The following is a 198260-nucleotide window of genomic DNA, read 5'->3' as shown; positions in this document are numbered from 1 at the left end:
CAGCTGTCGAGTCCAAGGATTGTAACTATAGATTGAAAACCCAGCCTCCAGAAGACACTGAGCACTTGGTTCACTGCGGTCTTCACAGAGAATCGCGGCAGGGGGAGCATCGCGAAGCGTCTCTTGAGCGCCAGCAAGCAGGGCATGCTCGTGGCCCTCCACATCAAGCTTCCAGCAAACCGAATGGCGGAGGGCTGGCAGCTGATCCACAGCCAATACCGGCAGCTCCTTCGAAAGACCAGGGTAATCAGCTGCCACCACCTGATTCATCGAATCGCGGTCGATGCTGAAAAACAAGCTGCCTTCTTTTGCTCCTACAGCAGCCTGGTGAGGATGCACTAGATGGCTAATTTCATTGAGCTCAATGTGAGCAAGAAGGCGCTGATAAGTAGCAGGAACCGGCTCAAAAGCTTCAGTATGGCAACCAACAGCCCCTGAAGCCAGTACGGTATAGCTTCCAACATTAGCGCCAATATCTGCAAAAGAATCTTCAGGGCGAAGGAGATGCAATATAAAAGCCATATCTGGCCATTCATGCAAACCACAATAATAATTGCCAGTAATTCCAGCCATGCGTGGCTCCAACGCAAGGCGGGTATTATTTACCCAAGGCAATACAAAAGATTTTGAATTAAAGCGATACCGCAGCTGCCAAAATAAATAACGGCCATAAGCCGCCGGTCGATTTCGGCAGCCAAGTGGATGATTCCATATCCAAGGGAGGGTGAGTCTAAGCATTGATTCAAACTAGCTGAAGATCAAGATGCTCCCGCAACCAATGGTGCATGACCATCAGCCCCCAGCGCCGTGCCCAGCTGGAAAGGTCGAGCGAAGCGGGAATAGGCGGCAGTGGGAAGGCATTGGAACCGGGGCGAAGCGGTGACGACGAGGCATCGAACCACTGCTGGAACGGGAAGGAGAAACCCTGCTTCGGGGCTGGCGCCAGCGCTGCCATCAGCTCTGGAAGAGCTCTGCGCAGGAGCTGCTTATCTGGCATGGTGCGGATGCTGGAAGGAATATCGGCAACCGAACGGAAAAACCCTTCATCCACAAAGGGAAGCCGAAGCTCTAGGCCATGGGCCATCGAAAAGCAGTCGCTATCTCGCAGCAGCTGCTGCCCCATATAGGAGCTGGTTTCGATGCAAGAGATGGCATCAGCCAGATCAGCTGGCGTTGAACGCTCCTTTTGTTCAGAGGTGGCAAAGCTTTGTAGGCCCCAATGGCGCAGCAATAGCTCCACTTCAGCAGGTGCAAATAAGCCTCGCAGGCAGCGATGGGCAGCAAAAACCGTGCCAGGCCCAGATAAAAAAGCTGCCAGCCGCTGACGCTTGTGCTGGCTTGATCGAGACAAGGCGTAGGCCAGCAAAGGCCGCAACACACCCAGGCACTGATGCCACTTCAGCAACTTTGGAATGGTGGTAAAACTCGGATAGCCTCCAAAAAGCTCATCGCCTCCGAGGCCACTCAGCACTACCTTCAAGCCTTGGTCAGCAGCCAATTTAGCTACACAAAAGGTATTGAAACCGTCAACACTAGGCTGGTCTACGGCAGCCAGAAATTGGGGCAACATTTCAGCCGCCTGATAGGCATCAAGCTGAAGTGCAACATGCTTACTGCCAAAGTGCCTGGCAACAGCAGCAGCCCGTGGAGATTCGTCGAAGCCTTGCTCACAGAAGCCAATCGAAAGGGTGGTGAGATCAGCATGAGCTGCCAAGGCGAGCAGAGCTGAGCTGTCAAGCCCACCCGAGAGAAATATACCCACTGGCACATCGCTGAGCAGATGGGCTTTTACCGAGGCTTCAAGCGCTTGCCGCGTGGCCAGGGCAGCCTCCTGCATTCCCAGTGGAAAACTTGACCCGTAGCTGGGCTGGAAGTGGGGCTGGATCTGCCAGTGGCCGCGATGCCATGTGCCAATTGCCCCTGGTGGCAGGCTAGAGATACCAGCGACCAGGGTGCGTGGCTCTACCAGGCTGCCGGCGCCGAGAAAATCGGCCAAAGCCTCCACATCAAGGCGCTTTGGAATCAGACCGGTGGCAAGCAGGGCTCGCACCTCTGAAGCAAAAAGCAGCTGCCCCGTCTCTCCCCGCCATAGGTAGAGCGGCTTAATGCCGAAGGGATCGCGGGCAAGCAGGGCTTTCTGCTCTTGCCGATCCCAAACGCAGAAGGCATACATCCCCCGCAGCTTTTGGAAAGCAGCCAAGCCAAAGCGAGCGAGAAGCTCCAGCAGCACTTCTGTATCGCTGCGGGAATGGAAGTGATGCCCCAAGCCCTCTAGCTCTTGGCGCAGCTCGTGCTGGTTATAAATCTCACCGTTGAATACCAGCACATAGCGCCCGCAGGCGGATTGCATCGGCTGAAGACCCGCCGGTGTGAGGTCTTGAATTGCCAAGCGGCGATGCAGCAAGCAGGCCTGATCAGTGGCAGGATCTCGCCATACTCCCTGGCCATCGGGACCGCGATGATCTAAGGCCTTGCCCAGCTGGAGCAAGACTTGATCTGGCAAGCCGGGATACCCAAGCGCTCCCGCAAGGCCACACATCAGGCCAATAGCCGGGGCATATTTAGAATAGCAATATCAATTCTAGTTGTCAAGCTGGATTAGTTTTTTTTTCGCCAGCACTCGGCGCTGTTCCTCGGCGGCGAGTATTTGCTCTAAGCGGCTACAGAAGGCTGGAAATCCAAAGGCTCCAGCTACCGCTAGTGAAAGGCCAACTGGATCAAACCAAAGCGGCCGGCCATAGCGGCCAAGCAAGGCTTCTAAAGGTGGCGCAAGCGGCAAACGAGGATCCACCAGCAGGCCAAACTCCCCATCGGCAAGGGGATCGCAAGAGCCATCGCGATTGCCAGCCAGGGTGGGCAAGCCACAGCCCATTGCTTCTAGAAACACAATGCCAAATCCTTCCTTCTCGCTGGGCAACACTTAGGCAGCCTGGTAACAGCACTGCAGGATGGATATCGAGCTGATGCACGAGCTGGTGCAGTCTGGGGGAGTCTGGGGGAGTCGTCGCCGTCGCCGGGGTATGGCTGCGGCGCAAGTCCGCCATGGAGACGATCACGCGATCGAGTTGGTTTTGGCGATCGCTAACGCTGAGGAGTGCGAGGGCGAAGAACAGCCGCAGCTCGGTGCTGAGGCCGTAGCGCTTCAGGTCAGCGGCGGGTCTGGGGCCGGACCGAAAATGCTCGGCGTCGTAGATATTGAGCGACATGGCCGAGGGGCAGATCATGAAGCAGGCCGGGGCTATCGCTATTGGCGATAAGAAATAGCCTCGATCCCGAAGTGCCTCAGGGCTGCTGGATTAGACAGCACAGCCTGGCGGGAGCACCACAGTGGGGTCAAATTAGTCGAATGACGTCAAGGACGCGCGAGGGTCAACATTGACTTTGGGGTGGGATGATCCAAGACCCGTCAGGATGTACGTAGGTCAAGATGAGAAGACATGCCAAGAGGGAGATACCACTCCATGGAGCTCGCGAAAAACGATGGCGAAACCTCCCAGTTTGCTAGGACGAGCTGACACCGAAATGAAGAGATGGTGATTCACTGGCAAGTGATGGCTGATTTGTCCACGACACTGACAAATCGTCTCAGGCTGGCATGACCTGGCCACTGTGGAGAAGCTTCAAACGCTCCTCAAGGATAAGATCCATGGCCCCAAAGGCATCATAATGGCTCGTCCAGGATAATTTCTCAGTCGCGTATGAGGGCGCACCGTAGATATCTTCAATTTCTGCGGGTCTGTAAAGAGAGGCATCAATATGCAGCCTATCTGTAGAAACATTCATACGCATGAATACATGATTAACAATATCCCGAAGGGAAACGGACTTACCGGTGCAGATCAGTTGATCCTCGGGCTGACCCTGATGCAGCATCAACCACATGGCCTCGACATAATCTGGTGCATATCCAAAATCGCGACGAACATCAAGATTGCCAAATGAGAGAGAGGAGACACTGCCAGTAGAAAGATCCAATGCCCCATCCATGAGCTTGCGAGTGAAGAATCCCTTTTTGCGAAGCATGGATTCGTGGTTGAACAGGATTCCAGACACAGCAAAAATGTTGTAGGCCGTGCGATAGGATCTAACTAACTGATGCGCCGCCACCTTAGAAACGGCGTAAGGGCTTATAGGGTTAAACAGTGTTGTTGGCTCCACGCAGGCATTGGTGACATTGCCGTACATTTCGCTACTGGATGCGTGGTATAGACGAACATCTGGAGACAGCATTCTGATCGCCTCCAGCCAATTCATCACAGCTTCCAAATTAGCCTTAATTGTGACTGCCGGCTCCTGAAATGATTTTGAGACGCTACTCTGAGCCGCCAGGCTGTAAACCTCTGAAGGCCTTACCTCCAGCAGAACTCGTTGCACCTCAATATAGTCGAGTAACTTTACCCTAAGAAGTCTTACCATTGGCAAGATACCTAGATAAGAAAGATTCCAAAGACTGGAATAGCGTGAATCGTCGAGGATACCTACAACCTCATACCCTCGATCCAAAAGAAGCCGCGCTAGGTAGCAGCCATCTTGTCCAGTGATACCTGTAATCAGGGCGCGCCGCATCATGGTTTAACGTTTTTATTAATGATAGACTGGTAGATTTTCAAATACTGTATTGCAATCGCATCTGGAGTGAATCGCCTGCAGTTCAGCTTCCCAAGCTCAATCAACCTATTCCGATAGGCTTGATCTTCGATCACCTGTAGCACGCCTTTACGAATTGAGGCCACCGAGAAAGGATCAACAAGGGCAGCGCCATCACCAGCGACTTCAGGCATTGAAGTGCAATTACTTGTGACCACGGCACGCCCGACTGTTTGTGATTCCAAAATCGGCATTCCGAATCCTTCGAGAGTGGAAGCAAAGACGACAAGGTCTGCCTTGTGAAATTCATCTACAATTTCGGACTCACTCAAGCCACTATAGTTCTCGTACGAAACATGATGTTCTTCCAGAATCTGCCTGAGATCAGGGCTGAGGAGGCCAATCAGCACAAGAGTACAATTCACTCCTCGCAATGCTTGCACTAATCGGGGAATGTTCTTGTTTGGTTTAGTGCCGATCTGCAAGATACGGGGTTTTTCACGGTTGAAGGTTTTGGATGAGGGGTGGAAGGAGGGAGAGATCGATACTGGTACAACATGAATGCGGCTCGGTTCAAGGTCAGGTACCCAGGTCAGCAGGTCATCCTTGACCGCTTGAGAAATCACGGTCAGCGCGGCTGCACGTTTGAGTGGATGTTGAAACCAGAATTGGCGCAAAATTTCGCGTTTGATGCCCTTGAGCTGATGCAGTCGGCCGCAGTCGGCGACCGTGACGACCGTGCGCGCAGGGTCTGTCCCAAGAGCAGCGAAATGGATATCACCTGCAATATGCAACAGATCGGCGTTTATGCGACTCGCATATCTGAGAATCCTCAGTCTTTGTAATAGCCCTTTGCTGGGATATGGAGAGATGCAAACCTCCACGTTGACCGACATCCGAGAGAGGGAATCACGAACTCTCTCGAAGTAGCCTTCAAGGCTGTAGCAATCTTCAAATGGACGCCTACAAATTAGGGCTATATTCATAGCGGATGGCGGACGACTGACTAAAGAATAAGTTCCAAAAGAGAATAACAACTTCAGGCAAGCATTCGTCTTGATTTACTACTTGAATGAGGAAGCATGGCTAAATGTTTTATTACAGGATGATGCCAGTGCCCCGTGACAGGCTCAATCATCGCTGTAGCAGGGTGAGAGCCTGCATTAGACCTGCGGTGGCCTGGTGGTAGCTGTAGCTATCAATATGTTTACGCGAGGCCATTCCCATCTGGAGAAGCAGATCGGGGTCGGAGAACGCAACCTCTAGGGCAGCCGTAAGGGCCATTCGATCCCCGGAGGGAAAGATCCAGCCGGTTTGGCCCGGGATCACCAGATCGGGGCCGCAGCCCACATGGCTGCTCACAATCACGGTCTTGGCCAGGTTCATCGCTTCGTTGATGCAGAGGCCCCAGGTTTCGCCCGGGCCATAGGAGGGAAGCACCACCAGATCGGCCAGGGCGTAGGTGCGGGGCATGGCGGTTTGGTTCTGGAAGCCCTGGAAAATTACCTGCCCTAAACCAAGAAAGGTCGCCCGGCGTTTCAATTCAGCCTCCAGGGGCCCGGCCCCCACAAAAACCAGCACCGCGGTGGGGTGGTGGAGAGCCGCAAAAGCCTCGAGCAAATCAAGCGGCCGTTTCTTGGCTTCAAACTTGCCGGCGAAGAGCACCACCGGTGCAGCGGCAGGAATCCCCAGCTGCTGACGCCAGGCACGGGCGGCCCGCTCTGCCTCAGGGGCGGCAGCCTGAAAGCGGGCATTGTCTACCGCGTGGGGAGCCAGGAACAGGCGCCGGATACCGTTGCGCGCCATCCAGGCGGCATTGGCCTGGCCCACGGGCAGGCCGGCGGCGAAGCGGCGAAACAGCAGGCGGCGCAGGAGCAGGGCCAGCAGGGGCTTGAGGCCAGCACGGGGGGCGAGTTGGTGAGAATCCCCGCGCAGCAGCAGGGGCACATGCCAAAGGCGGGGATCGAGCAGCAAGCCCAGATGGCTGCGGTAGGCGTAGCCAAACAGCAGCACGGCATCCGGCCGCCAGCGCAACAGCTCACCGGCCAGAGAGGGGTTGTGCAGCCCAGCAAAGTGATGGGTGCCGGGCTCGCTGGAGCAATTAGCCACGAAAGTGTGGGTATAACCCTCCAGCAACGGCACATCCCACTGCAGCTCCTGACCAAAGCCACGGTCGAGCTGAGGCGACACGCCGAAATCCCAGAGATAGAACACCTGCAGAAGCAGGCCCTGCTGCTGAGCTAGCTGGCGAAACCAGGGGGCGTAGTACTGAATCGGGTGGCTAAGCACTACCGCGAGGCGGATCATGCGAGCTGGCTACGGCGCGGGGATTGGCGGCCAAACCACCAGCCGACGAGCATCACCACCACCACGATCTGAAAAACTGCGGCTGCAAATGTGGAAGCAGCCATTTCATAGGTGGTGAGCCAGAACACCGTGAGCGCCAAGCTGAGCAGCCCCGGGGTAGAAAGAATTAACTGACCGCGGCCAAGATTCTCGGTGATGCGCAGCAAACAGCCTGTGGAAATGCCCATCAACAAGGGTCCGAAGCTGCTGCCGAAATTGCCCACGCCTTCTGCAAGAAATCCCCAAGCGATGTAAACCTTCTCGGTGTCTTCCACCGAGCGCTGGCGGCCGAAGTGGAGGTTGAGTAGCACCTGGCCTTCCTGGCTGCGACCCTTATTGGGGTTGAGGAAGCGTGGCACCAACGCTTGAGGAATTGCGCTGAGGCTTCCACCGCCTAGGGTGGGGGTACCGGCTAAAAGACCCTGCTGGACATAAAGCAGATTTTGCAGATTGTTGAAGCGATCGGTGAAGATGTTGCCGGGGCCGTCTTCTCCGGCCTTGCTCACCGAAGCGAGGCTGACCTCCACCCATTCCTGGAGGAGCACAATAGGATTGCTGGGCATGGAGGCTCCCTGGCTCCAATAAATCCCTCGAATCGCAGCTTTGCCGGTATTGAGAAAACCGATCAGAAAAAGGCCGGCAAGGGTGATCGCCAGAGCTTGGCGAGAGCGCCCCAGCCATAAGCCCAGCAAGGCAGAAAAAATTATGCCCTGCAGGCTGGAGAGCAGCAGACTGCCAAGGGAGACAGCGAGGGGCACAACCAGCAGCACCAGCCAAACAGCGCGACTAGGCAAGCGACCCTGGGGCCAGGCATAGGCGCCGGTGAAAGCACCTGCGATACCGGCTAAGCCAACAAGGGTGCGCAGCGGGGTAAGCAAGCCCTGGGCCAGGGCGCCTGGAAGCTGCCAGTAGAGCGGAGAATTGAGCAGCAGCTGGAGACCAGATGCGATCGCCAGGCTCCAGTGGGGCAGGAAACCCGGGTTGCGCAGGGCATCGGTGAGGGGTCGCCGGGGTCGCATGCGGCCCAGCTGTAAGGGTGTGAGGATCCAGCCAAGCCAGAGGGCCAGGAACCAAAGCAGCAAAGGCAGCACACAGCTAGCCAGCAGCTCCCCAGTGATCAGCACACGCCAATCCGCCACGATCTCGCGAGCGAATAGGGGGCTAGCAAAAGACAATGCCTGGAGCAGCACGTAAAGCGGGAATACGGGCAACACAGCTGTGGAGCGAGCTGAGCTGACAGCCATGATCGCGAAACCTGCCCCCACCGCAACGAGATAAACAGGCAGGCGCTCTGGATTGGTAAAAAGCAGCAGCAGGGCCAGCCCGGCCGCTAAGGCGGCTAGAAGGGGCAAAAAGCGCCTGAACAGGAGGCTCCAGGCAAGAGCCAGGGAGGCAATTGAGTCGCTGGGTACGGAAGCAACCGTCATCGGCATTGACGCAGGAAAGCCACCAGCTGTTCAGCCTGGCCTGCTGCAGTGTGGGGGCGCAGGGCCTGCCTGTCGAGCGGCAATAGCTGGGCATGGCGATCGCTCGCGAGCCAGGCACCAGCAATGCGGCTGGCCAGCAAATCGGTTGTGGTGTCGCTGGAAAAGGACACCAGCTGACCGCCGCCACAGCGCTGCAACAGCTCACACACCAGGCTTTGCTCGTGCATAACTGCCAGCAGGGGCCGGCGGGCCAGCAAGTAAGGCACGAGCTTGGAGGCGGTGTAGCCGGGGTCGTTTGACCCCAGCACCAACAGGGCATCGGCGGCTTTCAAAGTGGCCAAGGCGCGTGAGAGGGGCAGGCGATCGGTGCGCTCCTCCACGATTGCGCTTAAGCCGAAGCGGGCCGCCAGGGGTGCAATGGAGGGGATGCCGCGGCCGGCGGGGGCATAGGAGGTGCCGAGGAAGTGGAGGCGCAGGCGCTGACGCAGCTCGGCGGGGGCGTAGCGGGCGATGGCCTCAAACAGTCCGCTCAAGGCGGTGTGCAGATCGGCGCCACCGCGACCAATAGACACCCAGTGGATAAGGCCGTCGCGGGGATCGAAAGGCAGTTTGCTGGTGGGGATGGCATCGAGGTGCTGGAAATCCGCTTCGCTGCCGGGGAAGGGCAGCACCATCGAGGGAATGGGGGAAGCAAAGGGATATCGGGCTTGGAGCTGGGCGGGATAGGCGGCGCTCACGGCGGTGTAGCCGGCGGCGTGGCGCAACACGCAAGGCTCCTGAATGCGATGGAGACGGTCCACCACTGCGTATTTGAGCTGCCCACCTGGTGGGATGATCTCGGGGTGGAGGCGGTAGTGGTCGTTCACCCAGGGGTCCTGGTAGTCGAGCACGAAGGGCACACCGTGGCGGTGCTTCCAGAGGGGGCCGAGGCGGAAGCAGCCGAATTCGGTGGTGGAGAAGTAAACAAGATCAAAACGGCGCTGGCGCAGCAGCCGGCTACCGGCGCGGGCGAGGGCTCGGTGGCAGCGGGCATCGATGCTGCCCAGGCCAGGCAGCCGGGCCAAGTGCCGCGAGAGGCCGCGAACACGGTGGATGGGCACATCGGAGGGAAGATGGGTTGCCTGCCAGGAATCGCATTCGCTTGCGCAGCAGATGGGATCCACAGTTAGGAGCTCAGCGTTGCAACCCTGGGATGCCAGGTGCGGCAGCACCATGCGCAGCCTCTGACTGTCAGCGGCGCTGGTGGGCGGAAAGCGCGGGGAAACCAGCAAGAGATTCAAGATATTTTCACCTGGAGAAGTGAACCCTGAGAAGATGAATATTCTTTAACTATCCGACATGAAGGACCTGAACCGGAAGCGATAGCTACACAAAAGCCGCTTCAAAGACATGGGGAAAAAATAAAAAATATACCATAAATTCTTAACCCAATGCGGCGGCTCAAATTCTTGATTTAACAAATACCAAGTTGAGCTCTACAATTTCCGAGGTTTCTGCGTTTCTTGAAACAGGCGATATTGACGAAATAGAATAGCCCGCTTTGCACATAAAGTCATATAAATCCTGAAAAGTAGCTTGCTCCTCGTAAATCGGTATCAAAGGTGCCTCAACGCATACAATTGGGCATAATGCCAAGGCTGCAGGGGAACTTTGAATAATCTGATAGTCGAGCCCCTGAGCATCGATCTTGAGCACAAATGACAAAGCATCGTCGACGACAGGAGCAATTAATGAATCAAGAGTGGAAGTAGAAATATTCTTAGTTTCCTTAAGAATTCTGAGTTCTTGAAAAATTTTAAGACCCTCTGGAGAGGGCTTTAAAAGACTCGAAAAGTCAGGAGATCCGTAAATATACAGTGGTGAAATACCACAAGACTTTGCTACAGCTGCATTAAAGACATGAACATTACGAGAAGGGAATTCTCTTGCAAGCATACTTGCCATCGCAGCCTGGGGCTCAATAAGCAGAACTTGCTTAAAGTCACAAAAGGGTTTAAGAGATCTATAGAATGCTCCGCTGCAGGCCCCAACATCGATAAGCCCATTAACGGGATAATGCTTTGAAGCAGAAATAACCTGCGGTTCTAACCGCTCAAGCCCATGAGGCCAAGTGATGAGGTCAAGGTTAAAACGCCGAAAGATAGAACGAATGGCCTCCTTCATGAAAAAAAGCGTCAAAGAACAAGAAAAAGACTTTTATTTATTAGCCTGATCGACATATTGTAAACATTCATAGACTCGGCGCGCAGTTGAATCTACGTTCATTGTTAGGCCGGAATATTCGATGGCCTTTTCTTTGTGTAGCTTAAGAAGTTCTGGGTGTAAAAATAAATAATTTATTTTATCCGCCAAAGAAACTGGGTCACCCGCTTGATAGACCAGTCCTGCTCCTGACTCTACAACTATAGAAGCTAGCGAAGGCAGCGATGGCACTACAACAGCAAGACCAGAAGATAAATAATCAAATAACTTATTAGAAACCGTAAGATTGTGATTCGCACAGGATGGCCTTTCCAGGCAAAGGCCAATGTCGTATGGCGAGGCGGCTGAGACAGCGTCATCAGGGTCGTAAGGGCCAAGGAAAGTAACACGCGAAGCAATATTTAAATCATGAACACGACGCGTTATTAGTTTTAAATCAGAAGAACGAATCCTCCCTTGCACGCATAGCTTAATCGGATAAGGCAATAATGTTAGCGCCAAGAGCGCATCATCCAAGCCTCTTTGACTGAAAGCAATCCAGGAATTTCTCCAATACAATGATAATTCATTGCTATTTTTGCTAATTTCTCTGCTGGAACGGGGCCGATTCTCGGCGATAAACCAAGGCTGATTGTATAAAACTTTAACCTCGCGAGGATTATACAAATTCATTGTAACTTCCGCCAATTGATTGCTAGTAGTCGTAACTAGGGAAGCGTATCTTAATGATGCTTTTAGCAAGAAAGTAATTGATGCACTCGAGACGTCGGGGGAAGCATCTCCCATGTCGGGATAGTACTCCATCATATCAAAGCAGAAAGGTATATTTTTAGATCTAGAGTAGCTAAAGGCACTTTGTAAAACTTGGATGCCAAAACCATAGACCAAATCATAATCAGCAGAATTAAGAAGTGCATCAATCTGGTCTGTATATTCCCAAAAATATCGCGATGGCTTGGAACTACTGTTTTTATAAAAATAGCGCGCAAGGAATCGACAAAATTTCCGAAAAAACTTGGTCCAGAGAAAATCTGATGGAACAATAGAAATAATATTGATCTTGGCGTTATTGCGTAAGTACTTGGGAATATGGTCTGGTACTACATGTCCAAAACAAATGAAATCAATATCCCAAGACGGGAAAATACGATTGATAAAACAAGCTGCTCTAGGCGCTCGTGGTTCAGAGCGAATTGAATTTGAAGTTACTAATGCTATCCTCATCAGCCCTTACGAGATTGTACAGGGTAAGGCTTAATACTTGCATAAGCGAGAAAGTCTCGCACCAAAAGTTCACAAAAACGCCTTAGGGCGCATAATGATAAACGGAAATACACAAATGTCCTGTAGGGGGGGGGCACGTCAAACCCAAAAGTGCCAAGCTTAGGTATAAATATACGGAGGCCATCGCGCTTCACTGATGTAAGAACCATTGATGAAGAAATATCACGGCCATGAATTATGGAAACGGTGCTCATCACAACAGCAGGGAAAAAAGAGATAAGCTGATATCTATCGAGCAATGGTGCAATTCGTGCATTCGAATGAAAAAGGGCTTCACGTAAAGATCGTTGGTCCCATGCACCTTCGGGGCCCCATCGTCGGATCGAACATGCATAGAACTCCTCCCATAGCTCGAATAATTGTTGAGTGCTTTTGTTTTTAGCCCATGCAATTACTCCAGCAGATGGCTCCGGAAAACTATCAGGAATTTCCGGCAGATTATAATGCGAGCCTCCTTTGCCAAAGTTTAGGGCTACATCAAATTTCTCAAGGAGCAAGAATATATCGTCAAGCGATGCTAAAACCAATGTATCCGTATCGAGATGTATTGTATACTTATAGGGGGAAAGCCTTATTAGAGTCTTGTCGAAATAGGTACGGGAAAGCTCTGAAGAAATTACCTGGTCAAAACCTTCAAGAAATTGTGAACTCTCGCCGGGGGGTACAATAATAGAGATAGGCTCATCATGATAAGCTTTTAGTGAAAGCGCTGAATGCGCAGCTTCTTTAATATAGGACTCTCCATAGGCAAGATACACGAAGCCTCTGTCTGCTGAGCTCATAGGGATAAATCTCTTGGATGATGAAATGGATCGCTAATGCATAAAGCGAAAACCCGCTTCATAGGCTCTTGCCGGACGAAGCAATGGACTTCAAGGGGAGACAAGCGAGCATGGCCTCATTGTAGCGAAAAAGTATAAAATAAAGAGGCCGTGGCCAAGGAAGTACGTTGTCGAGGTCAATCCATGAAAGAAAGAAATAGATCCTTTCTGGAGGAGCCTGTAGTAATGAATTAAATTTAGCAGACGGCCGCGTAAAAAAAACAAAGCCGACAAAGGCAATGACAAGCGGCGGAAGAGAAAAGCGAACAGTCAGACAGAGATCCAATTCACGATCGTGACAATAAGCGGGAACTGAAGTTATGCGTTCACCAATAACACATCATTAGTAGATTATGGCATTCGCAACGGAAATCTATATTTAATCTCCTAATTAGGGATATGGAAGGTTCAGCGAAGCGGTCTTTGGTCGGAGCCCCAAACGTGAATGAAGCCTTCTACGCAAGTTAAGGCATCGCTCTGTAATACGGAAGCCGAGACGACGATAGCTCCACCCAAGTAGGCCTCTTTGCGGGGGCGTGAAGTCCGAGGCGAGTGCCTGGACCCAGGCCGCGATTGCATCTCCTTCAGCCGGATGAGTGATGGCCAGCTGATGAGCCAAAGGCCAAAGTACATTACAGGCTGCCCTGGCCCGACGGGGGGTAAGTTCATTGCGCTCAATCAGAACCTGCAGAGTACGGCGGTAGATTCCAAGCATCTGCCAGTGGGCCACTACCTGCTGGCTGCCACTGTAATTGTCATGCATTTGCTCGTCATGCTGGCTCCAGTAGCCGGCTAGTCCGGGGCTGCCTATCAGACTGGGCTGCATCAGGGCAACCTCCAGCATTCGCATCCGGTCCTCTCGCAGTGCAAAATCAGGCCGACTGATCGGCACCTGCTCGAACAGGCGGCGATGGAAGAGCATCCCAAGGAAGTGGCTGCCATTGGGTTCGCCGAGTTGAACCGCCAAAAAGTCATCCCAGATTCCCGGATCCGGTCCGACAAGAACGCCAGCGTCTCGCTCCCGATAGCGGTCCACTCGTCCGTAGACCAGTTCCACACAATGGTCCTTAGCCAATTGCCACTGACGGTCTATTGTGCCGGCACATAAGAAATCATCGGAGTCAAGCAGCCGGATGTAAGTTCCAAGGCTCTTCTCAAATCCTCGGATCAGGGCCCAGGGCTGTCCCTGGTTATGTTGGCGAAATACTCGGATCCCGGATTGGCTCTTCAACCACTCCCAGGTGCCATCAGTGCTTCCGTCATCCACCACGATTACTTCCAGGCGGCAATGTTCGGCCGTGCAGGAAGCAATCGCTCGTTTGAGCAAGGGTAGCCGATTGTAGGTAGGGATTATTACCGATACATCGATGGTTGACATGGGAATCACCTCAAGACACCAAACGCGGAGAAGCTTTGACAGATCTAACCCCGCACAACTTCCGGTATATGGGCCTGAGAAGGTTCTTGACCCAAGTACGGAGCCGGGCGGGCATACCAAAGCGCACTTCGGCGGCGAGCTGGGCCAAACCTCTGGGCCAGGAGTCCCGTTGCATTAAGGCCAACTGGATTTCCTGCGTGCGATAAGGGTGCTGGTCTGTGTGGTGGGCCAGGAAATGAACTACCCTTGGGGATATGGTACCCACGGGATACCAGGGCTGGTGAAGGGGATTGTATGCAGGCGGGTTGGTGAGCTGACACTGACCCCTGGGTACATCAATCCGTAGCTTGACCTGGCAAGCTTGGGGGTCGCCGAGGATACTGCCATCATCAACCAGGGCCGTCAGCCCTGCTTCTGCCATGGCGATTGACATCAATAGTTCATCGTTGGGTCGATTTCGGAGGCGTAACAGACCCAGAGCGTCGTACTGAGGTTCTAGGGCTCTGGCCCGGGCAAAGACACCATCACATACTTTCCCGGGTTCCAGGTAGTACAAGCCACCATTGAACTTGGGAAGGGAAGACAAGTTCAGCTTCTGGAGAAGTTGGCCGATGTCGCCAAACCACTCGCCCTTCTGGATTTTCCCGCCGACCACCCCGACAGATCGTCCCTGCATTTGCTCAAAAACCGGCTCTAGCGATCCGCATACCAGACAGTCGGCATCCAGGAACAGTGTCTGCTGAGCAGGAGCAAGGCGATCAAGTTGCAGCTTGCATGAGAATCCGATGCCTAGCGCACCCTCGCCAACTACGCGGCGATGTACCCAGCTGAGATCCTTCGGCCAGGGCACATCATCCAAGTCTGTGATGATGTGAAAGCTGACATTGTGAAAATCGTGCCAACAGCGGAAGGATCGGGCAAGATTCCAGGATAGGTTTAGATAATAGATCGAACCAATCGCCAGGGTAATCACTGCTTTCTCAGACATAATCAATCCTTGCTTTGCATACAATGAGCATAGGGGATAACCATTAACACGAGAAGGGATCTCCAGGCACCAAGATATTTTCGTGACATGAAGGCTTCTGGATTAAATCTGATTATCGATAAAAGTTTTGCAGAAGCGGTCTTAAGATCTTTTTCTTTAAGATTCTCCCAGACCGGTATGAGCAGCGAATGAAGAAGCGCATTCCGCGCATATGCAGAGGCTTTAGCCCTCTCCAGAAAAGTCAAGCCTGGCATTGCGAGTGCAACAGTAGCTGCATGCTCGCTCCACATGATAGGCGTCAATGTTGCTCCTTTTGCTTTCTGATGAAGACGATAGAAAGCAAGGTCTTTACGTATAATCGTTGCCTTGTATCCCAAACGAAGAATGAGATGCACCCAGAACTCGTAATCCATTCCAAATCGATATCTATCGATAAAATATGGCATTGCTTCACGGCTATCATTGGTCCAAAAGGTAGCAGGCTGAGGACATAATCCCGGGCCACCCAAAAGGTCAAGGCTCCCACCAAGAGGTGAGGGAGTAAATCGGTCGAGAGCCGTCGCCAGCTCGTTACCAATTAAGCTACTTCCCATAAAGATCACTTTATCAGCGCTTCTCTTAAGATATGCATTGGCTATTGTTGCAAGACAACCCGGCAACAGACAGTCGTCACTATTCAGATAGCCAATAATCTCACCGCTTGAATACTGCAAACCCTTGTTGATTGCATGAGTTTGCCCGCTATCAGGCTCCGTCTCCCAATGACTGAGATACTGCGCATACTTCCTTATAATCATTACACTATCGTCCGTGCTCCCGCCGTCGATTACAATATACTGAAGGTTTGAATAATCCTGAGAAAGAACCGAAAGGATAGTCTCTTCTAGGTATTCACCCTGATTAAAGCTGGGCGTAATGATGGATATCTTTGGGAGAAGCTGTTTGTCACTTGGCTCGGCCATAAGGATTCTTCAGGGCTTAGACAGCCAAGCTTTTGGATAACAGAAAGAACTGGACGGTCCAAGCAAGATTGACTGCGTTGAGGCGTGCATGGCTAGTCACATAGCATATTCTTGGGCTTATTCAACTAGGGCCGTGAAATCAAACTTCGCATTGCTGGGACAATAAGCCTAGCAAGCACGTACACAAAGCACTGATCTTAGCAACTTTTTCTTCTTCTGTTTGCCAATCAAATAGGAACTTCCACTATCCATTTGCTCTCACGGATCTGTCTACAGTTTGTCAGCCCTTAATCTACTAACCCACCATTTGAGTGTTGTAACAAGCAGATAGAGGATCCAGAGTTCTGACCCAAGGCAATGGTACTGCTGCATCGCAAACCTTCGCAGGCTCTACCGGAAATGAGTCTGGTCTGGTGGTGAGTGTCATCACGCGTGTCCAGCACCTGAGTTCAGCGTAACGAGGGAGATGTGCTCGCCAACAAAGACTCCCCGTACACCTCCGCATATAAGCCAGCCACCCGCGCCGGATCCCAGAGTCGCTCCGCCCTCTGCCGCGCCGCAGCCGCCAGCTTCCGCCGCCGTTGCGAATCCTCCAGCACCCAGCGGATCGAGCCTGCCAGCGAGAGCGGATCAAAGGGTTGCGCCAGCGCGCCGGTGACTTGGTGATCAACGATGTCGACCAGGCCGCCGGTGGCGAAGGCCACCACGGGGGTGCCGCAGCCGTGGGCTTCCAGGCCGGTGTTGGGCAGGTTGTCCTGGCGGGAAGGGATCACGAACACATCGGCGGCGGCATAGAGCAGGCGCAGGCTGAGGTCGTCGTGCAGGGGGCCGCTGTAGTGGATGGGGAAGCCGAGATCGGGCGGCTGGGCCGGCCGGCTCTGACCGAACACCACCAGCTCCAGCTGCTCCAGCGGTGTGCCGGCCACCTGGCTGCGCAGGCGCTGCAAAGCGTCCAGCAGCAGATCTGCTCCCTTGCGTGGATCGGCGCCCCCGCCCATGGCGCCGAACAACACCAGCGGACGCTCGCCTGGCAGGTCCAGCAGCGCACGAGCCTGGGCCTGATCGCAGGGGGCCCACACGATCAGGTCGATCGGATAGGGGATCACCGTGATCGGCCAGTCGCCCATCAACGTGCTGCGGCGGGCGCAATCGGACAGCCAGTGGCTGGGACACACGATGTGGATCGGCCTGCGCCAAGCGCGGCGCTTGCGTAGCCAGGTGCGGCGGTTGAGGTCGGGGCCTGCTTCATGGGCGGGGCGGCTGGCGGGGCTGTAGCCAGCCGCGAAGCGCTCATCGCTGCTAGCGGATTCGCCGGGTAGGGGAGGGCTGGTGTAGTGCTCGGCGCCGCAGAAGGCCCACTGGTCGTGCAGGGTCCACACCAGGGGCATGGGCAGGCGACCGATCTCCTCGATCGAGAGGGTGCCATCACCCAACCAGTGCAAGTGCACCAGATCGGCCTGGCCTTGGCGGTGGCGTTGCTGCAGCTCAGCGCCCAGACCCGTGGACGGCCAGGCCACTGAGTGCAGTGTGGGGTTGCCGGTGCGAAAGCCTCGGCGGGCGCGTTGGGCGAGGCGAGGCTGCAGGCGGCGCCAGATCGGGTTTAGGCCGGTGGGAGGGCCGCTGATCACGGTGGGGTCATCTGACAGCTGGCTGATCACCCGCATCTGCGAGGTGAGGCCATGGGCTACGCCGTGCTCCACCAAGCTGCGATGGATGCGGTAGGCGGCGCGGGCGGCACCGCCGCTGATGTCGGAGGCGTTGACGTGGAGGATGTTCAACGGTTAGCGGCTACAGCGCTCAGCAGCTTGCGGGGGTAGTGCAGGGGGTGGGTCACGGCCAGCTGGGCCCGTTGGCGCCACGGGCTGATATGCCGCGCACGCCACTCCCGCCAGGGGAACAGGCGCTGCGAGCGCCGCTCCATCGCCCGCAGGCGCGGCCAATCGGGCTCCACCACCTGAGCACGCTGGTACATGGTGGCGTGACTGCCCACGCAGGGGCCGAGCACCTCCAAGCCCAAGGCCTGGCAGAAAGCATCAAAGCTGTACCGCAGATGAAAAGTGCAGGGCAGGTGGCAGGCGATCACCGGAAAGAAGCAATTGGCGATCAACAGATGGCCGTCGGGACGCACCGAATCCACCATCGCTGCCAGCAGGGAGAGTGGTTCGGGCACATGCTCCAGCACATCGGTGCTCACAAGCACATCGACGCTCTGAGTTGTGAGTTCGGGGATGAAGTGAATGTTGGCGAAGGGCTTGCAGCTTTCGATGCCATGGCGCGGCGGGTAGGGCTCACAAATGGCCACCTCAGCCTTGGGAAGAGCAGTTGCCAGCAGACGTGCCAAGGTGCCAAAGCCCCCGCCAAAATCCAGAACCCGGCATGGAGCCAGCGCCGCCACCGACGCCGTGATCGCCTGACGGTGGCCCATCGAGACATCGTGCTGCTCGATGAACATGCCGTTGAGCAACCACACTGGATCGCTGTAAAAAGTGGCCAGGCGATCAGAATGTGGGAAGCGATTATCACATCCATGCCGTTGCCAAGCTTGGTCCATTAGGCCCCACAGTTGCTCCAAGACTGGATTAGCCCCGGTTGATGAAAGCATCGACTCAAGTGCCGTTTTTTCGGCAGCGTCGACACTGTAGCCAGAAATATCAATCACAAGTAAACACTGTGCGAGATGGTTAATACTAGCAAAAGATATTCAACCAGTTTGCCAAATACGCAAGCCATATTCTGAGTCACAGATATTAGCAATTCATTCTTGCTTGAGGTTAGTCGCAATCAATCCTAAATCGAGGTAGCAGTAGCGATCATCCCTTAAAGCCCATGGGTCTAGCTTGTTGAGGAGAACCGAGATCATATTGATCACTGGGCAAATAAAACGACAGAACTTTCTCGCGAGAATCAATCGATGCGTATTTAGATGGTCAAGCAGAAATACGCACAAGACATCATAAATTGATCCCATAGGCCTTGCCTCAACGACTTCTAGGCCAGCACCGTTGAAGATCTGCTCGACACCCCACCGAGTAAATCGTCGGAAATCAAACGGCGCCTCATGCTCTGGCCATAGCAATGGACCAGTAATCAGGAGCTTTGCACCAGGACGAGAAACCCTCTTTAGCTCACACAAGGAATCATGAAGGTTCTCAATATGCTCAATAACTTGAAAAGATACAATAGCATCGAAATAATTATCAGGGAACGGCAGTTTCAGCCCGTCGTAGAAATAGACCTTATCTTTCTCGTAAAAACTTCCAGGCTGAAGATTTCTGTCATATTCAACACCCATGTAGTCATGAACATCAGGAAAGCAAGCTGCATAAGGCCTAGAACCACATCCGAAGTCAAGGATGCGGCCTGAAATGACTTGCCCCTGCTTCCGGCAAAATTCTTCAATATAGTGCCTTGGAATCCAATAGATATTCATTCCGTCAAATCGATCAAGGTAGAGACAGCAAGAAAGGAGAGGCGAGCAGATAGTACGGGTGGAGGCCACCTTAGTGCTATCAGAGAAGTCTTATACAATCAGGCTATTTGCAACAAAAGCGTCGAATGGCTAATTCCTTTATAGCCGTATATTTTCTTGTTAGCCTTGCAACAATGGCAGCACTGCGGCTAGCTTTAGGTCGGGCAAAGACAGAAGAATAAGTATATCGATCAGCCGTCGGGTCCCTCAGTACAAAGCTCGGATGCATCAGGTCACCCAAGCCCTGATAAGCAACCGTGGGTTCGGCAACGCTTGTGGTGTGCGTACCATCAGGCCCAAAGCCCACATTGCTCACCAGGTTGCGGTTGGGTAGGGCTGTGAGGCCGCTGTTGGCAAGGCAGGCGTACATCCATTGATAATCCCACCACGTAATCGGCACTGACTTCGCGTGTGTACGCTGCCAAATTCCACTCCAGTAGTCGCGCTCCAGTGAATCTTCGAAGATTGAGTTCAGCAGGCCGGAATCGCGCAGGGCGGGCCATTGGCTGAGGTCGGCGGCGTAGTGCCGCCAGCAGCTGCGCCAGCGGGCCCAGCCCCAGCAATGGTTGTGACGGCTGAAGTAGTAGCTGCCATCTGCGCGACTGGCCTTTCTGGAAGTTGTTGCCGCTGATGCACCACACCCGCGTGTCGTGGCGGTAACGCTCCAGCAGGGTGGCGCAAGCAATTAAAAGACGAAAAGGAGACGACTCATTATATAAATTAATAATAAGAAATGAACACTCGACAAAGGAAGAGATATTTCTATGGCTGCCTAGATCATCTGGCTGGCCGTGAATTTACAGAGTACGTAGCAGACAATTTTCCACTCGCTAAATTTTTTCCCAATCCGGATAGAAAGTTCATCGTTGCCTCATCCAGGGATTGCACTGTCGAAAGGAAGCCCAGTTCGAACTGATCTAGCGTGTCTCCCCTGTAGAGAGGCAAGGACCCAATATGTGGGGTTAAAGGTATCAGTTTTTCAACAGCATATAAAAGACGCCTTGCATCGCTGACCTGGCAAGATTGAAGATCAAATAACGATGACGACGAGGGAGCAAGCAACAGTTCTCTATATTCTTGAACGGTGCATGGCTTGTTGACAAGTGCCTTGGAGAATGATTCAGGGGTAGTCATCGATATGGTTATGGGCCTTCTTCCATAACAGCAGGCCTCGAGCGCCGATGTACCAGCATAAGTTACAATTCTACGAGCCGATTTAAATACCTCTAGGTTCGAGCCAGGCTCGTATTCAATATTTATGTTGGCAGGCACGCTTCTCATATCTAAACTTTTTAAGATAGCAGAAATAAGTTCTCGCGGATTCTCGCCCCAACGCAACGAACTTGGGTGGACTCGGACCGACCAGCTCTCATTTGAAGCAGCAATAATTCGAAGTGACTGCCGAAACCATTCCATATAGTCAGCGAAAACTCTATTTTGATCAATATAATTAAAAGGGGAGTCCCTAAACACATGCAAAAAGACTACATTCGTTAAATCACCTCTGCCAGGCGTGGCAACCAAGGGAAGAGCAGCAGCCCTGGAAGCATCATCATATGCGGAAATTCCTTTTCGCCGTTGATGGAAATAGCCTTCGGCATCGATCATGCTTACATGCTCGAATAGATTGCTCCAATGGCTTAAGACATGAATAGAAGATGCTTGATCGAAAGTCGTTGGGCAACTGTAAATAGAATCACCAGCGTGTGCAAACAATCTGAATGTTTTATCAAGGCAAAAGCCAACTTTCAAGGCCCTTGTTGCATAAACTGTGTGCCCCAAGATAGAATGACACACCCCAATTGATCGCAGCCACTTAGCCCTCTCAAGCGCCGAAAGGCATTGGACACCAGAAACCCATAATGCATTAAAATTTGGGGTATATTGCCTGTCACCTGCTACGACAAGTGCACTGTCCCAAACAGCATGGAAAAGCTGACATTGGTCCCAAGAGCTACATTTGAGAAGGGCAGCACGACTTACTTGAAAAGCCAGCAACAAACCTCTAATGCGTCGGACAAGGCGAGCAAGAATACTTGATTTGTGATTAAGGCATAAGGTTCTAATATGCACTTCAGAAACAAGTGTTATACTGTTACGCTTAACAAAGGCAGCTGAACGAGATTCGCAAAGCCTTTTTGGCAGAGCTTCAACGATTATCTCTTCGACACCAATCTCCTTGCAATACCCCGCTGCCACAGGAAGAATCCAGAGAAGCTGAGACTCAAGGAGCCCTCCCCCCAGATAAAGACGCTTTTTCATACATTTTGAAGGCTTAAGAATCGCCTAGCTTAACATCAAGGTACAATAAATTAATCCCAAGGCATACCTATCTTATCACAAACCAGAACAATGGCTTAAAAGCTATTAATGCATTTAGCGAGTTAGATTGGCCGGACGTTCTAATACTAGCCGCAATGAAAATTTGATCATAAATCGCACCTGAAAACATACTCATACTCCGCCCTCATTGGGAGAGAAGAAAGCAAGAGGGCTAAATGAAAAGGAAAGCATACATTGCATAGAAAATGATTCAGAGGGGTTAAGGTTGCATATTGTTTAAACAGTGGACACAACTATTTGGAATTTGGCTCCAATCATTTGAATTAAATGCTTCTTGAAGGGCTTTTCTGCCATTCAAAGCCTTTTTAAGTGCATCTTCCTCCTGAATATTTGCAAGTCTTAAGTCATCTGAATCACGCCCGTAGCTGGTGCAGCATGGGGAGATTCTTCCATCGGCCCATAGCGACAAGTAAGAGAACGGGTAGTGACACTTTGGGAATACATTGGCAACTTTCGGATCTGATTTTGGAAGCGTATTAGCAAAATTTCGATCACGAAAATGAGAAATATCTGACAATTCTTGGTATTCAACTGAATCGACAATGTCAATCCACTTATCCCTAAATGCATCGATCTCATCCTTATTTTCTTGCTGGATAACAAACGAGACTCTTAATAGCGGCGAAAGTGAGTTTAATGATGCCCGCAATCTACGAATAGTATGAATTTTTCTCTCTATTTTTTCAAGGGCATCTGAGCCACGAATTCTCTGAAACGTGTCTTTATTAGCTGCATCTAATGAAATAAATAGACGAGTAAGACCTTCCTTCACAAAAAATTCTAAATCAGAGTCCTTTAATGTACTGCCGTTGGTAAAAAGTATTGTATCGGGGAAAAGCCTAATGGCCGTTTTTACTATATCTTTCCATCCCGAATAAAGAGTAATTTCAGATCCAGAGCCCAGCATGCAGCATTTAGCACCTCTTGACGCGGATTGCGTCAAGAAATCTAATATAGCTGAATTCTGGATCCGACTAAGCTTTCTATTATTATCTGGAACATCGCACATGATGCAGTTAAAATTGCATAGCTCGGAAACATTTACGGCAACCGTGTTAATTGCATTGGATTCTTCTGGTTTTAAATCATAAGCACAGTGGTAGGCATTCCTGTAAGCAAGGGCGGCTTGCAATCCCATTTTTGGTGCAAGAACATTAATCAACTTCTCTTCATATGAGCCGGATGAGACCTTTGTGACATGAGCAAGGTTTGATGTGTGGATTTCACTATTAAAGACAGGTTGTTTTTCCATTTTTTGTTTTAAGACTTTAATTGAGTAGAGATTTTTGTTGACAAGTGGTTGCCAAACCAACTAAGATTAGGCTAATCAAGGCGCTAAGAGTAAATAGATCAGATCTGCCTAGCCTCGGAAACAACAACGGTCAAGCCCATGCCCCCCCCCCCCCGCTTCATAACCGGCCCGTGCCATTCCCAGAGTGTGACTTTTGATAAAGGTCGTCTTAGCTCTGGCCCGGGGGGAATCGGGATCGCTGATCTCGAAGCTGCTGCCGCGGACGACGAGCGTCATGGTGCCGCCGGTGTCGGTCTGCAGCTTGATGGCGTGCACGCCAGCCTAGGCGGCGGCATCCACAAAGGTGTTATGGCCTGCAGCCCTGGGGCGGCCGGCGATTTCGATCGTGATGCGTTCAATGACTCAGAAACGGCAGACGCGGCCAAACTCAGATACATAGTTAGCTGCTTTGCTGTACGAGTTGAAATTCAAACAGATTTGCTGTCTTGCGCCATCTCTGGTTTTCCAGTGGCCACACCAGCGAAGGCTGGCGAGCACAGGTCGGTGAAAGCACCCTCAGTGGCCTTTATACTGCCCATATTGGCCTAAACAAGCCACTTGCTGAGATCGAAATAGACGGCGAACCAGCGGAAGCCATAAACATGGTGAACTCAATTAGTCAATCAAGGCCTTCAGAGAAGCTGATCTAGGCTGAGAGGAGTTCCGCAGCTGTAGGCCTGGCGAGCCTGGCGCCCCAGTAGTTGCTCAAAGAGGTGGGGCGGAGCCCCGTGACCTGGACGCACGATGCGTATATTGGTGCTAGTGAATAGTTCACCGGCTTCAATGTCTGCAGATGCATAGACCGAACGCCGAAACACCAGACTCTTCTGCTCGGCTTCAGTAGGCCCATAGCGCACCTTCCCGAGAGCCTGCCAGGCCCGCTTACTCTCCTGCACCAGGGCTGACAGTTCAGCCGGCTCTAGTGAAAAGTCACTGTCAACTCCACCTTCAGTGCGGGAGAGAGTGAAGTGCTTCTCGATGACTGTGGCCCCAAGCGCAATGGCAGCCACGGCCACACCTAGACCCGTGGTGTGATCGGAAAGGCCAACCTCACAGCCGAACAGCTCGCGCAGATGGGGGATGGTGCGGATGTTGGTGTTCGCGGGTGTGGCGGGATAGGTGCTGGTGCACTTGAGCAAGACGAGCTCGGTGCAGCCGGCGGAGCGAGCCGTAGACACCGCCTGCTCCAGTTCACCGAGGCTGGCCATCCCCGTGGAAATAATCAGAGGCTTACCTTTGGAAGCGGCCTTGGCTATCAATGGAAGGTGGTTGTTCTCAAAGCTGGCGATCTTGTAGGCAGGCACATCGAGGCCCTCAAGGAAGTCGACCGCTAATTCATCAAATGGCGAGCTAAAGCAGATGAGGCCCAGCTCACGGGCTCTCTGCATGATTGGCGCGTGCCATTCCCATGGGGTATGGGCCTGCTGGTAAAGGTCATGCAGGTTTTTCCCTACCCAGAGGCTGTTCGGATCTGTAATATCAAAGTCGCCACCCCGTACATCCAGCGTGATGGTATCAGCGGTGTAGGTTTGTAGCTTGATCGCATGGGCACCAGATACTGCTGCGGCTTCCACAATTTCCAAGGCCCGCTCAAGGCTCTGGTTGTGGTTGCCACTCATCTCAGCGATCACAAACGGAGGATGCTGCTGACCGATATAGCGTTGACCGATTTGAATTGCAGAGTTCATTTAAAGAAAAGCTCCGGTTAGCTTGCTAAAGCATCGCACCCCGGGACGGGGAGCATGTCCTTCAATAAAACCAGCGCGTAGAAAAGACTTTGCACTCGCTTCATTCGTAGCTCGCACTTCACCATAGGCCTCAACTCCAGACCCCCACTGCCGCTTCATATCAACCATACCTCGTTGGATCAATTCAGAAGCGACTCCCTGCCCCCTTATCACTTGGTCTAACGAAAAACTGATCAAAGCACGGTCGGGATTTGAATCGCTCCGTTCGAAACGAATCTGACCTAGTGGTAGACCTTCACCATCCACCAGCACCCTCAAAATGGCATTGGGCGAGTGCATTCGGCCACGGAACCAACTCTGGTGTTGTTCGAGTGGGATTGGATCACTGCTAAAACTCTGCCGTCGAACATCCGAATCATTAGCCCACCTGTAATAAAGGTCCTCATCCGCCATGATTGTTGGCCGCAATCGCCTAGTGGTGATTGGCCCGAGCATGACAGTGAGCAGCCGTCCAAGGCCATGACCGTCACCTAGCGCCCTGGCTCGATCGCTCAGCTGAGACAGCAGCTCAGGTCGATCCTGCAATGTCAGTAAGACCTGTATTAATTGATCAGAGGGATCCTCAGCCTCCTGGAGATCAACAAAAATGGCCGCCCCCACTTCAGCGATGGCCTGGGCTCCTTGCCGCTGGTTGTCCGCCACAGGTATCACAATCGTAGGTAAGGCCAAGGCTGCCCGTTCCCAACTGGCCGTGCCGGCGGCGCCTATAGCCAGATCAGCTCGCACCATAAGGCCGGCTAGTGAGGGCAGCCCCCGATGCAACTCGGTATGAGGGCGTTGTTGGGCCAACTTCTGAATGCTGGCGCTATGGGGTGCCGCTGAACCAAGAACTACATCCACCGCAAGGCACGCGAGATCTGGATGACAGAGAGCTTCAAAGGCTAGGGCTGTGTAATTGGCCTGATCCACACCACCAAAAAACACGAGCACACGGCGCAATGTGCGGCGTTGAGGCGCTAGAGGCTGCAGCTGCGCATACAGAGGATCCAACTGGGCATAAGCGGGCCCCAGCAGGAGGCGGCAGCTGGCGGGCACCAGTGCACGGTAGCATCCCCAGGCATTGGCTTCCATTCGGTTTGCATCCACCAGGACCGCAGCCTGATGGGTCCTGTCGGCCAGATCGTCGAAGACCAGCAGCCTGGGTGGTTCATCCTGGAGCCCGCTGAGGCTATCGCAGATTCTTCCTTCCCACTGCTGATCAAGGCCGTAGTGATCCACCACCAGCCAATGGATGGGGCCTGGCCCCGCTGTCCTGATGACATCCAGACAATCGTCAACGTCCTGAAGCTGCGAGCATCCGAGCCAGGCCCGATAGAGATCACGTCCTTCCAGACCGTCCGGGCATGGTTCAGGGCCAGGCAGCGCAGGCAGCCTCATCACCGCAAACTCCTCGGCCAGAAGAGCGTTGAGGGCGCCAGGGCGCTCTCGACACACAAACAGAACCTCCGCCCCGCGCCTCTGAAGGCCACGCGCCAGATTGCGGCAACGTAATACATGGCCGCTGCCGATCGCCAGAGAGGCATCGCAGCGGATTAGAACGCGTATCGGCGGATAGGGGGTCAGTCTAGTCAGTGTCAAGTGAAGGGGCGGCGGTCCATGTTCACATCGCCGACGTGGTGTAGATAAACCACCTGGGAGTTGGCGAAACCAAAAACAATGCTTGGCATTTCAGTGCTAGCTAGCGGGCTTCTTGAGCCAAGGCTTGACGCATCAGCTCAGCATGCTTCCAGTCGTCAGCCGTGTCGATGTCATGCACGCGCCAGCGCGGCAAGAGCAAAGGTTTGCTTCCTTCAAATAGATTCTCAGATTGCAACCATGCCTGCGGCCGCCCCCAATAGAACTGGCCAGAATCGTGATAGGCATCCTCAAGATCCTGGCTGCGCTTGCTGAACTGCTCTGGGTGCCACATGTGAGCCATGCCTGAATCTAGATCTAGGCGCAGTGCCCGCTGTATTGGCGAAGGATAGTCTGTGGCGGTGAACACGAATCGATCAATAGGAGCTTGGTCTAGCAGTACGAGACCCTGCTTGATATCGGCAGGTTCAACGAAGGGTGCCGTGGCATAGAGGCAACACACCGCCGTGAGTTCATGGCCACGATCCTGATACCACTGCACGCAATGAGCGACCACCTGATTGGTGCTCGCAAAATCATCCGCCAGCTCTGCCGGCCTCATGAAGGGCACCTCAGCAGCCCATTGCCTGGCAACATCCGCGATCTCTATATCGTCCGTCGAAACGATGATATGATCAAAGCATTCGCTCGCATTGGCCGCTTCGATCGACCAGGCGATCATTGGCTTGCCGCCAAATTCGCGAATGTTCTTGCGGGGGATTCGCTTACTACCGCCTCGGGCTGGAATGACACACAACAAACTCATAACAAGCGATCTATATCATGTCGAAACGCATGAACACCGCCTCATTGCTATTCCATGCTCAGCACAGTGCTTGCGTATAGTTGCTGGCGTCGCCGGGGTAAGCGCAAAAATAGATGATGCGGCAACCCCCTGTATCCAAGTTGAATCCAAAACGCAGGAGATATGACCGGCATCACCTGCACCACCAGCCAACAGGATGGGAATCGGCGGCCGAAGCTGCTCCATATCATTAACTATATGCGGATCAAAGCCAGAAAGAGTGCCATCGCGTGAAACATCATGGAGCAGAACTTCACCGACTCCGAAAGCAATCGAATTCTCTATCGCCTCATTGAGGTTGGCGTCAATGGGATCTTTAGAGCGATAATCCCAAACCCTCGCCTCGCTATTGCCATCCATTCGCTGATAGGGCAATACCAAGCCAAGGCTTTGCGATCCAACAACTTCGGCAATCCTCTTCAGAGCAGCCGGATCATCCAGGAATGCTGATGTGAGAAAGACCTTGTCGAAACCGGCATTAATACACAGAGCGGCATCAAAAGCAGAGCGAATACCGCCCGCATAGGCAATCGGAATATCAACCTCCTGGCGAACTAGACGAAGAACCCGTTCAGGAAGTTCAAACTGCTGACCCCCTGCCTGATCGAGGTTGATGATCAGCAGCTCATCTGCAGAACGCTTAACGTGAAGGCGCAGATTTTGTGCCAACGCCCCTACTGTCCGCCATGGGCTAAAACTCTGTGAAAGGCAGACTTGTGTTCCTCCCCTGAGAAGAATAGACGGAATGATCCTTTTTTTCATGCTGGTTTATTGTCAGCAAGCAGCCGATCCAACAGGGCATAGCCATCAAGGCCACTTTTCTCGGGGTGAAATTGAACTCCTGTGATATTCTGGTATGCAACAGAAGCACAGAGCGGCCCGCAGGGATGCTGAAAACAAGAGCTGATCACTGAACTATTCGTTGGCTTTACTACGTATGAATGTACAAAGTAGTAGTCAGATCGGGAGCAGCCGCTTGAAGCTGAAAAATCATACAAACAAGACTGAGAATTCTCCCCGGTAGGAGCTACTAGCTGATTCCAGCCGATGTGAGGCACTCGAAAACCAGGATCGGTTGGGATTGGAACGCAGCCACCTGAAAGCAAACTCAAACCCTGAACTCCAGGACTTTCCTGGCTGAAACCAAACAGTAGTTGCATGCCAAGGCAAATACCAAGAAGCCTTCCGCCATTATCTACATGGGCCTGCAGCGCTGGAACAAGGTGTTGGCCGCTCAGATACGCCATGGCTTGTTCATAGGTACCGACGCCAGGCAGGATCACATGGTCGGAAGAAGAGAGCTGATCCGCTAGGCCGAGGATTTGATAGGGCTTATTGCGTACGCGTAGATAGCGCTCAAGGCTAAAGAAATTGCAAAAAGGAAAGTTAACAATATAAATCATTGGGGGAGCGCCTCTGAAATTCAAGCTATGAATGCAAGCATGAATAAGAGCCTGCTAGCTGCGGAGATCCATCTTCACGCCGCGTTAGCTGTCCAGCTTGATCTTGCAGGAAGAGATCGTAATTTGTGTAATCATCGCATACAGCATCAAACTCCTGCATACTTATTTCAAAGTACGCAAGAATCTCCGTAAGAGTGCGGTCCAAATATGAGGCGGGATAGCGGCCATCATGGCGTTCCAGCAACATGCTGGCGTCCTCTCGAGAGAGAAGGTTGCGGCGAATTAGATTACAGGCAACATCTGTCGCACGACTGAACCCAAACTTTAAGTATTTAAGGTAATCATGGATCCCATGAACGTAATTATCTAGATTTTCATAGTTGGAAATCGTGCCAAGAATGTTTGTTTCGCTTACGCGGAAGCCAAGGCTTTGAGAAATCACTGCGTTTGAGATTCCATTCCAAGGAAAATAGTTGTCAAGATAAATCCCTTTTAAGCCAAGGGAGTCTACGTCTTCGACGGAAGGGTATTCATAGAAATAGAGATCACGAACGGCAACACCATCTATAGCCAGAAGATCTGATACCCGCAATCCGTTCAAGGAGCCATATTCCTCAAGCACGCGCCTGTCAAAATATTTAAGATAAGCGTCTTCAGGCCTGCCTGCACCATACTCACGCTGCGGACATTCGCCCCAAAGGATTACCGGGATCTGAAATTGAACTGCTGCACGCACAGGAGTGGTGTAAATCAGCAGATGCTCCGGCCACTGAATATCTCCCACTGCAAAGAAAGCATGACGATTGATCTTTTTGCGGACCTCTCTGTTCACGGAAATCTCGACATAATCGCAACCAAGAGACTTTAGGTTTTCGATATTTGTGCGGCCAAGTGCCGTCAGCTGATCAGTTGGAGCAGTTACGCAAAGAGGATTGAAACCCTCTTGTAGCACTCTCCAGACTTGATATGTACTATCTTTTCCTCCAGACACTGGCACAATGCAATCATAGCGAGGATTTTTCTTATTGGCACGAAGGAGATCTCGAAACACCTGTCTACCGGAAGACCAGTCATACTTAGATCGCTGTTCAAATGAATGGCAAGCTCCACACAAACCATCTTGGAACCAAAGATCTGGCTTTGTGGATGGATAGAGGCAGCGGCTGCAATAGCTGATCATGGGTTAAGACGGTAGACAGCTTGTATCTTATAACCTAAGCCAGAGTTTTCCAAGGAATCAGCGTCCAGAAAGGCAGCCTCGAAGGGCGATACAGGAGTAGCAATATATGGATCTGCTTGATAACTCAAATAATTTCTGATCGCATGAACCTCAGAAATCACGCTTTGTTTTACAAGGCAACTAAAGCCGGCTTTATCAAAGGCGATATCCAAACTCCTGGAGCTGAAGAGCGTGAGATGCTCGATTCCATCAAACATATTGCAGTCATCACGCAATATTCTCGCGGCGAGCGAATCGCTTGTCGGCACCTGAACAAAAACTAAGCCTTTGTTGCTTAGTAGGTTTCGCAGGTTTGCGACATAGCTTACCGGCTCACGGATGTGCTCAAGAACATCCCATAATGAGATGACATCGAAACCCTGTTCATCGGGCGATAAATCATCGATGGTTGACCCGATCACCTTGATGCCGTTGGTTACTGCATAGCGCGCTTCCTGGGCATTGGGTTCAATCCCAAAGGCATCGAGGCCCTCTTGGGCAGCGATTGACAAGAAATATCCACTAGAACAGCCAATATCTAGTAGCCTGGAACCACTACAATGCGGGCTGAAAAGTTTGATTCCTCTTTGGTAGATACGCCTATAGAAGTCGGACTCGTTCTGATGCCATTCAAGGCTCGATGTAGGATAATTTGTGTAGAAACTAATTAGTTTTTCAGGAGCAAGTGGATTCAGAAGAAAGATGTGATCACATTGTGGGCAGTGCGCGTATTCCCCCTTACGCTTTTTGAACAGAGGTCCGTCGGGCTGATGATGGCACGTGGGGCAGGCGACTCGCGCATGATCACCCATCGGATCAAGGCCTGCTAAGAAGGTCTCTATGTAAAGACTTGATCGATCCAGCTGGCTCTTCCTGGCATTATGCAAGGCAAGTTGATTTGTTGTATCAACGGGCATGGGATTGACCGACGCGATTGGTTTTTGTTAACAAGTGGCCACAATGGAGATGCATAGCGGAATTTGCGATTGTACCCTTGATGCCTAATTGATGCGAAAAGATGCATGAACTTTCAGTAAGTCTTTCTATCCTGATCCCATAAAATGAGCTGTCAGCGCATCAGCAACCCGTTGCTGGTCACATTCCTGTAGGCCTGGGTAGAGGGGCAGACTGATGGCATTGCTGGCATAGGCCTCAGCTCCGGGGAAATCCCCGTCCTTGAAACCCATGTGCCTGTAATACGGCTGAAGGTGCACAGGGCTGTAGTGCAACTGCACGCCGATCCCGGCAGCCCGCAGCCCCTCAAACAACTGACGGTGCTGCTCAGCACTGTCCTGCTGCAGGCGGATCACAGCCAGGTGCACGGAGCTGAGCACGTCATCAGGCACCTCCAGCAACTGCACGGGTAAATCCGCCAGCAGCTCTCGGTAGCGCTGCAGCTGCTGGTTGCGGTCGGCCACGATCTCATCGAGCCGCTGCAACTGGCTCAAGCCCAGCGCCGCCTGGATGTCCGTGATCCGGTAGTTGAAGCCCAGCTGCTGCTGCTCATACACCCAGGGCCCCGCCGCTGGCCGCTCAAAGCGCTCGGCCTCGCGCACGATGCCGTGGCTGCGCAGCTCCGCCATGCGCTGGGCCAGGACCGGATCGTTGGTGGTAGCCAGGCCGCCTTCGCCGGTGGTGATGATCTTGACCGGGTGGAAGCTGAACACCGTGATGGCGCTGTGGCGGCAGTTGCCCACCGGTTCGCCGCGGTAGCAGCCGCCGATCGCATGGCTGGCGTCCTCCAGCACCGCAAAGCCATAGCGCTCAGCCAAGGCACCGATCGCTGCCATGGCGCAGCTGCTGCCCGATAGATGCACCGGCACCACGACCTTCGGCAGGGTGCCGTCGCGATCGGCCTGCTCCAGCTTGGCCGCAAGGGCAGCCACGCTCATCAAGCCAGTGGCGGGCTCGATGTCGACAAAGTCGACCGTGGCGCCGCAGTAGCGGCCGCAGTTAGCCGAGGCCACAAAGGTGATCGGCGAGGTCCAGAGGGGATCGCCTGGCCCCAGCCCCAGCGCCAGGCAGGCGATGTGTAGGGCGCTGGTAGCGCTGTTCACCGCCACACCATGGCGCGCGCCCACCTTGGCGGCCACAGCCTGCTCGAAGGCCGGCACCGCCGGCCCCTGGGTGAGGAAGGGGCTGCGCAACACCTCCACCACCGCAGCGATGTCGGCTTCTGTGATGGTCTGGCGGCCGTAGGGGAGGAAGGGTCTGGGCTCGCTGCTCATACGGGCTGGAAGGCAGGATCCACGTGCTCGCGGATCAGCGCACGCAGCTGCTCCACGCTGAGAAACTCGGGATTGGATCCAGAGTTGTAGGCAAACCCCGTGGCTACGGGCTCGCTGCTGATGCCTGTCTCCTGGTAGCGCTTCTGCACCCGGCCATCACTCGGCAAGATCGCGTAGTAAGCGCCCAGGTCAATCGTGGTGAAGCTATCTGAACTGGTGATCATCTCCTCGTGGATTTTCTCGCCGGGGCGGATGCCGGTGATCGGCTTGGAGCAGCTCGGCCCGATTGCTTCGGCCACATCGGTGATCCGGTAGCTGGGGATCTTGGGCACGAATAGCTCACCGCCAAGAGCATGCTCCAGCGCCCAGAACACCATCGCCACACCCTCACTCAACGAGATGTTGAACCGAGTCATCCCCGGATCCGTGATCGGCAGAACACCTGATTTCGCCTTCTCCAAAAAGAAGGGGATCACCGAGCCCCGTGAACCCATCACATTGCCGTAGCGCACCACCGAGAAACGCAGATCGCGGGTGCCCTTGATGTTGTTTGCAGCGATGAATAACTTGTCTGAACAAAGCTTGGTGGCGCCGTATAGGTTGATCGGCGCAGCGGCCTTATCCGTGCTCAGCGCCACCACCCGCTTCACGTCTGTGTCGAGGCAGGCCTGCACCACGTTTTCGGCGCCGAGCACATTGGTGTTGATGAACTCGATCGGGTTGTATTCGGCTGCCGGTACCTGTTTAAGGGCGGCTGCATGTACAACGGTGTCGATGCCTTCAAGAGCACGTCGCAATCGGTCGCGGTCGCGAACGTCGCCAAGGAACAAACGCAGCTGGGGGTATTGACTCTCCGGATACAGCTGCTGGAGCTCCCACTGTTTGAGCTCATCGCGGCTATACACCACCAGCCGCTTGATTTCTGGGAAGCGCCTGAGCGTTTCTGCGATGAACGCCTTGCCGAAACTGCCGGTGCCACCGGTGATCAGGATGCGGGAACTGGACTCGAAGGTCATCTGAATCAAGCGTGGGAGGGTTGGGTGATTTGGCTCTGCTGCTGCCAGAGCTGGGCATACAGGCCGCCAGCAGCCAGCAGGCTGGTGTGGCTGCCGCGTTGAACGATGCGCCCCCCCTCCAGCACCAGGATCTGATCGGCCCGCACGATCGTGCTCAGCCGGTGGGCGATCACCAGCACGGTGTGGTTGCGCTCAAAGCGCTCGATCGCCTCCTGCACCAGCCGTTCGCTTTGACTATCCAGGGCGCTAGTGGCCTCATCGAGAATCAGCAGTTCAGGGTCGCGCAGAATCGCCCGCGCCAGGCTTAGGCGCTGCCGTTGCCCACCGCTGAGCCGGTAGCCTCGCTCACCCACCAAGGTGTCGTAGCCCTGGGGCAAGCTCTCAATGAAGCCTGCCGCCTGGGCCGCTGCGCAGGCCGCCTGGATCAGCGACAGTGTGGCGCCTGGTGTGCCGAAGCCGATGTTTTCGGCAATCGTGCCGTTGAACATAAACGTGTCCTGGCTCACCACCCCCAGCCGCTGCTGCCAGCTGCTGAGGTCCAGCTCCCCCATGGCTATGTCGTCTATCCAGATCTCCCCGTCGCTGGGGGCATAGAGGCCGGTAAGCAGGTCGGCAATTGAGCTCTTGCCCGCTCCACTGGGGCCCACCAGGGCCAGCATCTGGCCTTTTTGCAAAGCGAACGAGATGTCACCCAAGGATGGGGGGATCTCGGGGGCGTAGCGCAGGCCCACACCTTCAAAGCGGATCTGGCCCTGCAGCTGCCGGAAGGAGATGCCGCTTTGGCGGCGAAATTGCTTGCCTGCCGGCGAGAGGAGCTGGTTGAGCCGAGCCAGCCGGCCACTGTTGTCGGCCAGCTGATTAAAGGTGCCAGCCACACCGCTCAAGCGGACATTTAGCCGCTGCAAAGCCAGTACAAAGGTGACCAAGCTGGGCAGCACGCCGGTGCTGCGCCCACCCAGCAGCAGCAGGCTCAACCCCGCAATCACAGCAATCGCCAAGATCGGCAGGAAGCTGGAAAAAGGCCCCACCACGGCCAGCCGCCGCACCTGGCCGCGCAGCTGCAGTTCCAGCTCGCCCATGCGGCTGAGCAGGTGCTGATCGGCCCCGTCCAGCTGGCCGCTGCTGTGCAGCAGGCGCAGGCCCTGGAAGTCTTCTGTGATCCGGCTGCTGATCGCCACCTGGGCCTGGCTGACCGCCTGGGAGCCGGCCCGAATACGCGGCAGCAGTTGCTTCTGCACCATGGTGATCAGCCCACCCATCACCAGCACCGCCAGCAGCAGCCACGGCGAGATGCCCACCAGCACCGCCAGGTAGGTGGCTATTAGCAGCACCCCCACCAGCAGCTGGCTGCTCACTTCGATTTGAATGCGGATGGCCTCAGGGCCATTGCCGGCGTAATCGGTGAGGTCGCCCACCTTGTAGCCGCTGGCGCAGGGAAAACTGAAGCTCAGCACCTGGCTGTGAATGCGCGCGGTGACCAGCGCTTTGCAGCGGGCAGCAAAATAGCCCACGCTCACTTGGCTAAGAAAGCGGGTGAGGCTCTGCAGGGCCTGTAGCAGCACCGCCAACGCCAGCAGGCTGGCGAACACGCCTGTGGCCGGCAGGGCGTTCAGCCAATTCGCCGCCGCCGGCAAACGGCTCACGATCGGGTTGCTGGCCCAGTTAAACGGCGTACCCGCCGGTGCCGACAGCACTTCCACCGCCAGAAACACCACCGCCAAAGTGGCCCCTTCCGTGAAGGCCTCCACCAAGCTGCTGCCCAGGTTTAGAACGATCAGCCGCCACTGCTGCCGTGCGGTGCTGCGGATCAGTTGGGCGGCCGGCTCCTGGCTGAGCAGGCTCTGCAGCGGCCTCTGCAGGCGTGACGGCAAGCGCATGAAGGTTGGGCCGGTCAAGAGTTTGAGGGTTGCTGGTCGTGCGGGGGCCGGTGGTGGCGGGTGTTGCTGGGGTGCGGTGGCACCGGGGTTTGTTCCGGCTGGGACGCTTGGCGGGTTAGGGGGAAGCCAACCACCATGACAATTTGGCCGCCTCCCTGAATATGTACATCTTGAATTTGTACAGCCTTTACAGACTCCTGCACACTTGGAAATGAAAGGGGTTGGAGACACCAGATGGGGGTGACGCTTCGACAGTGGGATCAGATCAGGAGCTGCTCGTGAGCGACTTGGTAATGGGCAGCGGCCTTGCACAGGCCGCGGTCAAAGCTGGCCAGTTGCAGGTTTAGCCGTTGGCAGAGAGCCAGATGCAGGGCATCCCCTGCCCGCAGAGGCGGCGCTTGGCTCAGACAGAGCCGGGCGGCGGCCTCAAAATCCTCGGCTGCCAGCGGCAGGGTGTTTAGGCGTTGCTCACGCAACACCCCAAACCTCTCCCAGGCTTCCTGGGCTGCTTCGTGGACCAGAGCCGCCACCAACAGGGAGGTGTCGAGGTAAAGGCGCCTCAATAGCGAGTCCCCTCCCGCATGCTGGCGATATCAATTCCTTTGTGAAGGGGTTGGGCCCTGGTGGCAGCCAAAAAAGCTTCCAGATCAAAGCCCGCCGAAAGCTGGGCTTTGGCCTGCGCCATGTTGAGACTGGGCATCTTGTGGAGGGTTGGTTAGATGACCCACATAGCGGTGGCTGTCTCGGCTGGTGTGGGTTCAGGCGGGGTTGGCGTCCAGCCGCTCGATCAGCCCTCGCCCACGGTCCACACCTGCAGCCCCGCCGCTCGCGCCGCCGCCGCATCGGCCTTGGCCCGCGCATCGAACAGCCAGGCCGGCCGCCGCATCAGCTCCCCCACCGCCGCCCAGTCGATCTGGGCAAACTCCTGCCATTCGGTGAGCAGCAGCAGGGCATCGGCGCCGCAGGCCGCCTGCTGCACCTCTGGCACCTGCTGCCAGCTGCCCTCGCCAGCGCCCGCGGGCTGACCCAGATCCTGCTCCAGCTGGCGCTCGCTCACTTTGGGGTCCACGATCTGCAGCACCGCCCCCTCCTCGAGCAGATCCCGGCAGATGCGGATCGCCGGCGATTCGCGGGTGTCATTGGTGTCGGCCTTAAATGCAAAGCCCAGCACCCCAATGCGCTTGCCGCTCACGGTGCCAAACAACCTGTTCACCACCAAGCGGGCGATGCGCTGCTGCTGCCAGGTGTTGAGGGTCACCACCTGCTGCCAGTAGGCCGCCACCTCGTGCAGGCCGTAGTGGCCGCACAGGTACACCAGGTTGAGGATGTCTTTCTGGAAGCAGCTGCCGCCAAAACCGGGGCCTGCCTTGAGAAACTTGGCACCAATCCGGCTGTCGGCCCCGATCGCCTTGGCCACCTCGCCCACGTCGGCACCGGTGGCCTCACACAAGGCCGCGATCGCATTGATCGAGCTGATCCGCTGGGCCAAAAAGGCGTTGGCGGTGAGCTTGGAGAGCTCTGAGCTCCAGAGATTGGTGCGCAAGATGCGTTCGGCCGGCACCCACTGGCCGTAGATCGCCGCCAAGGCCTCGATCGCAGCAGGATCTTCACCGCCGATCAGCACCCGATCCGGCGCCTGCAGATCGGCGATCGCCGTGCCCTCCGCCAGAAACTCCGGATTGGAGAGCACTGAGAAGGTTTTGCCCTCGGCCGCTGGCACAGCACTAAGGATCGTTTGCACCGTTTCAGCGGTGCGCACCGGCAGGGTGCTCTTTTCCACCACGATCGTGTGGCCCTGGGCGCAGGCGGCCACCTGGCGGGCGGAAGCCTCAATCCAGCGCAGGTCGCTGGCCTGGCCCGCACCCACACCCTTGGTTTTGGTGGGCGTGTTCACCGAGAGGAACACCATGTCGGCCCCGGCGATCGCCGCTTCCACCACGGTGCTGAAGTGCAGGTTGCGGCCCCGCGCCCGGCCCACCAGCTCATCTAGTCCCGGCTCATAGACGGGCAACTGGCTGAGGTCGGGATCGTTCCAGGCGGCGATGCGCTCGGCGTTAAGGTCCACCACCGTCACCTGGATCTGGGGGCAGCGATCGGCGATCACCGCCATCGTGGGCCCGCCCACATAGCCAGCGCCGATGCAGCAGATGGAGCGGATCATGCGCCGAGCGCCTCGCGGAAGTAAGCGATCGTGGGCTCCAGCCCCTGCTCCAGCGCCACCGTCGGCTGCCAGCCCAGCTCGTGTTGCGCCAGCTCGATCACCGGTTGCCGTTGCAGGGGATCATCCGCCGGCAGCGGTTCACAGGTGAGCGGCAGCTCGGGGTTGATGCGCGCGCGCACCAGCTCGGCCAACTGGCGGATCGTGAATTCACCGGGGTTGCCGATATTGATCGGACCGGTGTGGCTGCCGTTCATCAACCGGATCAGGCCCTCCACCAGATCATCCACATAACAAAAGCTGCGGGTCTGGCTGCCATCGCCATAAAGGGTGAGCGGTTCACCGCGCAGGGCCTGCACGATGAAGTTGCTCACCACCCTGCCGTCATCGGGCAGCATCCTTGGCCCATAGGTGTTGAAGATCCGCGCCACGCGAATCTCGGTGCCATGCATGCGCCGGTAGTCAAAGCACAGCGTTTCAGCGATCCGCTTGCCCTCGTCGTAGCAGCTGCGGATGCCAATCGTGTTCACGCAGCCCCGGTAGCTCTCGGGCTGGGGGTGCACCTCCGGATCGCCATACACCTCACTGGTGCTGGCCAGCAGCAGCCGCGCCCCCACCCGGCGCGCCAGGCCCAGCATGTTGTAGGTGCCCAGGAAGCTGGTTTTGGCGGTCTTGATCGGGTTGTGCTGGTAGTGCACCGGCGAAGCCGGGCAGGCCAGGTGCCAGATCCGGTCCACCTCAAGCTTGATCGGTTCGGTGACGTCGTGGCGGATCAGCTCAAAGCGCGGATGGCCGATCCATTGGGCGATGTTGGCTTTGCGGCCAGTGAAGTAGTTGTCGAGGCAGATCACCTCCTCGCCGGCCGCCATCAGCCGGTCCACCAGGTGCGAGCCCACAAAACCGGCACCGCCGGTGATCAGGTTGCGGGGGAGGGAGGCGGGCATGGGGGGTGGCGGTGTTGAAAAGGAGTTGCTGCTTAATTAGGTAGAGGCCTTACAGAATCGGTGGGCGCGATCAATGGGTCCAAATCTCAATCAGAAGAACCAAATATATTGACATTACAAAACGCGATAAATCTAGACACTATATTCCTCAAAAGTTAGACCCGAACGCGAGCATTGCTCAGCAGTCTCAGGTCATGCAAAGGGAAATATACTCAAATTTACCATGAACAACCATGTCGTGTCAAGCTTTTATTCATTTAAAAAAACGGGGGGGTAAAACTAATTCAACTGGCGACCAATGGCAACGATCACGCTAGTTTACGCAGCAGAGCCAGCTGACCCGGCAAAGGATTAGTGCCTGGATGTACCTGCATTAAATAATCCAGGGCACGCTGGGGAGTGAGCCGATGCTGCTGGATCAGCCAGCCCAGGCACACGAGCGGCGAACGTTCCATCCCAGCCACACAGTGCACATAGACAGGGCCTTGGCTGCGCAGCTCACTCAAGGCGGCCAGAGCCTCTTCCAGCTCGCTGAGCTCAGGTAGCCGCTCGCAGCGGTGATCCGGCAGCACCAACCGCTTGGTCAAAAACCGGGTTGAGAGGCCCGCCGGTGGTGGCGCTTCCTGCTCGCTGCACAGGCTGAGAATCGCCGCGATCCCCTCGCCGCTGAGTCGATCCAGATGGCGAACCGCCCTGGGAGCCGACCCCACAGCCAACTCCTGCACCAGCACCCAATCGAGCCGAAAGCGGCTCTGGCCGGGATCTGGCATCAGCGGATCTGGAATCAATGGATCTGGAATCAATCTTTGTTGATCAGATCCACCAACGCCAGAATACTCACCAGTCCGGTGAGCGGCGTGCTCACCGCTCCGATGGCATCGCTGGCAACGGCCATGCCGCTGCGGTTCACCACCACCGTATCGCCATCACGCAGCGGCGGATTTTTGGTGTTGGAGGCCCCCTGGCTCAAGTTGAGCTGAAAACGCTGGCGAGTGGCCGTGCCGTTGCGGTTGATCCGCACCAGCTCCACATTGCCCTTACTGGCGCGCCAGGTCTGGGGGCCGCCGGCCGCCAGCACCGCCTGCACCAGAGGCGTATTCGCCGGCAGCGGCAGCGTGCCTGGGCTCAGCACCTCACCGATCACATTCACTTTGATCGTGTCGGGCGACAGGGTGGTGGAGGCCAGCTCGATCGCCTCCGCCACTGGCTCGCTGGCCTGATCGATGCGGATCGTGTCGCCGTCAAACAAAATTGGGTTCTGCTGCTGGTCGCCCTGCTGCACCAGCGCCAGCAGATTCACGCTGGTGCGTTTGTAGCGCAGCGGCTCTCCGGGCAGACGTCGCTGCAAGGTGACCTCCCTCAGGTTGGCCAATGGGGTGATCCCACCGGCCTTCTGGATCGCATCCACCAACGTGGGCAAGCCGCTGATGCTCACCTTGGCTTCAGTTTGGGACTGCTCAGTGGAGGTGAGCGTGTAGAGCCCAGGGCGCTCCACCTCCCCCACCAGGGCCACCCGCAGGGGCCGGGGCCGCACCAAGCTGAGCTGCAACTCCGGGCGCAGCAGCTGTTTCTTGTAGATCAACTCCAGCCACTGGTTTGCCTGGGGCAGGGTGAGGCCCGTGAGCCGCACTGGACCCAGCAGCGGCAAGCTCACATTGCCATCACTGAGGACCTCCACCGGCCCGCTCAGCTCGGTGGCACCAAAAAAGCGCAGCTGCAAGCCATCGCCAGGTCCCAGCACATAGGCATCTTCCTGGCTGACGGGCACCGACTGGGCAACGGGCTGCGTCAGGGCTACTGCAGCGCTGGCCTCAACTGCCTTGGCCGCACTGGGCAAAACAACCACGCTGCTCGCCGTAAGACCAGTGGCCAGCAGGGAGCAGGCCAGCAGGCTTGCAGAAGAACCCAACACCGCCACCCAAAGATTGATTTGCTAACGGCATCGAACCACACGCATAGCGGTTCTGCCAGGGCTTGCCAGTGGGGCAGCTTTTGATAACTTGCCAGCACAGAGTCATAGGGGGTTTGATTTGCAAGAGCTGTCTCCAGCTCTACCAAGCCCCACTACGGGTGCGGTGGTCTACGCAAACCCCACAGCAGAGCAAGATGGCGGCGGCGTCCAGCTCATCGAAATCTGGCGTGCCATCCGCCGCCGCCAGCGCCTGATATTGGTGGTGGGTAGCTCTGTGTTTATTGCTTTAGCGGCTAACACCCTGTACAAGCGCATCACGGCGCCCATCTACGCAGGCAGCTTTCAACTGCTGATCTCCGATCCGATCAGTTCCAGTGGAGGAGCTGGGGGCGGCATGGAAGGCGGCGGCGGCGTGGTGGAGAGCCTGGCCCGCAACCGCACCAGTGTCGACATTCCCACCCTGGTGCAAACGCTCTCCAGCCCCCTAGTGCTTGATCCGCTGCGCCGCCAATTGGGCGCCGCTGCCGCCCCCCTCAGCAGCCTGGCGGTGAGCCAAGCCGGCAGCGCCCGCCAAGGAGGTTTGGTGCCGGGGGTGCTTGAGGTCAAGCTGCTGGGTCGCCAACCGGCCGAAGTGCAGCGAAACCTCGACGTGCTCAGCCAGGCCTATTTGCAGTTTGCCCTCAGCCAGCGGCGCGAACGGCTCAGCCAAGGCCTGGTGTTTCTCGACCAGCAAGAACCGGTGCTGTTGGCCAAGGTGAATGCGCTGCAGGTGAAACTCGCCAATTTTCGCCGCCAGCACAACCTGCTCTCTCCAGAAACGGAAGCCGGCGCTCTCAAATCTGAATCGATGGCCATGGCCACCCAGCTGCGCCAGGTGGAGGCCGAACGCATTCGTCTGCTCAAGCTGCGCCAGGACATCGTCGCGGGCCGCCTCACCGCCGCCAACTTCAGCAGTGGCGGAACGGGTGCAACAGGCGGCGGCAGCGGAGCCTCGGGCCAGGCCGATGGCGTGAGCGTGACCCAGGCCCGCAGCGACCTGCTCGACCAGCTGCAAAGTGTGGAACAGCAGCTCGCCGAGGCCCGCAGCGTGTTCCGCAGCGATTCGCCGCGGGTGCAAAACCTCGTCGCCCTGCGCAACCGCCTGGCTGGCCAACGCCGCAGCCAGCAGCTCGAAGCGGTGGGCACCGCCCTCGCCCTCAATGGCACCCGCTCCAGCACCCTCAACGCCCAGATCCAGCAGATCGATCGTCGCTTTCTCAAGCAGCCCAATCTCATCAAAGACTACGAAGAGTGCCAGCAGCAGCTGAAGGTGGCTCAAGACAACCTCGCTAGCTTCCTAAGCACCCGGGCCACCTTCCAGCTGGAACAAGCTCAGAACACCCTGCCCTGGAAGCTGATCGCCCCGCCCCAGGTGAATGGCTATCCCGAGGAGCCAAGCCTGAGGAAGGGTCTGCTCAATGGCCTGATGCTGGGCGTTGTGGCTGGGGTGGGTGCTGGGCTTCTGCGCGACAGGCTCGACCACGGCTTCCGCAATCCCCGCGAAGTGAAGGAAGAGCTGGGCGAGGCCCTGCTGGGCCACATTCCCCACGTGGCCTTCTTCCAAGGGGTGCGGGAAGACAAGCGCTTCCTGCTGCAGGAGCTCGATCGCAGCAGCTCCAAGCAGGCTTCTGCCGAGAGCTCCTCCGAGACCTCCTCCGAGAGTTCCGCAGAAAGCCCTGCCAGCGGTGCCATTGGCGGCAGCCCCGAGAAGCCCGTCCTATCGGGATACCAGCGTTTCTTCTACCAAGAAGCCTTCCGCAACCTCTTCACCAGCATCCGCTTCCTCAGCAGCGACAAGCCCCTGCGCTCCCTGGCCCTCACCAGCACCCTGCCGGCAGAAGGCAAAACCCTGGTGAATTCCCTGCTGGCCAAAACCCTCTCGGAAATGGGTCAGCGGGTGCTGCTGGTGGATGCCGACATGCGCAAACCACAGCTGCACCACCGCCTCGGCCTCAACAACCTCACCGGCCTCAGCAACCTGCTCACCGAAGCCAATCTGGATTGGCGTGATGTGATGCAGCCTGTGCAGGGCTACGACAACTGGAGCGTGATCACGGCCGGTACCCGCCCACCCGACACCACCCGCCTGCTCAGCTCCAAGCGCATGCACCAGCTGGTGACCGAGTTGGCCGAATCCAACCAATTCGACATCGTGCTCTACGACACGCCACCCGTGCTCGGCCTCGCCGACGCGCCCCTGGTGGCCCAGCATGTGGATGGTTTGATCCTCCTGGTGAGCCTCGATCGGGTCGACCGCAATCTGCCCAAAGAAGCGATCAGCCGCGTGCGTAGCTCCGGCGCCCAACTGCTGGGGGTGGTCACCAATGCCCTCACCGAAGAAAGCGAACACTTCGCCTCCTACGGCTATGGCAATCGCTACAAATACGGTTACGGCTCCAAAAAAGGCTATGGGTATGGGTATGGGTATGGGTATGGGTATGGCGTCTATGACCAGCGCAGCTCCTATTCGTATTACGCCGGTGGCGATGCTGACAGCGATGCTGAATCCACCGCCGAAACAAGCCCGACAAGCTTCCTCGGTGCCTGCCGGGTGAAAGCCAGCAAGCTGCGGCGCCGCTGGCTCAACTGGATTGACAGATGACCCCCAGGGTGGGTCTCTACCGCAGCTGCCTTACGGCCCTTGTGGCCTGCCAGGCACCGGCTGCCCTGGCCCTGCAATGGGGCCCGGTCGAGCCCCCGCCCGAGCCCCCTGCTCTGCCGCCGCAGTGGCGCGATAGCCCCACCGCCCCCGCAGCCAGCCCCGGCTGGAATCTGCTCAACCCCGCCGATCCCCAATCCCCCGGCCTGCGGCCCTGGCAGCTGGTGCCCGCCAGCGAGGTAATCGCGCCTCCCACCTCTAAAGACGCCGCCCCGCCCCTGCTCAGCCTGGCCCAGGTGCAGGATCTGCTCGCCACCCAGCTGCCCAGCCGCGTCGACTACCTCCCCATGCTGCGCCTCGGCCAGCTGCCCACCGCCAGCCTGATTCCCGAAGCCTTTGGCCAACTCAGCTTCCAGCAGGTGAGTCCGGGCGATGGCGGCGCCGCCAACGGCACCGGCAACCAAAACTACGGCGCACGCTTCGATTACGGGCTCACCCCGGCGCTGATGGCCTCGGCCTACTACACCTACGCCGATGACCCCCTCTACGCGTCCATCCCCAGCCGGCCCGCCCAGCCCGCCAACCTCTGGACGGTGTACGGCGGCAGCCTGCGCGCCCGCCTAGCCGGCCAGGGCGAGGGCGCCGGCAGCTGGCAGCTCGCCGCCGAAGGCGCCCTGGAGCTGTTCAGCGTGGGCAGTGGCTGCGGCGGCACGGTGAGCTGCGATGACGCCGGCACGCCCAACATCTTCAACTCCTCCGGCCAGGACGTGTTCACCCGCAACTGGGTGGGGGCCCTCTCCCTGCCCCTGGCCTGGCAAGCCAACCGCAACCTGCAGCTCTCGCTTGTGCCGGCGGTGAGCTTCTTACCCGGCAGCCAGGGGCAAGACCAGGGCGGCGCCGGTGACTTCTACGGCACCAACATCAGCCTGGGCTTCGGTGCCAACTACCGGCTCGGCAACCAGGTGGAGCTGTTTGGCTCAGCCATGCTGCCCCTAGGCCCCGGCAACAACGGCTTCGATGCCGATCTGGTGTATTCGCGGGTGCCGATCCTCTCGGCCGGCGTCTCGATCGCCGTCAATCCCCGCATCGGCCTGGAGGGAAGCATCACCAACGGCTTTGGCCTCAGCCCAGCCACCGCCATCCTGGCCCTGCCAAGCGCGCCCAATGAGCCGATGCTCAGCGCCCGCTTCACCTACAACCCAGGCGCGGCCGATTCCCCCAGCCCCCGCTACACCACCCGCCAGGCTTCCCTCGCCCTAGGTGGCCTCAGCGTCAACACCGCCCTCACCCCCGCCAGCGGCACCAGCCAGCTCTGGCTCAATGGCGACAGCCTGGGCAACCTCTTCGCCGGCGGTGCTTATTCGGTATCTAACGACTTCCAATTTCAGCTGGCGGCCGGGGTGTTCAACGGCATCGAACCGCGCAACAGCTACGTGAACACCTACGCCGGCAATGGCGACCTCAACCTGCGCTTCGGCGGCAAGGCGATGGTGTATCGCCCCAGCAAGGAGCTGCCGATCTGGGCCGCGGGCCGCATCTCCCTGGGCCGCAACGAAGACGAGAGCAGCAAGCAGGGCTACCTCTTCTTTGAAAGCATGAACACCTGGGAGGCCAGCCCCAAACTGGCCTTCCACCTCAACCCCAAGGTGGCCTGGAGCGGTGGCGGCACCAGCTGGGGGGTGGGCCTGGCCGCCAACCTGCAGCTGGGGGAGCGCTTCCAGTTGATCCCTGAGCTGAATGTGATCGCAACAGACCTCGGTGGCGACAACGGCAGCAACGGCAGCCTGGCCCTGCGCTGGCTGGCCTCACCCTCCACAATTTTTGATCTCTACGTGTCGAACGCAGCTGGCTTAGTGGATCTGGGCCAGCTACTCGGCAACGACCAGGTGCGAGTGGGCGCCCGGCTCGGCTTCAGCTTCTAGCTATCAAGCGCACCCGGATGTCCACTCGCACCTGATCTCGCGGCTGAAGCAGGTCGCGTAGAAGGGCCCTCACACGTTGAACAGAAACTCCATCACGTCACCTTCTGCAACGATGTATTCCTTGCCTTCAGCCCGCAGCCAACCCTTGGTGCGAGCTTCCACCAGCGAGCCCGCCTCGAGCAGCTGGTTATAGCCGATGGTTTGGGCGCGGATGAAGCCGCGCTCGAAGTCGGTGTGAATCACGCCAGCGGCCTGGGGGGCGGTCATGCCGGCCTGGATAGTCCAGGCGCGGGTTTCCTTCTCGCCGGTTGTGAAATAAGTGCGCAGCCCCAGCAGGTCGTAGGTGGCGCGGATCAGGCTCTGCAGGCCGCCCTCCCCTACCCCGAGACCCGCCAGGAATTCGGTGCGATCCTCCTCTGGCAGCTCAATCAATTCGGCCTCCACCTGGGCCGAGATGCGCACCGTGCCCGCCCCTTCCTTCAGGGCCAGCGCTGCCACCTCCTCGCAGTAGGCGTTGCCGCTGGCCAGATCGTCTTCGCTGACGTTGGTGGCATAGATGATCGGCTTGGCGGTGAGCAGCCCCAGGGGCTTGAGCAGCGGGGCCTCCTCATCGCTGATGGCCACATTGCGGGCGGCACCGCCGGCCTCCAGCTCCACCTGGATGCGCTCAAGGGCAGCATCTTCCAGCTGGGCCTCCTTGCTGGTGCGCACCTGCTTCTTGAGCCGCTCGCGTCGCTTCTCCACCTGGGAGAGATCGGCCAGGCCCAGCTCGAGGTTGATCACCTCGGCATCGCGGGCCGGCCCCACCGAGCCACTCACATGGATCACGTCGTCGTTTTCGAAGCAGCGCACCACGTGCACGATTGCGTCCACCTCGCGGATGTTGGCCAGAAACTTGTTGCCAAGACCCTCTCCCTGGCTGGCCCCCTTCACCAGCCCGGCGATATCGACAAACTCCACCCGGGTGGCAATGATCTCCTTGCTGGAGCTGAGGGCAGCCAGCTGATCGAGCCTGGGGTCTGGCACGGAGACCACACCCGAATTCGGCTCAATCGTGCAGAAGGGGTAGTTGGCGGCTTCGGCCTGGGCGTTGGCGACCAGGGCATTGAACAGGGTCGATTTGCCGACGTTGGGCAGACCGACGATTCCGGCTTTAAGCATGGCTGAAATCTACGGGCCCCAGGTCGAGGCGCCAGCAGCGAAAATAAAAGTCTCTGCCCCCAGCTCAATTTCCACCCCCACTTCAGTGCCGGTGATTTCCAGCTCGCCGCGCCGGCCCTGGCAGCGGCGGCGCCTTTGGGCCGCAGCCGCCGCAGGGCTTGTGCTCGTAGCTGGCATCGGCCTCCTGCAGCGGCAGCGCGGCACCAGCCGGGCCAATCTCGAGCTGTACACAGTTGTTGCAGCTGCGGGCGACCTGCCGGGGGTGGTGAGTGCCAGCGGCGAACTCGAGGCCGAAAAGCGCGTGAACGTCAGCCCCAAACGGCAGGGGGTGATCGAGGAGCTCTACGTGGAGGAGGGCGACCCGGTGGGCCGCGGCCAGGCCCTAGCGCGCATGGATCAAGGCGACCTCGACGAGCGGCTCGCCGAGCTGCGGGCCCAGTTGCGCTCAGCCCAGGCCCAGCTGGCCCGCAGCCGCAGCGAGCTGGAGCGCAACGAGAGCCTCTACCGCCAAAACGCCATCAGCCTCAGTGACTTCATTAGCGTGCGCAGCACCTTCCTGGTGGACCAGGCTGCCATGCAGGCCAGCCGCCAACGGCTGCAGGCGCGCCAGGTGGAGCAGGCCGATCTGGTGGTGCGGGCGCCGTTCGATGGGGTGGTGACCCAGCGCTTCGCCGATCCTGGCGCCTTTGTGACACCCACCACCACCGCCTCGGCCACCGCCGGTGCCACCAGCTCCTCGATTGTGGAGCTAGCCCAGGGCCTGGAGGTGGTGGCCAAGGTGCCGGAAAGCGACATTGGCCGTGTGCAGCTGGGCCAGAGCGCCACGGTGCGAGTGGATGCCTTTCCCGATAAAAGCTTTGAAGCACGGGTCAAGCGCGTCACCCCCCGGGCCGTGAAGATCAACAACGTCACCTCCTTCGATGTGGTGCTGCGCTTGGTTGGCGAGCCCCCCCAGCTGCGCATCGGCATGACCGCCGACGTCGGCTTCCAGACAGGTCAGGTGCAGGCCGACACCCTGGTGCCCACCGTGGCGATCGTCACCGAGGCGGGGCGGCCGGGCGTTCTGCTGGTGGGCAAAAAAAACCAGCCCACCTTCCAGCCGGTGGAGCTCGGCATCAGCAGCGGCAAGGACACCCAAATCCTCTCCGGGCTCAAAAGCGGCACCCGGGTGTTCATCGACCTGCCGCCCTGGGCCAAAAAACGCCCCTGAGCCTCAGGTCCCAAGGCTCAGCCAGCCAGGAAAGTGCGGGCAGCATCCACAATCCGCCCCGAAGCCTGGCCGTCGCCAAAGGGATTGTGGGCCCGGGCCATGGCCTCATAAGCCGCCGGATCATCCAGCAGGCGGCTGGCCTCGGCCACGATGTCGGCGCTGTCGGTGCCGATCAGCTTGGCCGTGCCCGCCTCCACAGCCTCGGGGCGCTCCGTGGTGCGGCGCAGTACCAGCACCGGCTTACCCAGCGATGGCGCCTCCTCCTGCAGACCCCCCGAATCGCTCAACACCAAGGTGGCGCCGCGCATCGCCGCCACCAGCTGGTCGTAATCGAGGGGTTCCACCAGGAAGGCGCGGGGGTGGTCGCCGAGCAGGGCCTGCAGGGGCTCTCGCACGGTGGGATTGCGATGCAAGGGCAGCAGCAGGGCCGTATCGGGATAGCGCTCGAGCAGCTCACGGAAGCCGCGGCCTATGTCCTGTAGGCGCTCACCCCAGTTTTCACGCCGGTGCACCGTGGCCAGAATTACCCGCTGCTTCTCAAAATCGAGGCCAGGCAGGGTGTAAGGAGGCGCCTGCTCGGCCATCAACAGCAGGGCGTCGATCACCGTGTTGCCGGTGGTCAGCACCGTGCCCACCACCCCTGAGGCCCGGCAATTAGCAGCCGAGAGGGCCGTGGGGGCGAAGTGCAGCTGGGCCAGCTGGGAGATCAGGCGCCGGTTGGCCTCCTCCGGGAAGGGATCGAGCAGGTTGTCGGTGCGCAGCCCGGCTTCCACATGGCCCACCGGGATCTGCTCGTAGAAGGCCGCCAGGGCCGAGGCAAAGGCAGTGGTGGTGTCGCCCTGCACCAGCACTAGATCGGGACGATGCTCGCCAAATTCCTGCTTCAGCCCCTGCAGCGCGCCGCAGGTGATGTGGGTGAGGGTCTGCTTGGGGGCCATCAGAGCCAGGTCGTGGTCAGCCGTCAGTCCAAAAAGACCCATCACCTGGCTCACCATCTCGCGGTGCTGGCCGGTGAGCACAACCCGAGTGCGGAAATCGTCGGCCTGCTGAAAGGCCCGGATCACCGGAGCCAGCTTGATGGCCTCCGGACGGGTGCCCAGCACGATCGTGACAAGGGGCTTGGACACCGAAGGGTTGCAGACCAAATGATCCTACGAAGGTCGTCAGCAAAGGGGCTGGTGCTGACAGAAGCCGCAGCAGCAGCGAAGCTGGGCAAATACCGGTGACCGCAGATGACGACTTCACCCTTTCCTCCCTCTCCCCTTCCCCCGTCACCTTTTCCCCCCGCCGCAGCACCCCCTGCCCCCACCCCAGACATTGGAACTGCCCCCAGCCGGGTAGATAACGGCAGCCAGCCCGACAGCCTCGAAGGCATCGTGCGCATCGCCAACGAAAGGGGCTACTCCGACGTGCACCTGGGAGTTGGAGAGCAACCCCGCTTCCGGGCCCGGGGGGAGATGGCTGGCACCGGATGGCCAGTGACTGATGCGGCCACCTTCAGCGGCTGGATGAGAGAGATGCTCAGCCCCGTCGAAATCGACGCCTTCCAACGCGAGAAGGAATTCGACGGCTCCCACGCCTTTTCCTTTGTGCGAGTGCGCATCAACCTGTTGGATTCGTTGCGGGGTCCGGCGATGGTGCTGCGACTGATCCCCCAGAAGATCGCCACCATGGAAGATCTAAACCTGCCGCCAGTGCTCAAGGAGCTGGCGGCCCGGCCCAAGGGAATGATCCTGGTTACGGGCCCCACCGGCTCCGGCAAGAGCACCACCCTTGCCGCGATGATCGACTGGATCAATCGCAACATGTGCCGCCATATTCTCACCATCGAAGATCCGGTCGAATTCGTACATGAAAGTCGCCAGTCTTTGATCCGACACCGGGAGGTTGGTCAGCACACCAAGGTGTTCCACAACGCCCTGCGGGCAGCCCTTCGAGAGGACCCCGATGTAATCCTGATTGGGGAAATACGTGATCAAGAGACCCTGGCCACAGCCATCGAGGCCTCCCAGACAGGCCACTTGGTATTTGGCACCTTGCACACAAACTCCGCCGTCAAAACCGTAGAACGGGTGCTAGGCATGTATCCCCCTAGTGAACAGGACAGTGTTCGGCGTGCGGTTTCAGAATCACTGCTTGGAGTGATAGCCCAGGGACTGCTTAAAACAACCGACGGCAAACGGGCCGCTTATCACGACATTTTGATCAACACTGACGCCTGCAAGGACTACATCCAGCGAGGCGAACTCGACGAGATCGAGGAGATCATGAAGCGCAGCGCTTTCGATGGTATGCAAACCGCAAATCAGTCGTTGCAGCAGTTGGTAGAAGCCCACCGGGTTACCCCCGAGGAAGCCTTAGCCCAAAGCCTCAAGCCCAACGAGCTGGCTCAAGCGCTCCGCGGTCGCACCTGAGTCAGCTCTGCAAAGGGTTTTTTAGTGGCTCGCTAGGCGGGCCACCAGCAGCACCGATAAGCCCACCGACAGACCCACCATTGCCAGCCGGCCGTTCCAGATCTCGGCTTGGGGGGTGAAACCGCGGCGCCAAGCATTTAGCTCAGTGGCACTCACCGGTTCAAACCCTTCGGACACCGGCTCAAAATCGACGGTGGCTTGCAGCTCGCGCTCGCGGTTGAGGGTGGTCATCGGGCCGCACCAATACCGTATGAATTTCAGTTTACGACAATTAAAAGCACGGTTGTGATTCGTAAAGCAAGCCGGCTTGCTCCAGGGGCAGCCGGGCAGCCACGCCCAGGTCAAAGCAGCTGCTCTGGCCGCCGGCCAGGCGCTGGGCCCCAGCCACACCGATCATGGCGGCGTTATCGGTGCAGTAGGCCAGCGGAGCCACCCGCCAAGCCAGGCCATCGAGCCCGCAGCGCTGCTCCAACAGCTGCCGCAGCCGCCGATTGGCGGCCACGCCACCCACCAGTACCAGCGTGCCCAATCCCTGCTCCCGGGCGCAGCGGCAACTGCGCTCCACCAACACCTGGGCCACCACCTGCTCAAAGCTGGCCGCTAGATCAGCCAGCGGCAGCGGCTCGCCGCCCGCCCGGTGCTCAGCCTGGTGCTCAGCCTCCAAAGCACGCACCTGGCGCAGCATCGCTGTCTTGAGGCCGCTGAAACTGAAGTCGTAGGGATAAAAGCCGCCCTCCGGCCGCGACACCCGGCCCTTGGGCAAGGCAAAGCGAAGGGGGTCGCCGTTTTGCCCAGCCGCCTCAATCGCCGGACCACCCGGGTATCCGAGCCCGAGCAGGCGGGAGACCTTGTCGAAAGCTTCGCCGGCGGCATCGTCGTGGCTGCGGCCCAAGCGGAGATAGCGGCCAGGCCCGTCAACCCGCAGCAACTCGGTGTGGCCGCCGCTGACCAGCAGCACCAGGTAGGGACCGGGGGGCAGGGGCTCGCCCAGCTGCACCGAGCAGAGATGACCTTCCAGGTGATGAACAGCCACAAAGGGCTTGCCATGCAGCCTCGCCAGGGTGCGGCCCGTGACCGAGGCCACCAGCAGGGCCCCCACCAGGCCCGGGGCGGCGGTGGCGGCGATGCCATCGAGCTCGGCCATGGTCACGCCGCTGTCGCGGCACACCTGCTCAATCAGCTGGGGCAGGGCCTCGACGTGGCGACGCGAGGCGATTTCCGGCACCACGCCACCCCAGCGGGCGTGCTCCTCCACCTGGGAGGCGACGGCACTGGCGAGCACCGTCTGATCACGCACAATCGCTGCCGCCGACTCGTCACAACTTGTTTCGAGGGCCAGAACCAATGGCATTGGACTTCTACAGCTCCCGTACTGTCCAGAAGTGTCATCCTGCCCCGCGGCCCTGCGTCCGATGCGCCGTCTTTTCTCCCGCCGACTCTTCGCGGTTCTGCTCTCCGCCTTCCTGTTGCTCGGCTTCGCCCCTGCGGCCAAGGCTGACGTGGCAGGGCTGACCCCCTGCTCCGAGAGCGCCCGCTTCCAGCAGCGCGCTGCTACCGCCAAAACCGATCAGGCCAAGGCGCGCTTCGCGATGTACAGCCAGGCCGTATGTGGTGCCGATGGCCTGCCCCACCTGATCGTGGATGGTCGCTGGAACCATGCCGGTGATTTCATGATCCCTGGCATTGCCTTCCTCTACATCGCTGGCTGCATTGGCTGGGCTGGTCGCAACTACCTGCGCGCCATCCGCGGCGACAAGGATGCCGCCATGAAGGAGATCCAGATCGATCTGCCCCTGGCATTCAAGAGCACCCTGGCAGCAGCAACCTGGCCCCTAGCCGCCTTCGGCGAGCTCACCAGCGGCAAGCTGCTCGAATCCGACGACAAGGTCACGGTTTCGCCCCGCTAAGGGTTGCTTAGCCCTGCCAGTCCTAGACGCCTCTCTATTTTTTGAACATGAAAAAGTTCCTCACCACCGCTCCGGTGTTTGCTGCCATCTGGTTCACAGCCACGGCAGGAATTCTGATCGAATTCAACCGCTTCTTCCCCGACTTGCTGTTCCATCCCATGTGATCAGCCCCCTCTGATCAGTCAATCTTGATCCGACGCGGCCCCCCGGGGCCGCTTTTTTTTGCCCGTGCCTAGCCGCCCTAGCCCAGCAGCTGCTCCAACTCAGCTAGGGCAAGCTCCAGTTCGCCGTTGACAAGCACCGCGTCAAATTCCGGCGCCGCAGCCAGCTCCACCTTGGCCCGCTCCAGCCGCCGACCAATCGCCTCCTCGCTATCGGTGCCGCGGCCGCGGATACGCCGCTCAAGCTCCTCAAAACTGGGGGGTTCGACAAAAATCTGGAAAGCCTCGGCAAAGCTTTGGCGCACCTGGCGTGCCCCCTCCAGCTCGATCTCAAGCAGCACGGGCCTGCCTGCAGCTAGCTGGGCCTGCACCGGTTGGCGGGGGGTGCCGTAAAGGTTGCCGGCAAATTCGGCCCACTCCAGAAAACCACCCTCAGCCACCTGGCCTTCAAAGGCGTCGCGAGTCAGGAAAAAGTAGTGCTGGCCATCCAGCTCACCGGCGCGGGGGGCGCGGGTGGTGGCTGAGATCGATAGCCAGATCTCCGGATGAAGTAGCAGCAGTCGCTGCACCAAGGTGCCCTTGCCGACTCCACTAGGGCCGGTGATCAAGGTGAGACGGCCGGGCAAGGCGCTCATGGCGGGCGACAGCTCTGGCCTGCAGAGTAGAAGCCAGCGTCCGTGTTGCCCTGCCAAGCCGTGTCCCCCTCCCGCCTTCAGGCAGTAGACGTCACGACCCTGCGGGCGGTGCTGGCCGAGTGGCGGCCGCTACTGCTGCCAAGTCGCTTCGAGAAGGCCCAGCAGGCCAGCCCCCAGGCCCTGCAGATCGGCCTGCGCAGCCTCAGCGGTAGCCACTGGCTCGAGCTCAGCTGGCAGGCGGAAGCGGCTCGGCTGCACACGATCCCGCCGCCACCCCGCCAAGGGGATGGCAGCACCCTGGCCCAGCAGCTGCAGCACGGCCTCAAGGGTCTGGCCCTCATCGAAATCCAGCAGCAGGGCTGGGAGCGGGTGGTGGAGCTCGGCTTCGCCAGGCGTCCCGGTGAGCCCGTGCTGCGCTGGCTGGTGGTGGAGCTGATGGGCCGCCACAGCAACCTGCTGCTGCTCGACGCCGACCGCCAGGTAGTGGCCCTGGCCCGCCAGGTGAAACCCCAGCAATCACGCCTACGGCCAATCGGCACCGGCGACCCTTACCAACCGCCCCCGCCCCTGGCGGGCGAGCCGCCGCGGCTGGAGGAGAGCTTTGGCAGCTGGCAGCGCCGTCTGCGCCTAGTGCCCCTGCCCCTGCAGCAGGCCCTGCGCGATGCCTACCAGGGCATGAGTCCGGCCTTACTGCGCCAGCTACTGCCCTGCGGCTGGGGAGAACTGAGCGTAGACAGCATCAGTCCGGAGCAATGGCAGCAGTTGTGGCAAGGCTGGCGCCAGTGGCTTGAAGCCGTGCAGATGGGGCGATTCAGCTGGCAGCTCGAACCGGCCGGCTACCGCTGCTGGGCTGGATCCAGCGGCGATACCCCTGCCGCAAATCCAGCCCTGGCCATAAACCAAGGCATGGCCGCCTATTTCAGCGAGCACCTCGGCGCCCAGCTGCTTGTGCAGCAGCGCCAGCAGCTGCAGCACCGCTTGCAGGCCACAGTCGAGCGCGAAAGCCGCCAGGCCAGCGAGCAGCAAGCCCTGCTGGATGCGGTGCCTGAAGGGGAAGCTCTACAGCGCCGCGCCGATGCCCTGCTCAGCCAGCTCCAGCCGAGCCGGCAGTGCATTGAAGAGGCACAGAAGCTCTACAAAACCGCCCGCAAGCGGCGGCGCTCGGTGGCGGCGATCACCCCCAGGCTGGAGCAGCACAGGCAGCGCTTAGCAAGCCTCGAAGCCAGCCTCACCTACCTGGAGCAGGCCGACAGCCTCGAGCAGGTGGGCAGCCTGGTTGGCGAGCTCGAAGCCCTGCTGGCTGAGCGCGGCCAGCGCAAGCCAGCTGGGGGTCGCCAGAGGCGGCGGGCTGGAGCGATCGAGGGGGTGCCCCAACCCCTGGAGCTGCACACACCTTCCGGTTTGCCCATACAAATTGGCCGCAACCACCGCCAAAACGAATGGATCGCCTTTCGCCAGGCGCGCCGCGGCGATCTCTGGTTCCACGCCCAGGAGCTGCCGGGCAGCCATGTGGTGCTGAAAAGCTCGGAGCGACTGGCCAGCGATGCGGATCTGCAGGCAGCAGCCGATCTGGCCTCTCACTACAGCAGGGGCCGGGGCAACAGGCGGGTGCCGGTGGTGATGGTGCCCACCGAGGAGTTACAACGCATTCCTGGTGCAGCGCCCGGTACCGTGCGCCATCGTGGCGGCTCCGTGCTGTGGGGAGAACCTCAGCGGGCTCTTAGCCTGCTGATGGAGCAGAAACGATGAGCGCCGAACCCGAAATTTCAGCCAAGCGCCTCGCCGCACCCGAACCGGGGCCTGGAGAATTTCCAGCCGAGGTGGAGATGAGCCTGGTGGACCATCTCGAGGAGCTACGCCGCCGCGTGCTGCGCAGCCTGCTGGCGGTAGTGGTGGCGGCGGCAGCCTGCCTTGTCGCCGTTAAACCATTGGTGCGGCTGCTGGAAGTGCCAGCAGAGGGCATCCGCTTTCTGCAGCTGGCCCCGGGCGAATTTTTATTTGTGTCGTTCAAAGTGGCGGGCTATGCCGGGCTCACCTTGGCCCTGCCCTACGTGCTCTACGAGGGTCTGGGGTTCGTGCTGCCCGGACTTACCCGGCGGGAGCGGCGGCTGGTGGCCCCGGCGGTAGCTGGCTCGGCGGTGCTGTTTGCGGCGGGGCTGGCCTTCGCCTGGTGGGCCCTGGTGCCCGCAGCCCTGCGCTTCCTGGTGAGCTACGGCGCCGACGTGGTCGAACCGAGTTGGTCGATCGAGCGGTACCTCGATTTCGTGCTGCTGCTGATGGTGGCCACCGCGCTGGCATTTCAACTGCCAGTACTGCAGTTGTTGCTCGGCGCCCTTGGCCTGGTGAAGGCCCAGCCCATGCTGGCGGGTTGGCGCTGGGTGGTGTTGGCAAGTGCCCTGGCGGGGGCCGTGTTGACCCCCTCCACCGACCCCGTAACGATGCTGCTGCTCTCCGGGGCGATCACAGCCCTTTACCTAATCGGCGTTGGCCTGGTGGCCTGCACCGAACGGCTGCGGCCTGCCTAAAGCAAAAATTCGCTGGCCCGGCCGGCCGGGATCTCCAACGCCAGACCCATGGCCTTGCCCTGTCTCGGCTTATCGGAGGTGGTGCCAAGCCAGCTGCGCACCTGATCAGCCACCCCCAGGCCGTTCAGCAAACCCACCAGTTCCTCGAGCTTGCTGCGGTAGCCCTCCTCCGTGAGCGGAAAGGATTGCTGCTCTAAGTAGGCCCACATCACCTGTAGATAGAGCCGGCCGCGACGCTGCACCAGTTGCAGGTCGTAGGAAACCTGCCAACGGGTTTGCAGCAGATCCCAAACCTCTTGCGCAGACAGGGGCGAACCTGGCTCAGGGGGTGGGGGGAGGGCACTGGAGGGCAGGGACACGCCCAAGCTCACGCGATGGATTGCACAACAGCATGTTGCAGGCCCAGGGGCCAGCCGGCTGCACCGCCCCGGAGCCGCACAGGCAAGGTTCATAATGAGCGCCACATTGTCCCGGCGCGTCTTCATGACCCAGATGCCAGCGAGCGCTTCAAATAGCGCCTCCAACGGTGATGTGCCCGGAATGGGCCGCCGGCAGTTCATGAACCTGCTGACCTTCGGGTCTGTGACCGGTGTGGCCCTGGGTGCCCTCTATCCAGTGGCTCGTTATTTCATCCCCCCCAAGGCGGCAGGCGGCGGCGGCGGCACCACCGCTAAAGACGAGCTCGGCAACAGCGTCACTGCCAGCGGCTGGCTCAGCAGCCACAAGGAGGGCGATCGCAGCCTGGTGCAGGGCCTCAAGGGAGATCCGACCTACTTGCTCGTTGAGGGCAATGACGCCATCGGCAGCTACGGCATCAATGCCATCTGCACTCACCTTGGCTGCGTAGTGCCCTGGAACAGCGGCGCCAATAAGTTCATGTGCCCCTGCCATGGCTCCCAGTACGACGCCACCGGCAAAGTGGTGCGCGGTCCAGCGCCCCTCTCCTTGGCCCTGGCTCACGTCTCTGTAGACAACGACAACGTTTTCCTTAGCCAGTGGAGCGAAACCGACTTCCGCACCGGCGACAAGCCCTGGTGGGCCTGATTACCCCGATCCAGCTTTTCTTCTCCCTGTCTGTCGCCTGATCTCGTGATGCGTCGTTCCCTTTCCCTGCTGCTCGGCTCCCTGATCGCCTTCGCCGTGCTTTTGACCGGCGCCAGCCCCAGCTGGGCCTATCCCTTCTGGGCCCAGCAGAACTACGCCAGCCCCCGGGAGGCCACCGGCAAGATCGTCTGCGCCAACTGCCACCTGGCCAAGAAGGCCACCCGGGTGGAAGTGCCCCAGGCCATTTTCCCTGACACGGTGTTCAAGGCCGTGGTGGAAATCCCCTACGACGCCAGCGTTCAGCAGGTGGCCGGCGATGGCAGCCGCACCGGTCTGAATGTCGGCGCTGTGGTGATGCTTCCAGATGGCTTCACCCTTGCCCCGCAAGACCGCCTCAGCGAGGAGCTGAAGGAGGAAACTGCCGGCATTTATTACACCCAGTATTCCGACGACCAACCCAACATCCTGTTGGTGGGCCCGATCTCCGGTGATGAGCACCAAGAGATCGTTTTCCCGATTCTCTCTCCTGATCCCGCCACCGACAGCAGCATCCACTTCGGCAAATACCAGCTGCATGTGGGCGGCAACCGTGGCCGCGGCCAGGTGTATCCCACCGGCGAAAAGAGCAACAACGGCGTCTTCAACGCCCCCGTAACTGGCACGGTGTCAGCAATCACTGCCGGTGATAACGGCGCTTCCCTGGTGGAGATCACCGCCGCAGATGGCACTACAGCCACTGAAACCGTGCCGGCTGGCCCCACCATCCTGGCGGCGGTTGGTGATGCAGTAGTTGCCGGTTCACCGATCACCAACGACCCCAACGTGGGTGGCTTCGGACAGATTGATGCCGAGGTTGTGCTGCAAAACCCTGTGCGCATCTACGGTTTGCTGGCATTCTTTGCCGCAATCGCCCTGGCCCAGATCTTGCTGGTGCTCAAAAAGCGCCAGGTTGAAAAGGTTCAGGCTGCTGAAGGCTTGATCTGAGCAGCGTGCTTGCCACCTTCACCTCCCCGGGGCCCCTGGTTTTCCAGCTGGGCCCCTTTGCCTTGCGCTGGTATGGTCTGCTCATCGCCGTGGCCGTGTTGCTGGGCCTCAGCCTGGCCACCCGGCTCGGCCGGGCTCGAGGCATTGAGCCATCCCTGATTGCCGATCTCCTGCCCCTGATGGTGCTGGGAGCCGTGATCGGAGCACGCATTTACTACGTCGCCCTCGAGTGGCGCCAGTATTCCGGCAACTGGCTTGATGCGATCGCGATCTGGCGCGGAGGCATCGCCATCCACGGCGCCCTGCTGGGCGGCTCCCTGGCCACGATGCTGTTCTGCCGCTGGCGCCGGCAGCCCTTCTGGCAACTGCTCGATGTGCTGATGCCCTCCGTGGCCCTCGGCCAGGCGATCGGCCGCTGGGGAAATTTCTTTAATTCCGAGGCCTTCGGCTTGCCTACGGATCTTCCCTGGAAACTGCAGATCCCCGCGGCCAGCCGCCCAGCTGAATTTTTTGAGCAGCTCTACTTTCACCCCACCTTCCTCTACGAATCCCTTTGGAATCTGGGGGTGTGCGCCCTACTGCTTGGGTTATTTCGGGCCGCCAGTAGCGGCCGCATTCAACTGCTGCCTGGAGCACTCAGCTGCGTGTATCTGATGGCCTACAGCAGCGGGCGGGTGTGGATTGAAGGGCTGCGCCTCGACCCCCTCTGCCTGCTCTCCGAGCCGCCCTTCTGTGATGGCGGCCTGCGTATGGCCCAGCTGGTCAGCCTGCTTTTGATTGCCCTTGGCGGCGTTGGCCTCTGGTGGCTCTACCGCCGCCAACGCCCCCTGCCCGACCCCAGTGGAGTAACCACTTGAATAACAAGCCTGTCTGGATAGTTGGTGCCGGGCCCGGCGCACCCGACCTGCTCACCCTGCGCGCCGCCCGCCTTGTGGAGCAGGCGGAGGTGTTGGTGTGGACCGACTCCCTAATCAATCCCCAGATCGCAGCCCTGGCTCCAGAGGGCTGTGAGCAGGTGCGCACCAGCACCCTCACGCTGGAGCAGGTGATGGAGGTGGTGCTGGATCGGGCCCGTGCCGGCAAAACCGTGGTGCGGCTCCACGATGGGGATCCGTGCCTCTACGGCGCCATCGCCGAGCAAATTTGCCGCCTGGCCGATGCCGGTATCGGCGTGGAAGTGGTGCCCGGCTTAAGTGCTTACCAGGCCACCGCATCGGCCCTGCAGAGCGAGCTCACCATCCCTGGCCTGGTGCAGACGATCGTGCTGAGCCGCGCTGGCGGACGCACCGGCGTGCCGGAGCGGGAGGCACTGGAGCGGCTGGCCGCCCTGCGCGCTTCCCTTTGCCTCTACCTCAGTGCTCGCCACGTAGAAGAAGTGCAAACCGAGCTGCTGCGCCACTACCCCGCCGACACTCCTGTAGCCATTGGCTACCGGGTGAGCTGGCCTGATCAATGGATAAAGGTGGTTCCCCTGGCCGATATGGCCCGGGTAAGTCAGGAACGGCAGTTGATCCGCACCACCCTCTACGTGGTGAGCCCGGCACTGGCGGCGCCGGCTGAGGCCCGTTCTCGCCTCTACTCAGCTAGCCACAATCACCTCTTCCGCGGCGGCGCTAGCTGAAAAGGCATCAGCCTGCCTCGCCATAAAGCTCCCGGGCCAAGCGCTGCCGATCGAAGCCACAGCCCAGCCGCTCGACAATCGCCTCCAGGTCCCGGGCGGCATTACCCAGGCAGCAGGTACCCCCAGGGGAAGGGGTGACATTGAACACAAGGCCGGGCCGGGCCGCGATGCTGGCCTCGCCGAGCATCAGCTTGCGGTTGGCCTTATCGATCAGCTGGGGACGCACGCCGCCATATCCCTCAGCGAAGCTGAGATCCTCGAGGCGCATGTCGGGCACGATCTTGCGAGCATCTGCCAAAAACAATCGCCGCCTCAGCCAGGGCACCTCGAACAGCAGATTTTTAAAGATGTAATTGCGGATATCGGCGATGCGAAAGAGCTGCCAGAACACGGCCAGCACTGCCCAATCGAGCCGCAGCACCTTCAGAAACTCCCAAAACGAGGCTGGTTTGTAGCGCTCCAGCAGCGGCAGCAGCAGGGCGGTAGGGCCAAAACGGGTTTTGCCAGGGGCTCGCACGTCGGGGTCGCCGTGGATGGCGGCAAAGGGCAGCTTGTCGTTCTGCACCGTGTAAACCTTGCCCCGGAGCAAATCCGGCGTGAAGTAAAAGCTGCCGGCCACGGGCAGGCAGGAATACTCCAGTCCGTAGCCCATGCGCTGGGCCATCAGCAGGCTGTGGGCTCCGGCATTCACCACCACGTGCCGGGCTCGCACCGAGCGGGGAGCCTGCCCGGCGGCGCTGGAGCAGCCGGGGGTGGGGGCCAGTTCCACCCGGTAGCCATCGCCCTCAGGCGTAATCGCGACCACGCTGGTGCCTAGCTGCACCGTGAGCTGGCGCGACGTTCCGGCCACCGCCGCCGCCGCCTGGGCCACGAACGAGGCCGATAGCTCCTCGTAGTCCACGGCGGTGTAGGTGCGGCGGATGCCGATCGCCACCAGCTCCTCCGGGCGCAACTCCCCCTGCACCAGTCCCACCTGGGGCTCCCACTCGGCGATCTGCGGCTTCTCGAGCAGCTCCATTGCCGGGAAGTGGGGTGAGAAGCGAGCAAAGCGCTCCCGCAGGAAGGTGCACTCGTGCTCGCCCACCCCCAGCACCATTTTTGGAGTGCGAAACACACAGAGCTCGCGGCTGGCTGGATCAAGCAGCTCGGCGTAGTTCACGATCATCTCGGCGGTGCGCTTCACCCGCACCGCCTTCTCGAGCGTGTAGTTGGTCTCGATGTCGCCGCAGTGAATCGTCTGGCTGTTGTTGGTGGCCTTCGAGTTCACCCTGGCCAAGGCGTCGTAGCGCTCCACCAGCAGGATGCGGCCCAAATCGGTGTAGCGGGCCAGCTCGAACAGCAGGGCCGTACCGCACACCCCGCCTCCCACGATCAATACGTCCACTGTCTGATCAACATCCACTGGCTGGGTCAAGTCCACTGGCTGGCTCAAGTCCACAGGGTCCGTTGCTGGCTTGGGATCGGCTCGTTCGGGGTTGGCGCTCACGCAATGCGACCGGCTCTTAGCCCATGGTGACCGATCGACTGCCTGTGGTGTTTTAAGGTGTGGAGGTGCGGGCGATTAGCACAGCGGTAGCGCACTTCCTTCACACGGAAGGGGTCACTGGTTCGAATCCAGTATCGCCCATTTCAACCACTGGACCGCGTCAAATTTGCCTGCAGAATGTCTAAATCTGCTGAGCTCGCTGTTGTGGTGTCAGATTCTCCTAACCCCGAGGCCTTATCCGCCCTTCGCTGCCTGGGGCAGACGCTGCGGCAGGGCCGGGAGGTCCAAGGTCTCGAATTGGCCGTGCTGGCAGCCCGTCTAAACATGGGAGTCGAACAACTTCAGGCCCTGGAAGAAGCCGACGCCTGTCGATTGCCGGAAGCGGTATTCGTAATCGCCCAGGCCCGCAGAATCGCCAGCAGCCTGGCCATCAACATCGATGGCCCCCTGCAAACCCTGCGAGATAGCGGCCAGTTTCAAACCAAGCCGATCAAGGTGGTCGAACTCACCCAGCGCGCCCCAACCAGACCGGCACAAACCAGCGGCCGACTGGCCATCACAGCAGCAACCCTGGTCGCCCTCAGTGGCGCCGGCGCCGTGGGCTGGCAGCAGTGGCAGCGTCACCAGGCCCGCCCAACCCAGCAGCAAACGCAGCCCCAGCCGCTGACCGATATTTCCCCAGCACCAAGGAGCAGGGATAGGGAAAGCGGCAGCCTCAATCCCGATCAGCTGCAACTGACGAGCAGCCAGCCCAGCTGGCTCGAAATAAAAACAAAAACCGGCACCATCCTGTTCCGTGGCACCTTCACAGGTGAGCGGAGCTTCCCCCTGGGCCAAGGGCTTGAGGTGCTGGCAGGCCGTCCCGACCTGGTTCGCACCCGAATAGGAGGCGGTGCCGCTCAACCCCTGGGACCCATTGATCAGGTGCGTTGGCGCAGCTTCAGGGCTCCGGCACCCTGAGACCAAGGCCGCAGGATTCCTGCACCACTTCAGCGCAGGATCGCAGGCTCCAGCGCTCCAAGCTGAGATCCGGAGCTGGCTCACCAGGGGCGGCCGCCAGGGGCTCCAGGTCAACGCAAACCGCATTTTGCCTTGATCTCACCTGCAGGGTCGCAATCACCGCAGCGGGCCGGCGATCTAGGGCCGCCGCCAACCGCAACAGCAAGGCCATTGACGTAACGGTGCGGCGCTGTTCGCGGTCTTCGATCAGCTGCCACGACTCATGGCGCTTCTTCGGCAGGCTGCGGCGGTGATAGCGGCCAATCGCCGCCACCATCAGGTGCTCGGATTCGGAGTAGCCCAGCAGCTCGCCGTGGCGGATCAAATACCAGCTGTGCTTGTGATAAGCGGAGATATTGATGCTCTTGCCACAGGTATGCAATTGGGCGGCGGCCCAGAGCAGCTCCCGGCCCGGCCCCTCGTCGTGGTGCAGCAGCCCCCGCGACTGGTCGTAGAGGCTGAGGGCATGGGCGGCCACCCGATCGGCCCGGGCCCGATCGACACCAAAGCGCTGGGCCAGGTGCAGCACGGTGCGCTGGCGAATAGTGCTCTGGAAGGCAAAGCGATCTCCCAGCAGGCCGTTGCGCAGCATCCAGTCCACGATCAAGCCCTCCCGCAGGGCCCGATCACAAACCACCAGCTCCCGCACGCCGAGCATCGCCATCGCCGTCTGCAAAATCAGGGCGCCTGGCACGATGATTTCGGCCCTGCGGTCATTGATGGCGGGCAAGGCGCGGCGCTGCTCCGGCGTCATCGCCAGCAGCCGGGCGGTGAGCTGGTCGATGCGCTCGCGGCTGAGCCTGTAGCCCTGCAGCTTTAGCGGCGGCTTGGGATCTTCAGCAGCCGCCAGCGCCGCTAGGGCCATGGCTGTGCCGCTGGTACCCACCATCAGCGGCTGTTCGCCCCGGCGCAGCGCCGCCTTCACCTCAGCTACGGCAGGGTCGAGGGCGCCCTGGATATAGGCCTGCAGGAAGGAGCGACGTTCGACCGGTAGGGGGTCCTGCTGACAAAACTCCCGCTGCAGGCGCACCGCGCCGATGCGGGTGCTGCTGAAGGAGCGGCCGTCGCGGCCATCGGCCAGCACCAATTCGGTGGAGCCTCCACCGATATCAATAATCAAGTGGGGCTGGTCGCCGAAAGCCATGCCCGAAAGCACACCCAAATAGATCAGTCGCGCCTCCTCAGGCCCGCTCACCAGATCCACCTCCAGGCCCAGTTGCTCCTGCAGCGCCACCAGGAAATCCCTGCCATTGGGGGCCTCCCGCACGGCACTGGTGGCCGCCGTGACGATCTGCTCCACCCCATGGCTAAGGGCCAGATCGCGATCGTGGCGCAGGGTGCGAAAAGCCCGCTCGATCGCCTCGGCACTGAGGTCACCGCTATGGGGATCCCTTTCGCCAAGCCGGGTGGTGGCCTTCTCAGCCAGCACCACACTGAAACTGCTCAGCTCCGGATCCACCTCTGCCACCAGCAGGTGAATCGAGTTGGTGCCGATGTCAATAGCGGCCACCCGGCGGCGACCGGACTGCTGAAGGTTGGAGGCCTGAACCATCTAACTCAGCAACTGCCACTGGGGGCGTTACTTTGCCACCCACGGCCCGTCCCACCGGCACACCTAGGGTGCGGCACGACGAAAAGGGGGCATGGCCAACTTGACGCGCGGCAACCGTCTGGGGGCCTGGCTGGAGCTGGTGCGCTGGCACAAGCCCAGTGGCCGCCTGATCCTGCTGATTCCAGCTGGCTGGAGCCTCTGGCTCACCCCAAACGCCCCACCGGCGCCGCTGTTGGTGGCACTAATAGTGCTGGGAGGACTGGCGGTGAGCGCGGCCGGCTGCATCGCCAACGACCTCTGGGACCGCCGCATCGACCCCTTGGTAGAGCGCACCCGCAGCCGTCCCCTGGCCGATGGCCGCGTTGGCGTTGGCGAGGCGATAGGCCTGCTGCTGCTCAGCCTGGTCGTCGCCTTGGCAGTGCTGCTGGTGCTGATGGGGGGGTTGCCCGCCGCCAGCCGCAACCTCTGCCTGCTGCTGGCAATCGCGGCCCTGCCGCCAGTGCTGCTCTACCCCTCGGCTAAACGCTGGTTTGGCTACCCCCAACTGGTGCTGGCCATCTGCTGGGGCTTTGCGGTGCTGATCCCCTGGGCCGCTGCCACCGGCTCCCTGGCCGGCGGCTGGCCCCTGGCCCTGGTATGGCTGGCGACCTTGCTTTGGACCTTCGGCTTCGACACGGTTTACGCCATGGCCGACCGGGATGACGACCGGGCCATCGGCGTGCGCAGCAGTGCCCTCAGCCTGGGCAGCCTGGCCCCCCTGGCGGTGGCGATCAGCTACGGCCTCGCCGCCCTGGCCCTGGGGCTGGCCGCCGGCCTGCAGGGATGCGGCTGGATCAGCTGGCCGTTGGGTCTGCTGGCAGCAGCCGGCATGCAGCGCGAAGCCGCCCTGCTGCGCCGCCCCAACCTGCCAAGGTCCGCCTACGGCCGCCACTTCAGCCGCCAGGTGCAGCTGGGAGGGCTGCTGCTGCTTGCCCTGGTGCTGGGGCAGCTGCCATGAGCCAGGTCATACGTCAGCCCTCACCGCTGCGGCCAGGGGATCGGGTGCAGCTGGTGGCGGCAAGCTCAGCCCTGCTGGGCGAAGACGCCTTGGCGCGCCTGGAGGCGGGCATTGCCGTGCTCGAGAGCTGGGGGCTGGAGGTGGAGCGCACGCCCCTGCACGGGCGCCAGTGGGGCTATCTGGCCGGCCGAGACCAACAGCGACGCGGCGACCTGGAAGCGGCCGCCAGGCGGGGCGCCGAACTGCTGGCCTGTGTGCGGGGCGGCTGGGGAGCGGCCCGGTTGTTGGAAGCACCCCTGGCCCTGCCAGCTCGCTGGCTGCTTGGTTTCTCCGACGTCACCTCCCTGCTCTGGGCCCAACTAGCCCAGGGGCAGGGAGGTGCCATCCACGGGCCGCTGCTCACCACCCTGGCCGCCGAACCCGCCTGGAGCCAAGAGCGGCTGCGGTGCCTTTTGTTTGGCGAACCCCTAGGCGACCTTCAGGGCGAGGGCTGGTGTGGCGGCAGCGCCGCAGGCCCCCTGCTGGCCGCCAACCTCACCGTGGCCACCCACCTGCTGGGTACGCCCTATCTGCCGGATCTGCGCGGCGCCATTTTGGTGCTCGAAGACGTGGGCGAAGCTCCATACCGAATCGAGCGCATGCTCACCCACTGGCGGCTTTGCGGAGGGCTGCAGCAGCTGGCCGGCATCGGCCTGGGGCAGTTCACAGACTGCGATGAAAACCCAGCCGAAGCAGATCGGTTCAGCCTCGAGCAGGTGCTGCGCGAGCGCACAAGCGATCTCGGCATCCCCGTGGTGAGCAACTTGCCCATGGGTCATGGGGCCGGCAATGCGGCCCTACCCCTAGGTGCCTGGGCCGAGCTCGATGGCAGCAGCGGCCAGCTGCGGATCAGCAGCGCGAAGCAAGCACCGCCGCTGCCACGGTGAGATCGAAAGGGGTGGTGAGCTTGATGTTGGAAGCAGGCGCCTCCAACACCTGCACCGCCAAACCCAGCCGCTCAAACAGGGCCGCATCGTCGGTGACGCTCCAGCCCTGCTCCGTGGCGGTTGCATGGGCAGCCCGCAGCTGCTGAACCGGAAAACCCTGGGGAGTTTGGGCTGCCCACAACCAGCTGCGATCTGGGGTGGCCGTGATGGTGCCAGCTCCATCCACCTGCTTGATCGTGTCGGTTACGGGGGTGGCGGCGATCACCGCTGCGCCTTGCTGCACCGCAGCGGCACAGCGGGCCAGCAGTTCTGGCTCGACAAGACAGCGAGCCCCGTCGTGGATCAGCACACCACCAGCAGCTGCCGGCAGGGCCGCCAGCCCCCGGCTCACCGACTCCTGACGGGTGTCACCACCCTCAATCCACTGCACCGGCAGGTCAGGCTGAGCTTCAGCCACGATCGCCGCTATCGCGGCTGCATCAACGGGCTGGCCCACGATGCCGATCCAGCTAATGGCGGGGCAGGCGAGGGCCGCATCGAGGGTCCAGGCCAGCACCGACCGCCCCGCCACGGGCAACAGCAGCTTGTTGCCAGTGGCCCCCATGCGGCGTCCGCTGCCGGCTGCGGCGATCAGCAAATGCACAAGCGACTCCCGCGAGACGGGTCAATCCGAATCTGATCCATACAATCAGGCCGCCGAACCTGTGTCGTTTGCGATGCGCGCCCTGTTTCTGATTCCGGGCGGCAGCAGCCAGCAGCTGCAGAGTTTTGCCGCCGTTGCCGCCGTCGCCGACCAACTCCATGCCGTCGTTCAGGTGGTCTGTCCGTTAGCGGCGGTTCCCCTTTGGTCCCTGCATCCAGCAGTGGAACGGGCCATGCCCTTCACCTACGAGCAGGCAACCCTTGCCGATTGGGCCAACTTGATGGGCTCGGTGCGGGAGCCTGATTTTCAGGTGAGCCTCAACCTGGCGCCCAGCCGCCAGATGGATCTCATGCTGTCGATGAGCCACATCCCCACCCGGGTGGCCAGCAGTGGCTTCTCCGCCACCGAGCGGATCACCCCCATCGAGGGCGGCTGGGCCAACCAGGCCTATGAAGCCTTCCTGCGACCCATCGGGGTGCGGCTCGAGGCTGATTCTTTCCGGTTGCCGATCGCCCCTGCCGACCTGGAGGCCGCCAGCGCGGCCCTACCCAGTGGCGATGGACCGGCCCTGCTGCTGGCCCCCTCCGCTGCTGGGGGCGACTGGCCAGCCCAGCAATGGCAAGACCTACCCGCCCAGATCCGCAGCAAGCTGCCCAACCTGCGGACCGTGCCCGCACTAGCTGGCACTGGGGCTGGAGATATGCGTAAGCGCGCCGCCCAGATCGCCAGTGCCGATGTGGTGCTAGCCAGCGACCCTGTAGCCATCGAATTGGCCCTGCTGCTCGGCCTGCCGCTGGTGGCCTTGGGCCGGGACCCCGCCAGTCTGCCCAGCCGTGCTGGGGTGCAGGGCCTCGGCAGCGCCGCCAACCTCAGCCAACTTGGCCACGCCGAGGTGCTCGCCGCCCTGGGACTGGGATAATCGGGGTTCGGGGGATAGTCAGGCCATACGATCAGCGCCACAAACCCCAGTGCCGCGATGTCGAGTGCCGTGATGTCCAGCCCAGCCCCCCTGGCCGGCCAAGTGGCGCTGGTTACCGGTGCCAGCCGGGGTATAGGTCGCGCCATCGCCCTTGAGCTGGCAGCGGCCGGCGCCCAAGTAGTGGTGAATTACGCCAGCTCCCCGGATGCAGCCGAAGCGGTCGTGGCTGAGATCACTGCTGCCGGGGGCGAAGCCTGGAGCCATCGGGCCGATGTAGCCGATGAAGAGCAGGTCGACGCCATGGTCAAAGCGGTGCTTGCTAGGGGCGGCCGGCTCGACCTGTTGGTTAACAACGCCGGCATCACCCGCGACGGCCTGCTGATGCGGATGAAAACCGCCGACTGGCAGAGCGTGATCAACCTCAATCTCACCGGCGTGTTTCTCTGCACCCGCGCTGTGAGCCGGGCCATGCTCAAGGCCCGCAGCGGCCGCATCATCAACATCACCTCAGTGGTGGCCCTGATGGGCAATCCAGGCCAGGCCAACTACAGCGCCGCCAAGGCCGGCGTGATCGGCCTCACCCGCAGCAATGCGGCTGAATTTGCAGCCCGGGGTGTGACCGTCAATGCCGTTGCCCCGGGGTTCATCGAGAGCGACATGACCGCCGAACTCGACAAGGAGCCGATCCTGGCGGCGATTCCCCTGGGGAGGATGGGCAGCGCCGCCGAGGTGGCAGGTGCAGTGCGCTTTCTGGCCGCCGACCCGGCTGCCGCCTACATCACCGGCCAGGTGCTGCAGGTGGATGGCGGCATGGTGATGCGTTAAGAGCTTGTGAGCGGCTGAGCCAACTCCTCGCGCAGCCGGCGAATCCGCTGCAGCAGGCGCAGGCGGCGACTGCGAGCGGTGATTGTCAAAAACAGCCTCACCGGCACATAAACCAAGGCCATCAACACTCCGGCCGCCGCCACGAGCACAAACACCATGGCGTTAGCAGTGGAGCCCGGATCCAGCGAAATGGCTTCGTCCGCGCTCTCTAGTGCTGTTTGCAGCAAATCCTCCATTGCTGAACCCTATCGAGCCTGGAGCAAATCAGTAGCCCAAAGCAGCAGCTTGATTCGGCTTTCCCCACCCCGCTCCGTTGGCCCGGCGGTGGTCCGCTATGGGAGCCTGACATCACTGAGTGTCCAGCGTTTTCATGGCCAAGCTGATCAGCTTTTCAGATGCCTCCCGTGGCGCCCTTGAGCGTGGTGTAAACGCCCTGGCCAACGCGGTGAAGGTCACCATCGGACCCCGCGGCCGCAACGTGGTGCTCGAAAAGAAATTCGGCGCGCCCGAGATCGTTAATGACGGCGTCACCATCGCCCGGGAGATCGAACTCGAAGATCCCTTCGAAAACGTTGGCGCCAAGCTGATGCAGCAGGTGGCCAGCAAGACCAAGGACACCGCCGGCGACGGCACCACCACTGCCACCCTGCTGGCCCAGGCACTGGTCCGCGAAGGCCTCAGAAACGTGGCGGCCGGCGCCAGCCCGGTCGTGTTACGCCGCGGCATGGAAAAGGCCACAGCCCAGATCGTGGCGGGCATCGCCGAGAGGGCCCAACCCGTCGCCGGTGAAGCGATTCGCCAGGTAGCCGAGGTGAGCTCCGGCAACGACGAAGAGATCGGCCGGATGATCGCCGAGGCCATGGACAAGGTGAGCGCTGACGGCGTCATCACCGTTGAGGAGTCCACCTCCTTGGCCACCGAACTGGAGATCACCGAGGGCATGGCCTTCGACCGTGGCTACAGCTCCCCCTACTTCGTCACCGACCAGGAGAGGCGCGAATGCGTCTTTGAAAATGCCCTGATCCTGATCACCGACCGCAAGATCAGCACCATCACTGAGCTGGTGCCCGTGCTGGAGGCGGTTTCCAAGGGCGGCAGGCCCCTGCTGATCCTGGCGGAAGAGGTGGAGGGCGAAGCTCTAGCCACCCTGGTGGTTAACAAAAACCGCGGCGTATTGCAGGTTGCAGCTGTGCGGGCCCCTGGCTTCGGCGATCGCCGCAAGGCCATGCTTGGCGACATCGCCGTACTCACTGGCGCCACAGTCGTGAGCGAAGACCAGGCCATGACCCTGGACAAGACCGGCCTAGCCGAGCTGGGTCAGGCCCGCCGCATCACCATCACCAAGGACAGCACCACGATCGTGGCCAGCGGTGAGCACCAGGCAGTCGTTGCTGATCGGGTGGCCTCAATCAGGCGCGAGCTCGACAACACCGACTCCGATTACGACCGCGAAAAGCTGCAGGAGCGGATCGCCAAACTGGCCGGAGGAGTTGCCGTGATCAAGGTGGGTGCTCCCACCGAAACCGAGCTCAAAAACCGCAAGCTGCGCATCGAAGACGCCCTCAACGCCACCCGCGCTGCGGTGGAGGAGGGAATCATTGCTGGTGGCGGCTGCACCCTGTTGGAGCTGGCCGAAGGGCTGAGCAGCCTGGCGGCTAGCTGCCAGGGCGATGAGCGCACCGGCGTCGAGATCGTCAAGCGGGCCTTAGCCGAGCCCGTGCGCCAGATCGCCCACAACTCGGGCGCCGATGGCGCCGTGGTGGCAGCTGAGATCCTGCGGCTGGGCAAGGGCTACAACGCCCTAACCGGCGTCTACGAAGACCTCCTGGCCGCTGGCATTCTCGATGCGGCCAAGGTGGTGCGCCTAGCCCTTCAAGACGCGGTTTCGATCGCCTCCATGCTGATTACCACCGAGGTTGTGATCGCCGATAAGCCCGAACCCGAAGCAGCACCCGGCGGCGACATGGGTGGCATGGGTGGCATGGGTGGCATGGGTGGCATGGGTGGCATGGGTGGCATGGGTGGCATGGGAGGTATGGGAGGTATGGGAGGTATGGGTGGAATGGGCATGCCCGGGATGATGTGATCCCAGGCTGCTCAGCCGGCCAGCACATCCCGTACATAGGCAGCAACCTGCAAATCGACCCCGGTGATTGCCGTGCCCACAACCACGGCATCAGCGCCGAGGTCCAGGGCTTGGCGGGCCTGCTGGGGGCTTGATATGCCGCCCTCGCAGATCAGACTCACCTCGTTGGGTAATTGCTGCCGCAGCAGGGGCAATAGATCCCAGGCTGGTGGCTTCTGGCCTGAGGTTGATTCCGTGTAGCCATAAAGGGTCGTGCCGACCCAGCTGCAACCCAGCTCGGCGGCACGCAGACCATTGGCAACGCTGTCCACATCCGCCATCAGCACAGCACCAAGCTCACGCTCGGCGCGGGCGATCAGACCCTCCAAATTTTCACCCCCGGGGCGATAGCGCTCGGTGGCATCAATCGCCACCACATCGGCACCAGCAGCCCAAACAGCACGAATCTCCTCCCACCCCGGGGTGATGTACACCGAGCTGTCTGGGTAGCTGCGCTTCCATAGGCCCACGATCAGGGCCGTTGGGCAGCGCTGACGAACAGCGCCGATATGCTCTGGGCTTTCCAGACGCACCCCAGAGGCGCCATTGCGCAAACTGGCATCTGCCATGGCGGCGATCACATCGGGATCGCGCATCGGAGATCCCTCGGGGGCCTGCACCGACACAATCAAACCGGAGGGTTTCACTCAGCTGGCCAGGGGTAGGTGAAAGTCATCGAGCTCTTCAGCATCCGGCAGCCAGGCCCGCAGGGAAGCGTGGGCAAAGGGCGCAGGAGCGGCATCGCGCGCTGCAGGAGCCAGGGCATCCTGCACAAGGGCCAGCACAGGCCGTTGCTCAACTGGTTGCTCAACTCGTTGCACGCTGGGCTCAGGGTTGGTCTCCAGGCCAGCCTGGGAGCGCAGCCACTCAGCCGCCCCTGCTCCTTGGTCCACGCAAAGTGGGCCGGAGATCAGGGCTTCGAGGGCCGCCAGTCCCCTGCGGTGCGCCCACTGCTGCACCAGACGCTGGGCCATGGCCTGATCCCGTTCTGCAACCGCCGCCAGCAAACGGTCCCCTAAGTCGGGAAGGTCGGACGGGGGGAATCTGGAGGGCTGCGTCACGAAAGGACCTGCTAGGTGAGCTTGCGATCCAAAAGCGGCCGAATCAGCAGGAACAACCCGGCGGCCAGTAAGGCGAGCACCCCTAGGCAGGTGGCGCTGCTGAGCTGGCCGTAGGGGGCCTCCAGCACCACTGCGGTGAGAGAGACCTGTCCCGCATAGGCGGCACGAATCGGTTCTATCGCGAAGGTAAGGGGATTAAGGGCCGCTAGCCAGCCCAGCCAAGCCGGCATGAACGACAACGGAGCCAAAGCGGTGCTGGCAAACAGCAGTGGCAGGTTGGCCACAAAGATCACCGCAATCAGCTCGATGTGGCCTGGCAGCGCAAAAGCAAGCCCCAAGCTCAGGGCCGTGACTGCAAAAACCAACAACAGCAAGGTGACCAATACCAGCAGCAGCCCAGCTCCACCAGGCCAGCCGTAACCCAGCAATGCGGCAGTGCCCATGATCGCCAGGCTCTGCACCAAGCTCAGGGTGGTGATGTAGAGCACCGAGGCGAACACGATCGAGCTGCGCGAGCGCAGAGGCGCCACCAGCAACCGGTTGAGGAAGCCAAATTCGCGGTCAAACATCAACGGCAGGCCAGCGTTCAGGGCCGCACTGAAGGCCGTGAACACGATCACACCTGCGCCAAGGAAGCGCCCATAGCTGATGCCGCCAGGCAGCAGGCCCGCCGGAGCCTTGGCAAACAGGGCGCCAAACAACACCAGCCAGATCAGGGGCTGCAGCACCCCCGCCACCAAGGTGGAAGGCCGGCGCTGCAGCTGTACGAACAAACGACGGGTGAGGGCCAGGGTTTCTTGACTGATCTCGGCCAAGGCGGATGCCTCGGGTTGGGGGCCTGGAAGGGTTGTGGTCATCACATGCTCGCTTTGCGTTCAGCCTTGGGATCACGGCTGCCGGCCACCGCCAGCTCCGCGTCCATCAGGGTGCGGCCGGTGGCCTGGAGATAGACATCATCGAGGCTGGGGCGGCTCTGGGCGAGGGCGAAAACCGGCAGGTCGGCTGCCGCCAATTGGCGGCGCAGCTGCTCGACAACGCCGTCGTGCTCAATCACCAGATTCAGGGAGTAGCCCTGGGCCCGGTTCACCACCACCTGGCGTACCCCGGCGCAATCGTGCAGCAGGCTGCGCACCCGCTCAGCTTCGTCGGCATCACTGAATTCGCGCACCCTCAGGGTCACTCGATCGCCACCCAAGGCGGCCTTGAGCACAGCAGGAGCGCCCTCGGCGATGACCTTGCCAGCCTCGATGATCGCCAGATGGTCAGCCAGGGCATCAACCTCCTCTAAGTAGTGGCTGCTAAGCAGGACAGTTGTGCCGCCATCGCGCAGTTGGCGCAACACAGACCAGATCGCCGCGCGACTCTCGATATCAAGGCCGACGGTGGGCTCATCGAGCACCAACACCTTGGGACTGTGCAGCAGGCCAGCGGCCAGATCGAGCCGGCGACGCATCCCGCCCGAGTAGCTACCGCAACGCCGATCAATCCAGTCGGCCATGCCGAGCAGCTCGATCAGCTCGTCCATGCGCCGGTTCCGGGCAGCTGGGGCCAGGTGATAAAGATCACCCTGCAGCTGCAGCAGTTCGCGGCCGGTGAGGATCTTGTCGATTGCCACCTCCTGGGCCACATAGCCCAACAAGCGACGCACCGCCCGGGGCTCGGCCAGGGCATCAACGCCGCCTACCCGCACGCTGCCGCTGTCTGGGGCCAGCAGGGTGCAAAGGATGCGCAAGGCGGTCGTCTTACCAGCACCGTTAGGACCAAGCAGGCCATAGAGGCTGCCGGCCGGCACTTGCAGGGAAAGGTTGTCGAGGGCAATGACGGCAGTTGCCGCCTTTTTGCCCCCGTAGCGCTTGCAGAGCTGCTGCAGTTCGATCACCGACTCAAGCCGCTCCAATCAGCCGACCAATGTAGGCAAGGCAGCAAAGGGGACGTTGAACAGTTGGGGGCCCAGCAGGGCTGCCTGCGGTAGGCGGGCCAACAAAAGCAACGCACAGATGCCGAATAGATAGAAAATCGACCAGCGGAACATGGCCTTGGCCCGTTGGGGTTCGTCAGGCTGGCTGCGTAGCTGGGAGCTCAGCTGCAGCAGGCGGGCGTTGAAGGGCAACACCATCAAGCCATAAAGCAAGCCACCAGTTGGCAGCGCCACGATCCCAAGCAGGCTCAAGCCAACAGTGGCCCAGGCGTAATGGCTGATGGCCCGAGTCGTAACCGCCACGCCCTTGACCACCGGAAGCATCGGGATGCCCACGGAGCGGTAATCGTCCTTGAGCAGCAGGGAAAGGGCCCAGAAGTGGGCTGGCGTCCACAACATCACCAGGGAAAACAACCACCAGGAAGCCCAGCCAAGGGAGCCGGTGGCAGCGGCAGCTCCCACCAAGGGCGGAATAGCCCCGGCCACCCCGCCGACCACGATGTTCTGACTGGTGCGCGGCTTGAGCAGGGCCGTGTAAAGCAGCACATAGCTGCAGAGCCCCAACAGGGAAAGGCTGGCAGCCAGGGGATTAACGCCCATAACCAGAACTGCCACCGACAGGATGGTGAGGCCAATGGCTAGGGCAAAGGCCTGGCGCTGGGCCAGACGACCAGAGGGCAGGGCCCGGCGACTAGTGCGCTGCATGCGCCCATCGAGATCCTGTTCCCAAAGGCAATTGAGCACTCCGGCCGCAGCCGAGGCCAGGCTGCCCCCCACCAGGGTGCAGATGATCGTGCTGGCGGCGGGTGCATCGCCACTGCTGAGTGCCATGCCACCGAGGGTGGTGGCGAGCAGCAGCGGTATGAGCCGGGGCTTGGCAACTTCAAGCCAGGCCGGCAATTTCACCGAGGGGCGGATCGCCGGGGCAACGGCGATTGGAGCTGTGATCGTTGCACTAACCATGAGCCACCTCGGAAGACGTTTGAGACATGGGCAAGGTCTGGCCTGAGTTGCCAAGGGAACGGGCGAGCACCGCTGCAAGCAGAGCGACCAGCAGCGCTGCCAGCAGTTGGTGGCCGATCGTCACCAGCGGCGCCTGCAGCTGGAGCTTCAAGGTCCAAATGCCCAGGCTCACCTGGGCCAGCACCAAAACGGCCGCTCCCTGGGCGAGGCCGGGCAGTTGACCCTGACCTGGGGGCAACAGCAGGGTTGCTGCAGCTAGGGCCAGCACGGCTAGAGCTGCTGGCATGGCGAGCTGGCGGTGAGCAAGCAGCCAGCGGCAGCCATGGCCGGCACTAAAACACTGATCTGCCGCCCATTGGCTGGCCATGGTTCCACCCAGCAGGCACTGGGCGAACACCAGCACGAGAGCCAAGCTCGCCAGTAGCTGCCACCAAAGCGGAGGGCTGATCGAGGCCCTATTCGCCATTGCCAGGCGCTGGTAGAGGCCACTTGTGAGCGCAACCAGCAGCAAGGCCGTGGCGAGATGGGCAGTAACTAACGGCGCTGCCAGTAGCTGGGTGACGGTGAGAGCCCCCAGGCCCCCTTGAACCAGCACTAAAAGGAGGGTTCCAGCAGCCAGCCAGGGCAACCAAGCGGGCAGGCGTCGCCGCCAGAAAAAACTCGCTGCCGTAAGAACCAGCAGGGCCACTCCGACTACGAAGGCATCAAGGCGGTGAAACCACTCCAAAAACACCTGGAGATTCATCTGACGACCTGGCAGGAGGCGGCCGTAGCAAAGGGGCCAGTCAGGACAAGCCAGACCCGCCTCCATAACCCTGGTGGCACCGCCGATGCCAACCAAGGCCACCAAGGCCACCACTAGATGGGAAGCAAGTAAGGCGAGCCTCTGGATCAGAACAGGGTCCGGCCTGCTGCGAATGCTTGGGTTTAGGGGTGAATTGAGATTTGTCGTCACGGAAACGACCATCCCGGAGTCCAGAGAAGCTAACCAAGTTGTTCAAAACGAGGGACTCTTAATTGCCCAGATCACGAAGTGAAAACATCAGCCCTGCTTGCAAGCGGCTGAGGCGTTGATTTGCCAACCAAGGCAAAGATCGACCCGCACATCGCAGCCTGTGCCCATAGGCTGACTGGAAGCTCAAACAGCACCGTGCCAATTCGCACCGCCCTAGCTGTGCTCACGGCCACCACAGCCCTTGTGCTGACAGGGCTTTGGGTTGGCTATAACGTCAACATGCTGCCCCTGGGCGCCAGCAGCAACGCATCCACCTACGACGATCTATTTAAGGTTTTGTTCAGCATTGGCACCGTGCTGTTTCTCGGCATCGTGATCCTGCTGGTTTACAGCTTGTTTCGATTTAGGCGCCGCAGCGGCGATGTGAGTGATGGGCTGGCAATAGAGGGAAATCTGCCCCTGGAGATTGTTTGGACAGCAATCCCCGCAGTGGTTGTTTTGTTTGTCGGTCTATACAGCTACGACATTTATGAGCGGATGGGCGGTATGGCCACGCTCAACGATCACATGGCCATGGATCACGGGGCCATGCAGCAAGTCAGTGTTAAGGAAGGGGATGCGGCTAGCCGGGTTTGGGGTGGTATTGGCGTAGCCGGCATGGACGCAGCGCCTGCTGGTCCGGTTTTACCTGTTGAGGTAACCGCTATGCAATTTGCCTTCATTTTTCACTATCCAGGCTCAGACATAACCAGCGGCGAACTGCATGTGCCCACCGGTCAACAGGTGGAGTTGCGCATGGAAGCCCGTGACGTAATCCATGCCTTCTGGGTGCCCCAGTTCCGTCTCAAGCAGGACGTAATTCCAGGCCAGCCAACCGTGCTTTCCTTTACCGCCATTCGGGCTGGCACCTATCCGATCATCTGCGCCGAGCTCTGCGGGCCATACCACGGCGGCATGCGCTCCAACGTGGTAGTGCACGAGCCCGATGCCTACGACAACTGGTTGCAGCAGAACACCCCCAACCGCACCACCACCTGACGACCCGCCATGACTCTCGCCAACCCAAGCGATTTCGACGGCAACCTGCAACCCCAAGGCTGGCTGCGCTACTTCAGTTTCAGCCTGGATCACAAGGTGATTGGGCTGCAATATTTGGTTTGTGGCTTCATCTTCTATTTGATCGGCGGGGCCCTAGCTGGGGTTATTCGCACGGAACTGATCAGTCCAATATCTGATTTTGTCAGCCGTGAGACCTACAACGAGGTGCTCACCCTGCACGGCACGGTAATGATCTTTCTTTGGATCGTGCCAGTCGTGAATGGCGCCTTCGGCAATTATCTGATTCCCTTTTATGTGGGCGCCAGAGACATGGCTTTCCCCCGTCTCAACGCAGTGGCCTTCTGGCTGATTCCACCTGCGGGCATTCTGCTTATAAGTAGTTATTTTATTGCTGGAGCGGCTGCCCAATCCGGCTGGACCGCCTATCCACCCCTAAGCCTCACCACCCCAGCAGCAGGCCAAGTGGTGTGGATATTGAGCGTGCTTCTGCTTGGTGGCAGCTCGATTTTTGGCGGCATCAACTTCATTGCCACCATCCTGAAGCTGCGGCGTCCTGGACTGAAGCTGATGATGCTGCCCATGTATTGCTGGGCAATGCTGGGCACCAGCATTTTAGTTGTGCTTTCAACCCCGGTACTGGCAGGCACCCTAATTCTGCTCAGTTTCGACATCATTGCCCACACCGGATTTTTCAATCCAACGATGGGTGGAAACGTAGTGGTTTATCAACACCTTTTTTGGTTCTATTCCCACCCGGCTGTATATATCATGGTGTTGCCAGCCTTCGGGCTCGTCAGCGAAATACTGCCTATCCACGCCCGCAAACCTCTGTTTGGTTACACCACGATGGTGTACTCGATCATGGCGATCGTTTTCCTTGGCTTAATTGTTTGGGCTCACCACATGTTCACCAGCGGCACACCGCCCTGGATGCGCCTGTTTTTCACGATTGCCACCTCCTTTATCGCCGTCCCAACCGGGATCAAATTCTTCAACTGGTTGGCGACTTTGTGGGGCGGCAAGATTGCCCTCAATTCGGCGATGTTATTTTCATGCGCCTTCATCGTTAATTTTGTATTCGGCGGCATCACTGGCGTAGCTCTGGCCCAAGTGCCTTTTGACATTCACGTTCACGACACCTATTTCGTAGTGGGTCACTTCCATTACATTGTTTACGGGGGCACGGTGTTTGTTATTTTCGGATCTTTGTATCACTGGTATCCGAAATTCACCGGTCGTCTGCTCAACGAGGACCTGGGGAGGCTCCACTTCCTGCTCACTTTTGTTGGTTTCAATCTCTGCTTCGCCCCCCAGCACTGGCTCGGCTTAAATGGCATGCCTCGTCGTGTTGCCGAATACGACCCCGCCTTCACCACCCTTAACCAGGTGAGCAGCGTGGGCGCCCTGTTGATGGCCATCAGCACCCTGCCACTGCTTATCAACGTGGTGGTTACGGCGATAAACGGCAAAGAGGCTGGTGACAACCCTTGGAATGCCCTTACATCTGAGTGGCTCACCAGTTCGCCGCCACCGGTTGAAAACTGGCACGGCGAGGCACCACTAGTTACCGAGCCCTACGGCTACGGCCAGCACCCGGAGGTAAAAGCGTGACCAGCACCACACCCCTACAGGATTCAGTCGCCGTTGAGGCTGGCCACGGTCCAGCTGGTGAGGGCCACGGAGATTTCCGCCTATTTGGCCTAGCCACCTTCTTAGTGGCAGATGGCATGACCTTCGCCGGTTTTTTTGCCGCCTATCTCACTTTCCGGGCCGTGAATCCGCTGCCGGAAGGGGGGATCTATGAGCTCGAATTGTTGCTACCCACCATCAACACGGTGGTTTTGATCATCAGCAGCTTCACCTTTCACCGCGCCGGCAAGGAATGCCGGGCCGGAAAGCTGGGGGCCAGCCGCCTCTGGCTGGCAATCACTGGTGGCCTGGGCGCGATTTTCCTGGCTGGTCAGATGGTCGAGTATTTCAACCTGCCCTTCAGCCTCACCGACAACCTTTTTGCCAGCACCTTCTACGCCTTAACAGGCTTCCACGGCCTCCACGTGACTCTTGGCGTGATCTGTATCGCCATCGTTGCTCTGCAAACTCGCCCGGGAGGACGCATCAGCGCCAGCGACCACTTCGGCCTAGAAGCGGCTGAGCTCTATTGGCATTTCGTAGATGGCATCTGGGTTGTGCTCTACGGAATTCTGTATCTGCTCTGAGGCGCCAAGTCGTCAACCGCTGGCACGGATGGCGATTTCCTCGCGTACCGGGCACAATTAGTTGATATATCTGCCCAGCGCAGGCCTTTTTCATGGCGGCCAGGAACGGCGACAGCCCCGCGGACATGCTGGAAGGCAAGGCCCTTCTTGATCGGGCCCGCGCCCTGAGCAACCGCCCAGAGGACGAAATCGCCCGGGGCTGCGGCTACGTGGGTCCGAGCGGACGGGTGCTGAAAAAAAGTTTTTATCGAGCTTTGGTAGCTGCCAAGGGCTACCCGGTACCAAACAGCGTTAGTCGAACCGCCAGCAGCGGCCAAGGCAAGGGACGGCAAGCTGATTTCCGCACCCGGGTGCATGGCAACGGCAACCTGCTGATCGGCCACGCCTACACCCGCAGGCTGGGTTTGGAGCCGGGCCAGGAATTTCGGATCGAGATCAACCCAGACAACGGCTCGATCAGCCTGCTACCGCTCGAACCAGAAGATCCCTAGGCCCCTCTCCCCTGGCGCTCCGGCTCAGTCGTCGCCGTGGAAGCTGGCGCTGAAGGCGAGTAGGTCAATACCGCTGAACAGGAAGCTGATTCCCACCAGCACCCCAATTACCCAGAGCAGCCCCCAGGCCTGCATGGTCACGATCATCACGCCGAGGATCAGGGTGACGATGCCGTTAAGCAAGCCCCAACCCCAGCCACTCACCCGTGTGTGACCAAGGGCCACAAGCATCGAAACCACGCCTTCGAGGATGAAAACGATGCCGATGGCAAAGGCCAGACTGGCCACCACCAGGCCGCCCTCGAGCGGACCGCCGCGGAACTGCTGAATCATCCAGGCCCCCACCACGATGAAGAGGGTGGAAATCACCAGCCGCGAAAAGCAATACCAGCGTCCCAACTGGCGGGAGCGGGCCAGGTTGCTTACCCAACCCACGATGCCGCCCACCAGAAAGCCCACCGCCACGATCACAGCGATCCAGGCGGAAGCCAGCACCGGGAAGATCAGGGCCAGCACCCCAAGTACCAGCATCAACACCCCCTCAAACAGGGTGAAGGCCTTCAATCCCTCGCCTTTGGCCGAAAACAGACCTGAGCCCATCGGTATGGCAGCAACATCACCTGGACGGTAGTCACGCCAAGCGCAGACGTCAGATCCAGCCGTGATCAGCCAGCCAGGGGGCATTGATCGGCTCGGCCGCGCCGCTGGGGCCGGTGGCAGCCAGCAAACGCTCGGTGTATTTGGCCAGTAGGTCGGCCTCCAGGTTGACCCCATCCCCCACCGCCAGCTGCGCCAGGGTGGTGCTGGCCCAGGTGTGGGGAATCACGGCAATCCAGAAACCAACACCATCGGGGTCGCAGCCGGCCACTGTCAGGCTGATGCCATCCACCGCCACACTGGCCTTTTCGCAGACATAGCGGCCGTAGGCGGGGTTGTGCCAGGCCAGCTCCAGGCGCCAGGAGGCGGCCTGGCGGGCGATGGCTCGCACCACCCCGAGCCCATCCACATGGCCGCTCACCAGGTGGCCACCAAGCCGGTCGGCCAGGCGAAGGGCCGGCTCAAGATTCACCCTGCCGCCCCGGTCCGCCTTGGCGGCCAAGGTGGTGCGGCCCAAGGTTTCCTCGCTGACATCGGCGCGAAAGCCATCGGCCAGCCGCCCAGCCACGGTGAGACAAACCCCATCCACGGCCACGCTGTCGCCCAGGGCCAGGCTGGCAGGGGTCCAAGTAGCCCCAGGGGCAGCAGCCCACTGCAGTTGAACCCCGTGGGGAGAGCGGCGGATCACGCCTGTGGCCTGCACCAGCCCGGTAAACATCTGCTTTCCAGCCCAGGGCGATATTCCTCGCCATAATCGGCTAAAGGGCAGCGCTGAGCCATGGTTGAAATGCGCGTTGCCGGAATTGCCCTCGATGCGGCCAGTCGCAGCCCGATCGTTTTGCTACGCGATCCATCGGGCCGGCGCCAGGTGCCGATCTGGATCGACCAGGCCCAAGCCCAAAACATCTTGGCGGGACTCAGCGAAGAACCACCGACCCGACCCCTCAGCCACGACCTGATGGCCGACCTGATCGACGCTGGGGGTTTGCAGCTCGACCGGGTTGTAATTCACACGATCGAAGACAGCACCTTCCGCGCCGTGCTGAAACTCAGCCCCGCTAGGGATGGGGAAGGGGCGGCGCCTGGCGACCAAACAGCTGCCTCAAGCATCGAACTCGACGCCAGGCCTAGCGATGCCATCGCCCTAGCCCTGCGCACCGGCAGCAGCATCTGGATGCTTGAAGAGGTCGTGGCTGATGCCTCCATCCCGGTGGATGCGGAGGCCGACGCCCAGGAGCAGGACAATTTCCGCCGCTTCCTGGACAGCACCAGCCCTGCCGACCTGGTGCGCCACCTCAAACAGGCCCACCCCAAAGCCGACCAACCTGGGGATGAACCAACAGCCTGAAAACCGGCTGCGGCGCCCCTACGGCGCCGGGCCGGCGGTGTCGGCCTTCAGCTTGGGCACGATGCGGGCCCTGGGCAGCCCCGCCCAAATGGAATCGGTGCTTAGGGCCGCCCTGGCCGCCGGCATCAACCACCTGGAAACAGCCCCTGCCTATGGGCCCGCCGAAACCTTCCTGGGCCAAGCTCTGGCGGCCCTGCAACGGGACAACCTGGGCCCCTCAGACGGCTGGCGCATCACCAGCAAACTGCTGCCCGGCCCCGACCTGGCCACCGGCCAGGGGCAATTGCGCTCAATCCTGGCGCGCCTTGGCGTCGCCCAGCTCACCAACCTGGCCGTACACGGCCTCAACCGCCCCGAGCACCTGGAGTGGGCGCTTAAGGGGCCCGGCGCCGACCTGCTGACCTGGGCCAAAGACGAAGGACTGGTGGGCCAGGTGGGCTTCAGCAGCCACGGCACGCCCGAGCTGATCGAAGCCGCCCTGAGCTCGGGGAGCTTCACGTTCTGCAGCCTGCATGTGCACCTGTTTGACCAGACCCTCCTGCCCATCGCCCGCGCCGCCCTGTCCCAGGGAATCGGCGTGCTTGCCATCTCCCCTGCCGACAAGGGCGGTCGCCTCTACGACCCACCAGCGGAGCTGCTCGCCGACTGCGCCCCGTTTCACCCCCTGGAGCTGGCCTATCGCTTCCTGCTCGATCAGGGTATCTCCACCTTGAGCCTGGGGGCTGAGCAGCCGGAAGACCTGGCCTGGGCCGCTGCCATCGGCGGGCCCTCGCCCTGGCTGAGTGCCGCGCAACTCTCAGCCCTGCAGCGCCTGGACGTCGCCGGCCGCGAGCGCCTGGGGGCGGAGCGCTGCGGCCAGTGCCGCGCCTGCTTGCCCTGCCCCAACGGCGTGCCGATCCCCGAACTCCTGCGCCTGCGCAACCTGGCCGTGGGCCACGGCATGGAGGCCTTTGCCCAGGAGCGCTACAACCTGATCGGCCGTGCCGGCCACTGGTGGGAGGAGCTCAACGCCGAGGCCTGCCGCGCCTGCGGCGCCTGCCTGCCCCGCTGCCCCCACGAGCTACCCATCCCCGAGCTGCTAGCCGACACCCACCGGCGCCTGAGCGCCGCCCCCCGCCGCCGCCTTTGGGGCTAGGGCCTGGGGGCGGCCGCATCCCAGAGGTTCTGCTGGGCCAGCTGCTGGGGCACGGAAAGGGGTGGCAGGCTCCAACAGCGCTGCAGCAGGCCATCTCCCGGCAGCAGCAGGGCTGCTATCGACTCGGGAAAGCGCCGAGCCACCGGCGCCAGATCGGCCTGGGGCAGGGGCGGCACCCAGCCGCGGGCCAGCAGTTGCTCCAGCAGGGGCTGCTCCAGCACTGCACCGAGCCACTCCAGTGGTGGTGGCGCTGACGGTGCAGCACCGACAGGTCGCAGCAGCAGTTGCCAGCTGAGGGGCGCGCCGCTGTCGGGCCAGATCACCGCCAGGCGCTGGTCGCGGCGCAGCAGGGGAATCAGGCGCTGCAGGGGCAGCACCGCCGCCTCTGCATCACCGCTGAGCAGCAGGTTGAGGCCGTCACGGTCGTCGTAGGCGAGGGCCTGGGCCCGCAACCGCTCCAGCCGCTCAAAATCGCCGCCCATGATCTCCAGGCTGATGCGAGGGCTGGAGGGCAACACCAACCGGCCACGCAGGCTGGGATCAAGCAGCAACTGCCAGCCCTCCTGGCGACGGGCGGCCAGGTCGGGGCGGCTGCGCAGGGCGATCACCCAGGGGCTGTAGGCCCAGGGGAAGGCCAGCTGCCCAGCAGCTGGCGGAGCATAAAGACGAGCCACCGGGGCACTGAAGGCGGCCAGGCGAGCCCACAGCCGCGGCGCCTCAAAGGACTGAAGTTGCTGCCGGCTCAGGCCACTGGCCCAGCCGTCACTCAGGGCAACCAAACCAGGAGCAACCAAGCCAGGGGCCGGCCGTTGGCCCAGCTCACGCACGGCTTTTTGCATAGCAGCGGCATCAGCCACTTGGCGTGTCCGCCAGGGGGCGGGCAGTTGCTTCAGCCAGGCGGCTGGCAGGTCTGCTTCTGCCAGCAGCAGCTCGGGGCCAGGGGCGGAGCGGCAGGCGGCCAGCAGGCCAGCGCCAGCTCCCACCCCTAGCTGCAGCAGCCGGCGACGGGAGAGCACAGCGGGAGTGAATGCCATGGCAGCGACCCTAGGCACCGAGCTCCAGCCGGCAGGCTGCGTCGCAGGCCTCAGCCAGGGCCCCTGGCTGCCGGCCCGCCAGCTGCCAGAGCAGGGCCAGGCCGCCGGCCCCCACCCCCTCCTTGACGTAGCCGCGCTCGTAGTCGCGTAGGGCGGCGCTGCTGCAGCCATGGAAGCGCAGGGCCGCCACCTCCAGCCTCGGCCGCACCTGCCAGCGGGCACCTATGCGCTCCAGCAGCAGGGCCAGGTTGCTGCCAGCTTCCTCGGCCACCCAGGCGGTGGTGGCCACCACCAAACGATCCGCCAGGGCTGGCCGCTGGCCTGGCTCAGCCAGGGCTAGGGCCAGGGCCAGCACCGCCGCCATCTGGCTGCCACCGGCCAGCAGCACCGGCGTACCGCGGGCCGCCGCCGCCCCCACCAGCCCAGCAGCGAAGGCCTGCATTGGATCCCCCAACGCCGCCAACACGCTCAGGGGGTCCGCAAATGCTGGGGGATGCGCAACTCCCGTCAGATCTGCCGCCTCAAAACTCGCTGCAGCCAAACCCTGAGCCACGAGGGCCGCCTTCAGGCCATGGGCCGGTTGGCGCAAGCTGCCGCTCACTAAACCCGCCGCTGCCACCCCCAGGCCCTCGAGCACCGCCAGGGCCGTGGTGGTGCCTCCTGGCACACATTCGGCCAGCAGCAACGGCTCGGCCGGATCCCAGCGCCTGCCCCAGGCGCTGCCGCGCTGCACCAGGGCCGCCACCCTGGCTGGGGCAAGGGCCTGGCCCGTGCTGAGGCAGCGGGCCGGGCCGGCACTCTCCAGCCCCGGCAGGCGCAGGTGCGGCACCGCCGCCGCAATCGCACAGCCCAGATCGAGCACCCGGGTGCGCTCCAACAGCCCCAGCTGACTCAACACCACGTGGCTGATCAGGGCCGGGCTGACCCCCGCCGGCAGGGGCGGCAGGGCATGGCAGCGGCGACCACCGGGGCCCAGCAGCAGCAATTCGGCATCGGCGGCCGCCGTGCCCAGCCGGGACTGGGGCGATGCCCCGGCAGCGGAAATCCCAGGCACCGCAGCCGTATCGGTGGCGGCGAGCAGCAGCAGAGTGCGGCTGCGGTGCCAGCCCTGCTCCAGAGCCTGGGTCCAGGAATCAGGGGCCATCAGGCCGCTTAGAGGGTGGCATCAGAGGGGGTCAAGGGCCACCAGGGCCCGAAGGGAATCTGGGGGCTCTGGGATGGGGGAATGCAGGCGCGGAAAGATCCAGTAGGCCACCGCATGCAGGGCTAGCACCACGATCACGTTCTGCACCCACACCAACGCCAGCGCAGCCAGCTGCACCTGGGCCAGCTCGATCGATGCCGCCAGGCCCAGCCAGCCAGCCAACTTCTCCAATAAACCAGCAGCCGCAGTGGTGATCAGCACCCAAAGGTTCTCGCCCACCAAAACCGAGAGCACCGCCACCCTCACCAGGAAGCCAGCTGCACTTATCAGGCTGCCAACGCCCCAGCTCAGCCACCAACTGGAACGCCAACCGGCCCTGGCCCGCCAGCACCAGCCCAGCCACAGCGCCAGCAAGCCATAGGGGAAAACCACCAACGGCCCCCGGATCGGACCCATCAGGGCGACCAGCAATAGGGCGGTCACAACCAGTCCCTCCACGGCACAGCGCCAGCCATGACGCAACTGCAACAGGGCCAGGGGCAGGGGCAGGGCCAGCCGAAACAGGGGGCTGCCCACCGGCAGGTAGTAGAGCGCCACCCACAGCAGGGCGGTGGCGGCGGCGAGATAGGCCGTATCCATCAACTGGCGGGCCTGGCCGCGGTTGAGTTGGCGCCGGGACGACATCAGCGCGGTGCCGGCGCCGGTGTGACCGTGGGGGCAGCCGCCGGCATGGCAGCAGCTCCGACCCGCTCAATCATCTCCACCTCAAAACTGACCCCCGCCGCCCGCAAGGCTTCTGTGACCGCTTCAGCCGGGGCAGCGGGATCGGCGGAGGGCAGCTGGATCGTGATGCGATAGGGGGCTGGCTTACTGCGATTGACGGCTGCCGCCTTGGCTTCCACGGGCTTGGGCTCAGGCTTTTTGGGGGAGGCAGCAGTGGCGGCAGCAGTAGGTGGGGCAGCAGCTTTTGAGGCGGGAGTGGCGGTCGCTGGATTAGGGGCAGGAGAGACCGGCTGAGCGGGCTGGGCCGGGGGCGCTGAGAAGCTGCGGGCCAGCTGGTCGCCGAAGCGGGTGCCACTGCAGCCAGCCAGCGCTAGAGCGCAAAGCAGCGACCCAAAGGTGCGGCCGGCGCCTGCCATCAGCTGTCCGCCGCCCTGATCACACGCACCGCACTGGCCCGCAGACGGCCGGTCTTAGTCGTAGCGGGGGCTTTCTTTGCCGCAGGATCCTTAGCTGCAGGAGCCTTTGCTGCTGGTTTTTTCGCTGCTGGCTTTTTCGCTCCAGGCTTCCTCCCCGCAGCTTTGCCACTAGCTGCCTTTGCGGCCAGCAGCTCAACCGCCTGCTCCAGCGTGATCGTGTCGGCCGTCGTGCCCTCCGGCAAAGAAGCATTCACCTTGCCCTGCTTTACATACAGCCCATAGGGACCATCAAACAGTTGGATCGCCTCCTCCGCTCCCTCCGGAACTCCGATCTCCTTGAGGGCCGTGCGGCCCCCGCGACCCTTCTTGGGCATGGCGAACAACTCCACCGCTCGCTCAAGGCCAACCACCAGTACGTCGTCCTCTGCCTTAAGAGATCGGTAGTCCTTCTCACCCTTCCCCTTGTGGTGCACCACATAGGGGCCAAAGCGACCAAGACCCGCCTCCACCCGACCACCCTCCGGGTGGTCGCCAAGTTGGCGCGGTAGACGCAGCAGGGCAATGGCATCCTCCAGCGTCAGATCCTCGGGCTTGGCGCCCTTGGGCAGTGATGCTCGCTTCGGTTTCGGGTTCTCGTCACTCACCTGGCCCCGCTGCACATACGGCCCGTACTGGCCAAACAGCAAGTACACCTGCTCTCCGCTTTCCGGGTCATCACCAAGAGACTCAGGACCATCCGCCTTTTGCCTCAGGATCAACTCCGCCTTTTCGCCATCGAGATCGGCAGGGGTGATCTCCTGAGGCAGCGTGGCCTTGAGCAGCTCCTCGCTGCCGTCTTCAGCGACGCGCTTCGTTTCCAGGTAGGCACCAAAACGGCCGATGCGCACCACGCACGGCAGCCCCTCCAGCTCAACGGTCCGGGACACACCGGGGTCGATATCGCCCTCCCGCTGCTGCACCTGGGTTTCTAGGCCCTTTTCTCCCTTAAAAAAGCTCTCCAGGTAAGGCAGCCACTGCACCTGACCGTGGGATATCTCATCGAGGGTGTTCTCCATCCGGGCCGTGAAACTGGTATCCACCAGATCCGGGAAGTGCTCCTCCAGCAGGGCCGTCACGGCAAAAGCCGTGAAACTCGGCGTGAGGGAGTTATTGGCGAGCGTCGCGTACCCGCGATCCACGATCGTGCCGATGATCGAGGCATAGGTGGAAGGCCGGCCGATGCCCTCCTTCTCAAGCATCTTCACCAGGGCCGCCTCGCTATAGCGAGCGGGGGGCTGGGTTTGGTGGCCGAGCGCCTCCACCGACTTGCAGTCAGGGCTGTCGCCCACCTTCAGGGCCGGCAGCAGCAGCTCCTGTCCTTCAAGCGCCGCGTCGGGATCGTCGCTGCCCTCCACGTAGGCGCGAAAAAAACCAGCGAAGTCGATGCGCTTACCCGACGCACGGAACTGGGCTGGGCCCAGGGCCCCGCCATCAGCCTCCAGTTCCACCGCGAGCATCGTCAGGCGGGCATCAGCCATCTGGCTGGCCACCGTGCGCTTCCAGATCAGCTCATAGAGGGCCAGATCCTTGCCATCTAAACCTGTGCCGTTTGGCGTGCGGAACGCCTCTCCCGCTGGACGAATCGCCTCGTGCGCCTCCTGCGCGTTGCGGGACTTGGTGGAAAACTGGCGCGGGCTGGGGCTGAGGTAGTCCTTCCCGTACTTCTCACTGACGCAGCTACGCGCCGCGTTGATCGCCTGCTCGCTGAGGTGCACCGAGTCGGTGCGCATGTAAGTGATGAAACCGCGCTCGTAGAGACCCTGGGCCGTGCGCATGGTTTCCCGCGCCGAAAGCCGCAGCTTGCGGTTGGACTCCTGCTGCAGCGTGCTGGTGGTGAATGGCGGCACTGGCTTTCGCACCGTGGCCTTCTCCTCTACAGAGCCCACCTTCCAGGGGTTGGCCTGCACCTGGACCTGGAGCTGCCGCGCCTCCCCCTCGCTCAGCAGCCTCACCTTGCTGCCGTCCTTCAGGCCGCCGGTGCTCTCATCGAAGTCGGAGCCTCCCGCGATCCGCTCACCTTGCAAATGGCTGAGCTTGGCCTCAAACACACCTTCTCCCTGCTCCAGACGGGCCTTGAGGTCCCAGTAGCTGCCGCTGCGGAAAGCACGCCGCGCACGCTCGCGCTGCACCAGCAAGCGCACTGCCACCGACTGAACCCGGCCGGCGCTCAAACCCCACGCCACCTTTTTCCACAGCAGTGGCGAAAGGGTGTAACCCACCAGCCGATCGAGGATCCGACGCGTTTCCTGCGCATGCACCAGCTCCATATCCAGCTCGCGGGTGTCCTCCAGAGCACGGCTGATCGCCTCTTTCGTGATCTCGTGAAACACCATCCGCTTCACAGGCACCTTCGGGCTCAGCAGCTGCAGCAGGTGCCAGCTGATCGATTCACCCTCACGGTCTTCGTCAGTCGCCAGAAGCAGCTGGTCCGCACCCTTAAGAGCATCCTTCAGCTCCTTCACCACCTTCTTCTTGTCCTTCGGCACCACATACAGCGGCTCGAAGTTGGCGGCGGTGTTCACTCCCAGATTTGCCCACTTCTCTCCCTTATGCGCCGCAGGTATCTCGCTGGCGTTATTGGGCAAGTCGCGGACGTGCCCCATCGACGCTTCCACCTTGAAATCCTTGGGAAGAAAAGCCCGGATCGTGCGGGCCTTCGTCGGACTTTCAACAATGACCAGGGTGTGACCCACAGGCACGCGCCTTAACGCTTCCCTCTTTATCGCATCGGCGGGCCCAAGTTGACAGCCAGGCGCAGCTACAGTCACCCCATCACAGCTCCCACCTCGCGGTCCCCTCGCTGATGTTCCTGCTGGGCGCCCTCTCCTCCGTGGCCGATGCGATCGGCAGTGGTGCCGGAACGGGAGGCTTAAATCTCCAGCTCAATGCTGGCGCCATCGCCCCGGAGGCGGCGGTGCTGATCGCACTGCTTACATGCCTGCTGGTGGATCTCGCTGGCGAAAAGGCGGCCAGCCGCTGGGTTCCACCGATTTGTTATGCCGGCCTGGGCAGCGCCCTAGTGCTGCTTGCCCTGCAGTGGAACACCCCAGACCTGCAGCCCGCCTTCGTGGGCTCCTTCCTGGCGGACAACCTGGCGATTGCCTTTCGAGCCGTGGTGGCGGCCTCCACATTGATTTCACTGCTGCTCAGCTGGCGCTACGTGGAGCAGAGCGGCACGCCGGTGGGGGAATTCGCCGGCATTCTGCTGGCTGCCACCCTCGGCGCCATGTTCCTATGTGGCGCCACCGATCTAGTGACAATTTTCGTGTCGCTGGAAACCCTCTCTGTATCTAGCTACTTGCTGGCCGGCTACATGAAGAGGGATGCCCGCAGCTCCGAGGCGGCACTGAAATATTTGCTGGTGGGTTCGGCCGCCGCGGCTGTATTTCTCTACGGCGCTTCCCTGCTTTACGGCCTAACCGGTGGTGCCACCGGCCTTGATGCCGTAGCCCTGGCCCTGCGCACCAGCGCCTCGCCCGTTACAGCCCTGGCCCTGGTTTTCGTGCTGGCCACGGTGGCCTTCAAGATCGCAGCGGTGCCCTTCCACCAGTGGACCCCCGACGTCTACGAGGGCTCGCCAACGCCGGTGGTGGCGTTCCTTTCGGTGGGCTCCAAGGCCGCAGGCTTTGCCCTGGCCCTGCGAATCCTGGTGGGCTGCTTCGAGAGCTTTGATGCCCAGTGGAAGCTGCTTTTCACCGTGCTTGCGGTGCTCAGCATGGTGCTGGGCAACGTGGTGGCCCTGGCCCAAACCTCAATGAAACGGATGCTGGCCTACAGCTCCATCGGCCAGGCCGGCTTCGTGATGATCGGCCTGGTGTGCGGCACCGAAGACGGCTTCGCCGCGATGGTGCTCTACATGGCGGCCTACCTGTTCATGAATCTGGGCGCCTTCGCCTGCATCATCCTGTTCTCGCTGCGCACCGGCTCCGACCGCATCGCTGATTACGCCGGCCTTTATCAAAAGGATCCGCTGATCACCCTGGGCTTAAGTCTCTGCCTGCTTTCCCTAGGTGGGATACCGCCGATGCTGGGCTTCTTCGGCAAGATTTATTTATTTTTTGCCGGCTGGGCCGATCACCAATACCTGCTGGTGGTGGTGGGTCTGGTCACCTCGGTGGTATCGATCTACTACTACATCTCAGTGATCAAGATGATGGTGGTAAAAGAACCCCAGGAAGCCTCAGATGTGGTGAAGGCCTACCCTGCCATCAATTGGTCTGTGGCTGGCCTGCCCGCCCTGCGCACCGCCCTGGTGGGCTGCGTGATTGTCACCGCCGTGGGTGGCATTCTCTCCAACCCCCTGTTCACCTGGGCCAGCCAGGCTGTTACCGGCACGCCGATGCTTGTTCAGGCCATTGGTTGAACACGGGTCATTTGTTAAGAACAGGGCAGGGATTTGATGGGGGATCCTGTTGCCCAACTTCAGGGCGTAGACAAGGTTTATGGCAGCGGCGAGATGGCCGTTAAGGCCCTCGATGGTGTGGATCTCACCGTCAATAGAGGGGATTACTTAGCAGTAATGGGAGCGTCCGGCTCCGGCAAAAGCACGGCCATGAATATTCTCGGCTGCCTCGACCGCCCGTCCAGTGGCAGCTACCGGCTCAACAACACCCCGGTGGAAGACCTCAGCGATGACCAGCTCGCTGATTTGCGCAACCGCGACCTGGGCTTTGTGTTTCAGCAGTTCCATCTGCTACCCCAGTTGAGCGCCCTCGACAATGTGATCCTGCCGATGGTTTACGCGGGGGTGCCTGCGGCTGAGCGGCGCCAACGGGCCCAAGCGGCCCTCGAGCGGGTGGGGCTGGGTCAGCGGCTAAATAACAAGCCCAATCAGCTCTCGGGCGGCCAGCAGCAACGGGTAGCCATAGCCAGGGCGATCATCAACAAGCCCGCCCTGCTGCTGGCCGACGAGCCGACCGGGGCCCTGGATTCCCAAACCACCGCCGAAGTACTCGACATCTTCGATGCCCTGCATCGCGGCGGCATGACCGTGGTGATGGTTACCCACGAAGACGACGTAGCTGCCAGGGCCGAGAAGATCGTGCACTTCCGCGACGGCCGGATTCTGGGCTGACGGATCCTCAGCTGACGGATCATCAGCTGATAGTGCGTGGCCGCTCCAATCTCTCCAATAGCTGCCCCATCAACAGGGCGATGGCATCGCTGCCGGCGGCCCCCTTGCCCGGGTCTAGATCACCAGGATCAACCGCCACCCAGCCGCCGTCGCCGGGCAGCCGCAACTCGAAGTGCAAATGGGGTCCGCTGCTCAAGCCCGTGCTGCCGACCCGGCCGATTACCTCGCCCTGGCGCACCCGATCACCCTCCTTGACGTAGAGCTCGCTGAGATGGCCGTAGAGGGTGCGGCGCCGCGGCCGGTCGTGTTCGACCTCAACCGCCAGGCCATAGCCACCCGCCAGGCCACTGCTCACCACCAGGCCGCCCAGGGCTGAAACCACTGGCGTGCCCTCTGGAGCAGCCAGATCGCGGCCCGCGTGCATCAGCCAGCTGCCCAGGATCGGGTGCAGCCGGTAGCCGAAGTTGCTGCTGATGACCGCCGAACCAATAAGAGGAAACAGCAACTTGCGGTTGCCGTTGCCACCGATCGGAGCCGGGCGGGGCGTGACCCCAAAGACATCGGCAAGGCGAAAGCTACCGCCAGCGCCAGCCAGCAGGGCCGAAACCGGCACCGTGAGCGGCGGCAGCAAGCGACCTTCGCCGTCATAGCGGCCTAAAGATTCAGCGCCCGCTACTCCGCCACTTACGCCGTTGTTAGTACGGCCGCGCCAGCGCACCACCAAGCCCCTGCTGCACTCCTGCTGGGAAAGGGCGCCGCTGCGACAGGCCTGCTGGTGGGCAGGCACGTTGAAGGGGGTCGTGCCGGAGCCCGAACGAATCCGGGCCCGCTCCACCGGACTAACCACCCCATCACGCACCAGCTCATCGAGGGAGGCATCAAAACGGGCCGGCGGCCGGCTCGGCAGGGCAGCCGGATCGGGACGCAGCGGCTGGGCCAGGGGCACGGGCCGTAGCGCTGGCGGCATCTCGATTGCCTGCTGGGGGTTGGCTCCAGCCGCAGCAGGCGAAGGGGCAAGGCCAGGACTGAGCTGGTCTTGCCCCCAGGCCAGGCCCACTCCCAGCAGGGGGGCTGCCATAAGGGGCAGCATCGCCAACAGGGCCCGGCCCCGGCGCCGGCGGATTGGGGCAGCAGGATTTAGGGGGGCTTGCCCCGGTGGCTGGCGATCGCGCATAGGAGCCATTGTAAAAATCCGGCCTAACCGCGCCCTTGCCGAAGGAACGGCCTCAGAAGTAGCGCTGGAGAGCCAGCTCCCGCCCCTGCCGGCCGAGGCGCAGGCGGCCATCGGCATGCAGACCCAGCACCTGCCAAAGCTCGCCGTCGTGCAACCAGCCCGCCCCAGGGCGCCACAGCCGGGCCTCGGCGGCAGCGCGCACCTGGCAAGGCTGCTGGGCATGAGCCGCAGCCCATTCCAGGCCGGCAAGCACCCTGGGCAACAAGCGCTCTGGCCGCGCCAGGGGGTGGCCCTGGCGGCAGCCGAGGGCCTCTGCCACCGACAGGGCTCCAGGCGGCACCCGGTTGCAACCATTGAGACCAACCCCAACCTGGGCCGCGCGGATCCGCTGGCCCCGCAAGCGCATCCGGGGCAGCAACCCCGCAATTTTGCGATCCCCCACGAGCAGATCGTTGGGCCACTTGAGTTGCACCGCAAGCCCCAGGGCCTCGAGCTGCTGGGCCAGCCCCACCGCTACCGCAAGGCCCAGGGAGGCCGTTCCAGGCAAAGCCCCAGCCCAAGGAATGGCCGCACTTAGCCAGATCCCGCCCGCCGGCGACAACCAGGGCCGCCCCTGCTGACCGTGGCCAAAACGCTGGCGCCGAGCTGTTACCGCCAGCCGCTGCAACGACAAGCCTGAGGCCTGGCGTCGCTCCAGCCAGCGATCAAGTTCGATCTCGGTGCTGGCACACACCGGCAGGCGGCGCAACTGCCAGCTCAAAGGGTGGCCAGCCAGGCACCGATGCGGGCCGCACCAGCCTCGAGGTCAGCCACCGGATGCACCAGGGCAAGGCGCAGCCAGCCCTCGCCTCCGGGGCCAAAGCCATTGCCAGGCGTCAGGGCCACACCGGTGGCCTCGAGCAGTGCTGCACAAAAATCTTCGCTGCCCCAGCTGCGCTCACGCGCCTGGGGCGGCAACTCCAACCACAAATAGAGCGCCATTGAGGGCCGCCGCACCGGCCAGCCCACCGCCTCAAGGGCATCAGCCATGCGATCGCGTCGCTGCCGATATTCCTGCCGCAACTGACCAGGCCAATGCGGAGCCTGCTCAAGGGCCGCAATTGCCCCGGCCTGTAGGGCAAGGGACTGATTGAAATCCACCACCCCCTTGAGCTGGCGCAAGGCGCTGATCAACCACTCGGCACCGATGGCGAAAGCCAGCCGGTAGCCCCCCAAACACCAGCCCTTGGAAAAGGAGAAAAACTCAATCCCGCAGTCGCGCCAATGGGGTGCTCGCAACAGGGCCGGCGCCTCGCCATCGAGGGCCAGATCCACGTAAGGGTTGTCGTGGGCCAGCACCAGCCCATGGCGAAAGGCCCTTTCCGCCGCTTCATCCAGCCAGACCTGCTGGCCCGTAGTGGCAGTGGGGTTGTGGGGGTAGCCGAGCACCATCAACTTCAAGTCGTCCCACTGCTCTGGGCTGAGGGCATCAAAATCCGGTCGCCAGCCCGCCTCGGGATCGAGCGGCAACAACACCGGCTCAGCGGAAGCCAGGTGCAAACCACCCAGGTGGGACGGGTAGCAGGGGTCGAGCAGCAGGGCCCGATCACCCGGGTTAAGCACCGCCAGGGGCAGGTGGGCCGTGCCCTCCTGGGAACCCACCAGCAAAAGCACCTCCGTCTCCGGATCCACCTTCACCCCAAAGCGACGCTGGGCCCAATCGGCCACTGCCGAGCGAAAGGGCAGGGTCGCTGCGTGAAGGCAGTAGGAGGCGCTGGCGGGCTGACCAAGCTGGGCAGCGATCGCCTCGATGGCCGCCTCGGGGGGTTGCAGATCCGTGGAGCCGAGTGAGAGATCGAGGAGTGGGGATAGACCCCGGCTGGCGGCACGAGATGCGTAGGCCGATTTGCGCTGGTCATTGCGGGCGAAAACGCCGCTGCCAAGACGCGACAGGCGCTCAGATATGGGCATCCACAAAAGCCTGTAGCTGCGGTTTTGCCATGGCACCCTCGTGGCGTGCCAGTTCCTTGCCATCTCGGAACAAGATCAGGGCGGGCAGTCCCTGGATCTGCAAGCCATCGCGAATCACTGGGTTGGCGTCTGCCTCGAGCTTGCCCACCACCAGGCGACCCGCATATTCAGCAGCCATCCACTCCATCATTGGAGCCATCAGCCGGCAGGGACCGCACCATTCGGCCCACACATCCACCAGCACGGGCGTAGAACAATCGGTCACCTCAGCTTGGAAATTGGCATCGGTGAGATGAGCGACAGACACGACAGCAGCCTTTAAAAACGTATGCGTACGGCGATTGTATTAAGCGGGGCAGCCGGCCGGAGACGAACTGCCAAGCCTCTCAGAGTTTGTCGATCGAACGCTTGAGCTCCTCGAGCTCCGGGTCTACCTCGCTCACCTTTACCGGTTCGAGCTGGGGAGCAGCTGAGCTTCCCAGGGGCAGGGATACCGGAGTGCCACCGGCGAGGCGATTTTTCAAAGCCGCCAATTCATCGTCAACCTCGGGGGCCCCTTCAAGGGCCGCAAACTGACTCTCCAGATCTGCTCCAGCCAGCTCAGCGGCGGCTTGGCTGCGAGCCTCCAGGGTCTGCACTTTTTCCTCCATGCGCTCAAAGGCCGCCATGGAGCTGTTGGTGCCAAGGCTGCCCACGGCGCTCTGCAGCTGCTCCTGAGCCTGGGCCGCCTGGGCCCGGGCCTTGAGCATGTCCTTTTTGGTTTTGGCCTCGGCGATCCTGCTCTCAAGTGACACCAAGCTCTTTTTGAGCTGGTCCACCTGACCCGCCTGGCTCTGCAGCTGGGTGTTGAGGGCAGTGGCGGTGTCCTGGCAGGTTTTGCGGCGCCCTAGGGCTTCGCGGGCCAGGTCTTCCTCACCCTTCTTGAGGGCCAGTTCAGCGCGCTCGTACCACGTTTTAGCCTGGGAATCGGCCTGCTCGGCCTGGTTCTGGATGCGCTTTTGGCTTGCGATAGCAGTAGCCACCGCCTGGCGAAGCTTGATCAGGTCCGACTGCATGTCGGCCACCGATTGATCCAAAATCTTGGAAGGGTCCTCCATCGCGCCTACCGCCGCATTGGCGTTGGCGCGGATCAGGCGGCTGAGGCGGTCGAAGAAGCCCATCGGAGGCTGCAGGGGCAAGGCTTGAGGTTAGCCAGGGTTTGGCTTGATTCACCAGCGGGATTGCCGCACCGCCGATAGGGTCAAGCCATGGCCAAGGCCCCCCGACAGCAAACCCGCCAACTCGGCAATCTGAGCCTGCTGATGCCGCCACCCCGGCAGCCCGCCAGCGCCCTGGCCAGTTGCCTGCGGGAATTGGAGCAAAGCTGGCAGCAGGGCGGCCACCTGGCAGCCCTATGGCAGGCCTGGCCCCGCATCGCCGGAGCCCAGCTGGCACCCCACTGCCGGCCCCTGCGGCTGCACAGCGGCCTGCTCACCGTGGGCGCCGCCCCTGGCCCTTGGCTGCAGGCGCTCCAATACAACCGCCACCAACTGCTGGGGGCCCTACGCGCCAACGGCTTCACCGTGCGCGACATACGCCTGGAGCAGCACCACCCCAGCGCCGCCGTAGCCCCCGGTCGCCAGCAGGAGGAAGAAGTGTGGAGCGTCCATCCCAGCCGGGTGGACGTCCACGGCATGGCTAGCTGTCCCCGCTGCACCAGCCCGGCCCCCGCCGGTGAGATGGCCCGTTGGGGCCATTGCAGTTTCTGCCGGCAAAAGCAGCTGACCCAGTCTTTAGAAGGCGCGCAGCCTCAGTAGCGCTCGGGGCGCTGCAGCTGCCAGTCGGCGGCCACCCCCTGCCGCTGCAGCTGGGCCGCCCGCTGCTCCAGGCGACTGCGCTCCAGGCGCCAGAGGGCATAGATACCGCGGCGACTCAATAGCTGGGGTTTAAGTCCCTGCCAGTGGGGCTGGGCGGCGGTGCCGGAATCAATCACCACCAACACACTTGGCTGCTGCGCCGACGTGCTGGCGGGTTGACCTGGGCGGCTCTCATGCCGGAGGCGATCGGCCAGGTTCAACAGATGCTGGGGCTCATTACCCTCGAAGATCACCACCCGGCGGCTGTAGTAATGCAGCGAGGGTTTGAGCATGCCGAGCATCGCCAGCGGCTCGCTGGGCCGGCGGGCGGAGCGGGCCTCAGCCGCGAGCTCCCGCACCGGGGCGGCCCGCAGCCGATCCCCCAACTCCACCAGCGGCAGCAACACGGCCGGCACAAAAGCTGCCAGCGGCAGCTGCAGGGCCAGCAAGCCCGACAGAGCGTCCTTGCGCCAGCCTGCCCAGGCCCCCAGCAGCAGGGCTAGGGCCCAGAAGGCAGCGGCCAGGGGCACCCAGGGCGCCGCCAACAGCTCAGCCACCAGGCTGGGCATCTCGGGGGCCTCAATCAGCGGCAGCCAAAGGGGTCCTGCCGCGAAGCCCCCGGCCACCACCGCCGTGAGCAGCAGGCTCAGCCCCCAGGCCCAGCGCCGGCCCCGCTGAGCCGCCAGGGCAACAAGTAGGCCCGCCGCCGGTGTGGCTGGCAGCCAGTAGCTGGGCAGCTTGGTGGCGGCCGCAGTGAAAAACAGGAACACCGCCAGCAGCCAGCAGGCGGCGAAACGCTGCAGGGAGAGCTCGGGCGCCAGCGGCTCGGCAGGCAGCCAGCGCCAGCGCAGGCGCCCCAGGCCCTGGGCCAGCCCCAGCAGCAGCAAGGGCGTGACCGGCAAGCTGGCGATCACCAGCACGGGCACGAAGAACCACCAGGGAGCCTGGTGGTTGTTCACCACCGCGGTGAAGCGCTGAAGATTGTGATAGCCAAAAAAGCTCTGCCAGAACGGTTCTCCCTCCACCAGCAGCGCCAGGCCATACCAGGGCAGCGCCACCAGGGCGGTGAGTGCCAGTCCAGGCAGGGGCCGCAGCCGCGCCCACAGCCCGCCCAGATCCGCCTGCAGCCAGCCAAATAAAAGGAGGGTGAGCCCCAGCAAAAGCACCGCCACCGGCCCCTTGGCCAGCACCGCCAGCCCCAGCACCAGCCAGGCCTGCCACCAACGGCGCCCGCCTGCGGCGTAGCAGCGCCAGCTCAGCAGCAGGCTGAACCCCAGACACCCAGCCAGTAGAGCATCACTCACAGAGATGCGGCCCCACACCAGCGCCAGGGGCGAAAGGCCGTAGGCCAGGGCGGCCGCCAGCGCCGTGGCCCCTGGGGCCCGGGAGCGCTGGGGCCAACGCAGCAGCGTGTGGGCCAGACCAAGCATCAGGGCCACGCTGGCCAGGGCCGAGGGCAGGCGCGCCGCCCAGGTGCCCAGGGGGTTCCAGGCCTGCTGCCCCGGCAGGGCATAGATGGCCCCCATCAGCCAATACAAAAGCGGCGGTTTGTCGTAGCGGGGCAGGCCGTTGACCCGGGGAATCAGCCAGTCGCCCGTTTCAGCCATCGCCCGCGCCGAGGCGGCGAACAGCGGCGGTGTTTCATCCACTAGCCCCGTGCTGCCGAGCTGCCACACGAACAGCAGCAAGCCGATCGCCAGGGTGCAGAGCAAGACGAGGCGATGGCGGGTCAGCGTGGCCGGTGGCGGCTCAGCGCTTAGCAGATCTGGCGTTAAGCGCTGTGGCAGAGGGCGTTTTGCCGAAGCATTCAACGTACTGAAGCGACGTGCGACCGCTGGTGGCAAGCCGGACCTGGCAGTTCCTACCAACCGCCATCAAACAGATCGGCGATCTCGGCGGCGGCTAGCTGATCACAAACGGTTCACCTGCCGCATGGCCGTGAATGCCCCATCTCAGTCAGCTCAACCCCGCCAGCAACCACGCCTCCACCCGCTCCGCCAGCACCGCCCGCGTGGCGTTGGCCTCCACCCAGGCCCGGCAGGCGCGACGCTCGATAGCGCCCACCTGCGCCACCGCCGCCGCCAGGGCCGTCACATCATCCGGCTCCACCAGCAGGCCAGTGAGACCGTGCTGCACCAGCTCGCCGGGGCCGCCGCGGCGATAGGCCACCACCGGCACACCGCAGGCCAGCGCCTCCACCACCACGTTGCCGTAGGCCTCATTCCACTTGGGGGTATTCAGCAGGGCCTGGCAATGGCCGAGCTGCTGCTGCAGCTGATTGGTGGGCAAGAAACCCCGCCACTGCAGGGTGCCAGCCGGCACCGACGCCTCCACAGCTGCCGCATAGGCCTGGTCTTCCACCAAACCCCACACCGCTAGGGGTAACCCCAGCTGGGCCGCCGCCGCCGCCGCGTCCTCCAGCCCCTTCTCCGGCGCCACCCTGCCGGCCCAGCCGAGCAGCGGCTCAGGCTCGGCGCAGAAGCCGTAGGCGTCTAGGTCAAAGCCATTGCCCAGCACCACCGGCGCCTGGGGCAAACGAAAATCCTCCGCCTGCACGCGGGTATGAAAAGCGAGGCGCCGTTGATCCCAAGCCGCCAGCTCGGCAATCGCCAAATCCATCGCGTCACTCACCGAACCCATGCTCACCAGGTGAAACAGGGGCAGGGGCGCTAGGGGGGTCAACCAGAGAGGCAGCCAGTCGTAGGCCAGGTTGATCACCGCCTCAAAGCCGGCCCCAGGCCCCTCCAACAGCGCCCGCCGCCAGAAGGCCTGCAGCAGGCCATTGGCCGGCATCGTGATCGCGGCACTGCGCTGCTGGTGCTGGGCGCTGGCCTGGGAGCTGCCGCTACAGGTCCAAAGTTCGGCGGCGAGGCAGGAGGTGGGCAACACCGACTCCTCGGCCGCCAGCACCGTCACCCGGTGGCCCCGCGCCAACAACCCCGCTACCAGTGCACAGGCCGTCAGCTCCACACCGCCGCCGCGGCCACTGCCCAGGGCTCCCACCGGAGTACTCACCACCAGGATCCGCATCACGGCTGCTCCAGCAGGGAGGTACCGCGCCAGAGCTGCTGGCGCCGGTTGATCAACAGCACCGACACCAAGGCCAGCAGGGCCCCGAGCCACTGCAGCGGCTGCAACTGCTCATCAAGCAGCAAAACCCCGCAGAGCAGGGCGAAGACGGGAGTTAAGAAGGTGAGAGCGGTGAAACCCGTGAGGTCACCACTGTTGGCAAACCAGAAGAAGAGGCCGTAGGCCAGGGCGCTGCCGAGCACGGTGGCGTAAGCCATCAATCCCCATTCTCCCAGGCTCCAGCTGGGCAGTAGGGCCCCCTCCCAGGCCACCCCGCCCAGCAGCGGCAGGCCACCAAGCAGAAGGTGCCAGCCGGTAATTGCCACCGGATCGCTCTGTCGGCTGGCGTAGCGACTCAGCACCGTGCCGATGGCCATCGCCGCCGCCGCCGCCAGCATCCACAGCTCCCCATGGCTCCAGGCCTGTTCGCCAAGGGCGACGGGACCATCGAGCCACCAGTGGCGCAGCACCGGTGCCGGCAAGCCCAGGCAAAGGATGCCGAGCAACCCCAGCAGCAGGCCCACCCAGCCCACCGGATTGATCGCCTCCCCAAACAGACTGCGGGCCAGCAGGGCCACCAGCAGGGGCTGGGAATCAATAAGTACTGAACCCAGGCCCGCTCCGGTCTGGCCCAGGCCCCGGGCCAGTAGCCCCTGGAAGAGGCTGCCGTCCACCAGGGCAAAGGCCAGCAACCAGGGCCAATCAACGGCAGCCACCCGCAGGGATCGGCCCAGCAACAGGGCTGCCAGCAGCACCAGAACCCCCGCTGGCAGCAGCCGCAGGCTTGCCACCTGCAGGGGACTGCTGGATTCCAGCAGGGGCCGCATCGCCGCCATCGCCGTGCCCCACAGCGCAAAAGGGAGCAACATCAAGGGCCATCGCAGGGCCTGGGGCATGGGCTTCCTGGCCGGCGAAGGCTTTGTTTTTAAGATCCAACCACTTCACCTATCCCAAATGCCCTGGCCCTGGCGCCGCAAGACCCGTCGCACCCTGGCGCGCATTGCCATCGAAGGACCAATCGCCGGCCCCACCCGCAGCCGGGTGCTCAAGGCCCTGCGCCAGGTGGAGCAACGGGAGTGCCCTGCTCTTCTGCTGCGCATTGATAGCCCCGGCGGCACCGTGGGCGACAGCCAGGAGATCTACAGCGCCCTAATGCGCCTGCGAGAAAAGGGCTGCAAGGTGGTGGCCAGCTTCGGCAACATTTCCGCCTCAGGCGGGGTCTACATCGGAGTTGCCGCCGAAAAAATTGTGTCCAACCCAGGCACGATCACAGGCTCGATCGGCGTGATTCTGCGGGGCAACAACCTCTCCAAACTGCTGGAGCGGGTGGGCGTGAGCTTTGAAACCGTCAAGAGCGGCCTCTACAAAGACATTCTTTCGCCGGATCGCGCTCTCAGCGAAGGGGAACGCAAGCTGCTGCAGAGCTTGATTGATTCGAGCTACCACCAGTTTGTGGAGGCTGTAGCAACGGGAAGGGGGCTTAACCAAGAGACGGTGCGCGGCTTCGCCGATGGCCGGGTGTTCAGCGGCGCCCAAGCCCTGGAGCTGGGCTTAGTAGATGTGCTCGGTGATGAGGAGACGGCCAGGCGACTGGCCGCTGAGCTGGCTGGCCTCGACCCTGAGAAAACCCGCCCAACAACCTTTGGCAGCCCGCCTAAACGCTTTGGCGGTGTACTGCCCGGCCGCAGCCAACTGCGCCAGCTGATCGAGAGCTTCAGCATGGAACTGGCCTGGAGCGGTCAACCCCTGTGGCTCTACAGGCCATGAATGCTGGTTTTGTGCTGCGGGCCCTACGCGGGGCAACCACCGCCGAGGCGAACAGCACCGAGGCGATTCAGGCCTGTGTCAAGGAGCTTGTGGATGCCCTGATGGAGCGCAATGGACTCCAGGGAGAGCAGCTGGTGTCGGTGACCTTTTCCGTAACCCGGGATCTGGATGCCTGTTTTCCGGCGGCCATCGCCAGGCGCCAGCCGGGCTGGGACCAGGTGGCTTTGCTCGATTGCCAGCAAATGGAAGTAGCGGGCGATCTGCCTCGCTGCATCCGACTGCTGGCCCATGCCTGGCTACAACCGCAGCAGACCCCGATGCACCCCTACCTGCGCGAGGCAGCTGGCCTGCGACCAGATCGGGCTCAGCCATAGGCCCGCCGCCACCTTTGGGGCCGGCCACCCCGGGCACCGGGGCAGCAGCTCCCTGCTGAGAATCAAATGACTTATTGGTGCAGCCCTGATGGGTTTCCCTCGCCTTCGCCGCCAACTCGCCCTCCCGGCCCTGGCCGCCAGCGCCGCACTCGTTACTGGAGCAGTTGCGCTTAGCACCAGTCTCCAGCCGAGCCTGGCCCAGGGCACGCCCAGCCTGATGGAGTTCCGCTGGGACAACACCAAGGACTACCGCAAGCTCTACTTCTTTATGACCGACACCCAGCGCCTCAAGCGCTCGGAGTACTACTTGATACTCAGACCAAAAGATCGCAAGACGGCAATTCTAAAACTAAGTATCAGCGTCCCAAGTTATTTTGACACCAAGATTGATCCCAAGCGTGTCAAGCTCTGCAAGATGAGTGAAGGCGGCATGATGTCTCGCACCAAGTGCCAGGAGACCATCCCAGCCACGATCGAAGTATCTGCCGATGGCGGTGCCATAGAGATTTTCCCAGACACCCCCGTGCCAGACACCGGCACCATCGGGGTGTACATGAACATCTTCAATCCCTTCAACATCGGCATGTATCAGTTCAATGCCCTGGCCCAAGCCCCCGGCGACGTGCCGATGGCCGGCTACCTGGGCAGCTGGCTGATTCAGATCGATCCGCCTAACAACTGAGCGGCATAGACACTGAGCCCGAGCGGCGCCAACCCCGCCTGATAGGTTGGCCCTTACGCCCATTACCGACGCAATAAGCGCAGCGAAGAGCCAGCCATGACCAAGCGCACCCTTGAAGGAACGAGTCGTAAGCGCAAGCGCGTATCTGGTTTTCGTGTGCGCATGCGCAGCCACACAGGCCGCCGCGTGATCCGCACCCGCCGCCGCCGCGGCAGGGCCCGCCTCGCCGTTTAAGAGCCTTGGCCCTGCCCCAGTGCCACCGGCTTAAGGGGCAACGGGTGTTTGACCGTGTGTATCAGAAGGGCCGCAAAACCCACGGCCCTTTTTTGTTGCTCCGCGTTTTGGACGCCCTGCCCCAACTCCTACCTGCCAAGCAGCAGGCAAGTCCGGCCAGCACTTGGCGCTGCGGAATTGTGATCAGCAGCAAGGTGCACAAACGATCCGTGCGCCGCAATCGCCTGCGCCGGCTCCTGCACGAGCACCTACTTGCCCAGCAAATCGGCGATGGCCAGCGCTGCCTCTGGCTCCTACTCAGCCTCAAACCCGGTAGCGCTGAGCAATGCCCCCAGGTCTTGCTGGGAGAATGCAGTCAACTTCTTCACCAAGCAGGCCTGACGCGATGAGCACTGCCGCCGCCACCTCCATTGAGGAAAGCGTTTTCTACGAAGGTGGACCCGCCAAGGGAGACCTGATCTTCAATTTGGTGCTCGGGCTCACCCTCATCGGCATTCCTTTCGCCATTGGAGCGATCGTGCGGGCTTTTTGGCTGCGTTTCCGGATCACCAGTCGCCGGATCGAGGTAAATGGTGGCTGGCTGGGGCGCGACCGCACCCAGGTTGTGTACAGCCAAATCAGGGAGGTGCGCAGTGTGCCCCGCGGCTTCGGCCTCTGGGGCGACATGGTGCTGGTGCTCAACGACGGCTCCAAGCTCGAGATGCGCGCAGTGCCTGGGTTCCGTGACCTCGAGGCCTACATCGAGGAGCGCCGCCAAGCCAAAAGGTCCACACCCAAGGGCATGGCCGCCTAGACCATCAGTCACACTGAGCCCACGAGCCCCCCTACCCCGAGAGCCCCTCTGCCGTGATCGGCTACATCTCCGACAACCTGCTGCTCCCAATCCTCGATTTCTTCTACGGATTGGTGCCCAGCTATGGCCTGGCAATCATCGCCCTCACCGTGGTGATCCGGCTGGCCCTGTTCCCGCTCAGCGCCGGCTCGATCCGCAACGCCCGCCGCATGCGGATCGCCCAGCCCGCCATGCAGAAGCGGCAGGCCGAGATCAAGGCCAAATACGCCAACAACCCCCAGAAGCAGCAGGAGGAGCTGGGCGGGCTGATGAAGGAGTTCGGCAGCCCCCTAGCTGGCTGCCTGCCCCTGCTGGTGCAGATGCCGATCCTGTTTGCCCTGTTCGCCACCCTGCGGGGCTCACCTTTCGCGGATGTGCCTTACACCCTCAACCTCAAGGTGCTGCCTGCTGAGCAAATCGCCGCAGTCGAACCCAAACCCTTCAACAGCCCGAGCCACTCGATCTTCGTTACCGAAACCACCCACGTGCCGGTGATCGCCAGCCTCGAAGGCGGCACCAAGCTGGGAGTGGGTGATTCAGCCCAGGTGAAGCTGCACACCAAAGACGGCTCGAGCTTTGCTTCGGTGCTGCAGGGCATTGACCATGGCGACGCCTACACGCCGGCCTGGAGCGTGACCAAGGGAGAAGGCGTCGTAAGCGTGGCAGCTGATGGCACGATCACTGCCCTAGGCACCGGCGACGCCACAGTCGAGGCCAAGATCCCCGGCCTGGCAGCCCGCAGCGGCTTCCTGTTCATCAAAGCTCTCGGCCAGGTGGGCTTTATGACCGATGGCGCCGTGAACTGGGACATCGCCATCCTGGTGGCAGGTTTCGGCGCCAGCCTGTTTGCCTCCCAGATCCTTTCTGGCATGGGCATGCCCGCCAATCCTCAGCAATCCACCGCCAACAAGATCACCCCGGTGATGATCACAGGCATGTTCCTGTTCTTCCCCCTGCCGGCTGGGGTGCTGCTCTACATGGTGGTGGCCAACATCTTCCAGGCCCTGCAGACCTTCCTGCTCAGCCGCGAAGCCTTGCCCGACAACCTGCAGGCGATCCTTGACCAGCAAATGGCGCAGCAACCCGTGACTGTGTCAGCCAGTGGCGGTCGCCTGCCCTTCGAACCCAAGGGCAAGAAGTGACCCGTGTCCAGTTCACCCCAGCCAGAGCACTCTGATCAGATTTTCGGGGAGCGGCTTCGGCCGGTTCCCCTTTCGGATCTGCGGCACCTGGAAGCTGGGCGCCATTGGCAAATAGACCAAACCATTGAGGGTCTAGCCAGCCTCACACCGGTGCGAGGCCAACTGCACGCCAACCATCGAGGCAACGTGCTGGAGGTGGTGGGCAAAGCAGAAACGATCGTCACCCTCTGCTGCGACCGCTGCCTCCAGCACTTCAACCATCCCCTCCTCGCCAGCAACCAAGAATTGCTTTGGATCGGCGAACCGGCCCCAATCCCATCCGACTCGATGGCAATGGAGGGCGAGGCTGACGACAGCGGTCTGATGGAGCAGCTCGATCCCAGGGGCAATTTCGATCCAGAACACTGGATATTTGAGCAACTAAACCTGCTGCTACCCATCGTTAACCACTGCGGCAAGGACTGCCCCGGTCCGGCCACCTGGAGCAGCGACGGCGCCGGCATCGATTCCCGCTGGAGCGCCCTGCAGGGCCTGAACCCCTGAGCCTCCCTCCGTGACCGACAGCTGGGCCGACCAACTCGATCTACTGATCCGGGCCCGCACGCCGATTCTGTGGATCCGCAGCCTTGAGGAGGAACGGGTTGATGGCCTGCTGGAACAAGCCGCCCAACGACTGGGCGGCCGCACCCTGCTGCGCTGGGACTTCATTGATGGGTTGAGCGGTGCCCCAAACCGCAGTGGCGAGGCCACCCGCAACCCGATGGCGGCCCTGGCCTGCCTCGATACCCTGCCGCCCGAGCAGGGGGCCCTGCTGGTGCTGCGCGATTTTCACCGCTACTGCGAAGACGCCGGTGTCTGCCGCCGGCTACGCAACCTGGCCTCGAGCCTGCGCCAGGCCCCCCGCACCCTGGTGATCACCGCCCCCGACTGGGCCATTCCCAGGGAACTGGAAGACAGCATCACCCTGCTGGATCTACCCCTGCCTGGTGCCGAAGAGATACGTCAACTGCTCAGCACGATTGCTGGCGCCAGTGGCTACCCGATGGCACCGGCCGTGTGCGAACAGCTCACCGCCGCCTGCCACGGCCTTAGCGAGCAGCGGGTGCGCCAGCTAGCTGCCCGGGCCCTGGCGCGGCGTGGCCAACTCGGGGAGGCGGACTTAGCCGAGGTGCTGGAGGAGAAACGTCAGGCGATCGCCAAGAGCGAGCTCCTGGAGTATTGCCCGAGCGAGGCCAGCCCCGCCGATATCGGCGGACTCGAAGCCCTCAAGCACTGGCTAGAGCAGCGCCACATGGCCTTCAGCGAAGAAGCCATGCGCTACGGCCTGCCCCTTCCCCGGGGCGTGCTGCTGGTGGGCCCCCAGGGCACCGGCAAATCGCTCACTGCCAAGGCAATAGCCCACAGCTGGAGCATGCCCTTGCTGCGCCTGGATGTGGGCCGGCTGTTCGCCGGCTTGGTGGGGGCTTCAGAGGCCCGCACCCGAGACATGATCCAGCGAGCGGAGGCGATGGCGCCCTGCGTGCTCTGGATAGATGAGATCGACAAAGGCTTTGGGGGAGATTCCCGCAGTGATGGGGGCACCAGCCAGCGCGTGCTGGGCACGGTCCTCACCTGGATGGCAGAGAAAACCAGCGCCGTATTTGTGGTGGCCACTGCCAATGGCGTCGACAAGCTGCCAGGCGAACTGCTGCGCAAGGGCCGCTTCGACGAGATTTTCCTGCTGGATCTGCCCAGCGCTGACGAGCGCCGCTCCATTCTTGATCTGCAGCTGCGTCGCCGCCGGCCAAAGCACAGCATCACCCTGGAAGTGCTGGTGGATCGGACTGCGGGATTCTCAGGCGCCGAACTGGAGCAGACCGTGATCGAGGCCATGCACCTGGCCTTCGCCGAGCAGCGGGAATTCGGCGAAGCCGACCTCATCGCTGCCGCTAGCCAGGTGGTGCCCCTTTCGCGCACCGCCCGGGAACAACTGGAGGCGCTGCAGGCCTGGGCCAGCGGCGGCCGGGCCAGGCCCGCTTCCCGCGGCTAGGGAAAGGTGAGGTTGATGTCGAGGCGTAACGAACTCCGACGTCAGGTAACAACCTCGGCGTTAGGCCAGGAATCAAAGGGAATTCACCTCTACGTTCTGGCCCAAGCCGCCCGAGCATCCGTGAGCCCCACCCCAAACAGCCGCCCTGAACTGCTTAGCCAACTGGCGGTGGCCTGCCTTGGGGCAGGGATCGTGACCACCGTGGCGGTGGCTCAGGGCCAGAACCCACTCACCGCCTTGGGCATCACGCTTTTTTCAGCAATCGCCGCCGTAATGGTTGGCCAGGTGCTCTAGTTAGCGCCCATCGCCAGCGGGATCCTGGGCACGGGGAAGCCATTGGCACCAAGCACGTCAATGATCATGCGATTGGTGTCGAAGTAGACCTGCCAGTAGTTGCTGGTGTGGGTGTAGGGGCGCACCGCCAACCGGGGACCACGCTCACTGAACTCGAGCACCTCGACGTCTGCCTCCATGCCAGCAAACTGATTAGGCACCTGCTTGATGGCTTCTTTAAGCAGGGCAATGGCACGGCCTACATCAGCGGAATTGTCGAGCTGGGCCACTAGCTCAACACGACGGTAACCATGGACCGAATAATTCTGGATGGTGTCACCAAACAACTTGCCATTAGGCACGATGTTGCGCACATTGTCTGGCGCTAGCAGCGAGGTAACAAACATGCCGATTTCCTCCACTGTGCCGGTGATGCCGGCAGCTGTGATGAAGTCACCAACACTGAAAGGTCGGAAGATCTGCAGAAATACACCAGCCGCAAAGTTACCGAGCATGCCACTCCAGGCCGCCCCGATTGCTACGCCAGCACCAGCAAGCAGGGCAGCAAAGCTGGCTGTCTGAATACCAAAGAAGCCGAGTATCGCTACCACCAGGATCACTCGCAAAACCGCAGCGAGGATATTGATCAGATAGCCAACAACCGTCACATCCAGACTGCTATGACGCAAACTTTTGCGCATAATGCGCATAGCCAGCTGAATCAGCCAGCCACCAGCGATCCAGAGGGCTACAGCCCCCACCAGCTTCAAAACAAAGGGAACAATCGTGGAGACCAAGAGCGCTGACAGATCTGGAATTGGCATTGCCAACAATTCATAGGTTGAACTATTCATCCTTATACGGATCAATCGACCGGTCGTCAATGCAATGCCAGGATCCGAGCAAATAAACGCTCCTGATGCCAACTGATTTCCGCGCCCAGCTACCCGCCCTAGCCAACAAGACCTACTTCAACTACGGCGGCCAGGGGCCCTTGCCGAGCTCATCCCTCGAGGCCATCACCGCCGCCTGGCGCAGCATCCAGGAGCTGGGCCCATTTACCGGCGCGGTATGGCCTTTTGTGGAACAGACCACCAGCCAGCTGCGTCAGCACCTGGCTGGCTGGTTTGGCGTGCCAGCGCACCGGTTGGCCTTCAGCGAAAACGTAACCAGTGGCTGCGTACTGCCGCTCTGGGGCCTGCCCTGGCAGGCAGGCGACGAACTCCTGATCAGCGACTGCGAGCATCCTGGGGTGGTAGCCGCCTGCCGCGAACTAGCCCACCGACAAGGGCTTGTGCTCACCACCTTGCCGGTGGCGGATCTACGCGGCATTGCCGATGACACAAACAAGCAGGTGCTGCAGCGATTGGATCGCCAGCTCAGCCCCGCCACCCGATTGGTTGTGCTTTCACACCTGCTCTGGAATACGGGCCAGGTGATGCCGATTGCCGCGGTAGCTAGCCAGCTCAGCTCACACCCCAAGCATCCCTGGCTGCTGGTGGACGGGGCCCAATCCCTTGGGGCCATTCCCATCGAAGCCGCCGCAGCCGCCGCTGACATCTACGGCTGCACCGGCCACAAGTGGTGTTGCGGCCCCGAAGGACTGGGAGCAGTAGCCCTATCGGAGCGGGTGGTGCGCGAGGCCAGACCAACCCTGATCGGCTGGCGCAGTCTCAGCCACGAAGCCAGCGGCCAGAGCGAATTTCACACCGACAGCCGGCGCTTTGAAGTGGCCACCTCCTGCGTACCCCTTTGCGCAGGGCTTGAGCAATCCTTGCAACTGATGGAAGCGGAAGGCACAGCCGAAGAGCGCCTGGCCCTGATTCAGCAGCGCAGCGGCTATCTCTGGCAAGGGCTGCAGGCAAACCCGCGCGCCCGCACGCTGTTGGAGGTGCCGCCACCAGCGGGGCTGGTGAGCTTTGAGATCAGCGGGGAAGATCCGGAAATGGTGGTGAAGCGCCTGGGTGAGCAAGGCATCTGGCTACGCAGCCTCGACGATCCCCACTGCCTGCGGGCCTGCACCCACATCACCAGCACCGAAGCCGAGATTGACCAGCTACTTAGAGCTTTGCAAGCCCTCTGAGTAGCTCCCAACTCCGAACAAAAAGAAGGGGCTTCCGCCCCTTCTCTAGATCAAGCTTGCCTAAATCTAATTGCGATCAGGAAGCCTGGTCGCTGAACACATTGCGATAAACCCAACCAGCCAGCAAGGCCCCCACGATTGGCGCCACCCAGAACAACCAGAGCTGACCCATCGCTTCCACTCCGGCCCAAACAGCCACTGCGGTGCTACGCGCAGGGTTAACTGATGTATTAGTCACCGGGATGCTGATCATGTGAATCAGCGCCAGGGTGAGGCCAATAGCAAGGCCAGCAAAGCCAGAGGGCGCCAGGCGATCAGTGGCACCAATAATCACCAATAGGAAGAAGAAGGTGAGCACTAGCTCCACGATCAAAGCTGCCCAAAAGCCATAGCCACCTGGTGAATGGGTGCCCCAGCCATTTGTAGCCAGCGGATTACTACCAGCCATCACCAAATCAAAAGCAGGGCCACCAGCCACCACAAGCTTGATAAAGCCTCCGGCCAGAACGCCGCCGATCACCTGAGCCACGATGTAAGGCAGCAACTCCGAACCCTTCATTCGTCCGCTGGCCCAAAGGCCGAAGCTCACCGCCGGATTGAGATGACAACCAGAGATGTGCCCAATTGCATAGGCCATTGTTACCACCGTGAGGCCAAAGGCAAGCGACACGCCAAGGAAGCCAAGTCCAAAGGGGTTGCCCGGAGCAATATCTGCGCCAGTGAGATACGGGAAATTAGCCGCAATTGCGGCACTACCGCACCCTCCCAACACCAGCCAAAAAGTACCGAAGCCTTCAGCAAGAAGCTTCTTGCCCATTGGAATAGAGGCTGTCACAAATGTGATTTATAAGACTATCGAAGTTTATCGGGAGCACCTTACGGAAACAAGACACTGGGAGCATTCACGAAGAATTCAGCCGCTAAGTGCCCCGCCGTCGGCGCAGGGCTTTCTCCGCCTCTTCCCGGTCGTCGAAGTGAACCTTGGTGGTGCCGAGGATCTGGTAGTCCTCATGGCCCTTGCCGGCAATCAGCACCAAATCCCCAGGTGCTGCCGCGGCGATGGCGGCGGCGATCGCTACCGCCCGGTCGGCCTCCACCTGCATGGATGCTCCAGGGGCAATGCCGGCAGTCACATCAGCCAGGATTTGCTGGGCATCCTCGGTGCGGGGGTTGTCGGAGGTCACATAGAGCTGGTCAGCCAGCTGGGCTGCAATCGCTCCCATCTGGGGGCGCTTACTGCGGTCGCGGTCGCCGCCGCAGCCAAACACGCAGATCAGACGCCCCTTCGTAAAAGGGCGGCAGGCAGCCAGGGCATTGGCCAGGCCATCGGGAGTGTGGGCGTAATCCACCAGCACGGCCGGGTCGCCGCCGCCGTCACCCACCACCACCCGCTCCATGCGTCCAGGCACACCGCGGAAACTGGCCAGCCCCTCGAGCAACTGGGCCAGGGGGACGCCCTGCTGTACCAGGGCACCAACCGCCTGCAGCAGGTTCATCAGGTTGAAACGACCCAGCAGGGGTGAGTGGAATGTCCCCTCACCCGCCGGCGTCTGCAGCACCCCGCGCACGCCGCCTGCCCCCAGCTGCAAATCGCGGATGAACAGCTCGGCGCTGGGATCTTCCAGGGAGCTGCGCCAACAGGCTTTACCCAGACGGCTCACCAGCTGGGCGCCCCAGGGGTCGTCGCCATTCACCACCGCCCCCCCAGCCAGCAGCGGCTCCGCAAACAACCGCGCTTTGGCCTCGAAATAGGCCTGCATCGAAGGGTGATAGTCGAGGTGGTCTTGGGTGAGGTTGGTAAACACGGCACCGGAGAAGTGGCAGCCAGCCACCCGCTGCTGATCAAGAGCATGGGAGCTCACCTCCATGGCACCGATCTGGGCACCGGCCTCAACGGCCTGGGCAAGCTGGGCCTGGAGCAGATCGGCGAAGGCCGTGGTGTGCTGGGCCGTCACGCTGTGGCCTGGCCAGCGGTTCACCAAGGTGCCAAACAGGGCCGAAGGCCTGCCTGACGAAACCGCCAGATGCTCAATCAAATAGGTGGTGGTGGTTTTGCCATTAGTGCCGGTGACCCCAATCAGGGCCAGCCGGCGACTGGGTTGGGACCAGAAGGCAGCCGCCAGCTCTCCGGCCCAGCGGTTCAGCGGCTCAGGCGCTACCAGCACAGCATCGCCTGGCCCAGGCGGCTGAAGGGCCGCCGCGGCCTCGCTAATCACCGCAGCTACCGCACCGGCCTGCAGGGCCTGGGGCCAGAAGCAGCCCCCATCCACCTGGGTGCCAGGCAGCCCCACAAACAAAGTGCCCCGCCCGATGCGGCGCGAGTCACAGCTGATGCCGCTCAACTCCCCGTTGGCCACGCCCGCAGGCACCTCCAAACCCACCTGCTGCAGGACTGGGTGGAGCAGCTGGGTCACGGCGTCGTCAGTAAAACTGGGGCCTATCTAAGCGTCCTGGCTGGAAAAACCGTGCTTCTGCAACCAAACCTGCAAGCTGGATCCAGCCAGCCGGGGCGGCACCCTGGGTAGCTGCCGATCTCCCTGGCCGGAGCGCACCTGCAGCACCGGCACCTCCAGCCCAAAGCGGGCCTGCAGGGCGGGATCACCATCCACATCGATCGTCTCCAGCGCCAGCGGAGGATCGAGGGCGCGCAACTTCTGCTCCAGTCCCTCACACAAACAGCACCCCTTACGGGTTAGCAGCAGCAAAACAGGGAGCCCGGGGGAGGAAGAGGGCCAAGCGGGGGAAGAGGAGGAGGAGAGCATCAATCGGGCACCGGATCGCAACCGCAGGCGCTGAAGGGATGACAACGCAGCAGCCGGCGCAGGGTGAGCCAGCTGCCCCACCAGGGCCCATGGCGGCTGATCGCCTCGAGGCCGTAGGCGCTGCAACTGGGAATGAAACGGCAGCGGGGCCCCAGCAAGGGCGAAATCCACTGGCGATAAAGGCTGATCAAGGCGAGCAATAGGGCCGCCAGGCCACGAGTAAGCAATTGGGTCAGCAGCTGGGTTGACTGTTTGCTCGGCAGTTGGGGTGAAGCCCCAAGCTGGGCCTCTTGCAGGGAGGCGAGGCCCGGCTCTGGCTGGAGATCGAGGCTGCGCGGCCCAACCGATAGGATCGATCGTTGGCGCGGCACAGTTCGAGTTAGCGGGATCATCCCAGCATGCTCGATACCGCAGCGCCTTGCCTCCCAAGGGAGGTACTTCGTCCTTTGAATTTGTTTTCATGTCTCGCTACCGCGGCCCTCGCCTGAGGATCACGCGGCGCTTGGGAGACCTTCCCGGTCTCACCCGTAAGTCCGCCAAGCGGTCTTATCCCCCCGGTCAGCACGGCCAAGCCCGTCGCAAGCGCTCCGAATACGCCATCCGCCTCGAAGAGAAGCAAAAGCTTCGCTTCAACTACGGCATCTCCGAACGTCAGCTGGTTCGCTACGTGAAGAAAGCCCGGGCCCAAGAGGGTTCCACGGGTACCAACCTGCTGAAACTGCTCGAGAACCGTCTCGACAATGTTTGCTTCCGTCTGGGTTTTGGGCCCACCGTCCCCGGCGCCCGTCAGCTGGTGAACCATGGCCACCTGACCGTGAACGGCCGCGTCGTGGACATCCCCAGTTACCAGTGCAAGGCCGGCGATGTGGTCGCCGTGCGCGAGCGCAAGCAGAGCAAGCAACTGGCTGAAGGCAACTTGGCCTTCCCGGGTCTGGCCAACATCCCGCCCCACCTGGAGCTCGATAAGAACAAGCTCGTCGCCAAGGTGATCAGCAAGTGCGAGCGCGAATGGGTCGCCCTTGAGATCAACGAACTGCTGGTGGTTGAGTTTTACTCCCGCAAGGTGTGAGCGACTGGCTGCTGCGGCGGCCCCGAACTCCCCAAGCCCTCGCCCAGTGGCGGGGGCTTTTTGTTGCATTCATTTTTGTAGCGACCGGCGTAGCGGCTGGGGTGGCGGCAGCGCCCAACCTGCGCGCTTCTTAGCTAAACCAGTACTTAGCTAAGCCTTGGTTTAGCTAAGCATTGCAAACACAAAGATCAGACGCTGCCGATCATCAGACGCTGCCGATCAAGGTCTCCAGGGCGGCGGTCACATCGGCCTGACGCATCAGCGCTTCTCCCACCAGCACCGCATCGGCGCCAGCACCCTGTACCCGGTCGAGGTCGTCGCGGGTGAACAGGCCCGACTCGCTCACCAGCAGGCAGCCCTTGGCGCGGATGCGTTCGCCATAAATGGCAGTGAGCTGCTCGGTGGTGGCCAGATCGGTATGGAAGCTGGCCAAATCGCGGTTGTTGATACCGATAAGTTGCACACCATCAAGGCCCAGCACCCGCTCTAGTTCCTCGCCGTCGTGCACCTCCACCAGCACGGCCAAGCCCAGAGCCCTGGCCACCTTGAGCAGGTAAGCCAAATCCTGATCGCTGAGAATCGCGGCGATCAGCAGGGCCGCATCGGCCCCGGCGGCGCGGCCCTGAAATAGCTGATATGGGCTCAGGATGAAGTCCTTGCAGAGCAGGGGCAGATCCACCGCCTGGCGCACCTGCACCAGCACCTCAAAGCCACCCTGGAAAAACTGCTTATCGGTGAGCACCGAGAGGCAGCTAGCACCACCGGCGGCGTAGCCCTTGGCAATCGCTTCAGGATCGAAATCCTCGCGGATCACGCCCTTGCTGGGGCTGGCTTTTTTAACCTCGGCGATCACCGCCGGCTTACGGCAGGAGGCCCGCAGGGCCGCCAAAAAATCCCTGGTCGCCGGCAGCTCAGCCACCTGCTGTTTGAGCTTCTCCAAGGGCACCCTCTCCCGGGCGGCCGTTATCTCCCGATCCTTCTCCCAGAGGATCTGCTCAAGAATGTGACGTGGCTCGCTGTCCTCGTGGCGGATGGCGTATTCGAGAAAGGCCACCTTCACCTTGGGGTTGGGCGGCCGGCGACGGATCTCCATGGTGCTCAGCCTGCCACCGCCATGGCTGCTTGCTTGTAGGCCACTTCCACCACCTCGCTCAAGGTTGGATGGGTGTGCACCTCGGTGGCCAGTTGCAACACGCTCTGGCGGCGGGCCACGGCGTTAGCGATCTCCTGGATTAGGTCAGCCGCATGCAAACCAAAGATGTGGGCGCCCAGCACCTCACCGCTGGCTTTGTTGAACAGCAATTTCATCAGGCCTTCGCCCTCGAGTTCAGCCAGGGCCTTGGAATTGGCCTTGAAGTAGCTGCGCACCAGGCCCAGCTCAAAGCCCTCTTGCTCAGCAAGGGCTTTGGCGTCGGCTTCGCTCAGGCCCACCGAGCTGATCTCCGGGTGGGTGAAGGTAGCCGCTGGGATTGAGCGGTAGTCGATCTGGCGGCCGTGGCCAAGAATGTTGTCTACGGCCACGGTGCCTTGGGCGGCAGCGGTGTGGGCCAGCATCATCTTGCCGGTCACATCGCCTACGGCCCAAAGGTGCGGCACCGGCTCACCTCCCACCAGCACCCGCATCTGCTCGTCGACTGGCACGAAGCCCCGCTCCGTTTCCACACCAACGGCAGCCAGGTTGAGCTCGGCGCTAGTGGGCACACGCCCAGTGGCCACCAGCACCGCATCCACCTCCAGGGTTTCCACAAGCTCCTTGGTGGCCATGTCTGCCAGCTCGATCTTCACCGGGCAGCCGGGGGTCACCTTGCGGGCCAGCACACCGGCACGAGCGTCGATATCACGGCCATTGATCAAGGTGCGGGCAGCAAGCTTGGCGATGTCGGGATCGAAGGTGGGCATCACCCGATCGAGGGCCTCAATCATCGTGACCTCACAGCCCAAGGCCGTGTAGACATCAGCGAACTCCAAGCCGATATAGCCGCTGCCGATGATCGCCAGCCAGCGGGGCAGCCACTCGAGGTTCACCGCCTCATCGCTGGTGAACACGGTGCGCCCATCGGTCTCGATGCCGCGGGGCACGAAAGGCTCAGAACCAGTAGCCAGAATCACATCGCGGGCGCTGATGGTGCGCTCGATGCCACTGCCGCTCTCGCGCACCGTGACCTGCTGATGGCCGGCCAGACGGCCCTGACCCCGCAGGATCGTGGCACCGGCGCGCTCCAGGGTTTTGGTGAGATTGCTGCGGATAGTTGCCACCAGCTGGTTGGCATGGTCGGCGATCTTTTGACGCTCAAAGCGCACTGGGGCGGCGTGGATGCCAAAGCCCGCCAGATGCTCGGCGTCGGCCAGCTCCCGCACCCGGCCGCTGGCCGCCAGCAGGGCCTTGGAGGGCACACAGCCCCTGTTCACACAGGTGCCGCCCATGTCGCGCGACTCAACAATGGCGACCCGCAGGCCATGGTCGGCAGCGTGCTTAGCCGCATCGAAGCCGCCATAGCCGGCACCGACCACGATCACGTCGTAATCGAAACTCGAACCATCAAGGGGGGCGTCGCTCACCGGGCAGCACTGCGGTTGTTGACGGGCATTCTCCCCCGTCAAGCTCCAGCCTGCTGGCGCAGACGCTCGAGCAGTAGCGGAGCTGCCGCCACGGCCACATTGAGGGATTCCACCGCTGGGCTGTGGGGAATGGTGACGCGCTGGCTGGCCAGGGCCTGGAGCTCCGCTGACACCCCAGCCCCCTCATTGCCAAGCAGCAACACCGTGGGCCGGGTCCAATCGAGCTGCCAATAGGGAAGAGGTGCCGAAATAACAGGCACCGATCCGGTCTCGGGGCGCACCGCAACCACAAGCTGCAGGCCGGCGGCCGTTGCCGCCTGCAACCGCTCCGCCAACTCCTGCCTGCTCTCTCGCACCAGGGGCAGGGCCAAGGCAGCCCCCGCCGAGGCGCGCAACACCTTTGGTTGAAATGGGTCAGCCCCATCGGCCAGCCACAGGGCCCCGACCCCCGCCGCCAAGGCAGTGCGCATCAAGGTGCCGAGGTTGCCGGGATCCTGAATCCCATCAAGAGCCAGCACAAAGCTGGCTGTGCCTGGAGCCGCTGCCGTCGGCGGCAGCAGGCTGGCCACCACTCCGTCGGGATGCTGGGTAGTGGCTATGGCCTCCAGCACCTCACCACTCACCAGTCGCCAACTGCAGCCTGGAGGCAGGGCTGCCACCAGCTCGCCATGGTCAGCTAGCCAAGCGGCGGTAGCCAAAACGTCCCTGGGCTGAAGCCCTAGACGGACCGCCTCCTGCAGGAGGTGGGTGCCTTCAAGCAGCAGCAACCCCTGCTCACGGCGACCGCGAGACTCCTGCAGAAGACGCAGCTGCTTAACCAGCGGGTTGCGGCGGCTAGTGAGCGGCTCGGCAGCACCCAAGCCATCGCTAGGGATCACTTCAGAAAGCCTGGTGACGGCGCACATTCAAACCGTCGTGCACTACGAGCTCCTTGCCGTCTAAATCGAGACCACGCACCGAGGCGACCTCACCCTTCAGACCTTCAGCATGGAGGTTTTCGACCAATTTCTTGATGACAATGTCCTCGATCGTGGATTGATCAAGGCTGTCGGGGGTAAGGCTCTCAAGGAATTTGCCTAACTTCGAGGCCATCACCTCGGAAGCGTTTGAGATCTTGAGAACGATCATGAGAAAAATGCGGATGGGGAGACTTGAACTCCCACGACATTGCTGCCACTAGTACCTGAAACTAGCGCGTCTACCAATTCCGCCACATCCGCGTGGCTGTCGCTAGAGCGGAGCTCGCTGCAACGAAGAGAACATACGCCATCGGCAACCCGCACCAGCGGTCGGAGCCAGTTCCGGCGGCGGTCGGCTAGACGGTCTCACAATTTGTTGTCAATATGCTGCGACGTGAGCTGGCAGTCGTTCCATGGGTCTGATCGCTGTCCAATCACCAAACAAGATCCATTATCTTCAAAGTCCCCAGCTTGAAATCCGGGGCGGCCGGCGCCTCTCCGGTGAGCTGCAAGTGAGTGGTGCCAAGAATTCAGCCTTGGTGCTGATGGCTGCATGTCTTTTGACCAGGGACACTATCCGACTGAGAAACGTCCCTCCGCTAACCGACATCGCCGCCATGGGCGAGATGCTCAGCAGCCTTGGCGGTCAGGTCCACCGTGATGGTGACGCACTGGAATTAAAGGGCGACTCAATCAATAGCTCTACAGCCCCCTACGAGCTGGTGAATAGCCTGAGGGCCAGCTTCTTCTGCATTGGCCCCCTGCTGGCCCGCACTGGCATGGCCAAGGTGCCCCTTCCAGGCGGCTGCCAGATCGGCACCCGGCCAGTCGTCGAGCATGTCAAAGGTCTCAAGGCCCTGGGCGCCCAGGTCACCATTGAGCACGGGGTCGTTACCGCCGTGGTGCCGGGCAGCGGCCATCGCCTCACGGGCGGCCGCATCCACATGGACTGCCCCAGCGTTGGCGCCACCGAGACATTGATGATGGCGGCCGCGCTCGCCGATGGCGAGACGGTGATCGACAACGCCGCCCTTGAGCCAGAGGTGGTTGATCTAGCAGGCCTGCTGATCGCCATGGGTGCCAAGGTGCGCGGCGCCGGTACCTCCACGATCACGATCGTGGGTGTGGATCGCCTGCATGGAGCCGACTACGCCGTGATCCCAGATCGCATCGAAGCGGGCACGTTTCTACTGGCAGCAGCCATCACCCGCTCCCATTTGCGGGTAACCCCAGTGATCCCAGATCACCTTGGCGCCGTGCTCACCAAGCTCGAGGAGGCGGGTTGCACCTTGGAGCACGACGGCGTCGGGCTCACCATCAAGGCCGATCAGATCAATGCAGTTGACCTGCGCACCCAGCCATTCCCCGGCTTCCCCACCGACCTGCAAGCCCCCTTCATGAGCCTGCTGGCCACGGCCCGGGGCACCAGCGTGATCACCGAAAACATCTTTGAAAATCGCTTGCAGCACGTGGGCGAACTGCAACGCATGGGTGCCCACATCCGCATGCAGGCCAACACCGCCTTTGTGGAAGGGGTGGCCCGCCTCAGTGGTGCTCCAGTGCAAGGCAGCGACCTGCGCGCCTCCGCCGCCATGGTGCTGGCTGGCCTATCCGCGGACGGCATCACCAGCGTGCGCGGCCTCGAATACCTAGACCGTGGCTACGCCAATCTTGAGGGCAAGCTCAATGCCGCCGGTGCCAACATTGAGCGTGTCAGCTCGGCGGCTTAAGCTCTCAACTGCGGGAGCGTGCCGGAATTGGTAGACGGACTCGACTCAAAATCGAGCGCCTTCGGGTTTGTGGGTTCGAGTCCCACCGCTCCCATCTCGCCCATCACCCACTCAGGCATGTCTGCCTCAGCCGTGATGGACACCTACGCCCGCTTCCCGATCAGCCTCACCCGAGGCCGGGGAGTCTGGGTTTGGGATAGCAATGGCAAGCGCTATCTCGACTGTGTAGCCGGCATTGCCGTCTGCACCCTCGGTCACAGCGACGGGCGGCTGAAGCGGGCCCTAAGCCGCCAGCTGGGCAAGCTGCAACACGTATCCAATCTGTATCGAATCCCCGAGCAGGAGGAACTCGCCGCTGCGATCACCGCCAGCAGCTGCCTGGATCGGGTTTTCTTCTGCAACTCCGGCGCTGAGGCCAATGAGGCCGCCATCAAGCTGGCCCGTAAGCACGGCCACACGGTGAGGGGCATCACCACTGGCGACGGCAAGGCGCCCCTAATCCTCACCGCCCAGGCCAGCTTCCACGGCCGCACCCTGGCTGCGGTTACGGCCACGGGTCAGCCCAAGTACCACCAGGGCTTTGAGCCGATGGTGCAGGGCTTCCGCTACTTCCCTTACAACGACACTGCCGCCTTTGAAGCCCTACTCGCTACCTGCGAAGTGGAAGGTCCGCGGGTGGCCGCCGTGCTGCTCGAACCAATTCAGGGCGAAGGCGGCGTGCATCCCGGCAACAGGGCCTTTTTTAGGCGGGTGCGGGAGCTCTGCGACGCCCACAACATCCTGCTGATCTTCGATGAAGTGCAGATCGGCGTTGGCCGCAGCGGCCAGCTCTGGGGCTACGAGCAGCTGGGCGTCGAGCCCGATGCGATCACCCTGGCCAAGGGCCTCGGCGGCGGCATCCCCATCGGTGCCCTGGCGGTGAAAGCCTCCGTGGATCACTTCCGCCCCGGCGAACACGCCAGCACCTTCGGCGGCAACCCCTTCGCCTGCCGCGCCGGCCTCACCGTGCTAGCCGAACTAGAGCGGCGCGACCTGCTGAGCCACGTGCAGCGGATGGGCGCACTGCTGCAAGAGCTACTGGCCCAGCTGGTGAGCCGTCATCCCACCCTGCTGGAGGGGGTGCGGGGCTGGGGGCTCCTGCAAGGCCTAGTGCTGCGCGAAGAGGCCCCAAGCGCTCCGGACATCGTCAAGGCGGCCATGGAGCAGGGGCTGCTGCTGGTGTCCGCCGGCCCACGGGTGGTGCGCTTCGTGCCCCCGCTGGTGATCCAGCCCCGCCACCTGCGCCTGGCCGTCGACCGCCTCGAGCGCGCCCTACTCAGCCGTGGGCACTGAGCTCGACAATTTCGCCGACCTGATCGAGCCCTTCAGCCGCCGCGGCGTCGACCTGGGACTCGATCGCCTCCAGGCCGCCCTCGCCGAGCTTGGCAACCCCGAGCGCCGCTTTGCCGCCGTGCAGGTGGCGGGCACCAACGGCAAGGGCTCGATCTGCACCCTGGTGCACCAGGCCCTGCTGGCCGCCGACATCCGCGCCGGCCTCTACACCTCGCCGCACCTGGTGAGCTGGACCGAGCGCATCCGGCTTGGCCATGACCCGATCGCCGCGCCATGCCTGCGCCGCCACCTGGAAACCGCCACGCCGATCGCCCAACGCCACCAGCTAACACCGTTTGAGCTGGTCACCGCCGCGGCCTTCCTGGCCTTCGCGGCAGCGGATCTGGAGCTGGTGGTGCTGGAGGTGGGACTGGGGGGCCGGCTCGACGCCACCACCTGCCATTCCCACCGGCCCGTGATCGGCTTTGCCTCGGTGGGGCTCGACCACGCTGAGTTCCTCGGGCCGGATCCAGCCACGATTGCCGCCGAAAAAGCCGGCGTGCTCCAACCGGGGGCCGTGGCAGTTAGCGCTCCCCAGAGCCCGGAGGTGGCGGCGGTGCTGAGCGATCACGCCGCCGCAGTGGGAGCCGAACTCCGCTGGGTGGAGCCGCTGGATCTCAACCAGTGGACCCTGGGGCTTTCAGGAGCCGTGCAGGCCGCCAATGGCGCCGTCGCCCTGGGCCTGCTGCGGGCATTAAAGGAGCGGGGCTGGCCGGTCAACGACCCAGCTATACGCCGCGGTTTCGCAGCAGCCCGCTGGCCAGGCCGACTACAACAACTGAGCTGGCACGGCCTACCCCTACTGCTCGATGGCGCCCACAACCTGCCGGCCGCCCTCGCCCTACGCGCCGAACTCGACGCCCATCCCGAGCGGCACGGCCTGGTCTCCGGCCCGCGCTACTGGCTGCTTGGCATGCTGGCCAACAAGCAGGGGCCGGAGATAGCCGCGGCCCTGCTGGCCCCAGGCGACCGGGCCTGGATCGTGCCGGTGCCGGGGCACGCCTGCTGGAGCCTTGAAGCCCTTACCGCCGCCAATCCCAGACTCGCTAGCCAGCTGCACAGCGCCCCCAGCCTCGAGGCGGGCCTGACCCTTGCGGGAACCTGCTCCGGACGCATCGTGGTGGCCGGCTCGCTCTACCTGCTCGGCCAGCTGCTTACGACTACCGGAAGCGCAGCAACCACAGCAGGCCAAGCCCAAGTTGCAAGCCAAGGAACTTTTGATTTCGATTGATCCTGCTGCTACTCATCGCCAGCGGCCCGGCATCGAGGCGCGACCGTACCTAAACATGTTTTTAGCACTTAGCTAAGCTAAGCCTAAGTCAAGCAATAAATCACGCATCCACCACCCCGCGCTGGCCAGATCAGCCACCCCACACCATCCAGGCCAAAGTGAGGTCCCGCGGCCCATCCCCATGGCTCCCATCTTCGAGCTCCTCTCAGCGGCCCAGCCAGGAGCCAAATCAGTGGCGAAATCAATAGGGAAATCAATAGGGAAATCAGTGGCCCTTTCCCTAGCCCTGGGGCTGCTGCTGGTGATGTCTCAACTGCTTTCTCTACTGCTTTCTCCACTGCCGGCAGCGGCCGACTTCTCCGGCGTGGACTACACGCTCACCAACCAGAACGAGCAGGATTTCAGCGGCCAGGATCTAGCCAATACCTCCTTCGCTGGGGCCACCGGACGGCACGCCAACTTCAGCGGCGCCGATCTGCACGGGGCGATCCTCACCCAGGCGGCCTTCCCCAATGCCAATTTCGCCGGCGCCGATCTCAGCGGCACCCTGATGGACAAGGTGGACCTCTCCGGAGCCGATCTCAGCGGAGCCATTCTCACCGGGGCCATCGCTTCAGGCAGCAGCTTCCGCGGCGCCAACGTCACCGATGCCGACTTCAGCGACGCCCTGATCGACCGGGTGGATCAGCGCTCCCTCTGCCGCGATGCCGAAGGCACCAACCCGATCACAGGCGCCGACACCCGCCTCAGCCTGGGCTGTTAAGCCAGCCGCGCAATTTGCCTGGGTTGAGCAGGCCGGCCGGGTCGTAGGCGGCCTTTGCTGCCACCTGGTCGGCATCGATCACACCCAAGCCACCATCTTCGACGCTGATCACGTGGGGGTTAAACAACACGGCACCGCAGCGGCGGCAATCGTCTAGCAGCTGCTGCAGGGCCTCCTCGCCGCGCCAGCGCAGCAGCGGCAGGGCCGCCAGCCGGGCCGCACCCTGCTGCCTCACGGCCTCCAGGTGCCAAAGCAGGTCGTCGCCCCATTGCTGCCGCAGGCGCTCCAGACAGGGGGCCTCCGGCTGGGGCAGCAGCATCTGCAGGTAGGTCCAATCCGGATGCTGGGCGCGCCAATGCAGGGTGGTGTGGTTCCAGCTGAGCTCCCGCAGCGGCAGCCCCCGGCTCTGGCCCTGGGGAGCGTGCCAGCGCAGCGCTCCGCCCCGGGCCGCCAGCCAGCTCGGCAACACCTCCAGGGCTGCGGGGGCGGCCAGCAACAACAGGCGCTGCTCACCAGGCTCGGGCGCCGGACAGCCCGCCGGCCAGGGGAGCTGGCTAACCAGCGGCGCCTCCAGCACGGTGATGGCATTCAGCTCAAAGGCCGTGCTTGTAAGGGCCTGGGCCGCCGCCAGGGCCTGCCCCCACTGCTCGAAACCCACCACCAGCTGCTGCCAAACCACCGCCTCGCTGGTGGGCAGCCGCAGGGCAGTGATGATGCCATTGGTGCCGTAGGCGTGGTTGAGCGGGGCGCTGGCGGCAGCATCGAGCTGCAGCAGCCGCGGCTCGGGCTCAAGGGTTACCACCTCCAGACCCAGCAGGTTGCCGGGATCGCGCAGAAAACCCCAGCGCAGGGAGCCGATGCCGCCGGAGCCACCGGCGATAAAACCACCGATGCTGGCGCTGCGCACCGTGCTGGGCACCAGCCGCAGGGCCCGGCCCCGGGGGGCCAACTGCTTCTCGATCGCCCCCATCAAGGCGCCTGCCTCCACCTCGAGCACCCCGGTGGCTTCATCCAGCTGGCGCAGCTGATTGAGGCCGCTGAGATCCAGCACCAGGCCGCCTTGCAGCGGCACGCACTGGCCATAGTTGCCCGTGCCGGCACCCCGCACCGTCAAGGGCACGCCCTGGCGAGCACAGGCTCCTGCCACCAGCAGCACCTGCTCCACCGTGGTGGCTCTGGCCACCAGCTGGGCGCGGCAGCCCTGCAGCAGGGGCACCAGCACCGGCGAGTAGTCGTAGTAGTCGCGGGAGAGCCGCTCCAGCTCCAGCGGCGACTCGGCCCCGAGCAGCGGCAGGGCCGAATCCAACCGGCGCAGCTCAGCTGCCAGAGCAGTGATCTGGTCCTCAGGGCAACGCTCAGCCATGGGGTGGCAAAAGGGGGGAAGGTTTCTCAGTTTCGGGCGGCGGCAGCCAGACGCCTTGACGCAATATCCGCCTCTGGGGCGGCCGGGCCAGCAGCTCCCCCCAGCTACCAGCCCCAAGCAGCACTAAATCGGCTGGGGCCCCAAGCCGCACCACCCCATCCCAGGCCAGCTCCAGCACCGCTGCAGCGGCGGTGCTGAAGGGGGCCAGGCCCAGCCGCTGCCAGGGCACCAATTGGCAGAGCGGCGCCGACCAGCGCAGCAGCTCAATGGGATCGAAATCACCACCTGGATACCAGGGGTCTTGCACGTTGTCGCCGCCGATAGCCAGCCTCACGCCCGCCTGCTGCAGGCTGCGGATCGGTGCCAGGGGCCGCCGCCAGGGGGTGCGCCCGGGCCGGCGTCCCAGCAGCCAGAAATTGGAGGTGGGCAGAGCTACCACGGCGATGTTGGCGGCGGCTAGCCGATCCGCCAGCCGGTCACAGTTGTGTGGCGGCAACAGGGCCATGCTGCTGGCGTGGCTGCAGGTGATCGCCACGGCGCGGCGCTGCTCCAACACCAACTGGGCCACCATCGCCACCCCCTCGCCAGGGCAGGCATCGGCCTCATCAACGTGCAGATCCACCCCGCAACCATGGCGCTCGGCCAGGTCAAGCAGGGCCAGCAGGGCCTCGCGGTCGGCGTTGCGGCTAGCGGCACCCTGGCCATAGGGCGGCCCGATCACCCCACCCAGCAGCCCCTGGCCAGCGGCCACCCGCCGGGCCAGGGACTGCCCCTCCGCCGTGAGCCAATGGGCCATTGGTGCCAGGGCCACCAGCTGCAGCTCCAGCCGCTCGCGCCAGCGCTCACGGGCCGCCAACAGGGCTTCCCAGCTGGGTTCGGCCCCAGCCCCCACGCTATCGATATGGCTGCGGATCGCCCGCACGCCGTTGCGCCAGGCCCGCTCCAAGGCCCGCTCAGCCCGCTCAGCCACCTGCTCAACGCTGCGCTGAGCGTATTCGCGTTGGTTAGCAGCTAAGGCCGCCGCCATCGTGCCCTCCCGGTTGGGAAAGGCGGCGGCGCTGAAAGCCTTATCCAAGTGGGCATGGGGCTCAATCAGGGGAGTTAGGGCCAGGGGCAGGCTGGCCGCCGCCGCCTGGGCGGGCAGGGGCGAAATGGCCGTGATCCGTCCCGCCTCGAAAGCGATGCTCAGGGACACCAGCCCATCCGCATCGGCGCGAAACTCGGCTCCGCCCAGGCGCGGATCCAGCAGCCCCCGGGGCAGGCGCAGCTTCACTAAGGGCTCTCGGGACGGTCGGTGGCAGCGCTGATCAACACAAATTGACCGGCTACGCCCACCACGGTGGAGCGAAAGCGCGGCACCTGCCAGCGCAGCAGCGATTGGCCGCCCAGCTCACTTTCGAAAACACTCAACAGGCCGTAGCTGCGGCGGCGGGTGTGGCTGAGCACCACGGCCGCCAAGGCCGCTCGCTGGGCCTGAACAAGCCCCACACAGTTGTTGATCGCCATCCGCAACAGCACCGGCACGCCGCCATCGCCGCAGAGCTCCTTGCTGATCTCTTCCACTAGGCGATCACCGGCGTAGGCGCGGAAATCGGCAGGGGATGGATTGGTGAGGGCAAGCCCGCCAGCGGCTAGGCCGAGCATGATCAAGCCAGGCGCCCATGCAAAGCGGGCCGGGGTGTCCGAACGGCAGACCAAACGGTGCAAAGTTGCAGGCAATTAAGGTTGGCACCCTTTGCTCGCCACGGCAGGCGCCTTGCGCCAACCCTCAACGTCCTGTCTAATGCGGGCCCAGGCTCAAGGGCATGGACCAGAAGCTCATTGGCACGGCCTTTCTGGCTGCCCTGGCAGCAGCCCTGCTCGACACCAACTCAGCAGCATTTCTACGCGACCTAGTCGGGCCCTGGCTGCGCTCGCCGCTGCTGGTGCCAGTGGCCGGCGTGCTGCCCGAACTGCAAACAGGCGCCGGGATTCTCTGCCTGGTAGCAATTCCGATCCTGTGGCTGAGGCCGCGGTAGCTGGGCTGAAGCAGGTCGCCGCAACGGGTGAGAAGCCTTGACAGGCCACGACTTGCTACATTCCAAAGGCGCGGCGGGCGTCGCCAAGCGGTTAAGGCAGCGGCTTGTGGTGCCGCCATCCGGGGGTTCGAATCCCCTCGCTCGCCCTTGATTCCCTAGCCGTCCCCACCACTTTTGGGGCGGCTTTTTTGTGACTACTGCAGCGCCTGCAGCAAAACCCCAGCCCCATGCCGCACCGGATCGGCGCAAGGCAAGCCGAGCTCGGCCGCGGTGGCGTCAACAGCAAGCTGAGCTGCGGCGGCTTCCAATCGGGCGGTGTTGAGCGCCACGGCCCGCACCCGCGGCCGCAGGCCATCGGGACGCCCCAAAGCTGCCAGAGCCTCAAGCGCCGCGATCAACTCGGCCAGGGGCGGGATCGCCACCGGCACCTCCCCTGGCCGGGTGCGCACGTGGCTCTGGCCAGCGCGGTGCACCAACAGCAGATCGGTTGGCTGGCTGCCGCGCAGCAGGGGCAAGGTGGCGCTGGAGCCCGGATGGCAAAGCGATCCCTGGCCCTCCACCAGCAGCAACGCCTGCGGCCCGGCCCCAACGGAGGCGGCCAGCACGGCCGCCTCCACGGCACCGGCGGCGTAATCAATCCGCACGGCATCGAGGGCCACGCCCTGGCCGCTGATCAAGATGCCCGCCTGACCCGTGCCCACAAAGCGGGCGTCAAGGCCGCAGCGCCTGGCTTCAGCCTGCAACTCCAAGCAGGCGCTCATCTTGCCCACGGCCATATCCGAACCCACGGCCAGCACCCGGCGGCAGGGCAGGGCAGCGGCTCGCGCTGCGGCCACCTCCAAGCCAGCCGGCTCCTGGCGGAGATCCCAGATCCACTGGCCGGCTCGGCTGCAGGCGGCAGCCAGCTCGGGATCATCGCCAAGGCGGCTGTGCAGGCCACTGGCCAGGTTCAGCCCCGCCTCCAGCGCCGCCAGCAGATCGGCCCGCATCGCTTGTGGCAGACGGCCACCGGAGGGGGCCAGCCCCACCACCGCCACCTCGGGCCCGTAGGCCAGGGCCGCCGCCATATCAGCCACCACCGGCACAGCCCGCTCAATGCCGCTCACCTGCTGCAGGTCGGAGCCAGCGAAAGCCGGATCGATCACCGCCACGATCGGCCCACTGCGATAGCGCAGCATCGCCAAACCGGTCTTACCGCTGAGGTCGTTGAGGCCGCCGTGCTGCAGCAGCACGACCGGAGCGCTTGGGCTCAACATGACGACTGCCCCATGGAGATACCCAGATTGATGCCAAGGCCGGGGCCCGCTGGCGGAATCAGCACGTCTCCCTCCAGGGTCAATCCCGTGAAGGGATCGTCCACCAGGTTGAGATGGCTATCGAGATCGGGCCAGGTCACTAGGGGCAGCAGCTGGGCTGCGGCGCCATTGAGCAGGGCGCCATCCGAGTAGCACCCCACCATCACCCCTAAACCCAGGCGGCGAGCCGTCTGGGCCAGCAGCAGGGCCTCGCTGAGGCCACCGCTCTTGAGCAACTTGATGTTGATGCCATCTACGTGGGGGGCCAGCCGCAGCAGATCGGCCAGCTGCCAGCAGCTCTCATCGGCCACCAGGGGCAGGGGAGATTCGCCATGCAAGGCCGCAAAACCAGCGCTGTCAGCCTCCGGATCCAGCAGGGGCGCCAGGGGCTGCTCGAGCAGCACCACGCCGGCCCGCTCCAGGGGCTCGAGCATGGCCCGGGCTGTGACCAGATCCCAGCCCCCGTTGGCATCCACCTGCAGCTCGCAGGCGCTACCCGTCTGCTGGCACCGCTGCTCAAGGGCGGTAGCCACCCCCTCCAGCAAGGGCAGGTCGTGGGCGATGCCGGCGGGGCTGCCCAGCTTGAGCTTGATGCGGGTGGCAGGCAACTGCAGCCACCAGCGCTCGAGCCGCGCCAGGACAGCCTCGGGCGTACCTAAGCCCAGGGTGACGCTGGTGGCGACACAGGCGCCTGGATCCAGGCCCCAGAGCCGGTGCAGGGGCTGGTTCAACCTTTTGCCCCACCAGTCGTGCAGGGCCAGATCCAAGCCGCAACGGGCCGGGGGGCTCAGGGCGGCCAGCAGGGGCTCCAGGGCCTGCAGGGGCTCAGGCGCCCGGGCGGCCAGCTGGGGGGCAACCGCCTCCAGCTCCGCCGCAACGGCATCGATGTCGTAATGGCGGTGGCCGGTTTCAAAGCCGCCGGTCTCGCCTATGCCCGTGAGCCCGTCGTGCTCAAGGCTCACCAGCAGGTGCTCCACCGCAGCCGTCGTGCCGCGGCTGATGGCCAGGGGCACGGCCTTGGTGAGCTGAAAGCGTTGCAGGCTCAGGCGCATGGCTTCCGCGGCCTTTCCTGGAATGGGCCTCCAAGCTGGCATGGACCAAAGGTTGCCTGTGAACAAGCCCCTGGGGCCAACACAGCCCAGGATCACCATTAGCAATTCGCGATCACGGGTATCACAAAGGCACCGAGCTCAAGCGCACCGATCCGCTCCTCCCTGATCCAACAACTGCTTGAGCAGCAGCTGGAAGACCTGCGTGACTGCCGTGAGGGCGAGGTGGCTGACTACATCCCCGAGCTGGCCAAAGCGAATCCAGAGGATTTTGGAATCGTTCTGGCAACCGCCGATGGCAGGGTTTATGCCGTGGGGGACTGGGAGAAGACCTTCACGATCCAGTCGATCTCCAAGCCCTTTATGTATGGGCTGGCGCTGAGCCTGCTCTCCCCGTCGTTCATGGAGAAAAAGGTGGGGGTGGAGCCCTCGGGCGATGCGTTCAACGCCATCAGCCTGGATCCACGCACCGGCATTCCCCGCAACCCGATGATCAATGCCGGTGCCATCGCCACGGCAGCCCAGGTGTGGCGCCACGATCCAGGCCGGGCCGAGGCCCTCACCCTGGAGTTCTTTTCCACCCTGGCCGGTCGTCCCTTAGCGGTGAATGAGTCGGTCTATGAATCCGAACGGGCCAGCGGACATCGCAACCGGGCGATCAGCCACCTGCTGCGCAACGCTGCAGTGATCGAGGAGGAGCCAGAGCCGGGCCTCGATCTCTATTTCCGCCAGTGCTCGATCGGGGTCACCTGCCGGGACCTTGCCGTGATGGCCGCCACCCTCGCCTGCCAAGGGCGCAACCCGCTCACCCAGGACGAACCCCTCAATCCGGCCATCACCACCCGCATGCTCGCCGTCATGGGCAGCTGCGGGATGTACGACTACGCCGGGCAGTGGTTGTACGACGTGGGGATGCCGGCCAAGAGCGGAGTCGGCGGCGGGGTGCTTGCGGTGGTGCCGGGCCGGCTCGGCATCGCGGTTTACTCGCCAAGGCTCGATGCCTTCGGCAACAGCGTGCGCGGCATCGCCACCTGCCGGCGTTTATCCCAAGCCCTGGAGCTCCACCTCTTTGACCAAACGCCCCTGCAGCAGTCGCCGGTGCGCAGCACCTACAAGGGCACGGAGCGGCGCTCCCGTCGCTGGCGCAGCACCGCTGAAGCCGAAGTTATCGATCCCCTGAGATCGCAAATCAAGGTGCTTCATGCCCAAGGGGTGCTGGATTTCGCCGCGCTGGAAAACGTTCTCGGAAGCATCGAGCAGGCAGCAACCGATGGCGCCGTGATCATCCTTGATCTCGGTCAGGTCAGCGAACTACCGGCCGCCAGCAAAGCTTTGCTACAGCGTCAGGCAGAGCTCCTGCAGACGGCGGGCAAGCAACTTCTGCTCTGCCGCAGCAGCCATCTGGAACTACCAGCAGCCCTCAGTCGTAAAAAATTCACTTACGCCAGCCTGGATTTGGCCCTGGAAGCCGCCGAAGACCTGCTGCTTGAGATCAGTTGCGGTGAGGAGAGTGCTGGTGAAGGCAGTGCCGGTGAAGGGAGTGCCGCCCTGGCGGCCCCGCAGAAGGGAACACCAACTGATGTCGGCCTGCTTGGGCTGCTGGCACCGCTCGCAGCCGATCTGCGCGAGGCGATCACGGAGCGGCTTGAACTCCGCCAATATGCGGCCGGCACGCTGGTGATGGGGCGTCAACAGGAGAGCGATCAGCTGTTCCTGGTGGCCTCCGGTCGTTTCAGCATCTTCTTGCCGATATTGCGGCCGGAAGCTCCGTCAAGGCTGGCCCGGATGGCCACGTTTTCCGAGGGAATGGTGTTTGGCGATGCTGCCTTCTTCAGCGGAGAGCTCCGGATGGCCGATGTGGTGGCCGATACCGATGGCAGCTGTTGGCTCCTGCAGCGCAGCGCCTTCGAAGAGCTCCAGGAGGACAATCCCGCCGCAGCGATCGCCCTGCTCACCCAGCTAGCCATTGATCTGGGACGCAAGGTGGCCCTTTGCGGACAGCAGCTAACCCTTGTGGAAGATCTCTGAGTTGGTCCAGCGATATCGGAAACTGGATTGATGACGGCGACACAGGCGCAGCGCAGCTACTGGATCACCACCTTTGGCTGCCAGATGAACAAGGCGGATTCCGAGCGCATGGCCGGGATCCTGGAAGCCATGGGCTACCGGGCCGGCACTGACGAGCACAGCGCCGATTTGGTGCTTTACAACACCTGCACAATCCGCGATAGCGCCGAGCAGAAGGTTTACAGCTACTTAGGCCGCCAGGCCCAACGCAAGCGAATCAACCCCAACCTCACCCTGGTGGTAGCGGGCTGCGTAGCCCAGCAGGAGGGCGAATCCTTGCTGCGGCGGGTGCCCGAGCTGGATCTGGTGATGGGCCCCCAGCACGCCAATCGGCTCGACACCCTGCTGGCCCAGGTGGAGCAGGGTCAGCAGGTGCTAGCCACCGGTGAGCAGCACATCCTTGAAGACATAACCACCGCTCGCCGCGACAGCCAGGTATGCGGCTGGGTGAATGTGATCTACGGCTGCAATGAGCGCTGCACCTACTGCGTGGTGCCCTCGGTGCGCGGCCAGGAGCAGTCGCGGCTGCCCGAAGCGATCAAGCTCGAAATGCAGGGCCTGGCGGCACGAGGCTTCAAGGAGATCACCCTGCTGGGCCAAAACATCGATGCCTACGGCCGCGACCTGCCCGGCATCACCCCCGAAGGCCGCCGCGCCCACACCCTCACCGACCTGCTCCATCACGTCCACGACGTGGCCGGAATTGAGCGGATCCGCTTTGCCACCAGCCACCCGCGCTACTTCACCGAGCGGCTGATCGATGCCTGCGCCGACCTACCCAAGGTGTGCGAGCACTTCCATGTGCCCTTCCAGAGCGGCGACGATGACGTGCTTAAAGCCATGGCCCGCGGCTACACGGTGGATCGCTACCGCCGCATCGTTGAGCGCATCCGTGAGCGCATGCCCGATGCCTCGATCAGTGCCGATGCGATCGTGGCTTTCCCCGGCGAAAGCGACGCCCAATACCGCCGCACCCTGGCCCTGATTGAGGAGATCGGCTTCGACCTGGTGAATACCGCCGCCTACTCGCCGCGGCCCAACACCCCAGCAGCCGACTGGCCAAACCAGCTCAGCGAGGCGGTGAAGGTGGAACGCCTGCAGGAGCTCAACGCCCTGGTGGAGCGCACCGCCCAGCAGCGCAGCAACCGCTACGCCGGCCGCTGTGAGCAGATCCTGGTGGAAAGCAGCAATCCCAAAAACTCCAATCAGGTGATGGGCCGCACCCGCACCAACCGGCTCACCTTTTTCCCCGGCCAAAACGCCCATGGCAGCCCGATCAAACCGGGCGACCTAGTAACGGTGCAAATCGAAGAGGTGCGCGCCTTCTCCTTGAGCGGCAAACTGGCCTGAGTTTTGGGCCCCCTGGGTCCCATACCGGCTGGCATGACTCCCACCCCCATCGCCGTTGGTCTGATCTTTGGGGGAGCCTCCGGCGAACACGCCGTCTCAATCCGTTCCGCCATCACGGTGGCGGCGGCCGTGCGGGATGGCGAAAACGCGTCGAGCTACGCGCTGCATTGCTTTTACATCGACCCCGAAGGACGCTGGTGGGGAGCTGAGTTGGCCGATGCTGTGCTGCGCCAGGGCAGCCCGGCCCGGCTCGAGCAACTGCCCCAACCGCTGCCGCCGCCTGGTTTCCGGGGCTTACCTGCCGGCGCGCTGGAGATCGATGTGTGGCTGCCGGTGCTGCACGGCCCCAACGGCGAAGACGGCACGATCCAGGGCCTGTTCACCCTGATGCAGGTTCCCTACGTGGGTTCGGGCGTGCTGGGCTCGGCGGTGGGCATGGATAAGCAGGCGATGAAGGCCGCCTTCGCCGCCGCCGGCCTGCCCCAGGTGCCCTATGCCTGCGTGTCAGCGAGCGCAGCGGCCCAAAACGACGACGCCCTGCTCGACCAGCTGGAGAGCCAGCTCGGCTACCCCTGCTTCGTGAAACCAGCCAACCTCGGCTCTTCGGTGGGCATCAGCAAGGCCACTGATCGGGCCAGCCTGCAGGCCGGTCTGAAGCTTGCCGCCGCCCTTGATCCGCGGCTGGTGGTGGAGCAGGGGGTGACGGCCCGCGAGCTGGAATGCGCGGTGCGGGGCGGCGGCCACCTGCCCCTGCAGGCCTCGGTGCTGGGCGAAATCTGCTTTGAAGCCGATTGGTACGACTACGAAACCAAATACAGCGAGGGCAAAAGCCACACCGTGATCCCGGCGCTGGTGCCAGAGGCGGTGGCTGAACGCTGCCGGGGCATGGCGATCGAGGCCTGTGAGGCCGTTGGTGCCATGGGGCTTTCGCGGGTTGACTTCTTCTTCTGCGAAGCCAGTGGCGAACTGTGGCTCAACGAGATCAACACCCTGCCGGGCTTTACCAGCCAGAGCATGTACCCGATGCTCTGGGCCGCCACGGGTGTGGCCCTGCCCACCTTGGTGCGCGAATTGATCGAAGGGGCCCGACAATGGCATCTCCAGGTATCTAGCGGAGGCCCTTCGACATGAGTCACGGCCTGCTTTGGCTGCCGCTGCTTTTAGTGTTCGTACTGCTCACCGCCCTGGGCTGGCTCGAGCGGCGGCGGCAGCGCTTGTTTCGCGAATGGGCCGAGGGCTCCGAGCTGGCCAAACTCGACAGCTGCGGCGGCGCCCGGCTGGTGGATGGCCTGCTGAGTTGGTGCTCCTTCGAAGCCGGTCAACTAAAGCAAGATGACTTTTTTGTGATTAAGCAGCTCGAATTGGTTGAGCTGCTTTCGCTGGGTTCGGGCGAGGCGCCCCTCACCGAAGAGAGCCAGGGGGCTTGCCGACTGCGCTTAGTGGGTGGTGGCGAACAAAAAGACCTGCCCTTCGCCGATTCAGAGCGGGCCCGGCGCTGGATCGATGAGCTGATGTCGCGCTCGCGCTGCGAATTGTGAGCCAGGAGTTGAGCCTGCTTCGGTGAGTGCCTCCCCTCTCCCACCTGGATCGGAGCGGCGGCGCCAACTGCGCCAGCAGCGGCGCCGAGAGCGCCTGCGCAATCTTTGGCGGTTCCTTGTGCTGCTAGCCCTCGCCGGCGGCCTGGGCTACGGCCTGCTGCGTCAGGGCTGGGTACTAAGCGGCCCCGACCAGGTGGAGGTGGTGGGCAGCCAGCAAGTGGGAGCCGACCAGGTGGTGCAAGCCGTCCGCCTGACTTTTCCCCAACCCCTGCTGGGCCTGCACCCCAAACGCATCGCCGATGTGCTGGCCGGTGCCCTGCCGGTGGAACAGGTGCGGGTGAGTCGGCTGATGGCACCGCCGCGGCTGCGGGTTGAACTGGTCGACCGCCAGGCGGTAGCCAGGGCCCAGCGACGCACCGCCAAGGGAAGCGAGCAGGGCTATGTCGATCGACTCGGCCACTGGATGAGCATTGGCCAGGGCCAGGGGGCCGCAGCCAAAGCCAGTGCCGGCTTACTGGTGCTGGGTTGGCAGGCTCGCTACCGCCCGGCCCTCGCCCTGGTGCTCGAACAACGGGGGCGGCTTGGTGGCGATATCAGCCAGATCCGCTTTGAACCAGACAGCAGCCTGTGGCTGCAGAGCAAGCGGCTCGGCAAGGTGCGCCTCGGGCCGGCTGATGCCCAATTGGGGCGGCGCCTTGAAGTGCTCCGTCACCTGCAACAGGAACTGCCGGCAAAGGTGAAGGGCCGCCAGCTGCAATCCATCGATCTCAGCGATCCAGAACAACCCGAGCTGGGCCTACCCGCCACCCGTAGACAGGCTGCGGCCAGCAGGGAGCCGTAAGGAATCCAGCAGAGACATGCCAGGAAACCCGCAAAGGTGAGACACTCTCCTGAACCAGGCAAGGAAACGCCGACATAATGCATTCGCCGATTGTTCGCACCGCCACCCCTGATGCCGCTATGACCCAAAGCTCTTCCCAGTCAAACGGTGTCCAAGCCTCAAACGATCCGTCCTTGGGCGGCGTTTCAGGGGAGATTGTGCCGAGCCAGTCGGCACGCATCGAAGTGATCGGGGTCGGCGGTGGCGGCAGCAATGCGGTGAACCGGATGATTGCCTCCGACCTCCAGGGTGTGGGCTACCGGGTGCTGAACACCGACGCTCAGGCGCTGCTGCAGTCGGCATCGCAGAAGCGCATCCAGCTCGGACAAAAACTGACTCGCGGCCTAGGTGCCGGCGGTAATCCGGTAATCGGCCAAAAGGCTGCGGAAGAGTCCCGGGCCGAACTGCAGGAATCACTGCAGGGTGCCGACCTTGTTTTCATCGCCGCTGGCATGGGTGGCGGCACCGGCACCGGCGCAGCACCAATCCTTGCCGAGGTCGCCAAGGAAGTTGGTGCCCTCACCGTAGGCATCGTCACCAAGCCCTTCGGTTTTGAAGGTCGCAAGCGGCTGCGTCAGGCCGAAGAGGGCATTGCCCGGCTGGCCGAGAGCGTGGACACCTTGATCGTGATCCCCAACGATCGCCTGCGCGATGCCATTGCCGGCGCCCCCCTCCAAGAGGCCTTCCGCGCCGCCGATGACGTGTTGCGGATGGGCGTTAAGGGAATCAGCGACATCATCACCCGGCCTGGCTTGGTGAACGTCGACTTCGCCGACGTGCGCTCGGTGATGGCTGGCGCCGGCACCGCCCTGCTTGGCATCGGGGTGGGCTCCGGCCGCTCCCGCGCTCTTGAGGCGGCTCAGGCGGCGATGAGCAGCCCCCTGCTGGAATCGGCCCGCATCGACGGTGCCAAGGGTTGTGTGATCAATATCAGCGGCGGCAAAGACATGACCCTCGAGGACATGACCACCGCCTCTGAAGTGATCTACGAGGTTGTCGATCCTGACGCCAACATCATTGTGGGTGCCGTCGTGGATGAACGCCTCGAGGGCGAAATCCACGTGACCGTGATCGCCACCGGCTTCGAGAGCGGCGCCCCTTACCGCACCGAGCGCACCGTGGTCAGCTTTGCCGGAACTCCCCTGATCAACAGCACCAATGAGGAAAGGGGCGCCAAAATCCCTCCCTTCCTGCTCAACCGCCAGACCCAGGACAGTTAGTCAGCGGTTTGTGATTGGGGTGACCCGGATTCCACGCCTGCCCTGAGCATCCCGTGTGGCTGCTCCCTTCCGGTCCTGACCAGATTTGGGCGTCAGAGCCGCATGGGTCCGAGTCGATTAGATGTTAGCAATGGCATCACTCGCACCGAAGCCCGTGCCCCTGCGCCCCGCTGATCTGGCGAGCCGCAAGCAGGCTGGCCTGCCGATCACGATGCTTACGGCATGGGATGCCCTCTCTGGCGCTCTGGTGGCCGAGGCGGGCGCTGATGCGGTGCTGGTGGGGGATTCCCTGGCGATGACCGTGCTGGGCCACGCCACCACGCTGCCGGTGACCCTCGAGGAGATGCTGCACCACACCCGAGCCACGGCCCGCGGCCTATCCAGCAGCTGCGGCCCTGGGCAGATGCCCCTGCTTATTTGCGATCTGCCCTTCCTCACCTATCAGTGCAACCCAGATGACGCAGTAGCTGCCGCCGGCCGGGTGCTCAAGGAGACCCCCGCCGCCGCCGTGAAACTTGAAGGCGCCGAGCCTGAGACCCTGGCCGTGATCGACCGGTTGGTGCGCAGCGGCATACCGGTGATGGGCCACATCGGCCTGATCCCCCAGTCGGTGCATCGGCTGGGCTACCGCCGCCAGGGCAACGATGAGGTCAGCCGCGAGCGGCTGCGGCGCCAAGGCCTGGCCCTGCAGGCAGCGGGTTGCTTCGCCCTAGTGCTTGAACACGTGCCCGCCGATTTGGGGGCCTTGCTGCAACAGGAATTGGATCTACCGGTGATAGGCATCGGCGCCGGCGAGGGCTGTGATGGCCAGGTTCGGGTCACGGCAGACCTGCTGGGGCTCACCAGCCGCCAGCCCCCCTTCAGCCCGCCGCTGTTGCAGGGTCGTGCCCTGGGGGTGGCAGCGCTGCAGGGCTGGATCGCCAGCCAGCGTCACCCTGCCCAAGCAACTGCTCCTGCTCCTGCCACCAAGCCAGTAGCTCCCGCAGCACCCCATTGCTGAGGGCCAGGCCAGCTGGATCGCTGAGTCGCCAGCGGGGCCCCTCAATCCGCAGCAGCCCCTCACCTATCCAGGACTCCAAGTGGCTGTGCAAGGCCACAAGCGCCGCTGGCCCCAGCCCCGCCTGGGCCAGCAGCGCGGGCATGGACACCCCCTCGCGGCGGCGCAACCCCACCAGCAAGCGCTCATCTAGCGGCATTCCTGGGCAAGCCTGACCAGCGCTAGCGGGCGGCGAGCCCGGCTGGGCCAACCAGTCGGCGTAGGCCTCGCGGGTGCGCGGCCGGGCCAGGCGCTCACCCCAGGGCGCCGCGGTGGCTCCCATCCCAAAGCCCCACCAGCCGGCGCCGCTCCAGTAGACGCGGTTGTGGCGGGAGGCGTGGCCGGGGAGGGCGTAGTTGGAGATCTCGTAGTGGCCGTAGCCAGCGGCGCTGAGCTCGGCCCAGGTGAGCTCCATCAAGTCGGCGCCTAGGTCGGCATCGGGGAGCTGCAGCTGGCCGCGATCGTGGCGCTGGGCAAACACGGTGCCGGGCTCCAGGGTGAGGTCATAGACGGAAAGGTGGGGCGGTGCCAGGGCAATGGCTTGCCGCAGTTGGCGGCGCCAGTGGCCCAGGTCCTGACCCGGCAGACCCTGGATCAGATCCAGGCTCCAGCTGCTGAGGGCCCCGCCGCCCAGGGCTTGGGCCAGCCAGCCGGCGGCCTCCAGCAGGTCCGCGCCGCGGTGGCGGCGGCCCAGCCCGGCGAGCACGGCATCGTCAAAGCTCTGGCCGCCCAAGCTCACCCGGTTTACCCCGGCCTGCAGATAGCCAGCCAGGCGATCCTGGTCAAAACTGGCTGGATCAAGCTCCAGGCTGATCTCAGCTCCAGGAGCCAGGCCAAACCGGCAGCTCAGTGCCGCCAGCAGGGACTCCAGCTGGGGGGGCGTCAGCAGGGAGGGCGTACCGCCACCGAAATACACCGTGGCAAGCGGGGGGCCGGGGGGCGAGGCGGCAATCTCCTGCAGCAACAGGCTGAGGTAGGCCGCAATCGAGGCCGACCCCGGAGCCGGCGCTTCGCCGCCGGCAAGGTCGCCCAGGGGCACCACCGGAAAGTCGCAATAAAAGCAACGCCGGTGACAAAAGGGGATGTGCAAATAGGCACTGCGCGGCGGCCAGAGCAGGGCGGCTGCCGGGCCAGGAGCTGGGGCTGGGACTGGAACTGGATGGGGAAATTGAGCAGTCACAACAACAGGTGCGGAAACCCCTTCAGGCCAAAGGCACCGAAATCAGGCATGCTGCACCCCAGATCAGTTGGGTAGCCACGCACGACGGGAATGGTGGACTCCCTCATCCTGATCCTGTTTGTGATCTCTGGCGCCGCCGCCGGCTGGCTTGGGGTAGACCTGCTGCCCGAGCAGCTGCTGCTGCAGGTGGACAAACCAGAAGGGCTGCGCACCGTGATGGGCGGCTTCGGTGCCTTCTTTGGGGTGATCGCTGGAGTTTTCTTCCAGCAGCTGCGGCGCAAGCTGATGCAGCAGGTGCGCACCATGCCCACCGACCTGCTGGTAAGCCGCGCCGTGGGCTTGATCCTCGGCCTGCTGGTGGCCAATTTGCTGCTGGCGCCAATCCTGCTGCTGCCCCTGCCCTGGGAGGTGATCTTCGTCAAACCGTTGGCGGCGGTGCTCAGCAACGTCTTTTTCGGCGTATCGGGCTACAACCTGGCCGAGGTGCATGGCCGCACCCTGCTGCGCCTGTTCAACCCCAGCAGCACGGAGGCGATGTTGGTGGCCGATGGGGTGCTGCAACCGGCCAGCGCCAAAATCCTCGACACCAGCGTGATCATTGATGGCCGCATCCGCGGCCTGCTCGCCTCAGGGCTGCTGGAGGGCCAGGTGATCGTGGCCCAGAGCGTGATCGATGAGCTGCAGGCCCTGGCCGACTCGGGCAACGCCGAGAAGCGCGGCCGGGGCCGCCGCGGCCTCAAGCTGCTGAGCGAGCTGCGCGAGCAGTACGGCCGGCGGCTGGTGGTCAACAGCACCCGCTACGAAGGCAACGGCGTCGACGACAAGCTGCTGCTGCTCACCGCCGACACCGGCGGCACCTTGCTCACCGCCGACTACAACCTGGCCAAGGTGGCTGAGGTGAAGGATCTCAAGGTGCTCAACCTCAGCGAGCTGGTGATCGCCCTGCGGCCCGAGGTGCAGCCTGGCGACGAGCTGCAGCTCAAGATCGCCCGCGATGGCAAGGAGGCCGATCAGGGCGTGGGCTACCTCGACGACGGCACCATGGTGGTGGTGGAAGGCGCCAGGGGCCGCATTGGCGAGCGGCTGCCGGTGGTGGTCACCGGAGCCCTGCAAAACCCCACTGGCCGGATTGTTTTCGCCCGGGGCGACGGAGCCCCAGCCGAGGCCAATGGGGAGGCCACCGCCAAGCGCAAACCACGGCAAGAGCGCAGCAAGGCCAATCCGCAGGCGGACGGCCCCCGCTAGGCTCCGCAGACCTGCTTCCATCAACCGCGGATGTCGGTTTCAGCCCCCTACTACGGCGATTCCGCGGCCATGCGCACGCCGCCGCCCGATCTGCCCAGCCTGCTGCTGAAGGAGCGAATCGTTTATCTGGGCTTGCCCCTGTTCAGCGACGACGACGCCAAGCGCCAGATGGGCATTGACGTCACCGAGTTGATCATTGCCCAGCTGCTCTACCTGGAGTTTGACAATCCGGAGAAACCGATTTTCTTCTACATCAACTCCACAGGCACCAGCTGGTACACCGGCGACGCCGTTGGCTTTGAAACCGAAGCCTTCGCCATCGCCGACACGCTCCGCTACGTGAAGCCGCCGGTGCACACCATCTGCATCGGCCAAGCGATGGGCACCGCAGCCATGATCCTCAGCGCCGGCACCAAGGGCCATCGGGCCGCCCTGCCCCACGCCTCGATCGTGCTGCACCAGCCCCGCAGCGGTGCCCGCGGCCAGGCCACCGATATCCAGATCCGGGCCCAGGAAGTGCTGCACAACAAGCGCACCCTGCTGGAGATGCTTTCTCTCAACACCGGCAAGTCGGTGGAGCAGCTCTCCCGCGATTCCGACCGGATGACTTACTTCACCGCTGAGGAAGCCAAAGAGTACGGACTGATCGATCGGGTACTCACCAGCCAGAAAGACCTTCCAACCGCTCCGCCGGCCACTGCAGCAGGCCTGGGCTGAGCCACCATCTGGCTGCCAGCCCCCCAGGCACCCCGCGTTCCACCGACCACCCCAACCAAACCCATGCCCATCGGCACCCCCAGCGTTCCCTATCGCCTCCCCGGCAGCCAGTACGAGCGCTGGGTTGACATCTACACGCGGCTGGGCGTGGAGCGAATTCTCTTCCTGGGTTCGGAGGTCACCGACGCAGTGGCCAACGCCCTGGTGGCCCAGATGCTCTATCTGGATTCGGAAGACAACTCCAAGCCGATCTACCTGTACATCAACTCCCCCGGCGGCTCGGTGACCGCGGGCCTGGCGATCTACGACACCATGCAGTACGTCAAGAGCGACGTGGTGACGATCTGCGTGGGTTTGGCCGCCTCGATGGGCGCCTTCCTGCTGGGCGCTGGCACCAAGGGCAAGCGGCTGGCCCTGCCCCACAGCCGGATCATGATTCACCAGCCCCTGGGCGGCACCAGCCAGCGCCAGGCCAGTGACATCGAAATTGAGGCGAAGGAGATCCTGCGCATCAAGGACATGCTCAACCATTCCATGGCCGACATGACTGGCCAACCCTTCGAGAAGATCGAGAAGGACACCGACCGCGATTACTTTCTCAGCGCCGCCGAGGCCAAGGAGTATGGCCTGATCGATCGGGTGATCGCCCACCCAAGCGAGGCTTGAGCCGATGGCCACCACCCTCCCCGAGGCTGCCGATCTGTTCTACGCAGCTGGCAACCAGCTGCTTGCAGGGGATTGCGCCCCATTTGCGGAGATCTGGTCTGAGGCTAACGACATCAGCCACCTCGGCCCCACCGGCAATCTCTGCATAGGACACAAGGCGGTGTTTGAACAGTTCACAAGGGAGTCCGCCATGGGCTTCGAAGGCAGCTTGGTGGCTGACGACCGTCGCTTTGTTGAAAGCTCTGATATGGGCTACCTGGTGTGCATGGAGCGCACCAGCGGCATGACCCAGGCCGGTGCGGAGATTCGGACTGACATCCGCGCCACCACGATCTTCCGCAAGGAGGCTGGCCACTGGCGTGTGGTGCACCACCACACCGATACCTTCTAATGCCCAAGCCTTCTGAGGCCCAGGCCTTCTAAAGACCAAATTCGTAAATTCAGCCCTTGCCGGTTGCGGCCAGCAGGCGTGAGGCGGTGTCTAGCCCGATCGGCAGCCCGGATGGATCCAGCAAGCCAAGCTGGACAAGTAGTCCGGCCTGATCCCAGTAGATGTGCTCGTAGGCCACCTTGCCTTCGCTCACGCCCACGATCACAACCAGGGCCATCTCCACGCGCCGGCCGGTGGGGGCCACACCGGGCAGCAGATGGCCGATGGCTGTGGTGTGGGTGAAGCGGATCACCAGCTCATCCACCAGGCGCTCGCCATCCACGGTGCGTGAGATCTGAATGAACTCCACATCGGGCGGAAAGAACTGGCCAATCAGCTGGGTGGCGTAGAACTCACGCACCCCTTCGGCTCCCTGCCCCCCGGTGCCGGAGGCCAGGTTGATCAAATGAGGGTCCGCAACCATCGTGGCCATGGTGGCGTCGAGATCGCCGTTGAGCTCGGCCTGCATGTGGGCCTCGAACAAAGCGGCGGCCGTTGTCGAAGTGGTGGCTTGGTCGACGGCCATGGCGCTTGGAACAGAGTCCAGATGGTAGGGATGGCCTCTGCCCCCTGTCAGTTGGAAGAGGCGCGCCGCAGGCGCCTGCGTAAGCTCAGCTTCAGCCCTGCCCAGACCCGACGCCTCGATGGCCAAGCTCTATTACGACACCGACGCCGACCTCTCCCTGCTTAATGGCAAAACGGTGGCCATCATTGGCTACGGCAGCCAGGGCCATGCCCACGCGCTGAACCTCAAGGACAGCGGCGTCAACGTCGTGGTTGGGCTCTACGAAGGCAGCCGCTCGGCAGAAAAAGCCAAGGCTGATGGCCTGGAAGTACTGAGCGTGGCCGATGCCTGCGCCAAGGCCGACTGGATCATGGTGCTGCTGCCCGATGAATTCCAGAAGGCCGTCTACGACAAGGAAATTGCACCGCACCTCAGCGCCGGCAAGGTGCTGAGCTTCGCCCACGGCTTCAACATCCGCTTCGAGCTGATCAAGCCGCCCGCCGATGTGGACGTGGTGATGATTGCCCCCAAGGGCCCCGGCCACACCGTGCGCTGGGAATACCAGAACGGCATGGGCGTGCCGGCTCTATTCGCCATCGAGCAGGACGCCAGCGGCCACGCCCGTGAGCTGGCCATGGCCTACGCCAAGGGCATCGGCGGCACCAGAGCCGGCATCCTCGAAACCAATTTCAAAGAAGAGACCGAAACCGACCTCTTCGGAGAGCAGGCCGTGCTGTGCGGCGGCCTCTCCGAGCTGGTCAAGGCCGGCTTCGAAACCCTGGTGGAGGCTGGCTATCAGCCCGAGCTGGCCTACTTCGAGTGCCTGCACGAGGTGAAGCTGATCGTCGATCTGATGGTTAAGGGCGGCCTGACGGCCATGCGCGACTCGATCTCCAATACCGCCGAATACGGCGACTACGTGAGCGGCCCGCGCCTGGTCACCGCCGACACCAAAGCGGAGATGAAGCGTATCCTCACCGACATCCAGGACGGCACCTTCGCCCGCAATTTCGTGGCCGAGTGTGACGCCGGCAAGCCGGAGATGACCAAAATCCGCGAGCGCGATGCGGCCCATCCGATTGAGCAGGTGGGCAAGGGCCTCCGCTCCATGTTCAGCTGGCTGAAAACGGCCTGATCCAGCCCCTGCTCAGCAATCAACTGTTCAGCAACCCCCTGCTGCTGGTTGTCCTCGCCTGCGGCCTCGATCGCCTAGTGGGGGACCCGCGCTGGTGTCCCCATCCGGTGGTGGTCATGGGCTGGTGGATCACCCTGCTGCGCCGCGGCGCTGAAGCCTGGGCGGGCAACAGAGCCTGGAAGCTGCGGCTGGCGGGGGGCTTGATCACGCTGGTGCTAGTCGGCTGCAGCGTCCTGGCGGGCTGGGGAATGGAGCGGCTGGCTCCTGCGCCACTGTTGGTGGTGGCCCTAGCCAGCGCCATTGCCGGCCGCAGCCTCGAGCAAGCGGTGGGTGGGGTGCTGAAAGCTCTCCCTAATTCCGTACATGCTGTACAGAAACAGACAGAACAAAACCAGATAGAACACGCTGGCGACAACCCAACCCAGGCAGCCCTTCAGCCAGCCCGCCGGGCCCTTGCCTGGATAGTGGGCCGCGACACGGCCGATCTCGACGCCCCGGAAATCCTGCGGGCCCTGGCCGAAACGGCCAGCGAGAACGGCGTGGACGGTCTATTTGCCCCACTGTTTTGGATGCTGCTGGGGGCTGGGCTATGGAGCCTCAACCCCGCATGGCCAGGACCCCTGGCCCTGGCCTGGGGCTTCAAGGCAGCGAGCACCCTGGATTCAATGCTGGGCTACCGCCGCGGGCGCTTGCGCTGGCTGGGCACGGCAGGAGCCCGCCTCGATGACCTACTGGTTTGGCTGCCCTGCCGGTTGGTGGCGGTGAGCCTGCCGCTGGCGGCTGGCCAGCCAGGCCGCAGCCTTGGGGTACTGGCAGCGTCCCGGCGCGATGGCGCCGCCGACCCCTCACCAAATGCGGGGCTATCCCAAGCCGCCTACGCCCACGTCGCCGGGGTGCAGCTGGGGGGCAGCAATAGCTATGGCGGCCAAATGCATCGCAAGCCCCTGCTTGCCGCTGGGCTGCCAGCGCCGGATCAGGCGGCGGTACTGCAAATGCTGCAACTAAATCGGCGGCTTGAGCTGATTTGGCTCACTGCTGCCGCTGCAGTGGCGTTCATCACGAAAACTCTCAGCTGATTGCCCCTGCCCCAGCCCCTGACGAAGCTGCAAGCAGATCATGGAGAACATGGCAATTCGCGAGCTGCTCGAAGATGCCCTCAAGGAGCCGAACATCGGGCTAACCCCTTGCTTTAGCTGGCACGCCACACCTGTAGGGATTGCAGCCCTGTGGCAAGCCGGGGCAGCGCCAACAGCTCCTCCCTATGAAGATGCCCTCAAGGAAGGTCTGCAGGTAGGGCTCGATCTAAGTCGCGAAGAGCGGGAGTTTCACCAGCTCAATTCAGGTCTGGTATTGCTGTTTCACAGCTAGGCCTGCTGGCGGAAACACCAGCGCCCATTGATGCAGCGTCCAACTGACGCATCCCTGGACGATCAGCGGATCTGTCCGAACAAGGGCCTCGGCTTCTTCCCAACTGGCTGCCGTAAACAGCAACATGCCGCCAGCCCCATCGCCACTGCGGCCGACCCGATCGGCCCAATAACCACTGCGGGGCTCATGGCCCTTGCGTTCTAGTTCTGCCAGCCAGGCCAGATGGGCTGGAATCACGGCGTCGAATTGGGGCTTAGAAACCAGACCCAGCTCCAACTTCACAAAGGTGGGGCGCATCTTTTAAACCTCTTTGGCGGTGCGTTGCCGGCGGCACCTTTCTGAGCAGTAGCGCACCTCATCCCAAACATCCCTCCACTTGCGCCGCCACTGAAAGGGCCGCTCACAAACGGGGCAGATTTTGGTGGGACGGTTCTCGTGGTGGGGCATCTCCAGGGGCTCGACGCAGATCAGGGATGGAAATTTAGGCAACCGAAACCAAATCCAGATCAGGGAAACGACAAAAAGCGACCTAACCGTAGTAGGATTGTGAAGATTTCATAAGACGGCCATGTTGTTAAGCATTTTTGGTTTCTTATTTGCGGCCCTTTCATTTGTTCAAGTCCCCCAATGGGACAACGACTGGACCAAATGCTCGGTGGCAGTTCCAGACACCGCTTGCCATTGGTATGTGGTCAACCCTGACAACACATTTGGCAAAGGATTCAGCTGGATCACCGCTCCTGAATACGACGTAACTGCATTAAGGGACATCGGCATCCAACACGAGGTAACCGTGGCCCAGGGCTTCCAAACGACTGTAGAACTTATGAATGCATCAACCGAAGTCAAATACGGCGACAACTACTAAAGTCAGGTTTCGGACCAGAACCAGAATTGGCAAGGAGATAACTTCTTCGATCGAGGCATCGCGCCAACTGGTTATATCTTGCAAAAGATAAAAATCCGTCTTCTAATCCCGGCCTGATAACGTTGAGAAAAAGCAGAAAAAGATATTAGGCGCAGGATCCGGAGCATTGAAATCCCCCAAACACACTGCAGCGCAGCAAAATCCAGCCCACTACTTAATTTCTTAAGACTGTGGGATGTGCTGAAATCCCATTTTGACAGCTTATGGGGTTAAGGTTTGCAGACATTAAATCAGTCGTCCTTGCATCAGGGTGGCCTCAATACCCTGCCATGGACTCCTCAATTCTGTTTGCCTTAAACTGGAATTCGCTCGGCGAGCTAGCAATCGAAGATCTTGAATATGTGCTCAACTCAATGGCCCATGCCATGGATTCAGGCAAAGAAGAGTTTTGTTCGCTTTACAGCAAAGTGAACGTCCGTGCTTGACTCGCAAAATAAATTCCGATTAGCTTTTAGCCCCCTAAACAAGTAGGCGGGGAACATGCAACGTCTAAAATTACAATGATATTACTTTTGACGCTTTAAGCAATTAGCAAGGTTCTCCTTGGCGATTTCCAGTGCCTCCTTACAGGTCTCCTTATCGTCCTTATCAATATCGCCCTGCTCGCCACGAAGACGTTGTTCTAGAAAATCAATTTCCTCCTGCCAGTGCTCGGCGCCCATATCAAAGACAGGCAGCTCCCCATCATTGGCATCGTCGTCGACCAAAGAGAAATCGTCGTCCCTCATCTTAAGTAGTGATGGAATTCAACCCAAGGATGCCGCAGGAAGCAGGAAAAGGAAATCCCCTGTAAACCCACAGACCAGCTAGGGACAGACTCCCGCAGCCCATCACGACTCACTTACGCCTTTAGGCATTTACACTCACTGCATGGAGTGGTGAGGATTTTCGCGACAAGGAGTATACCGGGATCTACTAGGCTGAAAATCAACGTGGCTGATTTAATCCAAAAAAATAACATATCAAGCGCCAAACATGAGAACTATTTCAACAACCAAAAACCCCACCAGGGCGACAAATACAAGAAGGGAGGGCGAACCAGAGAAATCCATAGCGACTCCGCTGAATTCCTCCTTTCTAAAGCAAATTCAGAAGAAGGCCGTAGCGATATATACAGCGGAAACCAATTGAACTTTCCGCAGGCTTCTCCTCCCTTGACCTGGCAACCCTCAATGTGCTGCCACACTACAACCACACGATCCAGCGGTAATGAAAGAACAGCCAGGCGCTCCAAAGCAGTTCAGCAGTCACCTTGGCGAGGAGACGGTTGAAAAGAATAGGGAACTTCTTGCGAAAATTGGTAGCGATAGCATCCTAAAAGCGCCTGCAATCAAAGGAAGCATATACTTCTATATCAATATTTGCGGCGATGTCACTCAAAGCAAAGAGGAATTAATCGACGACCCAACTGCACTAAATGCTGCGATTGAGAATCTTGCAATTGAGATAAAATACGAAAACCAGCACCACCGATGGGTCGCCCAGCTACCCCAGGCATTAAAAATACTGGAATTTGCAGCAGAACATTTAAGCCTAAATAACAATATTTTACCTGACAATATTTCGCCTGGCAATATTGGCATTAATGCTGAGCTTAAGTGGCGGGACGAGAAAGATTTTGAAAACATCATTCATCTTACCCAAAGCAAAGTTAATGCCGAATGGCAGGTATCCCGATTTACCTGATAAAGCCATAGCCTGCTTAGCTATAGGCAAGCAGCGATTGTTAAAACGAGCATCCCGACGCTCCAAAGCAGTTCGGCATCCGCCTCAGTGAGGAAACAATGAAACTGGTCTCTGAAATCCAGCATTTCCGCCAGCGCACCAATCCGCTTTAGCTGCAGGGGTAGGGATAGGGGAAATTTTTGAAATCTGCCTGAAACCTTGTAAAAGCGGAGAGGGTGTGCGTCCATATAGAAGGTAAACATGCCCTATCAGACCTTTTGGGACGACTGTTGGGCATCTCCAGAAAATTCCAACAACACTTCCAACAACACAACCAGTTGAAAATTACTGGCATATCGAGTCTTTCAGTTCTGCCGTCCAGGGCGTCTAAAACGACTTCGCATCATTCGACTTCAGGATGCCTCACCGCCCCCTTCCCTGCCAAAGCGAGCACCGCTGCACTGCTGCCATCGCACCCGTCAGCGCCCTCTGCCAAATCGAGCAGATGCCCTGGGGTCCAGAGCGCCCCGTGAAGTGCTTACAGGTCTCACAGGAGGTCAAGAGGTCACCAAGGAGTACGCAGAGCGCAAATACCCAGAGAGAGGAGCAAGGGCGGGCATAAGCACTGGGGTTCTTTAAAAGTCTTCCTCCTCGAAGTGCTTCTACTAGCAACTAACGGGTGGTAAGTCCCCTGATGCTTGAACCAACGCAGTACCGACTGAATGGATCAGGACCAGGACGCTCTCTCTCATACGGCGCTGGCATGGGATCGGAATGGAGAACTGCGCTGAGAGGACCTCGAACGCCTGCTGGAGCGTCTGCAGGCAATGGAGGGCAGTTCCCAGTACTAAGGGAACCCCTCAAAACAGGTGCTGATCACCCACCTTCAGGACACCACCCAACCGCCACCTCCTGCCTTGGCGCCCAGTGAGAACGCCTCCTAGTCAGGTGCTCACTCAGGGAGACCCAAACCTGGCGCTGCTTGATGGAGGAGTGGGGCGTGAGCGACGGGGACGAAATCTCCGCCCACTTCCTCGACCTATGGACGGGTCGAACTCCGCCATAGAGGGGTATTTGAGTCATGCACTGGTATTGAACGCGAGCAGCAGCAAGGTTTGTTCACAAAAAAATCCCTGGCGTGTTCGACTCCGCCAGGGACATTCCTCATGTCGCTCATGACGACTGACTAACGCTATTAAGCATTTACACTCACGACATGGAGTGATTGCCGAAGGTGTTCATGTGGACACCCTCAAGGCACTTACACACCCTCAGGACACCACCCCGAAACCACCTCCTGCCGTGCCACCCACTGAGAGCACCGCTTGGTCAGGTGCTCCCCTTGAGGAATCTGGCAATACCGCCTAGGAAAGTTGAATAAAAAAGGCAACACCAGTAGAGAATTATGGATATTGCCCGTCATCTATACAATCCGCTTCAGGGCACCACGAAAGATTCGGAATCCTGCAGGCATCAGCGCCTGAAACTCATGTCCTTGTCTAATCATGCCTGGTGTGCCGTCAACGCAACGGGCAATTTTACGTGGTGCACTTCAACAACAATATTCGCTTTAGGTGTCTCGCTAATAAAGGATTTTTGCTTTCTCGACTCGATATCGCAATCGTTGCAATAATAGGAGAGCCCCTTAGCAAAAGAAAGTACAGTCTGAAAGTTATCCGCTGCAAGCGTTTTCTCAATTCCACATGCAGTACATCTTCTGGTGGAAGCGTCTGGCAAAGCAGGTTTTTCCCCAAGCATGTAGTTTTAACAAAAAGTTGGTTCACAAAAAACCCTGACAGGTTCGACACCGCCAGGGATGCATCCGTCGCTGATGACGGTTCGTCGACCCTATTAGGCATTTACCCCTACGCCAAGGGGCGATTGCCTCAAGTGTTCGACAGGACACCACCCAACCGCAACAACGCAAACGCACCACCCAACCGCCACCTCCTGCCTTGCCATCCACTGAGAGCACCGCTTGGTGAGGTGCTCCCCTTGAGGAATCAGACCCTGGTGAATCGGACAGGTCAGCAGGGTGACGCAGTGCCTGCCGACCTCGTAGCGGAAGTGCTTGCAGGTGATACAGACGCTTGAGGAGCGGGATGGTTTGAGGACATTCCACTCAAGGAACTCCCATTCCTCAGAGGGGGTCGCAGGTGGAACAGGGCGGATAGCAGGCATCGCACAAAAGCAGATACACCTGTACTACTCAGCTGAGGCGGTGAGGTCAAGGAGTCCATTGAGTCCCTTATCGCCAAGGCAGTCGCCAACAGCAGAAAGCGTCCATACCCTTCAAGCAGCGCCAGAAGATTCCGTTGAAGCACCTGCTGGTCGCCACAGGCGTGTTCCTGCTCCCCGCTGCTATCCACGCCCAGGAACCCAAGATCCAGTGCCCTGGCGAAAACACGATGGAGATGCGCTATTGCGCTGGTCAGTCCTGGGAGCAATCCACAAACCAGTTGAAGCAAAAGGTGCCCAAGGCACTTTTCAAGCAGTGGCAGGAGACGAACCGAGCGGTCTGTGCTCACGCCTATGCCGCCTACAAAGAAGGCACCATCTACCCGCAGTTAGTGGTGGGGTGCGACGACAACCTCAATCGGGCACTACTCCAGGAATTCAGACCAATGGGTAACTAATCACAGGAGAGCAGGCGTAATGGAGCACCTGAACTGGGGTTACATCCAACTGGGTCTGGTCGCCGTGGTCTTTGGCGGTCTTCAGGTGTGGTGGATTAGCAGTGTCTTTTGGAGGCGTGACCTATCAAAACCACAAAGCGGAGGGGAGTTCCGCAAATCACTGGAGCGGATCTGGAAGAAGGAACAGCGGCAGAGGTAGCAGCGCAATGGTTGCGGGTCTATCTGGAGCAGGGAGGAGGAAGAACTCAGGCACCCAAGGAGGCATAAGTCCCCAACTGCTCCTCACAGTCATGAATGTCCGCCAGCAGGTCTTCCAGCAGCATCCGCACCCTCACTGACTGCTCTGGGTTCCTAGAAGCGTTGAGGGCAAGCACCGTAATGCGAGTGCTGATCTGATCCAGGGTCAGCAGAGCACTCTCAAGAACTTCGGCGGAGAGCGCAGAGGTGGTGAGCGGGGGCATTGGTCTTATGGCGACTGCTCACAGTGTTCCCACAGGCATCCACCAAGAACTATGAGGGAACTGCATAACGGGCAAAGTCAATAGATCAACCGACAAAGGTCAGGCGAGAAATCGCTGACGCCAAACAAGGAAGCCCAGTTGGAACTTTTTGTGAATTTGCTTCATTACGGATATGCGCTTGCAATGCTTGTTAGCATAAGCACATTTTCCCTTGCCAAAAATAGCATTTATCGATTCCAATGAACTTAGATAAATCTTGGGTTCGATTGCCTTCCTCTCCCTCCGGAAATCGCCCATCAGAGTTCTTCATCGCCTTCATCAAGCTAATTGAGAAAGACGAAGAACTTCAATCCAAGATAAAGGTTGCAGAAGATCACGAGCAGATAATTGACATTGCGGAATCAGCAGGATTCACATTCTCTTGCCTGGAACTCCGAACATACTCATCAGATCTCTCCGCTCATTACTTCCCATGGGCGACGAAAGGGAACGAATTCCGCCGCAACTTCTTCAAGAGGAAGGAGTAGTAGCAGTGAGTCAATCAAGTACCGCAAGTAGGCGCGGTGACCGCCGCCCAAAACGCCGTAAACTTTTTTGCCCAAAGCATCCAGAGCAACGGATTGACGGCAATGGCAAGAAGTACTTCCTACACCTTCTTACTCCAGATGCACTCCGCGCTCGCGGGATGTCAGACAAGAAGGCAAAATTAGTCATCAATGCCTATCCAGTTCTTGTTTTATCCAATGAGTGGTTAGAGGAACTTTTCTGCCCTGACTGTGGGACAAGTTCCTGGTGCCATGTGACAAAGCATGATCAGCTAAATCACACCATAAAATGGGCACCAAGAGAACTATGGATGCAAGTGGCGCATGTGGATCCGCTGGTGCCTAACCCGAGCGTGAGTGAGTTCACGCGTCGCGCATCAAGACAATTGACGCAAAAACGAGTTGATGGCAAGCGGTATTGGGATCGATGAGGTTTGTATCAGAAATTCAACCCTCAACAACCTCCAACAAATCCTCAATCCCGCAATCCAGAACCGTAACCTTCCTTGCGAGATCCAAGGAAAGTGCTGATGCCGCCTTCTGATCGTTCCGTGCCAGTCGGGTGATGGTGGTCGCTGCCACACATGCAGCAACCACCAACAAGATCTGACAAGACCCAATAGCGATGGATAAAGCGCCTACAAGGTCGGTCGCCAATGACAGGTTCATTGACCAGCAGCAACCCATCTCCAAAAGTTAGAACCTTCCGCCTCCCCCCTTTAGGGACTGGCGGCAAAGCGCGAATTTGAGAGTCTGTCAGGGGTCTGGACATCCATGGAACCCATCTCACAAAAGTATTTCTCTCACAAAAGAAGTCTCTGCAACTCACATTTAATCTCATAAAACAAAGCAGAGATCAACGGGGATATCTTACCTCCACATGAGACAAACATAGGAAGCTGAATCGTTCCAGTGCAACGTAATGGGACGATCTGAACCGTCTCAACACATGCAAAAAGCGGAGAGGGTGGGATTCGAACCCACGGAAGGTTTCCCTTCAAACGATTTCGAGTCGTTCGCTTTCGACCACTCAGCCACCTCTCCAAAGACCCGCTGGGTCTTGATCACTCTAAGGACCGGTCAGCCGAGGGTGGCCTGCAGGTATCCACTGGGACCGCTGGCCGCCCAGGCCGCTGGCAAGCCCGCCGGGACAGCGCCACTGAGCCACAGCCGCTTGGCGCCAAGCTCCTTGAGGTGGTGGCGCTCGCGGGCGGAGGGCGCAAAACCCAGCCAGACGCCATCAATTCGGCCGCGCAACACGCTTGGCTCTGAGCCATCGGCGGCCAGCTGCCGCCAGGCCCAGAGCGCCTGGCGGTCGGGCAACAGCAGCCAGCGCCAACGGCCCAGCTGCAGCTGGATGGCCCGGCTCTCGATCGCCACCGGTGCGGCGCTCAGCCCAGGGCTAGCAAGCCTTTGACCAGGCTGAAACGGCAAACTGCCATCGGCACTGGCCATCACCAGGCCCGCCTGCCCCTGCCAGCAGTTCGGCTGCTCGGGCGCCAGGGGATCTAGGAGTAGGGCCCAGTCGTAGCGCTGCACCCCCAGGCCCCGGGCCAGCTGGCTGGCCTGGCTGCAACTGAAGCCATCACCAGAACTGCTCACCAACACCGCCCGGCCCTGGTGCCGCGCCACCAGCAGATCCAGCCGCCCCTGGTGCACCAGCAACAACTGGTCGCCGCTTAGCAAGCTGAACTGCACCGCCACCACCAGCGCAAGCAGGGCACCACCCAGCAGGCGCCAGCGCTGGGCCAGGGCAGGCCAGGCCAGCGCCAGCAGGGCCACAGTGAAGAGCAGCACCAGTCCAGGGGCGGGGCGCCCCAATTGCCACTGGGCCATGGGCAGCGCCGCAAACACCTTGACCACCGCCACCAACACATTGGTAAGCCAGGCCACGGGCGCGGTGGCCAGCGGTAGCAGCGGCGGCAGCAGCACCGCCAGGCAGGCCAGGGCCATCGCCCCGAGGGTGAGGGGTGTGAGCAGGGGTGCCACCACCAAATTGGCGGGCACCGCATAGAGGGGCACCACGCCGAAGTGCAGCAGCTGCAGCGGCAGGGTGTAGAGCGAGGCCGCCAGCGGCACCGCCGTGGCTACCGCCAACCACCCCGGCAGCCAGCGGCGCAGGCCCAGCTCCAGCGGCCGGGCCGACACCACCAGCGCAGCAGTCGCCACAACGCTGAGCTGGAAACCCACATCGAGCAGCCAGTCGGGCCGCGCCAGCAGCAACACCAGGGCGCTGGCGGCCAGGATGCCCAAGGGCCTGCCGCGATAGCCGCACTCCACCACCCCCAGGGCCAGGGCCCCCATCAGCACTGCCCTTAGCACCGAAGGCTGGGGGCCTGCCAACAGCACAAATAGGCCCATCGCCGCCGCCGCCAAAGTGAGCCGCCCCAGCCGCGGCAAGCGCTTGCCCAGGGGCAGCACCACGCCCAGCAGCACCGACAAATGGAAGCCGGAAGCCGCCAGGGCATGGGATAGCCCCGCTGCCCGAAAGGCATCGCGCAGCTCCGCCGGCACGGGCACCACGGCGCTACCGAGCACCAAGGCAGCCAGCACGCTGCCGTTGTTTGGGCCGGCATGCTGCACCAGCGCCTGGGCCATGCGGCGGCGCAGGTCTGCCACCGGCGTTGCCGCACGCTGCAGCACCTCAAAATCCTGCACCTGCAGCTGGCTGAAGCTCCCCTGGCGCACCAGTCGCTCTGCCGGCGCGGCCAGCAGGGGATGGGGCGACACCTGGGGGCGCCGCAGGCGGCCCTGCACCTGCAAGCGCCAGCCCTGCTGCAGCTCCGGGCACTGACCAAAGCGCAGTTCGGTGCGGCCCACGGGCAGCTGCAGCAGGGCCCGGCAGGCACCACCAGCACCGCTGGGCACCGGATCACTGAGCAGAACACCCCGCAGCGTCAGCTCCAGTGGGCCACCGGCTGCCTCGAGTTGAAGCACTGGATCGCCGGCTGCCGGCTGGGGCGGCGTGAACGCCAGCCAGCCCACCCGCAGCAGCAGCAGGGCCAAAAGCAGGCCCCACACAAGCGGCTTAAGGCGCGGCCCGGCTGCGCCGTCAGTGTTCGCCCAACCCCCACAACAGGCCACTGGCCACTCCGCATGAACCCAGCCAGGGTTCCCACGCGGTATGGGGTTAGAGGCGAGGAATCTGCAGCAACAGCTCGCAGAGCTCCCGGCTCGGCATCTCCTGGCCCAGCAACGGTGCCACCAACTTGGCCACCGGGCGTAGGCGACAGGGCCACACGGCCCGCTCACTTAAGCGCCCCAACTGGAAGCTGCCGCCGGCCAGCACCACCACCAGCAAGCTGCGCTGCAGCAGCCTCGTCACGCCGCCACGGGGCGCTTGGCCTCAGGGAGCAGCGGAAAACCGAGGGCTTCCCTTTCGGCCAGCCAGGCCTCCGCCACCTGACGGGCCAGGGTGCGTATGCGGCCGATCGTGGCGGTGCGCTCCGTGACCGAGATCACGCCGCGGGCCTCCAGCAGGTTGAAGGTGTGGCTGCACTTGAGCACGAAATCCAGGGCTGGAGCGGGTAGCTGCTTGGCCACCAGATCTGCCGCCTCCGCCTCATAGATGGCAAACAGCTGCTGAAGCCGCTCGGGGTTGGAGGCTTCGAAGTTGTAGGCGCAGTGGCCCTTCTCAAATGGCAGCCAGATGTCGCCATAGGAGCGATTGCCATCCCAGCTCAGATCCCAGATGCTCTCCACATCCTGGAGATACATGGCCAGGCGCTCCAGCCCATAGGTGATTTCAATCGACACCGGCCGGCAATCGAGGCCGCCGCACTGCTGGAAATAGGTGAACTGGGTGACCTCCATGCCATCGAGCCAGACCTCCCAGCCCACACCCCAGGCGCCCAGCGTCGGCGATTCCCAGTTGTCTTCAACAAAGCGGATGTCGTGATCCTTGGCGCGGATGCCCAGCGCTTCCAGCGAGGCCAGATAGGTCTCCTGGATGCCATCGGGGCTGGGCTTGATCAGCACCTGGTATTGGAAATAGTGCTGGGCCCGGTTGGGGTTGTCGCCGTAGCGGCCATCGGTGGGGCGGCGACAGGGCTCGGGGTAGGCCACGGCCCAGGGCTCGGGCCCGATCGCCCGCAGCACCGTGTGGGGGCTCATCGTGCCGGCGCCCTTCTCGGTGTCGTAGGGCTGCAGGATCAAACAGCCCTGGTCGGCCCAGAAGCGGTTCAGGGTGCTGATGATGTCCTGGAAGTTCACGCTGCTGTGCTGGGCTTTGGATCGATTCTGCCCAGTAGGGGGGCCCCAGCCTCCAGGCACACCACCCGACACGCCCCCCACGCTTGGCCATGTAGAGGGCCTGATCAGCCCGCAGCAGCAACTGCTTAAGAGTTTCACCGTGCTGATAGGTGGTGACGCCGCAGCTGAGGGTGGGTGGGGCAATGGGCTCAGCCGCGCTGGGGGAAGCGGCCAGGAGCTGCGATCGCAGGATCTGGCGCTGGCGCTCACAGCGCTCCATCGCCTGGGACGCCGAACACCCCTGCAACAGCAGCAGAAACTCCTCCCCACCCCAGCGAAACAACAGATCACTGCCACGGGTCGACCGCTGGAGCACGGCAGCAACGTGCTGAATCATCTGGTCGCCCACCGCGTGGCCGTGGCTGTCATTAATCAGCTTGAAAAATCGATGTCAAACAAAATCACTGCCAACCGCTCCTGCCGCCGTAGGGCGTCTTTCACCAGACGGGCAAACAGGGTGTCGATATCGGTACGGTTGAGCAGGCCGGTGAGCTTGTCTGTGATCGGCAGATTCTGAGCAAGGATCGGCAGCAGCGCAGCGGTGCTCGGATCGTTTTGCTGCAGCACCACAATCACCCAACCGAGTTCGGGGATCTGGCGACTGTTCACGAACAGCTCGCCCTCGCCGTGGGGGAACTGCAGGGATGTGGCGGGCTGATTGAGGATCCGGGAAGCGTGAGGAGCCAGCCCGGAAACCTCTTTCAGGGTTACCCCAGAGTCGGCGCCGGGGGAGAGCACCACCTGACCTGCATGGGTCACCAAGAGCACCCGGGCGCCATAGCGAGCCTGATAGCGATTCAGCTCCCGGGCCAACTCGCGCACGTCCATACCTAAGCCGATAGAGCCAATGAAGCCACCCGCCTTATCCAGCACCCGAAAGTTGGTGAAGGCGGTTACCCGGTTGGGATCGGCCGTATCCCTATCGATGTTGACTTCAAAGGGATCGGCACTGGCCTGCGCCCGGTAAAACCAGCGGTCGTTGGGATCACTAGGGGAGACAGGCTTGATCACCCCGTCTAGGTGGTAGGAGCGACCGGTGCGATCGGACACAAAAAAGCGGTGGTGGCTCCGTGTTCGGCCTGGATATTGCGGAGATAGCCCACCATTGCGGATTGATCCAGCTCCGCGGCGGCAACCCAGCCCTCCAGGAAGGTGTTGCGGGCCATCGAAGACGAAAGCAGCGCCTGCGGGGTGAGGTAGTGCTCCACTTCACCGGAGAGCGCCTGGGCCGTTAACGGCAGGGTGGGTAAAAACGGAAAGCGCCGCCCAGCTCGCACCGAAACAGGCCCTAAAGAAAAACCAACTCAGTGCAAGCGGAGTCCCATGGCACTTAGCACCGAGTTACCCCTCAAAATATAGAGAATTAAAAGCATCTAGCCAGCCTATTATCGATCAACGCATGTGCTACAACAGCGATGGAATTTTGATTCAGGATGCGTTGAGCATGCGGCCGAGCGACTCAGTGACGGCTGCGCTTGGCACGGTGAGGTTTTCAAACTGCTCAGCAGGTATGGCCTTACTCCACAGCCAGCCCTGGCCCTGGTTGACGCCGATGCGGCGCAGGAAGGTAGCCTCCGATTCCGTTTCCACACCCTCGGCGCAGACATCCACGTTGATGGCGTGACAACCAGCCACCAGCCACTTGAGGAAACGCTGGCGGAAGGAATCTGCATCAATGCCGGAGACAATCGAGCGATCCACCTTCACCTTGCTGAAATTTAGATTCAGCATGTGAGAGAGGGGCGCATCGCCAGTGCCGAAGTCGTCCACCGCAATGGTGTGCAGCGAGGTGAGCTCGTTAATAAACGACGACTCATGCTGACCGGCGACCCCACGCTCGGTGACCTCCACCACTAGGCGGCGACCAACCTTGCGGCGCAGGGTTTCGAGATCACCAACCGCCTTGGAGATCGGCCGGAAAAACATCTTGCCAGAGCCGATGTACTGGCAGGAGAGATTCACCGACAGCCACACGTTCGACTGCATCCGGTCGAGGGCCCGCAGAGCAAATATGAAAGAGTCTTGTGTGACGGAGATATTGAGAGCGGGGTCTTCATCTAGAGCCTGAATCTCCTCAGAGCTGGGCACGTTGTGGTTGGGGCGCCACAGGACCTCGCCGCCGCAAACCCGGCCGGAAGAAAGGTCGATGATGGGCTGGATGTAGAAGTTTTCCAAAACCCTTGGGGATTCAACCCCTATGCAAAACAGATACTCCAATAGTAGTCACAATCGGGGCGCACACCAGGAGCCAGGATCCAAGCTGTCCACTGGCCTCAGGCCACCAGCTCCAGCAAACCCATCAGGCCACCAGCCAGGGGCCGATGCCTCACTTCGCTGAAGCCCGCCCGCCTCGCCAGCTGCTGCTGCTCGGAGCCCGTGGGAAACCGCTGCAGGCTCTCCTCCAGGTAGGCGTAGTGCTCGGGAATGCCGAACCGCTCGGCGGTGGGCACCACCAACCGGCGTAGATAAAAGCTCTGGAAACTCTCTACAGCCCCAGAGGTGCGATTGAAATCAAGCACTGCGGCGCGGCCGCCGTCGCGCAACAGCCGTCGCAACTCCAGCAGGCCTGCCCCTGGATCAGCGAGGTTGCGCAGCCCGTAGGCGATCACGGCCCCATCGCAACTAGCGCTCGCCAAGCCAGTGGCCAGGGCATCCCCCTGCTGCCAGCTCACCGCTAGCCAGGGCTGGGCGGCTGCCCGACGGGCCGCCACCGCCAGGGGGGCAGCGGCCGCATCTATGCCGAGCACGCTTCCACCCGGCCGCACCCGGTCAGCCAGCACTAGGGCCAGATCGCCGGTGCCGCAACAAAGATCTAAAAGATGCTGGCCAGGCTGGGGCTGCAACCAAGCAATCGCCTGACGTTTCCAGAGGCGATGCAGGCCAAAACTGAGCAGGTCGTTGAGCTGGTCGTAGCGGGGCGCTATCTGTTCAAACAGCTCCTGAACCGCATGTGGATCTCCGGGCCTAAAGCTGGCCATCCCAAGGCAACACAATCGAATCGAGACTGATGCCCGCATCCACAGCAGGCAAAAAGCTGGGGCTGGTGAAGGTGAGCACCATCACGGTGGCCAGGCCAACTGCAGCTGAGCACACCATGCAGCCAGCCAGCATCAACGAAAATTCCTGGCGATCGTTGGCGGCCTGCATCAGCTGCAGCGCCCAAGCAACCAGAGCCACCACAGCCGCCACCATGCCGAGGGCAATTGCGGTGGAGGCATTAGACGGGAGTACGGGAAGGGCAGAGAACAAGTGCTGGCCGAACCGAGTGAAGGTCTCTAGCCAATGTAACGAGCCTTAACAACTCAATGCGAGGGGCCGTATCGGCAAACCACGGCGCAGCAGCTCGGTCTTGATCTGCTCAACGCTGAGAATGCCATCGTGCAGCAAGGAGGCCAATAGGGCTGCTGAGGCATGGCCTCCCGCCGGACCGGGGTCGAGGGCCTCAGCGAGGTGGTCGATGCAGCCGGCACCGCCGGAGGCGATCACTGGCACCTGCACCGCATCGGCCACAGCGCGGGTGAGCTCCAGGGCGTAGCCCGCCTGGGTGCCATCACCATCCATGGAGGTGAGCAGGATCTCGCCAGCCCCGAGGGCCACCACCTGCCGGGCCCAGGCCACCGCATCGAGGCCAGTGTTTTCGCGGCCACCTTTGACGTACACATCCCAGCCCCCGCCAGCGCGGGCCCGGGCATCGATCGCCACCACGATGCATTGGCAACCAAAGCGCTCGGCGCCGCGGGCCACCAGCTCGGGATCGCGTACGGCTGATGAGTTGAGGCTCACCTTGTCGGCGCCGGCGCGCAGCAGGGCGGTGATGCCCTCAACGCTGCTGATGCCACCGCCCACGGTGAAGGGAATGGTGACCGCCTCAGCGGTGCGTTGCACCAGCTCCACCAGGGTGCCGCGGCCCTGGTGGCTGGCGGCGATATCGAGGAAAACAAGCTCATCGGCCCCAGCGGCGCTGTAGCGACAGGCCAGCTCCACCGGATCACCGGCATCGCGCAGCCCAACAAAATTCACCCCCTTCACCACCCGGCCATCGGCCACGTCGAGACAGGGAATGATCCGCTTGGCAACCATGGACTGGAGCTCCGTAGGGCACTGTTAAGGTTGCGCCACTTTCCAGTCGCGCCGGCCATGTCCCAGGCTGCCACCATCAACATCGGCTCGAAGGTGCGGATCACCCGGGTTCGGGATCGCATCTCCAGTGAGATGGTTGATTCCCTGAAGGCCGATTCCACCGGCACCGTGACCGGCTTCCGCACGGTGGATGGCAAGGGCATCGGTGTGGTGGTGGAGCTAAGCGGTGGTCAGATCGCCTGGTTCTTTGACGACGAACTCACCCTCGCCTGAGGCCTAGGCCGTTGAGCAACAGCCCCAATCCGGAAGCGGCCAGCGGCGGCGGCGCCCGTCAGCTGCTCGGCATGAAGGGTGCCAGCGGTACCAGCAGTATCTGGAAAATCCGGCTGCAGCTGATGAAGCCGGTCACCTGGATACCCCTGATTTGGGGTGTGCTGTGCGGTGCTGCCGCCTCAGGCAATTTCCATTGGAGCCTCAGCGAGGTGGGAGCCTCGATCGCCTGCATGCTGATGAGCGGGCCCCTGCTGGCCGGCTACACCCAAACGATCAACGACTACTACGACCGCGAAATCGACGCGATCAACGAGCCATACCGGCCGATTCCTTCAGGAGCGATTCCTTTAGGCCAGGTGAAGGCCCAGATCTGGATCCTGCTGCTAGCAGGGCTAGGAGTGGCCTACGGCCTTGATCTCTGGGCCGGTCACACCACCCCGGTGCTGCTGCTGCTGGCCCTGGGCGGCTCCTTTGTGAGCTTTATCTATTCAGCTCCGCCGCTGAAGCTCAAGCAAAACGGTTGGCTGGGAAACTACGCCCTTGGCGCCAGCTACATCGCCCTGCCCTGGTGGGCAGGCCAGGCTCTTTTTGGCCAGCTCACCTGGACCACCGCCCTACTCACCCTGGCCTACTCCCTAGCGGGCCTTGGCATCGCCGTGGTCAACGACTTCAAGAGCGTCGAGGGCGACCGTGCCATGGGCCTGCAATCCCTACCGGTTGCTTTCGGTATCGAAAAAGCCAGCTGGATCAGCGCCGGCATGATCGATGTATTTCAGCTGGCGATGGTGGCCGTGCTGATCGCCATCGGCCAACACTTCGCGGCGGTGTTGTTGGTGCTGCTGATCATTCCCCAGATCACCTTCCAGGACATCTGGCTGCTGCGTGATCCAGTTGCCTTCGATGTCAAATACCAGGCAAGTGCCCAACCATTCCTGGTGCTCGGCATGCTTGTGACCGCCCTGGCAATCGGCCACAGCTCCCTCGTTAGCTGAGGTGAACCGCCAGCCCCCCGCCAACGGCAAAGCTCCCCAGCCCCGCCGCACCAACCTGGTGGGAGTAGGGCTGCTTGCAGCCCTGATTGGCGGTGGCGTTGCCTGCGGCCAGGCGGCGCTAGTGGCGGGCTTTGACAGCCTGCTGCCCGACGCCCGCGGCATCAACCACTTCAACCGCCCAGGCACCCTCACCATCCTCTCGGCCGATGGCCAGGTGGTGCACAAGATCGGGCCGGTTACTCGCGAAAAGCTGACGCCCGAAACGATGCCGGCGTTGGTGCAGCAGGCTTTTATCGCCGCGGAAGACCGGCGCTTCTATCGGCACGACGGCATTGACCCGGTAGGGATCGGCCGGGCCATGGTGCGCAACCTGCGCAAGGGCTCGGTGGAGGAGGGGGCCAGCACGATCACCCAGCAGCTGGCTCGCACCGTATTTCTGAGCCAGGATCGCACCCTGATTCGCAAGCTCAAGGAGGCCGCCCTGGCCGGCAAGCTCGAGCGCCAGCTCAGCAAACCGCAGATCCTCACCGAATACCTCAACGTCGTTTATCTCGGCTCAAGCGCCTACGGCGTGGCCGACGCGGCCTGGGTGTATTTCACAAAAACCCCAGACCAGCTAACCCTCCCGGAAGCCGCCCTGATCGCAGGGCTGCCACCAGCCCCCTCGGTTTATTCGCCCCTGGTGAATCCCGACCTGGCCCTGGAGCGGCGGGCAGTGGTGCTGCGCCGCATGGAGGAGGCGGGCTTCATCAGCGTCAGTGAGCAACAGCAGGCTGAAGCGGCACCGCTGCAACTGAAGCCAGCTGAACCCAAATACTTAGACAGCCGCGCCCCCTACTTCAGCAGCTGGGTGCAGCAGGAACTGCCCAAGGTGCTCAGCCCCGAGCAGCTCGAGGTGGGTGGTTTGACAGTGCGCAGCAGCGTCAATTTGGCCTGGCAGGAGAAGGCGCAGTCGGCGGTGAACATCTATGCCACCGGCAGCATGCAGGGCGCTCTGGTGGCGATGGAGCCCGGCACCGGCCTGGTGCGGGCGATGGTGGGTGGCACCGACTTCAAGGACAGCCAGTTCAATCGGGCAGCCCAGGCCCTGCGCTCGCCCGGCTCCACCTTCAAGTTGTTTGTGTATCTCACGGCCCTGCAGCGGGGGATGCTGCCAGAGCGAATATTCCGCGATTCGGCCCGCTGCTTTGCCGGCTACTGCCCCAAGAACTTCGGCAACCGCTACTTCGGTTCGGTGTCGATGGTGATGGCGCTGCAGAACTCGCTCAACACGGTGGCGGTGGGACTGCTGCAGGAGCTGGGCTTCGACAAGGTGATTGAAACGGCCAAGAACCTCGGCATCACCCGCGAGCTGGGGCGCTTCTACCCCCTAGCCCTTGGCGCTACCGAGCAAACCGTGGTGGACATGACCGCCGCCTACGCCGCCATCAATAACGGTGGTATCTACGTGAAACCAACACCGTTTGAGGAGATCCTCGGCCCCGATGGCGAGCTGCTGTGGAGCCGCCGGGTGGATGGCGATCAAGGGCGCCGGGCCGTCAATAGCGACATCGCTGCCCTGATGCTGTGGATGCTGGAGCAGGCGGTGCGGTCGGGCACGGGCGGCGGCGCGGCCCTGCCAGACCGGCCGGTGGCCGGCAAAACGGGCACCTCAGAGGGGGGCCGCGACCTGTGGTTTATCGGCTCGATTCCCCAGCTCACCACTGGGGTGTGGCTGGGCTACGACGACAGCCGCACCACCAGGGACACCAGCGTGGTGGCCACCTACACCTGGCGGGCCTTTATGGCGCCTATCAGCAAGGACCTGCCAGTGCGCCAGTTTCCGCCCAAGCCGCAGCTAGAGGACACCTACCGGCGCGATAAGAAGCAAACTCAGCGCCGCCGTGAACAGGCAGCCAGCCCCAAAAGCTGGCGCGAGCCGGCACCCCAGCCGTTGGAGCTTGATCCCACCCCCAGCCTCAACGAGCAGCCCAATACGCCAGCCGCACCGGCCAGCCCTGCCGCGCCCCAGCCGCAAACACCAAGCACCCCTGCTGCCCCTAGCCCGGCGCCCGCCCCACCGCCACCGCTGGAAGCCCCGCCACCCCCGGTGGTGGCGCCACCACCACCCCCCTAACCCCGCCTTAGGCCTGCAGCCGGGCGGCAAAAAAGCCGTCGCCACCACTGGAGGCTGGCCAGCGCTGCCAGCTCTGCTGCAGCTGCCAGCCGGGGTGATCAGCAAGGAAGCCAGCGAGCAGCTGGCCATTTTCAGCCGAATGCACGGTGCAGGTGGCATACACCAGCTGGCCGCCAGGCTTGAGCAGGGGCAGCAGGGACTCCAGCAGGGCCCGCTGCAGGGGCACCAACTCGATGATCGTTTCTGGGCTGATCCGCCAGCGGGCATCGGCGTGGCGGGCCAGGGTGCCGAGGCCCGAACAGGGGGCATCCAGCAGGATGCGATCAAACCAGCCGAGCCACTCAGGCTTCTCAGCCGCCAACGCGGTGGCATCGGTGGCCAGGGTGTGGATGCACTGCAGGCCAAGGCGGGCGGCATTGACGCCCACCCGGCGCAGGCGCCCCTCGGAGCGATCCACGGCCCAAACCTCACCCTCGTTGCCCATGAGCTCAGCGAGATGGGTGCTCTTGCCACCGGGGGCGGCGCAGGCATCGAGGATCCGCTCGCCGGGCTGGGGATCGAGCAGCAGACCCACCGCCTGGGCAGCGCGGTCTTGCACGCACCAGTGACCCTCGGCGTAGCCGGGCAGGGCGCGCAACTCACCGCTGCGGCCCAGCAGCGTGAGGCCCCCGGGCAGATCCGGCAGGGGGGCCGCCTCGATCCCGGCGGCAGTGAAGGCCTCCAAAGCACCAGCAGGCGTGGTGCGCAGCAGGTTGAGGCGCAGGTCGAGGGCGGGGGGTTGGTTGCAGGCCAGACCGAAGGCCTCGGGATCAGGCCACTGCAACGCCAGCTCAGCGAGCCAGGCGGGCAGGGAATGGCGCAGGCCGTAGCTGGCCGCGGGGTCACTGGGCAGGGGGCCCAGACCATCCCAGGGCTCAGGCCCGGCCTCAGCGCGCCGGCGCCCGCAAGCCCTAAGTAGGCCATTGGCCACCGGCGCCAGCCGGCCGAGTTTGCCCCGTTTCGCCAGCTCCACGGTGGTGCTCACCGCCGCGGAGGCCGGCACCCGGCTGCTGAACAGCAGCTGGTAGAGCCCCAAGTGCAGCAGCCAGCGCAACTTGGGCGGCTGGCGGGCTGCGGGAACCTTGCCGAGGGCATCGAGCCAGGCATCGAGCAGGCGCCGCTGGCGGATGGCGCCGTAGGCAAGTTCGGTGGCTAGGGCCCGGTCGGCGCCCTCAAGGGGATGGCGCTGCAGCTCCCGCTCGAGCGCCACATCGGCGTAGGCGCCAGCGCCCACCGCCAGCAACACCTGCCAGGCAAGCTGGCGCGGCGCCAGGCCAATCGCGGGAGTTTCGGCTGGGGGGGCGAGTGCCAGGGAGTGGGACAGCGGAGGTCAAGGCTCCACAACTAGCGCGCAGGGGTGTGACGGGCTGGGGAGGTGGATGTTTTTTTGCTAGTTAGCTAAGGAGAACTAATTGATAAACACACCATCTCCATCCCCAGCTCCATTTCCAGCCCGCCAACGGTGCTGGGCCAGGGGAAGCTGGCCGGCTGCATCTACGGGGATGCCTTCAGCGAGCAGCAGCTCACGCTGGATCCAGTCGCTGCCTTCACGGCTGGGGTTGAAGCTGATCTGGCCGCGGGCATTCACCACCCGCTGCCAGGGAATGGGCGACGGCAACGGCAGCCGCCGCAGGGCCCAGCCCACCTGGCGGGCGGCGCCCCACACCCCAACCAGCTCAGCGATCTGGCCGTAGGTGGCCAGCTGTCCGCAAGGGATCTGGGCAACGACGGCGTAAACCCGCTGATCAAACGTGGGGGCGGGAGCTTGCATCGAGCGCCGGGCGGGAGGAAGCAAAGCTGGCTTGAGCTTGGGAGACCGAGTGTTGAACCCAGCCTAAAAACAAAAAAGTGACTGCCGAAGGCCTACTTGTCATTAGGGAGACTGGGCATTCGGGAGATGCCCGTGATTCCGCACCTCAACTAAGCCCGACGCCATGCCCCTGCTGCCCCGCCGCTTTGAGCGGCTCAAGGCCGTGCTCGATCGCCGCATGGGCGATCTCACCGTGGTGCTCGAGCACGTGGATAAGCCCCACAACCTCTCGGCGATCCTGCGCAGCTGCGATGCGGTGGGGGTGCTGGAGGCCCATGTGGTGAGCCTGGCGGGCCGCACCCCCACCTTTAATTGCACCTCTAAGGGCAGTGAAAAGTGGGTGCCGCTGCATCGCCATAGCGACGGCGCCAGCGTGGCCCTGTTGCGCCAACTCAAGGACCAGGGCTTTCGGCTCTATGGCACCCACCTGTCGGTGGAAGCGGTGGACTACCGCCAGTGCGACTTCACCGGCCCCAGCGCCTTGGTACTGGGGGCCGAGAAGTGGGGATTAAGCGCTGAAGCGGCGGCATTGGTAGATCAGCCGATCGTGATCCCGATGCACGGCATGGTGCAGTCGCTGAATGTGAGCGTGGCCTGCGCCACGCTGCTGTTTGAGGCGCTGCGGCAGCGGCAGGTGGCCGGGGTGCTGCCCAGCCACGGCGAAGGGGTGCCGGCCGGGCGCTACGACAGCCTGCTGTTTGAGTGGGCCTATCCGGAGGTGGCGGCCTGGTGCCAGCGGGAAGGCCGCCCCTATCCAAGCCTGGATGCCGAGGGGGCCATCAGCGAAACCATGCCCCGCACGATCAAGCTGCGCTACTGATGCTCGGCTACTGATATCTGCGGGCACTGGGCAGCCACAGGGCCAAGCCGAGGGCCAGCAGCTCCAGGAAAATCTGGCGGCCACCGAGCAGCACCACCGCCAGGGCAACGGCAGCGAGAAACTTCTGGAACAGGCTCCAAACGTCGTCGTCATTGGCGTTGCCGCTGCACCAAAGCGCTGCCGCGGCGGAGAGCAGAAGCAGATCCAACCACCAGGGCATGGCTATCCACAGGGTGACTGGGTGCTCCCATTGTGGGGCGCCACTTACAGGCCGTGTCCCCTAGCCCTGCAAGTTTGCAGATTCCGGCTTCGATCGGGGAGGTGGTCGACAAGATCACGATCCTGGAGCTGCGGGCCTTCGGCGAGGACTATCCGGAGGCAGAGCGCTTGCTGCTCTGGGCTTCAGGATCCAGTCCGCTGAGCGCTGCCACCGCTGAGCCAGGTCTCGAGGCCTTCACCTAAAAACGACAGCCCCAGCACCAGCACAAACATGGCCAGGCCCGGGTAGAGGGCGGTCCACCAGATGCCGGTGGGCACGGCGGTGAGGGCCTGCTGCAGGTCGCCGCCCCATTCGGGGATGGTTTCAGGCAGGCCCAGGCCAAGAAAGCCGAGGCCACCGAGCACCAGCACGGCATCGGCGGCGTTGAGGGTGAGCAGCACCGGCACCGAGGTGATCACGTTGCGCAGCAGGTAGCGGCGCAGGATCCAGATCGGGCCGGCGCCAAGCGACTGGGCCGCCTCCACAAACAACTCGGCCTTCACCTGGGCGGTTTGGTTGCGCACCACCCGGAAGTATTGGGGGATGTAGACGACGCAAAGGGCGGCGGCAGCATTGGGCAAGCCCCGGCCCAGCAGGAAGGCCAGCACCACCGAGAGCAGCAGCACCGGCAGGGTGTAGAGGGTGTCCATCAGCAGCACCAGCACCCGATCCACCCAGCCGCCCAGGTAGCCGCTCACCATGCCCAGCGGCACACCGATCAGCAGGGCGATCACCAGGGCCAGCAGCACCACCTGCAGGGCCACGCCACTGCCGGCCAGGGTGCGCACGCACACATCGCGGCCCAAACGATCGGTGCCGCACCAGTGGCTCAGCGAGGGCTGGGCGTAGATGGGATTTTGCAAGCCGGAGTTGGGATCGGCCAGCAAGCCGGCATGCACCAGCAGCGGCGTGAGCAGGGCCACCAGGGCGTAGACCACCACGATCACTAACCCCCAACGGGCCATGCGGGCCGAGAGGCTGGGGGCGCGGCGCAGCGATAGGAGCATGGCGCGACCTTACGCAGCTAGGCGGCGGGCGGCAACAGCCACAGATCCAATCCCTGGGGCTGAAAGCTGCGGAAATCGCGATCGAAACCGATCAAGGGCCAGCTGATGCCCCTCCAACCCAGCGGGGGCCCCGTGGATTTTGAACTCGTTAACGGCCTGCGGGAGGTCGGGTGCTGGTGCTCACGGGCGCCCGCCAGACGGGCAAAACGGCCCTGTGCCGACACCTGTTTCCGTAGCACCACTACGTGACGCTCGACCTGCCCAGCGAAGCCGCAGCGGCCGAACACGACCCGGCCAGCTTTCTGGCTCGGCACCCGCTGCCATTGCTGATCGATGAGGTGCAGTACGCGCCGAGCCTGATTCGTCATCTCAAAACTGTGGTCGACGCCGACCGAAAGGCCTGCGGGCAGCTGGTGCTGACGGGATCGCAGCCCTTTGCCCTGATGCAGAACGTGGGCGACAGCCTGGCGGGACGGGCGGCGGTGCTGAGCTTGGAGAGGCTGGGGCTCGCTGAAATCCAGGCGGCAGCACCGGGGGTGGAGCTGCCGGAGATCATGTTGCGCGGGGGCTTCCCAGAGTTGTGGAGCCAGCCGGCCATCAACGCCGGCGACTTTCACCGCTCCTACGTGAGCACCTACCTGGGGCGCGATCTACGCAGCTTGCAACAGGTGGGCAACCTGCTGCAATTCGAGCGCTTCTTGAGAGCTTGTGCGCTGCGTTCGGGCCAACTGCTCAACCGGGCCGAGCTCGCCCGGGATGTGGGCATCGCCAGCAGCACCGCTGGGGAATGGTTGTAGCTGCTGGAGCGCAGCGGCCTGGTGTTTTTGCTTGAGCCATGGTCTTGGAGTGCAGACGGGTTTGGCAACACGGGCAAACGGCTGATTCGCAGCCCGAAGCTCTATTGGAGCGACACCGGTTTGCTTTGCTGGCTGATGGGCATCGACAACCAGGCCGATCTGCTGCGCTCTCCCCTGATTGGGGCCCTCTGGGAAACGCTGGTGGTGGGGGACCTGCGGCGGGCGCTGCTGATCGGCGGTGGAGCGGGGCGGTCGCTTCTGGCTAGACGATGCCAAATGGAGCGAACTTCCCGGATCCAGCGACGCGCGTCGGCGGCATCAGGTGGCCGCTCATAGGTCTGCACTAGGACCTCATCAGCCAAGGTCGGCCGCCGCCGCAACTGCAGGCGGCCCGAATCAATGCGGGCCAGATCGAGCAGGTTGCTCACGAGGCTGCCCATGCGCAGGGCCCCCTGCTGGCGCTGTGGCCTCAAGACCCGGCGTGCGCAGCTCATGGGCCACGCCATCCACAAAGGAGCGCTGCCGCTCCCAGGGAACCGAAAGGCGCTGCTGAAGATCGTTGAAAGCAAGGGCGACGGGCTGCAGCTCCTCGGGCTGCTCGGCCACGGGAATCTGGTCCCAGGCCAGGGGCGACGGCTGGGTAGCGGAGAGATGATTTGTGAATTCCTGCAGGGGCTGCACCAGACCCCTCTGCAACACAAGGCGCAGCAGGCCATTGGTGAACAGGCTGGTTACACCGGCGGCCACCACCAGCAGCCAGAAGGCCAGGCGCTCCTGCTGCACCGAGGCGGTCACGTTTTGCTGCACCAGCAGGGTGGCAGCGCTGCCATCCACCAGGGCCAGGGGCACCTGGCTCACCAGCCACTCCTGGCCGCCACGGCTCTGCAGCACAGGCATCGACTTGAGCTCTGAAGGGCGGCCTCCAGCAGGGGCTCTAGCTGGCGGCGTTCGCTGGGCCGGCTGCAGTGGAGAAATCCGCAATGGCCAGCGGGCTATGGCGCAACAACCAGACAATCCTCTGATTCTGCGCAGCTTGCCCCTGTTGGCACGGCGGCAAAACAGCGCAATACTTACTCAGTGTTTCAGTCGTCGAGCCGCTTTTCCATGACCTCCAGCCTCCAATCCAAGCTTCTGGCCCAACGCGCGCTGTTCCAGCGCCTCCATAGGTCCAAGAAGCGCAGCAAGCTTCAAGCCGGCTTCACATTGGTGGAACTGCTGATCGTTGTGATCATCATTGGCATCCTGTCGGCCATCGCCATTCCTGCATTTCTGAACCAGCAAGAAAAAGCCAGAGCAAAGGCAGCCGATTCAACCGTGATGGGAGCAGCACGAGCATGCGCCGCTCTTCAAATTGATAACGAACAGGCTTCGTTCGTTGCGCCAGCTGGTATTACTCCCACCACATGTGCCGCAACCGGGACCGTGCAAACTTATACATCTTTGGTTGCTAATTTTCCCGGCATCACACAAGCTGTTGCAACCATAGCAGCCAATGGCGGCGTCTCACTTACCACTCCAGCAGTCCCATAGAGCTATCCCAATAAGACCAGATCCTCACTTTTCCTATCCATCTATCTAATACTTTAGAATCATGCATCCCCGCTGATTACGATCCAAGTAGTTGTCAGCATTAAATCTCTTCCCTGGGCAAGCTCCGGGGGAGAGATTTTTTACTAGATGCCAAGCCCCACATATTCCTTGCGCCCCATAAGCAAGCCAAGCGGGAAAGCGAGCAGAGAGAGGCCTTGGCGTAGTCAGCTCAAAACTCAGCAAGTCACCGCAGCTCCATTGCCTTGTGCGACCAGCTACTCAGCAAAACTACGCTTTTATCATAAGTTTACTGCTTACACAAAATGCTATCAGGAATACCGATTTTACAAATATCATGCAATCGAGCAGCGTTCAATCTAATCAACTACAGCCCCGACCAGGCATCAACAGCCAGTCCAGCCAGCAGCATCCTCACTTGATATTTCCGGTTTAAAAGACGCACGGCGCCCCATTGCTCGATGGGCCAGGGATGGCGGCACCGATTCGCTACGAAGTTATTAGTGGTGAGCTAATCCGCAACGGACCACCCATAAAAGCCCAAGGACGATTGGTGGATTCCAGCGCCAGCAATCCCCGTCAACCGACTTATCGAATCAGCGTGCAGGATTCAAACGGCGTTATCTATAAAACTGCTAGCGCCGACGGCGCCCAGTGCCGCGTGCGTTCGATCACGGGCTGATCCCCGTAATAGCAGTACAGTAAGACGTACGTCTGCTAGCAGGGCTAAAAGCCGATGGACGCGATCTCCTACAGCACCGCCCGTGCCCATCTGGCGGGCACGATGAACAAGGTGTGTGAAAACCATGAACCAGTAGTAATCACACGCCGCGGCGAGCCCGCCGTGGTGATGCTCTCCCTGGCCGATTACAAGGCAATGGAAGAAACCACCTTTCTCCTGCGCAGCCCTGCCAACGCCCAGCGCCTGCTCCGCTCTATCGCCTGCCTAAACAGCGGTGGCGGAGAAGAACACGATCTACTGCCGTGCGACTGATTTTCTCCCCAGAGGCCTGGGAGGACTACATGCACTGGCAGCAACACGATCGCAAGATCCAGCAGCGCATCAACCGACTGATCAACGAGATCCGCCGAGATCCCTTAACGGGGATCGGCAAACCCGAGCCCCTTCGTCATGCCTTAACCGGCTACTGGTCGCGGCGCATCGACGCTGAACATCGCATTGTCTACTGCATCAGCGCGGGCGACCTGCTGATCGCCCAGCTCCGGCATCACTACTGACTGCTGCTGCAGCCAGCACCTGCTTCAACTCCGCCACACAATCACCATCAAGCCGGCCGGCATCCGCCTCCTGCTGCACCACCGCCAGCCCCTCCTGGATCTTGGCGCTGTTGCTGTACGGGCGGCGGCTCACCACCGCATCAAACACATCGGCTACGGCCACGATCCGGCCCTCCAGGGAGATCGCCTCACCCTTGAGCCCCTTGGGATAGCCGGAGCCGTCAAGGCGCTCATGGTGGTGGCTGATCACATTGCAGAGCACCTGGGCGCCGGGCAGGGCGCTCAGGTCGTACTGACCGAGCACCTTGCCGATCATCTCCAGCCCCAGCTCAACATGGGTGTTCATCACCTGCCGCTCCTCGTCCGTGAGCGGGCCCTGCTTAAGCAGGATCCGATCGGGGATGCCGATCTTGCCGATGTCGTGCAGGCGGGAGAAACGGGCGATCTGATCGACGGCATGGGCGCTGAGGCCCCGGCGCTCAGCTAGCCCCTCGGCGATCAGGCGCGAATAGTGGGACACCCGGTTGAGGTGACCACCGGTTTCGAAATCCCGCAGGGCGGCGAAATCGAGGGCCACCTCGGCAGCCACATAGAGGGAAGCCAGGGCATTGAAGTGGTTGCGCACCGTGAGGCCGATCAACTCGGCCAACGCCTCCAGGGCGGCCTGCTCCGCTTCTGAGAAGGCCGCCGCCTCGGGGGCATGGAAACCCACCACAACATCCAGCGTGCCGTCCTGGCTCACCGTCAACACCACCGACGACCCACCAGGCTCCAGCGGACTGCTGTCGTAAATCAGCGTGAGCCGCTGCAGCTCCCCATCCATCCGTTCGCAGGTGAGACGCTGCACCTGGGGCACCACATCCCGCACCTTGCGCTGCAAGACCTGCAATTGCTCCTGAAGCGGATCAGCAGGTGACGACTGCAACTTTGTAGTCCTCTTTCATTTTTGCTTTGAGACAGCGCCATCCGTGGAATGAAGGGCTGCCTGGGGCTGGACTGTCGCAAGCGTAGTATCACTGCTTTTGTACAGGTTGTACAGAATCAGGGAGAGCTTTCAGCACCCACCCACCCCCTGCTCAGGGACTCAGTTGTCATCAGCCCGCTGGCTCTGAGAGCTGCAGCATCAACGTCGATGCACTGATTGGCGAGGGACGAAATCCGAGTGAGCGGTAGAACGCGGCCGCCTGCTCATCGACCGCGTGCACCAGCAGTGCTCTGGCGCCGACTAAGCGCCTGGCGGCAAGGCTTCGCCGCAGGGCGTCGGCCATGTTGCGGCGCAAGGCACCAGGCACTTCCGCCAGCACGATCGCTCCAGCCGAGAGGCTCAGGAGAGCGCATGCCAGGGCTGCGGCATCGCGAGCAGACGCTCGATGCTGGCCTGATCCTTGGCGACAGCGCAGGGATCGTCCACATCAGCCAGCAGGACCGTTGTCTGCTCTGGCGTCAGGGAGAACAGCGTGCGATCCAGAAGCACATACCGCGCCCGCTCCTTGCGCTGCGAGGCCTGCAGTTGCTCCTGAAGCGGATCGGCAGGTGACAACTTCAACTTTGTAGTCGTCATTCATTTTGACTCCGGGGCAACGCCAAGCGTGGTGTGTGTGTGTGTGGTTCTGTACGGTCTGTACAGAATTAAGGAGAGCTTTCAGCACTCCACCCACCGCCTGGCCGGTTTTCAACCACCCCGCCGCTCCAGCAGGCAGCTTGCTTAATTTGCCCCAATGGCCACCGGCAAGCGGGAGCTCAGCCGCCCCCCATCGGCCCAGGCCTGCGCCAATTCCAGCTGCAGCACCCCCGCACCAGCGGGCTGGGCCCGGAAGCCATCGCTGGCCGCCAACGCATCGAGCACCACCCGGTTTTGGGCTGCGCCGCTGCCCAGCTCGCCATGCAGGCCGTAGGCCGGTCCGCAGCGCATCAGCACCTTGCCCCGCCAGATCGGTTCAGCCGGCTTACCCAATGAATAGGTGATCGGGCCAGAAGCAGTATCGAGATGCAGCACCACGCTGCGGCCCGCCAGGTTGCAGGCCGGCGCCAGCCCGGCGGGATCGGCCAAACCCCGCGCCTGGAGCAAATCACCGCGCACCAGCTCCAGGGTGCGCTGGGCCACAGCCCGCTCCCGCAGCAGGCGGCCAAAGCGCTGGCTCGTGGCCCCCTCCGCCACCAGCGCCTGCAGGATCACGCCACTGAGGCCGCAACCAATCGCCAGGGCCAGCAGCAACTCCACCAGAGAAAACCCTTGCTCCCCTTTCACAACGCCTCCTCGGCCCGGCAGGCGCTGCTGCTAGGCGAATCGCCCTGCCCGCCCTCGTAGCGGCCCAGCCGCACCACCCCCAGCGGCAGCGACATCACCAAACAACGGCGCAGCTCCGTGCCCGCTGCGCTGATCACAACCGTGCCGCCATCCAGCACCAAACCGTTGCTGCTGAAACGCAAGGCCCCAGGCAAGTTGGAGCCGATAGCCACCCCGGTGGCCTCATTGGGCTGAAGCTCAACATCAGCCAAGCCGCAGCCGGGCAGGCTGCCGCCACTGGGCTGGCGCCAACCGCTGGGGCCCAGCTCGAGGGCGCAGGGCTGGCCCAGGCTCTGGGCTTGGCGGCGCGCCTGCTCTAAGCCCCAACCCAGCCGCCGGCTGGTGGTTTCCACCCGCATCCGCGCCAGGCTGCGCTGGCCGCCGTCTATGGCCAGGCTGGCCAGCAAGCCCAGCACACTCACCGTCACCAGCAGCTCAGGCAGGCTGAAGCCAGCACTGGCCTGGCGTTGCTCAGAGCGCCGCATCGCTCGGCTCCGCTGCAGGTTGGGATCCACACAAGCCGTAGGCCGCTGGGCTGAGCCAGCGCTGCCGCTGCTCACCACCAGCACCAGTCACCTGCAACCGCACCAAGCCGCCGGGTTCGGCGCTCACCTGGCGCACGGGGCCCTCGCCACTGGGCAGGCTTTGCAAATGGGCCGCAAGCCAGCTGCTGGCTGCCGTGCAATCAACGGCAATCGCTGTGCCGGCCAGGGCCGTGAGCTGGGCCTGGCTAGCCAGGAGCGCTGCCTCCAGCTGGGCAGCCTGCTGCTGCTGCGCTTCCGCCTGGCGCGCCCAGCTGACGCTGCCCGACCACAACTGCAAGGAGCAACTCGACGAGGTCACAAACATCGCCGAAGCCACCATCGCTTCCACCAAGTTCATGGCGCCACCCCATTGCTGGTGCGGCCACGCAAACCGAGCTCCCGCACTGCCAGCAGCTGCTGGCTGCCGGGGCCTTCAGGGGTAATGGTGCGGGACAGCTCCAGGCCATAGGCCGCCCGCAGGGCACGGGGCTGCTCCGCCGTGGGCTGCAGCTCCAAGGTGGCGGCAGCTCGGCCCCGCTGCAAGCCACCGGCCGCAAGGGCGCCATCCCAATGGGGGCCGTCAAAAGCCACCAAGCGGTAGGCCACCGGGCCCACCTGGCCGGTTTGGCCCACGACGGGGGTAGCTGGCGCCGCCAGCAGGTGCTGGGCCGCCGACATCAACTGATCTTCCGCCTGCCGCAACCGCTGGCCGGCCTGCACCTGGCTGCGGGCCTGCAGCGCCGCCGCCTGCAGCGAAACGCTGCTCAGCACAAGCAGCAGCGAGGCTGTGGCAGAGAGGGGCAACAGAAAACCAGCCGCCATGGGAGGAGGGCTGGCTAAGGAACGGGGGTACCGGGCCATGGAGCACCTGGCGCACAACGACCCGATCAGTGTTCCCACGGGCGGCATCACCGTTGAAGACTTCACCCAAAGCCGGATCCACAAGGAGATCGCAGCCTCCCATCGAGGCCCTTCCCCTAGAGCAACTCGAAGCCCTAGCGGAAGCCCTGCTCGATTTTCAGGGTCCGGACGACGTGGCCGCCTGGTTCGCGGCAGCCTCCTGAATTCCGTACAGCCTGTACAGAATTCGGGAGACAAAATTTTTAATACCCACCATGCGAATCAACGAGCCAATCAGCGCCCTACTGGTTCAGCTTGAGCACGGCCATGAAGGCTTCTTGGGGCACGTCGACTTTGCCCATGGCCTTCATGCGCTTTTTGCCCTTGGCTTGCTTTTGCAGCAACTTTTTCTTGCGGGAGATGTCACCGCCATAGCATTTGGCAAGCACATCTTTACGCATGGCACTGATGCTTTCGGAGGCAATGATGCGGCTACCGATCGATGCCTGGATCGGAATCTTGAATTGCTGGCGGGGGATCAGCTCCTTGAGTTTCTCCACCAAACCCTTACCCACGTTGTAGGCCTTATCGCGATGCACAATCGTGGTGAGGGGATCGGCCTTTTCGGCATTTATCAATACATCAAGGCGCACCAACTCATTTTTGCGGTAGCCGATCAGGCTATATTCCATTGAGGCATAGCCCTTGGTGCGCGACTTCATCTGGTCAAAGAAGTCTGTAACCACCTCAGCCAGCGGCATCTCGTAGTGGAGAGTTACCCGATCGGTGGTGATGTATTTCATATCGATGAATTCACCGCGCCGCTCCTGGCACAGCTCCATCAAGGCGCCGTTATAGATATTCGGGGTATAAATTTCGAGCTTCACATAGGGCTCTTCTATAGATTCACGCTTTTGCGGGTCGGGCAGGGTGGCTGGATTGTCCACCATCATGACGGTGTTATCGAGCATGTTCACCTGATAGATCACCGATGGCGCGGTAACGATCAAATCAAGGTTGTATTCCCGCTCCAGCCGCTCCTGCACGATTTCCATGTGCAGCAAGCCGAGGAAGCCGCAACGGAAACCAAAGCCCATGGCGCTGCTGGTTTCCGGCTCATATTTGAGCGCGGCATCAGAGAGCTGCAGCTTGTCTAGGGCTTCGCGCAGATCAGGGTATTGGTCAGCATCGGTGGGAAACAGGCCGCAGAACACCATGGGCTTGGCCTCGGTGTAACCGGGCAGCGGCTCAGCGGCAGGATTTGATGCCAGCGTGATGGTGTCGCCAACACGGGCATCGGCCACGGCCTTGATCGAGGCGGCCATGTAACCCACCTCGCCAGCATGGAGGGAATCCACCTGGCGCTGATCGGGCGCCATCACGCCCACCTCATCCAGTTCCACCACCTTGCCGCTGGCCATCAGCAGCACCTTGTCGCGCTTGCTAATCGAGCCGGAGATCACGCGGAAATACACGATCACGCCCCGGTAGGCGTCGTAGTAGGAGTCGAATATCAGGGCCCGCAGCGGCTCGGCCACTTTGTCGGCGGGAGCCGGAACCCGATCCACCACAGCCTGGAGGATTGCAGGCACTCCGAGGCCTGTTTTGGCCGAGCAATGGATTGCATTGGAGCAGTCGAGCCCGATAATTGCCTCAATTTCTTCAGCGATGCGGTCTGCATCAGCACCAGGCAGATCGATCTTGTTGAGAACAGGAATGATCTCAAGATTGTTTTCAAGGGCCAGGTAGACATTGGCCAGGGTTTGGGCTTCCACCCCCTGGCTGGCATCTACTACCAGCAGGGCGCCTTCACAAGCCTGCAATGAACGGCTTACTTCGTAGGAGAAGTCGACGTGCCCAGGGGTATCAATCAGGTTGAGGATGTAGACCTCGCCATCGGCCGCGGTGTATTCCATGCGGGCGGGCTGGAGCTTGATGGTGATGCCGCGTTCGCGCTCCAGCTCCATGTTGTCGAGAAACTGCGCCTGCATGTCGCGAGCCGCAACGGTGCCCGTATCCTGCAGGAGCCGGTCGGCCAGGGTTGATTTCCCATGGTCGATGTGGGCGATGATGCAAAAATTACGGATCCGCTGAACGGGAACGTCAGTCATCGCGCCGGCGGAGGCTTCATGGGTGCTCCTGCCAGCCTAGGAGACGGAAGCCTGGGGCGAAACGGCCAGCTGGCCTACCAATCGAGAGATCGCCTCCAACTACCCGCAAAGAAATCGACAAACCTATAGGATTGCCAATTAGTTATCAAGCAAAACTATATTCATGGATCAGTCGCACCTTCCCAAGCCGCAAGCCCGAGAGGATCGCCGGCTTGTGAATCGGGATGAGGCTCTGAACCTGCTGTTTGCCGCAGCCCAGGATGTGGCAAGGGAGGAGGGCAAGCTGGCTGATGGCGTGTATGGCTCCCTGGAGCAGTCGCACATCAGTTCCACCAGCTTCACGCTGAAGAGTGCCAGTGGCCAGATGATTGCCCGGTTTCCCTGGCTAAGGCAAGGGAGGTGATCGGTATTCGGCGTCAGATTGCGCGAGATATTACCCGCAAGGCAGGGCTGGAGATCACACCTTATGCAAACGACCAATCAAATAAACGTAATTTACGTAATCTCCCTGAGGAAATCCGGGCGATTACCTGGGCGATCAGCAGTGGCCGTAGATTTCCGGCTAAGGGCTACCAGAGGCGCGACATCTGGATCGGTCTGCTGCTTTTGATCCCAGGCATCATCCCAGGGGTGCTGTATCTGGGCTGGATCGCGCAGAAGCGCCGTCGCTATGAAAAAAGACTCAAAGAGCTGGTAACTCGGTGGCGTACCAACGGGCGGCAGGAGCCTGCTGCGAACCTATTCGCCCATTTCCACCTGGACTAAGCCAGGCACTGGCCCAGCCGTCCTAAGCTGCAGACTCATACCGGCTGGCCCAAATGAGCAGCGAAACCACTAGCGCAGCCCCCGCCCAAGACCCCCACGCCCTGACGCTGGAAAACGTGGAGCGCACCCTCGATGAGCTGCGCCCCTACCTAATGGCCGACGGCGGCAACGTGGAAGTGGTGGAAATCGACGGCCCGATCGTGAAAGTGCGCCTGCAGGGCGCCTGCGGCAGCTGCCCGAGCAGCACGATGACGCTCAAGATGGGGATTGAGCGCAAGCTAAGGGAGGCGATTCCCGAGGTGAGCGAGGTCATTCAAGTTATATAAACCAACCAAGTCGAAATACAAATCAATTCCAGCCGCTGGCCATCGATTCACCACAATAAATGCACAACCAGGGCTTCCATTGTTGGAGCCTCAAAATATAATTAAGCCCGGCTTGCGACCGCCCAGCGACCTATGACTTAGCAAGTCAACTAGGGGCTCCTGGGAAGGCATCATCTTTGAGATTGTACCAATCTCAAAGAGCGATATGCGTCGAATCGGCCTTGACCAGGACAATTGACGCTTCCTTCAACTGCCGAGCACCACAGATACACCGACGTCACCTTCCTAGACGCATTGGGAAAATGAATTGCTCAAGCACCTGCGGTTCTGTGATGAGGAAATGCAGGCTCTGGCGTGGGCCATCAGCCAGGGGGTCTTGGGTATGGCTAATCCGTCGTTATTTGGCCTACCGCAAAGCTGTTGAAGATCTCATTCTTCGCTGGCGCATGAATGGCAAACGAGACCCCGACCCGTACTTTTTCAAGCTTTACAGCCGAAAAGGGTAGTCAGGCGTTAACAACCATCACAAAGGTGTCCATGCTGAGCACTGCCGTTTGCGGGCACCTTCCCCAGCCCTAGGCTGAATCCAGCACCCCTGGCAGAGTCAACGAAGAAGCCGGGATCCTTCAGTGGAGTAGTGAGGATGTCTGGCCCCTTTAACCGACGCCTGCGAGTGGCCAAGGTGCTGATGCATGCTCTCGTCGCCAGTCGGCGCTCCGAAGATCACGGTGTAATCACCGTGGCAGTGGGAATCGTGGCGGCCCTGGTGCTGATCCTCAGCGGTGCGGCGATCGTGCAGTTGAGCAGCGGCAACCTGCGCGGGGTGTTTGCCTCCTCCGACACCCGCCAGGCGCGAGGGGCTGCGGCCGAGGGCACGGATCTGATGATCGACACATGGAACCAGCCCCAGAACCGTCGGCTGCTCGTATCGGGCCAGACCCCCACCACCTGGAACGCAGCCAACCTCAGAAGCCCCTGTTTTGAGTCAACCACCAACACCCGGCCCGGCCCCAACAATGACGGACTTCCCGATCAAGCCGCCATCAATTTGGGTGATGGCCAGTGGCGCAATGTGGTGAGCGGAGCAGTGGCCACTGCCACGCAGGATGGGCGGCAGTTCAGGCTGGTTCGGATCAGTTTCACCGCCTCAAACGGCGGCGCCACCCCCAATCCCCGCGGCCTGCGGCGCACCGCAACCCCTGGGGCTGCCGCCACCGGCGACACCCTGCCCGCGGGAGTCACCAGCTGGGACCAGCTGGTGAACCTCGATGATCCGGATGGTCTCGGCAACGCCCAGCCCGGGAGCAACAGGGGCTTTGTGGTGCTGGAGGTGGAGGGACGAGTGGTGCGCAATGGCCAGGTGATAGCCAACTCCCGAGAAACCCGCGAATTCGAGGTGCTGCCCAAGTGCTGCGGCGCCTCGGTGGGAAGCAACAACTCCGGCGGCATGAACTACGCAGGCACCACTGGCTCGCTGGGCTCAGACAGCCGCGTGTGCAATCTCCAGTATGGAGTGGTTACAGGCTTCAACGATGGCTGGCATTGGTCGTATTTCGCCAACGACCAATTCACCCAGAGGAATCCCATCACAGGCGCGGTGGAGCGCTATTCGCCGATTCTTGGCGTGGTGGCAAACCCTGGCGATCTCTTCGAGCGCCGTAACTGCCGGGTGCGACCCGGCCGGGGCAAACTTCAATCTGGGGACTGCCCGGAAACATTCCAATCAGGCGATCCACGCGGCAACGATTCCAGCTTCAACACCAACATCCGTGGTGCTGGTGCACCCGATGCTGCTGAGCTGATCTGCCAGCAAACAGGCACTCCCAGCTATTTTTCTGGTCCTGAATCTGATATCCGCGGCACATCGGCATCATGTTCACCGATCGTGCCTCTCCAAGCGACGGCCTTTCCCAACGTCAACGACTTTGTCCTCGGATGGACCGCAGGCTGGGGACCAAGAAACATCATCACCCTGGCTACGGCCACCACCAACCAAGTGGCCAATGCAGCCATCTGGCCCAGCCTCAGCACCGACAACGGCGACGGCACAAGACCCAACAGCCAGGCCACCCTTCGCCTGCGCACCAACAATGAGGCCAACCGGCAGCGGGTGGAGCTCTGCTTGACCGATAAGACAGCGGCAAGCTCCGACAACTGCACAGCCAACACCTGGCTGAATGTGACAGCTTCTGAGGCACCGAACAGCAACTTCTACGGGCTCGGAGCCAGCGCCACGGGCAGCCAGGACTTCCTCGGCGCAAACAACCTTTCAAACACTCCAGCTACAAATTTAATAATACTTGGCAACGCGACCACAGCAAATACCCAATTGTTCAGAGACGTCAACCTCGACAGCTTTTCAGGGCCGCGACTGCAGACGCCATTCCTGGAGTTTGCCGTGCAAAAATCAGCTGCCTTTGATACTAACGATCTGCTAATTATAGAGGCATCGCCTGATAACGGAACCACCTTCTATCCGCTGACCTCCGCATCCATCCAGGGAAGCGCCATCACAACAAACGCAGCTGGCACAACATTCCGCCTAGGGCTTCCATTTTCCGGTTCCAACGTTCGCATCCGGTTTCGCGATGGAAACGGATGGGCCACCGGTGAAAACATCACAATTACCGACCTCGAGATCAGTTCCGTCAATCCCCCGGCGGCAAGCACGCAATCCCTCTATCCGATCTTCCGCGGCCCCTGGTGTCAGTTCAGCAGCAGCTCCCCCGTCACGGCCGAGCCGGGCTTCCATTGCATCGGTCCCACCGTCAACCAATTCGACGGCGGTCGCGTGTTCATCGACACCACCGGCGGCCCCTTGAGTTTTGTTTATAACGAACCCACCACCACCGACCGGCGATTCGGCATTGCCAATACGGCAAATCCGGAACGCTTCATCTTCCTTTCGCAGTCACCCGCCCAATTCACCCACGTCTTTTGCCCCTCCATCGTATCCGAATGCGCCAACGTCATCGATGATCAAACCTACAACTTCTCCGCCGTTGGCGAGCCTGATCGACTCAACTTCTTCGGTCGCAACACTGGATCAGCCGGCCAGGAGCAGAACGTTTCAATTACAACGCCGTTTGGACAAACCGCCAAGGTAGGTGGCGTGTGGTTCTATCTACCCCAGGGGTTCGTGGAACTCACCATCAATGACTCTGGAGCAGCCGGCAGCGTTCCAGCAGGCTTCTACACCAACAACGAAGACAACTGGAGCTTCTACGGCCGAATCTGGGTGAAGAACTTCAAGCCCTTCGGCGCATTCCACCTGAGACTGCCCGATTCCAGGGTGGCTGGGGCTGGCGCCCTGGGGGTTGCCAACCCCGCCCAGTTCACCTCCCAGAGCGGTGTCGACTGGGTCGCCCGTGCCACCACCAGTGCCCGACTTTGGTGACCTTCCCACAGCGCGTGCAGCGGCGCCTCCGGGAGCTGCATCCCCAGGAACGGGGTGGCTTTCTGGTTGAGGCGTTGGTGGTGAGCGTGATCGTGACCGTTGCCCTGCTCGGCACACTCAGCGTGTTCAATATTTCCTCCCAGCTGCGCAATCGGGCAGGTGAACGCAGCCAACTCAACGACGCCATCGACGCCGATCTGGCAGCCATTGAGGATCGGGCTGCAGACCTCACCTGTTGCACCGGAGTGTGCAGGCTGGGCTTGGCCGGCGTGACCACAGACAACACGGCCCCCTTCACCCAGCCGTGCAACACCGCCAATCGACGCGACGATCGCTATTTCTACCCTCAACTTGATTCGGATACTGTGACTGCCGGCAGTGAGGCGGAAACCGTGGATGCCCTCTGCCGGGAACCCGTGCGCGGAATCATCAGCGATGCCGTGTTGATCGAGTTCAACACCATCCCGGTCAATGGCGCCCTCACGACAGGCGGTGGCGCCCGGGCTCCGATCGTGCGCCTCAACAGCGTTCAGAACCAGCTGGGCAATCAGAACATCCTTCAGGTCACTTACACCGACACCAACAGCGGGAACGCGGTCGTGCGCGTCGCGCGCGTGGTGCCCCCCATGGCCCGCTTCTGCCCATGACGCGTCCTCGACCTCCCAGCAGCGGCTTCAGCCTTCCGGAAATGTTGATCACGGTGGTGATCCTCGGCGTGATCGCTGCCATTGGAACCGACTCCCTGGTGAACCTCGCCCGGCGCGAGCGCGCCAACTCTGTGACCACCGAACTGACGGGTTGGCTCGATCAGGTGAGTCGCGATGCCAGCCGCTTCAATGCCCAGGCCGGTGGCGCCCTCTGCACCGTGACCATCAGCACCGGCACCGTAGCCGTCGGAGCCCAGCTGGCCAGGATCGAACCCGCTGCCTGCGCCTCCCAAAACATCCTCACGCTGTCGGACCTCTACGCCAACAACGCCAGCGCCACTATCACCGGCACCCCATCCCAGTTTGTGTTCACCCCACGCGGGACCCTCTCCACCACCACCAACGCCGCTCTTCCCAACGGCCAGGTGCTGATCAATATCAACGTGAACAATGAGCGTCCCCTCCGCTGCATACGCCTAGTGGGCCTGATCGGGGTGCTGGAGGTGGGGCGCAACAACGCGGCCGCAACGGGTGCCTGCACCGAGTGGGGTCGGGTGTAACGCAATGACCAATCCCGTCTCCAGCCCGAAGCTCCCCAGGCCCCAGGCCCCATCCCAGCACGGGTTCACCCTCGTGGAACTGCTGGTGGCCCTGGCGATCAGCGCCCTGTTCGTGCCCCTGATCTGGAGCAGCATTCAGGGAGCCATTCGATTTTTCGAAGCCAACCTCTGGCAGGTGCAGCTTGAGCGTGATCTGAACCGTGTTTCAACCCTTCTCGATGCGGAGGCGGAGGATGCCTGTGTGTTCGGCACCACCGCCGCGCCAGCCGCCTGCGCCGCAGCCGCTCCCGTGTGCGCCGCAGCGGCAAACCAACTGCGCATGCGCGTGACCCTGTTGGATGCCAACAGTGTTCCCACCGGCGCCGATGCGGTGATCCTTTACACCCGCAACACGGCGACCAACGAGCTCCTCCGCTCTGGCCCCCAGATCCTGGCAAACGGCCGGCTCGATCCCGCCAACACAGCCGCCAACGACCAGCTGGTGATGCGTGGCGTCACCGGCTTCGCCGTGACCCCCAACAACGACTGTGACACCGCCACCGTGACCATCACCGCTACCCCTGTGGCCCCCAACACCTTCACCACTACGCAGGGATTCGGCAATCCCGTGACCCGCACTATCGGCCTGCGCACCGGCTCTCGCCCTTATGTGGACTGAGTTGCATCCATGTCCAGCCCCCCCGATGAGCTGCGCCCCTATCTGATGGCCGACGGCGGGAACGTGGAAGTGGTGGAAATCGACGGCCCCATCGTGAAGGTGCGCCTGCAGGGCGCCTGCGGCGGCTGCCCCAGCAGCACGATGACGCTCAAGATGGGAGTCGCCGAAGTGGTGCAGGTGCTCTGAGCACCACGGGGCACCACTCCGTTGGCTTTTAGGCTCCCCCCAACCGCCCCGCCCCCGTGCTCGACCAGCGCCTCCTGCGCGACAGCCCTGAGCTGATCACCACCCAGCTGGCCCGCCGGGGCATGGCGCTAGACCTCGCTCCGCTGCAGCAGATCGCTCGCCAGGAGAGGGATCTCGAGGAGCAGCGCAGCAACTTTCAAGCCGAAGGCAACCGCATCGGCAAGACCGTGGGGCAGCTGATCCAGGGCGGATCTGCCCCAAACAGCCCCGAAGTGCAGGCCCTGCGCGATCAGGGCAACGCCATCAAGCAGCAGGTGGCCGCCCTCGAGGAGCAGGAAAAAGCCCTCGAGCTGCAGCTGCGCGATGCCCTATCGGCCCTGCCCAACCTGCCCTCGCCCGAGGCGCCTGATGGTCGCAGCGAAGCCGACAACATCGAGATCAAGCGTTGGGGCAGCCCCCGGGTAGAAGACGGCCTGCAGGAGCACTGGCAGATCGGCGAGCGGCTCGGCCTGTTTGAAACCGAGCGCTCGGTGCGCATCGCCCAGAGCCGTTTCATCACCCTGATGGGCGCTGGCGCCCGCCTGGAGCGGTCCCTGATCAGCTTCATGCTCGATCTGCACACCGCCAAGGGCTACCGCGAGGTGATGCCGCCGATCCTGGTGAATTCCGCCAGCCTCACCGGTTCGGGCCAGCTGCCCAAATTCGCCGAGGAGAGCTTCCGCTGCGCCGACGACGACCTCTGGCTCACCCCAACCGCCGAGGTACCAATCACCTCCCTGCACCGCGACGAGGTGATTCCTGCCGAGCAGCTGCCGCTCAAATACGCCGCCTACACCCCCTGCTTCCGCCGCGAAGCCGGCAGCTACGGCCGCGACACCCGCGGCCTGATCCGCCTGCACCAGTTCAACAAGGTGGAGCTCTACTGGTTTTGCCATCCCGACCACTCCGCCGCCGCCCACCAGCAGATCACCGCTGACGCGGAAGCCGTTCTGGAAGCCCTCGAGCTGCCCTACCGCAAGATCGAGCTCTGCACCGGTGATATGGGCTTCTCCGCCGCCCGCACCTACGACCTCGAAGTGTGGCTGCCAGGCGCCGGCTCCTACCGCGAGATCTCCAGCTGTTCGGTGTGCAACGACTTCCAGTCCCGCCGCTCCGCCATCCGCTTCAAAGATGGCAAAAACACCCGCCTGCTCCACACCCTCAACGGCAGCGGCCTCGCCATCGGCCGCACCATGGCCGCCCTGCTCGAAACCGGCCAGCAGGCCGATGGCTCCGTGCGCCTACCCGCAGCCCTAGTGCCTTACTTCGGGGGCGACACGATCGCAGCGGGGTGATGGATCAAACCCAACACCTGAGCACCCAACTGGAAGGTAATGGAGCGTCTGGTGGATGGCTACACCCTTGAATTCATTGGTGCCACCCTTCTCTGCGTCGACATCCACTGGGTGGGTCACGGCTCGGGCTCAAGGCCCAGATACAGGCACAAGCCGGCGTCAATGGCTTCAAGCTCTTCTGGTGACACATCGCCGTAGCGCCTGCGGACGCGTTGCTTGTCGATGGAGCGCAGCTGATCCACCAGGGCTGTCGATGGCTTGGTAAGTCCGCTGGATCCAGGGGCCAAGGCTGGATAGAGCGCCCCTTGGGCAGGAGTGCCCGTGACGGGCACCACCGCGATCAAAGGAAAGCGCTGGTTGCCGTTCACAGCCGCGTCGCTCACCACCACACAAGGCCGGGTCCCCTGTTGTTCATGGCCCAGCGTTGGCTCCAGGTCGACAAGCACCAAAGTGCCTCTAGCCAGGTTCATGACACTGGCTCTTGCCAGCCTTGATTGGCGCTCCAGCGCAAGGGCCGGCCTGCGGTGGGGTCGAGCAGATCGCTGTCTTCTGTGGGCAGCGCCTCACCCCAGGCCTCCAGCCCCAAGGCGGCGGTGGCCAGGCAGTCGGGATGGGGTTCGTCGAGTGATCGCAGCAACTCCAGGTGCCGACGGCGCTTGAGCTCATGACGCACGGCTTCTGTGATGAAGCGACTGCGGTTGCTCTCGTAGCGATCAACGCCAGCAACTAACTCCGCCGGCATCGTCACCGTGACGCGCTCGTATGGAGATGACGCGACGGCCATGGTTGATATGATGCTAAATATGATCATACCCGTTTGCGGCGTAAAGGGAGGCCAGCCGCAGCCATACGAAAAACATCTGTTGAGTGGCGCCACACACGCAGCGGGCGTCACTAAGCCCGGCTCCAGCAGGGGCACCTGCTCCCGCAATGAGTGATAACCAGCCCCTGCTCCGCCTGGCGGAAACGCGGCACGCTCAACTTCTCCAGAAATGCCATCAACTTATCCGCCTCGTCCGGGTGGCGCTCGGCATATTCATGGGCCGCCTGTCAGGTGCGCAGCAGCCGGGCCAGATCGTCGCGGTGGTGCAATGCAAACAGCGCAATAGGGTTGCGCTGTTGCTGCCACAGCTCGGGTTCGGCGGGGAACACACGGCCGCAGCAAGTGGACTTAGCCAAGACTTAGTTCAGCGGCAAAGAGTACATGCCGCCCCCCTGCCCCAGGCAAACCCAGCACAGTGGATGCATAAATAGCGGGGCCTGGATGGGCGCTCTCACAGCCAATACATGATCCGGTTCAACCGTGAAGTTACCAATCAGCACCAACTTCGCCCTCACCTCAAGCGCCTCGTCAAAGTGCTGCGGCTCTGGAGCTACTACAGATAGTCGTTTTCAAGGTAGTACTTATCGAGCCGACCAGGGCAGATAGGCATGCACGATTGACTGAAGATTCAGCTAATCGCACGTATCTAGGCCGCGTATCTAGGCACAGAGCCGGAGCCGCCTCACCTACTTCGGGAACAAAAACTGCACCTGGGCCCGGATCGTCACATCACCGAAAAGATCAGGCTTCACCACATTGGCGTAGGCCTGCAGCGACGCATTAATCGGTTGCTTGCCGATGCGAAACAAGCGGCCCACACCGCCTCCCACCGGCAGAATCCACTGGTCGCCACTGGTCGCACGCCAGTTGGCGGTGATGATCGGTGAGGTCACCAGATACCAGCCATGGGGCAGGTTGAAGTTAATGAAGGGCTGCAGCAGGAAAGCGCTCACCGAGCTGCGATCGCTATTGCCAGCAAACGACCAGATGTTGTTCACCAGCGCCCCAGCCACCCAGGGGCCCTTGCTGTACACCGCCACCGCCGCCGGCCCCGCAGACCACTTACCCCGGCCCAGGCTGCTATCGCTAGCCGTTGGCAATACAAGCGTGGGACCCAAACCAAAGGTCCAAGCGCCCCTGCCCTTGGGCACGAAGAAGAAGCTGGGGTTGAGATCGCCAATGCCATTTTGATTGTCCGTTGCCGTCGGCTGGCTCAGCACCGGCAGAATCGTGCGGGTCACCAAAGTGAGATCCGGGCTGAGCGAAAACGGCACCACTGGCTGAATATTCAGCAGGCTCTGGGTTTGGTCTTCATTGGGCCCAATGCCCGGGGTGAGGTTGTACTGAAACGGAACACTGACCAAATTTGAGATCGGGTTCTGGGCCTCAGTGGCCAGCGCCTCGGTTTGGGCTTCTTGCACTCCTTCTTTCACAGCCTGCGGCTCTACTGCGGCGGGCTCTGCTGCGGCGGACTCTGCTGCGGCGGGAAGTTGCAGCAAGGTGGCGCAGATCAGGGCACTCAAGAAGCGAGTCATATGGGTAAAAACAACTACTGCTGTGGCGGGATCTTAAAAGTCGAGCTCCTGCTGCCACGGCCCGGATTCGGCGGGGAACACACGGCTGCAGCAAGTGGACTTAGCCAAGACTTAGTTCAGCGTTCAAGCGTGCATGCCGCCCCCCTGCCCCCAGGCAAACCCAGCACAATGGACGCATAAATAGCGGGGCCTGGATGGGCGTTCTCACAGCACTGGCGATCCTGGCGGGGCTGATCGTGGTGCACGAGGCGGGGCATTTCTTTGCCGCCACCTTGCAGGGAATCCGCGTCAGCAGCTTCTCGATCGGCTTTGGGCCGGTGCTGATCGAGCGCCAGCGCCGCGGTGTGCAATTCGCCCTAAGGGCCATTCCCCTGGGGGGCTTCGTGGCCTTTCCCGATGACGATGAAGACAGCCCCATCCCCAAAAACGACCCCAACCTGCTGAGCAACCGGCCCCTAGCCCAGCGGGCCCTGGTGATCGCCGCCGGCGTGTTGGCCAACTTGGTGCTCGCCTATGCGGTGCTACTCGGCCAGGGCCTGGTGCTCGGCATACCCGCCGGTTTCAGCGCCAGCCCCGGCGTGCTGGTGAGTGGCGTGCAACCCGGCCTAGCCGCTGCAGCTGCCGGCCTCCAGCCGGGCGACCGCATCTTGAGCCTCAATGGCAGCGACCTTGGCGGCGGCCAAAGCGCCGTTGCCGCCTTGGTGGAGCGCATCAAGGCCGCCCCCGAGCAAACCCTGCGCCTTGAAGCCGAGCGCAACGGCCAAACTCTGCCCCTAGATCTCACCCCCGCCGATCTCGGCGGCGTTGGCCGCATCGGCGCCCAACTGCAACCCAATGGCACCGAGGCCTTCCGCCCCGCCCGCACGCCCCTGGAGCCCTTCCGCCAGGCCAACCACGACTTCGCCGCCCTCACCAACCGCACCGTGGAAGGGTTCGTGACCCTCGCCACCCACTTCGGCGAGACCGCCGGCCAGGTGTCTGGCCCCGTAAAAATAGTGGAGATGGGGGCGTCGCTGGCCAAGCAGGGCGGCAGCAGCCTGTTCATCTTCACCGCCTTGATCTCGATCAACCTGGCGGTGCTCAATGCCCTGCCGCTACCCCTGCTCGATGGCGGTCAGTTCGTATTTCTGCTGCTCGAGGGCCTGCGGGGTAAGCCCCTGCCCGAGCGCTTTCAGATGGCTTTCATGCAGTCGGGCTTTGTCTTCCTGGTGGGCTTGAGCGTGGTGCTGATCGTCAAGGACACCTCCCAGCTACCGGTCGTGCAGCAGCTGCTTGGGCGCTGAGCCTCACCGCCGCAAGGTAAGATCAAAACACTTATCCGATCGCAGTTCAGGCCGCATGGCGAAGAAGTCGATGATTGCGCGCGATGTCAAGCGCAAGAAGATGGTTGAGCGTTTTGCCGCCAAGCGCTCTGCCCTCAAGGCAGCCTTCGACGCCGCTGCAGGTCCCATGGAGCGTCTGGAAATCCACCGTAAAATCCAGCTGCTGCCCCGCAACAGCGCTCCCAACCGCGTGCGTAACCGCTGCTGGGCCACCGGCAAGCCCCGGGGCTATTACCGCGATTTCGGTCTGTGCCGCAACCAGCTGCGCGAGCGTGCCCACAAAGGTGAGCTGCCTGGAGTAGTCAAGTCTTCCTGGTAATCACCTAAAGATTCCCAAGGCGCCTGCGGGCGCTTTTTTTATGGCCAAGAAAGGCCATAAACACGATAAAAAGCGAAGGATGCCCCAGTAGTAACGGCCTAAATGCGAGAATGGTCCCTGACAACAACAGGACATAAGCGCACGTGCAAGGACAAACTCAGTCGATCTCCTTCGATGGTCGGGAGATCCGGCTGACCACCGGTCGTTTCGCCCCCCAGGCTGGGGGCTCGGTGATGGTTGAGTGTGGTGATACCTCGGTTTTGGTCACCGCCACCCGCTCCGGCGGTCGCCCAGGCATCGATTTTCTGCCCCTAACCTGCGACTACGAAGAGCGTCTCTACGCCGCTGGGCGCATCCCTGGCAGCTTTTTCCGTCGCGAAGGCCGTCCCTCTGAGCGGGCGATCCTCACCTGCCGCCTAATCGATCGGCCGATCCGGCCCCTATTCCCCAGCTGGATGCGCGACGACATCCAGATCGTGGCCACCTGCCTCTCCCTAGATGAGCGCGTGCCACCCGATGTGCTTGCCGTCACCGGCGCCTCGATGGCAACCCTGCTGGCCGGCATTCCCTTCTATGGCCCCATGGCCACCGTGCGGGTGGGTCTGCTCGGCGACGACTTCGTGCTCAACCCGAGCTTCCGTGAAATCGAGCGCAGCGAGCTTGATCTGGTGGTAGCTGGCACGCCCCAGGGCGTGGTGATGGTGGAAGCCGGTGCCAACCAGCTGCCCGAGCAAGACGTGATCGAAGCGATCGACTTCGGCTACGAAGCGGTGTGCGAACTGATCAAGGCCCAACAAAACCTGCTCAAGGAGCTCGGCATCGAGCAGGTGATCCCCGAACCCCAAGTCATCGACCCCACCCTGCCCAACTTCCTTGAAAAGGAATGTGCCGGTGGCATAGGTGAGGTGCTCAAGCAGTTCTCCCAAACCAAAACCGAACGCGACGAGAAGCTCGACGCCATCAAGGCCGAGGTGAGCGAGAAGATCGCCGCCCTAGCCGAAGACGACCCGATCCGCTCCGCTTCCAGCGGCAAGGCCCTGGGCAACAGCTACAAGGAGCTCACCAAAAAGCTTATGCGTGCCCAGATCCTCCAGGAGGGCAAGCGTGTCGATGGCCGCAACCTTGATGAAGTGCGGCCGATCAGCGCCGCCGCCGGCGTATTGCCCAAGCGGGTGCACGGCTCAGCGTTGTTCCAGCGCGGCCTCACCCAGGTGCTCTCCTGCGCCACCCTCGGCACCCCGAGCGACTCCCAGGAAATGGACGACCTCAACCCGTCCACCGAGAAGCACTACCTCCACCACTACAACTTCCCCCCCTACTCCACCGGCGAAACCAAGCCGATGCGCTCCCCCGGCCGCCGCGAAATTGGCCACGGCGCCCTGGCTGAGCGGGCGATTGTGCCCGTGCTGCCCAACAAGGAGTCCTTCCCCTACGTGCTGCGCGTGGTGTCGGAGTGCCTCAGCTCCAACGGCTCCACCTCGATGGGTTCGGTGTGCGGCAGCACCCTCGCCCTGATGGATGCCGGCGTGCCCCTGAAGGCACCAGTGAGCGGCGCCGCCATGGGCCTGATCAAGGAGGGCGAGGAGGTGCGCATCCTCACCGACATCCAAGGCATCGAAGATTTCCTTGGCGACATGGACTTCAAGGTGGCCGGCACCGAAAAGGGCATCACCGCCCTGCAGATGGACATGAAGATCACGGGTCTAAATATGAAAACCGTGGCTGAAGCCGTTAACCAAGCCCGCCCTGCCAGGCTGCACATCCTCGAGAAGATGCTCGAGGCGATCGACAAGCCCCGCGACACCATGTCGCCCCACGCCCCACGCCTGCTCAGCTTCCGCATTGATCCGGAACTGATCGGCACCGTGATCGGCCCCGGCGGCCGCACAATCAAGGGCATCACAGAGCGCACCAACACCAAGATCGACATCGAAGATGGCGGCATCGTCACGATTGCCAGCCACGATGGCGCTGCCGCCGAAGAGGCCCAGCGCATCATCGAAGGCCTCACCCGTCGCATCAGCGAAGGCGAGGTATTCAGCGGTGCCGTGACCCGCGTGATCCCAATCGGTGCCTTCGTGGAGATCCTGCCCGGCAAGGAAGGGATGATTCACATCTCCCAACTCTCTGAAGCCCGAGTGGAGAAAGTCGAAGATGTGGTGAATGTGGGTGATCAGGTAACCGTGCGCGTACGCGAAATCGACAACCGCGGCCGCATCAACCTCACCCTGCGCGGTGTACCTCAAAGCGAAGCCCCTGCACCCGAGTGATTGAAAGGGAGGGCTCCTAACTAGCCCTTTCTAAATTTGGCCTCGAGCACTTAGAGCCGGCCCTGCAAGGCCGGCTTTTTTGTTGGAAATCAGAGCATGATTGGGATCGCCTTAGCGCCAACTAAAAACTGAAGACCGGGGAGGGGCCAACTACATTTTTCGTATCGGGCTAAGCCCTAGCTAAGTCCACCAGCAAAAAACGACCACTCTCCTCCAGCAATCACCCTCTGGCCCTCAAACTCCAAAACCAGGATCAATCACAGCCATCGCATCCGCCGCTTTTTCGCACAATTCGGCGTGGGCTCTGCCGTGGCTGGCGATTAGACAGCCGGCCTGGCGTACGTCACCGCTGTTGTAGGCCAGGGCGCGGCCGTCGGCATGGCTGAAGGCGCCACCGGCGGCGCGCAACACCGCCTCAGGAGCAGCCACATCCCAATCCTTCGGGGCGCTCTTGCCCGACAGGGAGATATAGAGATCCGTCTCGCCGCGCAGGATCGTGGCCACCTTGCCGCCCACGCTGCCGATCGCCTTGGTGTCGCCCAAGGCCAGGGCCGCAAGCAGCTGCTCGAGCCGCTGGTCGCGGTGGTTGCGACTGGCTACCAGCACCAGCTCCCCCAGGGAGCGGCGGCCGCTGAAGCACACGGGCGAGCGCACACCAGCTCGGCTTTCGCACCAGGCCTCTCCTGCCGAGCCCGCCAACCCCGGCATCACGCCCAGCCACAGCTCCTCCAGCTCCGGCAGCAGCACCACCCCCAGCAGCGGCTCGCCGCCGTGCACCAGGGCCAGATGGACCGCATATTCGCCCGTGCCCTGCAGGAAGTCTTTAGTGCCATCAAGGGGATCGAGGATCCACAGCCACTCCGCCGCCAGGGGCTCGCCTTCAGTGAGCTGCTCCTTGGCGGTTTCCTCGCTCAGCACGGTCCACGCGGCCATGGGGAAGGCTGCGGCCAGGCCCTCCAGCAACCACTGGTTCACCGCCAGATCCGCCGCACTCACCGGACCCTCGCCGCCCTCATCCACGCTTAACGCCGGCGGGAAGCCATAGGGGGGCTGCTCCCCGCGGCCGTAGGCCAGCAGGATGTCGGCCGCGCCCCAGCTCAGCCGCCGCAGCGCCACAAGCAAGCCTTCGAGGGCAATGCCTGAGGGCAAGGGGAGGGCAGCCGGCATCATGGGTTGGCAGGGTTCAGCATTTTGCAGGAGCCCACCCCAAGCCGTGCAAGCCCCCGAACCCGCCCCCGGCGTGCTCTACCTGGTGGGCACCCCCATCGGCAACCTGGCCGACCTCTCACCCCGCGCCCGCCAGGTGCTCGCCGGCGTGCAGCGCATCGCCTGCGAAGACACCCGCCGCAGCGGGCTGCTGCTGCATCAGCTCGGCCTACGCCATAAAGAGCAGGGGCCGCGGCTGGTGAGCTTCCACGCCCACAACCAAACCGCCCGCATCCCCGAACTACTCGCGGCCCTCGCCGCCGGCGAAGCCCTGGCCGTGATCAGTGACGCCGGGCTGCCGGGCATCTCCGATCCTGGCGAGGTGCTGGTGGCGGCCGCCCGCACAGCTGGGCACAACGTGATCTGCATCCCCGGCCCCAGCGCCGTCACCACCGCGCTGGTGAGCAGCGGCCTGCCGTGCGGCCGCTTCTGCTTTGAGGGCTTCCTGCCGCCCAAGACCAACCAGCGCCGTCAGCGACTGCAGGAATTGCAAGCTGAGCAGCGCACCATGGTGCTGTTTGAAGCTCCGCACCGGCTGCTCGATCTGCTCGACGATCTGCTGGCGGTGCTGGGTGATCGGCCCCTGCGCGTCGCCCGCGAACTCACCAAAAAGCACGAAGAGCAGGTGGGCCCCAGCGTGAGCGCAGCCATCGAACACTTCCGCCGCACGCCGCCCCAGGGGGAATGCACCCTGGTGCTAGCAGGCGCCCTGCCGCCAGAGCGCTTGGCCTGGGATAGCGCTGCCCTCAGCGCCGAGCTGCAGGAGCTGCAGCGGGCCGGCCACAGCAGCAACGCCGCCGCCAAGCTGCTGGCCGAGCGCACCGGCCACAGCAAGCGGGAGCTTTACGCCCTGCTGCACCAGGAGCCGTTGCGTCAGGAACCGTTACGTCAGGAGCAGCTGCCGCCCGAGTCCTGACCGGGCAGACTGCCGCCAGAGAGTTCTCCTGTTGCCCTGATGGTCTTGCGCCTGCGCCTGCTTGCATCCAGCCTGCTGGGCGGTGGCTTGCTGCTAGCGATTCTCTGCCTGGGTGCTCAAAACCTCGACCAGCGCCCCAGCCTCAACCTGGGCTTTGCCCGCAGCACACCTCTGCCAACCGGTTTTCTGGTGGGCATTGCTCTAGTAATTGGCGTACTCAGTGGCGGCTGCAGCGCCGCCCTGCTCGTCCCCCGCAACGAGCAACTGACCGGTGATTAACTGCCTGGGGATTAACTGCCTGGCAAAGAGTAAAGGCTGCCCTCCATCACCACCCGGCTGATGCCTTGGGCGATTAAGTAGGGCGCAGTGCGCTCAAGAATGCGAGTGTCTGGCACCTTGATCACCCGCTGGGTGCGGCCGCAGTGGCGTTTGGCCTGGCGGGGATTAGCAAACACCATCAGGGCCTGTCGCTCCTCTTCGCCATCGGCTAGCTGGCCAAGTTCGGGGAAGTCCTTGAGCGGCTTGGCTTGGAGCTCCACTGTTTTGTCAACCAGCATGTAAACGCTGGCTGGAAGGGGCGCATCTGCGAGCGGCTGGCATTGGGCCGGCTCGCCAACGTGATCCACCAGCAACAACGGCACGGCCACAAACTGGTCGGCTAGGTCGTCGTCAGCGAAGTCGAGTTCATTGGCGTCATCGCCAAAATCATCGGCGTCATCGATTGCCAGCACCGCATGGTCTTCGACGTCGCCGGCCGGCTCTGGCAGCTCAGGCTCTGGCAGCTCAAGCGCAGGGGGTTCAGGCTCTGATGGAGCTAGTTCTGGAGGTGCTTGTTCTGGAGCAGCTAGTTCTAAAGCAGGTTGTTCTTGTGAAACTTTGAGCTGCCGGATGCGTTGCTGCTTGAGCTGCTCGTATTCAGCTGGCTCTAGCCCAGCCTTCACCACGCGGCTCACCGTGTTGGTGCTGCAGCCATAGGCCTCCGCCAGCTCGGAGCTGACTTCACCAGCGCGGTAGCGAGCCACGATCTCGATCTTCTGGCTGTCAGTAAGCCGGGTGGCAGCCATGGGGCGAGAGTTGCGCAGCAGACCAGTGTAGGCCGAAAGAGCCAGCAGGTTTAGGGGGTTGGTGGCTTGACGTTCGGGCAGCTGGCACCGTTGAACCTCGAGGCGATGCGCGCTGAGCCCTCTTGATAGATCTTCTGGGCTTTTTGGGTATCACCCGCAGCCTGGGCAGCACTGAGCTTTCCGGCAAATATGCCGCAGGCATCATCCAAGCTCACAGCCTGGGCGCCCAAGGGAGCCGCAAGGGCAAGAAGGCCAGCAGCAGAAAACAGCAGGGCGAGCCGCATTTCAAAAAAGATCACTACAACCATTGTGGCGCCAGGGCCGCAGTTGTGTGGCCCCCACCTGCTGAGCGATCATGGCAACGGCTGCTCCCTTAGCTCAGCCGGATAGAGCAGCTGCCTTCTAAGCAGCCGGTCGTTGGTTCGAATCCAACAGGGGGCGTTTCAATCAGGGCCTGCTTTCTCAGCCCAAAAGCCTTTCTGTCACAGGCTTTTGGACTGACAGGCTTTGCCGGGTTCTGCTCCCCCGTGCCAGGCTGTGAAAAGGACCTTCTCACATACCTTCTCACATGCCAGCGGCCCCGGAATGGGATGTTCTGCTTCGTGGCGGAGTACTGCGGGCCCTCGGCCAGAGGGGCTGCCGCAGTGGCTGGACGGTCTCGAATTTCAGGGGACGTGCCCGGCTTCACATCACGGCCCGCGCCGGGGACGGGCATCGCAAGCAGCTGCTCCTGCCGTACACCTGGGAGTCGGACCAACTCGAAGCCATCCGAGACGGCGTGGTGACTGTCTATGAGGCCTTCCAGAACGGAGCCCCTCTCGAGCTTTCCATCGCCGAGCTGAGTACAGCGAAGGCTGAGGCTGAGGCCAGGCGCCAGGCAGAAGGCATGGCCAGCCAGCCCTCAAGCCTGCAGCAGAGCGTTCCCCCTCCAGCAACAGCCAGCCGCCCTATCTCGATTGCCTGGGCCGGCCTGATCCGCCGTTATCAGCAGCACAAGCTGCGCAGCGGCGAAATCAAGGAAACGACCTGGGAACGGCTCTACAAACCGCGAATGGCGCTGGTCCTCAAGACAGCGAAAGGGCCACCGGCTGCCCGTGATGCCACCCAACTGCTGGAAGCGCAGGCTGATCTGTGGAGTCAGCGCCCTGGCTGCCGCACAAGAAGACTGCAAATCCAGTGCACCGCCGCACTGCTGCGCTGGGCGGTCAGCCAGAAGGCGCTTCCAGCCCAATGGGCTCCGCCGCCTGACCTCTCCACGATCATCGGTCGGTCACGGGAGAGCCGAGCGGTCACGACGCCGATTGCCGTGCCAGACATCCTGGCGATTGTTCACGCCATCCCCGACCCCCGCTGGCGGTTTGCCTTCCAACTACTCAGCGCCTTCGGCCTGCGCCCAGAAGAGCTTCAGCATCTGCAGCTTCGCCAGGGACGCCTCTGGTGTACCTATGAAAAAGTTGCCTCTCGCGGCAAAACCCAGCCCAGGCCACTGCGGCTGCTGCCCTGTGACCAATGGGCTACGGAATGGAAGCTCACCGAGACCTTTGATCCGGCAAAGCTCCCGCCCATGCGCGCCGGCTTTGGCTCCGATTCCTTCAGTCGCTACCTTCTTCGAAGGGAGCACTGGCAACACCTTCGCCAGCAGTACGAAGCACAGGGAGAAAAGCTGGTGCTCTACTCCTGCCGGCATAGCTACGCCCACCGGGCCCACGTGATCTGTGATCTGCCACCCAAGGTGGTGGCCGCGGCGATGGGCCACAGCGTGCAGACCCATTTGACGGCCTACAGCCGCTGGTGCGGGGATGATGTTATCGATGATGCATTTGAAAAGGCAACAATCCGCCTAAGACAAATCTAAGACAGGCAGGCCAAGTATCACCATTGCTTACAACTCTCAACTAACTTGAGCAATAGAGAAGCCTCCAAGGCGGTCAATCAATAACTGTTCACGGATGCACGTGCAACATCTCAATCAGACGACACCAACTCTCAAAACAAAAAGCTTCGCCGAATAGATCTGGATGCATTAGTCCCCCCTAAGAGCGCGCTTCCAGGTTACGATTCATTGCATAGCCCAACGGGTCTCCGTGGGCGAGCACAGCCTTGCCCAGTCACGCAGTCAGCATGCCGACTACCACAACCGACTTCAATGTCTTGATGCTTGGCTCGCGTGGGGCGGGCAAAACAACGCTTCTTGCTGTGATGTGGGATCAGCTTGGCAGTGCTATTGAGCGCTCCAAGGGTTCCTTCCGGTATGAACATTCAACTAGAGTCTACCTCGGCCATGCAGCCGGAGAGCTACGGCGAATGTACGATTCGCCCGGACTTTCAGTTAGTCCTGGAATCGCTGGAACTGACACGCCAAGAGCGCTGTCAATACAGCTCTATACCCAGAATCACGCCAATGCTCATCTGAAGATTAATTTCTGGGACTATCCTGGCGGACTGCTTAATCCTGAATCTTCAACAGGCGTCGAAGCCGAAGCGTTCCAGTCGAGAATCAATGACGCCCATTACTTCTTCGTGATAGTTGATGCGCCCGCCCTGCTTGAGCATGACGGAAGATTCCACGCAATCAGAAACTATCCATATCCAATCCAGTACATGCTTCACAACCGCCTTAGGTCTGACCCGAGAGGGGCCAAAGTCCTATTCGTAGTTATCAAATGCGAAAAGTATGTCAAGGAAGGGAGAAGCCAAGAGGTCTTCAGGGCGGTACAGAAGGGCTACAGCAATCTCTTCTTGGATATACAAGGCAGCTACCCTCAGAGTTCGGCAGATATTTGCTTAGTAGAAACACTTGGTTCTATCGTCCTCGATAGGCTCGAACCAGTCATGACTGCGTCAGGGCAGGAATATCCCAGATATCATTTTAACAAAATCTCTGAGAGCGCCGTCCACTCCCCGCGAAACACGGCCCTTCCCTTAAAACTTATCCTTGACTCCGCAATCTTCACGAGTCTTGCGGAGAGACGGTCTTCCTATGAGGGTCTGAATTGGGCTAGGGACTTTCTTGGTCGGGATGATGACCTTAAGGGACTTCTCATGCATATTAGAGATCTGGCAGGGCGTGCCAGCGATTCAAATGCCCATCTTTCACTGAGGCCGGGCACATGAACTATTTGTTCGTCAATACCGCCGGCGCTTTTGCCCAGGATTACAAAGTCTATGGCTTCCAAAAGCAAGGGCATGCTTGGGATGAATGCACTGCTCGGCCAGAGGACGTACTGACTAGAGAAGTGCCATTTTCTTCAAAGTACACAAAAGAAACCCTTCTTCTTGGCAATAGAGCACGCTCCTTCTCGATATGGATTACCAAAAGCGAAAATGAACGCAAGGCAGTCTGCGCAATCTCACTGAAAGGGATTTCCTCTGCTAATAGGAGAGACTTCACAGGCCGAATCATCTTTGACTCCGTCGCTTTTATTACATCATTGTCCGGCGATGCCGCGCTTGACCAGTCGAGCCTCTTAGAAAGTGAGGCGATTGCGACCGGCTTTGCACAGGCCGCATCTAACACAAGAGCAACATTTGACGACTTCGCCAACTTAGAAGACTTCGAGAGAGATCTATATCCTTTTTCGGATGTTGACACTTTCTACGCTGGTTTAGTCTCGCCAACTAGCAGTGCGAGGTCAAATGGACCAAGCAAGTCGGGCTTTGGCGTCTCCGATTACATGGGCAGGCTACTTACTCACGCTGGCATTACATACAAAGCAGTGCCTTTGAATAGAAAAGGTCAAGTAGAGGCATGCTCTGATCCCAGCAATGCGAAAAGTCCTGCTAATTCTCGCTGCGACTCCAGCATCCCCTTGATGGATGCTCTTGTTCAGGAGGCCGAGAATGCTGCGATAGGGATGGAGGACGGGCTAACAGAGCTAATTGGCGAGGCGCGAACCTCACGCCTCTTTGCGCCACTCAAAAGGGTCAACTCATTTTTAAGCGATTTTAAATGGAGCAATCCACTCTCCGGTCGAAAATCAAGTAAGTCTGCTGGTTCTACGAAACCAGTTTCAGGCCCAGCACCAGTGGAATCTGAATGGACCTTGCTACGATGCTCTTGTGGGGCTGAAATCGAAACTTTGGAAACGATAATCGCTGGAATCTTCAGAGCTGCCAGTGAGTCACGTTCGGTTGCATTGGGATTACTGGTTGGAGATGAGGGAATTCCTGAGATCGTGGAAGGAATTGGCAGCCCCCCTCCGTCGTTGGTCCTAATCTCTATTCGGGGTTAACTAAGGTCGAGCCAAGTGATCACTGACAAAAATCCTGATTGCTCCACACCTTGATCGTGACCTTAGGGTCTTGAAGTGGCGTAAGTTTGGCAGGGGGGCGTTACGATCCCAATTCCCATGATCTGATCTAAAATCGATTCATAGGTTACTTGACCGCTCTTATTGCTCCCTAGACTATGGGAGCATGTGCATACAGAGAGGATGTTTGAGCTGTATACAAAACGGGCGATTGGAAGATCAGTTAACGCCAGCGTTCTCTGATCATTATTCAACCCGCGTCCTGAGACCGCACTGTGATGGTGACGTTACCGCTGTGATCTCGCTGGATGGAATAAAGCTTTTCTTGAAGTACGTTCCGGAGCTGTTGGGTCATCTCCCGCTCCTGCCTGCTGGGATTACGTATCGCGGAGGAAAGCAACCGGATTCCAAGACCAGCCGTGCCAAGGATGCCCAGAGGACCCATTACAAAGGTGAGACCAGGCACCAGCATCAGTGCAATTGCCAAGAAAACGGAGACCGGCAGGGCCCCAGCTGCCATTAAGCCACTGGTCTGCAAAATCTGAATCAGTCGATCCTTTCTTACCTGTGGACTGCCATTGATCAGTTCGTCGCGATGAGTGAGAAGTTGATCAACTGCCGCGATGGCAGCTGAGTAGACGCTGGCTTCCACCGCATTACCCAGTGTTCGCTGCCAAAACTCAGGTGTCTGGGCAGCTGCAAGCAAACCATCAATATGGTTATCAACGCTGGCATGAGCTCGCTCGTGCCACGACATATCTACCGAGTTTCGGGTGTTGTTGATGGTGCCGTCTTCCCAGATCGCATTTGCTGGATTCGATGCGAGATGGGGCGCATTGGACTGGCTCTGGATGTGTGACCACTCCTTGCCTCTGGCATTGCCTCCCTTCAGGAAGGCATCCACAGCCGTTGTGCCGTAGTTTTCAAGCTCGCCGGGGAGTTTTGCGACGAGATCAGCAATCGCAACTCCATGGTTTGATGCCGCTGAGGTGATTCGACTCACCAGTTGGGGATCGAGAGCGAAGTTATTCAGCTCGCTCAGCGAGGCCGCGACTGATCCAGCTGCGATGGCAAGTGCTTGACCGCTCTTGTCTAATCCCTGCCGCATCTTCCTAGCTGCGGTAACCCCTGCTGCCAGCCCAATGCCGGTGAGTTTTGAAAGGTCAGCCACAATGCCGAAACTTAAGCCTCGCTTTAATTTTACCTCCTACTACGAGAACCCCAGCGGCTAGGCCGTTTTGGCCACCAGGCAGTTCATACCTGGAGTCAGCTCGTACTCCCCTTGCTCTAACTGAACTACTTTGACCAGTAACGAAGTGTGCCTTTTTGCTCACGTCTGCAGATTCCGCCGGCTCCACCCTGTGATGGTGGCCTCCACGTTCTCTATGTGCCACTGCAGTGGCCCCCGGCCCTGGGTACAGCCCCAGCGGCGGTAGTGCTTGCCGGGCTGGAGCACCCCCCGCAGCCGTAGCTGGCGGAGGGTCTCTCGGCTCATCCCCAGAGCACCGGAGGCTTCTGCCGTCGTGACCCAAACTCGGTGACGTCCAGATGCGGGTGGGGGCGACTGGTTCTCCATTAGGCCAGCTCCCGCAGCACGTCGACCACATCGGGATTCCAGAGAATCTGGTAGCCGCTGTGTCCATGGCGGCAGTAGGGCATGGCTTCGGCCCAATCCTTACCCCGCTGCGTCAGCTCCCACTCGTCGCGAGCATTGCGGGTCTGCAACCCACATGCCGCCAGGTGCTGGTTCATCACCCGGGCCGACATGCCCACCCTCCTACCCAGTTGAGTGGCATTCAGCGAACAGATGGGCTCCTCGGCAGCCGGCAAGGCACGGCGCAGGGTCTCCACCGCCAAGCCGGTGTTTTCCTGAATGCAGTTGAGGGTGGCAGCCATGGCGATGCCGGCCTTCACGCCAGGGAGCCGTGCGATGGCTTGACCAACCAGCAGAAGAGCACCGACGCTGTCCTGCTTCTCTGAGGACAAGGATGCCGGAGTAGGCAGGGCACCTGGGACGGTGTAGCTCCCTCTCTGCCGGATTGTCGGGAGCACCTCGTGAGTGACCCAGCGCTTGAACCGGTGAGCCTCTTTCTTGCGGCTACCCAGCACCAGGTTGTACATCCCTGGCTCATTCACTGTCGTCATGACTTGCTCACCCCCAGGGGTGTGAATTGAACTCACACCCTTCTCATCGTCATCAAGCCGCTCCAAGGCCTTGCGGTCGAGGCCGAGCGAGGCAAGCAGATCAGCTGCCACGAACCAAGGATCACCCAGCTCATCGCTGATGACGCGGATCTGGCGACCCTCGTACTCAAAGGGCACGAGGGAAGAAGTGTTGTTGTTCATCGGTCTGAAATCGGTACGACGGTGACGGGCCTGTTGAGGCCCGAGCTGGGATCGGGGCGGAAGTGGTTGGTGACGGTGGCCGGTGACAACTGCGGCGGCACGGGCCCAGCGATCACCAGCAGCAGGGTGCTGAGCTGAAACACCAACCCCAACAAAACCAGCAGGCGCAAGTTGGCGATGCTGCTGGCCGTGACCGTGACGACTGGCCGGCGGCTCCGGCAGAAGGCAGGCAACTGGGGACGGGGCCCGGCGGCCCCATTACTGCGGACGTGCGGTGAGCCCATCAGAAGGGGGCCTCCTCGTCGTCCTCAACAGCCCAACCGGATCCGTTGCCCGCACCCGTGGTGTAGCCCTCGACTTCTTCAAACCCGTCGGTGGGGTCCACCTGCTCGTAGGGCACGAACTCGACGACCTGAACAGCACGGGGCTGGAAGGTCATCCCGCAGCCGTTCTCCCCGTCCCAGTCGTAGATGTCGAAGGCAACAACCACCTTGGAGCCGTTGCCGATTGCGGCCCCATCCCAGGGCTGCTTTTTGGCATCGACGATTCGGGGCCCCTCAGAAAGAGAGCCATCGCGCCGCTGGAACTGCGGCACCTTGAAACGCACCACAGTGATCTCGCTGGGCCTCTCCTTGTCGGCTTTCCAGGGGAAGCCCTTCTCGGCGCGGCGCTTGCGGCTGCCGTGCAGGGCGATGAACTGGTCTTCCATCGCTAGCAGGAAAGACTGGGCCTTTTCGTCGCTGTTGGGCAGCAGCAGATCGGCAGTCCAGGCCTTGGGCTTGCTCTTGTCGAGCTGGTGACGTGGAGTGATCAGGTGGGCCCAGCGCACCTCGGCGAGCGGGCTGCGAAAGATGTCCTTAGCCATGGGTTGAATCGGGGTGAACGGTGGAAATGGGCTGTTGATCGAAAGGGGGAAGGGGCGGCAGGCCAAAGCGCTCGCGCAGCAGGTGATGCACTGCTCCGCTGGCCGAGAGGTTGTGGCGCTCCATCACCTCGCGGACGCGCAGGTACACATCTGTGCGCACCTGGGTTTGGATGAAGTGGCGACCAGCCACTGAGCGGGGCTGCTCGCCGTATCGACGCCGGCTGCTCATGGCTCGGTCGGCGCCGCGGCGGCATCGAGGCCTTGTTCTTCGCACTCCTCAAGGAAGTGATCGACGAAGGCGGCGTGCTGGTGCTGGGTGATGCGATCACCGATGGAGCGGGCATTGCGCGGCACCTGGAAGTGCTCGCGGAACGTCTTGGTCAGCTCCTGGCGCGCGGCCTGGGGCAGGGCGAGGATCCGCTGGTGGGTGGCCTCGATCTCCTGGGGCGTGAGCGGCTCCAGAGCGACATCGAGGTCAACCACTAGGGCAGCCTCTTTCTCCCTGCTGGGCTCAGGCCCAGCAGGAGCACCAGCAATCCCGATAGATGCGAGGCTATTGGCCCCTTTCTTCTCAGGCTCTACAGGCTGAGCCTGTTTGGCCAAAGGGATGCCCAGCAGCATGGCCAGCATCCAGCCAGAGGCCCGCAGCAAGTCATCGACCTCATCGGCCCACTCCTCGCTGGTGACCTCAGCACCGCCGGCATGCATCACGGTGACCCGCAACTTGTGGCGGCCGCGGATGTCGACCAGCTGGGCGCAGAAGGCAATGCCTAATGCAAAGGCCGGTCTGGCTGCTTCGACCACAGCAGCCAGGTCAAGGGATGGAACGGCCTGCACCTGCTCCTGAAAGGAGGCCAGGGCGATGGTGAGAGCTCGCTCGGCACTGCCCTTTTCGTCGAGCAGTTCAAGAGCGTCGGTTGGCACGCCTGCGCGTGCGGGGGATTGGGTCATGACATCAGAGAGCCGGGCTTGTGCCCGCTGGCCTGAACTTAGCGGCTTGCTAACGCTAGGCGCAACCCCAAGCCCTGCTTGCAATCGTCTGGGTTGTTCCTGGCTGCGTCCGCCAGAGCGGCCGATCAGGCGCCGAGCGCTTTCTGCTCCCAGCCGCCGATCCACTGCTCGGGAAGGAAATCCTCGCCATCAACCCAGAGCTGGGCCAGCTCAACCGAGCTGTAGTCGTCGATGGCCAGCACCTCTGAGAAACGCTTCTGGTGCTCCTTCGGTGCACCCTTGACCAGCTGTTCCAAGGCCAGGGTGACGTCGAGGCCGCCTTCCTTGATCACGCGGCGCACGTGCTGGCGCCATTTCTGACAGATCTCCTCGGCGCGCTTCGAGGTCAGGGTCGGCGCTGGCGCTGCTTGAAAGGCCCTGGGCACCGGCACATAGCCGATGTAGCAGCTCCAGAAGTCCACGGCATCCCAGAGCTTGCCGTCATCGCCGTGTAGCGGCTCCGCATCCTTCAGCTGGTCCTTCAACCGCTGGGACTTGACCGGTCCCCAGTCCTTCTCCGCCAGGCGACGGTTGAGCTCCTCGAGCTGAAAGAAGGCCTTCTGGCGCAGCTCGCCGGCCTTGCCCTGCTCGATCACCGAGAGATTCCCGTAGGAAATCACCTCAAACTCGGCTTCTGTGCCCCATTCGCAGGCGGTGTACTGGGTCCAGCCGTTACGGCGCCGCCAGTTGAGCAGCATCTTCCCGAAGGCTCTGCGGGACTCGTCCTGCCAGTCCAAGACAGCCTGGTAGGTGCGCTTAACGGGCTTCTTTGCTTGTGCCATAGCCCGATCCTAAGCACTGCTTGGCACTGCTAGCCAAAGCTTGTTACAGCTTGGCAGGCTGGTCTCGGTCATTTCCTGGCTCGGCCAAGAGCTGTTTGACCTGTTGAACGGTGAGAACCCGGCCCGTCTGGGCCTGGAAGCGGAGGACCAGCGTGTACGGGTGGATGCCGGGATAGCGACGGGCCAAGGCCTGCAGCTGCTTGCGGAGTTCGGGCCTGTTCATTGGACCGACCCGGCCATGGGATCCAAGTCCAGGACCGCTTGGGCCTCTGCAATCGAGCGCCAGACCCCGCCCAAGCTGCCAAGCTGCTGCACCAGCTGCAGAAAGGCCCGCTGCTCCGGGCTAACGGTTCCGGAGCCCGTCTTGATCTCAAGGGCAACGAACTGGGCAATGCGCTGACCGACCAGCTCGGGCGTGATCTCCAGTGAGCGCAATCCGATCAGGTCGCTGCTGCCCTTGCACAACCCAAAACGCACGAAGCGCCCCTGCTGGTCGACCAGGGCCCCGGTGTTGTTGCGCCAGAGCCGCACCGGCCCGCGGCCGCAGGTCAGGCGGATGCGCTGCTGGATTTCGTGTTCGCTGGGGGAGGAGGCCATGCCTCCTGTTGCCGGGCCATGAGCCCGCCCTAGAG

At 61.9% G+C, this 198260-nt stretch carries 215 protein-coding genes, 6 tRNA genes, 1 other RNA gene and 3 pseudogenes; 96 read left to right on the top strand and 129 right to left on the bottom strand.

The window, feature by feature from the left end; genetic code table 11:
* The 35 genes from KBY99_RS01740 to KBY99_RS01570 form a co-directional block, all read right to left on the bottom strand.
* Nucleotides 1-738, bottom strand: a 738-nt coding sequence (locus KBY99_RS01740) for an FkbM family methyltransferase (RefSeq protein WP_254996932.1), incomplete at its 3' end; no start/stop codon positions are given.
* A 4-nt stretch (nucleotides 739-742) separates the two neighbouring features.
* Nucleotides 743-2539 carry an asparagine synthase (glutamine-hydrolyzing) gene (gene asnB, locus KBY99_RS01735; RefSeq protein ID WP_254996930.1) on the bottom strand — a complete coding sequence of 599 codons (1797 nt, stop codon included), beginning with the start codon at nucleotides 2537-2539 and terminating at the stop codon, nucleotides 743-745.
* Nucleotides 2540-2581: 42 nt separating this feature from the next.
* Entirely contained in the window at nucleotides 2582-2917 is a 336-nt protein-coding gene (locus tag KBY99_RS01730) for a glycosyltransferase (RefSeq protein WP_254996928.1), read from the bottom strand.
* A 668-nt stretch (nucleotides 2918-3585) separates the two neighbouring features.
* Nucleotides 3586-4566, bottom strand: a complete 981-nt coding sequence (locus KBY99_RS01725) for a GDP-mannose 4,6-dehydratase (protein ID WP_254996927.1) — start codon at nucleotides 4564-4566, stop codon at nucleotides 3586-3588.
* The gene (locus KBY99_RS01720; RefSeq protein ID WP_254996925.1) at nucleotides 4566-5483 is read right to left on the bottom strand and encodes a glycosyltransferase; all 918 of its coding nucleotides are present in this window, start codon (nucleotides 5481-5483) and stop codon (nucleotides 4566-4568) included. Before KBY99_RS01720 ends, KBY99_RS01725 begins: the two co-directional genes overlap by 1 nt.
* Before the next feature lie 238 nt (nucleotides 5484-5721).
* Nucleotides 5722-6894, bottom strand: coding sequence for a glycosyltransferase family 4 protein (locus tag KBY99_RS01715; protein WP_254996923.1), 1173 nt, complete (start codon nucleotides 6892-6894; stop codon nucleotides 5722-5724).
* Nucleotides 6891-8360, bottom strand: a complete 1470-nt coding sequence (locus KBY99_RS01710) for a hypothetical protein (RefSeq protein WP_254996921.1) — start codon at nucleotides 8358-8360, stop codon at nucleotides 6891-6893. Before KBY99_RS01710 ends, KBY99_RS01715 begins: the two co-directional genes overlap by 4 nt.
* A complete protein-coding gene (locus KBY99_RS01705) occupies nucleotides 8357-9631 on the bottom strand; it encodes a glycosyltransferase (protein WP_254996920.1) in 1275 nt (424 codons plus the stop codon). Before KBY99_RS01705 ends, KBY99_RS01710 begins: the two co-directional genes overlap by 4 nt.
* A 169-nt stretch (nucleotides 9632-9800) precedes the next feature.
* Entirely contained in the window at nucleotides 9801-10523 is a 723-nt protein-coding gene (locus tag KBY99_RS01700) for an FkbM family methyltransferase (RefSeq protein WP_254996919.1), read from the bottom strand.
* A 33-nt stretch (nucleotides 10524-10556) separates the two neighbouring features.
* Entirely contained in the window at nucleotides 10557-11786 is a 1230-nt protein-coding gene (locus KBY99_RS01695; RefSeq protein WP_254996917.1) for a glycosyltransferase, read from the bottom strand.
* Nucleotides 11786-12628 carry a hypothetical protein gene (locus KBY99_RS01690; RefSeq protein WP_254996915.1) on the bottom strand — a complete coding sequence of 281 codons (843 nt, stop codon included), beginning with the start codon at nucleotides 12626-12628 and terminating at the stop codon, nucleotides 11786-11788. The genes KBY99_RS01695 and KBY99_RS01690 overlap by 1 nt, the downstream gene beginning before the upstream one ends.
* A 430-nt stretch (nucleotides 12629-13058) precedes the next feature.
* Nucleotides 13059-14045, bottom strand: coding sequence for a glycosyltransferase family 2 protein (locus tag KBY99_RS01685; protein ID WP_254996913.1), 987 nt, complete (start codon nucleotides 14043-14045; stop codon nucleotides 13059-13061).
* A gap of 10 nt (nucleotides 14046-14055) precedes the next feature.
* Nucleotides 14056-15033 (bottom strand): hypothetical protein, encoded by a 978-nt coding sequence (locus tag KBY99_RS01680; protein ID WP_254996912.1) that lies wholly within the window; start codon nucleotides 15031-15033, stop codon nucleotides 14056-14058.
* 2 nt (nucleotides 15034-15035) lie between these two features.
* Nucleotides 15036-15995 (bottom strand): glycosyltransferase family 2 protein, encoded by a 960-nt coding sequence (locus KBY99_RS01675; RefSeq protein ID WP_254996910.1) that lies wholly within the window; start codon nucleotides 15993-15995, stop codon nucleotides 15036-15038.
* A gap of 449 nt (nucleotides 15996-16444) precedes the next feature.
* Nucleotides 16445-17773 (bottom strand): glycosyltransferase, encoded by a 1329-nt coding sequence (locus tag KBY99_RS01670; RefSeq protein WP_254996909.1) that lies wholly within the window; start codon nucleotides 17771-17773, stop codon nucleotides 16445-16447.
* Nucleotides 17770-18546, bottom strand: a complete 777-nt coding sequence (locus tag KBY99_RS01665; protein ID WP_254996908.1) for a class I SAM-dependent methyltransferase — start codon at nucleotides 18544-18546, stop codon at nucleotides 17770-17772. Before KBY99_RS01665 ends, KBY99_RS01670 begins: the two co-directional genes overlap by 4 nt.
* 204 nt (nucleotides 18547-18750) lie before the next feature.
* Nucleotides 18751-19494, bottom strand: a complete 744-nt coding sequence (locus tag KBY99_RS01660; RefSeq protein WP_254996906.1) for a class I SAM-dependent methyltransferase — start codon at nucleotides 19492-19494, stop codon at nucleotides 18751-18753.
* Nucleotides 19495-20241: 747 nt separating this feature from the next.
* The gene (locus KBY99_RS01655; protein WP_254996904.1) at nucleotides 20242-21726 is read right to left on the bottom strand and encodes a hypothetical protein; all 1485 of its coding nucleotides are present in this window, start codon (nucleotides 21724-21726) and stop codon (nucleotides 20242-20244) included.
* A gap of 280 nt (nucleotides 21727-22006) precedes the next feature.
* Nucleotides 22007-23119, bottom strand: coding sequence for a radical SAM/SPASM domain-containing protein (locus tag KBY99_RS01650; RefSeq protein ID WP_254996903.1), 1113 nt, complete (start codon nucleotides 23117-23119; stop codon nucleotides 22007-22009).
* Between the two features lie 611 nt (nucleotides 23120-23730).
* On the bottom strand, nucleotides 23731-24786 hold the full coding sequence (gene pseI, locus KBY99_RS01645) for a pseudaminic acid synthase (protein ID WP_254996902.1): 1056 nt from the start codon (nucleotides 24784-24786) through the stop codon (nucleotides 23731-23733).
* On the bottom strand, nucleotides 24787-26424 hold the full coding sequence (gene pseG / locus KBY99_RS01640) for a UDP-2,4-diacetamido-2,4,6-trideoxy-beta-L-altropyranose hydrolase (protein WP_254996901.1): 1638 nt from the start codon (nucleotides 26422-26424) through the stop codon (nucleotides 24787-24789).
* A gap of 100 nt (nucleotides 26425-26524) precedes the next feature.
* Nucleotides 26525-27226, bottom strand: coding sequence for a pseudaminic acid cytidylyltransferase (gene pseF / locus KBY99_RS01635; protein ID WP_254996900.1), 702 nt, complete (start codon nucleotides 27224-27226; stop codon nucleotides 26525-26527).
* Between the two features lie 15 nt (nucleotides 27227-27241).
* A complete protein-coding gene (locus tag KBY99_RS01630) occupies nucleotides 27242-28027 on the bottom strand; it encodes a HisA/HisF-related TIM barrel protein (protein WP_254996899.1) in 786 nt (261 codons plus the stop codon).
* Entirely contained in the window at nucleotides 28024-28668 is a 645-nt protein-coding gene (gene hisH / locus KBY99_RS01625) for an imidazole glycerol phosphate synthase subunit HisH (RefSeq protein ID WP_254996898.1), read from the bottom strand. The genes KBY99_RS01630 and hisH overlap by 4 nt, the downstream gene beginning before the upstream one ends.
* A gap of 25 nt (nucleotides 28669-28693) precedes the next feature.
* Nucleotides 28694-29848 (bottom strand): N-acetyl sugar amidotransferase, encoded by a 1155-nt coding sequence (locus tag KBY99_RS01620; RefSeq protein ID WP_254996897.1) that lies wholly within the window; start codon nucleotides 29846-29848, stop codon nucleotides 28694-28696.
* Nucleotides 29845-30804 (bottom strand): class I SAM-dependent methyltransferase, encoded by a 960-nt coding sequence (locus KBY99_RS01615; RefSeq protein ID WP_254996896.1) that lies wholly within the window; start codon nucleotides 30802-30804, stop codon nucleotides 29845-29847. Before KBY99_RS01615 ends, KBY99_RS01620 begins: the two co-directional genes overlap by 4 nt.
* A 126-nt stretch (nucleotides 30805-30930) precedes the next feature.
* Entirely contained in the window at nucleotides 30931-32115 is a 1185-nt protein-coding gene (gene pseC, locus KBY99_RS01610) for a UDP-4-amino-4,6-dideoxy-N-acetyl-beta-L-altrosamine transaminase (RefSeq protein WP_254996895.1), read from the bottom strand.
* Nucleotides 32112-33131, bottom strand: coding sequence for a UDP-N-acetylglucosamine 4,6-dehydratase (inverting) (pseB, locus tag KBY99_RS01605; protein ID WP_254996894.1), 1020 nt, complete (start codon nucleotides 33129-33131; stop codon nucleotides 32112-32114). Before pseB ends, pseC begins: the two co-directional genes overlap by 4 nt.
* 5 nt (nucleotides 33132-33136) lie before the next feature.
* Entirely contained in the window at nucleotides 33137-35008 is a 1872-nt protein-coding gene (locus KBY99_RS01600) for an ABC transporter ATP-binding protein (RefSeq protein ID WP_254996893.1), read from the bottom strand.
* Nucleotides 35009-35268: 260 nt separating this feature from the next.
* On the bottom strand, nucleotides 35269-35571 hold the full coding sequence (locus tag KBY99_RS01595) for a PIN domain-containing protein (protein WP_254996892.1): 303 nt from the start codon (nucleotides 35569-35571) through the stop codon (nucleotides 35269-35271).
* Nucleotides 35568-35708 (bottom strand): hypothetical protein, encoded by a 141-nt coding sequence (locus KBY99_RS01590; protein ID WP_254996891.1) that lies wholly within the window; start codon nucleotides 35706-35708, stop codon nucleotides 35568-35570. Before KBY99_RS01590 ends, KBY99_RS01595 begins: the two co-directional genes overlap by 4 nt.
* Before the next feature lie 87 nt (nucleotides 35709-35795).
* Nucleotides 35796-37169, bottom strand: a complete 1374-nt coding sequence (locus KBY99_RS01585) for a nucleotide sugar dehydrogenase (RefSeq protein ID WP_254996890.1) — start codon at nucleotides 37167-37169, stop codon at nucleotides 35796-35798.
* A complete protein-coding gene (locus KBY99_RS01580) occupies nucleotides 37166-38110 on the bottom strand; it encodes a UDP-glucuronic acid decarboxylase family protein (protein WP_254996889.1) in 945 nt (314 codons plus the stop codon). Before KBY99_RS01580 ends, KBY99_RS01585 begins: the two co-directional genes overlap by 4 nt.
* A 308-nt stretch (nucleotides 38111-38418) precedes the next feature.
* Nucleotides 38419-38880, bottom strand: a complete 462-nt coding sequence (locus KBY99_RS01575; RefSeq protein WP_254996888.1) for a dual specificity protein phosphatase family protein — start codon at nucleotides 38878-38880, stop codon at nucleotides 38419-38421.
* 29 nt (nucleotides 38881-38909) lie between these two features.
* A complete protein-coding gene (locus tag KBY99_RS01570; RefSeq protein ID WP_409996506.1) occupies nucleotides 38910-40022 on the bottom strand; it encodes an SLBB domain-containing protein in 1113 nt (370 codons plus the stop codon).
* Between the two features lie 118 nt (nucleotides 40023-40140).
* Between KBY99_RS01570 and KBY99_RS01565 the strand changes: the two genes are divergently transcribed.
* Together KBY99_RS01565 and KBY99_RS01560 are read left to right on the top strand one after the other, a co-directional pair.
* A complete protein-coding gene (locus KBY99_RS01565; protein WP_254996886.1) occupies nucleotides 40141-42663 on the top strand; it encodes a polysaccharide biosynthesis tyrosine autokinase in 2523 nt (840 codons plus the stop codon).
* Nucleotides 42660-44582, top strand: coding sequence for a hypothetical protein (locus KBY99_RS01560; RefSeq protein WP_254996885.1), 1923 nt, complete (start codon nucleotides 42660-42662; stop codon nucleotides 44580-44582). The genes KBY99_RS01565 and KBY99_RS01560 overlap by 4 nt, the downstream gene beginning before the upstream one ends.
* Before the next feature lie 69 nt (nucleotides 44583-44651).
* Here KBY99_RS01560 and ychF read toward each other — a convergent pair whose 3' ends face one another.
* A complete protein-coding gene (ychF, locus tag KBY99_RS01555; protein ID WP_254960183.1) occupies nucleotides 44652-45743 on the bottom strand; it encodes a redox-regulated ATPase YchF in 1092 nt (363 codons plus the stop codon).
* Between ychF and KBY99_RS01550 the strand changes: the two genes are divergently transcribed.
* The gene (locus tag KBY99_RS01550) at nucleotides 45742-46953 is read left to right on the top strand and encodes an efflux RND transporter periplasmic adaptor subunit (RefSeq protein WP_254996884.1); all 1212 of its coding nucleotides are present in this window, start codon (nucleotides 45742-45744) and stop codon (nucleotides 46951-46953) included. The two genes, ychF and KBY99_RS01550, sit on opposite strands and share 2 nt — an antisense overlap.
* Before the next feature lie 17 nt (nucleotides 46954-46970).
* Here KBY99_RS01550 and wecB read toward each other — a convergent pair whose 3' ends face one another.
* Nucleotides 46971-48080 (bottom strand): non-hydrolyzing UDP-N-acetylglucosamine 2-epimerase, encoded by a 1110-nt coding sequence (gene wecB / locus KBY99_RS01545; protein WP_254996883.1) that lies wholly within the window; start codon nucleotides 48078-48080, stop codon nucleotides 46971-46973.
* A gap of 105 nt (nucleotides 48081-48185) precedes the next feature.
* On the opposite strand from wecB, the gene KBY99_RS01540 reads away from it, so the two are divergent.
* Complete coding sequence (locus KBY99_RS01540) at nucleotides 48186-49367, top strand: type IV pilus twitching motility protein PilT (RefSeq protein ID WP_254996882.1); 1182 nt, start codon at nucleotides 48186-48188, stop codon at nucleotides 49365-49367.
* Nucleotides 49368-49388: 21 nt separating this feature from the next.
* Here KBY99_RS01540 and KBY99_RS01535 read toward each other — a convergent pair whose 3' ends face one another.
* A complete protein-coding gene (locus KBY99_RS01535; protein ID WP_254996881.1) occupies nucleotides 49389-49598 on the bottom strand; it encodes a chlorophyll a/b-binding protein in 210 nt (69 codons plus the stop codon).
* A 40-nt stretch (nucleotides 49599-49638) separates the two neighbouring features.
* Nucleotides 49639-50718: a tRNA (adenosine(37)-N6)-threonylcarbamoyltransferase complex transferase subunit TsaD gene (tsaD, locus tag KBY99_RS01530; protein WP_254996880.1), complete on the bottom strand. Its 1080-nt coding sequence runs from the start codon at nucleotides 50716-50718 to the stop codon at nucleotides 49639-49641.
* A 61-nt stretch (nucleotides 50719-50779) separates the two neighbouring features.
* On the opposite strand from tsaD, the gene KBY99_RS01525 reads away from it, so the two are divergent.
* A complete protein-coding gene (locus KBY99_RS01525; RefSeq protein WP_254941330.1) occupies nucleotides 50780-51274 on the top strand; it encodes a Photosystem I reaction center subunit III in 495 nt (164 codons plus the stop codon).
* Nucleotides 51275-51321: 47 nt separating this feature from the next.
* Nucleotides 51322-51438 carry a photosystem I reaction center subunit IX gene (gene psaJ / locus KBY99_RS01520; RefSeq protein ID WP_214337808.1) on the top strand — a complete coding sequence of 39 codons (117 nt, stop codon included), beginning with the start codon at nucleotides 51322-51324 and terminating at the stop codon, nucleotides 51436-51438.
* Between the two features lie 77 nt (nucleotides 51439-51515).
* Here the strand turns inward: psaJ and gmk are convergent, their stop codons facing one another.
* Nucleotides 51516-52070 (bottom strand): guanylate kinase, encoded by a 555-nt coding sequence (gmk, locus tag KBY99_RS01515; RefSeq protein WP_254941321.1) that lies wholly within the window; start codon nucleotides 52068-52070, stop codon nucleotides 51516-51518.
* Between the two features lie 60 nt (nucleotides 52071-52130).
* On the opposite strand from gmk, the gene KBY99_RS01510 reads away from it, so the two are divergent.
* Entirely contained in the window at nucleotides 52131-53819 is a 1689-nt protein-coding gene (locus KBY99_RS01510; RefSeq protein WP_254996877.1) for an NFACT family protein, read from the top strand.
* On the top strand, nucleotides 53816-54595 hold the full coding sequence (gene tatC, locus KBY99_RS01505) for a twin-arginine translocase subunit TatC (RefSeq protein ID WP_254996875.1): 780 nt from the start codon (nucleotides 53816-53818) through the stop codon (nucleotides 54593-54595). Before KBY99_RS01510 ends, tatC begins: the two co-directional genes overlap by 4 nt.
* On the opposite strand, the gene KBY99_RS01500 is transcribed toward tatC, so the two are convergent.
* Nucleotides 54592-54948, bottom strand: coding sequence for a DUF3067 family protein (locus KBY99_RS01500; protein WP_261347177.1), 357 nt, complete (start codon nucleotides 54946-54948; stop codon nucleotides 54592-54594). The two genes, tatC and KBY99_RS01500, sit on opposite strands and share 4 nt — an antisense overlap.
* A gap of 130 nt (nucleotides 54949-55078) precedes the next feature.
* On the opposite strand from KBY99_RS01500, the gene petC reads away from it, so the two are divergent.
* The 4 genes from petC to cobM are packed head-to-tail and all read left to right on the top strand — an operon-like array spanning nucleotide 55079 to nucleotide 58244.
* Complete coding sequence (petC, locus tag KBY99_RS01495) at nucleotides 55079-55639, top strand: cytochrome b6-f complex iron-sulfur subunit (RefSeq protein WP_106501698.1); 561 nt, start codon at nucleotides 55079-55081, stop codon at nucleotides 55637-55639.
* A 48-nt stretch (nucleotides 55640-55687) separates the two neighbouring features.
* Nucleotides 55688-56623: a cytochrome f gene (gene petA, locus KBY99_RS01490; protein WP_254996874.1), complete on the top strand. Its 936-nt coding sequence runs from the start codon at nucleotides 55688-55690 to the stop codon at nucleotides 56621-56623.
* Nucleotides 56620-57480, top strand: a complete 861-nt coding sequence (gene lgt / locus KBY99_RS01485; protein WP_254996960.1) for a prolipoprotein diacylglyceryl transferase — start codon at nucleotides 56620-56622, stop codon at nucleotides 57478-57480. The genes petA and lgt overlap by 4 nt, the downstream gene beginning before the upstream one ends.
* Nucleotides 57477-58244 (top strand): precorrin-4 C(11)-methyltransferase, encoded by a 768-nt coding sequence (cobM, locus tag KBY99_RS01480; protein ID WP_254996873.1) that lies wholly within the window; start codon nucleotides 57477-57479, stop codon nucleotides 58242-58244. Before lgt ends, cobM begins: the two co-directional genes overlap by 4 nt.
* A gap of 7 nt (nucleotides 58245-58251) precedes the next feature.
* On the opposite strand, the gene KBY99_RS01475 is transcribed toward cobM, so the two are convergent.
* Nucleotides 58252-59658 (bottom strand): FAD-dependent oxidoreductase, encoded by a 1407-nt coding sequence (locus KBY99_RS01475; protein ID WP_254996872.1) that lies wholly within the window; start codon nucleotides 59656-59658, stop codon nucleotides 58252-58254.
* Between the two features lie 141 nt (nucleotides 59659-59799).
* On the opposite strand from KBY99_RS01475, the gene KBY99_RS01470 reads away from it, so the two are divergent.
* Both KBY99_RS01470 and KBY99_RS01465 read left to right on the top strand, forming a co-directional pair.
* Nucleotides 59800-59871: transfer RNA gene (locus KBY99_RS01470), tRNA-Val, on the top strand.
* A 66-nt stretch (nucleotides 59872-59937) separates the two neighbouring features.
* Entirely contained in the window at nucleotides 59938-60690 is a 753-nt protein-coding gene (locus KBY99_RS01465; RefSeq protein ID WP_254996871.1) for a helix-turn-helix domain-containing protein, read from the top strand.
* Here KBY99_RS01465 and KBY99_RS01460 read toward each other — a convergent pair.
* Nucleotides 60671-62281 carry a Ppx/GppA phosphatase family protein gene (locus KBY99_RS01460; protein ID WP_254996870.1) on the bottom strand — a complete coding sequence of 537 codons (1611 nt, stop codon included), beginning with the start codon at nucleotides 62279-62281 and terminating at the stop codon, nucleotides 60671-60673. The genes KBY99_RS01465 and KBY99_RS01460 overlap by 20 nt on opposite strands.
* 91 nt (nucleotides 62282-62372) lie before the next feature.
* On the opposite strand from KBY99_RS01460, the gene KBY99_RS01455 reads away from it, so the two are divergent.
* Nucleotides 62373-63278, top strand: coding sequence for a 4-hydroxybenzoate polyprenyltransferase (locus KBY99_RS01455; protein WP_254996869.1), 906 nt, complete (start codon nucleotides 62373-62375; stop codon nucleotides 63276-63278).
* Complete coding sequence (locus tag KBY99_RS01450; RefSeq protein ID WP_254996868.1) at nucleotides 63275-64204, top strand: LD-carboxypeptidase; 930 nt, start codon at nucleotides 63275-63277, stop codon at nucleotides 64202-64204. The genes KBY99_RS01455 and KBY99_RS01450 overlap by 4 nt, the downstream gene beginning before the upstream one ends.
* On the opposite strand, the gene ispD is transcribed toward KBY99_RS01450, so the two are convergent.
* Nucleotides 64167-64847 (bottom strand): 2-C-methyl-D-erythritol 4-phosphate cytidylyltransferase, encoded by a 681-nt coding sequence (gene ispD, locus KBY99_RS01445; RefSeq protein ID WP_254960157.1) that lies wholly within the window; start codon nucleotides 64845-64847, stop codon nucleotides 64167-64169. The genes KBY99_RS01450 and ispD overlap by 38 nt on opposite strands.
* A gap of 73 nt (nucleotides 64848-64920) precedes the next feature.
* On the opposite strand from ispD, the gene KBY99_RS01440 reads away from it, so the two are divergent.
* Both KBY99_RS01440 and fabG read left to right on the top strand, forming a co-directional pair.
* Nucleotides 64921-65766, top strand: a complete 846-nt coding sequence (locus tag KBY99_RS01440; RefSeq protein WP_254996867.1) for a lipopolysaccharide heptosyltransferase family protein — start codon at nucleotides 64921-64923, stop codon at nucleotides 65764-65766.
* A gap of 72 nt (nucleotides 65767-65838) precedes the next feature.
* Nucleotides 65839-66591, top strand: a complete 753-nt coding sequence (fabG, locus tag KBY99_RS01435; RefSeq protein WP_254996865.1) for a 3-oxoacyl-[acyl-carrier-protein] reductase — start codon at nucleotides 65839-65841, stop codon at nucleotides 66589-66591.
* Here fabG and KBY99_RS01430 read toward each other — a convergent pair.
* Complete coding sequence (locus KBY99_RS01430; RefSeq protein WP_106501449.1) at nucleotides 66588-66827, bottom strand: hypothetical protein; 240 nt, start codon at nucleotides 66825-66827, stop codon at nucleotides 66588-66590. The genes fabG and KBY99_RS01430 overlap by 4 nt on opposite strands.
* A gap of 134 nt (nucleotides 66828-66961) precedes the next feature.
* Between KBY99_RS01430 and groL the strand changes: the two genes are divergently transcribed.
* A complete protein-coding gene (groL, locus tag KBY99_RS01425) occupies nucleotides 66962-68677 on the top strand; it encodes a chaperonin GroEL (RefSeq protein ID WP_254996864.1) in 1716 nt (571 codons plus the stop codon).
* A gap of 11 nt (nucleotides 68678-68688) precedes the next feature.
* Here the strand turns inward: groL and KBY99_RS01420 are convergent, their stop codons facing one another.
* The 6 genes from KBY99_RS01420 to KBY99_RS01395 form a co-directional block, all read right to left on the bottom strand.
* The gene (locus KBY99_RS01420; RefSeq protein ID WP_254996863.1) at nucleotides 68689-69363 is read right to left on the bottom strand and encodes an N-acetylmannosamine-6-phosphate 2-epimerase; all 675 of its coding nucleotides are present in this window, start codon (nucleotides 69361-69363) and stop codon (nucleotides 68689-68691) included.
* Nucleotides 69364-69690, bottom strand: coding sequence for a hypothetical protein (locus KBY99_RS01415; RefSeq protein ID WP_254996862.1), 327 nt, complete (start codon nucleotides 69688-69690; stop codon nucleotides 69364-69366). It abuts the gene before it with no gap.
* A 98-nt stretch (nucleotides 69691-69788) separates the two neighbouring features.
* Nucleotides 69789-70634, bottom strand: a complete 846-nt coding sequence (locus KBY99_RS01410) for an ABC transporter permease (RefSeq protein WP_254941304.1) — start codon at nucleotides 70632-70634, stop codon at nucleotides 69789-69791.
* A complete protein-coding gene (locus tag KBY99_RS01405; RefSeq protein ID WP_409996512.1) occupies nucleotides 70634-71656 on the bottom strand; it encodes an ATP-binding cassette domain-containing protein in 1023 nt (340 codons plus the stop codon). The genes KBY99_RS01410 and KBY99_RS01405 overlap by 1 nt, the downstream gene beginning before the upstream one ends.
* Nucleotides 71657-71674: 18 nt before the next feature.
* Nucleotides 71675-72658, bottom strand: coding sequence for a heme o synthase (locus tag KBY99_RS01400; protein ID WP_254960150.1), 984 nt, complete (start codon nucleotides 72656-72658; stop codon nucleotides 71675-71677).
* Entirely contained in the window at nucleotides 72651-73625 is a 975-nt protein-coding gene (locus tag KBY99_RS01395; protein ID WP_254996857.1) for a COX15/CtaA family protein, read from the bottom strand. The genes KBY99_RS01400 and KBY99_RS01395 overlap by 8 nt, the downstream gene beginning before the upstream one ends.
* A 183-nt stretch (nucleotides 73626-73808) precedes the next feature.
* Between KBY99_RS01395 and KBY99_RS01390 the strand changes: the two genes are divergently transcribed.
* The 4 genes from KBY99_RS01390 (at nucleotide 73809) to KBY99_RS01375 (ending at nucleotide 77379) form a co-directional block, all read left to right on the top strand.
* The gene (locus KBY99_RS01390) at nucleotides 73809-74651 is read left to right on the top strand and encodes a cytochrome c oxidase subunit II (RefSeq protein ID WP_409996505.1); all 843 of its coding nucleotides are present in this window, start codon (nucleotides 73809-73811) and stop codon (nucleotides 74649-74651) included.
* 9 nt (nucleotides 74652-74660) lie between these two features.
* Nucleotides 74661-76283 (top strand): cytochrome c oxidase subunit I, encoded by a 1623-nt coding sequence (ctaD, locus tag KBY99_RS01385; RefSeq protein ID WP_254996856.1) that lies wholly within the window; start codon nucleotides 74661-74663, stop codon nucleotides 76281-76283.
* Nucleotides 76280-76888: a heme-copper oxidase subunit III gene (locus tag KBY99_RS01380; RefSeq protein ID WP_254996854.1), complete on the top strand. Its 609-nt coding sequence runs from the start codon at nucleotides 76280-76282 to the stop codon at nucleotides 76886-76888. Before ctaD ends, KBY99_RS01380 begins: the two co-directional genes overlap by 4 nt.
* 125 nt (nucleotides 76889-77013) lie before the next feature.
* On the top strand, nucleotides 77014-77379 hold the full coding sequence (locus KBY99_RS01375; protein ID WP_254996956.1) for an AbrB family transcriptional regulator: 366 nt from the start codon (nucleotides 77014-77016) through the stop codon (nucleotides 77377-77379).
* Nucleotides 77380-77403: 24 nt separating this feature from the next.
* Here KBY99_RS01375 and KBY99_RS01370 read toward each other — a convergent pair whose 3' ends face one another.
* Together KBY99_RS01370 and KBY99_RS01365 are read right to left on the bottom strand one after the other, a co-directional pair.
* The gene (locus KBY99_RS01370) at nucleotides 77404-77979 is read right to left on the bottom strand and encodes an HdeD family acid-resistance protein (protein WP_254996954.1); all 576 of its coding nucleotides are present in this window, start codon (nucleotides 77977-77979) and stop codon (nucleotides 77404-77406) included.
* 49 nt (nucleotides 77980-78028) lie between these two features.
* Nucleotides 78029-78694, bottom strand: a complete 666-nt coding sequence (locus KBY99_RS01365; RefSeq protein ID WP_254996853.1) for a riboflavin synthase — start codon at nucleotides 78692-78694, stop codon at nucleotides 78029-78031.
* Between the two features lie 60 nt (nucleotides 78695-78754).
* Between KBY99_RS01365 and KBY99_RS01360 the strand changes: the two genes are divergently transcribed.
* The gene (locus KBY99_RS01360; protein WP_254941297.1) at nucleotides 78755-79324 is read left to right on the top strand and encodes a bifunctional nuclease family protein; all 570 of its coding nucleotides are present in this window, start codon (nucleotides 78755-78757) and stop codon (nucleotides 79322-79324) included.
* A 61-nt stretch (nucleotides 79325-79385) separates the two neighbouring features.
* The gene (locus KBY99_RS01355; RefSeq protein WP_254996953.1) at nucleotides 79386-80459 is read left to right on the top strand and encodes an aldo/keto reductase; all 1074 of its coding nucleotides are present in this window, start codon (nucleotides 79386-79388) and stop codon (nucleotides 80457-80459) included.
* Here KBY99_RS01355 and KBY99_RS01350 read toward each other — a convergent pair.
* From KBY99_RS01350 to topA, 5 genes are read right to left on the bottom strand one after another with little or no spacing between them, the layout of a single operon-like run.
* Entirely contained in the window at nucleotides 80456-81493 is a 1038-nt protein-coding gene (locus KBY99_RS01350; RefSeq protein ID WP_254996851.1) for a twin-arginine translocation pathway signal, read from the bottom strand. The genes KBY99_RS01355 and KBY99_RS01350 overlap by 4 nt on opposite strands.
* A gap of 10 nt (nucleotides 81494-81503) precedes the next feature.
* Nucleotides 81504-82637 (bottom strand): nicotinate-nucleotide--dimethylbenzimidazole phosphoribosyltransferase, encoded by a 1134-nt coding sequence (locus tag KBY99_RS01345; protein WP_254996850.1) that lies wholly within the window; start codon nucleotides 82635-82637, stop codon nucleotides 81504-81506.
* A gap of 21 nt (nucleotides 82638-82658) precedes the next feature.
* Nucleotides 82659-83321 carry a DUF2232 domain-containing protein gene (locus tag KBY99_RS01340; RefSeq protein WP_254960145.1) on the bottom strand — a complete coding sequence of 221 codons (663 nt, stop codon included), beginning with the start codon at nucleotides 83319-83321 and terminating at the stop codon, nucleotides 82659-82661.
* The gene (locus KBY99_RS01335) at nucleotides 83321-83776 is read right to left on the bottom strand and encodes a hypothetical protein (RefSeq protein WP_254996849.1); all 456 of its coding nucleotides are present in this window, start codon (nucleotides 83774-83776) and stop codon (nucleotides 83321-83323) included. The genes KBY99_RS01340 and KBY99_RS01335 overlap by 1 nt, the downstream gene beginning before the upstream one ends.
* Nucleotides 83776-86508, bottom strand: coding sequence for a type I DNA topoisomerase (topA, locus tag KBY99_RS01330; protein WP_254996847.1), 2733 nt, complete (start codon nucleotides 86506-86508; stop codon nucleotides 83776-83778). The genes KBY99_RS01335 and topA overlap by 1 nt, the downstream gene beginning before the upstream one ends.
* 110 nt (nucleotides 86509-86618) lie before the next feature.
* Here topA and KBY99_RS01325 point away from each other — a divergent pair, with 110 nt between their 5' ends.
* The gene (locus tag KBY99_RS01325) at nucleotides 86619-88178 is read left to right on the top strand and encodes an NAD(P)H-quinone oxidoreductase subunit N (RefSeq protein WP_106501433.1); all 1560 of its coding nucleotides are present in this window, start codon (nucleotides 86619-86621) and stop codon (nucleotides 88176-88178) included.
* Between the two features lie 36 nt (nucleotides 88179-88214).
* Nucleotides 88215-88889 carry an ABC transporter ATP-binding protein gene (locus tag KBY99_RS01320; RefSeq protein ID WP_254996845.1) on the top strand — a complete coding sequence of 225 codons (675 nt, stop codon included), beginning with the start codon at nucleotides 88215-88217 and terminating at the stop codon, nucleotides 88887-88889.
* Nucleotides 88890-88911: 22 nt separating this feature from the next.
* Here the strand turns inward: KBY99_RS01320 and KBY99_RS01315 are convergent, their stop codons facing one another.
* The 5 genes from KBY99_RS01315 to KBY99_RS01295 form a co-directional block, all read right to left on the bottom strand.
* Nucleotides 88912-90072 carry a peptidoglycan DD-metalloendopeptidase family protein gene (locus KBY99_RS01315; RefSeq protein ID WP_254996843.1) on the bottom strand — a complete coding sequence of 387 codons (1161 nt, stop codon included), beginning with the start codon at nucleotides 90070-90072 and terminating at the stop codon, nucleotides 88912-88914.
* Between the two features lie 43 nt (nucleotides 90073-90115).
* A complete protein-coding gene (locus tag KBY99_RS01310) occupies nucleotides 90116-90823 on the bottom strand; it encodes a biotin--[acetyl-CoA-carboxylase] ligase (protein ID WP_254996841.1) in 708 nt (235 codons plus the stop codon).
* Complete coding sequence (locus tag KBY99_RS01305) at nucleotides 90820-92013, bottom strand: aminotransferase class I/II-fold pyridoxal phosphate-dependent enzyme (RefSeq protein ID WP_254996839.1); 1194 nt, start codon at nucleotides 92011-92013, stop codon at nucleotides 90820-90822. The genes KBY99_RS01310 and KBY99_RS01305 overlap by 4 nt, the downstream gene beginning before the upstream one ends.
* The gene (locus tag KBY99_RS01300) at nucleotides 92000-92320 is read right to left on the bottom strand and encodes a thioredoxin family protein (RefSeq protein WP_254996837.1); all 321 of its coding nucleotides are present in this window, start codon (nucleotides 92318-92320) and stop codon (nucleotides 92000-92002) included. The genes KBY99_RS01305 and KBY99_RS01300 overlap by 14 nt, the downstream gene beginning before the upstream one ends.
* 79 nt (nucleotides 92321-92399) lie before the next feature.
* Complete coding sequence (locus KBY99_RS01295) at nucleotides 92400-93173, bottom strand: PspA/IM30 family protein (protein WP_106501688.1); 774 nt, start codon at nucleotides 93171-93173, stop codon at nucleotides 92400-92402.
* Nucleotides 93174-93260: 87 nt separating this feature from the next.
* On the opposite strand from KBY99_RS01295, the gene KBY99_RS01290 reads away from it, so the two are divergent.
* Entirely contained in the window at nucleotides 93261-93809 is a 549-nt protein-coding gene (locus KBY99_RS01290; RefSeq protein WP_106501429.1) for a DUF721 domain-containing protein, read from the top strand.
* Here KBY99_RS01290 and KBY99_RS01285 read toward each other — a convergent pair.
* The 3 genes from KBY99_RS01285 to KBY99_RS01275 all read right to left on the bottom strand — a co-directional run bounded on the left by KBY99_RS01285 (nucleotide 93803) and on the right by KBY99_RS01275 (nucleotide 97813).
* Complete coding sequence (locus KBY99_RS01285; RefSeq protein ID WP_254996952.1) at nucleotides 93803-95581, bottom strand: ArnT family glycosyltransferase; 1779 nt, start codon at nucleotides 95579-95581, stop codon at nucleotides 93803-93805. The two genes, KBY99_RS01290 and KBY99_RS01285, sit on opposite strands and share 7 nt — an antisense overlap.
* A 223-nt stretch (nucleotides 95582-95804) precedes the next feature.
* Nucleotides 95805-96878: a glycosyltransferase gene (locus tag KBY99_RS01280; protein WP_254996835.1), complete on the bottom strand. Its 1074-nt coding sequence runs from the start codon at nucleotides 96876-96878 to the stop codon at nucleotides 95805-95807.
* On the bottom strand, nucleotides 96878-97813 hold the full coding sequence (locus tag KBY99_RS01275) for a DMT family transporter (protein ID WP_254996833.1): 936 nt from the start codon (nucleotides 97811-97813) through the stop codon (nucleotides 96878-96880). Before KBY99_RS01275 ends, KBY99_RS01280 begins: the two co-directional genes overlap by 1 nt.
* A 58-nt stretch (nucleotides 97814-97871) precedes the next feature.
* On the opposite strand from KBY99_RS01275, the gene sppA reads away from it, so the two are divergent.
* The 10 genes from sppA (at nucleotide 97872) to KBY99_RS01225 (ending at nucleotide 104271) form a co-directional block, all read left to right on the top strand.
* Complete coding sequence (gene sppA / locus KBY99_RS01270) at nucleotides 97872-98684, top strand: signal peptide peptidase SppA (protein WP_254996830.1); 813 nt, start codon at nucleotides 97872-97874, stop codon at nucleotides 98682-98684.
* The gene (gene aroH, locus KBY99_RS01265) at nucleotides 98681-99058 is read left to right on the top strand and encodes a chorismate mutase (protein WP_254996828.1); all 378 of its coding nucleotides are present in this window, start codon (nucleotides 98681-98683) and stop codon (nucleotides 99056-99058) included. Before sppA ends, aroH begins: the two co-directional genes overlap by 4 nt.
* An 88-nt stretch (nucleotides 99059-99146) precedes the next feature.
* Nucleotides 99147-99740, top strand: a complete 594-nt coding sequence (locus tag KBY99_RS01260; RefSeq protein WP_254996825.1) for a DUF2808 domain-containing protein — start codon at nucleotides 99147-99149, stop codon at nucleotides 99738-99740.
* A 96-nt stretch (nucleotides 99741-99836) separates the two neighbouring features.
* Complete coding sequence (rpmH, locus tag KBY99_RS01255) at nucleotides 99837-99974, top strand: 50S ribosomal protein L34 (protein ID WP_006170261.1); 138 nt, start codon at nucleotides 99837-99839, stop codon at nucleotides 99972-99974.
* 5 nt (nucleotides 99975-99979) lie between these two features.
* Nucleotides 99980-100363, top strand: coding sequence for a ribonuclease P protein component (gene rnpA, locus KBY99_RS01250; RefSeq protein ID WP_254996823.1), 384 nt, complete (start codon nucleotides 99980-99982; stop codon nucleotides 100361-100363).
* Nucleotides 100360-100767 (top strand): PH domain-containing protein, encoded by a 408-nt coding sequence (locus tag KBY99_RS01245; protein ID WP_254996822.1) that lies wholly within the window; start codon nucleotides 100360-100362, stop codon nucleotides 100765-100767. Before rnpA ends, KBY99_RS01245 begins: the two co-directional genes overlap by 4 nt.
* A 53-nt stretch (nucleotides 100768-100820) precedes the next feature.
* The gene (gene yidC / locus KBY99_RS01240) at nucleotides 100821-101948 is read left to right on the top strand and encodes a membrane protein insertase YidC (protein ID WP_254960872.1); all 1128 of its coding nucleotides are present in this window, start codon (nucleotides 100821-100823) and stop codon (nucleotides 101946-101948) included.
* Nucleotides 101949-101951: 3 nt separating this feature from the next.
* Nucleotides 101952-102491: a YceD family protein gene (locus tag KBY99_RS01235; protein ID WP_254996821.1), complete on the top strand. Its 540-nt coding sequence runs from the start codon at nucleotides 101952-101954 to the stop codon at nucleotides 102489-102491.
* Between the two features lie 10 nt (nucleotides 102492-102501).
* On the top strand, nucleotides 102502-103977 hold the full coding sequence (locus KBY99_RS01230; protein ID WP_106501421.1) for an AAA family ATPase: 1476 nt from the start codon (nucleotides 102502-102504) through the stop codon (nucleotides 103975-103977).
* A 120-nt stretch (nucleotides 103978-104097) separates the two neighbouring features.
* Nucleotides 104098-104271 (top strand): hypothetical protein, encoded by a 174-nt coding sequence (locus KBY99_RS01225; protein WP_254996820.1) that lies wholly within the window; start codon nucleotides 104098-104100, stop codon nucleotides 104269-104271.
* Here the strand turns inward: KBY99_RS01225 and KBY99_RS01220 are convergent.
* Nucleotides 104268-105047 (bottom strand): mechanosensitive ion channel family protein, encoded by a 780-nt coding sequence (locus tag KBY99_RS01220; protein WP_241518059.1) that lies wholly within the window; start codon nucleotides 105045-105047, stop codon nucleotides 104268-104270. The two genes, KBY99_RS01225 and KBY99_RS01220, sit on opposite strands and share 4 nt — an antisense overlap.
* Nucleotides 105048-105169: 122 nt before the next feature.
* Between KBY99_RS01220 and KBY99_RS01215 the strand changes: the two genes are divergently transcribed.
* Nucleotides 105170-106333 carry an aminotransferase class V-fold PLP-dependent enzyme gene (locus KBY99_RS01215; protein ID WP_254996819.1) on the top strand — a complete coding sequence of 388 codons (1164 nt, stop codon included), beginning with the start codon at nucleotides 105170-105172 and terminating at the stop codon, nucleotides 106331-106333.
* Between the two features lie 76 nt (nucleotides 106334-106409).
* Here KBY99_RS01215 and aqpZ read toward each other — a convergent pair whose 3' ends face one another.
* The 4 genes from aqpZ to yidD form a co-directional block, all read right to left on the bottom strand.
* Nucleotides 106410-107150, bottom strand: coding sequence for an aquaporin Z (gene aqpZ / locus KBY99_RS01210; RefSeq protein ID WP_193486053.1), 741 nt, complete (start codon nucleotides 107148-107150; stop codon nucleotides 106410-106412).
* A gap of 103 nt (nucleotides 107151-107253) precedes the next feature.
* Nucleotides 107254-108747, bottom strand: a complete 1494-nt coding sequence (locus KBY99_RS01205) for a UDP-N-acetylmuramoyl-L-alanyl-D-glutamate--2,6-diaminopimelate ligase (RefSeq protein ID WP_254996818.1) — start codon at nucleotides 108745-108747, stop codon at nucleotides 107254-107256.
* 27 nt (nucleotides 108748-108774) lie between these two features.
* Entirely contained in the window at nucleotides 108775-109095 is a 321-nt protein-coding gene (locus KBY99_RS01200; protein WP_254996817.1) for a glutaredoxin family protein, read from the bottom strand.
* Nucleotides 109095-109358, bottom strand: coding sequence for a membrane protein insertion efficiency factor YidD (gene yidD / locus KBY99_RS01195; RefSeq protein ID WP_254996950.1), 264 nt, complete (start codon nucleotides 109356-109358; stop codon nucleotides 109095-109097). Before yidD ends, KBY99_RS01200 begins: the two co-directional genes overlap by 1 nt.
* A gap of 197 nt (nucleotides 109359-109555) precedes the next feature.
* On the opposite strand from yidD, the gene rpsD reads away from it, so the two are divergent.
* Nucleotides 109556-110164, top strand: a complete 609-nt coding sequence (gene rpsD, locus KBY99_RS01190) for a 30S ribosomal protein S4 (RefSeq protein ID WP_106501418.1) — start codon at nucleotides 109556-109558, stop codon at nucleotides 110162-110164.
* A gap of 205 nt (nucleotides 110165-110369) precedes the next feature.
* Here the strand turns inward: rpsD and trpC are convergent, their stop codons facing one another.
* The 5 genes from trpC to KBY99_RS01165 all read right to left on the bottom strand — a co-directional run bounded on the left by trpC (nucleotide 110370) and on the right by KBY99_RS01165 (nucleotide 113943).
* A complete protein-coding gene (trpC, locus tag KBY99_RS01185; RefSeq protein ID WP_254996816.1) occupies nucleotides 110370-111257 on the bottom strand; it encodes an indole-3-glycerol phosphate synthase TrpC in 888 nt (295 codons plus the stop codon).
* Nucleotides 111258-111262: 5 nt separating this feature from the next.
* A complete protein-coding gene (gene lpdA / locus KBY99_RS01180) occupies nucleotides 111263-112723 on the bottom strand; it encodes a dihydrolipoyl dehydrogenase (RefSeq protein ID WP_254996815.1) in 1461 nt (486 codons plus the stop codon).
* 38 nt (nucleotides 112724-112761) lie between these two features.
* The gene (locus tag KBY99_RS01175; protein WP_254996814.1) at nucleotides 112762-113601 is read right to left on the bottom strand and encodes a TrmH family RNA methyltransferase; all 840 of its coding nucleotides are present in this window, start codon (nucleotides 113599-113601) and stop codon (nucleotides 112762-112764) included.
* A gap of 1 nt (nucleotide 113602) precedes the next feature.
* Nucleotides 113603-113851, bottom strand: a complete 249-nt coding sequence (locus tag KBY99_RS01170; protein ID WP_254960893.1) for a hypothetical protein — start codon at nucleotides 113849-113851, stop codon at nucleotides 113603-113605.
* Nucleotides 113852-113859: 8 nt separating this feature from the next.
* A tRNA-Leu gene (locus KBY99_RS01165) sits at nucleotides 113860-113943 on the bottom strand.
* A gap of 152 nt (nucleotides 113944-114095) precedes the next feature.
* On the opposite strand from KBY99_RS01165, the gene murA reads away from it, so the two are divergent.
* The 5 genes from murA (at nucleotide 114096) to KBY99_RS01140 (ending at nucleotide 118777) form a co-directional block, all read left to right on the top strand.
* Nucleotides 114096-115412, top strand: a complete 1317-nt coding sequence (gene murA, locus KBY99_RS01160) for a UDP-N-acetylglucosamine 1-carboxyvinyltransferase (protein WP_254996813.1) — start codon at nucleotides 114096-114098, stop codon at nucleotides 115410-115412.
* 12 nt (nucleotides 115413-115424) lie between these two features.
* Nucleotides 115425-115506: transfer RNA gene (locus KBY99_RS01155), tRNA-Leu, on the top strand.
* 23 nt (nucleotides 115507-115529) lie between these two features.
* Entirely contained in the window at nucleotides 115530-116744 is a 1215-nt protein-coding gene (locus tag KBY99_RS01150) for an aspartate aminotransferase family protein (protein WP_254996812.1), read from the top strand.
* On the top strand, nucleotides 116734-118014 hold the full coding sequence (locus tag KBY99_RS01145; protein ID WP_254996810.1) for a bifunctional folylpolyglutamate synthase/dihydrofolate synthase: 1281 nt from the start codon (nucleotides 116734-116736) through the stop codon (nucleotides 118012-118014). Before KBY99_RS01150 ends, KBY99_RS01145 begins: the two co-directional genes overlap by 11 nt.
* Before the next feature lie 304 nt (nucleotides 118015-118318).
* The gene (locus KBY99_RS01140; protein WP_254996949.1) at nucleotides 118319-118777 is read left to right on the top strand and encodes a pentapeptide repeat-containing protein; all 459 of its coding nucleotides are present in this window, start codon (nucleotides 118319-118321) and stop codon (nucleotides 118775-118777) included.
* Here KBY99_RS01140 and KBY99_RS01135 read toward each other — a convergent pair.
* Genes KBY99_RS01135 through KBY99_RS01125 form a run of 3 tightly spaced genes read right to left on the bottom strand, consistent with a single transcriptional unit; the run spans nucleotide 118761 to nucleotide 121784 of the window.
* Complete coding sequence (locus KBY99_RS01135) at nucleotides 118761-120140, bottom strand: FAD-binding oxidoreductase (protein ID WP_254996809.1); 1380 nt, start codon at nucleotides 120138-120140, stop codon at nucleotides 118761-118763. The two genes, KBY99_RS01140 and KBY99_RS01135, sit on opposite strands and share 17 nt — an antisense overlap.
* The gene (locus KBY99_RS01130; protein ID WP_254996807.1) at nucleotides 120133-121413 is read right to left on the bottom strand and encodes an amidohydrolase family protein; all 1281 of its coding nucleotides are present in this window, start codon (nucleotides 121411-121413) and stop codon (nucleotides 120133-120135) included. The genes KBY99_RS01135 and KBY99_RS01130 overlap by 8 nt, the downstream gene beginning before the upstream one ends.
* On the bottom strand, nucleotides 121413-121784 hold the full coding sequence (locus KBY99_RS01125; RefSeq protein ID WP_254960900.1) for a DUF4359 domain-containing protein: 372 nt from the start codon (nucleotides 121782-121784) through the stop codon (nucleotides 121413-121415). Before KBY99_RS01125 ends, KBY99_RS01130 begins: the two co-directional genes overlap by 1 nt.
* 161 nt (nucleotides 121785-121945) lie before the next feature.
* Between KBY99_RS01125 and KBY99_RS01120 the strand changes: the two genes are divergently transcribed.
* Both KBY99_RS01120 and KBY99_RS01115 read left to right on the top strand, forming a co-directional pair.
* On the top strand, nucleotides 121946-122158 hold the full coding sequence (locus KBY99_RS01120) for a hypothetical protein (RefSeq protein WP_254996805.1): 213 nt from the start codon (nucleotides 121946-121948) through the stop codon (nucleotides 122156-122158).
* 73 nt (nucleotides 122159-122231) lie between these two features.
* Nucleotides 122232-122304 (top strand) — tRNA-His (locus KBY99_RS01115).
* 48 nt (nucleotides 122305-122352) lie between these two features.
* On the opposite strand, the gene KBY99_RS01110 is transcribed toward KBY99_RS01115, so the two are convergent.
* Together KBY99_RS01110 and KBY99_RS01105 are read right to left on the bottom strand one after the other, a co-directional pair.
* The gene (locus tag KBY99_RS01110; RefSeq protein ID WP_254996804.1) at nucleotides 122353-123414 is read right to left on the bottom strand and encodes a DUF1611 domain-containing protein; all 1062 of its coding nucleotides are present in this window, start codon (nucleotides 123412-123414) and stop codon (nucleotides 122353-122355) included.
* Nucleotides 123408-124505, bottom strand: coding sequence for a dipeptide epimerase (locus KBY99_RS01105; protein WP_254996803.1), 1098 nt, complete (start codon nucleotides 124503-124505; stop codon nucleotides 123408-123410). Before KBY99_RS01105 ends, KBY99_RS01110 begins: the two co-directional genes overlap by 7 nt.
* 111 nt (nucleotides 124506-124616) lie before the next feature.
* Here KBY99_RS01105 and glsA point away from each other — a divergent pair, with 111 nt between their 5' ends.
* The 6 genes from glsA to ftsZ all read left to right on the top strand — a co-directional run bounded on the left by glsA (nucleotide 124617) and on the right by ftsZ (nucleotide 131557).
* Nucleotides 124617-126530 (top strand): glutaminase A, encoded by a 1914-nt coding sequence (gene glsA / locus KBY99_RS01100; protein ID WP_315857929.1) that lies wholly within the window; start codon nucleotides 124617-124619, stop codon nucleotides 126528-126530.
* Nucleotides 126531-126560: 30 nt separating this feature from the next.
* Nucleotides 126561-127919 (top strand): tRNA (N6-isopentenyl adenosine(37)-C2)-methylthiotransferase MiaB, encoded by a 1359-nt coding sequence (miaB, locus tag KBY99_RS01095; RefSeq protein WP_254996802.1) that lies wholly within the window; start codon nucleotides 126561-126563, stop codon nucleotides 127917-127919.
* 33 nt (nucleotides 127920-127952) lie between these two features.
* Complete coding sequence (locus tag KBY99_RS01090; protein ID WP_254996801.1) at nucleotides 127953-129050, top strand: D-alanine--D-alanine ligase family protein; 1098 nt, start codon at nucleotides 127953-127955, stop codon at nucleotides 129048-129050.
* On the top strand, nucleotides 129047-129457 hold the full coding sequence (locus KBY99_RS01085) for a hypothetical protein (protein WP_106501403.1): 411 nt from the start codon (nucleotides 129047-129049) through the stop codon (nucleotides 129455-129457). The genes KBY99_RS01090 and KBY99_RS01085 overlap by 4 nt, the downstream gene beginning before the upstream one ends.
* Before the next feature lie 22 nt (nucleotides 129458-129479).
* Nucleotides 129480-130298 carry a cell division protein FtsQ/DivIB gene (locus tag KBY99_RS01080; RefSeq protein WP_254996799.1) on the top strand — a complete coding sequence of 273 codons (819 nt, stop codon included), beginning with the start codon at nucleotides 129480-129482 and terminating at the stop codon, nucleotides 130296-130298.
* 119 nt (nucleotides 130299-130417) lie between these two features.
* Complete coding sequence (gene ftsZ, locus KBY99_RS01075; protein ID WP_254996798.1) at nucleotides 130418-131557, top strand: cell division protein FtsZ; 1140 nt, start codon at nucleotides 130418-130420, stop codon at nucleotides 131555-131557.
* 18 nt (nucleotides 131558-131575) lie between these two features.
* On the opposite strand, the gene ffs is transcribed toward ftsZ, so the two are convergent.
* An RNA gene (gene ffs, locus KBY99_RS01070) (signal recognition particle sRNA small type) lies at nucleotides 131576-131672 on the bottom strand.
* A 45-nt stretch (nucleotides 131673-131717) separates the two neighbouring features.
* Here ffs and panB point away from each other — a divergent pair.
* Entirely contained in the window at nucleotides 131718-132557 is an 840-nt protein-coding gene (gene panB / locus KBY99_RS01065; RefSeq protein WP_315857928.1) for a 3-methyl-2-oxobutanoate hydroxymethyltransferase, read from the top strand.
* Here the strand turns inward: panB and hemW are convergent.
* Nucleotides 132508-133710, bottom strand: a pseudogene (hemW, locus tag KBY99_RS01060) (radical SAM family heme chaperone HemW); the annotation flags it as partial. The gene panB and the pseudogene hemW overlap by 50 nt on opposite strands.
* 153 nt (nucleotides 133711-133863) lie before the next feature.
* Here hemW and KBY99_RS01055 point away from each other — a divergent pair.
* The 4 genes from KBY99_RS01055 (at nucleotide 133864) to KBY99_RS01040 (ending at nucleotide 136792) form a co-directional block, all read left to right on the top strand.
* Complete coding sequence (locus KBY99_RS01055) at nucleotides 133864-135018, top strand: PIN/TRAM domain-containing protein (RefSeq protein WP_254996797.1); 1155 nt, start codon at nucleotides 133864-133866, stop codon at nucleotides 135016-135018.
* 30 nt (nucleotides 135019-135048) lie between these two features.
* Nucleotides 135049-135735 carry an ATP-dependent Clp protease proteolytic subunit gene (locus tag KBY99_RS01050; protein WP_254941879.1) on the top strand — a complete coding sequence of 229 codons (687 nt, stop codon included), beginning with the start codon at nucleotides 135049-135051 and terminating at the stop codon, nucleotides 135733-135735.
* Between the two features lie 63 nt (nucleotides 135736-135798).
* Nucleotides 135799-136401, top strand: coding sequence for an ATP-dependent Clp protease proteolytic subunit (locus KBY99_RS01045; RefSeq protein ID WP_106501400.1), 603 nt, complete (start codon nucleotides 135799-135801; stop codon nucleotides 136399-136401).
* 4 nt (nucleotides 136402-136405) lie between these two features.
* Nucleotides 136406-136792 (top strand): YybH family protein, encoded by a 387-nt coding sequence (locus KBY99_RS01040; protein ID WP_254996795.1) that lies wholly within the window; start codon nucleotides 136406-136408, stop codon nucleotides 136790-136792.
* A gap of 49 nt (nucleotides 136793-136841) precedes the next feature.
* On the opposite strand, the gene KBY99_RS01035 is transcribed toward KBY99_RS01040, so the two are convergent.
* Entirely contained in the window at nucleotides 136842-137357 is a 516-nt protein-coding gene (locus KBY99_RS01035; RefSeq protein WP_254996794.1) for an ester cyclase, read from the bottom strand.
* Nucleotides 137358-137475: 118 nt separating this feature from the next.
* Between KBY99_RS01035 and ilvC the strand changes: the two genes are divergently transcribed.
* The 3 genes from ilvC to KBY99_RS01020 are packed head-to-tail and all read left to right on the top strand — an operon-like array spanning nucleotide 137476 to nucleotide 139839.
* A complete protein-coding gene (gene ilvC, locus KBY99_RS01030) occupies nucleotides 137476-138471 on the top strand; it encodes a ketol-acid reductoisomerase (protein ID WP_254996793.1) in 996 nt (331 codons plus the stop codon).
* Between the two features lie 23 nt (nucleotides 138472-138494).
* Complete coding sequence (locus tag KBY99_RS01025; protein ID WP_409996511.1) at nucleotides 138495-139547, top strand: cobalamin biosynthesis protein; 1053 nt, start codon at nucleotides 138495-138497, stop codon at nucleotides 139545-139547.
* Nucleotides 139548-139596: 49 nt separating this feature from the next.
* Entirely contained in the window at nucleotides 139597-139839 is a 243-nt protein-coding gene (locus KBY99_RS01020) for a hypothetical protein (protein ID WP_106501675.1), read from the top strand.
* Here the strand turns inward: KBY99_RS01020 and KBY99_RS01015 are convergent.
* Both KBY99_RS01015 and KBY99_RS01010 read right to left on the bottom strand, forming a co-directional pair.
* Nucleotides 139810-140136, bottom strand: a complete 327-nt coding sequence (locus tag KBY99_RS01015; protein ID WP_254996792.1) for a YciI family protein — start codon at nucleotides 140134-140136, stop codon at nucleotides 139810-139812. The two genes, KBY99_RS01020 and KBY99_RS01015, sit on opposite strands and share 30 nt — an antisense overlap.
* Before the next feature lie 3 nt (nucleotides 140137-140139).
* Nucleotides 140140-140286 carry a DUF2256 domain-containing protein gene (locus KBY99_RS01010; protein WP_106501674.1) on the bottom strand — a complete coding sequence of 49 codons (147 nt, stop codon included), beginning with the start codon at nucleotides 140284-140286 and terminating at the stop codon, nucleotides 140140-140142.
* A 121-nt stretch (nucleotides 140287-140407) separates the two neighbouring features.
* On the opposite strand from KBY99_RS01010, the gene KBY99_RS01005 reads away from it, so the two are divergent.
* A complete protein-coding gene (locus KBY99_RS01005; protein WP_254935879.1) occupies nucleotides 140408-140707 on the top strand; it encodes a hypothetical protein in 300 nt (99 codons plus the stop codon).
* A 329-nt stretch (nucleotides 140708-141036) separates the two neighbouring features.
* On the top strand, nucleotides 141037-141192 hold the full coding sequence (locus KBY99_RS01000; RefSeq protein WP_254996791.1) for a hypothetical protein: 156 nt from the start codon (nucleotides 141037-141039) through the stop codon (nucleotides 141190-141192).
* A gap of 81 nt (nucleotides 141193-141273) precedes the next feature.
* Here KBY99_RS01000 and KBY99_RS00995 read toward each other — a convergent pair whose 3' ends face one another.
* Nucleotides 141274-141495 (bottom strand): hypothetical protein, encoded by a 222-nt coding sequence (locus KBY99_RS00995; RefSeq protein ID WP_254996790.1) that lies wholly within the window; start codon nucleotides 141493-141495, stop codon nucleotides 141274-141276.
* A 481-nt stretch (nucleotides 141496-141976) separates the two neighbouring features.
* Between KBY99_RS00995 and KBY99_RS00990 the strand changes: the two genes are divergently transcribed.
* Together KBY99_RS00990 and KBY99_RS00980 are read left to right on the top strand one after the other, a co-directional pair.
* Nucleotides 141977-142453 (top strand): hypothetical protein, encoded by a 477-nt coding sequence (locus KBY99_RS00990; protein WP_254996789.1) that lies wholly within the window; start codon nucleotides 141977-141979, stop codon nucleotides 142451-142453.
* Between the two features lie 2294 nt (nucleotides 142454-144747).
* Complete coding sequence (locus KBY99_RS00980) at nucleotides 144748-145068, top strand: lysozyme inhibitor LprI family protein (RefSeq protein ID WP_254996788.1); 321 nt, start codon at nucleotides 144748-144750, stop codon at nucleotides 145066-145068.
* A gap of 245 nt (nucleotides 145069-145313) precedes the next feature.
* Here KBY99_RS00980 and KBY99_RS00975 read toward each other — a convergent pair whose 3' ends face one another.
* On the bottom strand, nucleotides 145314-145529 hold the full coding sequence (locus tag KBY99_RS00975; protein ID WP_254996786.1) for a hypothetical protein: 216 nt from the start codon (nucleotides 145527-145529) through the stop codon (nucleotides 145314-145316).
* Between the two features lie 239 nt (nucleotides 145530-145768).
* Here KBY99_RS00975 and KBY99_RS14895 point away from each other — a divergent pair, with 239 nt between their 5' ends.
* Both KBY99_RS14895 and KBY99_RS00970 read left to right on the top strand, forming a co-directional pair.
* On the top strand, nucleotides 145769-146056 hold the full coding sequence (locus tag KBY99_RS14895; protein WP_409996504.1) for a Nif11-like leader peptide family RiPP precursor: 288 nt from the start codon (nucleotides 145769-145771) through the stop codon (nucleotides 146054-146056).
* Nucleotides 146002-146505: a hypothetical protein gene (locus KBY99_RS00970; protein WP_254996785.1), complete on the top strand. Its 504-nt coding sequence runs from the start codon at nucleotides 146002-146004 to the stop codon at nucleotides 146503-146505. The genes KBY99_RS14895 and KBY99_RS00970 overlap by 55 nt, the downstream gene beginning before the upstream one ends.
* A 528-nt stretch (nucleotides 146506-147033) precedes the next feature.
* Here KBY99_RS00970 and KBY99_RS00965 read toward each other — a convergent pair.
* The 11 genes and pseudogenes from KBY99_RS00965 to hisF form a co-directional block, all read right to left on the bottom strand.
* Nucleotides 147034-147118, bottom strand: a tRNA-Ser gene (locus KBY99_RS00965).
* A 36-nt stretch (nucleotides 147119-147154) separates the two neighbouring features.
* Entirely contained in the window at nucleotides 147155-149095 is a 1941-nt protein-coding gene (locus tag KBY99_RS00960) for a ComEC/Rec2 family competence protein (protein WP_254996784.1), read from the bottom strand.
* Between the two features lie 109 nt (nucleotides 149096-149204).
* Complete coding sequence (locus KBY99_RS00955; RefSeq protein ID WP_254996783.1) at nucleotides 149205-149399, bottom strand: hypothetical protein; 195 nt, start codon at nucleotides 149397-149399, stop codon at nucleotides 149205-149207.
* A complete protein-coding gene (gene glyQ, locus KBY99_RS00950) occupies nucleotides 149396-150286 on the bottom strand; it encodes a glycine--tRNA ligase subunit alpha (protein WP_254996782.1) in 891 nt (296 codons plus the stop codon). The genes KBY99_RS00955 and glyQ overlap by 4 nt, the downstream gene beginning before the upstream one ends.
* A 130-nt stretch (nucleotides 150287-150416) precedes the next feature.
* Nucleotides 150417-150662: pseudogene (locus KBY99_RS14890) on the bottom strand (diguanylate cyclase domain-containing protein); the annotation flags it as partial.
* A 35-nt stretch (nucleotides 150663-150697) separates the two neighbouring features.
* Nucleotides 150698-151375 carry a hypothetical protein gene (locus tag KBY99_RS00945; RefSeq protein WP_254996781.1) on the bottom strand — a complete coding sequence of 226 codons (678 nt, stop codon included), beginning with the start codon at nucleotides 151373-151375 and terminating at the stop codon, nucleotides 150698-150700.
* Complete coding sequence (locus tag KBY99_RS00940; protein WP_254996780.1) at nucleotides 151342-151602, bottom strand: hypothetical protein; 261 nt, start codon at nucleotides 151600-151602, stop codon at nucleotides 151342-151344. The genes KBY99_RS00945 and KBY99_RS00940 overlap by 34 nt, the downstream gene beginning before the upstream one ends.
* A gap of 151 nt (nucleotides 151603-151753) precedes the next feature.
* Nucleotides 151754-152542, bottom strand: coding sequence for an EAL domain-containing protein (locus KBY99_RS00935; protein WP_254996779.1), 789 nt, complete (start codon nucleotides 152540-152542; stop codon nucleotides 151754-151756).
* A 56-nt stretch (nucleotides 152543-152598) separates the two neighbouring features.
* Nucleotides 152599-153303, bottom strand: a complete 705-nt coding sequence (ubiE, locus tag KBY99_RS00930) for a bifunctional demethylmenaquinone methyltransferase/2-methoxy-6-polyprenyl-1,4-benzoquinol methylase UbiE (protein ID WP_254960056.1) — start codon at nucleotides 153301-153303, stop codon at nucleotides 152599-152601.
* Nucleotides 153290-153574, bottom strand: coding sequence for a hypothetical protein (locus tag KBY99_RS00925; protein ID WP_254960055.1), 285 nt, complete (start codon nucleotides 153572-153574; stop codon nucleotides 153290-153292). Before KBY99_RS00925 ends, ubiE begins: the two co-directional genes overlap by 14 nt.
* 45 nt (nucleotides 153575-153619) lie before the next feature.
* Nucleotides 153620-154405, bottom strand: coding sequence for an imidazole glycerol phosphate synthase subunit HisF (gene hisF / locus KBY99_RS00920; RefSeq protein WP_254996778.1), 786 nt, complete (start codon nucleotides 154403-154405; stop codon nucleotides 153620-153622).
* A gap of 57 nt (nucleotides 154406-154462) precedes the next feature.
* Between hisF and KBY99_RS00915 the strand changes: the two genes are divergently transcribed.
* From KBY99_RS00915 to KBY99_RS00905, 3 genes are all read left to right on the top strand, one after another.
* Nucleotides 154463-154678: a DUF2862 domain-containing protein gene (locus KBY99_RS00915; RefSeq protein WP_254960053.1), complete on the top strand. Its 216-nt coding sequence runs from the start codon at nucleotides 154463-154465 to the stop codon at nucleotides 154676-154678.
* A 71-nt stretch (nucleotides 154679-154749) separates the two neighbouring features.
* Nucleotides 154750-155670 (top strand): chlorophyll synthase ChlG, encoded by a 921-nt coding sequence (gene chlG, locus KBY99_RS00910; protein WP_396121808.1) that lies wholly within the window; start codon nucleotides 154750-154752, stop codon nucleotides 155668-155670.
* A gap of 1 nt (nucleotide 155671) precedes the next feature.
* Entirely contained in the window at nucleotides 155672-157786 is a 2115-nt protein-coding gene (locus KBY99_RS00905) for a transglycosylase domain-containing protein (protein ID WP_409996503.1), read from the top strand.
* A gap of 7 nt (nucleotides 157787-157793) precedes the next feature.
* Here KBY99_RS00905 and KBY99_RS00900 read toward each other — a convergent pair whose 3' ends face one another.
* Both KBY99_RS00900 and KBY99_RS00895 read right to left on the bottom strand, forming a co-directional pair.
* The gene (locus KBY99_RS00900) at nucleotides 157794-159149 is read right to left on the bottom strand and encodes a 16S rRNA (cytosine(967)-C(5))-methyltransferase (RefSeq protein ID WP_409996510.1); all 1356 of its coding nucleotides are present in this window, start codon (nucleotides 159147-159149) and stop codon (nucleotides 157794-157796) included.
* A gap of 84 nt (nucleotides 159150-159233) precedes the next feature.
* Nucleotides 159234-159596, bottom strand: a complete 363-nt coding sequence (locus tag KBY99_RS00895; RefSeq protein WP_254996777.1) for an MGMT family protein — start codon at nucleotides 159594-159596, stop codon at nucleotides 159234-159236.
* 163 nt (nucleotides 159597-159759) lie between these two features.
* On the opposite strand from KBY99_RS00895, the gene KBY99_RS00890 reads away from it, so the two are divergent.
* A complete protein-coding gene (locus KBY99_RS00890) occupies nucleotides 159760-160455 on the top strand; it encodes a TrmH family RNA methyltransferase (RefSeq protein WP_254996775.1) in 696 nt (231 codons plus the stop codon).
* Between the two features lie 7 nt (nucleotides 160456-160462).
* Here the strand turns inward: KBY99_RS00890 and KBY99_RS00885 are convergent, their stop codons facing one another.
* Nucleotides 160463-160675 (bottom strand): hypothetical protein, encoded by a 213-nt coding sequence (locus KBY99_RS00885; RefSeq protein WP_106502155.1) that lies wholly within the window; start codon nucleotides 160673-160675, stop codon nucleotides 160463-160465.
* Nucleotides 160676-160728: 53 nt separating this feature from the next.
* On the opposite strand from KBY99_RS00885, the gene KBY99_RS00880 reads away from it, so the two are divergent.
* Nucleotides 160729-160917, top strand: coding sequence for a hypothetical protein (locus KBY99_RS00880; protein WP_254996773.1), 189 nt, complete (start codon nucleotides 160729-160731; stop codon nucleotides 160915-160917).
* On the opposite strand, the gene KBY99_RS00875 is transcribed toward KBY99_RS00880, so the two are convergent.
* Nucleotides 160858-161721, bottom strand: a complete 864-nt coding sequence (locus tag KBY99_RS00875; RefSeq protein ID WP_254996771.1) for an ABC transporter permease — start codon at nucleotides 161719-161721, stop codon at nucleotides 160858-160860. The two genes, KBY99_RS00880 and KBY99_RS00875, sit on opposite strands and share 60 nt — an antisense overlap.
* Before the next feature lie 245 nt (nucleotides 161722-161966).
* Here KBY99_RS00875 and KBY99_RS14885 point away from each other — a divergent pair.
* Nucleotides 161967-162854, top strand: a pseudogene (locus KBY99_RS14885) (ATP-binding protein).
* A 60-nt stretch (nucleotides 162855-162914) separates the two neighbouring features.
* Here KBY99_RS14885 and KBY99_RS00860 read toward each other — a convergent pair.
* Entirely contained in the window at nucleotides 162915-163415 is a 501-nt protein-coding gene (locus KBY99_RS00860) for a hypothetical protein (protein WP_254996766.1), read from the bottom strand.
* Nucleotides 163416-163622: 207 nt separating this feature from the next.
* On the opposite strand from KBY99_RS00860, the gene KBY99_RS00855 reads away from it, so the two are divergent.
* The 4 genes from KBY99_RS00855 (at nucleotide 163623) to KBY99_RS00840 (ending at nucleotide 165305) form a co-directional block, all read left to right on the top strand.
* Nucleotides 163623-164048 carry a prepilin-type N-terminal cleavage/methylation domain-containing protein gene (locus KBY99_RS00855; RefSeq protein ID WP_254996765.1) on the top strand — a complete coding sequence of 142 codons (426 nt, stop codon included), beginning with the start codon at nucleotides 163623-163625 and terminating at the stop codon, nucleotides 164046-164048.
* Between the two features lie 490 nt (nucleotides 164049-164538).
* A complete protein-coding gene (locus KBY99_RS00850) occupies nucleotides 164539-164748 on the top strand; it encodes a hypothetical protein (protein ID WP_254996764.1) in 210 nt (69 codons plus the stop codon).
* Between the two features lie 54 nt (nucleotides 164749-164802).
* On the top strand, nucleotides 164803-165060 hold the full coding sequence (locus KBY99_RS00845) for a type II toxin-antitoxin system Phd/YefM family antitoxin (RefSeq protein ID WP_254932253.1): 258 nt from the start codon (nucleotides 164803-164805) through the stop codon (nucleotides 165058-165060).
* The gene (locus tag KBY99_RS00840) at nucleotides 165051-165305 is read left to right on the top strand and encodes a Txe/YoeB family addiction module toxin (RefSeq protein ID WP_254996763.1); all 255 of its coding nucleotides are present in this window, start codon (nucleotides 165051-165053) and stop codon (nucleotides 165303-165305) included. The genes KBY99_RS00845 and KBY99_RS00840 overlap by 10 nt, the downstream gene beginning before the upstream one ends.
* Here the strand turns inward: KBY99_RS00840 and KBY99_RS00835 are convergent.
* The 7 genes from KBY99_RS00835 to KBY99_RS00805 form a co-directional block, all read right to left on the bottom strand.
* Entirely contained in the window at nucleotides 165259-166230 is a 972-nt protein-coding gene (locus KBY99_RS00835; protein ID WP_254996762.1) for an HD-GYP domain-containing protein, read from the bottom strand. The two genes, KBY99_RS00840 and KBY99_RS00835, sit on opposite strands and share 47 nt — an antisense overlap.
* A 169-nt stretch (nucleotides 166231-166399) precedes the next feature.
* Nucleotides 166400-166597 (bottom strand): GNAT family N-acetyltransferase, encoded by a 198-nt coding sequence (locus KBY99_RS00830; protein WP_254996761.1) that lies wholly within the window; start codon nucleotides 166595-166597, stop codon nucleotides 166400-166402.
* Nucleotides 166598-166629: 32 nt separating this feature from the next.
* The gene (locus KBY99_RS00825; RefSeq protein ID WP_254996760.1) at nucleotides 166630-166851 is read right to left on the bottom strand and encodes a hypothetical protein; all 222 of its coding nucleotides are present in this window, start codon (nucleotides 166849-166851) and stop codon (nucleotides 166630-166632) included.
* 159 nt (nucleotides 166852-167010) lie between these two features.
* The gene (locus KBY99_RS00820) at nucleotides 167011-167553 is read right to left on the bottom strand and encodes a type II secretion system protein J (RefSeq protein ID WP_254996758.1); all 543 of its coding nucleotides are present in this window, start codon (nucleotides 167551-167553) and stop codon (nucleotides 167011-167013) included.
* The gene (locus KBY99_RS00815; protein WP_254996757.1) at nucleotides 167550-168077 is read right to left on the bottom strand and encodes a GspH/FimT family pseudopilin; all 528 of its coding nucleotides are present in this window, start codon (nucleotides 168075-168077) and stop codon (nucleotides 167550-167552) included. Before KBY99_RS00815 ends, KBY99_RS00820 begins: the two co-directional genes overlap by 4 nt.
* A complete protein-coding gene (locus KBY99_RS00810; RefSeq protein ID WP_254996756.1) occupies nucleotides 168064-168474 on the bottom strand; it encodes a hypothetical protein in 411 nt (136 codons plus the stop codon). Before KBY99_RS00810 ends, KBY99_RS00815 begins: the two co-directional genes overlap by 14 nt.
* A complete protein-coding gene (locus KBY99_RS00805; RefSeq protein ID WP_254996754.1) occupies nucleotides 168471-168977 on the bottom strand; it encodes a hypothetical protein in 507 nt (168 codons plus the stop codon). Before KBY99_RS00805 ends, KBY99_RS00810 begins: the two co-directional genes overlap by 4 nt.
* 53 nt (nucleotides 168978-169030) lie before the next feature.
* Here KBY99_RS00805 and KBY99_RS00800 point away from each other — a divergent pair, with 53 nt between their 5' ends.
* The gene (locus KBY99_RS00800; RefSeq protein WP_254996753.1) at nucleotides 169031-169180 is read left to right on the top strand and encodes a DUF4351 domain-containing protein; all 150 of its coding nucleotides are present in this window, start codon (nucleotides 169031-169033) and stop codon (nucleotides 169178-169180) included.
* A 78-nt stretch (nucleotides 169181-169258) separates the two neighbouring features.
* Here the strand turns inward: KBY99_RS00800 and lepA are convergent, their stop codons facing one another.
* Nucleotides 169259-171067 carry a translation elongation factor 4 gene (lepA, locus tag KBY99_RS00795; protein ID WP_106502140.1) on the bottom strand — a complete coding sequence of 603 codons (1809 nt, stop codon included), beginning with the start codon at nucleotides 171065-171067 and terminating at the stop codon, nucleotides 169259-169261.
* Between the two features lie 163 nt (nucleotides 171068-171230).
* Between lepA and KBY99_RS00790 the strand changes: the two genes are divergently transcribed.
* The 9 genes from KBY99_RS00790 (at nucleotide 171231) to serS (ending at nucleotide 178940) form a co-directional block, all read left to right on the top strand.
* Nucleotides 171231-171470 carry a hypothetical protein gene (locus tag KBY99_RS00790; RefSeq protein ID WP_254996751.1) on the top strand — a complete coding sequence of 80 codons (240 nt, stop codon included), beginning with the start codon at nucleotides 171231-171233 and terminating at the stop codon, nucleotides 171468-171470.
* On the top strand, nucleotides 171467-171832 hold the full coding sequence (locus tag KBY99_RS00785; RefSeq protein WP_254996748.1) for a hypothetical protein: 366 nt from the start codon (nucleotides 171467-171469) through the stop codon (nucleotides 171830-171832). The genes KBY99_RS00790 and KBY99_RS00785 overlap by 4 nt, the downstream gene beginning before the upstream one ends.
* A 53-nt stretch (nucleotides 171833-171885) precedes the next feature.
* Entirely contained in the window at nucleotides 171886-172158 is a 273-nt protein-coding gene (locus KBY99_RS00780; protein ID WP_254996747.1) for a NifU family protein, read from the top strand.
* A gap of 643 nt (nucleotides 172159-172801) precedes the next feature.
* Nucleotides 172802-175555: a hypothetical protein gene (locus KBY99_RS00775; protein WP_254996745.1), complete on the top strand. Its 2754-nt coding sequence runs from the start codon at nucleotides 172802-172804 to the stop codon at nucleotides 175553-175555.
* On the top strand, nucleotides 175552-176202 hold the full coding sequence (locus KBY99_RS00770) for a hypothetical protein (protein WP_254996744.1): 651 nt from the start codon (nucleotides 175552-175554) through the stop codon (nucleotides 176200-176202). Before KBY99_RS00775 ends, KBY99_RS00770 begins: the two co-directional genes overlap by 4 nt.
* On the top strand, nucleotides 176199-176762 hold the full coding sequence (locus KBY99_RS00765) for a prepilin-type N-terminal cleavage/methylation domain-containing protein (RefSeq protein ID WP_254996742.1): 564 nt from the start codon (nucleotides 176199-176201) through the stop codon (nucleotides 176760-176762). The genes KBY99_RS00770 and KBY99_RS00765 overlap by 4 nt, the downstream gene beginning before the upstream one ends.
* 4 nt (nucleotides 176763-176766) lie before the next feature.
* Complete coding sequence (locus KBY99_RS00760) at nucleotides 176767-177420, top strand: prepilin-type N-terminal cleavage/methylation domain-containing protein (RefSeq protein ID WP_254996741.1); 654 nt, start codon at nucleotides 176767-176769, stop codon at nucleotides 177418-177420.
* A 9-nt stretch (nucleotides 177421-177429) separates the two neighbouring features.
* Nucleotides 177430-177606 carry a NifU family protein gene (locus KBY99_RS00755; protein ID WP_254996740.1) on the top strand — a complete coding sequence of 59 codons (177 nt, stop codon included), beginning with the start codon at nucleotides 177430-177432 and terminating at the stop codon, nucleotides 177604-177606.
* Between the two features lie 56 nt (nucleotides 177607-177662).
* Entirely contained in the window at nucleotides 177663-178940 is a 1278-nt protein-coding gene (gene serS, locus KBY99_RS00750) for a serine--tRNA ligase (protein WP_254996739.1), read from the top strand.
* Between the two features lie 116 nt (nucleotides 178941-179056).
* On the opposite strand, the gene KBY99_RS00745 is transcribed toward serS, so the two are convergent.
* From KBY99_RS00745 to KBY99_RS00730, 4 genes are all read right to left on the bottom strand, one after another.
* The gene (locus KBY99_RS00745; RefSeq protein ID WP_254996737.1) at nucleotides 179057-179410 is read right to left on the bottom strand and encodes a type II toxin-antitoxin system PemK/MazF family toxin; all 354 of its coding nucleotides are present in this window, start codon (nucleotides 179408-179410) and stop codon (nucleotides 179057-179059) included.
* Nucleotides 179407-179724, bottom strand: a complete 318-nt coding sequence (locus KBY99_RS00740) for a CopG family ribbon-helix-helix protein (RefSeq protein WP_254996736.1) — start codon at nucleotides 179722-179724, stop codon at nucleotides 179407-179409. The genes KBY99_RS00745 and KBY99_RS00740 overlap by 4 nt, the downstream gene beginning before the upstream one ends.
* 266 nt (nucleotides 179725-179990) lie before the next feature.
* Nucleotides 179991-180119, bottom strand: a complete 129-nt coding sequence (locus KBY99_RS00735; protein WP_254996734.1) for a hypothetical protein — start codon at nucleotides 180117-180119, stop codon at nucleotides 179991-179993.
* Between the two features lie 330 nt (nucleotides 180120-180449).
* A complete protein-coding gene (locus KBY99_RS00730; protein WP_254996733.1) occupies nucleotides 180450-181298 on the bottom strand; it encodes a transporter in 849 nt (282 codons plus the stop codon).
* Between the two features lie 194 nt (nucleotides 181299-181492).
* On the opposite strand from KBY99_RS00730, the gene rseP reads away from it, so the two are divergent.
* The 3 genes from rseP to KBY99_RS00715 all read left to right on the top strand — a co-directional run bounded on the left by rseP (nucleotide 181493) and on the right by KBY99_RS00715 (nucleotide 185209).
* A complete protein-coding gene (gene rseP / locus KBY99_RS00725; protein WP_254996732.1) occupies nucleotides 181493-182581 on the top strand; it encodes an RIP metalloprotease RseP in 1089 nt (362 codons plus the stop codon).
* A 55-nt stretch (nucleotides 182582-182636) separates the two neighbouring features.
* Nucleotides 182637-182939 carry a 30S ribosomal protein S14 gene (rpsN, locus tag KBY99_RS00720; RefSeq protein ID WP_254931164.1) on the top strand — a complete coding sequence of 101 codons (303 nt, stop codon included), beginning with the start codon at nucleotides 182637-182639 and terminating at the stop codon, nucleotides 182937-182939.
* Nucleotides 182940-183082: 143 nt separating this feature from the next.
* Nucleotides 183083-185209, top strand: a complete 2127-nt coding sequence (locus KBY99_RS00715) for a polyribonucleotide nucleotidyltransferase (protein WP_254996731.1) — start codon at nucleotides 183083-183085, stop codon at nucleotides 185207-185209.
* Nucleotides 185210-185443: 234 nt separating this feature from the next.
* On the opposite strand, the gene KBY99_RS00710 is transcribed toward KBY99_RS00715, so the two are convergent.
* The gene (locus KBY99_RS00710; protein WP_254996728.1) at nucleotides 185444-186379 is read right to left on the bottom strand and encodes a 3'(2'),5'-bisphosphate nucleotidase CysQ; all 936 of its coding nucleotides are present in this window, start codon (nucleotides 186377-186379) and stop codon (nucleotides 185444-185446) included.
* Between KBY99_RS00710 and rsmI the strand changes: the two genes are divergently transcribed.
* Together rsmI and KBY99_RS00700 are read left to right on the top strand one after the other, a co-directional pair.
* A complete protein-coding gene (rsmI, locus tag KBY99_RS00705; RefSeq protein WP_254996727.1) occupies nucleotides 186378-187331 on the top strand; it encodes a 16S rRNA (cytidine(1402)-2'-O)-methyltransferase in 954 nt (317 codons plus the stop codon). The two genes, KBY99_RS00710 and rsmI, sit on opposite strands and share 2 nt — an antisense overlap.
* Nucleotides 187332-187370: 39 nt before the next feature.
* Nucleotides 187371-187610, top strand: a complete 240-nt coding sequence (locus tag KBY99_RS00700) for a hypothetical protein (RefSeq protein WP_254996726.1) — start codon at nucleotides 187371-187373, stop codon at nucleotides 187608-187610.
* Between the two features lie 11 nt (nucleotides 187611-187621).
* Here the strand turns inward: KBY99_RS00700 and KBY99_RS00695 are convergent, their stop codons facing one another.
* On the bottom strand, nucleotides 187622-188395 hold the full coding sequence (locus KBY99_RS00695) for a hypothetical protein (RefSeq protein WP_254996725.1): 774 nt from the start codon (nucleotides 188393-188395) through the stop codon (nucleotides 187622-187624).
* 50 nt (nucleotides 188396-188445) lie between these two features.
* Nucleotides 188446-188679 carry a hypothetical protein gene (locus KBY99_RS00690; RefSeq protein ID WP_254942277.1) on the bottom strand — a complete coding sequence of 78 codons (234 nt, stop codon included), beginning with the start codon at nucleotides 188677-188679 and terminating at the stop codon, nucleotides 188446-188448.
* Between the two features lie 83 nt (nucleotides 188680-188762).
* Between KBY99_RS00690 and KBY99_RS00685 the strand changes: the two genes are divergently transcribed.
* The 4 genes from KBY99_RS00685 (at nucleotide 188763) to KBY99_RS00670 (ending at nucleotide 192627) form a co-directional block, all read left to right on the top strand.
* Nucleotides 188763-188836 (top strand) — tRNA-Arg (locus KBY99_RS00685).
* Between the two features lie 127 nt (nucleotides 188837-188963).
* The gene (locus KBY99_RS00680; protein ID WP_254996724.1) at nucleotides 188964-190250 is read left to right on the top strand and encodes a hypothetical protein; all 1287 of its coding nucleotides are present in this window, start codon (nucleotides 188964-188966) and stop codon (nucleotides 190248-190250) included.
* Nucleotides 190251-190516: 266 nt separating this feature from the next.
* Nucleotides 190517-191509: a TRAFAC clade GTPase domain-containing protein gene (locus tag KBY99_RS00675; RefSeq protein WP_254996723.1), complete on the top strand. Its 993-nt coding sequence runs from the start codon at nucleotides 190517-190519 to the stop codon at nucleotides 191507-191509.
* Nucleotides 191506-192627, top strand: a complete 1122-nt coding sequence (locus KBY99_RS00670) for a hypothetical protein (RefSeq protein ID WP_254996721.1) — start codon at nucleotides 191506-191508, stop codon at nucleotides 192625-192627. The genes KBY99_RS00675 and KBY99_RS00670 overlap by 4 nt, the downstream gene beginning before the upstream one ends.
* A gap of 268 nt (nucleotides 192628-192895) precedes the next feature.
* On the opposite strand, the gene KBY99_RS00665 is transcribed toward KBY99_RS00670, so the two are convergent.
* The 10 genes from KBY99_RS00665 to KBY99_RS00620 all read right to left on the bottom strand — a co-directional run bounded on the left by KBY99_RS00665 (nucleotide 192896) and on the right by KBY99_RS00620 (nucleotide 198225).
* The gene (locus KBY99_RS00665) at nucleotides 192896-193816 is read right to left on the bottom strand and encodes a hypothetical protein (RefSeq protein ID WP_254996719.1); all 921 of its coding nucleotides are present in this window, start codon (nucleotides 193814-193816) and stop codon (nucleotides 192896-192898) included.
* Between the two features lie 159 nt (nucleotides 193817-193975).
* The gene (locus KBY99_RS00660) at nucleotides 193976-194221 is read right to left on the bottom strand and encodes a helix-turn-helix domain-containing protein (RefSeq protein ID WP_254996718.1); all 246 of its coding nucleotides are present in this window, start codon (nucleotides 194219-194221) and stop codon (nucleotides 193976-193978) included.
* A complete protein-coding gene (locus tag KBY99_RS00655; protein WP_254996717.1) occupies nucleotides 194221-194991 on the bottom strand; it encodes a Bro-N domain-containing protein in 771 nt (256 codons plus the stop codon). The genes KBY99_RS00660 and KBY99_RS00655 overlap by 1 nt, the downstream gene beginning before the upstream one ends.
* Entirely contained in the window at nucleotides 194988-195275 is a 288-nt protein-coding gene (locus tag KBY99_RS00650) for a hypothetical protein (protein ID WP_254996716.1), read from the bottom strand. Before KBY99_RS00650 ends, KBY99_RS00655 begins: the two co-directional genes overlap by 4 nt.
* Complete coding sequence (locus KBY99_RS00645) at nucleotides 195275-195856, bottom strand: hypothetical protein (protein ID WP_254996714.1); 582 nt, start codon at nucleotides 195854-195856, stop codon at nucleotides 195275-195277. The genes KBY99_RS00650 and KBY99_RS00645 overlap by 1 nt, the downstream gene beginning before the upstream one ends.
* The gene (locus tag KBY99_RS00640) at nucleotides 195849-196085 is read right to left on the bottom strand and encodes a hypothetical protein (RefSeq protein ID WP_197163991.1); all 237 of its coding nucleotides are present in this window, start codon (nucleotides 196083-196085) and stop codon (nucleotides 195849-195851) included. Before KBY99_RS00640 ends, KBY99_RS00645 begins: the two co-directional genes overlap by 8 nt.
* On the bottom strand, nucleotides 196082-196807 hold the full coding sequence (locus tag KBY99_RS00635) for a hypothetical protein (RefSeq protein WP_254996713.1): 726 nt from the start codon (nucleotides 196805-196807) through the stop codon (nucleotides 196082-196084). Before KBY99_RS00635 ends, KBY99_RS00640 begins: the two co-directional genes overlap by 4 nt.
* A 125-nt stretch (nucleotides 196808-196932) precedes the next feature.
* A complete protein-coding gene (locus KBY99_RS00630; protein WP_254996712.1) occupies nucleotides 196933-197628 on the bottom strand; it encodes an XRE family transcriptional regulator in 696 nt (231 codons plus the stop codon).
* 43 nt (nucleotides 197629-197671) lie between these two features.
* Nucleotides 197672-197851: a hypothetical protein gene (locus KBY99_RS00625; protein WP_254996711.1), complete on the bottom strand. Its 180-nt coding sequence runs from the start codon at nucleotides 197849-197851 to the stop codon at nucleotides 197672-197674.
* Nucleotides 197848-198225 (bottom strand): VRR-NUC domain-containing protein, encoded by a 378-nt coding sequence (locus KBY99_RS00620; protein ID WP_254996710.1) that lies wholly within the window; start codon nucleotides 198223-198225, stop codon nucleotides 197848-197850. Before KBY99_RS00620 ends, KBY99_RS00625 begins: the two co-directional genes overlap by 4 nt.
* Nucleotides 198226-198260 lie beyond the last annotated feature (35 nt).

Source organism: Cyanobium sp. Maggiore-St4-Cus (assembly GCF_024345615.1).
Lineage (GTDB): Bacteria > Cyanobacteriota > Cyanobacteriia > PCC-6307 > Cyanobiaceae > Cyanobium_A > Cyanobium_A usitatum.
The sequence above is the reverse complement of the archived record's forward strand: the minus strand, read 5'-3'. Positions and strand labels throughout refer to the sequence as shown.

Bases quoted from the DNA above. Each gene is read 5' to 3' on its own strand.
- KBY99_RS00695 (WP_254996725.1), bottom strand. From the start codon at position 188,395: ATGGCTGCCACCCGGCTTACTGACAGCCAGAAGATCGAGATCGTGGCT.
- KBY99_RS01415 (WP_254996862.1), bottom strand. From the start codon at position 69,690: ATGGCCCAGCGTCTGGTGCAGCAGTGGGCGCACCGCAGGGGACTGGCG.
- KBY99_RS00970 (WP_254996785.1), top strand. From the start codon at position 146,002: ATGGGCGACGAAAGGGAACGAATTCCGCCGCAACTTCTTCAAGAGGAA.
- tatC (WP_254996875.1), top strand. From the start codon at position 53,816: ATGAGCGCCGAACCCGAAATTTCAGCCAAGCGCCTCGCCGCACCCGAA.
- KBY99_RS01340 (WP_254960145.1), bottom strand. From the start codon at position 83,321: ATGTCGTCCCGGCGCCAACTCAACCGCGGCCAGGCCCGCCAGTTGATG.
- KBY99_RS00765 (WP_254996742.1), top strand. From the start codon at position 176,199: ATGACGCGTCCTCGACCTCCCAGCAGCGGCTTCAGCCTTCCGGAAATG.
- KBY99_RS00890 (WP_254996775.1), top strand. From the start codon at position 159,760: ATGCCCCTGCTGCCCCGCCGCTTTGAGCGGCTCAAGGCCGTGCTCGAT.
- KBY99_RS01540 (WP_254996882.1), top strand. From the start codon at position 48,186: ATGACGACTTCACCCTTTCCTCCCTCTCCCCTTCCCCCGTCACCTTTT.
- KBY99_RS01615 (WP_254996896.1), bottom strand. From the start codon at position 30,804: ATGCCCGTTGATACAACAAATCAACTTGCCTTGCATAATGCCAGGAAG.
- KBY99_RS01005 (WP_254935879.1), top strand. From the start codon at position 140,408: ATGTTGTTAAGCATTTTTGGTTTCTTATTTGCGGCCCTTTCATTTGTT.
- KBY99_RS00645 (WP_254996714.1), bottom strand. From the start codon at position 195,856: ATGGCTAAGGACATCTTTCGCAGCCCGCTCGCCGAGGTGCGCTGGGCC.
- KBY99_RS01580 (WP_254996889.1), bottom strand. From the start codon at position 38,110: ATGCCCGCCTCCCTCCCCCGCAACCTGATCACCGGCGGTGCCGGTTTT.
- fabG (WP_254996865.1), top strand. From the start codon at position 65,839: ATGTCCAGCCCAGCCCCCCTGGCCGGCCAAGTGGCGCTGGTTACCGGT.
- KBY99_RS00740 (WP_254996736.1), bottom strand. From the start codon at position 179,724: ATGGCCGTCGCGTCATCTCCATACGAGCGCGTCACGGTGACGATGCCG.
- KBY99_RS01260 (WP_254996825.1), top strand. From the start codon at position 99,147: ATGGGTTTCCCTCGCCTTCGCCGCCAACTCGCCCTCCCGGCCCTGGCC.
- ctaD (WP_254996856.1), top strand. From the start codon at position 74,661: ATGACTCTCGCCAACCCAAGCGATTTCGACGGCAACCTGCAACCCCAA.
- KBY99_RS00690 (WP_254942277.1), bottom strand. From the start codon at position 188,679: ATGCGGCTCGCCCTGCTGTTTTCTGCTGCTGGCCTTCTTGCCCTTGCG.
- KBY99_RS01600 (WP_254996893.1), bottom strand. From the start codon at position 35,008: ATGCGCTTGCCGTCACGCCTGCAGAGGCCGCTGCAGAGCCTGCTCAGC.
- KBY99_RS01680 (WP_254996912.1), bottom strand. From the start codon at position 15,033: ATGTCTGAGAAAGCAGTGATTACCCTGGCGATTGGTTCGATCTATTAT.
- KBY99_RS01140 (WP_254996949.1), top strand. From the start codon at position 118,319: ATGTCTCAACTGCTTTCTCTACTGCTTTCTCCACTGCCGGCAGCGGCC.
- KBY99_RS00850 (WP_254996764.1), top strand. From the start codon at position 164,539: ATGGCGGCACCGATTCGCTACGAAGTTATTAGTGGTGAGCTAATCCGC.
- KBY99_RS01305 (WP_254996839.1), bottom strand. From the start codon at position 92,013: ATGCCCATATCTGAGCGCCTGTCGCGTCTTGGCAGCGGCGTTTTCGCC.
- petA (WP_254996874.1), top strand. From the start codon at position 55,688: ATGCGTCGTTCCCTTTCCCTGCTGCTCGGCTCCCTGATCGCCTTCGCC.
- KBY99_RS01135 (WP_254996809.1), bottom strand. From the start codon at position 120,140: ATGGCTGAGCGTTGCCCTGAGGACCAGATCACTGCTCTGGCAGCTGAG.
- KBY99_RS01525 (WP_254941330.1), top strand. From the start codon at position 50,780: ATGCGCCGTCTTTTCTCCCGCCGACTCTTCGCGGTTCTGCTCTCCGCC.
- KBY99_RS00815 (WP_254996757.1), bottom strand. From the start codon at position 168,077: ATGCGGCGCTCTGAGCAACGCCAGGCCAGTGCTGGCTTCAGCCTGCCT.
- KBY99_RS01170 (WP_254960893.1), bottom strand. From the start codon at position 113,851: ATGATCGTTCTCAAGATCTCAAACGCTTCCGAGGTGATGGCCTCGAAG.
- KBY99_RS01085 (WP_106501403.1), top strand. From the start codon at position 129,047: ATGAGTCACGGCCTGCTTTGGCTGCCGCTGCTTTTAGTGTTCGTACTG.
- chlG (WP_396121808.1), top strand. From the start codon at position 154,750: ATGAAGGGTGCCAGCGGTACCAGCAGTATCTGGAAAATCCGGCTGCAG.
- KBY99_RS00975 (WP_254996786.1), bottom strand. From the start codon at position 145,529: ATGCCCCCGCTCACCACCTCTGCGCTCTCCGCCGAAGTTCTTGAGAGT.
- KBY99_RS01665 (WP_254996908.1), bottom strand. From the start codon at position 18,546: ATGGACCAAGCTTGGCAACGGCATGGATGTGATAATCGCTTCCCACAT.
- KBY99_RS01375 (WP_254996956.1), top strand. From the start codon at position 77,014: ATGCTGGAAGGCAAGGCCCTTCTTGATCGGGCCCGCGCCCTGAGCAAC.
- ftsZ (WP_254996798.1), top strand. From the start codon at position 130,418: ATGACCCAAAGCTCTTCCCAGTCAAACGGTGTCCAAGCCTCAAACGAT.
- KBY99_RS01455 (WP_254996869.1), top strand. From the start codon at position 62,373: ATGGCCAACTTGACGCGCGGCAACCGTCTGGGGGCCTGGCTGGAGCTG.
- KBY99_RS01125 (WP_254960900.1), bottom strand. From the start codon at position 121,784: ATGCTCGGCCTAGCCGCTGGCGGGCTTGCCCTCACCAATCCATCCCCT.
- KBY99_RS00990 (WP_254996789.1), top strand. From the start codon at position 141,977: ATGAAAGAACAGCCAGGCGCTCCAAAGCAGTTCAGCAGTCACCTTGGC.
- pseB (WP_254996894.1), bottom strand. From the start codon at position 33,131: ATGACCTTCGAGTCCAGTTCCCGCATCCTGATCACCGGTGGCACCGGC.
- KBY99_RS01110 (WP_254996804.1), bottom strand. From the start codon at position 123,414: ATGTTGAGCCCAAGCGCTCCGGTCGTGCTGCTGCAGCACGGCGGCCTC.
- KBY99_RS01685 (WP_254996913.1), bottom strand. From the start codon at position 14,045: ATGTCAACCATCGATGTATCGGTAATAATCCCTACCTACAATCGGCTA.
- KBY99_RS00805 (WP_254996754.1), bottom strand. From the start codon at position 168,977: ATGGCCCGGTACCCCCGTTCCTTAGCCAGCCCTCCTCCCATGGCGGCT.
- KBY99_RS01395 (WP_254996857.1), bottom strand. From the start codon at position 73,625: ATGGTCGTTTCCGTGACGACAAATCTCAATTCACCCCTAAACCCAAGC.
- KBY99_RS01325 (WP_106501433.1), top strand. From the start codon at position 86,619: ATGTTCCTGCTGGGCGCCCTCTCCTCCGTGGCCGATGCGATCGGCAGT.
- hisH (WP_254996898.1), bottom strand. From the start codon at position 28,668: ATGATTTATATTGTTAACTTTCCTTTTTGCAATTTCTTTAGCCTTGAG.
- KBY99_RS00895 (WP_254996777.1), bottom strand. From the start codon at position 159,596: ATGCAAGCTCCCGCCCCCACGTTTGATCAGCGGGTTTACGCCGTCGTT.
- KBY99_RS01410 (WP_254941304.1), bottom strand. From the start codon at position 70,634: ATGACCACAACCCTTCCAGGCCCCCAACCCGAGGCATCCGCCTTGGCC.
- miaB (WP_254996802.1), top strand. From the start codon at position 126,561: ATGACGGCGACACAGGCGCAGCGCAGCTACTGGATCACCACCTTTGGC.
- KBY99_RS01355 (WP_254996953.1), top strand. From the start codon at position 79,386: ATGCGGGCCCTGGGCAGCCCCGCCCAAATGGAATCGGTGCTTAGGGCC.
- KBY99_RS01055 (WP_254996797.1), top strand. From the start codon at position 133,864: ATGGTGGACTCCCTCATCCTGATCCTGTTTGTGATCTCTGGCGCCGCC.
- KBY99_RS01360 (WP_254941297.1), top strand. From the start codon at position 78,755: ATGGTTGAAATGCGCGTTGCCGGAATTGCCCTCGATGCGGCCAGTCGC.
- KBY99_RS00885 (WP_106502155.1), bottom strand. From the start codon at position 160,675: ATGCCCTGGTGGTTGGATCTGCTTCTGCTCTCCGCCGCGGCAGCGCTT.
- KBY99_RS01725 (WP_254996927.1), bottom strand. From the start codon at position 4,566: ATGCGGCGCGCCCTGATTACAGGTATCACTGGACAAGATGGCTGCTAC.
- KBY99_RS01715 (WP_254996923.1), bottom strand. From the start codon at position 6,894: ATGATCCGCCTCGCGGTAGTGCTTAGCCACCCGATTCAGTACTACGCC.
- petC (WP_106501698.1), top strand. From the start codon at position 55,079: ATGACCCAGATGCCAGCGAGCGCTTCAAATAGCGCCTCCAACGGTGAT.
- KBY99_RS01345 (WP_254996850.1), bottom strand. From the start codon at position 82,637: ATGGCCCCTGATTCCTGGACCCAGGCTCTGGAGCAGGGCTGGCACCGC.
- rpmH (WP_006170261.1), top strand. From the start codon at position 99,837: ATGACCAAGCGCACCCTTGAAGGAACGAGTCGTAAGCGCAAGCGCGTA.
- KBY99_RS01535 (WP_254996881.1), bottom strand. From the start codon at position 49,598: ATGACCACCCTCAACCGCGAGCGCGAGCTGCAAGCCACCGTCGATTTT.
- KBY99_RS01050 (WP_254941879.1), top strand. From the start codon at position 135,049: ATGTCGGTTTCAGCCCCCTACTACGGCGATTCCGCGGCCATGCGCACG.
- KBY99_RS01150 (WP_254996812.1), top strand. From the start codon at position 115,530: ATGTCTGCCTCAGCCGTGATGGACACCTACGCCCGCTTCCCGATCAGC.
- KBY99_RS01295 (WP_106501688.1), bottom strand. From the start codon at position 93,173: ATGGGCTTCTTCGACCGCCTCAGCCGCCTGATCCGCGCCAACGCCAAT.
- psaJ (WP_214337808.1), top strand. From the start codon at position 51,322: ATGAAAAAGTTCCTCACCACCGCTCCGGTGTTTGCTGCCATCTGGTTC.
- KBY99_RS00675 (WP_254996723.1), top strand. From the start codon at position 190,517: ATGCCGACTACCACAACCGACTTCAATGTCTTGATGCTTGGCTCGCGT.
- KBY99_RS01400 (WP_254960150.1), bottom strand. From the start codon at position 72,658: ATGGTTAGTGCAACGATCACAGCTCCAATCGCCGTTGCCCCGGCGATC.
- KBY99_RS01010 (WP_106501674.1), bottom strand. From the start codon at position 140,286: ATGCCCCACCACGAGAACCGTCCCACCAAAATCTGCCCCGTTTGTGAG.
- KBY99_RS00760 (WP_254996741.1), top strand. From the start codon at position 176,767: ATGACCAATCCCGTCTCCAGCCCGAAGCTCCCCAGGCCCCAGGCCCCA.
- KBY99_RS01365 (WP_254996853.1), bottom strand. From the start codon at position 78,694: ATGTTTACCGGGCTGGTGCAGGCCACAGGCGTGATCCGCCGCTCTCCC.
- trpC (WP_254996816.1), bottom strand. From the start codon at position 111,257: ATGGAGATCCGTCGCCGGCCGCCCAACCCCAAGGTGAAGGTGGCCTTT.
- KBY99_RS00680 (WP_254996724.1), top strand. From the start codon at position 188,964: ATGCCAGCGGCCCCGGAATGGGATGTTCTGCTTCGTGGCGGAGTACTG.
- KBY99_RS01105 (WP_254996803.1), bottom strand. From the start codon at position 124,505: ATGCGCCTGAGCCTGCAACGCTTTCAGCTCACCAAGGCCGTGCCCCTG.
- aroH (WP_254996828.1), top strand. From the start codon at position 98,681: ATGAATGCTGGTTTTGTGCTGCGGGCCCTACGCGGGGCAACCACCGCC.
- KBY99_RS00670 (WP_254996721.1), top strand. From the start codon at position 191,506: ATGAACTATTTGTTCGTCAATACCGCCGGCGCTTTTGCCCAGGATTAC.
- KBY99_RS01690 (WP_254996915.1), bottom strand. From the start codon at position 12,628: ATGAGCTCAGCAGACAGAGGCTTCGTGTATCTTGCCTATGGAGAGTCC.
- KBY99_RS01695 (WP_254996917.1), bottom strand. From the start codon at position 11,786: ATGAGGATAGCATTAGTAACTTCAAATTCAATTCGCTCTGAACCACGA.
- KBY99_RS01720 (WP_254996925.1), bottom strand. From the start codon at position 5,483: ATGTCGGTCAACGTGGAGGTTTGCATCTCTCCATATCCCAGCAAAGGG.
- KBY99_RS01590 (WP_254996891.1), bottom strand. From the start codon at position 35,708: ATGCCCAGTCTCAACATGGCGCAGGCCAAAGCCCAGCTTTCGGCGGGC.
- pseC (WP_254996895.1), bottom strand. From the start codon at position 32,115: ATGAGCAGCGAGCCCAGACCCTTCCTCCCCTACGGCCGCCAGACCATC.
- lepA (WP_106502140.1), bottom strand. From the start codon at position 171,067: ATGACTGACGTTCCCGTTCAGCGGATCCGTAATTTTTGCATCATCGCC.
- KBY99_RS01550 (WP_254996884.1), top strand. From the start codon at position 45,742: ATGGCTGAAATCTACGGGCCCCAGGTCGAGGCGCCAGCAGCGAAAATA.
- rsmI (WP_254996727.1), top strand. From the start codon at position 186,378: ATGGGTTGGCAGGGTTCAGCATTTTGCAGGAGCCCACCCCAAGCCGTG.
- KBY99_RS01200 (WP_254996817.1), bottom strand. From the start codon at position 109,095: ATGCTCTCCTCCTCCTCTTCCCCCGCTTGGCCCTCTTCCTCCCCCGGG.
- ubiE (WP_254960056.1), bottom strand. From the start codon at position 153,303: ATGGCCAGCTTTAGGCCCGGAGATCCACATGCGGTTCAGGAGCTGTTT.
- aqpZ (WP_193486053.1), bottom strand. From the start codon at position 107,150: ATGGGCAAGAAGCTTCTTGCTGAAGGCTTCGGTACTTTTTGGCTGGTG.
- KBY99_RS01275 (WP_254996833.1), bottom strand. From the start codon at position 97,813: ATGCCCCAGGCCCTGCGATGGCCCTTGATGTTGCTCCCTTTTGCGCTG.
- KBY99_RS00790 (WP_254996751.1), top strand. From the start codon at position 171,231: ATGGATCAGTCGCACCTTCCCAAGCCGCAAGCCCGAGAGGATCGCCGG.
- KBY99_RS01335 (WP_254996849.1), bottom strand. From the start codon at position 83,776: ATGGCAGGCGCCGGCCGCACCTTTGGGTCGCTGCTTTGCGCTCTAGCG.
- KBY99_RS01120 (WP_254996805.1), top strand. From the start codon at position 121,946: ATGGACCAGAAGCTCATTGGCACGGCCTTTCTGGCTGCCCTGGCAGCA.
- KBY99_RS00660 (WP_254996718.1), bottom strand. From the start codon at position 194,221: ATGGAGAACCAGTCGCCCCCACCCGCATCTGGACGTCACCGAGTTTGG.
- KBY99_RS01000 (WP_254996791.1), top strand. From the start codon at position 141,037: ATGGACTCCTCAATTCTGTTTGCCTTAAACTGGAATTCGCTCGGCGAG.
- KBY99_RS01015 (WP_254996792.1), bottom strand. From the start codon at position 140,136: ATGCGCCCCACCTTTGTGAAGTTGGAGCTGGGTCTGGTTTCTAAGCCC.
- KBY99_RS00640 (WP_197163991.1), bottom strand. From the start codon at position 196,085: ATGAGCAGCCGGCGTCGATACGGCGAGCAGCCCCGCTCAGTGGCTGGT.
- KBY99_RS01020 (WP_106501675.1), top strand. From the start codon at position 139,597: ATGGCAATTCGCGAGCTGCTCGAAGATGCCCTCAAGGAGCCGAACATC.
- tsaD (WP_254996880.1), bottom strand. From the start codon at position 50,718: ATGCCATTGGTTCTGGCCCTCGAAACAAGTTGTGACGAGTCGGCGGCA.
- KBY99_RS00875 (WP_254996771.1), bottom strand. From the start codon at position 161,721: ATGCTCCTATCGCTGCGCCGCGCCCCCAGCCTCTCGGCCCGCATGGCC.
- KBY99_RS01215 (WP_254996819.1), top strand. From the start codon at position 105,170: ATGCCAACTGATTTCCGCGCCCAGCTACCCGCCCTAGCCAACAAGACC.
- KBY99_RS01675 (WP_254996910.1), bottom strand. From the start codon at position 15,995: ATGGCCGAGCCAAGTGACAAACAGCTTCTCCCAAAGATATCCATCATT.
- KBY99_RS01585 (WP_254996890.1), bottom strand. From the start codon at position 37,169: ATGATCCGCTCCATCTGCTGCATCGGCGCTGGCTATGTGGGCGGGCCC.
- KBY99_RS00625 (WP_254996711.1), bottom strand. From the start codon at position 197,851: ATGAACAGGCCCGAACTCCGCAAGCAGCTGCAGGCCTTGGCCCGTCGC.
- groL (WP_254996864.1), top strand. From the start codon at position 66,962: ATGGCCAAGCTGATCAGCTTTTCAGATGCCTCCCGTGGCGCCCTTGAG.
- KBY99_RS01320 (WP_254996845.1), top strand. From the start codon at position 88,215: ATGGGGGATCCTGTTGCCCAACTTCAGGGCGTAGACAAGGTTTATGGC.
- KBY99_RS01460 (WP_254996870.1), bottom strand. From the start codon at position 62,281: ATGGTTCAGGCCTCCAACCTTCAGCAGTCCGGTCGCCGCCGGGTGGCC.
- KBY99_RS01090 (WP_254996801.1), top strand. From the start codon at position 127,953: ATGACTCCCACCCCCATCGCCGTTGGTCTGATCTTTGGGGGAGCCTCC.
- rseP (WP_254996732.1), top strand. From the start codon at position 181,493: ATGGGCGTTCTCACAGCACTGGCGATCCTGGCGGGGCTGATCGTGGTG.
- gmk (WP_254941321.1), bottom strand. From the start codon at position 52,070: ATGAGCGCCTTGCCCGGCCGTCTCACCTTGATCACCGGCCCTAGTGGA.
- KBY99_RS00730 (WP_254996733.1), bottom strand. From the start codon at position 181,298: ATGACTCGCTTCTTGAGTGCCCTGATCTGCGCCACCTTGCTGCAACTT.
- KBY99_RS00810 (WP_254996756.1), bottom strand. From the start codon at position 168,474: ATGAACTTGGTGGAAGCGATGGTGGCTTCGGCGATGTTTGTGACCTCG.
- KBY99_RS01450 (WP_254996868.1), top strand. From the start codon at position 63,275: ATGAGCCAGGTCATACGTCAGCCCTCACCGCTGCGGCCAGGGGATCGG.
- murA (WP_254996813.1), top strand. From the start codon at position 114,096: ATGGGTCTGATCGCTGTCCAATCACCAAACAAGATCCATTATCTTCAA.
- KBY99_RS00620 (WP_254996710.1), bottom strand. From the start codon at position 198,225: ATGGCCTCCTCCCCCAGCGAACACGAAATCCAGCAGCGCATCCGCCTG.
- hisF (WP_254996778.1), bottom strand. From the start codon at position 154,405: ATGGTTGCCAAGCGGATCATTCCCTGTCTCGACGTGGCCGATGGCCGG.
- KBY99_RS01245 (WP_254996822.1), top strand. From the start codon at position 100,360: ATGAGCACTGCCGCCGCCACCTCCATTGAGGAAAGCGTTTTCTACGAA.
- KBY99_RS01700 (WP_254996919.1), bottom strand. From the start codon at position 10,523: ATGAAGGAGGCCATTCGTTCTATCTTTCGGCGTTTTAACCTTGACCTC.
- KBY99_RS01035 (WP_254996794.1), bottom strand. From the start codon at position 137,357: ATGGCCGTCGACCAAGCCACCACTTCGACAACGGCCGCCGCTTTGTTC.
- KBY99_RS00710 (WP_254996728.1), bottom strand. From the start codon at position 186,379: ATGATGCCGGCTGCCCTCCCCTTGCCCTCAGGCATTGCCCTCGAAGGC.
- KBY99_RS00995 (WP_254996790.1), bottom strand. From the start codon at position 141,495: ATGAGGGACGACGATTTCTCTTTGGTCGACGACGATGCCAATGATGGG.
- asnB (WP_254996930.1), bottom strand. From the start codon at position 2,539: ATGTGTGGCCTTGCGGGAGCGCTTGGGTATCCCGGCTTGCCAGATCAA.
- KBY99_RS01045 (WP_106501400.1), top strand. From the start codon at position 135,799: ATGCCCATCGGCACCCCCAGCGTTCCCTATCGCCTCCCCGGCAGCCAG.
- KBY99_RS01430 (WP_106501449.1), bottom strand. From the start codon at position 66,827: ATGGAGGATTTGCTGCAAACAGCACTAGAGAGCGCGGACGAAGCCATT.
- KBY99_RS01630 (WP_254996899.1), bottom strand. From the start codon at position 28,027: ATGAAAAAAAGGATCATTCCGTCTATTCTTCTCAGGGGAGGAACACAA.
- KBY99_RS01620 (WP_254996897.1), bottom strand. From the start codon at position 29,848: ATGATCAGCTATTGCAGCCGCTGCCTCTATCCATCCACAAAGCCAGAT.
- KBY99_RS01655 (WP_254996904.1), bottom strand. From the start codon at position 21,726: ATGAAAAAGCGTCTTTATCTGGGGGGAGGGCTCCTTGAGTCTCAGCTT.
- KBY99_RS00655 (WP_254996717.1), bottom strand. From the start codon at position 194,991: ATGAACAACAACACTTCTTCCCTCGTGCCCTTTGAGTACGAGGGTCGC.
- KBY99_RS00630 (WP_254996712.1), bottom strand. From the start codon at position 197,628: ATGGCACAAGCAAAGAAGCCCGTTAAGCGCACCTACCAGGCTGTCTTG.
- KBY99_RS00915 (WP_254960053.1), top strand. From the start codon at position 154,463: ATGTCCCAGGCTGCCACCATCAACATCGGCTCGAAGGTGCGGATCACC.
- KBY99_RS00845 (WP_254932253.1), top strand. From the start codon at position 164,803: ATGGACGCGATCTCCTACAGCACCGCCCGTGCCCATCTGGCGGGCACG.
- KBY99_RS00635 (WP_254996713.1), bottom strand. From the start codon at position 196,807: ATGACCCAATCCCCCGCACGCGCAGGCGTGCCAACCGACGCTCTTGAA.
- KBY99_RS00745 (WP_254996737.1), bottom strand. From the start codon at position 179,410: ATGAACCTGGCTAGAGGCACTTTGGTGCTTGTCGACCTGGAGCCAACG.
- KBY99_RS00855 (WP_254996765.1), top strand. From the start codon at position 163,623: ATGACCTCCAGCCTCCAATCCAAGCTTCTGGCCCAACGCGCGCTGTTC.
- pseF (WP_254996900.1), bottom strand. From the start codon at position 27,226: ATGAGTTTGTTGTGTGTCATTCCAGCCCGAGGCGGTAGTAAGCGAATC.
- KBY99_RS14895 (WP_409996504.1), top strand. From the start codon at position 145,769: ATGAACTTAGATAAATCTTGGGTTCGATTGCCTTCCTCTCCCTCCGGA.
- pseI (WP_254996902.1), bottom strand. From the start codon at position 24,786: ATGAACTCTGCAATTCAAATCGGTCAACGCTATATCGGTCAGCAGCAT.
- KBY99_RS00860 (WP_254996766.1), bottom strand. From the start codon at position 163,415: ATGCCTGTGCTGCAGAGCCGTGGCGGCCAGGAGTGGCTGGTGAGCCAG.
- KBY99_RS00755 (WP_254996740.1), top strand. From the start codon at position 177,430: ATGTCCAGCCCCCCCGATGAGCTGCGCCCCTATCTGATGGCCGACGGC.
- KBY99_RS01370 (WP_254996954.1), bottom strand. From the start codon at position 77,979: ATGGGCTCAGGTCTGTTTTCGGCCAAAGGCGAGGGATTGAAGGCCTTC.
- KBY99_RS01290 (WP_106501429.1), top strand. From the start codon at position 93,261: ATGGCCAAGGCCCCCCGACAGCAAACCCGCCAACTCGGCAATCTGAGC.
- KBY99_RS01040 (WP_254996795.1), top strand. From the start codon at position 136,406: ATGGCCACCACCCTCCCCGAGGCTGCCGATCTGTTCTACGCAGCTGGC.
- KBY99_RS01440 (WP_254996867.1), top strand. From the start codon at position 64,921: ATGCGCGCCCTGTTTCTGATTCCGGGCGGCAGCAGCCAGCAGCTGCAG.
- KBY99_RS00775 (WP_254996745.1), top strand. From the start codon at position 172,802: ATGTCTGGCCCCTTTAACCGACGCCTGCGAGTGGCCAAGGTGCTGATG.
- KBY99_RS01560 (WP_254996885.1), top strand. From the start codon at position 42,660: ATGACCCCCAGGGTGGGTCTCTACCGCAGCTGCCTTACGGCCCTTGTG.
- rpsD (WP_106501418.1), top strand. From the start codon at position 109,556: ATGTCTCGCTACCGCGGCCCTCGCCTGAGGATCACGCGGCGCTTGGGA.
- ilvC (WP_254996793.1), top strand. From the start codon at position 137,476: ATGGCCAAGCTCTATTACGACACCGACGCCGACCTCTCCCTGCTTAAT.
- KBY99_RS01280 (WP_254996835.1), bottom strand. From the start codon at position 96,878: ATGCGGATCCTGGTGGTGAGTACTCCGGTGGGAGCCCTGGGCAGTGGC.
- KBY99_RS01710 (WP_254996921.1), bottom strand. From the start codon at position 8,360: ATGACGGTTGCTTCCGTACCCAGCGACTCAATTGCCTCCCTGGCTCTT.
- KBY99_RS00780 (WP_254996747.1), top strand. From the start codon at position 171,886: ATGAGCAGCGAAACCACTAGCGCAGCCCCCGCCCAAGACCCCCACGCC.
- KBY99_RS00700 (WP_254996726.1), top strand. From the start codon at position 187,371: ATGGTCTTGCGCCTGCGCCTGCTTGCATCCAGCCTGCTGGGCGGTGGC.
- KBY99_RS01575 (WP_254996888.1), bottom strand. From the start codon at position 38,880: ATGCCAGATCCCGGCCAGAGCCGCTTTCGGCTCGATTGGGTGCTGGTG.
- ychF (WP_254960183.1), bottom strand. From the start codon at position 45,743: ATGCTTAAAGCCGGAATCGTCGGTCTGCCCAACGTCGGCAAATCGACC.
- KBY99_RS01350 (WP_254996851.1), bottom strand. From the start codon at position 81,493: ATGGCATTCACTCCCGCTGTGCTCTCCCGTCGCCGGCTGCTGCAGCTA.
- rpsN (WP_254931164.1), top strand. From the start codon at position 182,637: ATGGCGAAGAAGTCGATGATTGCGCGCGATGTCAAGCGCAAGAAGATG.
- KBY99_RS00650 (WP_254996716.1), bottom strand. From the start codon at position 195,275: ATGGGCTCACCGCACGTCCGCAGTAATGGGGCCGCCGGGCCCCGTCCC.
- sppA (WP_254996830.1), top strand. From the start codon at position 97,872: ATGCCCTGGCCCTGGCGCCGCAAGACCCGTCGCACCCTGGCGCGCATT.
- KBY99_RS01315 (WP_254996843.1), bottom strand. From the start codon at position 90,072: ATGGCTCCTATGCGCGATCGCCAGCCACCGGGGCAAGCCCCCCTAAAT.